The sequence below is a fragment of the Paenibacillus sp. S33 genome (genome assembly GCF_053615415.1).
On sequence record NZ_JBSIEZ010000002.1, the window covers coordinates 1 to 230,686 of the forward strand.

A 230,686-nucleotide genomic window follows, 5' to 3' on the forward strand; every position below is an offset into this window, starting at 1 on the left:
TTGATTTTCATAGACAAATGGCTTTACATCATTCGTAATTGTTCCTTTGATAACACTTATAAGATGAGCTGGGCCCGAGCGATAACTGAAATAGCCTGTGAAGGTGAATATACGGAAAATAGTTGTGTTGAAATCACTATGGAATGCATAGCTCGCAAGGTAATTCGATACTATTGGGAGCAGACTATTTTTTTTGACCTACAGCAAAGTAGTAACCCTGTAAAACCACCTGTAATTGTCTCTACAGTGAAAGACCTGATTGGGATATATCAGTCTAATACTGGCTCTAAAAGGCCAATTAAATGGTACGCAGCTAATGTAGAAACGATTTGTTCGGACGCCTATCAGAAGGCAGTGAGAGACATTGTAAAAGCACTGAAGCAAGACGTCAGTTTTCGTTTTCTACGTATCAACGGGAAAGAAGTAGAGGGAATTTACAGCTACGTTCAAAAGGCTGATTCTTTATGCATACATTCAGATTGTCTCGCTCATCTAAAAAAATATAGTTTGATTGTTTTTGACGCAATCAATTACCGCTGGACTCAGATGTTGGAGAATTTCAATCACTCACCTCGCCTTTCCAAAAAAGTCCGAATTATTGACGAAAGAGAAGTAAGGCGGAAATCACTGGGCAAATTCTCCACGTACATTGGGGTGGAAAATCCATATCAACATTGCTTTTTATGCGGTGAAAAAATTGAAAACGAAACACCTGCCATAGATCACGTAATCCCTTGGTCATACCTGTACTCAGATGATTTGTGGAACTTAGTATTTACTCATCAGTCATGCAATAGTAGTAAGTCCAACGTGATTCCGAGCGAAGAGATGATACAACGACTAGAAGAGAGAAATCAAACCATGCTTAGAAAATTAAAGGAAGGGGAGAAACGCGATAAACATATTTTAGAACTTGAAATGGCTATAGAGCATAAACTAGTACGGAAATTTTGGATATCATGTCAAGGATAGTTTACACTTTTTTTCGGAAATCCCCCAAAGTTTTGAGTTTCTAATTTGTGTGAATACTTAATGGCATAGGAGGGATATTTTGAAGTTCTATAATAAACTTGTTCGTGATAGAATCCCTGAAATCATGGAGGAGCACGGGAAAAAATATGAAATTAGAACATTAGATCAAGAGGAGTATATAGAGATGCTACACCAGAAACTATACGAAGAGTTGAGGGAATTTGATACAGCAAGTGAGGAAAATCAACTTCTTGAGTTAGTTGATATGGTTGAAGTTATTTATGCCCTCGTTGAGAGTAAGGGATGTCGAATCGGTGATTTTGAGTCCCTTCGTATTGCAAAAAAAGAAAAGCGTGGGGGTTTCAAAGAAAAGCTATTTTTAATTAGTGGTGAAGAGTAAAAGGATAAGGAGTTTTTGAAACTCCTTACCCGACAATAATTCTAGACTTGACGAAGCTTCTCTTTGAAAAAGACAAGTCCATAGTTTTTGCTCTCACAGAGAATCTACTGAGCTAACAGGAGAATTCGGCATATTGAGATACTACTTATTTAGATTTTAGAGAAACACGAGTTGATTTTGCATGATTTATAAGAAGAATAAAAATGATGAAGGCAAAGAAATTCAAAATTATTACTGCATTTTGACTAAGGAATGTAAAACGATCAATGAATTTGATTGTGTGGTGCGACGATAATTTGGATATGGATAATGCTCTGATCAAAAGGAAGTAACCTTCCCTTTTTGTACGAATATAGACCGTTCAGTTTAATAATGGGATCAATCAATATTAATGACCATACTCGATGCGATTGGATATGTTAGACGAGATTTCACCCGTTGGATAAAGTCAGTTCTCCATATGTGTTGAGTTCTCTTTCAATATCTGCCGAAAATTTTTATTAGCAAGCTCAAGAGTTCAAATAAAGGTGAGTCATAAGTTACAAGACCAGGAATGTTCATTGAACATCAAGTTTTAAGACTTAGCTACAGATTAGACCCAAATGAAAATAATCTTACGTTTAGGAATAAAAAGAAAACCGAGAGAAAACATCCATCTATCACCTTTTGTAAGTTATGATTTGCCTTCAGCTGGTTAATCTTTCCTCTGGAATACACACGTTTCGAATTACTTTATCTCTTCCTTTGACCTACATAGGTCATACTCTCAAAGAGTCCTTCTATAAGTCACAGTTCAGTCAGCCTTATCAGAAGTTATTACAGCATTTTATTCAATGTGCCTGTGTTTTAATAGCACTGAAATATAGAAAGTCTCGTTTTCTACAATTAGTTCTGTATGGACCACACTATAATTACTTCCTCTCATTGTTATTCCGTTCACCAATTTTGTAAGACGAAGAAATTCTCCAATTTCGGTTACGTAAATATCCGTAGTTGAGTTGTCTGGGAATATACATTGTACTTTAATGAGATTCATTCCTCTCTATTTGCAATCATTTACATGTTGATAGATGTTTCGTTTTATTCGTAAAGTTAATTTTGTACGTAAGCACTAAGTGGGCTTTTATCATGGCCTGTGGGTTTACTTTTATAAAAAAAGGGCATCCTTATTATATCAAAATAAAACCCTATAGGATATATTTTATAAAAACAAACCCTATAGTATCTTGGAGTAATTATATGGCTAGTCTATGGTTTGCATAGGGTGATGGTTGTGACTGATTTGATGAAAATGGTAGGGGAAGGAATTCGACACTTCCGAAAACTACGTGGATTGAGCCAAGAGGAACTTGCAAGTAAGGCTGATGTCCACGAAACTTATATTGGTAAGTTGGAACGTTCTGAAAAAGTTTGTTCCATCGTGGTGCTGGATAAAATTACGAATGCCCTCAATCTCTCTATGGTGGAGTTTTTTAATTATATCCAGCCTGTGAACAGAGAGAAAAGCGAGTCAACACTCACAGAAATTGTGAACAGGCTACGTAGTAGAAATGAAGATGAGCAAAAGAAGATATTAAAAGTCATTGATGCTATTCTGGATGATCAGTTGAATTGAGGGAGAAAATCATAAGACTAATGAAATTGTGATTACGGCTTTGTGCTTATATGCTTAAAAGATACCTTTGGCTATCAGGCATACTCTACGAATATATTCGTTACTGGGCACGGAGGGGATTCCGTGCTGGAGACTAGTCTTACGCTACATTTAATCTATGGTATAGCTTACTTACCAGGAACAGCATTGAAGCGCACAGTAAGCGACTAGAACATCTTATTTGTCTCACAAACATGTGCTGGATTTATTCAGTTTCACGATGCTCTTCCCACTCCAGCAACGTTTTGCAAGGCGCTCAAACAGGATGTACTTACAGCGAATCATCAGGACTAGCTATGAAGTGGGTCAATTTCGAAATAGTCCTGTTCGGAGCGCTAAGAGAGGAAGTATTGGCGGGAAGACCAACGCAGATATGGAAGGCTCTTAGAGACTGAATGATAGTATCGTGAAGGTGCGAATGTGAAGCTCACATGAAAACCCCGGGCCCTTCGCACCTCGAAATTTGTCGAAAATCAATAGAATCAATTACCTCCAGTAAAAGTCAATGGTTGATCCAAGCACTTTTGGCATCGTTTTCTGTGATAATGTGTAAAATTGATATCATTAGAGTATGAATTACTTCATTTTCGCAGTCGCACTCCATATGAGTGCGTGGATTGAAATATTTTCTGAGTCAGTTCTCGATGTTTAATGATTTCAGTCGCACTCCATATGAGTGCGTGGATGAAATCAGTGAACTACGCAGTCTCTTCATAGCTACCAAAACATCCTCTATGTCACTCTCGCCCTCTGAGAATCTCTTTTGTGAGATCTACAGGGGGCTTTTTTATAACAGGACTTATGAAAAATCCCGTTATAGCTTGGTATTCAGTTACGATTCTAAATATAATTTTTTACTTAATTGGGATATAAAAATCAATTAAAATCTATAAAACATTATTAAGAAAATTTATCCTTGTAAAATACATACAATCGTAATTATAATTAACATGATCCTTAATGCCTATGTTAATCAGGTTCTTTTTTCCTATTCCATAACATGAGTTGGATTATTTTAGGGCTAATTAAGAAGAAGTAGTATAGATATAAGATTGATAGAAAGGGCCTGAGAACATGGGAGAAATTAAAGCCAGCAAAGATAGTAAGGTTGAAAATGTATTTGAACGTATTCATCAGAACTACCGTTACCTGAATCAGATGATGGTAGAAGAAATCGATATTGCTTCTGAGCATGGAACAATTAGTGGGAACTATCGCGAGGAGATGTGGGTCAAGTTTTTTCGAAGTATTATCCCTCTCAAATACTCATTGGCGCAGGGGGTCATTATCATTGACTCGAACAATAACAGATCTAGGGAAGTGGATATTGCTGTCTACGATGAGCAGTATACACCATACGTCTTCCAATATAATACTCTCAAGTTCATTCCAATCGAAGCCGTAGTGGTAGCTATTGAATGTAAAAGTTCAAATTGGGAATATGAAAAGATCATAGAATGGGCAGAAAGCATTAAAAACTTACACCCACGAACGACAGGCATTGCGCGGATGGTGCAGGGGTATGTAACTGGGATCACAAACAAAACTCAGCAACGTACTCGACCTATTTTTATTCTTGCAAGCAATTTTCAGAGACAACAACAGACATCCGTACATCAAGTTGCAGAGAAGCTAAAAGGGGCGTTCGATTTTATTCTGCTAAAAAGAGTTGAGCCAGGTAGTAAAGGAATAGTCAGAGAATTTGATTTACTGGTCGAACACGAGAATGAAAAGCTCGGCTGGTGGGGGGATCAATTGAATCAGGGGGTACAAAATTTCGGTAATATGAACGTGATCCCTTCAAACTGGAAAGATGAAGATAAGCAAGAGTTTAAACAGCAAGTGGACAGCGGGCAATATAGCGAACTGAAATTTTCAGAAGACGCTATGTCACTTGAAAATACGCTGAGTGATTTGAAAATACCAGGCAATCCGCTGTTAACTTTAAACTTCCAGCTTAACCAGTTGCTCATGCTGCTGAATAACCCTATGTTGTTTCCTCATTTCGCTTATGCCAAAGCTTTTAGAGAGCTTACAGCAATCGGGAACGACAGTATTGAAGAGGATGCCAATTAAATAGATAGATCAAGAAAGGAGACTAGCATGGGAAGAAACCTGGGAAGCCCCGCAACAAATGTCACCGATCTGGAAAAGAGGATCGCTAAAAATCCTAATCTACAAAAGGTTTATGCCATAACCATTGTGACTCCTATGTTTGGAGGCGGTTATCTGGCAGGGCAGATCGATACAGAACAATTGGTTCGTACAAGCACGGTGCGAGGACAGTTGCGTTTCTGGTGGCGGGCAACGCGTGGTGCAGCTTATGAAAATGTATATGAACTACGCAAACGAGAAGCAGAGATTTTTGGGGACACAAGTAGACCCAGTTGCATAAAGATCTGGATCGAGCCAACATCCACTAAGTCTATAAGTAAAACTCACTTTCCAAAATATGCGTTATATTCAGCAGGTAAAGAGGTAGACGCTGCTAAAAAGAGATCTGTGGAGCACACTATAGGGCACACATTCAAGCTTCACATCATCTATAAGCAACCATTCGATGATATAAAAAAATCTATGGATCTTGAAGAAATAGAACGCAAAGAGATACAGCCTGCACTATGGGCCTGGATTAACTTCGGCGGAGTGGGGGCAAGAACACGTAGAGGGTGCGGGAGTTTATATTGTGATGGGATTTCTCCTAGTATAGATAACTGTACCCCTGAACACTTTTTGTCTTGGTTTGATAAACACATAGAAAAATACGAATTAAAACTATTACAGGCGGATCAAAGTCGTGATTGGCCGACGCTTAGCAATCAGATTAAAACTCGTTCCCGTATAGAGGAAATAAAAGATGCTTGGCATGAGGCAATAGAAGCTTATCGCTTATTTCGCAGACGTGCAAACCAAGAAAAAGGTAAACCCAGACCGGGGAGAAGCCACTGGCCAGAAGCAGATTCCATTCGAACGATTACAGGTATGGCACATCCCAAACATGACAAGAAATATCCCCCCAGTAAACCTGATAGGCTAGTTTCTTTTCCAAAAGCACAACTTGGTTTACCGATTATTTTTGAGTTTAAGCAACAAATGGATGAGGATAAAGAGCTATCTTATGAAGAGCTCCGCAAAAGAAAACGTTGGGAAAAGGAACCCTACAAAACACAACTTGTTCCCAAAGGTAAGGATCGCCTTGCTTCTCCGGTGATTTTAAAACCATTGTCCTGTACTCCTCATAAATCGCTTGGAATAATAGCTATCCTAAATCAACCCCGTTTGGAAGGGGCCGAGTTAAAGCAAAACGATAGGATCGTAAAGCAACTTGGAACAAAAGAAATCTATCCTAACGTTTCATATGATAATAACCCTATGCAAGATAATAAAAAAGTCTATACGTCTGCTGTTGAGGCTTTTTTAAACAGTAAGGAGGTCGAAAAATTTTGCGAGAGCACAAATCTGAAGAGATACTGATGATGTTTTCTATCGGGCCCGTGCAAGAATTCATCGCCCAGGCACGTAGAACGCGAGATTTATGGTTTGGCTCATATTTGCTCTCTGAATTAAGCATAGCGGGAGCTCAGAAATTTCAGGAACTGGGTGGCCGATTGGTTTTTCCTGTTACGGTGATAGACAAAAACTCCGAACAAGTAGAGAAGATAAGTGCACCAAACAAGATTCTTGGGATAATGAATACAGATCAGCCGAGCAAGATTGCTTGGCAAGTCAGAAGAGCTATCCAAGGTAAGTGGAAGGAGTATGCAAGAGCGGCAGAGGAGAAAATTGGGCGAATTATTAATATACGCACGTGGGATCGTCAAGTCAGCGATTTACTTGATTTTCAGGCGGCTTGGACAGCGATGCAAGGACTACATTATGATGAGGCATTAAGCAAAACGGAACAATTATTAGCTGCCCGTAAGACGCTAAGGGATTTTAAGCAAAATGACCCGGGCACGATGTACGGTGAGAAAAAATCTTCTCTGGACGGCGGTCGTGAATCAGTGTGGATCAACCACGATAGGAACATTGAGCGGCTTTTACGGTTGGGAATTAAAGAATATGAGACCTTAGACGCCATCTCCGTCATTAAACGGTTATCTTTAATACTTCATCCTGACCAAGAGCGGTTTCTTTCGGTTTGCGATACAGCCTTTCGGCCTTTCCAAAAGCAAATTCGTGATGTGACTTTCATAGGTTCGGCAGTGACCGATTATTTGCATACCGTGAATGAATTGTTGGAAAAAGAGAACTTAAAAACAATAAACAAGCTAGATATCAATTCCTATGACGCGCGTCTTTTTTATGAACGTCGAATCGGGGATTATCTTGAAGAATGCATTATGGTTCCCAAGGAACATCAAGAGAACCTCAAAGATTCTATAGCAGACAAGTTGGAACGGATGTATCTCCAGTTGGAGAAGAAGTCAAGGGATCATCAGTTTAATTTTGTCCGTCCAACTCCTTATTATGCTTTTCTAATCGCTGATGGTGATCGCATGGGGGAACATCTTCGCAACATTAAGGATGAACAGAGCCATATACATTTTTCTCAAGCGCTCTCCAGATTTGCTCTGCAAGCAGCAAAAATTATGAAAAATCATCAGGGACAACTCGTTTATGGTGGCGGAGATGATGTTATGGCTTACTTGCCAGTACATACATGTTTGAATGCAGCCAGTGAGTTACGTAAGTCTTTTATTGAAATATTGGGGTCCGTTATTTCTACCCCGACTCTTTCTGTGGGGATTGTAATCACTCATATGCTGGAACCCCTTGAAGAAGTACGTAGAATGGCACATGAAGCAGAACGGCAGGCCAAAAAAACACGTAATGCATTGGAGGTTCACTTCCACAGACGCGGTGGAGGCGATCTAATGAAAGTAGCACTGCCGTTCGAAGATAATCCAGTGGAGCAAATGAAAGTGTTACACGAGTATAAAAAGTTTTTTTCTGCCCAATTTGCCTATGAACTACGTAGAACATACCAAAGTTACAAGGAAATGGCTACAGGCTCAGCGTGGCTTAGTGATCCGAAATTGCTCGCAGAATTACTCTGGATGGAGATTGAGCGTCTGGCGTTCAAGAAGAAGCCGGAAAGCATAGACAAGGCGACATTGAAAAAACAGTGGATTCCTAAATTGAAGGAACTATATGATACCGAAACAGAGCCATTAGAACGATTGCGGATATTGGCAGAGCAACTCATTTTGACGATTCATCTGGAAAAGGTGGGAACGACTTATGAAGAAACGACTACAAGTAAAACCTCTTGATCCTATTATGATACGGGACGGAAGACCGTTCAGCGCTACGCCGGGAATCCGGGCCCACACATTAAGTGATGTCACGCCAAGTATGCTTGCGGGTACAATTCGCACGATGCTGGCTAAAAGGGAACAAGCACAGGAAGGAAAGTCATCCCTCAGCCTTAACCATTTTTCTAAATTAAATGTTCGAGGTCCGATATATAAATACCGAGATAACTTGTATTTTGCCATGCCTCAGGACGCTGAAATGTATGAAGAACATGGAGAAGCAAGTATCCGATTCATTCGACCTGTTAACTTGACAGGGGCTCAACATGGCAGACAGGGATTCTTTGGCGTAGGTCAGGAAGGACGTCTGGCAGATGTGCTCTGGCCGCCACTTGGAGCAGGGACACACAAAGGGATGAAGGAAGCACCCGCATACATCACAAAGGAGCGGATGGTGCATTGGTTGACAGGCACCGTGACAGAAGAAACATGGTCCAAGCTTCTAAATCAATGGCGTTTGGATCAGAAAAATAATCCGTTGCACACAGCTTGTGAAACAACACCTTTTCTACCCGCATTTATTCGTGAAGAACGCACACATACTGCAATCGACCCCAAGACGTATACCGCCAAGGAACAGCAATTATTTTCAACAGAATCACTGGTTTTTCCACCAGATTTCACTGTGGAAGCTGAGATTGATTTTGGAGAGCATACGTCCAGCTGCACAGGCAAAATATCAGAGATGCACCCCATGGGAGGCAAGCGCAGATTGGCTCACTTCAGTGAGGTGGAAGATGACTTGTCATGGACCTGTCCCTTAGCGATTCAAGAAAGCATGCAGGGAGCGTCATATATTCGTATGGTATTAGCGACTCCTGCTTATTTCCGAAAAGGTTGGTTGCCAGGCTGGCTGGACGAAAATCTCCAAACTAAAAATCCATGGAAGTGTGGAGTAGAGCTTCAATTGCGCTGGGCTTGTGTTCCACGTTGGCAGCCTGTATCGGGATGGAGTTACTCGAAGGATGGTTTGTCCAACGAGAAGGCGGTTCGGCGCATGGTTCCAGCAGGAAGCGTATACTTCTTTGAAGTCACCAAAGGGAATGCGGCTGATTTGGCGAAGGAAATGTGGCTACAATCCGTGTCGGATACGAATCGCCGCAAAGAGGCTTTTGACAAAGAAGACGGGTTCGGACTGGCTTTGTGGGGGAAATGGAACCTTACAAACACACCCCAAATGAACAAATAATAAATAAACCTACTATAAAGGAGCAAGGGAAATGGAAAATGTAAGCCAGTGGTACTGGATACACTGTTTGTCTCCACTACATATCGGTTCAGGAGAAGGACTTGGGGCAATTGATCTGCCTATTATGCGCGAGAAGGTGACTGAATGGCCTATGATTCCTGGCAGTAGCATGAAAGGGGTAAAGAGAGACTACTATCGAGCTAAAGAAGGAGAAAGCGCTTGGTTCAAGCAAGCATTCGGTAAATCAGATCACAATGGAGCCGAAGCTGGAGCACTTGTTATTTCCGATGGACGGATTCTTGCTTTTCCGGTAGCCAGCCGATATGGCACTTTCGCTTATGTTACTTCTCCTATGGTACTGAAACGCCTAGTACGAGATGCAGCAGCGATGGGAATGTCTTTAGAAATTCCAAATTTAGATCAATTTGAGCAAGATGCGAAGAATAATGAGACCGCTTGGATAACTACTGATTCTGTAGTGGTGAGTCAACAGCAAGTTTTCCTCGACGAGTTCTATGGTAAGGCGGAAATATCGCATGGGTTTACCACCTGGGCAAATTGGCTGGCGAATATGCTGTTCGATGAAAATGAACCTTATTCAAAAGAGATGTTCATCGAGCGACTTGTATTAGTAACGGACGACACATTTAGATACTTTACGACGATGTGTTGTGAGATTACTCCACGCATTCGAATACAGGAAGATACGAAAACTACGCAAGCGGGTGCACTATGGTATGAGGAATGTGTACCTACTGAAGCCATATTTTACGGGATGATCTGGTGTGATCGGATAGATGGATCGTCAGATATCTCCAAACGGATTTCCAGTCTTCAACATATGAAAAAAGAAATATTTTTACAACTTGGAGGCAATGCAAGTGTCGGCAAAGGGCGCGTGCGCTGCCGCCTCTCGGGAGGCGGAGATCGATGAAATCATCCCAACATGAGTATGCGCAGGCCGCATTCGAAGGAATAAAGTCACTGGATGCAAACTCCATCGTTGCACAGCAATATGGACAGCTCTGTCACCGTTTTCCTTCGCTCGTTCTGACTAACGGTTTACGTCTGGCCGTTACCTTCTTTCAGGCGAAGTCCGAGAGCGTAGAAAGTCCACATGCTTTATATTTGCAGCATATGCGGAGTGCCCTTGGTCTCGATAAATCTTGGAAAGAAGAACTCAAAATTCAAAATGCAGACTATCTTCACTTGTCCCAGAGGGTACTGAGTGCCTCCGTCTGGTTTAAGCGGTATGCGGAAGCCATTCTGAAGATCGAACAAGGAACGGATGCGCCGGAACAGGAGGGCATCTTATGAACGCCCATCTAGCTATCACCAAGGGTGACACAAGTTTGCAGGGTATAGATTTGTGCTTAGAACAAGTTGTTAGTAAAGGGGATGGCAAACAAGCTTTCTACCAGAAACTGATCAAGGCTTATGAAACTGACTGGACAACGACAAAAAAAAGCTGGTATAAGCATTACTATGATCGATACTACAAGAAGGAGAGCTATGGAGCAACTATACCATTGCATATCCAGGTTAGATCACAAACGCCACTCGTTATTGGGCATGGAGGGAATTCCGTGCTTGAAACTAGTCTTGCGCTACATCGCATTTATGGTGTGCCTTACCTACCAGGAACAGCCTTGAAGGGTGTTGCTTCGCATTATGCACATCGACAACTAGGTGACCAGCAACCAGCATTAAAGCGTACGGGAAGCGACTACAACATTTTATTTGGCTCACAAACATCTGCTGGGTTTATTCAGTTTCACGATGCTCTTCCTACTCCAGCAACAGTTTGCAAAGCGCTGAAGCAGGATGTGCTTACAGCGCATCATCAGGATTATAACGGCATTATTGTAGAGCCATATCGTAATGATATTGAGTACAAGGCTCCACGTGATGATGATTCCCCCGTCCCTATTCCATTTCTTTCAGCGTCGGCTCACTTTGAAATTATATTAACTTGTGAGGGAGAGCAGGAATCAGCTATGAAGTGGCTAAGTCTGACAAAAACAATCTTGCTCGGAGCGCTAAGAGAAGAAGGCATTGGCGGGAAGACCAACGCAGGATATGGAAGACTCTTAGAGATTGAATGACGTAATCGTGAAGGTGCGAATGTGAAGCTCCCATAAAAAAACCGGGTCCTTCGCACCACGGAATTTGCCGAAAAGTAATTAAATCAATTACCTTCAGTAAGAGTCAATGTTTGATTAAAGCTTTTTTGGCATCGTTTTTTTGCGCTAATGAGTGGAATTGATATCATCAGGATATGAATTACTGCATTTTCGCTGTCGCACTCCATGTGAGTGTGTGGATTGAAATATAAATCTTCTTTTACGATGATTTTTCCTTATCGATCTCGTCGCACTCCATGTGAGTGCGTGGATTGAAATATCACGTCTTCAATCTGCGCCCAAGTTTCAACTATGGTCGCACTCTATATAAGAGTACGGATTGCGTTTTAACAAGGAAACTCTCTTGAGTTATGATTCGACTTCAGATACAGTCATTCCGTTTCAAGTTGCGTATGCTGTATCTATCCATAAGCACAGGGTTTGGAGTATAACTCTGTAAAAATTGTTATTACGAATGAGATCGAGGAGCTTATTACTCATAACATTTTTTATACATCAATTACTCGAGCAAAAGAAAATCTGAAGATTTATTGGACACCTGGAACGGAGAAAAAAGTATTAAATAGCTTAAAATTTAAGAATGGGAGAAAAGATGTTGCGCTTTTAAAATCAAAATATAGTTTATGAGTATTTTAGTGTTACTACCAAAGCGTTATGACACCAGTTACTTAAAGCCACTTAGTTAACTTGAATGAACACTAAGGTGTAATATCTAAAAAAGGAGCAGTTTGCCACGGCAGCTGCTATCTAGAAAGGGGTGTGCCACATCATATGTAAGGCGAGAGGAACATATACGCTTATAGCCGCTTAGCTGCGGCTATTTTTTGTTTTAACGATATATGACACATATATCGTTAGCCGAAAAAGACAAGAATATGTGGTTAACCGTGGTTGAAAAGAATTATCAACTATAAGTGTGCTCGCCTGGATAATGAAACGGTGTTCGGTTACCAGAAATATAAGGTAATGGGTTATTTCGTTAAGGTAATAGAGGATAGTTTTAAGCATTTAAAAAGACGTGCTGAGCAGGGACAAAAAAAGATCGAAAGGATAAGTTGATGTTCGCTTAGACGGAGTTACATCGCATCGGAACTGCCGAGAAATTTTCCTGAGTGTGCGTTGGAGAGTTGGATTTATAGACACTATTCTCAAATTAACCATTATTCGTTTCTAGGGTTTGAAAATATGGTCTTTAGCGATGAACTATGGTCAAAAGAAGATATTTTCAATAACATCAAGTCATATTACCCTTATATGTTCATTTATTAAGCCAACCTTATTCTTTTTTGAATTCGTGATATGGAACAGCAGCACGATTATAAATGTGACGGAGGGCTATTTTCCGAATAATTTAAGGAAGGGTGATAACCATTAAGTTTCTCATGGGCGTAGAAAAGAGTTACATGCGTTACAAGCGATTATTGCATTCAAGAGGTATCGGTCGATAGACGAAGCTGACTCTCAGTGAGAAGTACATTTCCTCGATAACACTACAATTCATAATCAGCGTTGTGTGGAGACTTACCAAACGAACAAATTCAGTATTCCTGAATCGGCACTCGACCTTAATATGCAAGAACACACTTTGAGGCAGATTCTAACTTCACACTTGGCGGCTTTATTCTGTCAGTTGATCTTTCTAGAAGCAAAGTAGTTATCTAGAACTTATCTGAGCTATCGGTTATACTTGAGTATAAAGACTTAGTTCGACAACACGGATCAGCCAGCAAGGATGATGAAGGTCTAATAAACTAATTGACAAGGAGATTGATAGATAAGTATGCCGAAAATTTTTATAAGTCATGCTGTAAAAGATGCTGATATGATCGTCAGACCTTTCATTGATATGCTCGTCATGGGTCTGGGGATTGACCGAGGAGAAATATATTGTACTTCGGATGGGGATATTCCAACCGGGGTTAATTTCCCTGAGCATATTAAGACAAACATTAACTCAGCGGAACTGGTCATTATGATACTGACCGAAAACTACATGGACAGTGATTTTTGCCTGAATGAAATGGGGGCATCGTGGGCAAATAATCAAAATATTTACCCAATTGTGATTCCTCCAGCGACGTACAAGATATTAGATCGATCTGCCCTGCGCGGGGTTACGAATGTCCTTATGGCGACAGAAGATGATCTTCCAAAGCTTAGGGATGAATTGGAAGGTAAAGAACTGACAGGTAAGATCCGCTCTGGAGAATATCGCACGAGGGGTAAGCATTTTCTTGAATCGATAGAGAAGTACGAAGAGCAACGTCAAAAAGAAGGACCACTTACCGTTCCAGTAGAGGTATTCAGTAAGCTTCAGAACCAGTTGAAGGAACTTGACGCGGAACTGGAGGAGAAAATCGACGAGTGCGATACAAAGGATGAATTGATCGAAGAGTTGAAGAAACTGAAAGATCAAACTGCAGTCAAGCAGGTTATCCGGTCGCACAACGTAAATGAATGGGTAGAGTTGCAGGAACTTATCGATGAAGCCAAATCATCCCTGAACCAATTAGATTCAATGATGGTGAGCCTAATTTTCCACTACAGGTATTTCCCACATAATTTCGAGCCGGAGCCTATCGACGGCTGGAGTGCAATACATAAATTAGCAGCAAAAAGATTTATCGATCAGGATGAAAATAAGATTACGATAAATGACGGGCATCCATTAATAAGAAAAGCGGACAAAGCACTAGATATATTGAGTGATGCACTTGAAGGTATGTCACCAGAAGTATACAAACAGTTTGAGGAGGAATACGGTTTAGAACTGGATCTTTCCAATATCGACTTTTGGGAAAATACTCTAAGGATTAGGGGGATGGAATTATCACAATGAATGATTTATTTCTGTGAGATAAAGAAATCCAGTTTTCCAAAATGCGCATTTAAAATAACTAAAACATTTGATTATCATTCGCTTATTGAATATTATCAGTATATGAAACCATACAAAAGGACTATATGATTGTCCAAACGAACGAAAAAGAGTAAGAAGTATGAAGAGCTTTCTACCACTAAATATTGCAATGAAAGTAATGGATAATCTAAGTACTGAAAATAAAATGCTTATGGAATATGTTGATGGGTATGTTGGCGGATTTGATAACTGGAAAAACTTCAGTGATTTAGGATCAGCAACAGAGCAGACAATTTAAACAAACAAAAAAAGAACCCAATTTAGGGTTTTTTTGTTTAAGGAAGAGGAACGAGGACAAATCGGCAAACGATATATGTTCTTGTCGTCCGACATCATATGTAGAATGACATAAAGTCGCCAGCCAAGAAACTCCTTATAAAACAAGGGGTTTTTAGTTTTTGGTAGGGAACTTCTTGTCAATTTTTAGTGACATAAAGTTCCCTACCAGGCTGGAATTTGACACAAATTTCCCCACTGGCCTGGAAAAGAGAAGAAGTTGGAGATCAATTCTACTTACTTGAGTAGGATAATGTTCAGTGGGAGTATTTATTGTTATATCATGCACAATAATGTGATTCAAAATTTAATTTTTGCTGTCACAATGCAGACTAATATTGAGTATCATCGATAAACAACTTATCACATCTAATAGAATTGACTTGATATCATAATTTAGACTCCATTCCGAGATGGTATTACCTTAATTGAGGTACTATAACTATACTGAAGAAGATTTAAACTGACATTCAGGATCAAATTGAGCAAGTACGTCCACGTATAACTGTTGCTAAAATGATTGTAACAATAAGCTCACAATTCTGAAAATATGACAGTTGAAATTGATGGGTTAAAGAATTTATTGATTGAAGTTAAGATAATGTGCTATAGCTGAATTAAGGCAAAAGTTGAAGTTGTCTAATCTATTTTTATGAATCAACAATTGAAATATGAAGTTTCAGTTAATAATGGAGTCTATAACTAAGAAGTTGGGGAATTTATGTGGTTAGAAGGTATCTCATTGAAAGGACACAGATCATATTCGAACGATGAAGGAGTAGATCTAACACAATTTAGAAAAATGAACTTTTTTATTGGTCCCAATAACAATCCTGTCGCGGGACAAGAACATTGTTCCAATGCCGAAGGATGATTGACAAATAGGCCATCTTGGACTGGCCATAAGGTAAATAGATGATATCTGTCAGAAGAGCGAGACCAGGGATTCTTTTCTTGAAGTCCCTCTATAAAAGGATGGGTAAAATTCGATGCTCCTGAGTCGCCTTAGCCATTCGTTTGAATGGTTTGGGTTTCAGATGAGGACAGACCAAACCGAATTTCTTCATCAATCCACGATTTCGTTTGAGATTATACACGATACTAAACTTATTATGGAGTGTGATTTTGATGGAACGTGAAGGTTTCGGCGATGAAAGGCTTTCTTCGCCGATTTGAAGATATCTTCATCGTGCTGAGCCTTCTTTAAGAGTACCATCTGCTGCTTGAAGATAACGATATAGCCGGATCTGGAGACCCCTAATAGCTCACAAAATTGCCGGGTCATCCGGTTCAGACCTTGGCCTATAGCTTGTGGAATGAATTCAAAATCTTGATTTGCATAATACTAGGATCACAAATTCTATCTATAACCTTGAAATATATGGTATTATTGTACTGGGAATTAGAAGTGGTGTGGGTCTAATGGACTATATTATTTTTCTGCTGGTTATTGCTTCAGTTTTTGTGTTGTCTATATTAATTCTCATCTTGTCGAGAAAACAAAAGACTATCGTTGTATTTGATAAGGAGAACTACGAACTAAGAGATATTACATTAGCTGATATTGATAGGATGGAAGACGGCTCCAGATTTGAAATGTACTTATACAGATTATTATCGAACTAGGCTATTCCGGTGTCTATAAGACTATAGGTAGTCGTGACTTTGGAGCTGACGTAGTATTTAATGATCCAGATGGACTTAGAAATGTTATTCAAGCCAAAAGATACTCGGTAGAAAATCCGGTAGTGATTAGCGCTGTTCAAGAAGTCTTCTCTTGTTTGAGATACTATAAGGCTAAAAAAGCGGTTGTCATCGCAACAACCAGATTCACAGATTCATGCGAAACGCTGGCCGATATCAATTACGTGAAATTAATTGATCGTACGGAATTATCTAGCATTATAGAGGCCTTCAGAGCTGGTGATACCTTTGCAGCTCGTAAAATAATTGAAGCGGAACCCAGAAGGATACTTGAATCCTGGTCAGAGACAAATCCAGCAACTGACCCGACCAAGGTCAAAGATATTGCTGGACGCTCCGATCAAGCGGCGATCGAGTGGACCCTTGATCGAGTGCCGCCGGAGCGGACGCGAACGGCAAATTCCGCCAGGAAGATTCCGTGAGAAAAGCGCAGTTCCTCATCATGCTGTTGCGCACCTACAAAGTCGATGACGAATCGTACTCTTCCAAGAAGAAGAATCACTGGGCGGAAGGCGCCTACAAAGTGGCGACGGTCCGAAACCTGTTGTTGTTCAGTGCAAGTCCGGGCAAAAGCGACTTTCGGGACAAGCCAATTAATCGCTATCGCGCGGCTCGCCTGATCGCGTCGGCGGACGGTGTGAATTTCGATTTTTCGAATACGGTGAAATACGTGCTGGCACATGATTACATACGCGGAACCGAAGGCAATCAGAGCTGGATGTTCGGTTCCAATGATATCGTTACTCGGGGGCAGGCGGAGGTGATCTTGATGCAATTGCAGTCCCGCATGAAGCAATTGGTCGGCGTACCGAAGTCGGTTACTTCCGAGAAGAAGCTACCTAAACGTCGGTTTTCGGAAGTGTATATCAAACCGGCGCTTGGCAGCAAGATGTTGATTGCCGAATTCCGCGTGGAAGGCACGCTGTTGGTGGAAGGACAATTCGTGGATCAGGCGAAAAAGCAGTGGGAGATTAATATCAATCAACACCAAAATAACGAGCGAAGTGGGAATATATTTGGATGTGAACCTAAGAACACAAGGTACGACGGTCGGGGTCAAAAGAGGCAAATTGAATGTTTCGGATTTTTCAAGATAAGAAAAAAGACCTAACAACATATTCGCCAACGAAAGGCGAAAAAGCATCCGCTTGGTGCGGACGCTTCAACGTGTCGAGAAAGTCGAATTAGATGTATAGAGGAGTCTTAATTTTCATGTCCTCCCTCTTAAAATCAGGAATTATCAATTTCTCTGGTAATGCTGTAGCAGAATACGTTAACGGAGGAGAACGAATGAATTATTTAAGTGAAGAAGATTTCAGGAGGCTTTGGAAAAGTGCTCTCAAATCTGTTGATACATCTGCGTTGCTTTTTTTAAAGGAGTGTCATTCGCCATACATCTTTTATCGTTAAATAGAATATGTTAGGTTTGCGAATAGTCATTATAATTAAAAAGCCATAAAGAGGATGAGTGCAATGCTTAATATAAGAATGTTAAAAGCATTCAGTGGTGATAGTTTTATTATCTCATATAATAATGGAGAAGGTAGAAATACAAATATTTTAATTGACGGTGGAATTGCTAGAACATATCGTACTTTAAAAAAAGAAATAAAGGAAATTGAAAAAAGAAATGAAGTAATAGACTTACTCATTTTAACTCATACAGACAGTGATCATATCGGTGGTATACTAAAATATTTTCAAGATGAAGATATGAACCACCACTTGATAAGAAAAGTTCTGTTTAATTCGGCTAGTTCTCTCTCAAAGTACTTCAACACAGATATTATAAAAAGTAGAGAACTGACCTTATCGCCGTTAAACTCTGAGTGTTCTTATCGAGAGGGGAAAAGCTTAGAAGACTATCTTGAAAAAAATAACATTTGGAATGATGAAATAATAAAATTCAAAGATAAATTTCTTTTATCTGGGGCTAAACTTACCATATTATCTCCGACGATTGATACACTTAAAGAATTAAATAAGAACTGGGAACTAGAAGAAAACAGCGCTACCGAGTGTGGTGGTAATAATAATGATTATAACTACACTTTAGAAGATTTACTCAGAAAACCATTTTGTGAAGATAGATCACTTGCAAATAAATCTAGTATTGCTTTTCTTTTTGAATATTCTGATAAAAACATTCTAATGTTAGGTGATGCTCATGCTGTAGTAATAGCGAATTCTTTAAAGAGCATGGGGTACTCAACCAAAAATAAACTTAAATTAGATTGTGTAAAACTATCTCATCACGGAAGTAAGTTCAATACTTCCGAGGAGTTGCTATCAATTTTGGATTGTTCCCGTTATTTAATATCAACAAATAAAAGTAATCGTCCACACAAGGAGACTTTGGCAAAGATTATTAATTCTCAACAAAGGGTGTCTTTTTATTATAATTACGAGCACACGGGGCTTTTTAATACTGAAGAAAAAACATTATATAACTTTTACGAATATGTGATATCAAATATTATATTGGAGGAATAGAGAGAATGTTCACGTCAAAGGAACTACCACACTGCATCCGTTACAACTATACACACAAATCTGAATCGAGGTATGGAAGCGGAATTATCATTCAAATGAACAGTGATAAGTATGACATGATATTAACAGCAGGTCATTGTTTGTTCAATGTGACTGAAGGACGATTTGATTTTTTTGGCATTGATCTAGAAGTAATTGATATACATATTCTTAATACCTTGGACATTGGAGTCATAATTATTAAAAAAGCTCCAAAAGGAGTAGCGAGTAATGTCCCTTTTAAGCTAGAAGAATTTAATTATGAGAATTCACTACTCTGTGGTTTTCCGTATCTAAAAAAAGATACTGACGCAGCCTTTGAATGTATAGAGGCAAATCTTAAGGGGAATACGAGCTCAACGAGTAAAAGAATGACCTATAACATTGAATTTTCAGATAGCTTCGATCGTTCTAAGAAAGAGTTGCTTGAAGGTATGTCCGGCTCACCACTTCTAGTTTCAAAGAATAAGGCGCTTGTCGGTATTTTTATTGGAACTTTACTTCCTGATGGTGCTTACAGCGAAGTGCAGGTTATTCCTCTAAGCGCAATAATTGATGAGTTACGAGAGCTCGATATTGTTTATCTTGAAGACGGGAGTTTTGAAAATGGGATATCATGGTTGAACATAAAAGAAGAGAATTCTGCTGCCATTAAGGGTAATAATGAACTTTATTCTTTATTAATTGGTAAAAGCGGCGCCGGAAAATCTGCTTTCATTAAAACGTTTTTAAAACATTCAAATCTAATTAATTCTACCGGAAATGGCCGAACTACACGATCAAGTACTGAATATGAAATTTTTCAAGATCTAAAAATGCCTAATGTTGAAATTAAATTTTTTAATAAAGAGGATTTTGTTAAATTTCGCATTAATCAGTGCTATCAAATTCTAGATGAATCAACTGATAATAAAAATACAAAAACTAAAGAAGAAGGCATCCTTCACTTATCCGAATATTCAATAAAACCAACTCAACTTTTAAACAGTACCCTTCGTAATGAGGACTTTTTCGATTATGACGAGCTGGACTTTTGTACAGAAGAGAAAGTCCCTCATCAGATATTAAATATTTTTAAGTCTCTATTTGGTACTGAACCAAATATTACTATTCCTGTAAAATATTCGACAGATCAATATTTTCACTTAATTAGTAAATTAGGGATTGAAAGAGATCCAGAAAAAAGTAAGAATGATTATGATCTTGATGATGTAGTTAGAGTTTTATTTGAAAAAGTATACGATGTTGTAATTAGCACATTAAAGAAAAAACATAGCATTTTATTTTCAAAGGAAAATCAAGTCACAATTAAACTTCACCCTGATATGAATGAGCAGGAAAAAGAGTTTTTAGAATGTTCATTAAAGGTAATGGAAAATGAAGGGGTGAAGTACTCCTATACGGGATTCATTGAAAAAGTCATTGTGAAAGATAGAGTAAGCGATGATTACATCAAGGTTTTTAAGGATTTACATATTTCCAAGATAACTTTAGTGGATACTTATGGGTTAGATCATGCTACTAGTTTGAGTAAGGACCTGTTAGAAAAAAGACTACCTAATCTAATGGAAGATTACCCCAAAATGAATACGGTGTTCTATTTAAGAAAGCTAGGGTCTGATTCTCCCTCTGATCTAGAGTTAGCAATTCCAACCATATATAATATTAATCCAAACTTCAGAATTTATATGGTTTTTACTGACATAGATGCGAATCAATTAGTGATTAACAGTATGAGCAAAGACCCTGTTGTAGATCTCTGGGCATTAAATAAAAAAAACAAAATAAATGTTGTTAATTATTTTAATTCTAGAATTACAGGATATATGGACGAAGACCATCCTATTCAACAGGCTTTAAAAAACAATGGTGTCTCAAAAGAACTAGCGGATAATATATATAAAGTAATCAAGGATAAACTAATACCGTATTGTTCAAATGAGAATGGTAGTGAACGTTCTCAGTATCTTAGAAATAATACTTTTCATATAAAAGAGTTATTGAGGTCTATTATTCGAAAAGAGTATTTGGGTACTGGGTTCATTAATATTAAAAAAATGGAACTCAATTTTAACGCCAACACTCAACCTCCAGAACTGAAAGATAGATTAATGTTTCTATTGGAAGAAATGTTTGATGCCGCAAGTATTACATGGTTTAATGGGAACTCGGGACATGGGCACTGGAGAACACAGACCGCTAACATTGATCTTTTAAATCGAGATGTACTTGGATATTGGGGCACCTATAGAGATGTATGGAACTGGAGATTTTTTGATGCATATAACAAAGTATTTTCTAAGTTGTCCACTGATGATTTTGCACTGTTCTTTTCAACTGATCCTCAAATGAATGATGCTGCAGCAATACAGCAACTATTAAATAATTTTTCTACGCATTTTTTGAGTTGTCCAGAACATAAACTGTTTAGATTTCCAGTTGAACCAACGTTATGTTTAGATTGTAATCTAGATAAGTGCTTTAAGCAGATACTTTTATCTAGTTATAAGGATAATGAGCTCAAAGAGAGTGTACATGATAAGCAAAGGAGTGATTGGCTTAATGATCGCTCAAACTTCCGTGAACGATTCCACAAAATTGATTCAGAGGTATATGATTATTTCCTTGAGGAATTTTCGAACTACTTTTTTGATGAGTGCAAAAAGCATAACGCTCGTATTGTTACTGAAAAACATGGTACAGAGTTTAAAAAAATTGGTGAGTTAATAAAAGATTCTTTAAAGAATTTCGAAAGAGATCTCTCTGAACAAAGACTTTATGAAATTATGTCGCAAATAAACTTATATGCGTAAGTATTTGATAATTAGAGGTCACCCATCAAATTCAATTTAAAGAGTAACCGGCGAGAAAATCAAGTTTCCTACGCCTGCTCGGTACAAAAACGATTTTCCGTTTCTGAAAGAGGTCGACAGCTGGGCACTCGCTAACGTGCAGCTCAATTTGAACAAGGCGTACCAACAATTCTTCAAACGCTGGGCTATCGGCTTTCCCAAAAGGAAATCCCGTAAAAATCTGTTATTGAAAGTCACTCCAAATTCATGGGAAAGTAAATTTGTCAGTGATCCCTGCGTACTAAAGCATCGGGATCACTGGGTGATGTTTTATTTTGACTTTGACGGGAAGACAGTTCATTGGATCAAGTAGCCTAATCCTATTATCGAACCTGGTCCAAACGGGAGTTTGGATAGTATTTACGCCCATAAACCGTCTGTTGTTAATCATGAAGGCACACTATATCATTTTTACTGTGTGCATTCGACCAAGCCATCCGGATAACATCACATCTATAAATTAAAGTGAAGAACTGGAATTCGACTTTCTTAGAGTCGAAATTTGAGTTGACTCCAAGCCGAGGGAAGATGGAGCTGATTTAAGTACTATGAAGTCGCTATTTAGGCGACTTTTTTGCATTGTAGAATTACTTAAAGTTCCCCTCTAGCCTGGAGTTCAATCAATAGGGGACACCAAGTGTGTTTTTTCTCATTCAGTTGGTACAAAAAACAAGATATGTGATTTCTTGATAATATTTTCTTTGTAAATTGAAAAAAAGGAAGCTCGAAAGCTCCTCTCCATAGATTAGGGTCTTTCAATTCTTCCTAGAGCTTCCGCTAATTTCTCATTCATCGATGGATCTTGATTGTCAATCTTAGAGATTAACTCCGTAAACATTTTTCTGAGTTGCTGAATGTTTGTTGTAAGGTAACCATCCATTTGAGCGCCTGTTTTCTCGTAAATACGCCCGTTCTCAAGGTCTCTTAGTTTGTTTCCAATTTCCTGGATTTCTCTACTGTACTTTTCAGTAATCCCCAACGGTTTAGTCATGTTTTTTTACCTCCTTAGTTTTTCTGGTTAAGATCTAGACTAAATGAATTCGACATCAGTTTACAAAACCCCTTTTTAATTAAGACAAAAGAGATTGGATTAATAGATATCCAGATACAGCAAAGCGAGCGTATGAGGTTATATTCCCTACTCCCTAAAGTAGAAAAGGAGTTAAGAGGCCAGCTCATATAGTTTATTCGAACACAAAAATTCTGATTCATGAAGAATTCGACAAAAAAATGTTTTATTTACAAAGGATTACAGTATACGAGGGTGAATATAAAATATTGTGTGAAAAATACAATTTTTGGAGGGTTGTGCGCTTGTATTCACCAATCAATAAGATAAAAAATGAAATGGGTAGGAATAGATTTTATGTATATAGTAGAAGGCTTCATAGAGAGGTTAGACTATACAACTCACTTCAATATGATTATTGGGTTCTAACAGAATCCGATACTACAGTAATGAGTTACTGTGAAAGACCGTTGAAAATAAAAGTATCTATTGCAGGTAAAATTGTCGAAACAGTTCTGTTTATGAGTAACAAAAAATTTCTAAGGGATTTCAATGAACACATATCAGAATGTATCAAATCAGACAGTGATTTTATACATATGTACAAAACACGGCTTTTGTGTAATAGTATTAGAAAACCGCATAGTGCCGCGGGTTTATCGATCCATGTTATTTACTGCATAACGATAAGCCCTATCATCCTCTCCTCATCAAACTCTCTGCCTCATATAGATTTAGTAGTCATTAGAGAAAGTTATTGATAATGACACCGTACAGACGGAAATGGTTCAGATGCTGATTGTGGATAAGTACAACGTCGCAAGCGTTCCATTAGCGGAACAAGGTCGTTGTACATAGCTGGCTTTGGGCGCCCTGCATACGTTAGCAGTTGATTCAAGAAACTCCATCACAATTAGTAACCCTATGACTGTTATTTGCAATTCAACAATGGCTTCTGTTGTATCATATAATAAACCTTGCCGATTAAACGATTGGTCCTTCTATCGCTTTGCTAAGTTTTAGATCAAAAGTAGTAGATTTCACGTCTTTATTGCCGACATAAATACGATAGTCCCCATCTTCTGGAATCTTTATTATAAATTCACCTTTTTCAACGCTCACGATGTCACTGAACACTTGTTCCGTGGTTATAGACATAATACCAATCTCAAGCTCGCCTTGATATTTACTTTCCACCGAGATTGTGAACGTCTCACCTTTATGGAATGACAACTCTCCAAAATTGTTTTTTGTGCCGCCAGCCATTGAAATTTTGAGGTTCTTGCCGTCCTTCGTATCGATAGTTCCGACTTTAATCGAAGCCGCCTCTGACATTCCATTCTCCTGTATTACAGGACTGGAAGAACCTTGTACTCTCTCAGGAACTTTATTACTGCAACCAACCAGTGTTATCCCCAGTGCAACAACTACTGACAAAACAAGATATCTTATGTTATTCATATTACGTCCTTTCTTATTTCACATTCAAGATACGATAGATTAATGATACCATGAATAAAAATACCCTTCTATTTCCAACTACTGTCGTGATGTATTAAACTATCTCACCCTTTACTTCAATGAAAAAAAGCAACTCCTCATGAACTGCCCTACTGCAAGTCACTTCAACAATAGGATGAGTTCATTCAAGGGCTACCTCATTTACCAAGTAATCCAACCACTCGTTAAATTAAGAGAGAACCATTTTTCAGAAAAAGGTATGAAAAACCAACTCATGTGAAAAAATGTACAATATAGCTAATGATGAGGTGATAGTGATGAGAGAATTACAGGAACTCAAGGAACTTCTGTGCCAATGCGGTCTCTCCAAGCGTCAGCTTCTAAAAGAGCTGATTGATGCTGCTATGGACAATAGTGCCATATGCGGGCAGTGTGAAGCAGGGTGTATCAATTGTAATTCAAGCTGCAATAATGGGCCTACGGCAAGGTGATTCACAGGTTATAGACTTCAAATCATAGAGAATGAGGTGACACTAATGAGTATGTTAAAGGAAATCAGGGCCCTTCTTTCCGAAACAGGTCTCTCGAAGCGTGAACTGTTAAGAGAACTTATCAATTATGCTGTAACGGAGGATGAGGAGGATATCGCAAGATGTACGTTGGGATGTTCAACGCGCTGCACATCATGTTATCCAGGATGCTCCACCGGAGGAGCAATTAAATGACAGGGGGTTATAATTATGGGTCTTCTTCTAAGCCCTGAGGTGAAACTGCGGCCTGACGGGGGGAGGTCAATCTTGTTTACCGCCAATCCGGGGGATAGCCCGAAGGAAGTGTTTAAATTTCTCTACCCGCAGCAGGCTGTAATCCTCTCCTTATTTGACGGGAAACGGGACCTGACTGCCGTATGTGAAGCGGTGGCCTATATCTTCGATCTGGATATTGAAGCTGCGTCTCGGCAAGTGGATACCCTGTTGGGTATTCGGGTAAATGATGAACAGACCATTGAAACATTGATTATAGAAGTTTCCAACAACAACCCGGAACAGGTACGGATTTACGATCCAAAGACTTTTATTGTTCCGGAAGAAATGATTAATATGGATGATACCCGGTGCAAAATGCCCTACACCTTGCTGGTACTCCCGACCATGCGTTGTGTGACCAATTGCAGGTATTGCTATGCTAATCGTGAGGGTTTTAGAGGAAAACAAGAATTGGATTTAAATCTGTACCGTCGCCTGTTGAAAGAGGCCCGTGATTGCGGTATAGAAACCGTCGAGTTCTCGGGGGGTGATTTTTTTTGCCGGGAGGATGCATTTGATTTCATTGAGAGCACTCTGTCTGCAGGTCTGTATCTCAATATACCCACTAAGTATCCCTTATCCAGAGGTATGGCCCAGCGGCTGGCGGCAACCGGACTATCCACCATCCAGGTTAGTATTGACGCTCTTAACCCGGACATCATTGACCGTCTTATGGGCCTTACCGGTTATGGGGAGAAAATACTGCAAACCCTCGATTACTTAGGTGAGGCGGGAATAAAGGTTCGGACCAACACGGTGCTAACTCCGATTAACATCAAGGATGCCGTATCCTTGGCGTGCTATTTGACGAAGAAGCATTATGTACTGAGGAGCAACTTTACTTGCTACGGACGTTCCTTATATCGCCACGACGATAGCCTATTTTGTTCCCCAGAGGATATAGAGATTTTCGAGGAAGTATTCAGTAAGATCCAAAATGAATTTCCAGACAAAGTAAATTTCAGCGGCGCCAATGATAATCCCTATGCTGGAGATGAATCGTTAAGGAAGAAAAACTTTTGGGAAAGAGCTTATTGTACGGCTAACCGGCGCGGTGTTGTTGTGCTGCCAGACGGTAAGGTAACCATCTGCGAGGAGCTATACAATCACGAACATTTCATTATTGGCGATTTAACGAAACAGACTTTGCTGGAAGTGTGGAATTCGCCAAAAGCCCTGGAACTGGCCTACCCGCAGCAGGCTGCCGTTTCCAACGGACCTTGCCATGATTGCTCCGATTTCCAGCGGTGTCATGAAGGTCTCGGAAGATGTGTCAGGGAAGCTCTTAAAGCTTATGGATATGATCAGCACTACGCTCCAGATCCCCGTTGTCCCCGGGCCCCTGTGGGCAGCCGATTGGCCTAGAATCTACCTAGTTGAAACCTAATATATACAAAACGATCGTAGGAGTAATAAAAAATGAGTAAAGTGTAAAGGGTAGCCTTATGGCTACCCTCAGGCTGTCGAGAAACCCCCTGTTTTTTTGCAGGGGGTTTAAAACTGTCTTAGTGGTCTAAAAACTAGAGTCCTCAGATCGTTTTAAATCGATTTTTGTTTTAACAGATGCGTCTACCCATATAAAAATAGAAGTGTCGAAAAGTCCTCTGGACTTTCTCGACACTCTGAGGGTAGCCTTATGGCTACCCTTTTACATTATTTACGAAGTCAGTTTCTACAATTTGTGATTTTTGTAGTTCTCCAAACTGTGCACAGAAGTTTGTGAAATCCCGAACATTTTTAAGGTCATAAGTAAGGACTTTTTTAATTAATATTTCAATAATGGATTGCTCTAGATCGTCCTTACTATCCGGCTTAACTTTTGATCGAGCTTGTCTAAGATTAAGTAGAAAAAAGGAAATGACCATAGCGAGTACCTCTTTATCACCATTTTGAGCAAGTGATACCAAATCAAACAATTCATTTTCCATCTGAATTATCACTCTCTTTTTGTTTAATAACATCCACTAATCGAGAAATATTTGCTGACAGTACATCAATTTTTTTCTCGAATCGAACAAGTAGATAACCCGCAACAACAATAGGAAATCCAACCTGGCTGATAGCAGTTAAAATATTGGATAGAGTTTGTGTATTACTCAATTGGTTCACCCTCCCTCCATCATCAGAACCTTCAGTTTCTTTAGAGCTGCGTTTTTCGTCTTACCTACTGTTTGTGCAGAGACTCCTAACATGCGAGCAATTTCATTATCTTTATATCCAAGAGCATATCGAAGTGTAATGGTAAGACGTTGTTTCTCAGAAATTTTTGAAAAAGCATGAGCTAGGGATTCATTTTGAAGAGATGATTCAAATGTAGCTGGATCAGTGATGAGGTTTTCTAAAAAATCGTCTTGATGTTTTCCTATCATTTCTCCTAAAGTAGAAGTTTCGTGTTCTTCTGATAGAGGTTGATCATATATAAGTGCAAACCGTGTGTTTCGCTTTTGTTGATTTCTAAGCTGATCAATAGTGCAATACTTAATCGTATTAACAAGAAAGGTAATAAACCGAATCTGAAAAAAATGTTTCTGGAACCTTTCCTCAAGTTCACATTTGCTATCATTAAATCCACTTTTTGATTTATAGTAGAGTCGAACATTCTCCTCGTTCGTAAAAAAGCTCTGGATAATACGATCTAAACGACCAAGGTGCATCATTTAAAAGCGTATTTTTTTGATTTTCTGTTTCAGAAAGCAATTCTTATCCCTCCCTTTCTTTACTAATCCTTATGTATAAAGTGTAATCCCTTATCCAATGAGGATAAAATCCTGAAAACAGAAAACAATACTGAAAAGTATCCCAAAATTTCAAGAAGCCTTACGTGATTTATGAAGTTAAGGCCTAGTAACCTGTTAACTTTTAGCAGGTCTTAAAATATATTAGAGTCGTCACTTTTTGTTGCTACCAATTTGGTCAAAAAACCTTAAAATATTGCCAATGCTATAAAGCTTCCCTTATTGCTGCGGGTATACTACCAATGAAGAAGTCGCGATATCGTATAAGGACTCCTTGCCTTGACATAAAAAGCCGATCCAATTTTTTGGATCGGCTGCTGCTGTAAGATCAAATCGGCAATGGGATCAAGTTCTTGTCCTTTTGTCTGGAAAAGAACTTGTCCCTTAAACAGAAAACACGCGCCAGGCAGGGTCATTATGAGACTATGTTGTCGTTCACCGACACTTTGTCACAATAGCTGTGAAGATGGTCGTAAATCTCACGAGTGCTAACCCTTAGGCGCAGTAATCTAGTCTTAAATCATAATGCTGACAGGTCATCGCGGAGTTTGGCACCTTTGCTTGACCGTAGCTGCTGCGCCGTACGGTGCTTTTTTTAAAGGCTCGGCTATACTTGTTTTCACGTCCGACAAAAGTAATACACAGTTCATTTGTAGCGTTTCACCTCTTGTAAATCAAGCTATACGTTCTGCGAAAAAAGCTAAATTTGCGTTGAGTTTAACTACATTCAACATGAAAATGGTCTTTGTGCTTGCATCTGGTTTAATTTTTTCAGATTTACACGAAAGTATACTTTGGACACTTTAGGATGGTTCGCACAAATTTGAAGAAAAGCTTTCTCCTCATCATCATTCATCCACCTATTGCGAATATCCATTTCGACGCCTCTTCGATGTCCTTCATGTTCCGGCGTTGCTTCCCCATCGATTAGCGAACAATCATTAATTTCAAGCTTTTTGTTTTTGGTGGTAAAGAAAGACTGTGCAAGCTTAATCATGATGTCTCTAGTTTGTTCCGTTAGCCAAGAATGATCTAACAAGTACTTGTTGTCAGCCCGAAGGCCTTCTTTTGTGTCATTATAATTGTTGTAAAGAGCCGCGGCAGGAGAGTCCAATCTGATAAATCCAATTGGTGATAGGCCTATAGAGGCAGACATTCGGTTTCTGGAGGTCCTACGTAGACGCCGTCTACTGTTATACCCTCCAATTACTAGGACCTCTTCATATTTTCGTGAGTATTCTCTTCAAATAACATGGATGTAATTCCCTTCTAAGTAGAGAACACTTGTCCAATCTGCATTAGACCTGTATTTTCTTAAATTTTCCTTCAGCACACTAATTTCATCATGCGAATCTCCCAATTTTAAAAAGGTCTTGAAGCTTGTCCCCCATTCTTTATTTAATGCCTCCGTACCAATTGCTGCGATGTTACCATGACCTTTCGACATTCGTACGCCTCCTTGATGAAGTCTATTCCGTCATACTTAAACCATGTCATTCATTTGAAGGTAATGCAACCTGTCCAAGATTCAAGTAAATATCGGACAACTTGAGAATCGGAACCGATCTCTCACTCAAATCCTGATCAAACGGAGTCAGAATAGTTAAATCAAAGTGAAACTTTCCGCCTCTTCGCTCTAGTCCTTCTTTCGTCAGGTAATCTTGAATCGCTGTCGCTACATGAGGGAGCTCCTGCTTAAATGCCAGTTCCTTTTCCGGCAGGAGGAATATTGGAATCTTCACCGAATATAAGTGGTTTGGAAGCTCGTAGGAATAGAAGCATTCCAGCTGAATTCTTGGATTTTCCTTATTCCCCGCCTGCTCAAACAAAGTGCTGAAAAAATCATTTAAATGCTCAAATAGCGGCTTCTTGCCTCTTTCCTCCGTCATAGGTATAGGAATATCCCTCCTAAGGTAAGGAAGGAGCACTTTCTCAAACTTGTTTCGGTCCGTCCGGTAGATGAAGGGTTCGGCTGTGGGTTTTCCGGGGACCAGTTCCTCGTTCCGGATGATGTAAACGGAAGCTCGGGCATTTTGGTGTTTCAATACATGCAGCCCCGGAATGGTTACCGTTCTTTTTGCGATGTTCAACCCGGCTTCCCCGGACAGCTCGCCGCTGTCGTTACGGAAAGTGAATTCAAACTGCTTCAGTCCGTCCTTCTTTATCGAAACGCTACGTTCGGTCGTATAGCCCTCAACATCAATCCTAGGCTCCTCCCCGTACAGATTAGCCGACCGTTCAATAAAACGGACAATCAGCTTTCCTCCGGGATGATCACTTCCCTCCTCGATGGTAAAGCGGTATTCCTCCGCATCCGGGTCTGATGTTTCCTCTGGTTTATTCGTCACCGGCAAACGAGCCTTATCCTGTGGCCAAGAGCTCCACATATCTGTAACGTATTGAACCAATCCACTTAAAATCTTGCCAATTTTACTGATCGGTTCCCACTCCTTTGGTTCGGAACCATCCGCCAGTGTCTTCGGTATAGCCATCTTGGAGATGTTGTCCAGGTATTCCTGCAGTTTCGGATAGACCTCTTGAAAATCATGGAGCGCCCCGCAAAGATGACGATGTACCTCCTCCCCAAGCAGCTTGTTTTTGAGCCGCTCATTGAAACGGACATCCACTTTGACGCGGTCCTGGGGATGATGACTTGTCCGGGTGTAAGAAAATTCGTAATTCCACTTCAGCAAGTCGGTGAATGGCGGCTTTATTGTATCTGCCATCAGGTAATCCTTCATGCTTTGAAGCTTTAAGGTCGGTATCTCCGGGTAGGCCCGCAAAACCATCGGAACTTGAACCTTGCCGAGTGGTTGGAGCATCCGCCTGCCCAAAGCATTCTCCGGCAGTATAAAGTACAGCCAGGACGACGCACGGTATCCCTCGATATCCGGAAGGGAACCGATTTGATGCTCGATATGGGTTGGAGCATAATTGGCTTTAAGCTCCAAGAAACGAGTTGTCGTAGTTTCAGCAGGATCCTTCTTCATCCCAGCTAAGGAGAAACTGAGCAATGACCGGGTAAACGCTCTATCATAGGGGTGAATGCCAACTTTAGGATTGGACAAAACAATGCCTTCCGGCAGCTTGTCGTTAGAAGCTACAACCGTGCCATACAGCTTGCTCTCCAGTTCTTTGACAGGATCTCCCGTATCAGTCTTTCCCCGAGCTTCTGCCTGATATTGAATCACGGCATCCGTGTAATAAGCTCTGGTGAGCTCCAGGAGCATTTGTTGTTTGTATATCTCTCTGGCAACTGTGCGGTCTATCTCCGGAAAAGACTCTCCTTCATATACTTCAACCATCTGTTGTGAAATGTAACCGGCCAATTTCCGCTTGCACTCCAATAAATCGTCGTGATGTCGGGCAGATTCAGAACTGTTTGTGTTTGAAAGCAATTCAAAGGCAGCCATTGCTGGGGAGTTGATGATCTTTTCAAGCTTCTCGAGGAAAAATCTAGACTTCTCCTCCATATCATGGGTTCTTACGGTGATCTTTGTTTCATCACTCGGCTCTGCTTGTTCGGTGATTTCATTGTCTTTCACTAACCACTTTTTGGTATAGGGCAACTCAACCGATGCATTGATCAACGGGGCGGGGGCATAAACAGCCGGCAATTCTTGGTTGAGGACGCGAAATCGCAAGCCTTCATTAACTGTCGGTTCCAGGGAGAGCCTAACCAGCCAAACCGGCACCTCCAGTGTAGATTGCGACCATCGTTTCCTGTCGATGCCGACAGCCGTCCGGTAAGCAAATGAACCTTCATAATGGAGGGCGCTCTCCAAATTTTCCGCGAAATGACGAAGGGAAGTTTTCGATCTCCGTTGGTCATCACTATCCTCTTCCCTGTCGCTTATTGGACCGATCGGTCCGGAAAATTTCCATACCGGCAAGGACGTACGAAAAGCAGGGTCCACCAACGACAACGGACGAGTCAGATCCAGTTGCACCTTTAGCTCGAAGATATCAAGCGGATTGATTTCCTCCTTTAGGATGGGGATGTCTATCGTATAAACGCTCTCTTTCTCTTCCTCATCTCCCCTACCCAAGTTGCGCAACTTCTCTTCTGCATCTTTGAGACTCCGGATAATCACCTGTTTCTTTTTCTTAGACAACTTATGCTTATACGCAGGCATGAGCGACGTCCACACCGTACACTCCACCATCTCCCTGTCGCTCAATTGATGCTCCAGTTGGGCAACAGCTTTTTGTAGAATATCTGCATCCCTTTCGGCTTGGCACTTATCTTTGTCGGTTGGCCCCTCTTCAAATTTCCTTTGTTGTCTGCGAAAGTTGATACACAGAACAGGCATATTCCCTTGGGTTACAATCTCGTAATCGCAAGTCACCGTTGGCCATTGTCCCGGTCCTAGCAACGGATCCGTGAAACCGACAGGAACTGCGAGATAACCTTCTCCACCCGGCTTTGAGCCTGCGGGTCTATGGAGGCGATTTCCGAACATATCCATCCAATCCCATCTTATCTGCAAAAGGGAGCCGATCTCCCGGTAATGCCGCTCGTTTTTATTCTTGACATTCCCCTCGGCAGTCAAATCCGCCCCCTGAAGGAATTTTTCATATGGAATAGCTTTCGAATAACGCCATTTTCCATCCCCTGCAACTTGAGGCTCAGTTCCTTCGGAGTCGGCAGGTTTTCCGTTCTCGACGGGCCCAATCGGCATACCCGGATCATAGTCTTGGTAATACCTGTTCCGCTCTAATCGGTATCCTAACAGATGAAACAAACGATCCACGCTATCCGGTTCGCCTGAATCCTGTGTTTCTTCGATCCCGTCCCGTTCTGCTTGGATTTCAATCACCCCGGGAGGAAGAGCAGCCAGCCTGATGGCCGGTCCCGTGAGAACGCTTAGTTGCTCCTCCGAGCGAAACAACTTCTTCACCTCAGAATTCGCATGTGCAAGGGAAGCTAACGAAGTTCCGAATTTATCGGCGACCTTTCGCAAGGTGTCCCCTTCCTCCGCCTCATAGGTTGTTGCAGGCAACCGGATCGCTTCCGGCTTTGACGGATCGTCCCAACGAACCCCGGGATTTAAGGCCATAAGCGAGTCCTGTTTTACGCCGTACACCCGTACGATGTCTTCCGGAGAATTTAACCCGCCTGTGTGCAGAATGCATACTCCATCGATCACCTCAAGATCCTGTCCCTTCATCAAGGATAAATCTTGATGGCGTTCGACAATCTCCGTCACATCCGAACAGTAGGTCTGAGCCAAATCAAGCAAAGATTGCTCCCCTGCGAACAGATCGGGCACGATCTCGCGGACGATTTCACCATATAAGGTTTCCGTTGTTCCCGTGTTGCCTGCGAATAGATTGCCATTTCCGGCTTCTCCTGACACCACGCCCCCGGTAACGATACAGTTAAAATACGGACGCACCGGATATAGTCTCTGATCGGAAGGCTTTTGAAAGACAATCAGTAACCCGACCTTTGCCTCCCCTTGATGATCAAATATACTGTCCGGCACCCCTTTCCCGGTCCCCTCGTCGTTGAAATAGATCGAATATCCGCCCGATCGCGTAATACTGCCCTCCCACAATTTACTGATAAAGGTATGGGTATCGGTTGCCAGACCATTGTCGCTCTCGCCCATCAGTTCAATGCCTTCCGAAGGGTGAGTATCCGTACTCAAGTTCGCCTGCATCACGAACAGGTTTGGCCGCTCCCCGGAAGATGCCCACTTGTTTTCCGAACTATATAACAGATGGAAATACCCCCTGGATTCATTCAACTCTTTTCTGCCTGCTTGCAGAAGACGTTCCAAAAGAACAATGTCCGCCTCCCTGATGCCGAGAAATTCATACATTCTATCCTTAAAGGTCGGGTCCGCTTCGGAGGAAATCCTCCTAATGCGAAGTTCTATCAAGGTAGCCCAAACCCATGTGGGGACCGGTACGGTCTGCTCATCCTTTTTCGAGTAAAAATCCATTCGGGGTTGATACTTGCGATTGTTCGGAATCATGCTTCCCATAGGATCGGGAAGCTTCCAAAGATGCATCGGTTGGGAAAGGCCAGCTCTCTGAGCCGTTTGGTCCGAAGCCGACCAACCCCCGGCTTGGGTCGGCTGATAACGTTGGGACATCGTGTGAACAGGATGTAACAACTGAACTCTGGAACCTTCAATCTTGGCCTCAACCGATTCCGCTTTCAAATCCTGGATCTCGGCTGCATACTCTTCCATTGATATACGTAATGGGCTCATCGGGATTCCTCTTCCTTATTCTTTAAATTCAATATTCAAATAGTTGTCAGGCTTATCAATGACAATGGACCAGTTTTTGTCGAAATGCGGAATTTCCCCTTGTTGTCCGGTCAGTTCGAACAAGCAAAAGTCCGTACGGCCCGAATCCACTAACCTCGTGTTCAACCCCTCCCGGTTACGAAGGCGCAAGCCGTGAAGGAATGATCTGGACAGCATGCCGGATAATTGTTGCAGAACGCGCTTTTTTTTCATCCTCTCAAAAATATCCTTGGTCAACATACGCTTTAACGGTCCGAGCGTAACTTCCTGAGCGAAGAATATTCCTGCTGTATTCCAATTGTTCTCATTCTTGGCTAATTCGTCGACGCTGACCCCGGATTTCTGCGCGATGGTCCGGAGCGTATCATGTTCAACAACCGCATATTCGTAAGGAGGCAGCAAAATTTCTGCCGATTCGCGCAACATCATTTCAGGGTACTCCGATATAAGTCGTTCCAAACACGCAAACCCTTCCTCGCAGGGATATCCCAGCTTCCTAGCTATCTTTGCCGGTGAATCTCCTTTTTCAACCTGCAGAGATTGTTGGGGATCATCCGCTCTCGGGTAAGAAGCTGGTACGAACAGTTCTTCATTTTGTGCGTTTTCATCAAGCTGGATCATACTCTTCGCAAAACTGTCAGCGCGTTCCTCACCAACTATGTAAATCGCGATTTTCTTCCAGGTATCTCCGGCTTGTAAACGATAGAACCTACCTTTAATGAACAGTCGGGTCCCTGAACGAAGTGGAACCTTCTCGTTCCGTTTGAATAGATCGATGGCACATTGAATCATCTCCGGTGAATGAGCGTCACCCGCTTGACCTTCCTCAAACACTAGATTCCTGGTGTGCTTAAACAAAAAGCTGATTATCTCCATAGCCGTTGTCGCTTCGCCAATCCCGTATTTGTAATCGTCAAGTTCATCCAGTGAAGCTTGGATAAGCTGGCGTGCAATAGACGTAAAATAGTCATTCAGAACAAATTCGGCGACGGAATACTGCTCCTCTTCCATATTCACTTTGATTCCCAACGGCTTCTTCCCGGAGTACGGCATAGTTTCTATGGAGCTCTGCCGGAAGTGCTTCATTTGTTCGCGCAAATATTGGGCGTTGGCTGTTGCCGCGTCTGCAAACCGGTATTCCTTATCGATAACGGAAGGATTGTCCTGATCCGGCTTCGTGATCTGAACGCTCAGCCCCGGCAGTGCAGGGAAAAATATCGTATCCAAGCAAATTTCAGACGCTGTCTGTCCATCGGCTGAAGATTGACACTGTTCATGTTTGCCCCGTACGATGATATTCCAATACTCGGATAAAAACCGTTCCAACGCCTTCATGGGGATGTACGGTCCCGCCGATTCGGGATCAGACAACTGTTTCTTTAACTGGCATAACCGTTCCCGAAGAACATAAACCTTTTCTTCGCACTCTTGTACGGATATCGTTTTTATATCGCCAAGAGCGGCCGCAATTAACCAATGAAAGAAGCGATGACATACTTTTTCGAAGTCCGGAATTTTTCCATTCGGCTCCTGGCCGCCATCTTTGGAATCATCGAACGTTTCCATTGCGAATAAAAGAACATATGCCGCTTTGCTTCCAGTCGTCGAACCCGGATCCGGTGTTAATGTGATCACAGGCGCAGCATAGATTGTGATCGACTCCGTTTCGGTCGATACGAGATTATCCCAATGGAGCGTTAAATGCGGATATAGTTCCCGATTGCAGCTTTTGTCAGTGTCTTGGTTTAAAGTGAGGCCCTGCTGAATGGCCAAAGCGCTCCAAGGCGCCTGCTCCTCGGCTTTAATTACAAAGCTTTCCTTGATCTCTGCGGAATAAGAGACACTGATTTTGATTTTGAACATACCCTTGCCGATTTTGATCTTTAGCTTAATATCCACTTTTGCAAGCAGGGAAAACTCCAGATCGCCATAAGCTTCGTAAATCATCGCCGTTGCTACGGTCACAGCCACATCCACACTGGCTTTCACAAGAGACAAGTCCACTTCGCCGTAAAGTCTTCCTTGAATCCCCATGATCCCCTGAAGCCAATAATACAATGCGCCTTCTCCGTCTCCGTCAGGCCTCCAGTTGGCAAGCACCCCTTCCATCAAACCGATGACCGTAACGCTGAAACCTGCCTTCAAAGGGCCCTTCTGTATTTCCTTTCCCAAACCGACGCGCATGCCGAAACCCAATTCCAAAACTGGTCCAAAACTTCCTGTTCTCGCCTCAGGCAAACGGTTTGAAGTCAAACCGGACAACTTATTGACGTAGAAGCCTGCCGAGCCGATCATGGGAATGCCGGGAGGGACAATCGTCTGGATCGTAAGGGACCGCGAGAAATCGAAGTTGTATGGAAATCCGATGTCAAGCCTGAAATCACCGTTGGTATATATGCCGATCCCGAAAACAGGTAACGTCAAGGTATAGGCCCCAAACTCCATGATCCTCAAAACATCCGGTAAGGTGATTTCCGCCTGGTAAAGGCCGATGTCATCCGTGATCTTTCGGTAGAGGACTTCAAATTCAAGACCTTTCATGAAGTCGCTTGTTTCCTTATTAAGCCCAACCTTTAATGCGTACAGCTGTGGATCGTTGAACAGGAACTTTAGTGATATAAATCGCAAAACTTCCAAATCCATAGCGATGATCCAACCCGCGGAAGGGTTATATTGGATCGAGTCCCTGCTGCGATTCTCTCTCATTGTCCGGATCGCATCCTCAACAGAACCCAGCCCTCCACCAACTGGCGAAACATGCTGGCCCAAGGCAAGAAGTTTTAGATCAAATACATCCGACAAATGATTTGGAACCGGAGTCGTTGACGGCTCCGCGGGATTCCATGATGGATTTTGGACCCCCAGAAGATCGCCTTTAAGAGTAATGACAAGACGTTCCTTCAACGAAACATTAGGATTCAGATCATATTTGAGTTTAAACCCTTCAAGCAAACCCAAAGATCTCGACGCATGGATCGTTGTTTCCAAGGTAGCGAATTTATTCTGTGTATCCAGTACAAGCTGCGTTTCCGGCAAGGAAATGTCGTCGAACAAATCCCATGGTGATGCAAGACCAAACGGCCACGGCCTTCCCTTGACCCAGGATATCGCTTCTTTAATCAGCCATCCCAACGACTTGTCTGGGAGAGGGAGTACAAGTAGATGATCCTCAATCTTGATATCCTGGTCGTGCCATTTGCCTGTAATGGTTCCATCATCTTGATAACTAACCTTTAACCGTATCCCCAAGAAGTCAGCTTGACCTTCCAAGAAACCTACAAACTTATCCTTGTCCGCGATGTATTCAAAAGAAGATTCCGCCTTTATGGCAATACCCCATTTTTCCCAAAGGACCACAGCCTTTAATATCCAAGCGGAGCCGTTCCAACAGATGGAGGCTTCCGGGAATTGCAGGTCAGGCAGAGGAAAGCTTGTACCTAGGGAGCCTCTGGATACCGTTCCGCATAAGGATTTCCATCCTTTCACGGAAGAGAAAGCCAAGGAAATTGGAAGAATCATACCCGGGAAATTGACAGCTCCATTTAAGGTAAGCCAGTACTCGTTCTCATCGCCCTCTATGGAAAGTCTCTGAAACTGTACCTGCGGATGTCCCAATTCCAACTCATTCGATATGGATAACAAGGCGGAGCCTTCAATATGTGTTCGACCCGTACCTTCTGACCGGATCGTTAGACTTAAGCCGGAGCAAAGAACACCTCTGGCCAGCCCTGCATCGCCAATCCCGAACATCGACGGTAGCAGTTCTTCAAACGGAAATGTTTTATCATCGGACGTACACGTCCAACTCCAACGACCGTTTACAAATTCGCCTGATATCGTGATCGTTGCTTCAGAAGGCAAGGCCAGCCTGTATTCGATGCGGGTGATTATTTCCCCGGCCTCTTCTTTAACTTCTAAAGTGGCCATTCCTTTGGCCAGTTTCAATACACCGCCTATTTCCAATTTGTTCAGTTCACAAACTGCTTTGATCCACTTTACACGATGAACGGCAGCATCATACGCAAAGGAAATTCCCATCTTCGCCTCGGAAACGGCTTCCAACCACCCCGAAAGACGCAAGCCGCCCAAAAACGGCTGGAGGTCGGACAACGTCGGTGTTGCGAGCGGAAAGCTCGCTTGAAAGATCTCTTCCGTAGGGAAGGGATAGGCAACTGAAAAGGGCAGCCATACTTTACCCACCAAAATGGAGGTTTCGAGGGAGCCTTGGACGCCCGGATCTCCCTGCTCCGACAACGTGACATGAATCTTCCAATCACTAAGCAGAAGCCAAGGCATTCCATCAACTCTGAACTTGCCGCCCCGTTTTATGGTCAGATCCAAGACAAATCCCGCTTCCTGCGTACCTTTAACCGAGAGATCAAGCTCGGCATCCCTTCCGCCTAAGACTTTCATTTGGGCTGTAAAACGCGTTTCCTCTTCAGTTATTTTTTGAAAATCCAAATTTTTGAGGTTCCAATCGACGTAATCCGATAAAGCCTCGATCCGGGGATATAACGTTGTCTTGCTTTCCAATACCTTGCGCAGATTGAGAGCGAGATTTCCTTCCTTGGCGTTCTGCCATATCCCCTGCAATTCCTGAAGCAAACTCAAAGACTTTCACCTTCCTTTCCATCTCTAGTTTTACTTGACATACGATGCGTACCATCCTAAAGGATGTTGCCGATCCCCGCCTCCGAACCAAATTAAGGACATACTTCCTACCGGCGGAAAACGCAAGCCAAGAAAGCGGAAGAACATTTCGCTGACTTCCAGTTCAAAGGTGTTTTTTTCACCGTTGTAGGTCAAATTGATGTCATTAAACTCGAGGGGTATTACATTCTGAAGCTTAAACTGATGCTCCAACCCCGGAAATTTTAGTCCGACCGATAGCTCATATCGGCCGGGATCCTCTGCTTTTCCCGGACCCCAGGCAAGCAAAAGCTCCGCCTCCAACGGCTTATTGTCGCTTAAACCGCCCAAGCTGCCGGCTTGGAGCCGAAAGCGAAGGCCGTTCCAAGGACCGCTGCCTACATCATAAAAACCCGCTGCCATTCCTACAGACCAATATCCGAGGTCTGTAATCGAGCGATTATCGGTGATATAGCCAATTAGCTCCAACGGAAGACTTTCCACCAAGCTGCGTTGCCCCGATTGCTTTGACCCAACCATTAGTTCAAACTTCGTCCGATCCGTAAGGCAGTCCCATCCATCTCCCTGTTTGGCGATCGTTAAAGAATTAAATTTTAGGCCTTCCTCACCGAAGGACATCAGATTATAGGGACTCCCATTAAACTCGATACGCCGGAATATGATCGAACCACAGATCTCCAGCATGGGTGTGGAACCATTTCCGGGAGACGAAATGTATTTCGCTTTATCCACGGTAACCTTCTCCGCGATGTTGCTGTCAAATTGGAAGATCACCCGCTCTCTTGTTTCGAGCATGTAGGTTCGGCGGTTCTCCTCGCGACGAGTAGATCCCTCCAACTGGGAAGACTCCTCCACTTGGGAGGTACCCTCCAATATCAAAGCATTGTCAGTGTATCGGCTCCCCCCCTCTGTTCCGGCCGCCCTGTGCCCGAACCACTCATCCATGGTCAGTTGGCCTAAACAAGAGAAGTCAACCATTCTACCCTCCCGTATAGCCACTTTTAAATACAACAAGGAGAAATCCCATTTAGCGCTGCGGTTGTCAACCTGAACAGGCACGTGAGGAGGCTGAATGGAAAAACCCGGATGTTGGTAGCGGATCAATCCGAATATTTTGCTTTCATCAGGCGGAGTCATCTCCCGTTTGGCTACCGACGTTTCAAGTCCGAAATGGTGGGCATAAAACCTCAGTTCATTGTCGGCCGTCAATTGTGTAAGGTCCCCGATATCCTTAGGAAAATCAGTTATTGTTGCTTTCAGCACCAGGATTCCGGTCCAATACGGATCCTGAACCAACGCATTAAAGTGTGCCATTGCGGGATCATAGCTTCCGATTTCCTTCGCCTCTTCGATATAATCTTTTATCCACCTGGACAAGGCTTGAAGGTCCCCAGATTCATGGATCGACGCATCATCCCCGAAATGACTTTGGACAAAATCCTCCGGCTGGGTCCACAAATCGGAGCGTTCCGCTAATTCGGCCAAGCTTTGCCCAGCTCCGGTACGGCCCTTCATGATCAGGACATTACTGTAATTCAAGTATGCGTTTTCCGAGCCGACATCCACATGGAAGACCCAACCGTCAATATTTATCTTGTTATTAAAAACAGGACCACTCTCGACAGTCCCCTTATCGGCTCCCAGATGCTTTCGGCTGGTTGCCACTATGAAGAGCTGATTGGTTTGCAATGCTTTCTGCAAGCGTTCATCCACGGATTCAAAGCTCCATTCCGAAGCGTTCTGTTCCGTCTCGGGACCCGATAAATTTACAGATCCAAGAAGAACTTTTTTGTAAAGGCTGCCGCTTAATCGAACCAGCTGACCGTTCGGAGTCGTCGCATCATAAAAGGTTGCGGCGGACTCCTCCGGAACTTCCGCGGAGGGCTGCGCCGATGTTTTTAAATAGTGTCTCCTTACAGGAGAGATGACTTTTTCTTCAAATTCGCGGACTTTATCCGGATCGAAGTCGCCTTCTAATATGGTTACTTTTACCCCTCCATAGGGAACCAGCGGATATGGTTTAATTTCGTCAACGGCCGGCACGGGAGTTGGTTTGAAATCCAACAAAAGCTTTTCTGTTGATGCGGATAGGTCTCCTTGACTATATAGCGTCGAACCGGGAGGTTGTGAAACGTAGCTGCTGCTCTCCCCGGATCCCACTTTCGGAATGACGCTCACCCACGAGGTAACATATTTGTGTTGGAGCATTTCCTCCGGTTTCTGCGCAGGGGGGCCGTAAGAATCTCCCTCCGGAAACGGGTATTTCCACGCATACGCGGCCTGATTCGGATGAAAACGCAGCCGGCAGCTCTGGGGGATGACAAAAAATTCCGTTCCCGACAATCCGCCCAAGAGCTGAGCGGGTCTTCCCTCCTGACCCTGCCGGTCAGATTCCGTAATTTCAAAATCCCCACTCGGCGACAGTATGAGTGAGTGCTTGCCCACAGCGGATTGGAATAAAAGTCTGGCTTGATATTCATGCCAATAACTTTCCTGTTCAACAGGGCTCAATACAACCGCTTTGCCCGCCTTTGTAACATAATGGGTGGGCAACTGCTGAACGAAGCCCGTATTTCCGTTTCGGGAAAAAGCCAAAAAGGACCGCCCCGTATAAGTCTCCTCACCATCTCCAGGCAAAAACCGGTCGCAGGTATCGATGCATGCCGTGAATTGAACAGGAGTCCCTTCGCCCGATTGCTCCGGGATTAAGGGATACCGCGCAACGGCCAGATTTGCCCCGAGAGATACTTGTGCCAACGGATGGACAAATTGAAAACCGATCATCCTGCCACTGTTCGCGGCTAACGAATCCAGAGGAATAAATAACCGTTCAATGACCCAATACCCTCTGCCCGGGCCCGTAAAGGAGAGACGAATGTTTCGGAACGGCTCGGCACGTGGCGCCGTTGCCCCGGAAAATGAAATTTCTCCTTCAAAGATTAGCTCGCTCCGCTCCACATCCACCCCGATTTTTACACCGGATGAGAACTGAAGGCTCCAACCGTCTGTAACAATCGGCAATGTAACGGGAGTTTCGATAAAGACCCCGTCTGATTCGCGTACCCCTAACCAGGAAACGGTCTCCTCCGTTATTTGCTTGGGATCGCTCAGCCATATATAACTTCGCTGCGGAATTCGCAATTGTCCGGACAATGTTTGATATATTTTGGAAGACTCGCGAATGAACTGTTCTGAAGATACAGCAGAAAATACCATGTACCCGGTATACTTAAAACACGCATCGCTCAAAGTGAGGTGATCCGGTGCCGCTTCTCCGCTGAAACTCGACCAATAGGCGATCGGCCGTCCGTCTATATCCGAAACATACAAAACGATTCCGCCTTCTTCGTGTTGCTTGCTGAAAGTCGTCATCGGTCTACTCCTGGTAAGGTGTGACGTCCAATGCCTTTGCCACATCCAATATTGTATTGGCGTAGCTAAAGGAATGGTCCGTCGAGCCCGCAAACAATAATCCGACCATCCGATTCTGCTCGTCCACGACCACTGAACCCGAATCCCCGTTATCTGAGAAGATTCTATTCTTTCTGCGATCCGGAACAATCTGGATTTGCCTGCGGAAGGTGATCTCGCCGAACTCAGGACCGCAATCGACAGGAACACTATTATCTACGCCATCAATGATTCCATAAGTAAGGTTGGTCGCAAAACCCTGCTTACGAACTGCGCTATCTTTGACCCAATCCGCGATTTCAGTAACTTTACCGATGTTCAAAATCTCGGAGGAAGGCTCTTTGCCCCGGATATCACAAATGGCGGCATCCAGTTCATTGCCGGCCGGGCCGTACTTTGATTTTAAACAAGCCTCTTTGACCTCACCTATAATATCCGCAGTATCGTTTGAGATAACCGGGGGGTGGGCAATCGCATCCCCCGGCTTCCACTCTGTATTGACACACATGATATGGAAGTTACTTAAAGCATGGGGGGCTCCGTCCCTCTTCTGAACGATGGCCCCCAATGTTCCGATTACGGTCGATCCGTTGTTGGTTTTCACCCGGCTGATTCCTGCTCCGCCCACAAGGGGGTCATGTTTCACTCCTCTAACCGCAGTTTCTTCGCCTTGCAATACTTCCAATACTTGAAGAACGACTTTACCGCGCACGATAACGTCCGTCGGTGTGCCTTCAACCGTTATGGGAATGAGATCCGCTGCGGGTACATCTTCCTTCTTATCCACGAAAACGCGTATAGCCAGCCTATCGGTCATTTTACCGTTCACATACTTGTACCCGACATCCATCCCATTGACGTTAGCCTTACGTATCCATTCGCCTTCAAGAGCTCTTTTAATGCGGATTAACGGATCTAATTTAGCGTCCATGAAATTTACCCCTTTCTTCTGGTAGCTAATAATGCGGAAGCATTCATATCATAGGTCTTGGTACATCCCTATAATTAACGGAGCCACCTACTTTTCCTTCGATAAATGGCATCGATGCCGGATAGGATCCGTGTTTTATTAGTTGTTCAATCAATGGCTCCGATAGCTTGGCAGAGCGTTCTTTAATGCTTGGTTTTGTCCCCCCACCGTCAACGTCTACACTTACGATAACCAGTTTGCCCTCGTCATCATCCGTAAAGTTTAGTTTTAAAGGAAGCCTTGCAACTTGCGGTCTTAAATTTTCATAAAACTCAATGAACTTTTCGTTGATTATAATCTGATGAAACTCACCTTTAAACACAAGTCCGAAATACATCCAGACCAGTCCTTTCGCATCGTTTTTTATTAATGAAATTATTTGTTTTTTTCGTCCAAATATGTAATCCATTGTATGAAAAAACTTGTCGCGACTAGCAGAGAGTCTAATCTAATAGATAGAATTCCTTTTCCCAAAATCGATTAGAGAGGGAACTCAATTTAAGTTGCCTATCGGCCGACGTTTATCTTTAGCTGCTCACAGAAATTTGCATCAGTCATAGCAGTTGAAGACATGGCTTTTCCTCCTCCATACCGTACAATTCCCTAGCTACTTCCCCCACCCTTGCCTTTTTTCTCTACACATTCACTATGAAATCATGAGTTTGAGTGTGGAAATTGAAATATTTTGAGGGGGCTCTATGATACCAAGAACATCTGAATAAAGATGTAGCCCACCTATGCTTGACGATCTACTCGGTTATGATTACTTCTTGTCCTTACGTTTGGACAAGAACTTATAACGATAAAATAAAAACCAGCTAATGTTTGTCAAGCATTGGGGCTGACCCCCTTAACGTGAGACAAATCAAAACACCTTCAAGAGAATCAAGCCATGTCGTAAGATATGGAGATAACCTTGGAGGTGTTTTTACGTTGGCAACGAGAGTGAGTTACCCCCTCATCCCGGAATAGGTGCGAATCGCCTAAGACTCCATCAATCAGATGGGATACTGCTACCATTGCAAAAATAAATACCTTTGGGGCGATACCGATAAGACCAATCTTGCTTTTCAAACCGGGTCCGGTACCCTTCTTACCTTCTGCTCCAGCAGCAATAGCCCAGTCACATAATCAATAATGACCAGAGCAAGCAACACCACCAATACTCCCGACCACCCACCGTATAAAGTCACAGCGCTGCTCTCTAAAGCGGTGCTGAATTTAAGAATCTCCCACTTATCCAACCTTCTTTCCCCCGTCTCTCCGTTCAGGAAACTTTTCCTGAGCTATCATCATCTGTTTTCTGTTCCTTTTCCTCTTGGGCCTGTATCTCTGCTAATGTGCATTTCCTACTGCTATATCCAAACCTTTAAGTATTTCTTTCCGACGCGCTGGTTGTGAAGCAATGACAGCAGAAATGACCTCAGTCAATTCTTCAACTGGCCTTGTTAGATCCAGTTGTATATCCAATGTAGACTTGATCTTTGCCACGGTTTTTATCATCTCCTTGAAGTAGAATTTCGACGACTTGTGGTTGAACGCAAATAAGCCCCTGAATTATCAGAGGCTTTCATACTTATATCTTAAATTGGTTCTGTTGCTTTAACGCTGCGGATTTTAGAGGGAATTATTGTTCGGTAAATATATAGTTGTAGACAGACAACGCGATTAGATAACAGGCAGGATAGTTGAGTAATGAGTTAGTAAAATGATTTGAGTATACGAATGTTACAAGTGTAAATGTGACCTTACTTTGGTAAACAACAGAAAAAGGCTCTTACGAGCCCTTTAATGTACAAAGGATTTTACTTTTTTCATAATATTATCACCATTGGTAGTAAACAAAATGTAAGTTTGACATGCGAATGTATAACCGATCAAGCCCTACTTGTTGTATAAGAAGGGCTTTGCTTGGTCTATTTCGTTGCGTAAGACAAGTGACCGATATTCATTTTTTCTGGATTGGTTTGAAGCACTTCTCTACCGCCAACTTGGTAGTATCGATTGCTAATAACTACATCAAAGTGTGTCCGGATTTCTTCATCCCGAATAGCAGTCAAACAAATTAATTGAATTTTATTCTTCTGCGCAAGTTCAATGATTGGTCGAACCACATGTTCTGAAGATGCTTTACCGAAAGGATTATCGGCAATGATGGTTTTCCACATGGTTTCTTTGGCGTGCATTTTTTTGCGGATATGCGTAATCAAAATCATAAACATGACCATGTAGGAAGTGTACCCTTCTCCTCCGGACCAACTCGCTGCCTCTTCCCATCGGTGATAGGTCACTTCTTGTTGCAACATCGTCTTTTTACGCGGTTTTACAATAGTTACAATGCAGTTTGCAATAGGTGCAATCTGATTTAGAAGCTGAACCGACGTCAATTGAGATAACATATACTGGTCAATGGCTTCGTCTGTTTTTCCTTCTCGTTTATATAATTGAATCATTTCCAAAAGATTGTTGATGTAGAGTTTCAACGAGGCCCGAGCCGAGACCTCATCATTACGATTCCAAGTCATATCCACCATCTGAATCGTTCTGTTGTACAACTCGACTTTGGAATGTTTTGGAATTTCGCATATGCTTTCATAAAGCGTATTGCCGCGCTGGTAGGATTGCTCAACCAATTCCTGCAAATCCGATTCAAGTTCAGCCAGGTTCAAAGCCAGATTATGCTTCATTTGCTCAAGTGCATTAAATACTTGAAAAAAACAGGATAGGACGTACTCAAAGTCAAAGAGTCTTCCCGTTTCCACCAAAGACTGACCCAATTCTTTTTCAAACTGTTTGACCTTTGCATTATTCGTACTTACGAGGATAGCCTTATAAGCGTTATAGGTTTCTGTTGTTTTAACCTTCTCTTCTTCGTGAGCTTTTTTTGCTTTCCGGAAGACGGTCAATTTCGACTTAGCCCAATCGTACGCTTTCTCAATTCCGTCCCATTCTTCCGGAGTCATCGGCGAATAGCTACCCGCTGCTTCGGAACTAAAATCATCTGAACCTTCAAAATGGTCAAAGGCCTTGGTGATATCTGACGATTGTTCTCTCTTTGTTTTCATATCTTCTTGCGTTTGTTTCAGTTCAGCAAGCGCGGTTTGATGTTCAAATGCGTAGCCTTCCAATTCAAACTCATGCTGCTGACCAAATACAAACGGTGGTTTCTTATACTTCTCAGCAATTGCACTCGTCTTTCCTTCCATTACACCTTCACGCCAAGTCTTCTTCGATTTCAAGTCATCTAGGGATGTTTGTTTATTACTTTGTGTATCTTCAAGCTTTGCAATTTTTTGTTCCACCGAGGAGATCTCGTCGCCTTGTACGGAGCGTTGATTTACTTCACACCATGAAAGTGATACCGATTTCTTTTCAATGAAGCTTGATGCTTCGTCCATACGCTCTTTGTAGTTATTACGAAGCAAAATCGATTCGTTTAAACTTTTGTTTTTGTTTTCGAGTTCATCCCGTACAGAGACCCAATTCGATTTAGATGACAAAAAGGTCTCCATAGTTGAAACATCAATGTTTTCAGTACGAAGGCGCTGTAAACCGAGTTCTTTTCCCATTCGTTCAAGCGCACTCTTTTCTCTTAACCGTTCCTGGTGCGCCCTATCTCGTTGAGTGGCATGTTCATTTAATCGTTCTTGATCAGACTCCATCTTCCGCAGAATCTCATCTTGCTCTGCAATTTGCTGTCCAATCGTGTGGTGGTCGTTCGCTACAAATTTCAGGTCGGAGAACTCACGTATAAATTGCTCCAACGCATCTCGCTGTTTGGCCAAGGGCTCGATTTCCTTCTGACAATCTTTGATATCATCTTCGTACGTTATAATTTGTGCTGTTGTATCTTCTGCTTGCTTTTTCAACTCTTTGAGTTCCTTACCCATTTCGCTCAAAATACCGTTGTGCCTATTGAGTTCCTCGTTCATCTTGCTCTCTGAGTAAACGTCATATTGCGCATAAAACTCTTTTGCGGAACGTAATACTTCTCGTCTGTGTGACTCGTTATCCTTCGTTGTTTGGTAACGTGAGGTGATGTTTTCTAGCTGCTGTTTGGTTGACTTTTTTATAGTCTCAAGTTCGGCCCGAGAAGAGAAAAGCTTGACATCTAAGTTTTGAAATGTATAAAATCCATCTTTAAGCACCGCCATTGAAGTGCCGTATAATTCACCTGGAATCAGCGATTGCTTTATTTGGAACAGGAACGGAATTTCGTACTTCTTTCCGGCTCTCCGTTCTAAGGAGCGAGTAATAGTCGGCATTAATCCCTCATCCACAACAAACGAAAAAGGTAGTAAAGGGAAGTTATCCAAATATGCCTGTTTTTCCTCTTCACTCATGCTTTGTTCGGATAACCACTCACTCCCGAGTGACACCGGTGCACCATCGCGCTTTAACTGCACTTTCAAATCAATCATGGCCTCGTGTGGAACGTAGAAGTCGTGTTTATCAAGAAGATCAACTTGACCTTTCAATTCTGCCATATCAAGAGCTAGCTTTTCCTTTTCTTTTTCAAGTTGTCCAATTTCAACACTCAATCCAAGTACATGCTCCTCTTGATCGCCAAACAAGTCGAATGTCATAACACCGGACTGAAGATATAGTTGATTGAGTTTTTCTTTTTCCTCTTCATAGGTTGCAATTAACTGCATCTGGGTCGTAATCAGATGCTCGATGTTTGCAAATGCAACGCTAGTCGAAATTTCCTTTGTGCTAATTTCGGTAAGGGTATTATCGCAAGTCTTGATTTGCGTGTCATTATCCTCGATTTGCTTTTTTAACGCGTCAATACTAGCCTCTACGCTTGCTTTCGTATTATCGGGTGTGAAAACTGCCGCCTCACCGAACAACGCTCCTAACCGCTCTTTCTCTGAGTTATAGCGGCTAATATAAGCACCCAGCTCTGAATGTTTACGTTCCAGTGCTGTTTTCGTTTGCTCATTTTCTTTTTTGTCTATCTTTAGCTTCTCGATTTCGCGTTTAACCTCTACAATGGCTTTTGAAGCTTCGTTTACCTTTTCAAATTCTTGCGAAACCAGGCTATTCCAGGACAGTTCGGTTGCTTTGAAATAATACTCTATCTGCTTTTGTAACTCCGGATGACTAGCACCCATGAGTTCGATATCTTTAGATAACTTGGTCCACTTTGACTTATTATCCAAATATGCTTCATAGGTTTGTAGTGCCTCAAGTTCAGACTTCTTTTGTCGCTCAATCTCAATTTGACTCTCAATCGTACTAAGATCTTCTTTGAGTTTAACGATTTCCTCATTCAACTTGTTGATTTCTAAGAATTCGAAATGGATTGGATGACTCTCCTTCTTCCATTCGAGCTCCAAAATCTGTTGTTTCATTAATTCTTCCTGTGTCAGAAGCGAAGCGATATTGGTGTCTAAAAACTCTTTTTTCTCTTTAAAACTCACATACGAGCGCATCATGGCAGTCGTAGCCGTTTCAAGTTCTTCTTGTTTCTCTTTTGCAGCCTCAACCGCTTTAATGACGGTTTCCGCATGAGAGGCGATAACTTCAAAATCCGAGATATCTTGCCTGGTTTCCGGGATTTTCAGTAAGTTATCTTTATACGTACTGTACGCTGAATGAATTTGTTTCTTCGCCGCTTCATCTCGGAAAATAATGCTTTCAACTGTCGGAATAAATACTTGTGTTACTAAGTCTTCTGTCTTCTTTGCTTTTGCAAAATAATCGGATACACCAGATTCATCTCCGTTAATTTTCCGAATGGCCTGCCACTCTTCTTCGATTATATGAAAGTTACGTAGGGCGCGTTTGTATTCCGTTTGCGTATCGTAAATCGTCACTATAGGATGCTCGACTTTGCGCAGGAAGGAACGAAGTTCATTGTATTTTGTCACGGATTGGTTTGTTTGTAGTGGCAGCGAACGAATTGTAAGTCCGCTATTGTCGTTATATTTGTAAATGTAATTGAAGTACTTCAGGTCATCTTCGTCCTTTTCTGCGTTCATAAACGAAAAGCCTGTACATACGTAGAAAGGATTGTCGCCTTCTACATACCATTCCGTTGCGATATGTCCATATGTCTGTTTCGCAAGCGTTTTTTTAAGCTGACGACCGGCAATCGAAGAGTTAGGCAGAACAGTTTGGGTAATGAGCTGTATCAAACTTGTTTTCCCTCCTCCGTTTTCGAGCAGTTGCAGCACATTAAGACCATGCATCTGCCAAAGGGTGTCTGGGATGATTTTTTTACCTTCGTCTAAATGAATGCCTACCATACGAACATCGTTTAATACAGGCATTTTTGTTCCCCCCTTATTTGAATAGCGTCAGTAGTTGATCTTTACGCTGTGTGTGATAGTAATACCGGATAATAAGCAAGTTCATTTTATCAGTAATGCTAACTTCACTGTCTTCTCGAAGTATAATTAAGTCTTCGTCTTGTAAAAACTTCAAACAGTGCAGAATAAAACCAATTTGATTCTTCTTGGTATTGCGAATGTTCTTGGCTTTTTCGTTGTATTCCGGCAATGCTCCCCAGGCGTTAATAATGCCAGTAATATCAAGCATGGTCCTTATGGTTTGATTTTCAAGCTGCGTTTCGGAATAAGACTGGAATTCGGAGATGTGCTTTTTCATAATATTCTGGATGGTTTCGACTCGAACAAACTGATTTGCTGCAAGCGTGTGGTCCTCACTGTTAAAGAACTGCGACAAGAGGACAATGATGCAGAAGTAGAACAAGTAGATTTGCTCGTTCGAATCAAGTCCGAGTCGTTTCTTCAGTTCCGCATTGGAATAGCTTAGGAGATGGTTATCCAGTTGAGGAACGAGAAAGATATTGTTCTCGGACTCAAATATTTTCACATTGGCCTTCGGCTCAAACACTTCGCTCAGGAGCCGCTGTACGTTATCATTGCGGTAGAGTTTAATAGATTCCACGTCTTTTTTATCAATCTTACCGGCATTCACTAGTTGAAGAAACAAGCTAAATGCATCTTCTACCTCACTTTTTTGATATAGCATATAGGTCCCCCCGCTCTACTACGAAATCGGATAATTTGAAGCCATTATCGAATGTAATGATATTGTCGGTCGGACGAAAAGAAAAATGACCGAGTGGTTGAAGATCAGGATATTCGTCAACCAGTTGCGCCAAACATCGTGATAATGTCGGTAAATGCACCTGGATCTCCTGTTTGATTCTATCGAATTTGTTGTAATCACTTTGGTGAAGATCAACAAGGAACGAGCAAAAGTGTGCTTGGTTTGTTATCTCTTGATAGAACTTCTCATTCTCTTCCTTTAAGTTGTCTAGAACCGTAGAAATATGAATTTTGTCATTTTCCAGAAGCGGAAGAAGTACGATACGTAAGTAGCGACTAATTCGTTCCAGACGTAAGCGTTCTTTTTCTTTCTCTTCCATTTCTATCTGCAAAATCAAATCTTCATCCACGACTGGCACTTCAATCTCCCTTTCCTGTTTGCGCACCTGCCGTTTTTGTTCGGAGAAAATGACCGCAGGATTAAAGTAGGATGGAATCCGAAGCGGCATAAGGGGGTTAATGATTTGTTTGAGCGCATCCAAGTTCGCACCGGTTCGAACCACTTCTTGCAGGACCTCTCGCTCGAAATTAAGCTTTACAGAGAACGCATGTAAGATGAGTGATTCAAGTGCATTCGTCATGGCGTACTGAAGCCTTTGTTTCTCTTCAAAAAGCGACTCGTGAATGGACATCGCATCTTGGATTTTGCGATGAATCTCATGTATCAAATCGAGTCCCTTTTCTTCTTTCTCAGTCAGTTCACCGTTGTAGTAACTGGTTAGCTTCTCATCTACCAGCCCTTTTAAACTACGGAACATTTCGCGTTCGCGCTCCATCTTGTCATGTGCGCTGCTTAAGCGTTGTTCTAGCTCTTGTCGCTTCGAAACACCTAGCGCATCCCGCATAATATCCGAGCGTAAAGAGCGCATTTTTGACTTTTCACTTTGAATGAGACCAATCATATCGATAGCTGCCTTTAATGCTTCATTAAAAAGCCCTTTCTGCATCTGTTGTTTAAAGTAAAGTTGTGTGATGGAGATTTGCAGCTCGTTGTACATTTCTTTCGTCTTAAACAGAAATTCAAGTCCCTTGTCTGTTAGCTTGATGTTGCTTCGATCTTCTTTCAGTTCAGATATACTCAGATTGTCATATTCAATCAGGTGAAACGCATATACCTCGTCCGATTTCGTTTCAAAACTATAGTAAGAGAACTTGTGGGGTGCTCCATCATTACGCAAAAACTCACGCACGAGGACAAGTCGGTACTCACTTGCTTGTTCAATGCTTAAGTGAATATCACATCGCTCCGAAAGTAAGGTTTGCAAAAACATGGTTAGACTTTCGGTCGTTGTTGGTGTGTTGGAGAGCATGTTATCGAGTATGAATAGCAGCGTCGCAAGTCCAGCAGATTCGTTCGGATATTCGCTGTATCGCGTTTTCTCTTGCAAGTTGATGATGGACGAAAAAACGGCGATATTTCGCATCCGTTCATCAAAGCCTTGCAATATGCGTTCAAGATTCATGGTACTCCCCTTCCTCGCCATGCAGACGCAAAAAATCACTTCGGTTTAATCCCTCTTGAGGCAGATAACAGCCGCTATCAACGATTTCTTTTATTTCTAAGCACATTTCATTATCGATGAAACTAAAAAATGCTTCATTATTGGCTTTGGCGTTTTCTTGCTTCTTAGAACGCTTCGGCTTGCTCCGATTTCGGTATTTAGCTATTAACGACTCGTAAAATGGAATAAAGGGCGAGATATCAACTGTGGCCACTTTGTGTAGGCTGGAGAAGATAGAAATGCCTTCAGGGTCAATATCACCGAAATAATAAGCATGGATAGTCTTGTCTCGACATTCCTCAATATCATCCATGAATTCGATGCTGCTTATTATCTTTTTGCCTTCGCCGTAAATGAGCATATCGAATGTAGTTCCGCACCAACAGTTCATACCATTTTTAAATAACAACCGAAGTGTATGGAACGTATCCTTGTTCTCCAAAATCAACGCGTTCACTACCGTCTTTTCCATTGACTCTTTTTTAACATAAAAAAATGGCTCCGGGGTCCGATAACAGTTGAAAACGTCCAAGTCAACTTTGATGCGATTAAGCAATGCGCTCCCAGCTTTACTTGTCATCCATTTCTCATCACCAAACAACTCAAATGACCGTTCATTCACCGAAACAATGCAGCTGAGGTTGTTGTGACTTTCACTGCGCAGAAACGCATTAATCGCTTCCAAATAAAACATGTCCTCTTGAAATTGATCAGGCGCTTTTAAGTAGAATGTCATCGTCAATTTGGGATGAAAGCTTGTTAGAAGACGACGTTCCAATTGTGCCTCCACTGTTGCTTCTTCTACTCTTACCTGGTAGTAGTTGTAGAGTGGGCGAAATAATCCGTTTGTTTTACGAGCGATAACTGGCTGAATTTTATTCTCGGATACAAGCTCTTCCATGATGGCATGAAATCGGTCGTAACCACCTTGTTCATGGTATTCCTGTTTGAGATGTCGATATACATATTTCTCTAAATCATCCGTAGCAAAGCGCTTCCCTTTTATATTACTAATGAATGTTATTATCGTCTTTTTCAATCGCGATTCTCCTTCATGCAAATCAAGTAAGGTACTTCTGTTTGTTTCCAAAATCATCGATAATGCAATCGATACAATAATTTTCCTCGTGTGGAAAAATTGTACCAAACACTTGTTGTGGTAAATAGTCAAATGGAAATTATCTCTGCGATGTTCATCTGGTTTCTAGGAACGCCCGTGACATAACAATTTTATTCACAAATCTAGGAAACAGAGTAGTCAGTAATCCTGAACTACGATAAGGATTGAATCGGACTAACTTTGGAAAAATAGCAATCCCAGAATTACGCAGTCTTGTTGCAGCAACCATTTGACGATAGGTAATAAATGCTATGACTATTGCTACTGCCAAAAAAGATGCAAAAATAGAGGCACCGATTGATCCTGTAACTGAATAGATAGAAGAACGGGGCTATTAGCGCAATTCCTGCAATAGCCTCCTCAATAGAACTTTTCTGTTTTCTTCTCCGTCTTCTAGTCATTAATAATTCCCCCTTATTCTGTATATATCGTCAATAAAGTGATTGGAATTAATAGGTAGAAGGAAAGCGCGCTGCGGAATTGAACCGCGCAAGGGTTCTGACCAGGCTGTTCATGTTTTCCGCTGGTTAACTGGTTCCTTGCCGCCTGCACGTGCCGTAAAGCCCCGGAATAATCCGGGGAGTGACTCTGGATATTGCTGAACTACAGGAGCTCTGCTGCGAGCTGCTTGAGCACCAACGGCGTTGGGATGAGTTGGCCATCACCTTTGTTGCCCTTGACATATGCCTTGTCCTCAGGCATAATACACAACTTCCTGATCCTCGACGACCGGGTAACCTCTCTCGTCGTCAGTCAGGCTTGTTTGTACGTACTTTCCGTGCTGCGAAGCGTGCGTCATGAAGACGCAAGATGTTGTCCTTACTCAAAAATGCGAAACGTGGTTTTGCAGACATACTCATGTCCTCTTGAAATGGTTTTGTTGAAAAATCAAAAAGGTCGGCACATTGCCGACCTGATTTACCGAGGCTCGAAAGCTGCGGTGCGTTCCTTATTTGATTTTCCATAATACAAATTTACGTCATTAAAAGTCCAACCTCGGAACATAAAGAGGCCATTCTCCCATCAAAAATATTACTACTCCCATTGGCCAATCGTGAAATTACTTCTCCAACTCCAAAAATCTCCTAATCCAGTACCAGTAATACTCACAGAGCCTAAAGATATAGCAAATGGGACCTCAGTGTATGAATGAGCATAACTATTAGCAAAGCTTCCTGTACCACCACCATGCGCTACTGGTATTCTTACTTCAGTATATAAAGTTCCGTATTGTTCTTTGATAGGTATTAAGCGGACCGAACCAATAGTTCCCAAAACTTGTGATTGGTCAATATTACTGAATTCACCATCCTGCCAGTTTCCATTTGCTGTACGATAAAAGAAGTCAGCTTTTGACCCAACGGCTGAAGTATGGGATTGGAAAGCATGCGCTACCCTATCAGATAAGGTAATCCAAGGGATGTTGCTCCAGTTAAAATGGGTTCGATATGAGTACTTGTACTCTCTACCATTAGCTGTCTTCCCCATATAATGAATTGAAGAAGTACCTGAAAAAGTACCGTCGTTAACTGATCCCATTGCAGATGTGCTAAACTTATCACCTTTTATTTTCTTTAAATCAGCTTCTTTGATTTTGTTAATTTCAGCTTCATTTTCTGGTGTAATTATATGCTCCTTACCACTAAGATCAAAGTACTTGTGAACTATTTCACTTTGGGTTACATTAACTTTTACGCCACCCTCAGTAATGAGGTAAACTTTTTCCGCCTCAGAGAGTTCTTCACTTTCTTTTTCGGTATAACCCATTTCGCTTAAGATCTCATACTGTTGTTTCTCCGTCAAAGACTTTGCATTCTCAATCGGCTCAATACGACCATCAGAAAATTTTTTAACCGTTAGATTGTTGTCAATTTTCAGGGGAGTATAGTCCATTACTTTCATTTCTTCCGAACTAGACGCGCTAACTGAGCCTTGAGAAAACGCCAGAAGTCCAACTATCACAAGCGAGAGTAACCCTGTCTTCTTTTTCATTCTCTACCTCCAAGGTGGAATAATATTGTAATTCTATTACCAATATTATCATAGATATAGTATAATGATCAAATATTGGAGGTGTATTCAAATGTTAGTGACAAAAAATAAAAATATAATATTCATTTTAAAATTTGTATTTTTTTTGCTAATCATTGGCTGTATTTATTATTTTTCAGGATCTCATCCAAGTGAAAACGCTAAATTAATTGAAGTTAAAGATGATTACTTAGTCATCCAGAGCAATGCCTCTAACGGAGGCAAGATTAAAAAATTATATATATCTTCAAAGTCGGTTATCCCTCCTCTTGTTGTGGGGAAGGAATATTACTTCGTGTCTGACCAAAGATATTTCCAACGTCCATATATCCGTTTTGTAGAAGACTAAAGTAAGCAAAAGTCGAAGAAAACGATCTTCGACTTTTGTTTTTTTATACAATTTGGATATTTATATATATTTCCGTTTTAACGTTAAGGTTCAATGCAGTCCCTAGTATGTGATAGCTTCAATTTTTGTCTACGAAATGTGTTGTCACTAATTCCTAGCTCACCACACCTGATATAATCGAATTCCCCTTTATTATCAAGATGACTTTTCAGAACCACCTCACGTTGCACATAATGGAAAACTTACTCATCGTCAGTTCCAACAAACTGTCCTTTGCCTCAAGCTCTGTTTCCTTATTAATAATTATATGGAGCTATCTCCTCCCTCAGTGTGCTGGCCTCATTGCTAGGTTGATGCTCTCTAAATAAATAGTCCTGAGAAATCTCCACTTCATGCAATACATTACCTGTTCACCGTAATTTATCTTTTTACAGCTACACTACCTATTGAAGGAAACCTGATATGTGTATCTGGTTCCATCAAATATTCTCCAGATGTCAAAACAAAAGCGTCAGCTCGGTCTAGTGACTTAAGCCCACGCTCTTCATATCCTTCTTACTTTCAAGCAGCATTCTCCCTATACTGATTATATTCCATTTACGAGTTGTAAGTTCGGTTATTAGTACATCATCGTCTGGTAACTGGAAAACACTTGGATCTCCATTTATGAAATTGCTCATATTCTGTTCTAATTTTTCCTTAATGGATGCCCACATTTCAGTAAATAGATTTCCATAGTGCTCATCTAAAAAAGAAGAACCATTATTAATTGGAATGATTTTATATGGTAGTCCTTCTTCAGCTACGATTTCATTTAGTCGATCTGTGACTCCTCCGCCTACGACGCTATCATTAACTCTTATTCTGATTCGGTTATTCAAAAAAACACCATGGTTACTGCCGGCTGGGTGATTAGCCTGGCAAAAGAGCTGCATGCTACTCATCCATATATGGATGGATGGTGTTCCTCTACAACTCTTGGCCCTATGCCAGCAAACATGAAGTTTCATCATCACCAAACCGTGCAACGTCTCCCCCTATAGTTAGCATGACCCGGCGGGTTCCAGCCTCACTTCTTTAGCTGCAAATTTAAGCCACTTTCAACGAAATAAATGTATCCGATTCTCCACGGGGAAATTCACCTTCAATCCGGACTCTCCACACACCAATTCATTACGGAGTGTTCTACGAATGGGGATATTCTTTTTCTTGTTGGTTTCCTGTATAAAAATGTAGGTTCCTTTGACGAACCAACCTTAAGGTGAAGAATGTGTGATATCCGTAAACCCGTGTTGATGCCGACCAGAAACAGTATATAGTCTCTTTCGTTCTTATCGCTTTATGGCTTCCAAATTTTTAGGATCACGGATTGACTGAATGAAGTTCATAACACTTGGCTCCTTTCGGTTTTATACGGTTGTATGACAGCTACACGCAAATCTGTTTAATCCAGATCGCGCTCTTGTACTTACAATCACGACAAATACCCGGCTGCTTTTTTGAGCTAGCCGGGATAGAGGACGTTTTACTGATTTCAATACTACAACAGTTTCCCAATATAAAAAAAGCATCCGTTAAGAAGCTTAAGTTTTACCGCCTTCTTTAAGTTTGATGAAGTCTTTTCCATTATTAGTCAAACTTAAATTATTAGTAAAAACTGTTGTAGCTCGATCTTCATTAGGTAAAAAAGAGATGTGGTTGACTAATTCCTTACTTTTCACATCCTTCATATACTCAAGAAATTCATCAAAATCTAGCCCTAATTCAATATGTGTGAATCTTTCCTTTTTCGATTCAACTAATTTCAAAATATTATAGATAATATCAATTTTTCTTCTTTTGTCTTCTTTAATATCAGCATCTGATGATAATTCAGAGCTGTTTTATTCGAATTATCAATCTCCTTATATCTATCATAAAATCCATATTTTTTTAATAACATTAACCGCATTTGTTGTTCATTATTCAAGTTATAAAGTATTAAAAATTCATTATCAGAAGTTTTGATACTCAGAACATCTGCAAGAACTTGCTTTTGTTTATTATCAATATTTGATTGATCTATAAACTGTAGGGTATAAAAAAATATTCTATGATAGCTTACAAAAAAAGGTTTATAAACAGGTTTTTTCTGTTCCATTTTTACAGAGTCGTTGTAATATTCAACAACAGCTTCGATACCAACCAGCTCTTCATAAAGAACGGGGCGCTTTCTTACAAACCCTTTTATGCCATCTGGCCTCCAAGAAAAATCATTAACAAGCTGATCTTTGATAGAAATAAGATTAAGTACAGTATCCTGGGTAACTTGAAAATTAAGCAGTTGTTGCTGTGTTTCCAGTTGTTCTGCCGATTTTTTAGTAGCTTCAGCCTGCATTTTTAGATCTTGAATTTGGATTTTTTGTACCTCTCTCTGTAGTTCTAGATCTTGTCTTTGCAATTGAATGGTATACACCACCGCAGCAAAAGCTAAACCTGAGAATAGTACATTCACTGATCCGAACATATCTCCAAAAGTCCCTCGGTCTGCCCAGTTGTCAGTTGAAAAATATAACACAATTCCTGCTACACATCATATGATAGCTACGACTATCAATACTAAAAGAAATGACCATTTTGATTGCTTCTCTTTCTCTACTTTCATTTAGACCCGCCTCTCGCTAAATAACAAACTATGATACTTTCGAGCAACGACTCTCAGACACCTTCTTTTGTAAAAAAATACTTCCTCAAGATATTATCATTACACACAGCGGAATCGAATCACTTCTTTACCTGTGCGCCAAAAACCCTGCTAAATCGGTAAGTGGTAATTTATAACATGCGGTTACTGCTAATCCGCCATGCCTGAAGTAGGCCTTCAGTGGACATCCTGCTTGCTCAGTCAAAAGGTAGATGTGTCAAAAGCGTAGGGGCAATCAGTTCCCGTCTGATGTTTAAACGTCGAGTATTTAGATTTCTTCTGGTTCTGGTTTGTTCTCAGTAATGATAGGTAAAACCTCCTCGAACCATCAAAGTCTTCCACTTCTCCTTTTTTTGTTTTAAGTTATGTAAAAGAAGAAAGAAAGGAGGCGAGAACAATATTTATAAAGGCAGTAGGTAAGGATTTTAACACAGTTCATAATCCTCAAATTCCAGTTGAAGTGGGTGGTTCAGTCTTTGGTTATTGTGCAAAGGATCTTCCAAGTACTATATGCGGACATCCGAAGTTTGAAAATCCTTTTAATCTGATCTTCTTAGAAGTTGAACCTATAGACCCAACGGACTATACCAAATTTGAAGATGGCACTTTTTGCTTTCAAGAGATGCGGATTATTCGTATCATAGAGTTTGATGAGCTAAGAAAATTGGACTCATCCTTTGACCAAAGATGTACTTATTTTGAGAAACAAAAGGAAAGCGACGATAATAAAAAATCTAACAAGCTAGCACTTGTTATAAAATGGCTTCTAAGTTGTATACACCTCAAATGAAAAAAGGAACAAGCCAAGAGATCCATCTCTTGGCTTGTTCCTTTTGGTTTAATACATTATTTGTCTTATTCTGAGCTTGAAATCTGAAAAACCATAATCGTTGAGAATCAGTTTATGTTAGGTACCTAGCCTAATTAGATTTGCCTATTTATCAATTTATTACGTGTTTTCATTCATATTCATGAGAGTTTTATATTTCACTAATTTCTGGTTCTTATAAATTAGTAGGTATTTCTGGTGCAAATGCCAAGCTCACATGATTTTCCCGAGTTATTCGCACCTCGGATCCCGTAGCCATATTCCTTGCCCACAGGTTGCTCCAGCCAATGTATTTCACCACTGCGCTACCACCGTTTTATTTCGGATGCAGGGCTCTCCATGACCTCTCGTACCGGTGTACTAACTTCGATGGCTTTCATCCTTACTTTCAAGGGATAGCTCACTCCTGTTGCCAACGCAAAAACACCTCCAAAGTTGTCCACCACATCTTACGACATGGGAGCATTTTCTTGAAGGTGTTTTAATTTGTCTCATGCTATAGGATCAGTCCCACGTTTCAGATCGTCTTAACAGATGTCTTTTTTACGTTCTCTACCTTGAAAGAATAATACCAATATAGCGACTTTTTAAGCGACCATTTTCTTTTCCTTCGACATGTAAGGATTTGTTTTAACTTTATTATTACAAAAACGAAGTCAGATCATTTTCGCTATTTTATTGTATTTTCAACCATAATACTCAACACATGTTTGAATGTCTCAATAACACACAAGGGGCTCTTTTTTTCAAAGTGTCCTTCTTGTAGGTCATAGTCCAGATCTAATCATAGGGGTCTTTTTGGCACTTTCTTTATTTTAAAAGTCAAACAACGGAGTAGACAAGTAACGTTCACCAGTGTCCGCCAAGAGCACGACAATGTTTTTACCTTTATTCTCAGGAAGCTTCGCAATTTGCGTCGCCGCATAGGCCACAGCTCCGGAAGAAATACCGACAAGCAGTCCTTCGCTTCTGGCCAGCAACCGTGCTGTTGCAAAAGCATCTTCATTCTTGACTTTGAACACTTCATCCACATATTCACTATTGTAGTTATCCGGAACGAAGCCTGCTCCGATACCCTGAATATGGTGCGATCCAGGCGATCCGCCGGAAAGCACCGGTGAATCAAACGGTTCCACGGCGATGACCTTGACCAAAGGTTTGCGCTCTTTCAGCACTTGGCCGACGCCTGAGACCGTTCCGCCCGTGCCGACGCCTGCAACAAAAATGTCCACTTCTCCGTCGGTATCGCGCCATACTTCCTCCGCTGTAGTTTTACGGTGGATCTCCGGATTGATAGGGTTCTTGAATTGCTGCGGAATAAAGGAGTTTGGATTCTCGGCAGCCAGTTCCTCCGCACGTTTAATCGCGCCTCTCATGCCTTCCGCTCCCGAGGTTAACACCAGTTCGGCACCAAGCGCAAGCAGAAGCTTACGGCGTTCGATACTGAATGTTTCGGGAAGCGTAATGATCAGTTTATATCCAAGAGCCGCAGCGGCGAAAGCCAGCCCGATTCCGGTATTGCCGCTGGTTGGCTCGATAATGACAGAGTCTTTGTTGATCAGTCCTCTATCTTCGGCGTCTTTGATCATCGCATAACCGATGCGGTCCTTCACACTGCCGGCGGGATTAAAATATTCCAGCTTAGCAATCAAATTTGCTTCAATATCTTGGGTTTGGCTGTAGTTCGTTAATGCCAGTAAAGGGGTGTTTCCGATGAGATCTGTCAAATTCTGATAAATTTTAGCCAAATTAATCCCTCCAAACTATTAATCCCTACCTATTTACTATAATATTGATGCTATCACAGAATTTCCCTCTCCACAATACCTTATTTCCCCTCTGGCTCCATCTGATATACAGCAAATTCGGATCAGACATCAAGCAATGACGTTAATTAGCCGAATCGTGAATCGATCGACGCATCAAACACTTGACGGCACTGAATTTTGGCTTCCCTGCAAGTCGTAAATATGGTGCGGACCGATCCTTCCGTTCAGCAGGGCAAATCTTATAACCGTCCGTTGTGCGGAGGAGAATATGCGGTAAGCTATGCTTTTATGCTCGTAGAAGTCCAAAGGAAAAAAGCTTTTTTCAATTTCGCTCGGCATACCCCGTATTCCTCCAAGGCGGCGGTAACTTTGCGATAAAAGTCCAGTAAACAGGCTTCAAAGCCCCACGGAAGAAAATAAGAGGTGCATCGAACAGTCCGTAGAAAACAGACCGTTCTTTTAAAGAATCCATATAACTCTTCCATAGGAAGTTCAGTATATCGGTTAATAAAAACCTTGGGGGCTCTATATTATGAGACATACGGCATTTGGGGATATGGTGCCGTCAAAATCGATCAAAATCATATCCGGCTTGGAAATTTCCGCCACGCTGCCACCTGCTCTCGCGATTTCCGTAGGATTACTGCGCATGATTCGACCAGACGGCTTGTTCGGCGGCTTCCAGGTCGATTCTCTCCAGCAGCTCTGCGTCAATTCCCTTAAGCGAATTCAACAAGTATTTCACCCCAGTCTGCTTCATATCCTCATACTGAAAAGGGGTCGATGGCACGCCAATGAAGGGCGCGTTCAACGATTTGGCTACCTCGGCCACCGTGTTCACATTGTCGATGAACAACACCTCATGGTATTCCAGTCCATAAATGTCGCGGGTAATCTCTTTGATCCCCGGCCGAAAATCGTTAGTACATATATACGTTTCAAAAAAAGGCTTGCAATACTTAAAATGGCTCAGGAGTTTCTCTTCCGCCAATCCGCCGTAACAAACCAGCCTTACATTCTGCGTGGAGAGCAGATTCAGAAACGCAAGGGCACCGTCAATGAGTCCCGAATCATGATTTGCCATATAGTTATCCCGTTCCCCGAAAAAATCCCGGAGCGAGTCGGCTTCGCTAGAGCTTACCCGGAACAGTTGTTTCAAGTAGGCGACCGCTTCCGAACGCTGCCGCGAAAAAACATTTCTCTCGATCTCGCGGGTATAGGGCATTCCCGCCTTCTTTACCAAGGATTTCTGCACTGGACTGAATGTGTCGGTCAGCAGGATGCCATCCACATCGCATGCAATCAGTCGAATTGTATTCATAGCTCAGTCTCCTTTGCATTTACCTTTGCAGTATTTCTTGTTCCGGGGGCTGCCCTGCGGTTGTAGCTTCTAAATCTTTTACATCGGCGGGAGCCTGCTTCTGTGATTTTTTCTTTTTGGTTGGCGGTGAAGCAGCTTCACGGAGCTGTCCTTCTCGCAAACCGGCGAGAAACTCCTCGGCCAGCAACAGGGATTGTATTTCATAGCTTCCGGCTTTGGCACCGTCTGACATAATCAGCCCTTGGCTGCAGCATATGGTTGTCTCCAACCTGAAAAGCTTCATGGCGCTCACTGTGTAAGACCACTTCCGCTGTCCGCAGGATAGGCCGCGTTAGCTTAATATTCATCGTTTTCAACACCGGGAGCAGTCCTCTTAACGGACGCTGGTCCGATCCGTTCTGGGCATAACCGAATACCCGCAAGCTTTGGCGGCATGCCTCCAGCAATACGACTGTGTCATGCCAGACTCCCGGAAAATCGCTGAAATAGGGGTTTTCAGGATCGATGTACAATTGGCACTCTAAACTTTTCGCGCTCCTTGCTGCTCTCCGCTCCGCTGATCATTACAATAATGTGTAGTCGTTTATTTACAAGCTCCTTAGATACAGGCAAAGACAGAGAAGTGTCATGTGTCCGGCTGGATGCTGCATCTCGCTCAGGCGGCAACAAATGCTTAATTTTATATGTACCGCTGGCGACCAGACGTCCCTCCTGTATAATTTCTGTTTTGTAGCAGCCGAGATCCACTTCAGCTCCGCCGGCCGGCGGAGCGATCGCATGAACAACAGCTTTATTCGCTTTATGGCAATAATCATGAAATGCAAGCTGAGCCTCATACACAAAAACCGGTTCTTTCGGGTCCAGTCCCAACCTGAGCAGTTGCCCGGTTTTAGCCAATTGTCCCATCGCCTCAGCCAACTGCAGCCCGGAGATATGATCAAGCGGATGATCAAAAAAGAAAGGATGCGTTTCGTCAACAATTAAAGTTCCAGACATGGTAAACGGATCATCTGAAGTAATGCGGACATTGTCACAAACAAGATTTTGGGCAATCTCCTTCTGTCCACCATACACAGCCTGTATAGTCTTCTGATCCCGGCTTTCCGGCAATGCGGCAGCCCTCGAAACCCTCCGCTTATCCCAGATATGACCGGCCAAACGACGTACGGTTATCTCTTCTTGTCACGATTATATTATATTTTTTGATTGGTTAGTTGTACGGAATCTACTGGTGCAGGATTAGGCTCGGGTGCAGATTGAACCTGAGCAGGAGCAATGGACGTTATCTCTGCTGTAGCCTGTGTCAAGAAATCATTAAGCTTTGCAGCTAAGGCTCCATACAATTTCTTTAAATGTATTCTGAGTAAGGGGAACAACCATTTTGCTTTGTATGTGGATAAATACCCCTAGTTCTGATAGACTATTTCCGTTGTAAATACATTTATTAACACAGGGGGAAAAGTCGCAATATGAACAAAAAGATTTTTATAACGGGTATGAGTGCCCTTGTACTAATGATGGGATTGGCTGCCTGCGGGAGGCAATCAAATGAAGAACAATCAGTCTCCTCGGAATCTGCACCAGCTGTTTCTGAAAAACTAGCTGCTCCACTATCTAAAGAAGAATTTGAGCAAATGTACTCAGACCCAGTAAGGTTCAAAGGACGTTCTGTGGATTTTTATGCAAAAGTAGCTACAGATCCTAGTAAAGAAAGTAATGCTATATATATTCAGGCCTATGTAGATCCTATAAATTCTGAAAAAAATACTATGATAGGTTATGCTGATAGTTCTCTTAAAGTCAAAGAGGACGATTTTATACATGTAACTGGAACTATTGCAGATGAATATGTAGGTGAGAATGTATATGGCGAGGAATTGACTGCTCCTGCCATCGAAGCTGATAAAATAGAAAAAACTGATTACGCTACCGCTGTAGCCCCTACATTGAAAACCATTACAGTAAACAAAATAGTGAAACAACATGGCTATGTAATGACTCTTCAGAAAGTGGAATTTGCCGAAGAGGAAACTAGGTTTTATTTATCAATTGAGAATAAGTCGAAGGATACAATTAACTTTAACCTTTACCACACTAAGTTAATTCAAGGAAGCAAGCAGTTTGAACCAGAAGATAGTTATTATGGTACAGACTATCCCGAGTTACAGTCGGACATACTCCCTGGGATAAAAACCGAAGGTATTCTGAGGTTTGAAGGAGTAAATCTCTCTAAAGGTAATTTAAAAATGATTGCTGAGGGTTCTTCGGAAAACTACAATCTTAATTTCGACCCATTTAAATTTATAATTTCAACTAGATAATTTTATAAAGACCCTGTATATGCAGGGTCTTTGCCATATCATTTAGAGGTCTAGGTATCTATTTTTTATTCAGTGGATAGAGGCGCTTGAGCAACTATATTTGAGACTTTTTCCAGTTCAGGTGTCGCAGCAGTGGTATCAGTCCCAGTAGCTTGTGAAAGGATTGCAGTGACTTGAGCAGCTAACGAAGATACAGCCTCCTTAGTTGCGGCCTGCGTTGCTTCTTCGCTCGGTTGCGCTTCGGTAGCCAGCACTGTCTTTGTCTTAGACTTATATTTAGATATGCCTTCTCAATTGCAGACCTTAGCTCTACTTGGGATACTATGATACCTTGACTGGAAAGAGTAAGTGAAGCATACTGCAAAGCCTCCTGGAGCTTTCGTTCGCCTCCGGCCTGCTTGAACGCCGTTTGAGCATAGGCAAAACCCTCTCCAGCAATCTTATGGATTACTTCTCTCTGTGCCGCTGTGGTACGCGCCTCAAGCCATGCGTTTGCTTTACCTTTAACTGTTGTTCAGTCCAGCCAAAACGAATGTCGTGAGTACACCTATGACGGCTGTAGCAATAGTTGTTACGTATGGCTGTACACTTTCGATTTTACAATGGAGATATTCAGGGACGTACAGTTTCGTCCTCTCAGAATTCATCAACCATCACCAAAGCTGAATATGAAAAGATCAAGAGTGGTATGTCATATGAGCAAGTAACAAAGATTATCGGCGGTCCTGGTGAGGCTATTTCTGAAGTTGGTGAAAAAGGGGACGAATTTTACACTGTAATGTATTCATATAACGGTGAAGGCAGACTTGGTGCAAGTGCCAATTTCACATTCCAAGGCAACAAACTACAAGCAAAAGCACAATTTGGCCTTGAATAAAAAAAACCGGAGCAATCCGGGGTTTTAATATTCTGTAAAAACCTATTCGCTGCACCTGGGGGCGTAACTATCTTTTGATCACAATCCCAGCCCTCTATACTCTATTATACAGATGATATGGCCATCTCCCGTAGTCTCAATAATACGGTTGAATTCTTGCCGAAACAAATTCAGACTCCCAGTAGTTACGCCTGAATAAACAACAAATTATAATCATTGAACGGCCTCAACCGCTTATAGCTGAGGGCGTCCAAATGCAATACATTTATTATTTTTTCAATGATTTCACTGATGAACAAGGATTCATGATAAAAGTATACAAACAGAAAAATTTTTTAGTGTAGAGGAGAGGTACTGAGAAAAGAAGAACTACACGAGACCTTCATTGTTTAAAATTTTTTCTAGCTTTCTCTGCAATATCTTTCTGCTTTTCGCTCAGCACATCAACATAAAGGTGAACTACAACTGCTTTTTCGCCCTCCATATCGGTTTCGTGCATCGTATAGAAGCTACGTACTGCTTGGAAGTTATGCGTTGGGAACATCTTCGTGGTTTCTCCGTAATCTATAACGGGAAACGGATTTTCCGTCTTCGATGCTACTAAAGTTTTATACTGCGACCACAGTATATCAGGGTTTTTCGCGAATCCCCACGTAAGTACAATATAGAAATTGCATCGTGTCGTATCATAGCCAAAAATTTTCTGCGTATGGACTCTAATATCATCCGTGCGTAAACCTGCTAAGTTTAATGCCTCCCCGATCGCCAATTCGGTATGTCTCTGGTTGTAAATGATGATATCCCTCTCGCCGATACCACCACGTGGGCCCATCGTTTTTCGCGTATAGCCTCCCCGTGACTGCGTAACGGCTGACCAGCCTATAGGTAACAATCGTTGATTTAGTAAGAGAACAAGCAAGTCGGTATATCGATCCTCCTCTGCTTGCTGTGTCTCAGATGGGGTGATGCTAGGCGAATACTTTAATACCTCCCTGCATACATCCAAGAACGTCTCCAAGATATAATCCTTCACCGTAAAGAATTCATCGCCTTTCAGTGCCTTGACCTGTTCCTCCGAAGACAGTTGGTTTAAATAGCTCAAAGCGGTGTTGATCGAGGTCCACTGACGTAGCTCTTGTAGGAAGTGGTGAGGTGGAATGACAGTTAGTTCTTGCTTTCGCTCTTTCACAGTTTGTAACAGCTCTGTATAAGACTCAAACTTACCATGCCGCTGGTGCAGAATCTCCAGCTTCCTCTCTGCCTCTTCCCACTTCTGTTCGTGTAGTAACATGTGAACGGCATACGTTCCGATCGGAATCGAATTTTGCCGTGCGTACTTTAATCCTCCATAAATTTGCCAGAAGATGCTCGAGTTTTTTAAGATACTTTCCAAGTACAAACGGTTGGTATCAATATGCCCGCTAACAGTTTTTCTTTGCTCCTCCGGCAAAGCCTGAATTATGTTTAACAAGTGTTCGGCTTTGTCAATAAATTTTCCGCTTATGTGACTGACTGTATTCACCGCGTCTGCTGCGGCTTCTATATATGCGCCATATAAGTTTACCAGGTAACTCACATTGCCTGCATCCTGTCGGACTAGCGGCTCCAGAAGCGCGATCGATTGATGTGCGTCTGGTGGGTCCATTTCGAGATACGCTAGCGCACAGTAGTAGGTTAACGTATTGGCTTGATGTGCTGAGATCGGTTGCGGAACGCTGCTATGAATCTGCCTGAATTCCTTCTTCACCAAGTGAATCCGTAACTGCTCCTGGAATGCCCAATCCTCATATTCGACTAAAACACGTGGGGATGCTTCAGCACGGAAGCGATCTAAATATTGCTGAGCCAAATCGGCCAGATCGATGTTGTTTGTATTTAGTAGCTCTGTGATTCGGACCCGAAAATCGCTGTTCCACCCGAAATTCTGCGTAAGGGCTTCATCCTTTAGTAGGCTATATTCGGTTAGAATTATTTTTCTATCTGTCTCTCTTTCAAGCCCATTGTATATATTAGCCCATAATCCTGGATCTTGGTCAACCTGGGCCATAACACGAAGAAGTTGCTCCCTCTTCCTATCCGGCAGAAAATTTATCGCTTTGGCAACCATATTCACAAGTTTTAGATCGTTACTAAACCCATGCATCAATTCAAAAGACAGAAACACGGCATTACCGTAGTGTTTAAGGCTGTCCTCTAAAAGTGAAGAGAAGACTGATATCAACATACGATAGCCCGTGTCTTCCCGCTGGATCTGTAGGTCCGCAATCCATCTAGCTAACCGTTGTAGATGCAACGCAATAATCTGGCTCGCCAACCTAATCCAGCTGTGTTGTTTTTTTTCTTCCTGAGGCCGCTCTTTACTTAGATCCTCAATCTGAAATGGTTGAAGTAGAGTAGAAAGTCGGTCATTCCCAGAAGGTTCATCTATTCGAACCATAGCCCACTTAAGTACAACCTCCCATGCAGGATGTTGTATGACATCGGCAATTCGCTGTGTCCAAACCCAGCTGTCGCGACAAGATCGATGAGTTTGATGGTAAGCATGAATGACACACTCCATGATTTCATCAATTCGATTGACCGGCCCGCCATTGCCATGGAGTTGAATAAGCCATAATAATTGTGGGAACGACGGATGTTCCAGCGGAATGTCCTCCGTATCAAGAATCGCAAGTATAATGCTTGTCCAGTTGCTGACAATGATGGTCTCGGAAGAGGCCCTATCTAGTTTTATAAACTTCGAATAAAGCCAAGCGAGCATATGCTCCCGTTTTCGATATAGTTTTGACGATGGACCACCAGCACTAGTAAAAGATTTTTTCCGTATCAGCTCCTCAAACCAGGTCAGACACTGTTCGATACGGGAAGCTGCGAACATCGGATTTGAAATAAGAATTCGATTCATTGCATATGAGAAATAAGAAAGCGATTCAATCCATATACGCTCTTCTATCTTCCATGCTTCTTCTTTGGTTTCTCTACTGTAGAAATCTCCCGGATAGGAAGGCTCCCACATGGCCAATAGAGCCATGCCGATAACTGTAAGATCGGGATTAATAAGAAGCGTTGGAATAACTGTGTGATCGGCATGTTTCAATTCGTGATATATGAATGGACGATCCTTTCTTTCCGCAAGCAATTTATGTAATCGAGGACGATCAGGCCATGCCGTTCCACTTCCCTCACCTCTCACGATCCAATTAAACAGTAGTCCCAGTATGCCCCTAGGATAGTGCATCACGATTGCAGCTTCTAATGGCCGGTCAAACCAAAACAACTTCTCCAAATCTTGATCCTCCCTAGGAAGAGGAATCCAAGAAATCTGCTTTTCAATTTGCGTCGAACCCTGCTCAGCAAGCACCTCGCCGATCATTTTTCTCCGTTCTGCTTCCCAGTCGATACCATCCTCTTCGTTAAGCAGCCTATCCAGACAGGCATCTAACAAATCACCAAGAGATGCAGAAGAGATCCCGCGAAGGACTTCGTTACTCACTCTATTTAACGAAACATAACGTATCCACCAGCTCAACCTATCATAAGCCTTGGATGGCCCTGCTTTCTTTTCCATCCAGAGTCTTGCCAGAATGAAGTTAGCATTTACGGCTACGTAGTTGGAGCGGGAATTTAATACATACCCCTTTCCTTCATTGCTTAAGATCCCATTATCAAGAAACCATTCCAATTGGGGTGTTCCCGTGTAGCTGGCTTGGTGTTCCCGTAGTATTTCTAGCACATCATGTAGACGAATTGTGCAAGTATCTGGATAGGGTTCATTTGATAGCTGGCGCATGAACTCAAAAACATGCTCTGGTTTTTCTTCAAGTTTGCTCTTGTAAAATATAAAACCATGCGGAAGTCTATACGAATCCCAAACAATCCTAACCCACCCGTTAGATATTAAGTGATCTAGTTCTAAGCTTGCATCTGGGTTCTTGCGGTTGTATTCAACAAGGAGATACTTGAGGCTTCTTACACTTCTAGGGTCATCAGAAATTGAAGATTGTTGCATCCAACGCAGTAGCAGTATATCTAAAGACCAAGCCCAGGTGGTCTGATCCATACACTCATCGTTGACAGAAAAACCTGCCGGTTTCCCCCTGCTATACAGACTGAGTTCGTTCTCTAAGTGGTGCAAAGCCTCTTGAGGCAGATGGCGCAACATGGATTCGATACTCTCGTTCATAATCGAAAAAACTCCTTACACTCGTTACTCCCATTGTAATTTTATGCACTAACCATATTATACCATACACCCAATTTATCGGAAATCATTACCCACGATAAAATCTAAGGTACATTTATACTCCTCGTACGTGTCCATCTGCTGTTCTTACTATATACACTCTACATGACTAGAGTGTCGGTCACTGTATTTAAGCCGTAAGAAGAGCGTTGGCAGTAAACCTGTAATTAATGTTTACTGAGCCATCTGCTTTAACTTCAACCTTATCAACCAAACGATGCAAACATTTCAGGAGTAAGTTCTTCCAGCTTCATGAATTGTTTAAGCTCTTTCCTTAATCGAGAAATGCTTTCTCCTGTACTGTTACTTAAACGAAAATAATATACATACGAAAGACTTTTCCTAGCCTAGGATTAACCGTCTTTTCATTAAATAAGATTTATACGTAATTCGGCATTATATATCTTCCGTTCATGTTTACTCCTCACTAATTTTTGGTTCTTGTAAATTAGTAGATATTTCTGGTGCGAATGCCAAGCTCACATGATTTTCCCGAGTTATTCGCACCTCGAATTTTGTCGAAGTCTGTTGAATGTGTACAAAACATGAACTTTAACAAAAGAACAGAGTATTATCTGGTTACCATATTTACTGTTGTGCGCTACAATAGAGATTAGGAAGCACTTGGATACGTAGTATTCCGCTGTCGCACTCTACATGAGTGCGTGGATTGAAATAGCATCATGAATCTTGGAATTGAACAAACTTTTAGTCGCACTCTACATGAGTGCGTGGATTGAAATTTTAATCACCGCCACAAATTGTTGAAACCTCTCCGTAGTCGCACTCTACATGAGTGCGTGGATTGAAATATTTTCAAAATGTCTGCGTCGAATCTCGTCAGCGTCGCACTCTACATGAGTGCGTGGATTGAAATGATCTGCTTAAAAGGACCATCCAAAGGAATGGAAGTCGCACTCTATATGACTGCGTGGATCATGATGGAGCAGCCGCCACCTGGCCGTATGAGTAAAGAGCGCCGTTTTATCCGAAATAAAGAGGTCCGATAAGTGGAGGAACGGACATTTTACGCGTTTTGGAGGAGAGGGCAACGGTTTAGTACACCTCCGTGTGAGATGAGCGGATCTTGCAGAAAAAAGATGATTTTTACTTCCATGGATGCCATAAACGCCCGCCGTTAGGTACTGTGAATGTCCTATTATTTCTTGCTTAAACACTGTTGTCCAACGATATGAAATCGGCAATGGAAGCTGTGAGCTTGGATGCTAATGTAGGTTTTCTGCATAGAGTTCGTTCAGAACGAGCCTCATTAGCACTGGATGTAATGGAATAACTTCGAGAAGTATATGCCGACCGTTTTTCCTTACATTGATTAACAAAAAAGATTCATAGTAAAGGATTTTACAAAAAAGAAAATTTTGCTGTCATGATGGACAATGGGTGATACGAGGAAAGTCGTATTGAAGGCATGTCTCACCGAAACAGGATAGGATTATTTATCACTATATTAATGTACTTCGGGTTTGACCCCATTTCGAAGTTTAAAGTATGAACTCAACCAAAAAGAAGACAGCTTGCGCTTCTACAGCTTAGGAGATAACTACAAAAAGAAAGTAGAGCAATAGGGGCTAAAGAAACTTACGACATGGAAAGCATACTGGGTTTTGAGGTGCGAATGTGAAGCTCACATAAAAACCCCGGGTCTTTCGCACCTCGAAATTTGTCGAAAATAAACTGAATCAGTTACCTTCAGTAAAAGTCAATGGTTGATCCAAGCCTTTTTGGCATCATTTTTTGCGATAATGTGAGGAATTGATATCATTAGGGTATGAATTACTGTATTTTCGCTGTCGCACTCCATGTGGGTGCGTGGATTGAAATATCTTTGCGCTGCCGTACTCATGAACGCCTGCTATGTCGCACTCCATGTGGGTGCGTGGATTGAAATATATTCAGCAGCCAATTTGCGCTCCTGTGTTGTCAATGTCGCACTCCATGTGGGTGCGTGGATTGAAATAAAGCCTAATTCCAACACTTTATTTTTGAAATGCGTCGCACTCCATGTGGGTGCGTGGATTGAAATTACCAAAATCTTTTACTGTGTCGTGATGAATGTGGTCGCACTCCATGTGGGTGCGTGGATTGAAATCCTTTCAAGTGCTGCATATTGTTGGAGCCAGTAAGGGTCGCACTCCATGTGGGTGCGTGGATTAAAATAATTGCTGTCATTAGGCAGTATGAGCACATGGATTGACGCACAGCTTACAGGAAGGATCACAGGAAATCCCTTATCCAATAAGGATGAAATTCCTGGAGACGATACTGGAAAGCTTCCCAAAATTTCAAAAAGCCTTACGTGACTTATGAAGTTAAAGCTCAGTAAAAAAAGACCTGCTAACTTTTAGCAGGTCTTAAGATATATTGGAGTCATCACTCTTGTTGTTACCAATTTGGTCAATAAACCTTATAATATTGCCAATGCTATTCCCCTCCAAACCAATAATAACATATAGTTACTAAGAATCGGCATTGTAAAGAGATGTCGATCTATATTTTTGTATAAGAGAGACCTTTAAAAATACAATACTTTATTCCTTCATATAACTAAAATTAGATTAATTCAATCCAAATTTATTATTAAAAAAATCCGCTAAGTAATCATGTAGTTTCATCCCTTCATTTTCAGCTTCCGACAACAATTCCTTCTTAGTTTGATACGGGAGATACATGAGAATGGACGAATAACCTGGATCAATAACCGTACCATTATGGACTAGGACAATTTCACCGGAATGAGCGAACGTCTTCAATTTATTAATTAAGTCCGGTTCTGTACTCTCTGTTATGCCAACTAATGTCGTCCTTTTAATCTCAACCTCTAACATCTCACCAGTTTTAACACGCATGTTATAAGGTCCAGCAGCCTTAAATAATTCATCTATAACCTGGTAAATTACCGAATCTAAGCTTCTAGGTATAGGGAAGACAAATTTGGCAAATCCATATGCCGTGACCTGTTTCTTTTCTTCTATTAAATATGTTGGCTTCCACCCTAATCCTAGGGCTTCTTCAAGTGTCAACTCACTCGAGCTTGTCTTCAACGTAATTTTCGCTCGTGCGGATCCATTTTTACCTATACTCATTACCCTAGCCAATTCACCGTTATTGAAGTACGGCTGAAAGAGAAATACACCTGTCTTTTTGTCATATATCGTTTCCCAAAGACTCTTTGGCTTTTCTTTAACATCCTTGTTGTACTGTTCCAAATCCTCTTTTTTAATAAAGAACGTTTTTTTTCCACGATATGTATCCTCGTAGCTTTTCAGTTTCCCTTCCCTGATTAACCCGTGAACAAAACTTTTAGAACGGTTCAATAACTTTGCAGTATCGGCAATCGTCAGATCCTTTTTAATTACTTGTTCTTTCACAAGCTCCACACTATCTGCACTGAACCGGTACCCTCCATCTCCCCTGTATGTCAGCCTATTCACTGGCTCGATCCTTTTCGACACTTCTGGGTGGTTTATTAATTTATAGATGGTAGCTGGCGTAACCCCCAGCATATTTGCGACTTCCTGAACGTTCAGATACTTGCTCAATGTCATATCCCTCCTACTACTTTCTATTTATCGTGTTATTTATTTAGAATCTAATACAACAATTATATAATTTTTATTAATAATAAACGTGAATTAAATACTCAACTATAATTATAATTGAATACATTATCTTTAGATATATAAAAATCAATAATAGAATCCAACACAAAAGAATTGCATATTATTTTAGCTTGACTACTCTATTTGTTCTTTTTATCATTCGCTGATAATATATAAAAGTGTTAATGGAAAACTCCAAACGTTGAGAATCACCAAAATCAGAATTCGGTGCCACTATTGTCTGTAGTTTCTTGATTAAAGAATATTATCTAGTATTGAGGTGATATGTTTGTATTTAGTAGATTCTGATATTAATTTTAATTTGGATATATCTATTCTCAGAAAAGAAAATATTGATGAAATAAAGAATAGTATGCTAGATATAACATATTATGATACATTGACAAAAAGGGCCTCTCTTTATGAAGACCAACAGGGTAACTATGACTATTCATTGTTTTCAAATATTGGAGTGACATATCTTTACGTACATCAAAAAGATAAGAAACGTGGTCTACAGACAAAAAAAGAATATATATCGATAATATTTAATTTTTTAATTATTCTTCCTTCTTTGTATAATAAGAATGATATTCGAGAACTGAGCCGTTATGATATGGAGAATTACCAAAAGCATCTGGAGAAACAGTATCCTAAAAAAACTACTCGCTCTAAAAAGGTTACTATTTTAAAAAGTTTTTTAGATTGGTGCTTTGAAGAAGGGTATCTGAAGAAGAAAATTTCACGGGGACTCTCGCCAGTTAAAATCGATAAAGAAGAAATTCCTCATCGCGTGATCGATCCAGCTACGGTGGAAGCTGCCGTTCGTTATTACAATAAGAATCCTAAGATAAAGTCCCTCATTTTACTGCTAGCCACCACTGGCCTACGGCTAAATGAAGTAATCACCCCAAAGATGAAGCATATGTCTTATGATCCTATAAAGAGCCAGTATTATCTGCAGACGATTACAAAGAACAAAAAAAAGCGTTTTGCACTAATCAAGCCATATGTTCTTAGGGAATTACGTGAGTATCGTAAAAGAATCGGACTTCGTACAGAGATAAATCCCGACGATGATACCCCATTCTATCCCAACAAATTTGGTAAACACTATAACCGTTCGTATCTTTCTACGATGCTATCAAACCATATGCTGGCAGCTGACTTAGTAACTATCGATAATAAAAGAATCACTCCTCACTATATCCGGCATTTCTTTGCACAAAGTGCATGGCATGCGGGCGCTTCAATTGATGATATTGCCGAAACACTTGGCCATAGCAGCACGAAAACACCGAAGGAAAATTATCTCCGGACGCAGCTGAAAAAGGAAAGAGATGTTAGTCGTTTCGTAGATATCAATGTTTAATAGCAAAGCTCATGACCTTTGTAAACCAAACGGATACTTGTATGAATTTAGATCAAGAACATCTCATGCATATTGAATGGATGGTTGAGACCGATTAAGTGGAGAGAAAAACATTAAGGGAGATTAAAGGGATTCCTTTAGAACTATTTTTTCGAGAAATGTCAAGTTTAGGAGGGTATTATTTGATTAAAAATAAAAAAGAAATTAGGGGAATCTTATTCGATTAACCCCAATTTTATAGCTGCGTATCTTGCTCCCACTACCATTCTTTCTGGCGTATCTTTCTTAATTAATTCAACTTTTGTTCATCTTCATCAATATAATCCATTACTTAGTGATTATTATGCAAAGTACAAACTATTGTAATATCCGACTTCCTTATCTTAGCTGCTATAAGATTAAGAGAATCATCGAATGGATTGTGCCAATTGACCTCAAAGCTGTACCTTGTTGGTATAAATATCATATGCAAAAAATACACGACATTATGGGTCGTGTATTTTAGTATGCATTATACTGAAAGCTCACGCATAAATATAGCAAAAAGATAAGAGAATACTTGAGTAAATGATACCTATATACATAAGAAAAATCAAGACTAATTAAGATATTATTAAATAGGATATAATACCAATTTCTTGTCTTTTTCAACTAAGGAATCAAGATCTTGTATCGTTAACACAAAAAAACGCCAACTTGGTGACTTCTAAGTGACTATGTTCCTATTCTCCCACATTGGTAACGAACTCACATTAAGTGACTGTTTCTGTGATCGACATATCAGCATCGCACAGGCGTATTTATTTTGAGCGTCTCTCCACTCTTGAATAACCTCCACCCAGTCAAGACAGCGTATCCTTCACGGATATAGTGATTCGCTACTTCAAAATGAGGCTTTTTCTTTTTTAGCAGGTCACGCAGTCAAACCCACACTCTTCGCCAGCTTTTAATAGGTTTGAACGTTTTTCCCTTTTTTAAGTCTATTTTCTCAGTAACTTCATTCTCGCTTGTCTTTAAGAGAAAAAAAAATTATGCAAAATGCTTGAATTTCAAAATATGCGCCTTTCTTTCATCCAACCTAGCATATTTGTAAAACACCAAGATTATTATCTTAAATGTCTGATTATTCGATCAAGCTAATATTTTGATTAGTAATTACGTTAACAAAATTATTTAGTTCCTTAATTGTATAAGGAAAGAAAGAATCAAGATTTAACTCTAACAAAGGTATAAGAACAAATAATCGTTCATGTAAACGTGGGTGAGGTATGGTTAGTTTCTCGCCATTAATTACCTCACGACCAAAACTCAAAAGATCTAAATCAATTGTCCGCGGTCCCCATCTTCCTTCCCTAACTCTTCCTAATTTTTGTTCAATCTCCATTAAAACATCGAGTAATTGCAGAGCACTTAAGGAAGTTCGAATAGAGCATACCAAATTAATAAAATTAGGTTGATTTAGAACACCAACTGGGGAAGTAGAAAAGCGATTAGATGTCTCAATTAAGGAAATATATTTATGTTGAGCAAAATTCCCTAGAGCCTGATCGATCTGAGTATGTCTATCCCCTAAATTAGCTCCTATTCCAATATAAGCTATTGTCATAACACTCTAAACCACCTTAAATAAGTATTGTTTAAAACTCTATTGACCTATAGATTTTTGAAATTCTTTACGTAAATGGTGATTATTAACGAAGCAGCCTGTACTTGCATAAGTTATCGTTCTGCTTCCAGCCTTTTTTATTCCACGAGAACACATACACATATGTTCTCCTTCTATGGCCACTATTACACCTCCTGGGTTTAAATATTCTTGAAGCGTTTCGGCGATCTGATTGGTGAGCCGTTCTTGTACTTGAAATCTTTGAGCAAAAACATCAAGTAGCCTCCCTAACTTAGAAAGCCCAATAATACAATCTTGAGGAATATATCCAATATGTGCTTCACCAAAAAATGGCAACATGTGGTGCTCGCATAAACTATTATATGAAATGTGCTTAACAATCACTATTTCTTTTTGGTTTTCGGCTGCAAACTTTGTCCCTAATTCTTCAAAAGGATCCAAGCTATATCCTTGTAATAATTCTGCATATGATTTAGCAACGCGGGATGGTGTGTCCTTTAGTCCTTCCCGTTCTGGATCTTCGCCTAAAAGTATTAAAAGTTGCTTAATAACCTTTTCAATCTCAGTTTTGTTTTCAATAATACTTGGTTTCACTACTAACATTAGCTACGCCTCCAGGAATTCATAGTATCTTTTGTCTATAGCGACCTTCACCCATCCATCTACGCTGTTAATAAGCCATATTTCTTGAGCTCTTTTTAATTGGGAAGCTAAAATTTTACGTTCAGTTATTTTTCCCTGTTTTAATAAAGCATCTCTAAAAGTTCCTTGTATTACTCCACATTCAATCGGTGGAGTTATATAATTCCCCCCCAATTTTACAACAACATTTCCGCTACAAAACTGTGTAATTTCATGTTCCATATTATAAAATAAACTTACATCTGAAGAGTCTTGATTTATTGATTGACTTAAGTTCAAATAGCTAGTTTTATGAAATTGAAAAACATTATTTCTGTCTGCAGGAGTACCAACAATTTTTGCGTTTTTTATCTCATAACTCAATTTTAATGGACTACATCGAACTTGTATTTTCCCATCTCGAAATAATTGAATATAGACTTCTTGGACTCCGTTGTTTGAATCTTTAATTTTCATAAGAGTCGATTTTAATTGCTCATGGTCATATGGATAATCAAAATAATCAGCGGTATTTTTTATATTTTCTAAATGAGATTCCAATAAATTGTAATGATCGCAATCTAACCGTAATCTATCAATAATTTGAAATTCAGTATGTTTTTTCTTGAGAATAGATGCTTTTTGCAATAATTCTCGATATTCACCATCAACAGATGAGTCCCATGTAATTCCGCTTCCTACTCCATAAATAGCTTTATTAACAAGTTTATCAACTACGACAGTTCTTATAGAAACGTTAAAAATATAATGATTATAGGGTAATAGTAATCCAATTGTTCCACAATATATTCCGCGCGGCTCTTTTTCTAATTCTTTGATTAGTTTCATAGTACTTATTTTAGGAGCACCTGTGACAGAACCACATGGAAATAGTGATTCAAAAATTTTGACTAAATTCACATTAGTAGTAGCAATAATTTCGGATGTCATTTGAAATACATTAGGATATTTCTCAACTTCAAATAACTTTGTAACTTGAACTGTATTAGTTCTAGCTATTCTTCCTAAATCGTTACGAAGCAGATCTACAATCATTATATTTTCTGCCTGTTCTTTTGGTGTATTACGCAATTCATTTATTTTTGCTATATCTTCTTCGTGCCATCTGCCACGAGCTATTGTACCTTTCATAGGTTTTGTAACAATTCTATTTTTTCTATACTCAAAAAACAACTCTGGAGAGACTGATAAAACTTCTATATCACCTAAACATATATATGCACTGTAGGCAGCCTTTTGATTCGAACATAGCTCTTTATATAGAGAAGCAGCACTGCCATCAAAAGTTGTTTTTAGTCTAATCGTATAGTTCGTTTGATAAGTATTACCTTTTTTAATATTGGACTTTATATTACTAATATGCTCCTCAAATTCTTTATAATTATTATCTGCTATCCATTCTCCAACTTGATAGTGATCATCAATATAATTATCAAAAAGCTGTATATCTTGTTTTTTATCATAAATTCCAAACCAGACTAAAGGAACTCTAGTAGCATATTGGGTTTCTAATCTTTCATCAAATGCCGAAGCAGCCTCGTAGGATACAAAACCGACAACATAATATCCTTTTGCTGAAGCCTGCTCTGATTGAGTAAGACAGTCTTTTACACTTTTCAAATCATAGGTCTCAATAATATCTATTGGATCCTTAAAAAAATATTCGTGAATTTTATTGCTTTGGTCTCGGAAACGGATATGGATAGAACCCTTATCTAACCCCATACTACTAAACTCCTTTAACAATATTAGTTTTATACATACTGCAAATATTAATATAATTTTGTATTATATTGATACCAAATGGAGTCAAGTATGCTTCTGGATGAAATTGTACTCCAAAGATGGGATAGATTAAATGACGGATTCCCATTATCACACCATCATCTGATCGAGCAGTAATTTTTAACGGTTTAGGAACACTCTCTTCCTGTAAAATCAAAGAATGATATCTTGTAACATTCATAGGAGAAGGAATTTTATTAAATAAGTATTCTCTATCATGAACAATTTCTGAAACTTTTCCATGTACCGGTTCTATTCCTTCAATTATTGTTCCGCCATATGCTAATCCAATAGCTTGAAATCCAAGACAAACCCCAAGAACTGGAACTGTTTTGCCCGATATTCTTATAAATTCTATTAAAGAATGCATTTCTGTTGGATTACCTGGCCCTGGAGAAATGATAATACCGTTGCTTTGACTGATATCAATTTTATTAAGATCATTAATATTAACAACCTGTAGATCAACATTACATTTCATAAAATACTGATACAGATTAAAAGTAAACGAGTCGTTATTATCAACAAGGGTAAACATTATTTTCCCCTTTCAGTTCTTCTCTATTTTAACTATTACTTGGAATTTGAATGTATTGATCAATTAGACGCCTTAGAGTACCATTACGATACATTTCAAGCAGAACACTGCCAGCTCCTATAAACTTTCCATAAAAAAAAACTTGGGGATAATGAGACCAACCCGAATAATAGTATGTAATATCTCTTAATTTTGGATATTCAGATAAGTCATATATTACATATTCAAGTTTTAAATCATTTAAAATGATTTCAACTCTTTCAACATATGCTTTATTCATTGGTTCTTTTATATCTGTAATTAACAAGCAGCTGTGATTAAATAAATCATTACATACTCCTGGAATAGAAATAGAATTACGATCATGTACCAAGACAACTCGGTCAACTATTTCTGTTATCGATTCTTCATCTCTTTCAATACACCCATATTCTCCATCCTGATTAGCAAAAAATATTTTTTTATCTTCTATTAGACAACTTGTAAAGAGAGTATCATCACTCCACTCTTTTATAATGCTAAATTCTTGAAGACTCCATAACTTTAATTTTTTATCCGTAGCAATTGTAACAAAAAAGTCACCTGTAGAATCGGAACTCACCTTCCATATTCTTCCCTCATGAGCATTGTTCAAGTAAGCAATTTGGTAATCATTTTTTAAAGATACAACTGCTAAATCACCTTCTAAAGAAGAGATAATTACTTTCAAATGTTTATTGTTTAGTGTCAAAGAAGTAGGATGAAAACGAGGAAAAACAAAAGAATATATTAATCGTTCCATTAGTAAATCCCATATAACTATTTTTCCGTCTATAGAAATACTAATTAGAATTGAATTTGCTTCGTCTACAACAATATCAAGAATTTGATCTTGGTGATAACCTAATCTTTTATGAATACACCTATCTATTTTGTTTATAATTAAAATATCTCCCTCGGCTGTAGCAATAAACATATAATCTAAATGATTACTAACTTTAATATTGTTCATCCAATAATCAGGCATTTTAACTGTTTGATAACAATCATCATCATTTATATTCCAAAAGATGATTTCTCCGTTTGACGAGACAGCTATAATACTTTCAGTTTGAGAATCATAGTCAAGCCCATTAATCCAACCACTATGGCACTTTAAACGGTTTTTAATTTCTCCCGTACTATTATCGGTACAAATTATAGTACTATCTGCTCCAACTGAATAAAGCAATTGCTTTTCTTTCATATAATAAAAATTCCAAATAGAATTCATATGAGGAACTTGTTTAATCTCATCTGATTGATTAGCAAGCATAGTCAAACTACCATTATAGTTACCAATAATAATATTATTTGCAACTGGATTTTGACATACAGCAGAAACAATTCCTTTATTAATAGGAACAGAGATACATAGATTCAATTTGTTAAGAGACCACTTACAAATCACACCATCTGCTCCGGCCGTATATAAAATCTGTTCATTTTTTAAATAGACACAATCATATATCCAGCCTGTATGCTTGCCAAGAACATATTTATTCCAATTACAATCAGAAAATTTCCACAAAGTCACATATGTATCTTTAGAACAGGTAATAAATGAACCATTATCAAGCCAATAAGCAATGTTTATATCCTTTTCTTTATCACTGATAACTTTTAATTTGTTATCTTCCAATAGCCAAAGTCCCTGGTTTATTGTACCGATCACTACTGTATTTCCAGATATTGAAATTGCGCTAATTTCTTGAGGTAAATCCGATAATATACGATTTAGCAAGAAGAGATAATTTAAGTCAATGTAACTGTTATCCATAAAATTGAGATAAGAAAGTGAAGTGAAATGGGTTAATGGATTACTATTTACTTGTTCAAAACAACCCTCATTTTCCCAAAAGTCTAACTTTAGCTCACCAACCATCTCACCATCAGTAAACGTAAAAAGACTTTCTTGTTTAGAACACCAAGCGATATATTGTATGTTATTAAATTCAAACGGCGATTTGATAGTAAAACATTGCTTATTAGCTATATCAATTATTTCAATATCTGAATTGAATCTTAAAGCAGCTATATACTTATGAGGGTAAAGATTAACCAGTGAACGGATAGAAACACCAAAAACATTCTGTACAGGAAAAGAAATATGCTCGACTTTAGAATTTCTATTTTTGTTATACCAATTCAGTCGCATTATAATCCCCCTTCTGATATAACTGTTTTGCTTCACCAACAACATAAAGAGAACCCATTATACAAATTATTGCGTCTTCATCGCTCTGACTAAGATTCCAATGAAGTGCTTCTTTTAAGTTTTCGAAATTTTTTACGTTATCAAAGTTTTGTTTGTGTATAATATCAGCAAGCATTGCAGCTGAAAGTGATCTTTCCGAAAGAGGAGAAACTGTTGACACAAATTTAGCTATTGGTAATATATATTGTGTCATTTTTAAATAATCTTTGTCTTTCAGAACTCCAAAAATAAAATTAATATTTTTATTAGGGAAATAAGCTTTTAACGCTTTTACTAAGCTAAAAACCCCATCTTCGTTATGTGCCCCATCCATAATAATATAAGGCTTATCATTTAGAACTTCTATTCTTCCAGACCAATGTGCTTTCATTAATCCCTGTTTAATATCATTTAAATTTATACGAAAAATATCTTGTTGATCTAACGCCATACATGCGTGTAATGCAACAATTGAGTTAAAAACTTGGTGTTCTCCTAATAGTGAAATATTAAATTCTTCATAGTAGGAGTATCTATAAGATGTTCCTTTTATACTCATCTTATTAATCTTAATTTGTGAGAAATCTGGTATTATTACTTGGCATTGATTCTTTGTCGCTTTTTCAATGATAATGTTTTCCGAATGTCCATCCTGTGGATATAAAATTAAAGTAGTTCCTTTCTTTAGTATTCCTGATTTTGTCCTTGCGATATCTTCTATCGTCCGCCCTAAATATTCACTATGGTCCATACTAATTTTTGTAATGATTGATACTTCTGCAGCATCAATGACGTTTGTAGCATCAAATTCTCCTCCAAGGCCAACTTCCAATAAAACAATATCGCAACAGTTCTCAGAAAAAAACTGAAAGGCTATAGCTGTTGTAATTTCAAAAACAGTCGGATGTTCATATCCTTTTTCTATCATTTTATCAACTGCATCTTTAACAAAAAAAACAAGTCTAGCAAATTCTTCATCAGTAATATAATTATTGTTTAATTTGATACGTTCATTCCATGTATTAAGGTGTGGAGATGTGTAAACACCAACACGATAACCTGCTTCAGTAAGAATACTATTAACAAATGCAATCGTTGATCCCTTCCCATTAGTTCCCGTTACATGAATGTATCGTAACTTTTTATGAGGATCCCCCATCTCCTGAAGAAGATTGTGCATTCGCTGAAGACCTGGCTTTATACCAAAGTTCTCCAAATTTTCTAGATAAATCAGAGCATTGTTATAATTCAATCTTTTCACCTTCCTTTCTTTTCTTCGAAAAATACTCTTTAAAAGGCTTGAAATAATAAGTAGAGCCAGCTACACATATTATGCCAGAAGTACTAATCTCAAGACTTAATTTGATAGCTTCTTCAATAGATGAGCATTCTTTATAGTTAGGTGTGATTTCTTTTGCTATGGAAACCAACTCATGAGTCGGAACAGCTCGTGGATAATCATATGGTATTAGTAAAAAGTTATCTGCAATAGGAGCCAAGCAACGAAGCATAGTTTCGTTATCTTTAGTATTTAATCCGCCATAAATAAAAGTTATTTTTTCTCCATAAAAATAGTCTATAAGAGAGTTAGCTAATGCTTCTATACCATCAATATTATGAGCTCCATCTAGAATAAATACCGGATCTGTATTTATCACTTCAGTCCTACCCGTCCATTTAGTCGATTTTAATCCATTATTAATTGAGTCGGGTGTTATCTGATATCCTTTTTTACTTAGAACAATTGCTGCTTCAATTGCAACGATTGCGTTTTCAAGTTGATGCTGTCCTAATAAATATATTTCACCTATAAATCCTTTATATTCAAATAATTGTTTAGTGATTTCTCTTTTTAATAAATTGACATTAGAAAGGGACGGAATAAACAAATTTGACTGTGTTTCAAGGCATTGATTGTGTAATAAATCTGTGACAATACTACTTTGAGGATAGACAATTGTATCAGTGTTATTTTTAATAATACCTGCTTTTTCTTTTGCAATATCAAGTATGGAGTTGCCAAAATAATTAGTATGATCCAAACTTAATTTCGTAATGACTGCTAATTCAGGAGTAGGAATCACATTCGTAGGATCATTTTTACCTCCACATCCAGTTTCTAAAACTACGATATCACACTGATTTTGATAAAAATAAAGAAGAGCAGTAGCAGTTAATACTTGTGCAATAGTTGGCAACTCTTGTTTATCCATTTTCTCTATCGCATTTCTTACGGAAGTTATCGTATTTGCAAAATCCTGATCTGATATTAATTTTTGGTTAATTTTTATTCTTTCATTCCATATTTCCATATGAGGAGAAGTATAAAGCCCAACTCTATAACCAGATACTTTTAAAATATTACTAATATAATTAGCTGTAGTTCCTTTTCCATTTGTACCTGCAATATGTATAAATTTTAAATGCTTATGGGGTTCACCAACATATTTTAAAAGTTCACTCATAAACTCCATTCGATGTCGTGTTATATTGGTACTTAAATTAGAAACATAGTTTATTGACTCTAAGTATTCCATTAATTAATCCCTCCAAAATTTTTACTATTTTACTTCAATAATTTGTTCAATATTCATGTAAGGAACATTTTGAGAAATAATACCGATTGATGCTAGAATAAATTGCTTCGTAGTCTTTATAATATGAACAAAATTTAAATCTAACTCATCTTCTTTCAAGTTCCTAAGAATTAGGGTAGATTCATGTAGTTGATTATATACTTGAATATCAAGAGTGCCACTCGCTAACTCTTTGCTTAAATATAATGATTGTAAAATAGAAAGCGAATTATCTATATCGCATAATATAAATCTTTTGATAAATAAAGGGTCGTTCTTTGCAGTTCCATTTATTGCAAGAAAGCTTTTTTTCATATTTAATTTTTCTAATAAAGGCAACCACCGTGTGAGCGATGAATCTGCATCTTTCATGTTTAATAAACTGTATTCACAATAAAAAAGAATGTCATTTAAATCAGACAGTGTCCGTGATAATTGCCAACCCAGAAAGAAAACTTTAACTCCAGTACTTCTTGCTATTCCATCCATTGCTTCACCATCCTATAATTGTTTTTTTAACTAAGAACCCTTTTGTACCCAAATATCTTTTACTCCTCCACCACTTGAAGTGTTGACTATTCTACTTGTAGAGGAAGAGAAACGGCATAATCCTCCTTTCATAACACTGACTTTATTACCTTTTCCTATAGTTCCAAACATACGTAAATCCGAAAAAACTGGCATTAATATCTCTTTTTGATCATCCCATTTTGCAAATTTACTAAAGTAAACAATCTCTTGAGCAATATAAGACTCAGGGGCATTCCTAACTTTACTTTTCCATATATCTAATGTTTCTATATTGGCTTCATTTCCAATTAATACTTGTTTGCCTCCAACACCCGACCGGGATTTTATTACAAATTTATCAATATTCGATAATATTAATTCACGGTATCTGTTGTCTCCTAACCATAGTGTGTTGGGCTGCTTCAATATTGCCTCTTCTCCAAGATAATACTGAATTAGTTGAGGGACATAAGGGAATACAGCTTTGTCTGCTGGTAACATATTTCCTTTAAAAGTAACAACAGCCGTCTCTCCACCCATGAGAGTTTTAGTAAGAGACTCATATAAATCTCTAAATCTTTCTGTTAATCTCAAATAAATTACATCTATTTTCTTTAATCTTCCGTTACTAAGTCGCAAGAAGACTCTTCCATCTTCTTCAAAATATAAATCCTCAGCGTCAGCTAGAATAATATTTGTTTGTTGTGAAAAAAGTCTTGCTTCGAAAAAATCTACCGCTCCTGGTCCACGCTGCAAATAAACTACAACAGGCTTTTCAATATCTGACAAGGATGAAAGCATACGATACATCTCATCCGTATAAGAGTTATTATAGATGTTATATCCAGTAAATAATTCTGGGACGTATTGCTTGGTAATCTGTCTTAACATTTGAGGATAAACCATGCCGGCAGGAAAGCCTAAATTATCTTCTAATACGTATATTTTATTTTTTTGATCAGTTACCATATCAATACCATATATATGGGCATAAATCTGATGTTTAAATAAAAGAGACTGGTTTTTAATACTAAGAAAATTGCTTGTTTTTATAATTTCGTCTGGAATTAATGTAGAATTACCAAGATAAAGATCATGCAAAAATAAATTAAATGCTTTAGCTCGCTGCTTTATTCCTTTTTGAATATACGTATATTGATCGTATGTCAAAATCTTAGGAAGCCAATCGACAGGCATATAGTTTTCATCACGAGCATTAGGGAAATAATTGTTAGATCCATATCCCATCAAGAATTGAAAAGAGTTTCTTTTTAATTCTTGATTTGCTAGATTAAATTGATGTTTTTTAGTATCAATCATATTATCAAGCAGTTGTTTATATATTGAGTTATAAATATCGTTAGGATATGATAAAACTTTAGTTAGATTATCTTTTATCATTTCTTGATAGCTCATAAGTGGCCTCCTCAAACCAATTTGTTATGCTATATGCTCCTTCTCTTCTAGGATCTGCAGCGCCAATCAAGAATTTTAATGATTTATCGTATCGAAGAGCATGCACCGCTCCGAATGAAAAAGTCTCATCTATTAAATTAACAAAAAAACCTCGTTTTTCTAATTCATCTTTAAATTTTGATGCACCCAACTCAAGACATAAACCCGAACGATTATTGTAAAAACGAGGAAGTTTTATTGCATTTTGAAGATCAATTTTGCCAATTATATGTTTAAATAATACATAACTAAGTATATAAGGTATTCTTTGCCCTCCTGCAGATCCGATACCTATAACGGTATCATCTTTAACCATTATAGTAGGAGCAATTAAACTGTAAGGCCTTTTAAATACTCCCCTAGAATTAGGTGAATTATTTGATGTGGAAAAATTACGCAGCTGATTATTTGCAAAATAACCGTCAACATATATACCAGATCCAAAAACATTACTTATCGAGTTGGTCACCGACACTACACTCCCATATTTGTCCATGACCACTAAATGAGTTGTGTTGTTAGAATCTATTTGTTTGATCAGACTGGGTAATATAACACTCTCTGAATACTCATAAGGAAGTTTTTTATCGCGAGAATAAAAATCCAGGAGATATTGTTCATCTACATCACCTTGTAAAGGATCACCATAATAAGCCATTCCAGTTTCACTACATAAATTAATGATGTTATATAATAGTTCAATCAAATTTTCATTTTCAATCTCTGAACCTTTTTTTAATAATATTTCTTCAAGAACATGTAATATGTGTATTAATTGTGTTCCACCAGCTGGAAGTGGAGCAGAGTAAACATCAAATCCAGCAAAGCTGCCTCTAACTGCCAGTTTTTTTTCAACTTTATATTTTTTCATGTCATTTAATGCTATTCCTGTTTTAAAAGAGAAGTTTTTAGCTAAATCACCATTATAAAATTCTTTTGAACCTTCTTCAGAAATAATAGATAATGTTTCTGACAATTCATTCTGAACTAATATTTCACCTGTTTCTAATGCTTTTTGATATGGGAAAAAATGGTGCAAAGAATTTTTATTCAATTGTGCTGATTTTTTAAGTTGCATGCTTAAAGTTTTACCAATTGTAAAACCATCTTTAGCCAGCTTAATTGAAGGTCTTATTAATTCTTTAAGCGCTATATGGCCGAACTCTTTATGAACGCGCTCCATTCCCATAACAAAACCGGGAATTCCAATTTCTGAAGCAGAAGATACACTATTACTATCGGCCATCTCACGATAATTAAATGACATAGGAGTTTTTTGCGTCGGAGAATATATTATAAAGACTCCTCCCCCACCTATTCCCGAGGAATAAGGCTCCAATACACCTAATGCATAAGAAACAGCAATAGCAGCATCTACTGCATTTCCACCAGCATCTAATATACTTTTACCAATTTCTGTAGCCTTCAAATTGGCTGAACTAACACCATAACTTGTTAGTAAAGGAATTTTTGTCAGAGTGTCCAACCTCACTTTAGATCAGTTAGTATAGTGAAGATTTTTTTGAATTGATTAATATAATATAAGGATCCTGCAACACATACATAGTCTTCTTCTGTAGAATGATGCATGCTTTCCTCAATTGCTTGTTTGATTGAAGAACAAACAAACACATTTTCCATATACTTAGTACCAATATGCATTAGTGTTTCTACTGAGGCAGCAGTAGGATGGTCATATGGAATAAAGTAAATAGTTTTTGCTTGTTTAGCGATCATTTCAATCATTTGTTCATTATCTTTGTTTTGCGCTCCTCCATAAATCATTATTAAGTTTCTTTTAGGGAAGTAAGCCTTCAATGAAGAAAGTAAAACTTTAATACCATCTAAATTATGAGCTCCATCTAAGATAACAAGTGGTTTTTCATTCAAAACTTCAGTTCTACCTGGCCATCTAGTGTTGGCTAAACCCTTTCGAATGTTTTCTGATCGAACTTCATATCCTAGTTTAGAAAGAGAGGAAACTACTTCTATAGCAATAGAAGCATTCTCTAATTGATGTTTGCCTAACATATGAATTCTCAAGCCACTATGTTCTTTATATGAAAACGTTTGATAGCTATCTCTTTTCTCAAAAAGTTGAATCTTATCAAAATCAGCTTTTAGTACAGTAGAGCCTAGATTTTCTGCATGATTTTTAACAACTGATTCAATCTCATACTCTTGAGGGTATAGTACAACAGGTGTCCCTTTTTTAATAATACCTGCTTTTTCTTTAGCAATAGTACTGACTGAATTACCCAGATAGGATATATGATCTTCACTGATTTTTGTTATGACAGATAAAATGGTAGTACTAACAATATTCGTTGGATCAACTCTTCCTCCCATACCCGTTTCTAAAACTACTATTTCGCAGCCTTTATTTCTAAAATATAAAAAAGCCATTGCTGTAAGAAATTCAAACATCGTGGGTTCGCCAAGTTTTTGCTTTTCGAGTTCCTCTACTTTATTTTGTATTAGGAATGCTAAATCTGAGAATTCTATCTCAGTAATTTCATGATTCGAAACTTTTATTCTTTCATTCCAGCGTTCTACATGAGGAGAAGTATATACACCTGTGATATACCCTTGTTCTGTTAATATATTGCTTACATAACTTACAGTAGATCCTTTTCCATTCGTTCCAGCTACATGAATGAACCTTAAACTATCTTGTGGATTATTTAGTGAATCCATTAATTTTTTCATATAAGACAAGTCTGTTTTTTTATCATTTTTACTATAGAGAGAAATCATATCAAGTGTGGATGTGAAAGACATTATAATTCAGTCCTTTTCATTAATATAAGGATATATCATCATAAGGCATTTCTAACTCTTTACTTGAGAATCTTTTTGTCATCTCTTCCCACCAATAATAATATGCTTTAGATTGTTCTTCTAATGATTGTGTTTGTGCGACGTTTTTACGTGAAACCATTGCATTAAATGGCTGGATTTCAAGAGGAATTGTTCTTAAGGGTACGTTAGGATGAATTGCTTGAAGTCTATCAATAAAATCAGATATTTTTTGAGGAGTCGTGTTACCTTCTGGGCTAGTTAAAGTAATATAGGCATAGAGGTTAAAGCCCTCTTTATGTAACTTATCAAAAATACGTAATTGTGATTCATGATTCGAATGTAGATTGGCTGTGTTAAATCTAAACGAGTTATCGTCATAACCTTTGAAACAGCAAGCACGAGAATGTAACGGATAGTTGGCCATATAGTTTATTTCTTCCGGAGTGAGTACTTCCCATAATGTTTCTGTTCCTAAATTATCATCCATCCAGAGAAAAACTTTATTATTCATTTTTCTTTCTTCTAATGATTGCATCGTCCATAGACACCATTCCGGTACAATGTCAGGTTGTCCACCAGACAAATCTAATACATTAGGGTGATTATGTTCATTTAGAAACATATCAACCAATTCATCCGCAGTGAAAAAGGAACCAAATTTTTCATTTCCAGCGAGTAATTCAAAATCCACAAAACAGTACCAACACCGCCAATTACAAGCTGCCAACTGAAACACTTGAGATCTTAACTCATCTACTGGTGGATGTCCTCGAAAGAGTGGTTTTCTTGTTTTTTGATCTTCTAGACTGAAGTGAATTGAAAAATTTTTGAAGACTCTAACTCGTCCATATCCCTGACAATTAGTTTTTGTATAATTATCTTCATTCTCTTTAGAATTGTTTAAATTTGCGATAAGAATTTTTCTTTCATTTTTCAATAAAACTTTTTCTCTGAGCGTATCAATTAATTTCTCGTTATTTGTTTTTAATCGCACTGTAAGGTCCTCTTCTTTCGCTTTTTTTGAGTTGAGAATACCTATGATCTTTACAAAGATTAAGAGCTAATTCATAAACCCTATCTTTCAGCAAAATACTAAATTCATCATTCTCTAATATCTCGTTAGCTGTCGGAGGATCATATACCAGTTTTATATAATCTGTTTCATTGTTATTTATTGGTTTTCCGATTTTAGAAACCATCGCTATAAAAACAGTTTTAACAAAATTGACTTTATCGTTTTCATATCCAACATACTGTGCAATAGGTTCTATACGTTCAGCTTCTCCTCCAGTCTCTTCGTATAGTTCTCTAATAGCTGTTTGCAGAATACTCTCACCAAACTCACGCTTTCCCCCTGGTAACTCCCAGCCTCTTCTTCGATGATGAGTAAAAATGAGTTGTGCATCATAATAAGCAAAAATTAAAGCAGCATTAGGTTCCAAGTACATCTCTTCTTCTGTAAAAAATGACACTTTTTGATTAGGATAAGTACCATCAAATTTAATAATATTTTCACCCCTTCAGTTCTTTACTCCAGGTAAGAATTACATACGTCTTTCATTTTTTTCAATATTTTAATATGATAGAATAGAAAAGTCAATTTATTACATCACAAACTATACTGAATAGTCAGAGATTCTTGTCGAAAAATCATTTCCAGAAAAAACACACAACCAGGCGGTTGTGTGTTATCTAGTTTTTTACATTTAAGGATAAAACATAATAAACAGTTTATGCGATTCTAGAGCGATTTACCATACCTATGCTCAAATATCTGAATAAATTTTTGCTTTCCTTCCGTTCCTTTTCTCCAGACAAGCCACGTTCGAATGGTTCGTGGTGATAATTGTCGGCTTCGTGCTGCGTCCTGACCATTTGGGCCTGACGCCTGCTATTCGAGATCTCTCCTTAAACAGCCGTTGATACGGACGTTCGTTCATTTTTTCTGTTCGTTCGCCTGCTCGCTTGTTGAGATAATAAAGCTAGGCTTGGCTGCAATCCGAGACTTCGATAGCACCTTGCTCTTGCTAGATCGTTACTTTTTGTCAATTCCGACATTGGAGCGGCTGGACGCTTTACATCTCGCGTCCGAAGCTCGCATGCACCTGGGACGAAAGCCAAAGCCAATGTGGTGGCCTATGAACGCCCCGTCGCCAAGCCAGCTTGGCGAGTAAGGCTATTTAAAAATTACAATTATATCAATTATTTAAAAATACTCGTCGAAGTAGTGAAGGGCGAACGCTTTAGGCCATTGAGAGATTCGTGATGTACCATTATATCGCGATGGGATTGCTGCAACTGGTCGCCTTGCGTTTTTCTGCTCATGTTCCCGGTCTGTTCTTTCGGTAGTGCGAGCGCTATTGCATGCTGTTGTATTTTAGGCCAACGTTTCCGCTTGTTTGCGCACGTCTATTTTTCGGCTGTTTGCTCAAAATCTGCATTACCTATTCCCCAAATTATTCGTTACAAGCAGGCTACATCTGATTTTGACGTCGATTCGTTGGCTTCTTAAGCTTTAAAACTTTTCACTGTCCAGTATATCAATAATATTTATTGGAATATATTGGTTTGTAGTTGAAGGAACTATTAAAACAGAGTTGAGTTGTTTTTTCAATGGACTCTTTAATAATAAATAATTAGTGACTAGGAAAGGATAGGGGACTAAAATAAAGAAATAATTATAAAGGAGAGGTAGCAGAGTGGAAATGAAAACAATGCAAGTTGAGACTAAAATGACGCTTTGGTCAAATTTAAGTTTTTTATATTTGTGGATAGGAAATATATTCTATAATTTTGGTTTTCAGATATACATCATTACGCTCCCTCTTTATATTAATATGTTAACTGGTTCAGCTTTAGCAATGAGTATGATGAGAGCTATCGACATTATTCCAAGTATTTTAGCTGGAATTATTGGAGGAGTTATAATTGATCGTTATAGTAGAAAGAAAATGATTATTATAATGACCTCAGTTCAAATACTGGTTTTATTGATGATTATTTTACTTATATACATACAACAAATAGATGTTTGGTTATTATATTTACTAGGCTTTGTTCTTTCATTTGGTGGAGCTATGTTTTGGAGCTCTTATACGTCGATTCTGCCTCAAATTGTGACTTCAGAACAATTAATTGATGCTAATTCAAGAATGATGTCTTCTAGCACAATAATTAACATGATAGCACCAGGGATTGCTGGTTTAATTATTGTCTCATTATCGTATATTGCAAGTTTTTCAGCTTTTTTAATTGGGCTTTTCATAGTATTATTTTTAACTTTATTTTTAAGAGTTCGAGATTATAATGAGCATATAAACAAGAAGGGAAAAAGTTTTTGGAAAGACTTTAAAGAAGGCATCTTAATTTTATATGAAGAAAAAAACATTTTCACTCCTACCATAGTCATTTTAACAAAAAACTTTGCGAATAGTTTAATCATTGGCATTATAATATTCTATGCTTCAAATATCCTAGGTGCCAATGAAAAGCAAGTAGGTCTTATTTATAGCATAGCAGCTATAGGTGGATTGATTAGCTCGCTTCTTATTCCTAAGATTAGAAAAAAGCTTCCCCGAGGAAAAATCTTTTTGTATTCAATCCTAATAGATTTAATAGGTATGTTATTAGTTACTTTATCAGTTAACTGGTGGATGATGGCTTTCTCCTTTTTTATTCGCACTGCTGGTGTTACAATGTCTAATATCGTCTATTCTACAATTAGGCAGGAAGTTACTCCTAATCATTTATTAGGTCGAGTAACCGGAACTTCTTCTCTTTTGATAAAACTTACTATGCCTTTAGGATTACTAGTATCAGGATTATGGGCAGAATTCTTACCTATTAGGTATTTATTTATATCCTCAACATTAATTATAGCAATTTTATACTTGGTATTACGAAAGCACCCATTTGTGCGAATTATTTAAATAAATATATTATACAGTTAAGTGGAGATGAAAATTATGGAAACAGTTCAAGTTTTAGATCAAGGATACGTTCGTTTAGTAGACCACATGGGTAGTGATTTAACAGTTGTAAATGCAGCAAGAGTATCTTATTCTAAGGAATCGTTTGAATGGTCTGATAAAGACCAACGTTTAATCCAGTTTCTTGCTAGAGAAGGACATACCTCGCCATTTAGGCATGCTATTTTGCAGTTTGAAATTTACGCTCCTTTGATGGTGGCAAGACAATGGTGGAAATATATTGTTGGATCCGCTCATTATGAGGGAACTGGCGATAACTTAGACGCTTGGAATGAATCGAGTAGACGCTATATTACTGAAGATCCTAAATTCTATATTCCTTCATCAGCGGAATGGAGAGAAAAGCCTGAAAATAGTAAGCAAGGAAGTGGTGCAACTATCTCCTGGGAATTAGGTGAAATGTATACGCAAAAACTAATGGAGTATGTTGAAGCAGGTATCCAAAATTATGAAGATGCTCTGCAAGCTGGAATTTGTGCCGAACAGGCAAGACTCTTTTTACCAGCTTATGGAATGTACGTTCGCTGGTACTGGACTTCTTCATTACAAGCAGTTAGTCACTTTTTGAATCAAAGAATAGCTCATGATGCTCAGAAAGAAATCCAAGAATATGCTAAGGCTGTATTAGAGCTATGTAAGCAAGCATATCCAAATGCCCTAAAAGAATTAGTATTATCGAAGCAATTAACATAAAAAAATTCACTACTCAACTTTCGCAGAGGCGAAAACTTGCTTGAAGCCTTTTGACCAGTTATAATAAGGGCTTGTTTACCGATTTCATGCTGCGAAAGTTGAGTTCATTAGAAATCATTCCCAATCAAACTTGTTTGTGTAGTTGATTATAATCTATATCACTTTAAGGTTAAAAGTTCTTATCCTTAAAACAAAAAAAGCCACCATTTACAGCCTCTTAAGTAACTATGTTCAATGTTCTCCTACATCCTAAGACCTTTGTAATTGACTTCTACAAAGATAATAAAAAGAAGAAAGCCACCAATATTTGAGGAACTCAAATAATTATTCTCTGGTTTCAGGGATGTACATATCGTTTTGAAACACTGAAATAATTAAGTCTTATATTGTCTCTGGTGGGCTGTCAACAGTAAATCAGACAACTTTATTAACGGCTGCAGCTTTGTACTGAACTGGCGTCATGTATCTTAATGTGCCGTGAATACGATGCTTGTTGAATCAGTTCACATAATCATATAATTCTAGTTTAGATGATGAAGACTCTGGAAATTCATTTGGTTTACGAATTCTGTTTTCATCACTTTGTAGGTGGCTTCGGCCACGGCATTGTCGTAAGGACAGCCTTTCATATTTAGGGAACGGCCAATGTCAAAGGTCTCTAACAGTTCGTCCATGGTCTGGTTCTTAAATTCGCTTCCACGATCGATATGAAACCACTGAATGTCGCTCAAATCGCTCTTTGCCGTAGCAAAGGCACGGGAAATCAGAGCAACGTCTTTGTTGGGACCTGCACTATGGCCAATGATTTCACGATTAAATAAGTCGATCAGTACGATAAATGTAGTGCCACTTGTGCTGAACTTTTACATAAGTTACTCCACACTATATGCGCCATTTTTTTGCTCAAAGTGCTTGGCATGCCGGTGCTTCACTTGATGATATTGCCGAAACACTTGGCCATAGCAGCACGAAAACACCGAAGGAAAATTATCTTCGGACTCAGCTAAAAAAAGAAAGAGATGCTAGTCATCTCGTGGATGTCAATGTTTAAGGGCTCTTGTCCAATAACATGTAAATACGAACTTTCATAACACATTTGATAAAAAAGAAAGAGACGTTAGTTCATCTTATCATATAAATTCTAATCAAGTAGAAGGGGCGGCTACCCCCCGTCCTCTCATACCCCCCATTCGACGGTTCCAAAAGGTTAACAAAGTTCCAAGTATGAGAAAGCAAAGCTTCCCAATAAGAAGTCGGAAGGGGGTTATTCATGTTTCGGGATATTTTCCAAGCCCCTCTACAAGAGTTGGCCATCATGATTAGATTGCCAATGTAAATCATTAAAAAAATTCTTTACCCTTTTTGGTTACAGAATAGCCTTATGTGGTATAATGAATACATATAAAACGTATATTAAAAAAGCCACGATGGTGACACATCGTGACTTTAACAAAGGCCGGTGGGCGACCACGGCGATTTTCAAATCATGTGAATGAAAAACCACCGGATCAAGGGCCCAACCTATCGCCGGTGGTTTTTCTTGTCTTTACGTGGCTTCTTCTGATTGCACAACAAAGTCTTCAGGCCAGCAAAAATGCCGACTACTTTCAGCAGCGCATCCAGAATCTTCACGATCAAGTCAAGTGACACAGCGTCACCCCCTTCCGGGTTGGCTTCGCCATGTCATTCCCACCGGTTGCTTTGTCTCCTCAATTATACCATGTTCTCCCTAGTATCTACTATCAATTTCACTAATGTCCCTCAAATAATCGCGAAGGACAATAAACACAAACAACATATTCATTTCAACCTCTAAACGACCGTCCTTGAGACTGACTTTAAGGCGATTTCCAGCATAAAACCTTATGAAACACAAAAAGAGCACAGTCTTTAGGCTGTGCTCTTTTGTCGTGCTTGGCAACGTCCTACTCTCCCAGGACCCTGCGGTCCAAGTACCATCGGCGCTGGAGGGCTTAACGGTCGTGTTCGGGATGGGTACGTGTGGAACCCCTCCGCTATCGCCACCAAACATGAATTTACATCGTAAATTCTTTTTCAGGAATCAGCATCGCCAAATGCTGTGTGTTCGCTTGCTTCACATAAGCCACTTGGGCTTATACCATACAAAACTTACACCCTGAAAACTGGATCCGAAACTTATTTGCGTTTTATTCTTAGGATAAGCCCTCGACCGATTAGTATTGGTCAGCTCCATGCATTACTGCACTTCCACCCCCAACCTATCTACCTCGTCGTCTTCAAGGGGTCTTACATACTGGGAAATCTCATCTTGAGGAGGGCTTCACGCTTAGATGCTTTCAGCGCTTATCCCTTCCGTACATAGCTACCCAGCGGTGCTCCTGGCGGAACAACTGGTACACCAGCGGTACGTCCATCCCGGTCCTCTCGTACTAAGGACAGCTCCTCTCAAATTTCCTACGCCCACGACAGATAGGGACCGAACTGTCTCACGACGTTCTGAACCCAGCTCGCGTACCGCTTTAATGGGCGAACAGCCCAACCCTTGGGACCTACTTCAGCCCCAGGATGCGATGAGCCGACATCGAGGTGCCAAACCTCCCCGTCGATGTGGACTCTTGGGGGAGATAAGCCTGTTATCCCCAGGGTAGCTTTTATCCGTTGAGCGATGGCCCTTCCATGCGGTACCACCGGATCACTAAGCCCGACTTTCGTCCCTGCTCGACTTGTAGGTCTCGCAGTCAAGCTCCCTTCTGCCTTTGCACTCTTCGAATGATTTCCAACCATTCTGAGGGAACCTTGGGGCGCCTCCGTTACTCTTTAGGAGGCGACCGCCCCAGTCAAACTGCCCACCTGACACTGTCCTCGCACCGGGTCACGGTACCAAGTTAGAACCTAGATACGATCAGGGTGGTATCCCAAGGATGCCTCCCTTCAAGCTGGCGCTCAAAGTTCTACGGCTCCCACCTATCCTGTACAGATCGTACCCAAATTCAATATCAAGCTGCAGTAAAGCTCCATGGGGTCTTTCCGTCTTGTCGCGGGTAACCTGCATCTTCACAGGTATTAAAATTTCACCGGATCTCTCGTTGAGACAGCGCCCAAGTCGTTACGCCATTCGTGCGGGTCAGAATTTACCTGACAAGGAATTTCGCTACCTTAGGACCGTTATAGTTACGGCCGCCGTTTACTGGGGCTTCGGTTCATAGCTTCGCCCGAAGGCTTACCACTCCCCTTAACCTTCCAGCACCGGGCAGGCGTCAGCCCGTATACTTCGCCTTGCGGCTTCGCACAGACCTGTGTTTTTGCTAAACAGTCGCTTGGGCCTTTTCACTGCGGCCCCCTCGGGCTATTCACCCTACCGAGGCACCCCTTCTCCCGAAGTTACGGGGTCATTTTGCCGAGTTCCTTAACGAGAGTTCTTCCGCGCGCCTTAGAATTCTCTTCTCGCCTACCTGTGTCGGTTTGCGGTACGGGCACCTTCTCCTGGCTAGAGGCTTTTCTTGGCAGTCTGAGATCATGACCTTCGCTACTACAATTTTCGCTCCCCATCACAGCCCAGCCTTAACGATGTGCGGATTTGCCTACACATCAGCCTCACTGCTTAGACGGACATCCATCAGTCCGCGTCACTACCCTACTGCGTCACCCCATCGCTCATAACGGATTACGGTGGTACAGGAATTTCGACCTGTTGTCCTTCGACTACGCCTATCGGCCTCGCCTTAGGTCCCGACTTACCCTGAGCGGACGAACCTTCCTCAGGAACCCTTAGGCTTTCGGCGGATCTGATTCTCACAGATCTTTTCGTTACTCATACCGGCATTCTCACTTGAATGCAGTCCAGCGCTCCTTACGGTACACCTTCAACCCGCATTCAACGCTCCCCTACCCCTGATGCAAGCATCAAGCCATAGCTTCGGTGGTGTGTTTAGCCCCGTTACATTTTCGGCGCAGAGTCACTCGACCAGTGAGCTATTACGCACTCTTTCAATGGTGGCTGCTTCTAAGCCAACATCCTGGTTGTCTGTGCAACTCCACATCCTTTCCCACTTAACACACACTTGGGGACCTTAGCTGATGGTCTGGGCTGTTTCCCTTTCGACAATGGATCTTAGCACTCACTGTCTGACTCCCGGAACTAAATCTATGGCATTCGGAGTTTGACTGAGCTTGGTAACCCTTGCGGGCCCCGCACCCAATCAGTGCTCTACCTCCACGATTCTTCTTTCCGAGGCTAGCCCTAAAGCTATTTCGGGGAGAACCAGCTATCTCCGGGTTCGATTGGAATTTCTCCGCTACCCCCACCTCATCCCCGCATTTTTCAACATGCGTGGGTTCGGGCCTCCAGTGCGTGTTACCGCACCTTCACCCTGGACAGGGGTAGATCACCCGGTTTCGGGTCTACGTCCACGTACTCATTCGCCCTATTCAGACTCGCTTTCGCTGCGGCTTCAGCTCTTCACCTTAACCTTGCACGGGAACGTAACTCGCCGGTTCATTCTACAAAAGGCACGCCATCACCCATCAATAGGGCTCTGACTTCTTGTAAGCACACGGTTTCAGGATCTATTTCACTCCCCTTCCGGGGTGCTTTTCACCTTTCCCTCACGGTACTGCTTCACTATCGGTCGCCAGGGAGTATTTAGCCTTGGCAGATGGTCCTGCCGGATTCATACGGGGTTTCACGTGCCCCGCACTACTCGGGATCCGTCTCGGAGAGAACAAGTTTTGAACTACAGGGCTTTTACCTTCTCTGGCGGGCCTTTCCAGACCTCTTCATCTAACCGGTTCCTTTGTAACTCCATGTGAGACGTCCCACAACCCCAAGGAGCAAGCTCCTTGGTTTGGGCTAATCCGCGTTCGCTCGCCGCTACTGACGGAATCACTATTGTTTTCTCTTCCTCAGGGTACTTAGATGTTTCAGTTCCCCTGGTGTGCCTCTCTTCTGCCTATGTATTCAGCAGAAAGTGACTGTCGATGAAGACAGCCGGGTTTCCCCATTCGGACATCCCCGGATCAAAGCTTGCTTACAGCTCCCCGAGGCGTTATCGTTGTTCGCCACGTCCTTCGTCGGCTCCTGGCGCCTAGGCATCCTCCGTGTGCTCTTTGTAGCTTAACCTAGTATTTACAATGTAAATACGATTCGCTACTTTAAGTTTTCTTGTTTACACAAGATCAGCTTAAAGGAATATTCTAAAACGCAATTTCGTTTCGGTATCCAGTTTTCAAGGTACAATATGAGAGTTTGAACTCTCAAAACTGAGCAACGAGTGAGTAATTTTGAAGCTTATGCTTCATATTTGAATGTTTCCATCGCAGGAAACGATTCTCCATAGAAAGGAGGTGATCCAGCCGCACCTTCCGATACGGCTACCTTGTTACGACTTCACCCCAATCATCTACCCCACCTTCGGCGGCTGGCCCCTTGCGGTTACCTCACCGACTTCGGGTGTTGTAAACTCTCGTGGTGTGACGGGCGGTGTGTACAAGACCCGGGAACGTATTCACCGCGGCATGCTGATCCGCGATTACTAGCAATTCCGACTTCATGCAGGCGAGTTGCAGCCTGCAATCCGAACTGAGACCGGCTTTTCTAGGATTGGCTTCACCTCGCAGCTTCGCTTCCCGTTGTACCGGCCATTGTAGTACGTGTGTAGCCCAGGTCATAAGGGGCATGATGATTTGACGTCATCCCCACCTTCCTCCGGTTTGTCACCGGCAGTCTGCTTAGAGTGCCCAGCTTGACCTGCTGGCAACTAAGCATAAGGGTTGCGCTCGTTGCGGGACTTAACCCAACATCTCACGACACGAGCTGACGACAACCATGCACCACCTGTCTCCTCTGTCCCGAAGGAAAGCCATATCTCTACAGCGGTCAGAGGGATGTCAAGACCTGGTAAGGTTCTTCGCGTTGCTTCGAATTAAACCACATACTCCACTGCTTGTGCGGGTCCCCGTCAATTCCTTTGAGTTTCAGTCTTGCGACCGTACTCCCCAGGCGGAATGCTTAATGTGTTAACTTCGGCACCAAGGGTATCGAAACCCCTAACACCTAGCATTCATCGTTTACGGCGTGGACTACCAGGGTATCTAATCCTGTTTGCTCCCCACGCTTTCGCGCCTCAGCGTCAGTTACAGCCCAGAGAGTCGCCTTCGCCACTGGTGTTCCTCCACATCTCTACGCATTTCACCGCTACACGTGGAATTCCACTCTCCTCTTCTGCACTCAAGCTCCCCAGTTTCCAGTGCGACCCGAAGTTGAGCCTCGGGATTAAACACCAGACTTAAAGAGCCGCCTGCGCGCGCTTTACGCCCAATAATTCCGGACAACGCTTGCCCCCTACGTATTACCGCGGCTGCTGGCACGTAGTTAGCCGGGGCTTTCTTCTCAGGTACCGTCACTCTTATAGCAGTTACTCTATAAGATGTTCTTCCCTGGCAACAGAGCTTTACGATCCGAAAACCTTCATCACTCACGCGGCGTTGCTCCGTCAGGCTTTCGCCCATTGCGGAAGATTCCCTACTGCTGCCTCCCGTAGGAGTCTGGGCCGTGTCTCAGTCCCAGTGTGGCCGATCACCCTCTCAGGTCGGCTACGCATCGTCGCCTTGGTAGGCCATTACCCCACCAACTAGCTAATGCGCCGCAGGCCCATCCACAAGTGACAGATTGCTCCGCCTTTCCTCCTTCACCCATGCAGGAAAAGGATGTATCGGGTATTAGCTACCGTTTCCGGTAGTTATCCCTGTCTTGTGGGCAGGTTGCCTACGTGTTACTCACCCGTCCGCCGCTAGGTTATGTAGAAGCAAGCTTCTACATAACCCCGCTCGACTTGCATGTATTAGGCACGCCGCCAGCGTTCGTCCTGAGCCAGGATCAAACTCTCCATTAAAGACCAACCGAAGTTGATTTATCGAAAGAGCGATTAGCTCATTTGAAACTGACGAGATAAAATATCTCATGTTTGATTTTGCGAACAAAATCAGTTTACTCACTCGTTGTTCAGTTTTCAAAGATCAATTTTCATTCGGCTTTTCTTGAGCCGGATTTATAATATATCATACTTTAGCGATTCATACTACTGGTAATTAATAACTCATAGATGATCTTTTGAATTTTTGAAGTCCCTCTAACCATTACATCACAGCCTATCTTACGGCCGGGTAAATAATATATCATTTAGGTTTGCTGATTACTACATGTAAGTTATACCAAAGCACTTAATAAAATCATTTCTTTTACTATATTCCACATGACCAAATCTACTGCAGTCGATCCAATGAAGTAAAAAGAAGACAGAGAACAACTCCATCTTCTCGCTCTTCAAAATTAACTTATGTAGTTAAAATAGGCGTGTTATTTACTTAAAGGAGGAATTCATGCACAGTAGTTAGGATTTTATGATGTTTTTGGTAGCATGGATTTGGCCGACACACAAACATAAGTTATATCTACTATATAATGCCTCCTCCTATCACTGCCAAAAGCAGTGATTAATATCGATACGTTCCAATAATTATTTACGAACACTTTGGAACGTAAAATTGAACCGCTCCTAAAAATATGTTTTTAGGAACGCCACATTTCATCAATAATTGAAACAAATGCAATACACAATAAAAAGTAGCTCCTGCAGGCAATGCAGGAGCTACTTTTTGTTGCCTTGCCACTGTTGTCATTCAACTAACGTTCCCCGTCAACTTAACCAAACGACGAACCTTAATCATCGCTTGTTTCTATACAAGAGCTCCAAACAAGTAAACTGCAAACACTATAATCTATGAATCAACATAACTCCTCCCAGCCTAGAACACAAAGAAGTTCCAAAATTATTTGAATATTTTTTCGAAATTATCATTCCTGGTAACCAATATACAATAGCAGGCATAAATAGAATGTGATCCTCCTCGGTTTCATTCGTATATATATCCATATCCCAATTGAATAACTTAAAAAGATAATGGCTCAACATAAAGTCGTTTTGCAATTATAAATTAAATAAAAACCCTAATGTAAGAACAACTATTGCAAAGGGACTGACCCCAAAAATGTAAGTCAAATCAAGCCATGTCGTAAGATATAGAGATAACCTTGGCTCGATAAAAACTTTTTTCCTTCTCTAATTTGCTTGTTCAGTGTACTTATAGTAATCCAACTAAGCTATCTATATTTTAATGACTTCAATGACTAATTGTAATTATAAATACTCATATTATGATTACATGTAAAAAAGAATGGTCTTGAGGTCGAGTGAAAAACATATCAACCCACCGTACCTCAAGACGTCAGAACTCAGAACTTCACCAATATTAAATTTTTAGCGTATTTCGATTCATAATTTCTTGAGCCAAACCACGAATTGTTGGTTGCTCCATGATCACATTCAAAGATATATCGATATTCATCATGGTCTGCAATTGCTGTAACAATTGGACCGCTTGCAGCGAATGACCACCTAACAAAAAGAAATTGTCTGTTACCCCCAACGTTTTGATGTCAAGAATGTTCTTCCATATATTTATCAAGGTTTCTTCGATGGGGCTCTCTGGTGCAACAATCAATGGCTCCTTCTCTATATGTTCGTCCATCTTGTGCTGTACATGTAGCGAGTCGGTTGGTTGTTGGGACTCCCATTTTCCCTTGACAATTGAATTTTGTAATTCCACTACTTGCATTTTGGGGTGATTTGCAACTCTTTCAAGAATGTCCAGCCATTGCTTACCCACTTGTTCTACGAAGCTTTTATCATATGCTAGTGAATTGAAAACAAAATGAATCGTTAAATTATCTCCAGGAATTATATAGAGATTAAGATCATAATTAGTTTGTTCAAAAATATCAATATTAGATATTCTTAGACTATTTTCTTCTCTATTCTCTAAATTTTGATCCTCTTGGTTAAGTGGATAGTTCTCAAAAAACATAACATGGTCTAACAGTTCCCTTCTTGGCAAAGCTGAAGCTTGAATCTCATACAAGGGATAATAGTCATGGGAATGTGACATAAGTGCCTGTTGCTGTGTCCTTATTAGAACATCGACCATTTTCTCATGTTGGTCACAACGGATGCGTACTGGGATGGTATTTGCAAATAAGCCTATAATACGTTCTATTCCTTTAATCTGAGCCTGTCTGCCGGATACGACACTTCCAAAAACAACATCCCTGCTTCCGCTATAACTTTGCAGGATCATTCCCCACACCGTCTGAAAGATAGAATTAACTGTTATATTCAATTTCTTGGATGTTTTATTAATGAGATCCGTCAAGTGCTCTCCTAATGAGTAAATTACTGACTCTCTGACATACTTATTTGTCATATTTTTATTTTGTGGAAGCTGACTTGGCTGTGCGTAATCCTTCAGAAGGTCTTTCCAGTATGCAGCGGCGATTGCTTTATCCTGCTGCCCCAACCAACGGATATATGTTTTAAAAGGGATTACTGGTTGCAAATTAGACTCGCTTTTATTTTTGTAAGCATTGTACACATCAAATAGTTCTTTAGCGACATGTGAGATGCACCAACCATCCATTAAAATATGATGAAAACTCCAAAGAACTTCGTAAGTTGCCTCTCCCGTCCTCCATACAGCAACGCGCATCAACACATCTTTTTCAAGATTAAAGCCTCTTTGGCGATCTCTTTCCTGATATTTTTTCAGTAGTTTATCACGCTCATTTACTTCCAAGCCCCGAATATCTGTATATTTGTAATCCATTCTTTTGTTGCGGAAAACTATCTGTAGGGGGGCTTTGCCCCATTTGCCGTAAAAATTAGTACGTAAAATAGCATGTCGCGCCAATAAATGATTCCAGCTGTACTTAAAAGCTTCTTCATCCAGTTGTGTATGAAGTGAAAAAGACAATTGCTGAAAATACATTCCGGCATAAGGTTCCAAAAGATTGTGAAATAACATTCCTTGCTGTAACGGTGTAAGAAGATACATATCTTCTATATCACCTTGATCTTGAGTGTACTTTGTCATTTGATCTAACTCATACAAGGTAACTCCCTGCAATGAAAGATCTGATGGGGTTAATTCTATGCAGTCTCGATTGATTGTATGGGAAATGATCTCTTGTAGATGAAAATACAGTTGTGCCGCCAGCCGTTCTATGCTTGATGATTTATATTGTTTCATGCTGTAGCCGATATTAATACTCAGTTTTCCCCCCGATACCAGACCATTTAGACTGATCTTATGCTTTCTTTCTAGTGATCGGCTAACATCCGAACCGCAAGAATAGTGTGACAGCTTTATCTTATTGTTCTCAAAATCTTGATCAAATTGACCTAAATAATTAAAATTAATTTCTGGCTCACATTCCAATGCTTGTCTTTGAGGATTTGTAGATAAATATCTAAGGATACCATAGCCAATTCCCTTTTTAGGCACGCTTCGAAGACTTTCTTTCACCATTTTAATTTGATGAGAAAGATCTTTATCTGGTACCATGTTCAGCAGTACAGGGTATTCGCTGGTGAACCAGCCAATAGTTCGGTTCATATCGATGTCCTCTAGAATCTTTTCCCTACCATGCCCTTCGACACTAACAAGAGTCTGACAAATTCCGGTCCATGAGTATAGAGCCAACGCCAGCGCGGCCAGTAAAATATCATTTAACTCTGTATTGTAGGGACGATTTGAGTGTTTTAGTAACAGCTCCGTCTCTTCTTTGCTTAATTCCACGGTGACCGAACGGCTATCCCCCATTGTGGAATTATCATAGCAACTATCTGTGGGAATAGGGACAATCGGTGTTTCAGCAATTTGTTTCCAATATACTAGCTCTCTCCCCGCTTCCGGCGAATCTGCATAAGTCAATAATGCTTTTGCCCACTTCTGAAAGGAATCGGTCTTGTCTGGTAAGCTAACAGGATGACCCTGCTGAATTTGTTCATAAGCACCGGTGATATCTTCAAATAAAATTCGCCATGATACACCATCAACCACAAGGTGGTGAACGACTATGAGCAGATGATCCCCATCATCACATTGAAATAAAGCCAGCTTGATCAAGGGACCGTCACTTAGCCTGAAGCTGCCCTGAATATCATTTGCTTTTGCTACGATAATTTCTTCACAGTTGTTTTTTGCACGGAGGTCAACTACCTCTAAAAAATAGTGTGGCCCCTGTTCGACTCTATAGTTCCACGCCTCGAAATTATTATTTTTTGCACGGAATCTCAAACGTAATGCATCATGATGAGTTACGATGCTGTCAAGCGCACTTCGTAAACTTATTGCATTCAACCTTTCTTGACTATATAACATGACAGATTGGTTAAAGTGATGCTGATCTGCAAACCCTTGTTTAAAAAACCACTTTTGTATAGGCGTAATTTCCACCTTTCCTTCGACTTCATTTTGATCAGCTACCGATGTAAGCGGAAGCACATGGTCTTTTAACTGGCTTATAGTCGGAAATCTAAAGATATCTTTCATTTCAAGTTTGTATCCGACCTGATGAAGTCTAGAAGAAACCTGAATCGCTTTAATAGAATCGCCCCCAAGATCAAAGAAATGATCTTGAATACCAACCCTATGAACCCCCAAAATCTCTTGATAAACCTGAGATAGTATGGACTCTAGCGGATGTTCTGGAGCGATGTATTCAACCACTGTAGTTATGTTATTTTCGTCAGGAGCGGGCAGTGCTTTCCAGTCTACTTTACCGTTGAGTGACAGAGGCATTTTTTCCAGCTGAACAAAATAAGTTGGAATCATATACTCAGGAAGCTTTAGAATTAATCTTTCCCTTAAATCAGTCGATGTTAGCTCTCGGCCTGCTACGAAATAGGCACACAATTGTTTTCCATTTTGACCCTCATGCACAGTCACAACTACATTTTTTATAGTGTCGATTGCTGAAAGGTGTGCTTCTATTTCGCCAAGCTCAACACGAAAACCACGTATTTTGACTTGTTGATCGATTCTTCCAAGATACTCAATATTACCGTCTGGCAGCCAGCGCGCCAGATCTCCTGTTCGATAGATACGGTGTCCATCCAAAAAAGGATGATCTATGAACTTTTCCGCAGTAAGGTCAGGCAAATGAAGATACCCTCTTGATAAACCAGCTCCACTAATACAAAGTTCTCCGGCAACTTGTATCGGCTGTACCTGATCGCGCGGCCCTAAAATATAAACTTGCACATTATCAATCGGTTTTCCTATAGAAATAGGCTGCCCAATCTGAGAAATCGAAAACATCGTTGAAACGACGCTATTTTCGGTAGGACCATACTCGTTGCATATTTCTACCGATGAATTCATGGATTTCAACTTATGGACAAGTACAGGATTTAACTGTTCTCCGCCGACGACCACATTTTTAAGCGTTGCAAGATCCTGCTTGTTCACAACTTCCAGAACTTGAAACAAAAAGCCAGGGGTACTTTGAATGTGAGAAATCCCCCACTTAACAATCGCCTCTCTAATAGCATGCGTATCAACGCATTCATTATCATTCAGCATATACACAGTTGCGCCTGAAACAAGCGGTCCCAAGAGGTGTGTTATAAAAGAATCGAAAACAAATGTGCTTGTCATTAGAACATGGTCATTACCACTAAAATCGTACGACCTTTTTTTCCAAAGAATGGTGTTGGTAATGCTTCTATGTTCAATCATGACTCCTTTGGGTTGACCTGTTGTCCCTGATGTATAAATAACATACGCCAATGAGTTAGGATCGTTATTAGGTTCCAAATTATCCACTTTATCACTATAATGTTGTTCATCATCTAAAAATACTTTCGAACCTTTATATGAAATTTTATTTTCTAATTTACGTTGAAGTAACAAAATTTGAGAGACTGAATCAGACAGTATATGACGAGTCCGTTCTTCCGGATATTCAGGATCAATAGGAACATAAGCTGCACCGGATTTTAATACGGCCAGGATTCCTACCACCATTTCAAGTGAGCGCTCTGTCATAATGCCAACAATTTGATTGGCCTGCACTCCTTTGGCTCTTAATGTATGACCAAGTTGATTCGCCCTTCGGTTTAATTCTCTGTAAGTTAATTTCTTATTTCCTAATACTAATGCAATTTGATCAGGTGTACGCTCCACTTGTTGTTCAAACAGTCGGAAAATCAAATCAGCTTCAGGATAAGAAACTTGTGTATGGTTGAACTTGTTCAAAATCAGTTCTTTTTCCGATTCCGTGATGAGTTCAATTTCTTCTATATTTAGGCTCGGTCGCTCAGCTACTTGCTCTATCATACGTAAAAAATGAGCTTTGAGCAGTTCCATATTCTCAGAGGCATACACCAGAGCATTGTACTCAAAATGAATCGTCAATTGTTCCGCGGGTACGACGACCACGTTTAAATCATAATTGGTTTGTTCCACCGCGCTCATTGCTGTAATCGAGATTTCATCAGGAGAACTACTGGTTGCCTGCATCTGCTTCTCAACCGGATAATTCTCAAAAATCATAATATGGTTAATTAAGTCCTGTTTCTGACTTGTGTGTGCCTGAATTTCGTATAATGAGTAATAGTCATGCTGATGAGATCTCAAGGCTTGCTCCTGCATTCTACATAAAAGATCACTGAAGGTTTCATTGGGACTACATTGAATGCGGACTGGAATCGTATTAATAAATAATCCGACCATATGTTCTATTCCGGGAATATTGGCCTGCCTCCCTGAAACGACACTCCCAAAAACCGCATCGTGATTGTTATTATATTTATGCAGTAGAATCCCCCATAAAGTTTGAAGCAAAACATTTACAGTTGCTCCGTATTGTCTGGCGACTTCATGGATTCGCTGAGATAGTGATGCTCCTAGTTCGCATGATACCTTGTCCGAACGATAGCCCTCAATTTTTATGTTTTTCTTGGGTAAAACCGTTTGCTGGTCATATCTGCCTAAATAATTGCTCCAGTACTGTAAAGACGTTTTTCGATCTTGCTCCTCCAGCCACCGGATATACTCACTGTAAGGTGAGGCTGGGGGGTAATCCGGCTTTAGGTGATCTTGAAAGGCACGATATGTTCCCAAAATCTCTTTCATAATTAAAGGCAGGCTCCATCCATCTATCAAAATATGATGGAAGCTCCATAAAATTTCATAAGCATGATCTTGCACTCGGAAAGTAGCCACTCGCATAAGCGTGTCTGAAGCTAAATCAAAACCTTTTAAACGGTCTTGCTCTTTATAGTTTTGCAAATGAGACCTTTGATCTTCAAAATTTAAATCCCTGAGGTCTTCATAGTAAAACTGAAGCTGCTTTTCCCGGTAAACAATCTGTATTGGCACTGCCAAGAGATTAGTATAAAAATTGGTACGCAGTACAGCATGTCTCTTCAGAAGATCATTCCAGCACTCCTTGAATATCGAAATATTTAGTGGACCTTCCATGGTAAAAGCAGTTTGTTCAAAATAAGCGTTGGATTCAGGCGAGACTTGATTATGGTACAGCATGCCATTCTGTATAGGGGTAAGGGTATAAGTGTTCTCAACCCTCCCGATTTCGCGAGTTTCATTTAGAATGTGTTCTAACTCTTCAAAGGTAAGCCCTTTGATTTGTAAATCACTCGGTGTGATTTCAGGCTCTTTATCCAAGCAATGAGATATGATTTTTTGCAGATTCGCCTTAAAATATCCGGCCAAACTTTCTATCGATTCATCTCGGAAGTAATTGCAGTTATACAGGAAGGAAAGAGAAAGCTCTCCATCCATAATGTAACCATTCACCATCAAAGAGAAGCCGGAGACGAACTTATTACTTACTTCTTCGCCTCGCGGGTATGGTGATAGCTCAAATTCATTACTCTGAAAATTCCGATCGAAACTTCCAAAATAATTAAAGCTAATTTCTGCATGTAGTTCATTTTGCAACGCTTTACTATTGGTTAAATAGCGAATAATACCATAATTAATTCCTTTGTGCGGTATTTGTCGGATATTCTCTTTGATCCGTTTAATATCAGTAGATATCTCATGTTCCGCAGTCATATCCAAAATAACAGGATACATGCTGGTAAACCAGCCTACCGTTCTTGAAATGTTTACTTCAGGAAAAATAGATTCACGTCCGTGACCCTCAAGGCTAACAGCAACTCGCTTCATCCCCTTCCAATCACGAAGAGACATCCCCAGTGCAGCAAGTAGCAAATCATCCATTTGCGTATTGTAGGCACGATGTACACTCTTAAGCAAGAGCTCGGTCTCATGCGCAGTCATCTTCACTGTATATTCCGTATTTTGATTCTGCTTGGAAATGATTTTCGCGTCTCTTGGTAGCAATTCCGTTGCCGTATGATGGATCCCCTGCCAATATTCAAATTCACTTTCTAGATCTGGGCTTTGAGCATACTCTGATATCTTTAATGCCCAGCTTTGGAAAGAATCTGTTTTGGGAGGAAGCTTGATAGTTTGCTTCTTTTCTAATTGACTATACATGGATGTGAAGTCTTCCAGCAGGATCCGCCAAGAAACCCCATCAACAACTAGATGGTGAATAACAATAAGCAAATGGTCCCCATCTTGGCAATGAAATAAGACTAATTTAATTAAAGGACCTTGACTTATATTGATGCTACGTTGTACTGCATTGGCCTTCATTTCTACAAATGCGTCATTTTTATCATAATGCCGATAATCCTCCGTTTCCAATATGTAGGCTGACTCATCCCCTACAGGACGATTCCAGGCCTCGTAGCCATCGGATGTATAACGGAATAAGATCCGAAGCGCATCATGCTGTTCAGTCAATTTCTGCAACACTTGGTGAAGAAGATCTTCGTCGAATCCTTTTTTGCGATAAAGCATAAAAGACTGATTAAAATGATGGGGTTCTTTATTGAGTTCAAAGAACCATCTCTGAATTGGCGTTAACTTTACATCTCCATTGATTTCACACGAATTTGTTTTTACGAGAATAGATTGAATGTGACCGGCTAATTGTTTTATCGTTGGATTTTTGAATAAGTCCCTTATTTCAAACCGATATCCGGCTTCAAACAACCGGGAAGATACCTGAATCGCTTTAATCGAATCTCCTCCAAGATCAAAAAAATGATCTTCGATACCAATGCGTTCAACACCCAGAACATGCTGCCATATAGAAGCAAGCAAGTGCTCCATCGTGTTACGGGGAGCTATATATGTTCTAGCAAAGGCTAGACCGAGGTCAGGAATAGGAAGCGCCTTACGATCAATTTTACCGTTAGTCGTTAAAGGCATTTTCTCCAGTTTGACAAAATAAGACGGAATCATATATTCGGGCAAAACTTTCGCTAATTCTGACTTCAATACTTCGATTTCAAACTGCTTACTTGCAACGTAGTACGCATATAGTTGATTATCGTCGCGCACGTCTTGCCGGGTAATAACGATAACATCCTGTATGCCTTCGATGTTCGCAAGCCGGTTTTCCACTTCACCAATTTCAATACGGAATCCTCGTATTTTTACTTGGTGATCTATTCTCCCCAAGTACTCAATTTTACCATTAGGCATCCATTTTGCCAGATCACCCGTTTTGTATAACCGCATTTGAGCGTTTAGTGGATGAACGACAAACTTTTGCGCAGTTAGGTCTTCCAAGTTCAAATACCCTCTTGCCAAACCAACTCCAGCTATACACAATTCGCCAGGAATACCAACAGGCTGCAACTGGTTATCACGATTTAAAATGAATGCCTGATGATTCTGTATTGGCTTACCGATACTGACTGCTTGTATCGAATCAAAATTCTGAAATGAGGGAACCGACCACACAGTTGAACACACGGAGTCCTCTGTCGGACCGTAGGCATTAAAATACTGCACCCTATTAGCCCACTTTTTGATGAATTCAAGTGAGGTGGACGATCCTGCTGTAATGAGTTTGGTTAAGCTGACGATCCTTTCTGGATTCAGATGTACTGCATAAGACGGAGGTAATGTCGCCACTGTTATATTATTTTCTATTAAATAATCTGTGAAACGTTCCGCATCCAAAATCGTATTTTTCCGCGGGATATAAAGGGTCGCGCCGCTAAACAGCGCCTGAGAAATTTCCCAGGTACATGCGTCAAAAGAAAAATTAGAGAATTGTACAATTCGATCCTGTTCTGTTATTTGAAGTGTGTTCGTATAGAGAGACTTTAAATTGCATATCCCTCGATGTTCAAGCATAACCCCTTTGGGTTTACCAGTTGTTCCTGAAGTATAAATCACATAGGCAAGATTTGAGGGGAAAACTTCAAATTCGATATGCAAGTCCTGTTCCATATAAATTTTCTCTTCATCAAGGTATATAAACTTGCCGTCAAATGTGGCTTTTTCCGTTAAATTATGTGTAGTTAGCAATAGGGAGGCGCCGGAGTCATTCAACATATAGTGAATACGATCCTTGGGTAGCTCAGGGTCGATAGGCAAATAGCCTCCTCCTACCTTAAGAATTGCGAGCATGCCTATAATCATTTCTACGGATCGTTCGGTCATTAGCCCTATAATTTCTTCCTTTTTTACTCCTTCTTGATGTAAATAATTTGCAAGTCTGCTGGAGCGTTCATCAAGTTCGCGATAAGTCAGATGTGTTTTTTCGCAAACGACTGCAACTTTGTTAGGCACCAGGGATACTTGTTCCTCAAATAATCCGTGAATTGTTTTATTATCCATAAATTCGATTTTCGGTGTATTATAAGTCTTCCATATTTTTTCCTCTTCATCAGCAGTCAATATATTAATATCTGATAATATAATTTGAACATCCTGCGTGATGGAACGAATAATATTTTGAAAATGAAGTCCCATCCGCTGTATAGTTCCCTGTTTAAAAAGAGAAGTAGCGTATTCTATACTGAATCGGATCGTTGAAGTCTCGACATTAGCATGAAATGACAAATCAAATTTTGCTACCTTATGCTCTATGGGATATGCGCTTAGGTTCCAACCAGGAATCTGGGCTTCTTGCGAAGACGCCGTTTGTAAAGTAAACATTGTATCAAATAAAGGATTTCTGCTTAAATCCCGTGAGAGTTCCAATTTTTCTACAAGTGTCTCTAAAGGATACTCTTGATTTTCAAATGCAAGTAATACAGTCTCCCTCACTTCTTGCAAAAACTGCATGAATGTTTTGTGACCTGCTGGATAGCTTCGAAGGGCTAACGTATTGACAAACATGCCGATTAAATGATCTAGGTCAGGGTGAGTTCTTCCTGCAACAGGTGTTCCGATTGTAATATCTTCTTGGTCTGTGTACTTGTATAAAAAAATGAAATATGAAGTTAAAAGAATCATATACAAAGTTGTTCCGCTTTCAGCTGTTATTTGTCTTAATTTTTCGCTAGTAAAGGGATCTAATGTGAATTCCAGGAGATTTCCTGAAAAGTCCCTGACGTTTGGCCTATTATAATCTGTTGGTAACTCATATGTTTGCATCTCATTACTAAATGTATTTATCCAATATGTTTCCTGTTTTTTCATGCGTTCTTGCTGCACCTTATCTTGCTGCCATACAGCGTAGTCCTTGTATTGAATATGAAGGACAGGTAGATTTTCCCCTTCCAAAAGAAGGGTTATTTCCTTTAGAATGTTTTCCATTGAAACTCCATCTGAGATGATATGATGCATATCAAACATAAGAAGATGATGCTCAGAAGTTATCTCAATTAAGCCCACTCTCAGTAGCGGGGCCATTTTCAGATCAAATGCACGTATAAAGTTCTGGATCACCTTCTGGCAATCTTCTTCCGTCGATTCGAAATATTCGATTAAAAACTGAACCACCGGGTTTACTCTCTGAATGGGCCCTTCATTTGTATTTACAAAACTTGTTCGTAATGACTCATGACGCTGGATTAGCTTATTCAATGCCTGTTGAAGATCATTTCGATTTAAAGGTCCTTCAACGGAAAATACGGCGGGCATGTTATAACTTAGATCATGATTGGACAATAAACTTAAAGCGTACAAACGTTTCTGTGCCGAAGACAAGGGGTAGCTGCTTCTTTCCTCTGCAAGAGGGATAGGTTCAAAGTTCCCTTGCTTGTCTGCAATCCAATTGGCGATTTCTTTAATGGTCGGGTATTGGAATATTTGTTTAAGAGATAGATCAACCCCCAAATGTTGGTATATCTTTGTGACCATACTTGAAGCTTTTAATGATTGCCCTCCAAGCTCAAAAAAATTATCCTTTACTCCGATATTCTCAATTCCTAATAATTCTTTCCATATCTGAACTAGTCGTTCTTCGATTACTGTTTCAGGAGCCTGATATTCTGCTCCTGTCCATATATTATTTTTGGGATGCGGCAACGATTTCAAATCGATTTTTCCATTCAATGTGAGAGGGAAACTTTCCAAACGAATAAAATAAGCTGGAATCATAAAGGCGGGCAACTGAACCCCAAGGGTCGCTCGTAGTTCGCCGATCGTGAAAGGCTGCTCTGTCTCAAGGTATGCGCAAACCTCTTTTTCTCCATGCTCGTTTTCAACGGTAGTCACCAAAGCTTTTTGAATGCCACTTATTTTAAGAAGCTGCGCCTCAATTTCTCCAAGTTCTATCCGGTGACCACGTATTTTAACCTGCTGGTCAATACGACCCAAAAACTCAAGATTCCCTTTAGGGAGCCACCGAACCAAGTCACCTGTCCGATATAGGCGCTCATTCGAGTTTAATAGGCCGGTAACAAACTTCTCGTTATTCAATTCAGGACGATTTAAATAACCGTGAGCCAGTCCCTTTCCGCCAATCCATAATTCTCCAGGGACACCTAGCGGTTGAAGTTCACCTTTTTTGCTTAAGACGTATACCTGTGTTTGGCTGATCGGCTTGCCAATTGGAATATGAACATCGGTATCATCAATTTCATTAACTTCATAATATGTCGCGAAGACAGTACTTTCTGTAGGTCCGTATACTTGTATTAATTTATGAGGTCCTAACTCTTTTAGCGCCTTTTTAGTATGCTCCACCGAGGCTCTTTCCCCGCCAAAAAGAACTTTTCGTACATGGACAAAACAATCCACATCTTGGTCTATTAGCATGTTGAACAAAGCCGTCGTAATAAAAACAACTGTAATTTGTTTATCTCTAATTTGGTAGGCAAGTTTTTTTATGTCTAGCAAGGTGTCTTTTCCAATCAGAGTTAGTTTGCTTCCATTTAGTAACGAACCAAAAATATCAAAGGTTGAGCCATCAAATGCATAGTTGGACAGCTGAAGTATATGATCTCCCTCTTGAAAATCGATGTAATTCGTACGGCTAACTACCCGAATAATATTCTCATGCGTGGTCAATATGCCCTTGGGGGTACCTGTTGTACCGGATGTATAAATGACATAAGCTATATCTTGGGGGGAGTTCACCAATTCTAAATTAGATTGATCCTCCGAATATGAATCCTTGTCTTCTAAAGCTAATACCTTTCCTTCGAAAGCAATCTTTTCTTTTAAATGCTCCTGAATTAAGATTACGGAAATACCAGAATCTTTTAACATATACTGTATGCGATTTTCTGGATAATCAGGATCAAGAGGAACATAAGCTCCACCTGATTTTAAGATAGCAAGGATTCCGATGATCATTTCCACAGAGCGCTCAACCATTAATCCCACTAAATGACCACTTTGAACTCCGTTAGTCCGTAATGTACGAGCTAGTCTATTCGAACGTTCATTAAGCTCCCTGTATGTGAAGGCAACATTTTCGTAAGTAACAGCCACTTTTTCTGGTACCGCCTTAGCTTGTTGCTCAAACAACTTTTGAACAGTTGCGCTCGCAAGCTCATTTTCATTCGTTCGATTAAACTCAATACACTGTTTCTCTTTTTCCTCTTCTGTCATGATGCCCACTTTGTGAATTTCAAGATCTGGCTCATTCATCATTTGGATAAGAATATGCTCCAGATGTGCTGTTAGCCGTAGTATGTAATCTTGACTGTACACATCCGGGTTGTAACTGACATTCACATAAATTGATTCTTGTTCCATTTCAAATCCAAGTAAAAGATTCACAATAGCATCATTAATAAAATTCAAGTTATGTAATGCTGAGTAATAGATCACCGTATCCACAATCGGTTTGCCGTTGTTGTGGTATTCAATCTCTAGTTGACCTGTCATATCCTGAAAAGGAATATTTGAGTGTTTCAATACTTCCTTTACCGCACGTTGATTTTGCTTGACAAGCGTTTTAAACGTATTATATTCCTCTACATCAGCTTTTAAGAAGAGGATTTCATTAATAGGACTTAAATCTTCCTGGCTATTGGAGATTACAGGTATACCAACGATGGTTTGACTGTCTTCCGTGTATTTGTACAGCAAGAATTGTACTCCAGTTAGTAGTATAAGAAACTCAACTCCTTTGGAGCCTTTAGATAACGCCTCTAATTTTCTTTGAACGTTTTGAGAAAATCGATGTCTGTGTTTGCTCAACTGGGAATTAATAATACCATCTTTGTTAGAGCTCTTATTGTAGGGAAATGAACTTATTCGATCTTCTGAACTTATCATATTTCTCCAAAATAATTTTTCTTTCTCAAATAAAGTATCCAAACGATCACCCCATATATTTATTAAAATTAAGGAAATACCTCCTGGACGTTTTATGGTTTATGATCTATCCAGGAGGAGATTCAGCGTAAAAATTTTAAAGGTTAAAATCAAACAATTCTTCCAAAAATTCATGGTTATCTGAGGCATGCTGATCTAGCGAAATATCGCTTAGAACTATATCTGTGTTCTCGCAAAGTTGAAATAATATATTTTTAAAATCATGGACAAATTTGTTTATCATACTTTCCTTAAATAGCTCAGTAGAATATTCAAAAGATCCGTACAGTTGATCATTTTTAATATTCATTAACAAAGAAATGTCAAATTTTGCGTATTTAAGATCATAATCATACGGAGTAAAAGTTAGAGACTGCATATTAAATTGCTGGTCACTGTTATGCTGTAGTGCAAATGTCGTATCAAACAACAAATTACGACTTAAATCACTGCTAATTCCTAATTTCTCAATCATTGCATCCAGCGGATAATCTTGATTCTCGTATGCTTGGAGCGTGGATTCTTTTACTTCTTTCAATAACTGGCTAAATTTTTTATCCTTCTCCGGCTGGTTCCTTATAACAATTGTATTAACAAACATTCCAATCAGTGAATCTAAGTCAGGATGGGTTCTTCCTGCAACTGGTGTGCCCACAATAATATCTTCCTGTCCTGAGTACTTGTGTAACAAAACTATATAGGCAGATAATAATAACATATACAAGGTATAATCACCTTTAAAAACCATATTTTCAAGCTGTTTGCTTACTGTTTTGTCAATAATGAAATTCATCACATTTCCTTTAAAGGTTCGTATTTTGGGTCTAGCAAAATTCGTCGGAAGTTGAAGTTTCGGAATTTCTTCCTGAAGCAATTCCAACCAATATCGTTGCTGTTTGTTCAGAGCTTCATTTTGAAGCTCCGACTGCTGCCATACCGCATAGTCTTTGTACTGAATACGCAGTGGTTTTAATTCTTTCCCATTGTATAGCAATGTCAGCTCCCGAAGCAGAATCTCCGTTGATACACCATCCGAGATGATATGATGCATATCAAACAGAAACAAATAGCGTTCAAAAGAAACTTGAACAAGTTTTACACGAAGCAACGGTGCCTTTGTTAAATCGAAGGGTTGAAAAAATTCATTCAAATAAGTGGGTATTTCCGATTCTTCCGCTTGGCAATAGTCGATTTCGAACGTAACCTCATCATGTATCTTTTGGACAGGTGTGCCATTGACTTTTATAAAGCTAGTCCGTAGAGATTCGTGACGTTGTATCAGTTTAGAGAAGGCCTCCTCAAAACGGGAGACGTTTATTGGGCCTTCTATCCACATGATGATAGGCATATTGTAGGCAACTTCTCCTCCGTCCAGCTGATTTAATATATACAATCTCATTTGGGCCGAAGAAAGGATATAGAAATCCTGGGGCTCAACAAACGGAATGGACATATACTCTTTAGGCTCCATACCAGATATCAGTTGAGATAACTGTTCAATTGTAGGGAACTTAAATGTTTCTCTGATCGAGAGTTTCACCTTGAGCTTTTTTTGAATATTGCCCAGCATAATCATTGCCCGTAGAGAATGTCCCCCTATTTCAAAGAAGTTGTCAGTAATACCAACTTGCGGTATGCCCAATACTTGCTCCCATATTTCTACTAACTTCTCTTCTGTAACTGTGCGAGGAGCGACATACTCTGCACGAGCCAGATCTCCTATGTCTGGCGCCGGTAGTGCCTTGCGATCAATTTTTCCGTTTGCTGACAACGGCATGCGTTCCAACTGCACATAACTGGATGGAAGCATATACGAAGGAAGCTTCTTTGATAAGGCTTCTCTGAAGTTGATCGCTGTGAACTGGGGCTCATCCATGTCTGTAACCACATAGGCACAAAGTTCCTGTGAACCCATGCCATTTTCCCGTGCAATAACTGTTGCTTCCCGTACTACAGACAGCTTAAGTAGTTGATCTTCAATTTCACCCAATTCAACCCGGTAACCTCTGATTTTCACCTGATGGTCAAGTCGGCCCAAGTATTCAATATTACCGTCTGGCAACCATCTGGCTAGGTCGCCCGTTCGGTACATCCTTTCTCCAGTCGACCATGGATTTGGAACAAACTTCTCCGCTGTCAACGCTGGCCGATTCAAGTATCCTCTCGCCAGGCCCACGCCGGCAATACACAGTTCCCCTGCTATACCCACAGGCTGCAACTGCTCCGTGCCTTCTTTTACGATGTACAGTCGGATATTTTGAATAGGTTTTCCAATCGGAATAACTGAAAATTCTTCGGTGGGATCGCAATCAAAGTACGATACGTCCACGGTTGCTTCCGTCGGTCCATACAAATTGGTTAGCTTCGCTTCGGCGATATTCGATATGAGGCGTTGGAAACGAACCACATGTTGTGGCGGCAATGCTTCACCACTTGCAAATACATGCCGAAGTGTGCCCAGCTTCGCTTGCATCACTTCCCGTGGCTGTCGATCCACGTAATCCAGGAATGCATGTAACATCGCAGGTACAAAGTGCATCGTACTGACTCCGTCGCGGGCAATCGTGTCGGCAATCTCCTCTGGATCCTTTTCCCCCCCAACCGGCAGTAGGCTGACCTTCGAGCCGACTATGGACCACCAAAACAGCTCCCATACTGACACGTCAAATGTAAAAGTGGTCTTTTGCAAAATCGTATCCTCAGCACCCAAGCCATAACGGTCATGCATCCATAGAATCCGATTGATCACTGAATGGTGTTCGACCATTACACCCTTCGGTTTTCCAGTAGAACCGGAGGTATAGATCACATAGGCTACATGATGTGGGCCTGCCAATGGTTCCAAATTTGAGCCATCTTCATGGTAAATGTCTTCGCGATCCAGCACCAGCACCTTGCCCTCAAAGCTCTGCAACGCTTGCTCCACCCAACTAGCTTGCGTCAATACCAGCTTCACTCCCGAGTCCTCCAACATAAAGCGGATGCGGTCCACAGGGTATTCCGGATCGATCGGCACGTATGCTCCGCCTGCCTTGAGGATTGCGTAGATGCCTACGATCATTTCCAGCGAGCGCTGCACCAGAATGCCTACCGACTGATCCGGCTTAACTCCTTCCGAACGCAGCGTCCGGGCCAAACGGTTCACGCGCTCATTCAGCTCGCGATAAGTCAGACTCTGATTTCCAAACACCAATGCTACCTGATCCGGCGTACACTCCACCTGATCCTCAAACATCTGATGGATCGTCTGATTCCACGGATATGCACAAACGTTGTCATTAAACGCCACTGTAATCTGTTGTTTTTCTGCCACCGTGACCAATTCCAGCTCTTCAATTCGAGCATGTGGGTTAAGCGAAATTTGCTCAAGCAGACGCGCAAAATGTCCATGCAGACGCTCAATGCCTGTTTGATCAAAATTGAGTTCGTTATACATAAAACGAATCTTTATGCCTTCCCCCGGCATAACGACTACGTTCAGATCGTAGTTTGTTTGCTCTGTAGCCACCACATTCGAAATTGTAAATGGCTCCTGTCCTTCGCTTCCCAGCTGCTCTACCTGCTGCTCCACCGGATAATTTTCAAATATCATAATATGATTGATTAAATCCTGCTTTTGCTCGGTAAGCGCCTGAATTTCATACAGCGGGAACGCGTCATAGGCATTGGAGACCAGCGCCTGTCGCTGTGTTCGCTTCATCAGCTCAACAAAGGCTTCGCCCTCTTCTGACTGTACGCGTACTGGGATCGTATTAATGAACAGCCCGATCATGCGCTCCACACCCGGAATATCGCCTGGACGACCGGACACAACGCTGCCAAATACGACATCCGTACTGTTGTTATATTTTTGTAACAGTACACCCCATACCGTCTGAATCAATGTGTTGATCGTCACCTGATTTTGCTTTGCCACCCGATCAATCTGAGCTACCAGCTCCGGCTGGAAGTCGTATTCCAGCTCTCCGCCTACATATTCCCCGGATTGTATGGATTTAGGCTGTGTTTTTTGCTGCGGAAGTGTAATTTGTTGCTCGTAGTCTGCCAAATATCCACTCCAGTATTGCAGCGACGCCTCACGGTCCTGGCGCTCCAGCCATTCAATAAAACGGCTGAACGGCGTAACAGGCTCCAGTACAGGCTTTTTACCCGCACGCAGTGCCAAATAGCTGCCAAATACCTCCTGCGTCATAAAGGACAAGCACCAGCCATCCATTAAAATGTGATGGAAGCTCCAAATAAAGTGGTACGTTTCATCTCCCGTTTGTAAAATGGAAACACGAATTAGCACATCCTCTGCCAGGCAGAATCCTTTGGCTTTATCTGCAAGGATAAATGCCTCAACATAACCTTTACGTGCCTCTTTTTCCAGTCCGCGCAAATCTTCGTAATACAATCTTCCTCTGCGGTTGCGAAAGACGACCTGCACAGGCTCATCCTTCCAGGAACTAATAAAGTTCGTTCGTAGTGCCTCATGGCGTTGTACAAGTAGATCAAAGCTTTTACCAAAAGCTACTACATCAAAATGCCCGTTCAACTCAAAGGTTGCCTGCTCAAAATAAGCCGCCGAATCTTCGTCCATCAGGCTGTAGAAAAGCATACCCTTTTGCATCGGCGTTAAGGCATACACATTTTCCAGTTCACCCATATCTCGCGTATCTTCCACCAATTGCTCCAGCTCGTCCAGCGTGATGTTATTTAGCAGTACATCACTTGGCGTCAATTCCGCTCTCTCCTGGGCAACACAATGACTAATCACCTCACGTAAGCCGACTGCCAGCAGCTCTCCTAGCCGTGCAATCGTTTCATGACGGAATTGCGTTGTGCCGTAACGAATAGTGAAGATCAGCTCACCATCCACGACCACGCCATTGATATCCAGTGCAAAATCCATAGCCGCATTTGTGCTGACAGGCACACCGATAGAGTAGTAGGAAGGCTGCAGGTCATTGCCTTTATAATCCTGATCGAATTGTCCCAGATAGTTAAAGCTAATCTCTGGCTCTGTCTGAAGCTTCACACCTGCTTGCACAAAAGCATCCGCATTTGACAAGTACCGTAAAATACCGTAGCCAATGCCTTTTTGTGGGATATTACGCAGCCCTTCCTTGACCTGTTTGATCAAACGAGCAGTATTTCCGCCTTGTCCCAGACTTCCATCCAGTACAACCGGGAACTGGCTCGTAAACCAGCCGATCGTCCGTGTAATATCCACCTCCGTCAAAATGGCCTCCCGTCCGTGGCCCTCCAGGTTGATCAGCACCCGTTTGGATCCTGACCATTCATATACGGCTTTGCCGAGTGCTGCCAGCAGCAGGTCATTCATTTCCGTATTATACGGGCGATGAGCCTGCTTGAGCAGCAGATCCGTTTCCTGCTTCGTCCAGCGGACAGTTACTACCTCACTATCTCCAAGCAGGGCTTTATCATTTGCATAATCCTTCGGCAACGGCTTCGCCAGGCTTGCTTCCACCTGTTCAATATGCTGCCAGTAAGCAAGTTCCCGCTCCATCATCTCGCTGTTCGCATAGGCTGACAGACGCTCAGCCCAGGTCTGGAACGAATCTGTTTTGTGCGGCAATTGAATGGCTTTGCCCGTTTTCCCTGCGACAGCCTGTTCATAACCGGACGACAAATCCTCCAGCAAAATACGCCATGATACACCGTCCACCACCAGATGGTGAATGACGATCAACAAATGATCACCTTGGGCGCATTGGAATAAACCGAGCTTTACCAAAGGTCCTTCGCTCAACCAAATGCTGGCTTGAATTTCACTCGCTTTGGCTTCCACAGCGGCAGATTCATCTTCAACCCCGCTGAAATTCACAATGTCCAGTGCATACAGCTCGCCTTCCTCCACACTGCGGTTCCAGGCTGCATAGCCATGCTCTGTCGTGCGGAATACGGTACGCAATGCATCATGATGCTGGATTATGCGTTCCATCGTGCGGCGCAGCGCGTCTACGTCAAAGCGCCCGGCTCGATACAGCATCATCGCCTGGTTACTGTGATGCAGGTCAACTGGCTGCTGCTCAAAGAACCATCGTTGAATGGGTGTCAGCTCCACCTTGCCTACAGCATCTTCCTGACTGGCGATGTTGCCATCTGTACGAAGCAAAGGACTAAGCGACGCTACCGTCGGTTTGCTGAACAGGTCCTTCATCTCCAGCCGATAGCCCGCTTGCAGCAAGCGGGATGATACCTGCAGCGCCTTGATCGAATCGCCGCCAAGTTCGAAGAAGTTATCCTGCGTGCCTACCGCTTCCACACCAAGAACTCCGGCCCATACCGTAGCCAGTACCTGCTCGACCGTAGTACGCGGTGCTACATAGGCTGCGCCGGTATGGATACTTCCTTCCGGTTCTGGCAATGCCTTGCGGTCGATTTTGCCATTGCTGGTCAGCGGGATCGTCTCCAGACGCATCAATTGCGCAGGCACCATGTGCGCTGGCAGACCGGCTTTCAGCTCTGCCCGTACCTCCTCGATCTGCAGCTCCGCTTCTCCCGTGAGATATCCGCACAGATATTTGTGTCCACGCTCATCCGTCCGGTCGATCACCACCGCTTGCCGCACGCCCGGCACCCGCTGGATCGCCGTTTCGATCTCGCCCAGTTCGATCCGGAAGCCCCGTATTTTGACTTGATAGTCCATCCGGCCGATAAAGTCCACATTGCCGTCCGGCATCCACCGCGCCAAGTCCCCTGTGCGGTACAGCCGTTCACCCAGCACGTACGGATTGGCTACAAATTTCTCCGCCGTCAGGTCGGCACGATTCAGGTACCCCCGTGCCACCCCGGCTCCGCCGATGCACAACTCGCCCAGTACGCCGACCGGCACCGGATTCAGCTGGCTGTCCACGATGTAGAAGCGGGCATTCAGCCACGCCTGACCAATCGGCACATTGCCGCTGCCTGGCAGCTTCGACAGCTCTTCGTCGTAGAAGCTGGAGTCGATCGCCGCTTCCGTGACTCCGTAGCTGTTAATGATGCGAATATCCGCGCCAAACCGTTCTTGCAGCACCCGGTAATCCGTGACGCTGCAGCTATCCGAGCTGGTGATCAGCAATTCCAGACTGCTCATGTCCAGTCCGTGTTCATGCACATGCTGCATGAACGGTACGATCAGGGCTGGTGTCGATTCGAACACCGTAATCTGATAATCACGAATCCAGCCATACAGACGGCTCGGATCAATCCGGTCGTCTTTCGAGCAAATGACCATTGTACCGCCGTTATAGAGCACCCGTGCAATATCGCCGACGAATACGTCGAAGGAGAAGCTCGCCAGTTGCAGCAGCCGTACCGGGAACTGGCTGAGACGGTAATCCCGGCGATACGCCGCAGCCGTATTCACCAGGCTGCGATGCTCGATCATGACGCCCTTCGGGCGTCCCGTTGTCCCGGAGGTATAGATTACATACGCCAAATCCTGCGGCTCGTTGATGTGCTCGATATCCGTGGTATCCCCGGTGTACAGCGATTCATCGTCCAGCGCCAGTACGGTATGCAGACGTAGTCCCATTGCGGATTCGGATACTGCTTCGCTGTCAGGTGACGAAGCTAATTTTAAAGGGCTCAGGTCTCCGCTGAGCGTATCCATATCCTGTTCCAACGTTTCAGCACTAACCGCCGTTTCCAGTTGGCCTTCGGATTTTGCTCCAGCTAAAGCCCACTGGCTTTCCTCCAACCATACCTGCGCCCCCCCCTGTAAGCCGGTTTGAGTCAGCAGCACCGTCGCCCCGCTGTCCTCCAGCATAAAGCGGATTCGCTCGGACGGGTAATCCGCATCCAAAGGCACATACGCGCCGCCGGCCTTCCATACCGCCAGTATACCGACCAGCATGTCCACGGAACGTTCACTCAAAATGCCAACAATCGACTCGCGTCCAATGCCTTCATCCCGCAATCGGCGGGCCAATTGGTTCGCACGCTCGTTCAACTCACGGTATGTTAGCTGCTGCTCCTCGTATACTACTGCCACATGGTCCGGTATAAGCTGCGCCTGTTCCTCCACATAGACATGGAACAACAATTCTGCTTCCTTCGCATCACTCCACGCCGACACGCCGACTGAACCAAACCCGTCGATGATTTTCGCTTTTTCCTCAGCAGTCACCAGCTCAAGCTCATCGACCAGCGCATCCGGTCTGTTAATCGCTTCCTCAATGATATGCAGCAAATGCTCACGGATTTGCTCCACAGCCGCACGCTCAAACACCAGCGCATTGTATTCCAAATGAATACCGATTTCATCGCCTGGCACAATCGTAATGTTAAAATCATAGTTCGTTTGCTCCGACATGGAAGCATTGGCGATGGCAAAACCGTTCGTGTCACGGCTGCCCATTTGCTCCATCCGCTGTTCCACCGGATAGTTTTCAAACACGATAATATGGTTCACCAGATCCTGCTTCTGCTCCGTCAGGGCCTGAATTTCATACAACGGATAGGTTTCATAGGCACGGGAAGCAAGCGCCTGCTCCTGTGTCTGCTTCATCAGCCTGGCGAATGTAACATCTTTGCCGCTATGAATTCGTACTGGAACGGTATTAATGAACAAACCAATCATTTTATCTACGCCTGGAATATCCGCTGATCTACCGGATACGACACTGCCAAATACAACGTCCCGGCTATGGTTATACCGTTGCAGCACAACACCCCACGCCGCTTGCAGCAGCGTATTGACCGTCACCTGCTGCTGCTTGACCAGCCTGTTCATCTGTTCCGTCACTTCACGGCTCAGCGTAAACGAAAGCTTGTCCGCCTCATATCCCTTGGCATGATCGTCCACCTGCTTGGCTTGAGGCAGCACCGTCTGTTGTTCAAAACCAGCAAAATAGCTACTCCAGAACCGTTCTGCTTCCGAGTTGTCCTGCCGTTCCAGCCATTCAATATATTCGCTGTATGGTGTTACCGGAGTAAGCTCCGGATTGCGGCCTTCGAGTAGGGCAAAGTACGTCTGGAATGCTTCTCCGACAACCAGGAACAAGCACCATCCGTCCATCAAAATATGATGGAAGCTCCACACAAAACGATATGACTCCTCGTCCGTACGTAATATAGATACTCTCATCAGCTCGCCTGAGCTAAAATCAAAGCCCTCTGCTTTGTCGCGCTCTGCAAAATCGGCAATGTACGCGTTCAGCTCCTCTGGCTCCATGGAACGCATATCTTCAAAACGCAATCTGACAGCCTTATGACGGTACACCACCTGTAAGGGCTGCTCATTCCAGCCGCTATAAAAGTTCGTTCTGAAAATTTGATGGCGGTCCACCAGCAGATTCAGGCTTTCGGCAAAAGCATCCACCTGGAAGCTGCCTTGCAGATCAAAGGTCGCCTGCTCAAAATAGGCTCCGGATTGCGGCTCCATCAAGCCATGGAACAAGATCCCCTTTTGCATCGGCGTTAGAGAATAAATATTTTCCAGTTCTCCTGCAGCAGAGGTTTGCTCTACAATGTGCTCCAGCTCTCCGGCCGTTAGTCCCTGGAAGGACAGATCGCTTGGTGTCAGCTCCGGCAGCTCTTTTTCCACACAATGGGCCAAGACCTGGCGCAAGCTCTCCTGAAGCAGATTAGCCAGTTTCTTGATTGACTTTTTCATGAATGTCTTGCTGCTGTAGCTGATCGTCAATTCCAGCGCACCTTCCGTGATCATGCCGTGGATATCAAGCGCGTATCGCTTGGTCAACGTATCACTAACGGAAGCCCCGATGGAATACGGAGACATGCGGAATGCATTATTTTTCAAATCCTGATCGAATTGTCCGAGATAGTTAAAACTGATTTCCGGCTCGGCAACAAAAGATGGTTCCCCTTCCCTAGCAGCAGCAAGATATCTCAATATCCCGTATCCAATTCCTTTATGTGGCAAACGGCGCAACCCTTCTTTGAGGTTCTTGATACGCCGTCCCACATTCCGATCCTCTCCCATATCCAGCACAACCGGGAATTGGCTGGTAAACCAACCAACTGTACGCGTAATATCCATATCCGGCAAAATGGCTTCCCGTCCGTGGCCCTCCAGATTGACAAGCACCTGACTGATGCCTGCCCACTCATGAATAGCAGTGCCCAGAGCTGTCAGCAGCAGGTCGTTTGCTTCCGTATTGTAGGCACGGTGTGCCTGCTTCAAAAATTGCTCTGTCTCTTCGGCCGTCCACGCCACCGTAAGTGTACGGTCATCGCGTAGCTGATGCTTGGTCTCGGATTTGCGAGTGTAATCCTTCGGCAATGCCGCTTGAGCGGCTCCAGCTTGCTCAAGTTGTTGCCAGTACGAACGCTCCTTCTCCAATGCGGTGCTGCTCGCATAAGCTGACAGCTGGCGAGCCCACAGGCGGAAGGAATCCGTCTTATTCGGCAAACGGACAGACTCGCCCCGTAAAGCCTGCTCATAGCCGGTTGCCAAATCCTCCAGCAAAATGCGCCAAGATACACCATCGACCACCAAGTGGTGGATCGCAACCAGCAAATGATCCCCATCAGGGCAGCGGAATAGCCCCAGCTTCACCAAAGGGCCTTCATCCAGGCAGATGCTGCCTTGAATTTCGCTGGCTTTTGCTTCCAGCGCATGAGTAAAATTAGGCTCGTTCGTAAAGTCCACGACTTCGAGACTATAGAGTTCCCCTTCTTGCACGCCACGGTTCCAGGCTTCAAATCCGCCGTCTGCATTTTGGCGGAATACGATACGCAATGCGTCATGATGCTCAACAATGCGTTGCAATGCCTGACGAAGCGCCGTTTCGTCCATTCGATCCTCACGGTGCAGCATCAATGCCTGATTATAGTGTCCTGGCTTGGATGGCTGCTGCTCAATAAACCAATGCTGAATTGGCGTCAACGCTACCGTACCCGTGACTTCTCCTTGGTCCGAGACACGGCTCACCTGCTGTACCCGCCCATTCAGCTCTGCAATAGTCGGATATTGGAACAGTTCCCTCATTTCCAGTTTATAGCCGTTTTGCAGCAGTCTTGAAGACACCTGAATGGCCTTGATCGAGTCGCCGCCCAGATAGAAAAAGTTATCGAGTACACCAATTTGCTCGATGCCCAGCACAGATTTCCATACCGATACCAGCGTCCGCTCCACTTCGGTTCGCGCTGCTACATAATCCTCGCCGGAGTCAACACTTCCCTCTGGCTGCGGTAACGCCCGACGATCCACCTTGCCATTGGGCGTTAGCGGCAATTTCTCCAGCTGCACGAAATACGACGGCACCATATAGCCCGGCAGTTCCTGACTCAATGCGCTGCGCAGCTCATTTGCAGCTACTTTCGTATGAGTTACCACATAGGCACAGAGCTGCTTTTGCCCCTGCTCATCCTCACGTGCAATTACGACGGCTTCTCGTACGGCCTCCAGCTTCAACAGCTGCGCTTCCACCTCGCCTAGCTCGATCCGGTAGCCCCGGATTTTCACCTGGGCGTCGATCCGTCCCTTGTATTCCAGCGTCCCGTCCGCATTCCAGCGCACCAGGTCACCTGTGCGATAGCAGCGTTCTCCGCTGCGGAACGGACTGTCGATGAACTTTTCGGCCGTCAGGTCAGGACGGTTGCGGTATCCGCGTGCCACCCCGTCACCACCGACGATCAGCTCTCCCCACGCCCCAACAGGCTGCAGTTGCATCGAACGGTCCACGACATACACCGTCGAGTTATGGATTGGACGGCCAATCGGCACCGATTCGGATTGCATGCCAGTAATCGCATGTGTTGTGGAAAAGGTCGTATTTTCGGTCGGGCCATAGCCGTTAATAATCTGCAGGTGCGGATGGGCCTTCATTACTCGGTTAATATGCGGTACGGACAGTACATCACCGCCGACCAGCAGCTCCCGTATCCCCTCGAACAGCTCCAGATCCTGCTGAGACAGCTGATTAAAGAGCGGAGCGGTCAGCCACATCGTCGTAATGCCATGGCTTCGAACAGCTTCCTTAAGCTTGGGTGCGTCCAAAATGACATCCTGACTCACCAGCACCAGTTGGCCGCCGTTCAATAGCGCACCCCATATTTCAAAGATGGAAGCGTCAAAGACAACAGCCCCTGTCTGTAAAATGCGCGTGTCGGCATCCAATTGCGCATAATTAGTATTTTTCACCAAACGAACGACATTACGGTGTTCTACCATAACGCCCTTCGGCTGCCCCGTCGTACCGGACGTATAAATCACATACGCCAAGTCGTTCGGACCGGACAACGGCTCCAGGTTGGAACCATCCTCGTGATACACCGTCTGTGCTCCATCCAGCACCAGCACATGACCGTCGAAAACGGCTTTTTCCATCAGATAGCTTTGCGTCAACAGCAGTTCCGCACCTGAGTCGTTCAGCATGTAGCGGATACGCTCTTCTGGATACGTTGGATCGATTGGGACATATGCACCTCCGGCTTTCAAAATGCCTAAGATACCCACGATCATATCCACCGAACGCTCGGCTATCAGACCTACCAGATGATCCTTTGTTACACCCTGACTGCGCAAGGTACGTGCAAGGCGATTCGCACGTTCATTCAGCTCCTGATAGCTCAGCCGCTCTCCTTCAAAGAACAACGCTACCTGCTCCGGTGTCCGTGCTGCTTGCACCTCGAACAGGTCATGAATCGTTTGCCCGCTTGGATACGTGGCCGCCGTATTGCCCCAAACCTCGACGATTTGCTCACGCTCCTGCGCGGTTACCATATCCAACTCATGCACCCGAATATCCGGGTTCGCTCCCACTTGTTTCAGTAGTTGAACCAGATGGTCTCGAATTTGCTCTACACTTTCACGTTCAAAGGCCAGTGCATTGTAACCAAAGCTCATGCGAATGGTGTTTTCCGGCAGCACCATCAGGTTAAAGTCATAGTTGGTCTGCTCGACAGACTCGACTCCTGTAATGCTGAAGCCGGATGGTTTGCCGTTGCCTAATTGCTCAATTTGTTCATCCACCGGATAATTCTCGAAAACAAGAATATGATTGATCAAATCCTGCTTAAGCTCCGACAGCCCCTGAATCTCATACAACGGGTACGTATCGTAAGCATGAGAAGCAATGGATTGCTCCTGAGTTTGCTTCATCACGTCCGAGAATAAGCTGCCTTCTTGAGTGCTGATGCGTACTGGGATCGTATTGATAAACAGGCCGATGATGTGCTCCACATTCGGAATTTCTGCCGGACGCCCAGATACGACGCTGCCAAATACCACATCATCCGTGCCATTATATTTTTGCAACAAAATGCCCCAGACGGTCTGCATCAACGTATTGATGGTCACCTGATAACGCTTGGCTACTCGCTGGATGTCAGCCGTTAGCTTCGCACCCAGGTCAAAGTCCAGACGCTCTGCCTGATATCCCGTCTTACCCTGAATTTTTATCTGTGGCAAGTGGGACTGCTCCTCATATCCTTCCAGAACCTTGCTCCAGTAACCTGCTGCAGCCTGACGATCCTGCTGCTCCAGCCATTCGATATATTGACTGTACGGCGTTACAGGTGCCAGCTGCGGCTGCTGATGAGCCAGTATCGCAAAATAGCTCGCAAACACTTCGCCTGTCATTAGCGACAAGCACCAGCCATCCATCACGATATGATGGAAGCTCCATACAAAACGGTACGAATCCTCACCTGTGCAAAAAATAGCAACACGCATCAAAGCATCCTGCGCCAGATCAAAGCCCCTCTGCTTGTCTTTGCGCGTAAAATCGAGGATGTAATCGTATTGCTTCACTTCCTTCATATCCCGCAAATCCTCTACATACAGCTCGCTGCGCTTATTCCGGTACACGACCTGAAGCGGTTCATCTTTCCAGCCACTGTAGAAATTCGTGCGCAGTGCCGTATGCCGCTGCACCAATATATCCAAACTTTCCGCAAATGCAGCGATGTTAAAGTGTCCTTGCAGAGCAAACGATGCCTGCTCAAAATACGCTCCTGATTGTGAATCCATCAGATTGTAAAAGAGCATGCCCTTCTGCATCGGGGACAGTGGGTATACATTTTCCAGCTCACCGGTAAGGGCAGCCAGCTCCGCAATTTGTTCCAGCTCCCCAATTGTCAAGCCTTTGAAGGACACATCACTCGGGGTCAGCTCTGGCTGTTCCTGAGCGACACAATGCGCAATCACCTCTTGCAAAGCGGATTGAAGCAGCCCCGCCACGCGTTCCAGCGTTTCTTTACGATACTGCATACGGCTGTAAGCAATGGTCAAGCGCAGCTTGCCTTTCGAGATTATCGCGTTCAAATCCAGCGTGTACTGTAGCGGTGAATGTGCATCATCTGCCTCCCCTACACTGTAGGATGACAACGTGATTCCGCTGTATTGCAGATCTTGATCGATCTGACCTAAATAGTTAAAGCTGACTTCCGGTTCTGCCGCAATCATGCGCGCTTCATTCGATGCAGACGCATGGGACAAGTAGCGCCACGTTCCATACGTCAACCCTTTGTGCGGAATCCGTCGCAGTCCTTCCTTCGTTTCTTTAATCCGCTGTGCTAGGGTCATGCCCTTGCCTGTCTCTAGCTGTACCGGATACAAGCTCGTAAACCAGCCGATCGTACGCGTGATATCCACCTCTGGCAGAATGGCTTCCCGGCCATGGCCCTCCAGGTTCACCAGAACCTTTCCTGCACCTGTCCAGTTATGCAGCGCCAGCCCCAGCGCAGTCAGCAGCAAATCATTGACCTCGGTGTTGTAGGCGCGATGGGCCTGCTTCAATAGCTGCCGAGTTACATCTTCGCTCCACTCCACCATCAGCACTTCACTGTCGGCATTCAAGGAGCCTTCATAAACAAAATCCTTAGGCAGCGGAGCAATCATGGATTTGACCTGCTCTACCTGCTCCCAATAGGACGCATCCGATGCAGCCGCAGAACGCTGAGTGTAAGCCGTCAACTCGCGCGCCCACGTTTGGAAGGAATCCGTTTTATAAGGCAAACGTACGGGCTCACCCTTCATCGCTTGCTCGTAGCCTGTAGCAAAATCCTCAAACAGAATCCGCCACGACACTCCGTCCATTACCAAATGGTGAATGGCTATCAGCAGATGATCGCCCCCGGTTGTGCGGAACAGTCCGAGCTTGACCAAGGGTCCTGCGGACAGGTCGATGCTGCTTTGGATCTCCGTTGCTTTCGCTTCAAGCGCCTCCGCATAGGTCGCCCGTTCACGGTAGTCCACAGTTTCAAGCGTATACAACGCGCCTTCCTCTACACGGCGTGTCCAAGCCGAGTAACCGGAGGCACCCGGATGGAAAACTGTACGCAGCGCATCGTGATGCTTCACGATGTGATCCATTGCCTGGCGAACCACCGTTTCATCAAAGCCTGTGGCGTGATAGAGCATAACCGCCTGGTTAAAGTGCTGCGGACGCTCGCGCTCCTGAGCAAAGAACCAGTGCTGGATCGGAAGCAGCGCCGTTTCCCCGCTCACTTCTCCTTGTTCTGCCACGCGGCTGACTTCGTGCATATGCGGTGCCAGCCCAGCGATTGTTGGAAACCGGAACAAATTCTTCATGTCCAGCTTGTAGCCAGTCTGGAAAACACGGGATGCGATTTGAATCGCTTTGATCGAATCGCCCCCTAGGTCAAAGAAATTGTCCAGGATACCGACCGTCTGTACGCCAAGTACGGCCTGCCAGACCGCTACCATAGCCCGTTCCGGCGCGGTGCGCGGTTCGGCATAGTCGGCCCTGCTTTGCAAGCTGCCTTCCGGTGCCGGCAGTGCCTTGCGGTCGATTTTGCCGTTTGGACTCAGCGGCATCTGCTCCAGCTGTATAAAATACGACGGCACCATATAGCTTGGCAGCTCCCGGCCTAGCTCACTTCTCAGTTCGCTAGCTCCGAGCTCTTGACCGGCGACATAATACGCCACCATATGTTTTTGCCCCGTTTCATCCGCATGTGCCATGACTACGGCTTCTCGTACAGACTCCACTTTTAGCAGATGCGATTCGACCTCGTCCAGTTCGATCCGGTAGCCCCGGATTTTCACTTGATGGTCAATCCGGCCCAAATATTCGATTTTCCCGTCCGGCATCCATCTCGCCAAATCTCCTGTACGGTACATCCTCTCATAGCCTGCTTCGCCACCGGCAAATGGATCGGCGACGAATTTCTCCGCCGTTAATTCCGCACGGTTCAGATATCCACGGGCTACGCCTACACCGCCGATGCACAGCTCGCCTATAACCCCGATCGGCTGCAACTGCTCCGTGCCTTCCTGAACGATGTACAGACGGATGTTCTGAATCGGTTTCCCGATCGGGATAACCGCATATTCCTCTTCTGGCTCGCAATCAAAGTACGTTACGTCCACCGTCGCTTCCGTCGGACCATACAGGTTGATCAGCTTCGCTCCACCTAGGCTCGACACGAGCTGTTGGAACCGCGCCGCATGCTGCGGCGGCAACGCTTCGCCACTGGCAAATACGTGGCGCAACGTACCCAGCTTTGCCTGCATCACTTCCCGTGGCTGCTGCTCCACATACTCCAGGAACGCATTCAGCATGGCTGGCACGAAGTGCATCGTGGTGACTCCGTCGCGGGCAATCGTATCGACGATCTCCTCTGGATTCTTTTCCCCGCCGACCGACAGCAAGCTTACCTTCGAACCGACCATCGACCACCAGAACAGCTCCCACACCGACACGTCGAAGGTGAAGGTGGTCTTTTGCAGGATCGTATCCTCCGAGCTCAAGCCATAGCGGTTATGCATCCACAAAATCCGATTCAGGACTGAATGATGCTCAACCATAACGCCTTTCGGTTTTCCAGTCGTTCCTGATGTATAGATGACATAAGCCAAATGCTCTGGGCGGGCAATCGCCCCCAGATTTCCACTTTCCCCTTGATACAATTCTGCATCCTCTAAAAACAGGGTATTGGCGTTGCATTGGTGCTCTTCTGCCAAATCACGACTGGTCAGAAGCACTGTGACATCGCTGTCTTCCAGCATGTATTTAATACGAGTTGACGGAAATTCGGGATCGATCGGTACATAAGCACCGCCTGCTTTTAGAACGGCCAAGAGACCGACGACCATTTCAACTGAGCGCTGCACCATCAAGCCAACCAGCTTGTCAGGTCCTACTCCATGTAATTGAAGCACTCGTGCTAATGAGTTGGCCCGTTCATTCAGCTCACGATAAGTCAGTCTCTGATTTCCAAACATAACTGCTATCTGATCCGGTATACGTTCTACCTGTTCCTCGAATAACTCATGAATCCCCACATCTTGGGGATAGGGCGCTGCTGTCGCATTAAATACATTCACAATTTGCGCTCGCTCTTCGTCACTCATCAGTGACAATTCCTGAATCTGCTTCTGTGGTCCTTTTACCATATGATCTGCCACATTCAGGAATTGCTGAATAATTCGGGCAATCTCCTGCTCACTGAACAGCTCGATCCGATAATCCAGTTGTAGTATAAGCTTATCGTCATCCAGCATGTCTATCATGGCAATATCAAAGTCGTTCACCGTATCTCCGCAGAAATCGGCATCCACCTGCTGAACGGCTTCATCAAAACGGGAGAAGCTCAGCGTACGGTACTGAATGGTAACGCCAAACAAGCGCCGAATGTCCGTACTGCTTTGCTGTTCACGCAAATCCTGAATAACTTTGTTGTACGGATAACGCTGATGCCGCAAAATGGACGCCTGCTCCCTGCCCACACCTTGCAAGAAGGTGAGCAGCTCGGATTCCGGCTCCACCCGCAGGCGCGTAGCCACGGTGCTGACGAACATCCCCATCGTATTTTTTTCCTTCTTTAACGTACGGTTGGCATACAATGTACCTACAGTTAAATCTTGTTCACCTGTCGTTTTATGTAAATAAATATACAGAGCAGCCAGGAAAAATGTAAAAATACTGATGTTATGCGCCTCGCAAAAAGCCGTGACACCCCGATATAATTCGTGCTCCAGTGTATAAATCTCCCGTCTTGCAGCCGTGTTCACCGTGAGCGGGTTGTATGATTTTAAACCTGTAACCTCCGGCAAATCGGTAAACTTCTCCGTCCAGTATTTCTTATCCTTATGATAGCGTTCTGATTGCTCATAGCTTTGTTCCGTCTGAATAAAATCGAGATATGAGTTCGCCGGGGGCGGCGTATCTGAATCTGTATCATGCACAATATTCATATAATTTCTCGTAATTTCATTAATTGCCTTTTCCATGGTAAAGCCGTCAGAAATAATATGATGCATCTTAAAGCTAATCCAGGTATCTTCTTCGCCCAGCTGCAAAATAACAAATCGATATAGCTGCGAATCCAGTAAGGGGAACGGCTGTGCGTTATGATAGCTCACCCATAGCTCAGCCTCCTCCTGGGTAAACTGAAGGGCTTCTATGCTTTGAGCAGCAAACGGCTCCACATATTGATAGGGAACGCCGTCCCGAACCGTGATTTTAATACGAAAAGAATCATTTTGTGCAATCACCCGGTTTATTGCCTGCTGCAGTGCATCTATGCGAACCGTTCCCATGATTTTAACAGTAGCAATAATTGTGGACGTGTTGCGACTGGGATACACAAGCTCGGTGTACCAAATTCGTTGCTGTGGCTGGCTTAATGCAAACAATTGAATATTGTTTTGAGTCATACGTCTCTCTCCTCAGAAAAATTGATATTGGTAAAAAGTAGTCCCAATAATGACTGCCTTTGGCAAGGAGTTGGATATGCGTGCACTGTTCTTTCAGCTCACTTGTGGACAAGAGCAGAGCAATTAGCTTCATGACTCTTCTTCCTTCGAATCATCAGGATTTCAAAAATGGATAAGAGCCATTTCTTCTTACACAGACGGCTAAAAAATTCTATGCATAGTTGCTTGCTTCTTGGTGCATTCTTTTTTCACTATCTGATTTGATCACATATCTAAAACTGTCTTGCAATAAAAGGGGTACGTTATCCAGCTTGGAAAGAACATGCTTTATAAAAATTATGGTTACCAATGGGATCGAAGTAACCGATGACATTGAATACCCCGACGCCGGTAGGAATAGCTGAGAGAGTCTCACTCTTAGATATGGATAAACGTGAATTTTCTTAATATCGCTCAAGCGTAAAAAATTGAAATGAACTATAAGAAGAAAACCGTCTAGCATTACTTTTTCTACCAGAACTAATCAGCGCCTTGAAAGAGGTTAGACATACAAACAAATTGAAGATTTAGAATCTAGGTCTATTTATTTAAGAAGTAACCACAAAATGTCGAATAAAAATTTCACTGTTGTGCAGTTCAGGCAACATTACTTAGGTGCGAACAGATTGAGCATACAGAGGCGCGAGCGTCCCCTCTCCCCTCGTTTAAGCGCTCCGTTAGGTGGCCTTATCTTGACGTTCGGAACGGACGTGGGTTAAAAACGGCGTCAGCGCTTCGGCATACGTTTCATTAAAATAATGCCCTGCGCCTGGAATGACGCACAGTTCGACCTGATCGGCGGATAGCTTCCAGTTGCCGTGTTGCGACAAGTACTCCGCCGTAAACCAGTCATCATCCCCGATCGCACAGTACAAAGGCATTTTATGCAGCGGCGCCGCGCACAACGACTGCAGGTTATCCAGCCGCGCATGTTCTCCGAGCGGGATCGCTGCCTACGTTCGGTTTTGGATCGAGATGTCGAACAGTCGATACGTGTCTTTTGTGGAGCTTACGGCGTGGAGATCTTGAACAAGCTGATTGTAAGGATACCGTTGATGCCGGTACTGCTCGAAAGCTACCCGTTTCAGGAAGGCAAGGAGCCCCGTCTCGGGATCAATCCGAATACGGGCGGGTACAGCGCTGACGAACATGCCGATCATTTCTTTGTCCCTGCGGGTGGAACGGTTAGCATAGATGGCGCAGATCTTCATCCATCGGCAGCGATGCCCGTGGGCTGTAGTAGAGGCACCCTGCGGGATAACTAGCTTCAGGATGTCCGCAGACTGCTAGTCACGGAATTGATCAAGCTAATATTGTCGATCTTTGGCAACAATTTGAGACTTCTGATGGTTCTGTTTCGCATCCGCCCACTCAGAACATCAAGCAAGATGCGGGCGTAATTATCCGCCAAGTCATTTAGAAAAAGCAGCATTGACTGCCCATCGGAAATGATATGGTGAATACGTAAAATTACCCAGTGAACCTCGTCTTCAAGTCTTAGCAACATGTAGTTCCACAAATCACTTCACGCTGAGGCATGAACTCTAAAGCAAACGCTTCCAAACCAGTGATCATACCGTTTGTGTGGGTCTTTATCCGCAGACATATCGATAAAAACAAGCGCAAAGCGCAGTTTACTGACAACATAGAGATACTGGGCCGGATAATCAGAATCGCTGTCTCAAGTTACGCGTGTACGGAGTGCTTCATGCTGGAGCTACACCTAGTTTAGTGCTTGTTCGAACGACTCCAAGTTCACAGTGCCGGACAGGTGAGATACAGCCACAAGCGACAACTTTAACCCGTTCGGGTATGTGCGCTCGGTATACCAAATCCTCTCCTCCTTTTGTGCTAAACGACGTTGATTTTTCACATTGTCGATCATCCTGCTTCCCCTTTCAATTATTTTGTACATGGCAAGAGTAAATTGCGGATTAGACCGAAGTTCTAATGTCCTACAATGTCCTACAATTACTACTCCGCTGTATGTACTAGTGAGTAATCGCAAGGATAACGATTTCGCGCCAACTACAGCATTCGATATTTTTTCGATGATTTGGCCGTTCAGAGAAGTTCAACTTCTTCGACCTCTAGCTGCGTTCTAACCTATCTGGCCAGCTCAAATGCGTCAGGAGACGGAGGATAGTTCGTCTTTTCACAATTTAAAATTTGCTCACTTTATGGAAGGATTTCAACTTCAATTGTGACATTTTTAAAAATTCATTCCGTGTTTAGTCAAATCGTCCGTGTGATAGGCTTATTACATCCTCTCTAATATCTTGTAATATCCATAATTAGGTTAATTAAAGGTATCACGGAAGTTGGAAACTATTAATTTTTGTCATTTCTTAAGTTGCTACTTCTTCCTTATTATCCTCATCATTATCAATGTAAAAAAAACATACCATCTTGTGTAAATGTATTCAATATAATGTCAAATAAAAAAATAAATTCATTTATGCAACACTTATTAAAAAAGCGTCTAGTACCTCACGATCAGAACATGAACCCAACCTGCTAATTTAAAATGCTTAACTGTTTTCATCACAATAGCCTTGAATTAAAAATCCTTCTTGACTTATTTACACAGCAAAAAGAGAATATATATTATTTTTTTTGGTTTTTTTGACATAAAATGACTCCGGTTAATCAATCTCGACCGAGTTCCTTAAGATCTTACCTCCCTCCAACCTGTTTATACAGGGTCTGGAAGGATAATAACCATTGACACCCGTTAGAACTGTCCTGGATCGTTTGAAGATGTTTGGGTTGGGTTTAATGTATTCAGAACCGATACTGTCGTCAGGATCATCGGCCTTTCGGACGTTGAAATTGTAAAACTCAACATGCATCCTTGGTCAACTGGCAAAGTGACTCCAGAAGTCCTCACGGGAGCCGCTACTCCCGCTGAGTGCCCCCTCTCCTGGCTCTTCTGGGGGTACAAGAGATGACAGCCAAAGCAGATAATTGATAACCCAAAGCCTGTCTCTAACGATAAGGTGACTTACACTTCCTCCGTGACGGACGGCAGCGGCCAACCAATCTCGTACATCAAAAGGTTTTATGGTGGATATCGATTAGTCGTTGATAAAGACGGCATACACAAGCAATTTAAAACTTCATTTATGCTTTAATAAATTTGGTTTTAAAAAATGAAAGGGATAAACGATCGGTTTAAGGAATGGTATAAGCGGTCATTGGGAGATCAAAAGAAAGACACAAGATGTTCCCAATTAGCAGTGTAACAGGGGTGAAAGAAGGAGATGTCGTTTATTTCAAAGACGGATTATGGCTTAAAGACGAGAATGAAACAATAGAACGATCTAAACGGACAAACAGACTCACAGACTCATGTACTCGTAAATCTAATAACTCAAGCATCTTGGCCGTCATATAGACGTACATTTAGGCATTTATTTATGAATCTGATCTGCATAAAAACAAATTATTAGGTTATGTAAAAAACATAGCTCATTTATTTCAACTTCTTTTTAGCGAAACAAGATATTCTTGGTTGGATAAATCAAGCATCTCAGCGTACTCTGTTTGTTTTAAAGAAGACTGTGCCCAATGAGCTCTTAGGTTCTCTATTAAATAATATGTTGAGAGACTCGCTTATTTATAAATATTTAATGCAAAAAACACGACATTTGTATGCCGTGTTTTTTGTTATGCATTATGCTGATGGTAACTCATAAAAATATAGCAAAAAAGTTCTACTTTCTAATCAGTGCTTAACAATTATCATTTAACTAGTATTCAAATAATTACGCCTCTTTTGAAACTCTATTTAATACTGATCAACATAAGCGTCTAAGCTACCCAAACCACTTTCATGTAATTTCATAATATCATAATATTCTTCTTTTGTGATCTCCGCATGATCATACGTAATGGGAAACCATGGGCAATGATTCGCCAGTTCATCTATTAACATATCCCTTCCATTTGATGCGTAAATATAAGCGTACTCGTCTGAACAATTGATATCCATATAGTTTTTTTCGGGCTCTTCCCCTCCCCCAATGGGGTATACCTTTGTCTGCCTCCGTTAATATAGATGTAGGTTGCAGCGTATTCTTCCATATCCTCTGAGAGTATAAATGCGTCTTTTTCAGAGCAATAACCCTCAGGAGAATCGAAGAAATCAGATACTGCGGTTACAGCTCTTAAAGCTTGCTGTTTGGTGAAGTATGGCTTTTCCCATCCGTCCTCCCTATGCTTGCCTAGCGTAAATCCTTGAAACGTTTTGTTTCCCATTTTATAAATTGAAAAATAGGTTGATTTTGCGTTTTTGGGTTGGGTTGTACATCTTTGATATTTTTCAAGCTTACCTTTGAAATTAATTTTTTATTCATCCAATGACATTTCAATAGATCAAAACCTGCAAAAATGTCATTGAATTAGTTTGTATCATCCCCATCTATGGCGTTAGAAATGTTCTCCATAGACTCTAGCAGGTTAGATAACAGAATCGAGTATTGTTCCATTAAAAATTTCCTCCTAAAACGTATTCAATGTCTTCCAATATGCTACTAAGAGCATACTCAACATCCTCATTGATTTCAGCTACTTCGGATCTGTGTAATAATAGATTGCCGAATGGATTCATCTTCCTCATATAGGGACTTGTCTCCACAATTGGTTAGCAATTACTTAGTTCTTCTACTCCCGTGGACCCTATGAGATTTCCCAGGATAAGTCACCATTTCTATTGAACCCTATAAATTGTACAGGCTTTAAAGTGCCTCACTCTGCTTATGTGAACGAAAAAAAGGAGACTCTATGAGTGTTCAATAGGAATACAAATAAAAGTCTCCAAAAGATTCAATTCATAATGCCACAGCTAAGTAGGGCCTTCTCTTTATCGCAACGTTATATTGAGCGAAGAAGATAATCAAATTTCCTTATAATAAAAAGATTTATACAATATAAATAAACTCTAATTCAATAGTTGGACTGTCATTTTACCATACTAATGATGCATCAACCTTTTCAATTACTTGATCTTAAGTTTCACATTAAAGTTCGGAATATGCCTGTATCTTAAAAAATCTGTAAAAAATAATTTACTTGTTTGGTTATAAAATGTCCCTTATGTGGTATAATAAATACATAAATAGAGTATATTAAAAAAAGCCACGATGGTGAGACATCGTGACTAAACAAAGGCCAGTGGGCGACCACGGCGAATCCCAATTAGTTAATTGAAAAACCACCGGATACAGGGCCCAACCTATCGCCGGTGGTTTTTCTTAGCTTTACGTGACTTCTTCTGTCCGCGTAACAACGTCTTTAGGCCAGCAAATATACCGACCAGCTTCAACATAACGTCCAGAATCTTCACGATCAAGTCAAGTGACACAGCGTCACCCCCTCTCAGGGCAGCTTCGCCATGTCATTCCCACCGGTTACTTTGTTTCCTCAATTATATCATGATCCCCTCTAGTATCTACTATTAATTTCTAATGATGTCTTTAAGGTTGTGCTCTTTTTTCATGCTTGGCGGCGTCCTACTCTCCCAGAACCCTACGGTCTAAGTACCATTGGCACTGGAGGGCTTAACGATCGTGTTCGAGTTGGGTACTTATGGAACCCCTCCGCTATCACCACCAAACATGAATCTGCTTTGCAAATTCTATCTTCAAGGAATTCCCCCCTGAAAACTGGATCCGAAACTTCATTACGCCTTATCTTAGAAAAAAACCGACCGATTCGTATTGGTCAGCTCCATGCATTACTGCATTCCACTCCCAACCTATCTACCTCGTCGTCTTCAAGATGGCTTACGTATTGGGAAATCTCATCTAGAGGGGGGCTTTACGCTTAGATGCTCTCAGTGCTTATCCCTTCCGTACATAGCTACCCAGCGGTGTTCCTGGCAGAGGGACCTACTTCAGCCCCAGGATACGATGAGCCGACATCTAGGCGCCAAACCTCCCCATCGATGTGGACTCTTGGGGATAAACCTGTTATCCCCAGGGTAGCTTTTTAAGAAAATAATCATACTCATTTTGAATATATGTTGATAATTTTTTTATATTTATGGATTTTTTTAATGAATGAAATCCGTTTCTTTAGAATAATAAATGTATCTTTTGCAATGAGTTTATAAAGGGAACATCAGCTGGAGAAAATTCATACAAACTCAAATCGGAAAAATTGATCCATTTAACCTCACTATGTTCCTTTACCTTAATTTCGCCGCTATTCCACTTGGCCCAGTACGCCATTAGTCTAATCACACCATCAGAGTATTTATAGATGCTATCATCATAATGATGAAGAACATCAATATGCATTCCTAATTCCTCATAAATTTCTCTTTTTAAACACTCTTCTAAGCTTTCTCCAGCTTCAAGCTTTCCACCAGGGAACTCCCATTTCCCCTCAAGCTTCATACCTTTTCCTCGCTTAGCGATGAGTATCTTTCCTCTATCTACTATAAGAGCAGCAGTAACAATTTTTGCTTGTACACCAAAGTGTTCTTCTCTGTGACAGTTGGGGCAAACAGCAACTGCATTCTCGACTGTATCGTCTCCTCCGTCTGCCAACGGGATTTTATGATGTACTTCTAAATATGGAGATAAATCACTCGCTCTAAGAAATGGCGCAGGTTGGTAGCATATTTCACAAATACCATTAGCCCGCTTTAAAACTTCAACAATTACATCCGGATTTCTTTTATATGCTGTTGTGATAACAGGTACACTTTCGGGTTTTTTAGGAGCATTATTTAACCTAGCTTTACGATCCTGATCAGTGGATCTTTTGGCTTTCTTAACTTGCTTATCAACTTCTTGTAAATATTCTTTTGTAGTTACAGATCTCTGTATATTCAAGGAATTTAACTTATTCAGGATAAACCATCTTGAACCATCTTCAGAGTTGTAATGATGCGATTCAAACTCATATAAACCATTCAAATTAAGAACAGTTCCATCTTTGGTAAACAAATATATCGGTGTCTTGTTTTGAGCGGAGTTAATTATTGAAGCATTATATTTGTAATTTGGATCGAAATTGCCTCTTAAGCTGTAGAAATAATATTTTATCTTTTCATTCTCTACAATCCATTCATTCGGATACTTTCCATCTGAGAAAGTTGATTTTATGAAGATAGCCTGTAATCTATCATTATTACCAATAAGATAAATACCTGACTGTGGATCATAAGTACGAGCAAGTATGGATATATCCCATGAAGTATAGTCAGCCCCGATCACGAAATCGTTAAGAACGGTAACATCATCTAATTCATCCTTAAACTCTTCACAAAAACGAGGATATAAATCTTCGTACGTTTCTAAGCCAAGGTTTTTAAACCGTTCGTATAGCGCTGTCCCTGGTGAATTTGAAGGTTGTACAATTTCAAAACGTTGAAGATATCTTTTAAGATCGCCCACTCGTTTCATATTTCGAACGACAGTTCTAGAACGTATAACTTTGTTTTTAAACTCTTTTTCAAGTTCAGGATGATCTAGAGCAGGCGCCTCCACTTCGCGGATAACAAAGTTTATAGCTTGTTGTATTCTTGACATATAACACTCTCCATTAACTAAAATTCTTATCTTTCACATCCCACTCCGTCACCATCACGATCCAGCTTTCTACTGTAACCTGGTTCACCTTCATAAATTGGATCGGCACCAGCAGCACGAACCGCAGAGCAGTTTTTATAGTATACATTCCTTGATGATTCTCTTGGTTCAGAATAAGTTTGGACGACTTCCTTTTTAGGAGTAACTACTTTAGGCTTAGATTCTTTTACACTTGAATCATTACTTTTAGATTCAGTCTTTGCAGTTGCCTTTTGAACTGCCTTTTGAACTGCCTTTTGAACTACCTTCTGATTGAATCCATCTTCTTGCGCATAGTTTTCAATACTCCAGATACCTGTCCCATTTTTTTGAGCGGTGGTTTGAATGTTCTTGAATTGATCAACATATTTAACGTTTGGAGGGTTTATGTAGGCTACCCGAGCGTATCCTTTCTCGATCAACATTTCATTCAGCATCTTATCTCCTACCCACACATAGCCAAGTAGACGACCATACTTATCTCGTTCTGAAACATCAAGCTCTAGGGAAAGGTTACCTTGCTTTAATTGCTTCAATGTAAAAGCAAAGGCTTCTTTTGCGAACGGTTGAACTGGTGTACCCTGTTTAACGCTTTCTGGTGTATCTACTAAGAGTAATCGAATTTTCTCCTCTTTCCCTTGAACTGATGCTTTAAAAGTATCTCCATCCGTTCCCGCTATTAAAGTTATAGGAATACGTTTTGGTTGTTCAGAATCCGCCTTTTCGTTAGATGCTGAGGTAGAAACAATGTTTGAAGTTTGCTCAGATTTAGTTGTAGTAGGTACCGCAGAAGTTTGTTCTACTTTAGCTGGAACAGCTGGTGCTTTATTCGCTAAATCCTGCTGCTTAACATTCGTTAGATTCCCGATGAACGCTAAAAAGAAAATCCCGGCAAGTGAAAATAAAACTATTGCTAGTTTACTCTTCCGATTTTCTCTCTTAGCATTCTGATATTTTTTATACCCCCAATAACCAAGTCCCCCTGCGATAATCAGTAATCCTAAATATTTAATAATCGCAACAACTACAATTAATGCAAAGATAATTCCTATGATCTTTCCCTTTCCATTACTTCTCATGATATCCCCCTAGGTATTTAGTTCTAGGATAAATATACCATGAACATTTTCCAATATATATAATTTTATTACAAAAATCGCACGAATATTTTGTTATTCTCTAGATTTATCTGCTAGTTTACTTGCTGAAATGATATCCTCCAACTTGATCCAACTAAAATCATCCTCGCCACGAAACAGTTTTACTTCCCTGCGAGCAGTATTTATAGACGTGATTACACCTGTGAGTTCTTCGTCATCGAACGGACTAAAAACCACTATCGATATAGGCTGACGTGTGTTGTAAGAGACTATGAGCACCTGCTCAATTAGCTGCACTTCTTGATCATCAAGTTCAGGCTTACCACGCCGTTGGCGATCTTTCATAAGCTTTAGGTATGCTTCCTTATGTTCAGGAATGATTATCCGACTGCTTTCCCATAATCCATTGCCCTCAAGTTTCTTTCCCATGTATGTAGCCTCCTGATGTAATATGTTCAAATTATATCCCGAACGTATGTTCCTTACAAGAGCTTTTGTTTTCTACTTCTAAGACTTTTGTGCTAGAAAATTATTCCTAGGTCATATATACTAATTTTACTATAATATTACCAATAGATAGGGGTTATGTAATGACTGCAATTGCTGTGATTGCTTTGCTGGCTTTTTTTGTGTTTTTTGTTTTGTGGGCTATAGCTTTAATAAAAAAGAACGGCAAGACTAAGAAAATGTTTCTCTTTGGTTTACTTGCTTTCCTAGTATTTATTATTGGAATATCAGTCGCTGACACTCAGAAACCAACCGAAACTAATTCCAAACCGGTAGCTACCACGCCTGTTAAAGAGAACGAAGTTACTACTGAACCAGTTCAAAAGGAACAGACTGATGCTAAAAAAACATTGATTGACACATCGCTTCCTTTTGATAAGTTTTCATCTGCTCTCTTTGCATTGCCAGTATCCAAGCAAGGGGAAGCATTCGACAGTGTAAGAAATCAAGTTGTTTCATGGTCAGGTGTTGTTATTGAAGCTGGATCAAGCAGCCTTTATGTCTATGGTAAACCAGCAGATTACAACGGTGAATCATGGTCAGATATTAGCGCTGAAAAGAAAAAACTCGGGGATGTTATTGTTGTAAAAGTTTCAGATCGTTCAGAATTGAATGGTCTTAATCCGGGGGATATAGTTACCTTTAAGGGTGAACTTGGTTCCCGTGGTGCTAAGGGAGAAGCCAATTGGAAACTATACAACGGAAAAATAGAGGGTCGGACAGTAGCAGAATCGCCAAACCTCGGAACCATTACCAAAGCTAAATATAACAAGATTAAAAATGGAATGACTTATGAGGAAGTTGCGAAAATTATCGGTGGTCCCGGTGAGGCTCTTTCAGAGGTTGGTGAAAAAGGAGACGAATTTTATACTGTAATGTATTCGTATAAAGGTGAAGTCGGACCTGGTGCAAATGCCGTTTTCACATTCCAAGGCAACAAACTACAAGCAAAAGCACAATTTGGTCTCGAATAAAAACAGCCCCGGAGCAATCCGGGGTTTTAATATTTCTATAGCTATTATGACTATTGTCAACAGAGGTAATTCCATTGCCTGAATAAAATGAATATGATAACATAAGAATAGAAAAAGGGAACGGCAGCCACCGTCCCCTGCACGACTTACCGCTATAAGAGCGGTCAGCAATTGAGGTTTGATCCAGAAATAGACCGTATCCTCGTCAGGGCGGTCTATTTCCGTTTATGGAAAGAAAGTATCAGAATCACCAACGTTGCGAATTGAATCATCAACATCAGTGTGTCTTTAACTTCCATGGCGTCACCTCCCTTCCGGGAGATTAGCCGACCGCCCTTTATAGCCGTTTTGTCGCACAATCCAGATTATACCACAAGAAAACCTAGGTAGGTCCGGAAACTTGCTTTTATTTTTCCATTAATTTATTAAATATCTCTCTATCTTTGGGAGTAAAGTCGGAAATCCGTTTCTTTTTCACGTATGTGTTGGTACTTGAATCCAATTTAATGAAGCTATTTTCACCAACCACGTATACGATATTATCTTCTATTTTATAAGACAGAACGTTATCAATCACTGAATTTAGGGCTTCAATTTGATGAGTGTATAGTATTGGAGGATCACCCGATCCTCCTCCCCTGTAAATCTGAAAAGTCCCATCTCCAAAAAACTCTAACGTATCTTTGCCATACGGGTACTTCCTTATCGTATCGTCTCCAGAATTCGCTAGAAAAATTATAGTAGTAGTTATAACTAGTAGAGAGATCAAGATGTAAATCTTGTATCTGCGTTTCATCTGCAATTCACACCTCACTTCCAAGCTTTTTTTGTATCAGTTACTGTAACATAAGATGTATACTCATTGAGTGTTCCCCATGATTCCATTAAATTTGTTAGATTGGCCGCAGCCCAACCGAGTTTGTTGTCCCCAGTAAACATTTGTTTAAAATTATATTCAAAATTATATTTATCATAATATATTGTAGTAATTTCCCATTGTCCTTTTACATATGTTCCATCTATTTTGTACTTCATTTTGTGAAAAGCGTTATATAAATCTCTGTCACTTTCAATTGCAATAGACCCATAACTTGAAAAAATTTTAACTTTTTTGTCGTTTGCTTTTTGTACTTCTTTTTTAATTACATACATATTATGTTCTTTAGATTTTTTAATTTGTTGAGCCTCATACGACCACTCGTTAAAGTGTAAATTTCCTGGTTTGTAGTCAAGTGAATGTTGAAGTAAATTGGCTGTGATGTCCCCGTACTTCTTTCGAGCTATAGGAACAGCTACTATTGTAAATGCTTTACGATCAGGATAATGTATTACAGTATCTGTTGAATTCTTTACCTTCTCTACGCCTCGCACCCAAGTTTTTTCTAGTTCTACCATCGGATTTTCAAACGGGAAAGTATTATTTCCTGCATACACTAGCATATTCTTACTATATGCGCCTTCTAGTATTTTTTGCGAAACATCAGACTGATCCTGTTCTCTTGTTTCCTTAGGTTCTACCTGAGGACTGTACTGAATTTTTCCCAATTGATCTTCTTTTTGTTTTAAAACAAGTTCAAACTCAAGAATCTCTTTGCTGGTATCAATCTGTTCTTGATACTCATATACATAAGCGTGTGTAAACGTAATATCTCGGATTGTGTTTTCGTTTCTAACGATTTGGACATTACATTTGCGATAGTAATCCTCAATATCAGGTTTATATTCTGTATTTGCCCATGTATACAGCATGTTGGAATTATCCGAATTGTCTACAACTGAAGGAAGCGAATGAAGCGGAATTTTGCTTCGAATATGTAGCGAATGAGCCAAGTTTGGAGACTTAGCTGAAAGGTTTATGGGACTATTATTCTTATAAGTAAAGCCAATGATCTCACCTTTTACAAACTCGATTGGTTCACCACCGGATTCGCGTTCTATTCTTAATGAAATGCTCATTGAAATAATCTCCTCTGTTAATTCAATCTAGTTTTTTAGGAAATATTTGTGAAAATCTAATTTCCAAATATTAATATATACGAAAAATATTAAATAGTAAACATATTTTCAACATGGAAAAGGACGACAATAGGGCTTCGTAACCTCGGCAAATTATATGAAGAAGCTAAAACGAAATATATGCTAGCTAACACAGACCTGTTAGAAACGATAAAAGCTCTGCCGACCAATTATGGTTAGCAGAGCTTTTTGATGTACTACTTTTTCCTCTTACTATTGTTGTTCACTTTTTGTTCTTATACTGTTCGGATTACCCTTTTAATAATTTATCTTCTTTAATCGGAGCAGTAATTTCTTTGATCTCCACTTCATCATTCATTCTTTGCAAGTTCATTGGCATGGAGTCTAAATATTTATATTCCTCGACCCTAACGGAGTCTTCTGTCCAATTCCCCTCTTTATCTTTCACAAAGACCTCTCTCTTTACCGGGAGCCCTTTAGCATCAATGGTTACAACCTCTTTTTTAAGACTGGTTTCTGCTACAACCTCTTGAAGTGATGCATCATTAGATTGTGGTCGTAAAGATTTCACCCAATTTTGCTCTTTCATTTCTTTTTTCTGTTCTTCCATTAGAGAAATATTTAAAATTTTCTTATTTTCATTAGCCAGGTTAACGGGCAATGTCCAGGTGTTCCCTACAAGTTTCCCCGTTACATGATTCCTCCCTATAGAAGTGATTCGTCTTCCCTCTTCAGAAACTATAATTTTATTTTGTAGGACTCCTCCCACATAATCTTCAGTAACTTCACTTAGGTTTTTCCGATCACGGATTCTTATTTGATAAGAGCTATCGGAATAAGTGCTTGAAGAAACAGATATTTTGATATACTCCACCTGACTATTGGTAGCTTTGTCAGCAGCTGCGATCGTTTCACTCTGTGCACTGACAACTCTATCTGTGTTTAGATAGAAAAAACCTGAAGCAGCTACCACTACTAATGGAACTGCAAGGATACTAATTAATGTTTTCTCTTTCATCATCTTCGCCTCCTTTACTCCGCTTTTAAATTCCAGCCATTCACATATCCGTCGGTATGGTAGTCCGTATCAAGAACCCTCCATGCATCAGGATTACACACCATTGCTAAACCCAACTACAGATGTAGTCCAAACAGCCGACCTTAAAGATCGGCTGTATATCAACAATTAAATGACTTTAGACGATAATTTCTCTTCAAAATATTCTCTTACTTTAGAGTCTTCAAAGTAAACCCTACATCCACTAATTCCTCTAGTGAGGAGCACGTAATATATATTCAGTATGAAACTAGTAAGTTCTTGTTCATTGTATTCGTTCAGTAGTGGAGTACCACCAGTATCTTTATAGTTCCCTTTTATAGCTCTAAGTTTCCCATTTTCACCAACAGCGATATCTTTGCCGATAATAATTCCGACATGGTCAATATCCGCGCCTTGAATGGCATGGATAGAGCCTACTTCATTCTTACTACTTTCAATCTCAACCCATTTTTCATACTGGCTATTCCATCGCCACTTGCTTTCATTCTCAACCCAATCATAAGGCAGATTAAACTTGTCTATTCCTTTATTTTGCGATGATTTTGGGTTTGAAATCCACTCTCTAGTATAACCAGCAATAACACGATTTGTAGTATTGGCATGACGGAGTTCAATTTCTCCAATGTATTTAAATAGGTCTTGAATGGAGTCAACGATTCCAAAATAAGAGTCCTTGTTGCGATATGCGAAGACATTAGGATTAAATTCGATTTCATCTATAATGTCTAAAGCATACAGGATGCCATTGAGAAAATCGTTACCGCTAAAGGAACCGTCACCCTTGATGCGATATTGTTGACTTAGAGATTCTTTTACATATCCTTGGGTGAGCTTGATGAAGTTAGCCCTAAGAACATCTTGTGGACGTATGCTCTGGAACTGGTCATAGAAGAGAACGAGTCCATCTGTGATTTCTTGAAGCATGTGGATTTCGTTAATCTCAGGCTGACTCTTGTCGAAATGTTTTTTAGATTCTGGGTGTCCTTTGGGGTAGTATCTTTGCAAACGATGTGCTTCGTCAACTAAGATGATATCGTAGTGACTATTACTCTTGCGTGCTTCCTCAATAGCCTTGCCAGCTCGAACAAAGGTAAGTTTATTTTTCAAATTCAATTGCTTTAAAATTCGATTAAACTTGTCGAGTAGGTTGCTTGTAGTGATCAAACCTATCTTCATATCTGGATTTTTGTTGATCAACCTATACATAAGCGACATCATGAGAACTGTTTTTCCAGTTCCAGCTCCACCCTCAATTAGATACTTATTACGAGGATCTTGAATTACTCTTTCCTCAATATCAGATTGTTGTTTGCTCAGTTGAGTAAAAGGGGAGTATTTGAAAATAATCTTCTGCCTAATTCTTTCTAGATCGTTTGTATGTACTAATCCTTGATTATATAATTCGTTTCCCCACAGCTTCACAAACACTTCTTGCTCTACTATGTGATGCTCGTTGTATTGCGGTTGAGGTTGTCCATTATTTCGGTTATATATCTTGAACTTCGTTTCGTCTGTTTCCGCAAGCATATGGTTAATTATCATGAACTCCAAATCTTTGATATGGGACTCGGTAAAGAAGCTTGCATTGTAAACAATTAAGCAATTGGTAAATTCGCCATCATTGAAATGGCTTTCATGAATGTGCTGGTCGTGACGTACCCAAAAATGCTTTGTTTCGCCTATGTATACTGTTTTTTTCTTTAGATTATAGTAGATATAAGTGACAAAGCCTTTATCTAATATATCTTGTTCACTTTGACAGAGATCATGAATACAATTTTGGTTTGTGCTGCTACTATTTAAGTATAGAGGCAGATTCATTATTCCGTATTTCAAAGACATCTACTCATTTCTGTATCTATTTATATTACAATGTTAGTAAATCTAAATTAATTATTTGTGATTATTACGGTTGATGTCAATAGAGTTCAGCAAAATAAAACAGAGAGCGGAGAAAGAGCTATGTCACCCTACGAAGATAAGATAAAAGATTTAATGTCAAAAGTAGTTCAATTCAGAGATGATCGAAATTGGAAACAATTTCACAACCCAAAAGATTTATCTATCTCGTTAGCTTAGCGGGTTTTGATCTAAAACCACCCCACTGTCGCACCTCAGAGAGCATCAAGTCATATAGCTTCAGCACACCCGCTCTTCCTTGAACAACGATGATTAGCGATTCACTATGTCCGAAAAACAAAAAGAGCCTTTACAGTATAAAAAATTAAATCTTTATTCCAACTTTTATTTGAATATATAGACATTAATGTTTAGACATTCCTATTACGTTTTTGTATGCTTACTAAGCAAATAAAACAAAAAGGGGAATATTCATGAAAAAACTATTACCTATTCTACTTTCTCTATTCTTACTTCCTTGGTTCTCACAAATAACACATGCAGCTACTCCAGAATCCATCAGTTTAATACCTATTATGAAAACAGATACTAGCCCTTCAGGTAAGGTCACCTATAGTGCCGCATACAGCGGTCTCGAAGGATATAAAGCATTTGATGGAAAGCCAAACTATAGCACGGCTGGAAATTATACTGCTTGGGGAACGTCACCTAAGAATGGATGGCTCGCTTATGAATTTTCAACTCCGCAAATTGTCACTAAATATGTTCTTTATTATGGAGGCTACTCCACTAACAATCCACCAGATGCTGGTAAGGATATGCCTAATACCTGGACTTTTGAGGGGTCCAATGACGGAGTAAAATGGACCGTTCTCGATGATAAATCTAATTATATTTTCACCTCCGGAGCTAATGAGTTTTCACTTAATAATAAAGACCAATTTAAAATTTATAAAATAAATATTACTAAGAATAATGGGGCTACTGGCAAGGATGTTAATCTGTCCATTCATGAAATGGAAATGTGGGGTTACGACCCTGCAACTCAAACTCCCGATCCTGTAGATCCAACACCAAGTCCTAATCCTGATCCGTCTAATCCTACTGATCCAACCGATCCAGCACAACCGACTGGTGACCGTGCAATTCTGACTGTAACAATGGATACTGGTCTGGAAAAAGAATTCGATCTGAGCATGAAAGAAGTAAACTCCTTTATCGCATGGTACGAAGGTAAGCAATCTGGAACAGGGACTGCATCATATGCCATTGAAAAGCACAATAACAACAAAGGTCCATTCAACAACCGTAAAGACTACGTAATCTTCAACAAAATCCTTACGTTTGAAGTAAGTGAGTATTCAACTAAATAGTAAATCAACAAAGGACTCCGTACTGGTTACATACCAGCGAGAGTCCTTTGTTACGTCTGGTCTAAATTCAATTCATATCAGTTTCCCAGTAAAGTTTATTAATCAAGAAACAACTCTTTCTACTCTTAACATTTTGCGTTGTCTTATTACATTAACTGTGTCTCCAACAACTATAATCCCATATTCACTTTCATCTACTTCTAGCTCTTCTCTTTCCCCATTTCCATACTCACAAGTAAAAAAATAATCTTCAGAGGGCGAATCATTTTCTAACCTTACACGTTTATCAAGAACTATTGCTCGACGAATTACTTTCGGTGCTCTTCTGTCACGCCTGGCCGATATCCAGAGCGAGAAGAACAAAATAAAAAGCACAGCTAGAAAACCCATTAAGACCATCAACTAGATCCCCACCTTTTTGACAACTCATTGCGTATATTATATCGGGATAACTAAGGCATTTATTTACATCTGCATAAAGCACTACATACTTACTCTAAACTCAAACTGCCCTCTCATATAATACTTTCCTGATATTTTAACTGACTCCGGAGTAAACTTTTCTAATGGACCACCATAGTCCACAATATCTATCAAATCCTCTCCCAACGGCTGGACTACATATACTCTTACTTGGCTTAAGGCAGCTGCAAATAGTTCTATATCTGACTTTAACTCTTTATATGTATGGTTCATGCTGATCACCTCGGTCATTTATTCGATGAATAATGTGGTAATTCCTCCAACGACAAAAATAGACTCGCCAGTTACCTAGCGAGCCTTAATTTTAAGTTTAATGTAATGGAGCCTGATCCCAATCCGCCTGCAAATCGACACCGAACTGTCTTATTGCTTCTTTAGTAGCAAAAAGACAGAAATCTTGTTGAGAACCGTAAAAATTCAGCTTGTATAGGGTGCCGGAGTCAACCTCTTCCCAGTTTAATTCATAAAGATCTTTCTCGAATGATGAATACGATCCATTTAAACTTTTTACGGGGAATTGCGAAGTGGCCTCAATATAATTCTTAACAGTGATATTTGTCCACCCAAAATCCAAATCATATATCTTTTTATCCGATTTGAAGTATTTAAAATTGAGCTGACACCCTTCACGTTCACCCGGGATATGATATTTGAATGTAAATTCAACACATGTCCCTTCTTCATTTTTGTCTTTAAGAATAGCCATTGTTCTCTCCTCTTTATTTAAAATTCCACATAGACTTAAACCAACGTTTTTTCACATTTACTCGATAATTAATAGTGTCCTTACCGTTATCGCTATAAATTGTGATTACATCATTCGCGCTATTATCCAAAATGGCTATTATTTTATTATTAGGGTCATAAACAACACGAGCTCCTGTTTGAATATCAATATATTTTTCAACTGCTCGCATACCGGATGCTTTGCCTTCAAGCAGATTGTCAATCATAAGAGTAGTAATTCCATCTTTAATAGCTTCTTCAATGGCATGTTTAGTTAAGTTTGTAATAACATTTCTTGTTGTGGTTTGAACAGCAACAGAACTACCTTTTTTGAAAAGTTGTTGTATTGTAAACTTAATTATATGACCAATTGATGCTGGTTGAGCTGCAAACGGAGTAATGTGATTTTGATCAAATTCAGATTGAACGCCAGACTGATTTTCCTTGTATTCTTCATACACATTATCCAATTGTCTGTCATATTCCTCAGTAACTTCTTCAGACTGATGAGTGATTTCTTCAGCTGAAGCTGAAGTTGCAGTCAAACCTAAAATATTAAATAATAAAATAATGGATAAAATTGCGGCAAAATACTTAGCTATTCTCTTCAAGTTAGCACCTCTATGTTTTATTTTCAACAAGTATGGTTGGCCAACCAATATTTACAATAATAATATAATTTGAATTATTATACAATTATGTTCTTTTTCACACTTGAAATTTTAACATATTTTTGAACTTCATTTATGAATTTAATTGTATAAATACACAAAACACCCCACTAGCTTAGCCAGTAGAAATGTCACCGATGCTTTCGGATTGCACAATGGTGCTTTCGGATTGCACAACAGTGCTTCAAATGTGTTGTTATCAGCGTAATCCATTTGGTCTATTTTGTAAGTATATATAGAAAAATATTCCTAGGTCTGATAGACTATATACAAATATTGAGTTATATAGGGGGATGTAACATGGGTGCTAAAAATCGTGTTATTGCTGGGGATTACAACGGGAAACTAATAACGCAAACTTTCGGTACGATCAGCCTCTCAACTGGTTTTTTGTCTTCGATTAACTTAGATAAAAACACTATTGAGGAATATGAAGTCATGGATGAGTCACATAGAAAAAGTGCAGCGAGTGCTATAGGAAGAGGCCTAGTGGGAAGTTTTTTGCTTGGCCCTGTCGGATTGCTTGCTGGTCTTTCCGCTAGCGAAAGAGGAGTACACACACTTGCTGTTCAATTTAAAGACGGTAAGAAAAGCTTGATGGAAGTCGATGAGAAAATCTACAAAACTCTCATGAAAAAATGCTTTTAAGATCACATTCTAAATTACATACTTAAAATAAAGGATCATACCAGCTACATCATGATATGATCCTTTATTTATTCTTAGGGTTACTTTGAATACTCACTTACTTCAAACGTCAGAATACGATCATATAGCATGTAGTCCTTGCGGCTGCTGAATGGACCTTTATTATTGTCATGTTTATTAATCGCGTATGAAGCAGATCCAGAACCCGCCTGCTTGCCCTCATACCAAGCAATAAAGGCGTTTACCTCTTTCATGCTTAGGTCGAATTCCTTCTCCAATCCTGTTGTCATAGTGACCACTAATATTGCACGATCTCCAGTTGGTTGAGATGGATCGGTTGGTTCGGGAGTTGGCGTCGGCTCTGGTGTGAAGCTGTCAATATTTCTAAATATTTCTATAGTATTAACCGGAGAATTAGCTAATGTACTCTGACTTCCTCCGATAACGTAAATCTGTCCACCTAATGTTATAGCCCCGGCCCCACTTCTGGCTTGCTTTAAACTAGCCTCAGGAGACCATTTATTCTGTTCAAAATCAAAGGATTCTACTGTATTAAGTTCATAACTACGTCCACCTGCTTCAGTTTTTCCAGCAATAGCATATACTTTATTGGAATAAATGACAGCTTGGGCCCCTCCACGTGCTGTCAGAAGATTGGATTTAGTTGACCAGTTATCGTTATCGGCATCATATTCAAAAAATGTATTTAGTGAAACATTTGAATTATTATCAATATGTCTACCTGCTACAAGATAGATTTTGTCCTTATATACAACTGCAGAGGAACCATGAATTGTATTCGGTATAAGTTTCTTCGTTGACCAGCTGTCGGAAGCTGGATCGTATACTTGGACAGTAGCAACTGAAAGTGTATTTGTTGTCATCCCACCAAACACATAAATCTTTCCCTTATACAAAACACTTGTCAACGAACCTAAAGCCTGCGGCATAGCTTTTTTAACGCTCCATGTGTTTGTTTGGGTATTGTAAACTTCAACATTATTTACTGAGGAGCCTCCTGTCCAGCTAAAAGCATTACCTGTATAGCCACCAATAACATAAATATCATTTCCATAAACAACGGAAGTTGCTGCAGCACGAGCCGTAGGCATGCTACTTCCTGAGGCCCATATATTATTTTTCGGATCATAAATTTGTACATCCTTATATGGGTTTGATCCTGAAGAACCACCGAATATATATATCTTACCATTCAATTCAGAAACAGCACTTACCGCCTTAGGATTTTCTATAGTCGTTTTAATCGACCATTCATCGCTTATAGCTTCCGCTTTTACCTCTATAGCTGGTATATTCATGAACACTATCACTACAATTAAAATACTCCATAATGCTTTAATTTTACTTATCACTAAGATCTCCTCCTGCAATATATTGAACTATTACGAAGCAAAATCATTCTTAAAAGTCTGTCTAAACATAAACTTGCTGATCTATAAATATAATCTAAATATTTGCATATTTATTTTTTATTGGGTATGAAAAAGGACTCTATCAGCCAACACCCTGTAGAGTCCCTCACCCTTATTTCACTATAAATTTTACCTTTGTACCATCAGCATACATATCTAACTGATGACTTACCCATGATCCTGCTCCCCGGTTATCACTAGGGATTATGTATCGAATATCAGCGCCTGCGCCACCTTCAGCACACATTGCCATCGGCCATTCATCGCGGTCATAGCCTTTTTTAGTTGGATAGCCCTTCAGAGATTCCCTACGGTTTTCTTCAGCTTCATCCCTGTCAATTGTGCAAACGGCGGAATGTCCAGCTGCTATTGCATCTCTAATATGCGCCCCGGTTACAGGGTAACGTGAACTTGCGAACTCCAACGTATACCCAGCTGCTTGTTGGCTGATTGCTGCCGGTTCAGCGTAAACGCCCTGAACGGAAAAAATAGATGCCAATAAAAATACAATTAATCCTCTTACAAATCCTTTTATCATATGACACCTCCATAGTATTTAAATCTTCTTTATACTAATAGGAGATTCATGTCGAAGTATCGCAAAGCATGTCGCAAAATAAAAAAAAGACTCGCCAGTTACCCAGCGGAGTCTTTCACATCTACTCTAAATTCAAACTGATTCCGTATGTAATAAGCTCCGGTAATCTTAACCGAATCAGGCGAAAACTTTTCTATAGTTCCACCATAGTCTACAACCGACACCATATCCTCTCCCAACGACTGAACAACGTACACTCTTGTTTGGTTTAATGCAGCTGCAAATAGTTCTATGTCCGACTTTAACACTTTATGTGTATAGTTCATGCTGATCACCTCAAATAGCTATTCGGTGGATCCTGTGGTAATTCCTTCAACGAAGAAGATCCCGCTAACCTAATGATTGGCGGGATCTTTTTACCTATTCCGTTTAGAATCTATAGCTAACCAAGTAGCTTTTCCTTCAATTCAACACTCCTATTGCTCTCGGCCAGCTTTTCAAGCACTTCTCGAGCATCCCACTCATGAATTGGATTCTCTCTAAGTTGATAATCTTTTATAAATTTTTCAAACACTTCGTAACTCAACTCAAAATCATTAACTTTGAAATGTTCTTCAAAGTTCTTAGTGATTTTTTGAACATCGAGGTTACTTTGATCAGGATGCAATCGTATGTTAAATAACATACAAAGATTCGTGATAAAGTGTTGATCTTCACGACTAAGCTCTTTTTCTGCACACCATTTATCATATGGTGACAATTCATCTTCTGCTAAACGTAACAATACAGATTTCCATTCAAGCAAAATGTTTATACGCTTCTCAAGTTTAGTTATATCCGGGTTTTCCATGATGCACCTCTCATTTTTCAAGTCATTAAAGTATTACTTTGCTACCATAATAAATCAACCACTCAACAACCATCCCTACTCCTTCTGCGATTCCTTTACTAACGACTCCTCTCAATTCCTGCACGATCGCAGACCTTGCGCCTGCGGCTATTTCAGCAGTAGTCAATTCTACTGCTCCTAAGTAGCTTTCAAGAACACCAAAAACCCTATTGTTATATTTAATAACAGCTGCCACTGTCTCTGTATCAAAGAATTTTTCCAGAGTCCACCGCGACACAAGGTTATCGATAACATATCTTAATGCTTTAATAGCAGTTTCTACAGCCTTAACTTTCACCCCTTGGGTACTAACTTCCCCATCAGGCTGTACAGTAGGAGCAGGCGGAGTTACAGTATTAGCATCGATTGTTGGTGTTGTTCCGTATGTAGCAGTTACTGAAGATGTTTCTGCAAATGCCGCGAAAAGAGTTATAACAGAGAATAATAAAGCGGTTCTGTCGTTATTCAAAAACCTGGTACTTATTTGGTCAATATTCTAAGCCCAGATGTATTCGTGGGAGGTAGTTCACCGTATGGCTCTGTCAAATGGGCTGAAATCGCAGTAGAAGTGTTGCCAAAAATAAACAAAAAACCATAGTTATCTCCCGAATTAACGCTAGCTAAATATGGGTTGTGCATATTTTAGCAATATGAGGCGTTGGGGAAAACGGAAGCCTTACAAGCTATCCTGTTAGACATAAGCAGAACTCCGATCTAGATTAACCAGCGGAGTCCTTTTTCACATCTACTCTAAATTCAAACTGATCGATGAAAAAAATCTCTCCCGAACAATTAAGGGAATTAATTCACTTGCTGGCTTGAACAAACGCATAATTAACCCTCCTCACCAAATGGCTAGAAGGACAAATTGTATAGCTAGGATCATTCAGAGGTTTCTAGGCTGTGAATCAGCTATTCCCCATGTTTCTCCGTCAACTTTATAATCGCTGCCTCTCCACTGAAGTATGTAGTCTCCAGAACGCAAACCCTCGCTGAAACCTTGGTCAGTAGATTTCCAAGTCACTGTGTCGTGAGGAGCGATTACTAATCCTTTAATATATATTTTGTTTGAACCGCTGTGAGTTAAACTTACCTTTACTGGATGATCAGAGTGATTCTTCATACAAAGTTTAACATGACCCCATCCTTTAGGGACACTAAAGGATTCTCTTACAGTTGCGCTTCCGCCCGATCTTTGATTAATTATGGAGTTATTGCTAGTTATACTTGGTGAGGCTGAAGCAGCACCTACTGTAGTTACTATAGCTAAAGATAAAATCGAGAACAGAAATATTCTTTTCTTCATCATTTCCCCTCCTATTTTTTGTTATGGTTTACCTTAAAGGGACTACCGACTACAATCTGGTAGGTCCTTTCATATCTACTCTAAATTCAAACTGATTCCGCATATAATACGCTCCGGCAATCTTAATCGTATCGGGCGAAAACTTTTCTATAGTGCCGCCATAGTCTACAACCGACACCATATCCTCTCCCAATAACTGAACAACGTACACTCTTGCTTGGTTTAATGCAGCTGCAAATAGTTCTATATCCGACTTTAATACTTTATATGTATGGTTCATGCTGATCACCTCGATAATTCATTCGGTGAACGGTGTGGTAATTCCTGCAAGTAAAAAATTCTCCGCCAACCAATTAAGGTTAGCGGAGATTTGCTTTACTTACGTTTAAGCGCCTCCATGTGTTGCAAAGATTTGAAATCCCTCATTATGGCTGTCCAGATAAATAGGTACAGTTAAGGTAAACAAAAAACTACTCGCAACGATCAACATTACCACTTTTTTCAACATTGTTTAACCACACCTTTTCAATGAGATTGTAAAACTCTGTTTTGGTTTCAGGAACCGCATGGGCTTTGAAACGCACAAACAACCCCATACAATTTATAAAATATGTCTCATTATTTAGTATATGCGCTTTTACCATTGCACTAAACAAATGATTAAAGCCATCATCGTATATCCCATGACTTAAATAATAATAAGCAAATTCATATCCACACAGTGCCGAGTAGTCTGGTATCACTTGCTTGGTATACATATCATCTGATGATGGTCGCTGAGAAAAAGAGGCAATCTCAGTTTCAAATCGTTTAAGTATATCATTTAAATCCAGCTTATAACGGTTAGCCGCTATCATAATGTTAAGTAGTTGAGTGACCCTATCTTCTTGAATTGCATCTGACGATTCATCAATATAGTTTAGATATTCATGAAGCACACTTATATCACCAGATAAAAGCCTATATGCAAGTATATTAGCTTGTGACCAGTGTTTAAACAAACCGATCCAGTGTTGGGTATCCCCGTCGGTCTCTCTAACCCAATCTAAATTGGAGTAGGCATATGTATAATGCAATGCCTGCTTATAATCACCCAGCTCTTCACATGCATTGGCACACAACAAATCTGCATAAGCGATGTACACAAATAAGGGACGGCTTAGCTTATTAGTAGATTCAGTATGTTCTCGGCCGTTCTGTTGATATTTCAAAGTATATTGGATTTCCGCTTTATCTCTCATTTTCCTTGCCATTTCTTCTACCTTGTCCCACTTACGCAATGAACGATACACATTAGCCAAGTCCTTCAATGCGTCTAGCTGTTCTAGTTCATCAAGGCGTTCCACAAAAGCTTCAAACACCGCTGCTGTCCCTATGTTACGGCTTTGATCGTGTCCAATCTGAATCGTGAATATGCGATATTGGCAGACTGCCAAACGTTCAGAATGTTGATATCTCTCCGTTTCAGCTACTCCCTCATAGAGTAAGAATGCAGCCGCATTTTTTCCCTGCGCCAACAATTCTTCTGCAATTTCAAATAGCTTGGGTGAATACAGTAGATTGTCCATGATGGCTCCCACCACTCGACGGATTGCATCCAACTTGTCCAACTCCGCACAGCGAAACAAAAATGGCTCGATTCGTCTCATATTCGGAGGATGGTCGATGATGTAGTTTTCTATGAACAAGTCATAAAAGTGACCTTCCGGTAAACCCATAGCCTCAGTAATTCGATCCAGTTGGTTAACAGACAAAGGCTTGTTTCCTGTCACGATAGCACTTACTGCTCCTCTATTCATATCCGCAATATGACCAAATTGTGTTAAACTCAATCCTTCTTGTTGTAGGTATCTGTCTAATTCTGCTCTAATCGTAGGTGTATGCTTCATGTCATATCCACCTTTCACACAGAAATTCCAAAACTTATATATTATTGCATTCTATTGTTGTCTACAATTTAATAGTTGTCAATAAGTTTTGAAATATTTGTCATGCAATATTCAAATGAAATATGTATTTTCGAATATTAATGATTTTTTACCATTTTGTTAATAAAATTGTACATTTTATTCCTTTTTCTGTGGTATGATTGGCCAGTAGTACAAATTATACCATTCAAGAGGACGGTTTTTGATGAATTTTAAAAACACAGCAATCATTCTTACAAGTGTATTGGCTCTTACGGCAGTAGCTCCGCTGGCTGCTTTTGCCGCACCAGTTACGGGGATTGTAGTATCGAAGGATCATGGAGGTATAGTTATCCAAAGAACAGGCCAAGAGGTACATGAGGTTCTTGGTGGGACAAGTCCAACGATGGACTTAACTGTTGAGAAAGGTTATGGACATGTAAGGATTAGAGTTCAGAATACAGGAACACCAAATCTCACTTGGAGCTTGCAGGGTAACGGGAAAGAATACGTCTTTAAAACTGTTGGCAAACGAGACTCATTAACGTGGACTAGCGTTAATTCATTCCCTAATGGAATGCCTTCAGGGAAATATGTAATTCAATTCAGAGCGAACGGTAACAACGTTGAAGGCGAAGCTTGGGGTACTACTGGTCAGTACACAGGAGACATTAAATAACCGTTACTACAAGCAGGGGAGCGCCTTGGAGATAAATCCAAGGCGCTTTAAGTATTCAATGTTGCCATACTCAGTGTCTAACAAAAGACTGCCGACCAATTAAAGGTTAGCGGGGATTTTACTACTTAACGATAAATTCAACTTTTGTTCCGTCTGCATATTCATCCAGCTTGTGACCAACCCACGATCCAGCTCCACGATTATCCTTTGGACTTATGTACTTAATGTCTGCACCCTCTCCACCTTCGGAACACATCGCCATAGGCCATTCATCGCGGTCTTTACCCTTCTTGGTGGGCACACCCTTTAGGGACAGCTCACGGTTATGGTCGGCTCCTTCGCGGTCTATGGTGCATACTGGTGACTTTCCTGCGGCAATAGCCTCTTTAATGTGCTGGGCCGTTTCAGGATAACGGTCTGACGGGAATTCCAGCTTAACCCCATCGGCAGACACCTGCGTTACTGGGACGGCTATAGGGTCACTCTTAGTGGTCTTTACACCATCTTGCTGCACGCTGCACCCAGCTAATAAAACCGTTGCCAGCAACGTAACTATCCATTTAAACATATGTATTCCTCCCCCTAAACAGAAAAATACCCCACCAGCGTATGCCAGCAGGGTATCACCGATGCTTTCGGATTGCACGACGGTGCTTCCGTATGTGTTGTTATCAGTATAATCGGTTTGGGTGATTTTGTAAATACTATATGTACGGTTCATGCCGATCGCCTCACGTTGTAATACGCTCGACTTTTTCTGAAGTACCTTGGGTTATTACTTTAACCTCATCTCCAACAATTAAAATACCATATTCATTTTCGTCTATTCTGACTTCTTTTCGATCCGTCCCCTCGAATTGGCAAGTTATATAATACCATTTATATGATGAATTCTCAGTCCAATCTACTCTTTTATCAATTATTTTTGCAATTCTTTCAACTATAGGTTGCTTTAAATTTCTCGCATGTTCTCGGTTTGAAGATATTATAATTGGTCCAAAAATAGCTGCCAATAAGACAACCGCCAAAATTAAAACACCCATAAAATAATTCATCCCCTTAAGGTTTTCTATAAATTAATTCTACATTATCCCAAAATAAAAAAACACCCCACCAGCTTAGCCAGTAGGGTGTCACTGATGCTTTCGTACTTTTGTGATATTCTTACAAAATAGATCAGTCCTCGGCGGGGTGCTTTGAGATAAAACTATCAACACTGGTTTGTAACAAAAGAGCATCAATTTTGGATTTCATCAAATACAGGAAATTGTGTCCTTCAGCAATCATTCTGAAATCTTCAATATTGAAATCAATAATTGATACTCGTTCATCTAATCTCTCTTTTTGAAGGAAGAGTTTCTTCGTAAGTCCTATAGCAGAATCCCATCCTCCTCTTGCAGCCATCCCATGATAAGAGAAAAGAAAACCAAATCTTGAAGAATTCGTACAAGTCAAAGAGTATAATTTACCAACCCATGTAACACCTATCGTCTTATTATAGTTTTTGCATTCCGATATTAGAAACCTACTGTTTATTCGATTTACGGGTAAAAAGCTTTCAAAAAGTTTTCCTTTGAAATTGAAATCGACAAGTTGATCAATTTCATTTGTACTGTTACGAATATTATCATGAACTTCAAAGAACCCTGATTTTTCCCAGAGAAAAGAAACCAATTTCTCTAAGGCTTTTCCTTTTTGAAGAGTGTTATTCTCTCCCTGATCTTTTTTAGTTTTTGTCACTTCTTTTTTATTTACTTTTTCTAGATTAATTAATAATTTTTTATACTCTGACAGATCTTCATCATTTAGTCTAGAAAGAGTATTGAAATGTTCTTCCATGTCGTCAATATCTGCAAACTTAAGATATTCATGTGGGGAAAGACCGACATTACTCATCAAAGATCACCTTGTATACTGCTACACTATTTTGAATAGATGTTAATTCAGAATCGCAGTTTTCGCAATAATCAGATTCAGGAATTTCGCCAATTGTATTGTATATCTCACCAGTAAATCGCCCACAACGATGACAATATACTTCAAAGACAACAATAATAATCTTCAAACGCTTGATTATTTCCAACACTTGATATGCGACTGACATAGTTACATTCAATCGCCTTATCAAGACACCTGGATAAATAAGCTGCCCCTTTTTATACGTTGATAGGATCTTCAGTAGATCCGTCATCTTCCGATCTGGCAATATCTTCGAGTCGGTCAAACTCGATTTTATTCTTGATAATATAGTCGGTGACATTATTCATCTTCTCCATATTGGATTGTTGTCCATAATACTGCAAAAAGCTATATTCCTGATTTAAATAATCGTGTTTAAACTTAACTGTTGTGCTTTTGCCTTTGTCGGTACCTTTCCATATTAATGCTATCCATGGCAAGTTGGCATTTGTCTCAATTTCTGCGATGAAACCATCAAGAATTTGCTTAATTTCTGGGCTTTTATCAAAAAGTTCTTCATGCGACCTAATTAGTTCTTTGAGTTCCCCAAGCAAGGGAAGTATATAGTTTTCATCAGCCCCTGTATCAAGAACCGCCTTTCCTCCATTGGGTAAACTCATGGATTGAGAGTGCACGCTTACTTCGTCTTGCTCAAGAGTCTTAATGACGTAGTCGATCACAGCGGGAAAGTTGATGTTTTCGAACTGACAATCTAGGTTCCTTTTAAACCAATTTAACACAAGTTCAATTTGCTGAGTGTAAAAAAATTCATCGTCTTGAAAATAAGGTTTGACTCTATCCAATCTAATTTCAAGCGCTTTAAGGTGTTTGTGATAGACAGCAATAATAGGATATTTGTATTGCTTCTTGATTTCAGTATTGGGAGGAAACCCTGAAAGAAGTCGGCTAAATTTAAACATGATAATATTCCCAATTGCATATTTAGTGGGAATGACTGATTTATATAATTTTTCATCAAAAACGTAATCATTGGGACGATTATCCGAAAAATAATCAACAATTCCCCCTGATGCTAGCCCTACTTCGATAAGAGCTTCATCAATCTCAGTAACGGAAAAGACAGCTGCAAACTTATACGATTTCAAAAACTCGTCCTTTTCGACGTGTCTCACCACCGTTTGAGCTCTTACAATTCCTTCTGAAAGTTGATTCCCTTCATCTTCAATGTCCGATAAGTCCAAAACATTTTTCCCTTCAGCAGTTTTTTTGCTCTTTTCAAGCCTCACCACTTCATTTTTTTCCATTTCTTTCAATAACTTTTTTCTCGCATATTTCGGGTAGCTTTCACTAACGGTTGAGGAGAGAATTTCCGAATAATTCGGAATAACTTGAACACCTTCCGCTATTGGATTCATTATTTTTTCTGTCATTCTTTTCACCTATTATCTGTATATTTTGATTTTCCACACCTAAAATATACCATTAGTGAACTCATATTGGAATCTTTTTTACCATACTTTTACTGATAATTATACAGAACAAATGTTCGTATTACAAGCAAAAAATAACCCCGCTAGCTGAAGCCATCAGGGTATTTACTTATAGTTTATTCCGCAGAAACAGGCGTTTGGACAGGTTGAGTTGGCGTAGAAATAGGGTCCGGTTCAGGTTGAACCGGACCAACTGGCGTTACCTCTGCTGTAGCCTGTGCCAAGAAATCATTAAGCTTTGCAGCTAAGGCTCAATACAATTTCTTTAAATGTATTCTGAGTAAGGGGAACAACCATCTTGCTTTGTATGTGGATAAATATCCCTAGTTCTGATAGACTACGACTAGAATATCCAATGTAAAGGGGATTACTACTTTGGAAACTGTAAATCAAATCAAAAATGAACGTAAAAAGATCCGGATAAATTGGAGAATAGTTTCTATCTATCCTCTCGTATTAGCGTCTATTGTATTATTTGGACTTTTTATTTATCCCACTATGTACAAATACGATAAATTAGATCAAAAGTACCCTGTAATGATCAATCGTTTAACTGGAGAAGCAAAGATTCTGACTCAAGACGGCTGGCAAAACACCCCTGATATTGATTCTGCAATTGGCAAAATGGAACAATATAAAGGTGAAATATCTATGGAAATTGACAAACAGAAAGAACAAATCACGCAGAATGTAATGGCTTCTGTAGAGAGACAACTTGATGAAATCAAAAACCAAAGTGCATCTGTAAATCAAAGCCCCTCAGAGAGTGAATTTGCAGGTGTTAGAAATCGGGATAGAGGGACATTCAGTAAAGGTGATTCAATGGACACCGTGGAGAAGATAATGGGCACTGCTAATACAGTAAACTATGCTGGTCCTTTTGAAAGATGGTTTTATGGAAATTCAAGTGTGAGTTTCAAAGACGGGAAAGTTAATGGATGGAACAATGCAGACGGAAATCTATCGCTAAAATAAAACAAAAGCTCCGTGCATCTACTGCCGGAGCCTTTGTTTTATTTTTTTATTCCGCCGTTACTGCCGCTTGAACAGCTTCTACCGATGCTGAAATAGGCTCAGGTTCAGAATGCACCTGGGCAGGAACAACAGATGCTACCTCTGCCGTGGCTTGTGCCAAGAAATCATTAAGCTTTGCAGCCAGGCCAGATACAGCTTCTTTAGCTGCGGCCTGTGTCGCCTCTTCACTTGGCTGAGCTTCGGTAGTCAGCACTGTCTTTGTCTTAGCTTTATACTCCAGATATGCCTTCTCAATTGCTGCTTGCAACTCCGTAGGCGATACCACAATTCCTTGTTCCGTCAGTCGCAAGGATGCATATTGCAAAGCCTCCTGAAGCTTACGTTCTCCTCCCGCTTCTTTAAACGTAGTCTGAGCAAGTGCAAAAGCCTCCCCTGCTACTTTATGGATTACCTCGCGTTGTGCTGCCGTTGTACGCGCTTCTAGCCACGCGTTAACCTTAGTCTTGAGTTTGTTCAGACCTCCTAAAATAAATGCTGTAAGCACACCCGCAGCTGCTGTAACAATGGTATTTACGTAAGGCTGTACAGTTTCGATAATTGTTTACATGATTACTTTTCCCCTTTCGTTTTCAACGATGCGATTTTATTTTTTGAATCCCAAGACACTACCGCCCCATAAGCATCAGCAATTGGTCTGAGCTGCACATACGCTGTACCCTCTACAAGTTGGACAGTTTGCAGCTTGGACCCATTTAAATAGGCTTCCTTACTGGTATTGTCCCAACGATAAGACAAGCTCAAGGCATTTGCTAATGACCGCAGCGGCACATAAGTTCTGGACCCATATAGAAGCGCTTTCCCCGCTTCTTTGCCATTGACGCGGAATATGCCGGATGTAACGGATTCTGTCTCTTGTGCAGGGACAACAGCGCCGAATCGCTTACGCAGCTCGTCCGCTGTAACGTCATACTCATTCATATCCACGTTCCCTTTTATCCCAGCTACCTTGCCACTGTCGCTGTATTGCCAAATATCCCAACGTTTCCATGTCACTGTGTCGCTAGGGACGCGAGTGTCACTATACCGGGCTATCCATAATGGGTAACCGCCCAATGAGGCGTTAAAATTAGCTGCAAATGCATTGCCTGTATAGATAATCGGCTTTCGTCCTGTAAGTCGCTCCAGCTCCAGAAGGAAAGCCAACGCTACAGCACTAATAATTGTTTTGGACAGGTTGCCGGGATTGTTTTCATAATCCATCACTGCTGGAAGGTCCAGCGCTTTTGCGCCGCCAATCTGCTCCAGCACTTCAGCGAAATGCCTTGCTTCCGCTTTTGCAGCTTCAACGCTGGTTGCATCGACAAAATGGTATGCTCCCAACAATACCCCGGCTGCTCTGGCTCCTTTTGTATTTGTAATAAATGTCGGGTCGACGTAACGTTGTCCCTGGCTGGCCTTGATGAAGGCAAATGAAATACCATCTGCCTTGACCGCCTTCCAATCAATCTTTCCTTGATAACGGGATACGTCTATTCCTTGGGCATTACGGCTGTTTCGTTGTTGCATCCTCTTTCTCTCCTTCCTCACCACTTTTACTTTTCAAAACTTCTACGGCCTGTCGGATTACAGGCGGGATAGGAGCGCCGAGTCTGCCACCATTCTCCAAAATGGACAGCAGCTCATTTGCCATATAAAAATAGGCGACTGCATCCCGGAATAGGTGCGAATAGCCTAAGACTCCATCAATCAGATGGGATACTGCTACCATTGCAAAAATAAATACCTTTCGAGCGATACCGATGAGACCAATCTTGCTTTTTAAACCGGGTCCGGTACCCTTCTTACCTTCTGCGCCAGCGGCAAATAATCCGGTCACATAATCAATAATGACCAGTGCAAGCAACACCCCCAATACTCCCGACCACCCACCGTAAAAATACGTTATAGCGCTGCTTCCTAAAGCAGTACCAAACTTAAAAATCTCCCACTTATCCAACCATCTTTCCCCCCGTCTCCCCGTTCAGGAAACTTTTCCTGAGCTATCATCATTTGCTTTTTGATCCTTTTCCTCTTGGGCCTGTATCTCTGCTAATGCATTTGCTACCGCAATATCCAAACCTATAAGTATTTCTTTCCGTCGTGCTGGCTGTGAAGCAATGACAGCAGAAATAACCTCAGTCAAATCCTCAACAGGTCTGGTTAGATCCAGTTGTATGTCTAATGTGGATTTTATCTTTGCCATGGGTTTCATCGCCTCCCTCAGACACAAAAAAAGACACCTTTAGTTTGTAGATGCCTTTAATTGCTCCTTATTATAAATTTTCACAAGCCATTCACGGCCTAATTGAGTAAATCTACGATGATAGATAACTTTACCGTTATCAAGTACTTCTTGTTTGATTTCAACATAGCCGCAATCTGCATATCTGCTATACAACAACCATGTGTCATTCTGCCTGAATTGAATTTTTCGATTTCCTAAATCATTATTCAACGCAATCGCTGACTTGAACCCAAGTTCCTTCGCAATCTCTGTCGCGGTATAGGTTTTGTTAACATGCATTAGAATTGCATTCGTTCTTTCCGCCTGTACTCTGGCAGCACGTTCTTCCTTGAGCTTAGTCAGCAGTTCAATTCCAAAGTCAGGATTATTAAGCATATTGTCAATTACATTATCCGTAGCATGTATTCCATGCTTCCTGATCGACGGCAGTATTTCATCAGCTATCTTAATCTGAAAGGCTTCTGCTACTTCATTTTTTGCTTTCATTGCTAAGCGATAAAAGATGTTTTCAGGAATAAATTCAGGCAGGCCAACTTTCCTAACTTCATTACTGTGCCCACTTGTGGGTACGCCAAAATCTTGCAGGTACCCTCTCACTCGCTCCCACCTTACAACTTTATTGCCACTGGCTGCTGAACGAACAAACCCAAGCCCACGGGAAACATCCTCTAAACTCAATTGTGCCGTTCCGTTTCCATCAATAAAACCTCGTACTCCGTGAATTGCATGTATATCCATACCTGTTCTCACCTTTCTTTGAACGCAAAATAAGCCCCTGAGTTATCAGAGGCTTTCATACTTATATATTAAATTGGTTTTGTTACTATAACGCTGCGGATTTTAAAGGGAAACATTGTTCTATTTATCCCCAATAAACGCCAATCTAAAATCACTACAGATATTTAGAGTTACAGAACAATTTATGGTAATATTAAACTATCAGCTGAAATTCATTAAAGGAAACAACAAAATGACTAAAAGTAAACTTATTCTCTTTATATTGTTTTTTTACATAGGCTGGACAATTAAGGAACTAACATTCCATCCAAAAATATCTGATTTGAATCTTTATTTGATATCATTCTTAATAAAACTGATTTTTTGGATCGGGCTGGTAGTCATTTATTTCGTATATATCGATCGAGTAAGGTTGCAACAAATCATTGACTACATAAAATTAAAACAAAATATTATCAAGGGAGTATTTACTGGCGGAATTATTGGATTATTATTGGTAGTAATCGAGGTTATTATCTTTAATGGTTTTAAATTTGACATAGGAATCAGATGGATCATTACACCATTAGCGGCATTTTCTGAAGAAGTGGTGTTCCGAGGATTCATTATGAATAAACTAAGAGACCATCGGGTAAAAGGAAATAACTTCATACAAGCCATACTTTTTATGGGGGTACACTTTCCAATAGGTATTATTTCAGGATATTCACTTCTTAACTATGTGACCATATTTCTCGTAGGATACATTCTTGGATTTATATATAAAAAGACTTCTTCGATATGGGCTCCAACGATTGCACATAGTGTCTACAATATTCTTATTTATTTAAGGCAGTGAATTTACCTATTCCTTTTAAGGTGGCAATCATTATTGCACTATCGGAGAATGAGAACTCAATTGAAAAGGGTGGATAAGAATGTGGAGAGATGCCCAACATGCTTGGAACCCAAACCAAAAGGAAATTAGAATATGGGCATACAGCGATATGAAAATACCGGACCAGGATTGGGAACTAGCTGTGAATAGCTTTGAAAACATACCCATGATATGCAACTTTGTCGATGACGAAAAATGCAAACACATTCCTTTTTTTCTAAGTAGTCTTTATGTTTTCACTGGTGATGTTGTTGAATCTGGAGAAGAGGAAGGTATAAAAGAATTATCCGTACTATTAGAAAAGGTGAGCACCTTCGCTAAGACTGAGGAGCTTAATGTCTGGATTGAACGCTCAAAACACCTTATACAACATCCAAGGGATTATAATTATGATTATTGGGGCTTGGAATCTAAGTATGTGTATAAATAAGAGTAAAGACCTCTCCAGTACGGAGAGGTCTTTCTATATATCTCTGTTGTATTTTATTTAATACCTTGGTAATACTGATTTTATTTCAATGCCGCTATAGCTTTATTTATTTCTTCTAGTTCAGTCTTCAATCCTCTTCATCTTTGTTGTGAAGGTATTATTTCGTAAGTTGCAGTATCATTCTTATCTGAGTAATCCCTCATTCAATACTACTTCCCTGGCACAAGTGCCACGAACCATGATCATTTTCCGCTGGATCGTGTCTAGTTTATTTAATGACCGTCCATGCTGATATCCCGTCGTAGGTAACAGTGTATTAAGCATGGCCTTAAGTTCTTCCAGCACTTGTTGTCCACTCTTACCTACGTTTCCGTTTGAATTCTTTGCACTAAACGTTAAATCGGTATCTCCCATACGTAAGTATGTGTATAGAGCGTAGGATACGTCTGGATGAATAGATATAAGGAGCTCAAGTAATTCCCCTGCCGTATAGCTCTGTGACTTGATAAGGTCAATATTATGAGCCTGCTAATGCTTTTTAGGCAGCCAATTAAATATTTTCAATAGATTGGAATTCTCTTGGAACTGTATACCTATCTGGACTCCGTTCTCTCGCCATGTTACACAATCACCAAGAGGCGGTCTCATTAAATCATTTCATTTTGTAAAAGGAGCTGTCTTCTCCCAGTATCGATCAGCTTCTGAAAAGTGATTTATAACATCACTTGCTACCCTAACGTAGATATTGTCACCAGGCCTAGAATCGTCATAACGGAACCAATTGCCATTGTTAAGTCTCATACGATTATCAGGATGTAAATCATGTGCCGTAACTTTGTTAGGTGGTTTCTTCTCCCCCCAAGAACATGTGAATCCCTCTGAAGAGCAAACCGCGATCTCAATAACGAATCCACCGCCATACTTATCAAATTGGAATGTTAAAAGTTCAATCTTTTCTTTATCAATTTTCCGGAAGTGTGGAAAAGATCCTTTGAATCCTTTCTGTCTAAGAATAGGTATCACTATTTCCTTTAAAGAACTGATCATAGTGTCTCTTTCGATTGACATACCAGACCTCTATTCATTAGTGTTAAGCCAATTATAAACTATTGGCCAAACTTTCAAAGAATCATTTTAATATATAGGTATCAACACATCATAGCAACATTGGATTAATTCCTGTAGCCTCCTGATACCGCATCTTAATTACATAACAAAAGATCGGGCCGAGCTCCAATGTTTGGCATGTCCGATCCGCCTGCTCACAAGTCATAAGCGTAGATTCGCTGCCGCCAAAGAAATAGACAACCACATTCCCTTTACCTGCTGGCTATTCTTAATTGGAATAGCCAGGTAAAGGGGCTTCTGAGTGGGATGTACATACTTGTTCCATCCCCCCGTGAAACTTCCCATAGCGTCTCAGGCAGCGATCCCTCAACGGAAAGACCACCTGAAGATCAACACGAGGGTTGTATGCTGCTGCGTTGATTTGTTCTATCGGTAATACTCTGATTTCCACTTGTGAATGCTCCTCTCTGAATATTTTTTTAATGCTCCACAACCAACTGCCACGTCGTTCCGATTCTTAGTGTGTAGAGAATAAAAGGGGGATGAAAAACAATGTTCGCAAGCATTATGCTTTTTGCTTTACTTCAAGTTCTGCTGTCCAAAACTATACCGGCAATCTGTACAGTTCTAGTTGCTTGGTTAGCAATTAAAAAAGAACTAGTCAAAGCTAAAAACTCATAAAAAACAAAGAGGGCAGACCATGACGGTTTGCCCTCTATATATGTTAAATTATTTCCAAGTCTGAGTGAGATTCATAAATATTCGCGAGCCTGTCAGACGACATCTTTAACCTAGGTGGATTAGTTTTGACAATAAGACACTCCCAAGGGCAGGCTCTGAATGTTTATCATATAAGAACAAAAGAAAAAGCACCCGAAGGGCGCTGTTTAATTAATCGCATAGAATCCATATAGATCTTTTAACGAGATATCAATTTCTACATTATTTCGTAACAAATCAATTCTTTTATTATAAAGTATTTGAAGCAATTCTTTTTTCTCATTTTTTCGTGCAAGATGAATCTTTCTATGACACAGTGGGCATAGTGCCACGACGTTGCTTTCCGTATCAATTGATGTTGTAAATTCATTCTGAAATTTCATAGGTATTAGATGGTGTGCCTCAACGTAGAGCTCTTTGCTAGCATCAGAAACAAACGTAATATGTGACTGGTCAATTTCACATTTAAAATTAGCTTTTTTTAATGCAATCTTTGATATTTTTGCACTTCGTGGCCAAGCTTCCATGCCATTTATTTTTTTAGGATTCTTCCTCCGTTGCTTTATTTCTGGAGAATCGATAGGTATTTTACTAAAATCAGATTCTAATGAGGTTTGAAAATTATTCTCTTCGAGATCATCCTCAGAAAGTATAAATTTATTACTCAAATCATCAACTAGTTCATCAAGGACTGTATAGCGCCTCATCCTGATACCAAGTTTTTCTTTATCAATATTGCTGAATCCTTGCGGTGTAAAATTAATTTTATAACCGAAATAAGCAGAGAACACTTCTTTAGGGATACTTACCTCTTGTAAATCTTTTAAAAAGTATATATACTCCCACGTTCTTCCCTTTGTATCTTCCCCCCATACATGCTTTGCAACTTCCCTATTATGTGTTTTGCACAAAACTTTTGCGTAGTATGTAAACCCCTCTTTGGTATAAACCAACATACCGTCATTCGACTTAAGCCTACTCCACCTTTTAATATTTTGATCTCCGGGAACAGCCCCCCACATGTGAACGTACTCATTAAGACCATAAGTAGTTAATGTCGACTGAACTTCAGGTTCCAATTTATCGAACAAATCTGCAATTCGATAAGGCACCGCTACTGTTTCATCGTAGTGTTTACGTGCATTTTTGTCACAAGCCGTGAAGTAATAAAGCATTAAACTTCCCCCTATAAATCAGTGTATTTCTTATTTAATCCATATGATTTCTCTATAGGGTACTTATCGGCATTTTTTTGAATTTTGTTTCGAATTGTAGAATCAACATCAATGTTCAAATCATGACACAGCATTAAAGAGTAAATGATCACATCAGCAATTTCATCTTTCATTTTTTCATAATTCTCTTCCACGGCTGCCTCGCTACTCTTCCACTGGAATAACTCCAGAAGTTCACTCGCTTCAAGATTTAACGATATAGCCAGATCCTTAGGATTATGAAATTTTTTCCAATTCCTATCTTCTCTAAACGCAATAATTTTCTCAATTAGTTCTTCCAATACTCTCACCTCAATACATTATTTCGACAAAAGGTGACTTTTTCCTTTTGTAAATAATAAAGATGCATTTATGTTGAGTTGGTTTCCACTATTCGGGTGACAGGCTAACAGTCTGTCAGAGTGTGTGTATGCCCTCTCTGCACTCCTTTTAGCATTCCTGAGTATAGGAAGAGCACTCAAAATGGCTCATGTTTTGTCGTATGAGGGCAAAAGAAAAAGCACCGCAAGGGTGCTAAGTTAATTGAGAAATTGAATACCCCAATAATATAAAATGACCAAAACACCAGCACTCGCTATGATTCCGGCCAATGTTTTTCCCAGTATTTTTTTAATGGAGATACACACTACACCCCATAAAATTATGGCAATGATGAGTATTAACAATTTGTTTCCTCCTACAGCACCCCAGATATCAACATTTGCACCTTCAAAAACATTCAAAAAGATTCCTCCCTAGCTTTTGTCTAATTCCAAAATTCTGCATTCAGGAAGGTTATCCTCTTTAACATATGGACGTGGACGTAAGCAAAACTATTTTACTCCATCCCATCTCCCCCAAACACAACCTTTACATTTTTTCGGCTGTTTTGATGGTCCTTTAAACGGGAGCAAAATTCTGCTTCTTCTTCAAGACTAAAATCCTTTCAAAAAGCAATAAATAAGCCACCCAAATGAGTGACTTGTATCTGCCTATGTATTTATAGCACCAAAATAACACAGGCGCTTATTTAAAACCCTAAAAAAAGCCGTCAAGCTAATAGCAGCTTACGTTTTTTTGCTTTATCCGAATCATCGTCTCACTCTGGCATTCTGACCTATAAACCTTCTGCATCTTGATAAGAATGCCAGGCTCATTTTAGCACTTCATTAAGCATTGTAGCTGATAATAGGATTGATCGCCGGGGAGTATGAATCAACAGTGACGATTTCAAATGTGGCATCCTTATACAATGGTTTCTGAATATTTTGGAGGTCAATAATCTTCAATGCATTTTCTTTCGCTTCCTTTACATCGCGTCCAATTCCGCCCAGGCGAAAATTTGGCAAATAACAAATGACTCCGTCATTCTCTTCACTACTCTCAATTAATGCATCATACTGATTTCCCGCAATTTCCATTCTTTCGAAATGAGCTTCGTATAAATTAGATTCATCTAAATTCGTAGGTACAATTTCAAGTGCATTAACCTTAGCATCTTCGATATCGCGTCCCATGGTATACTGCTGGATGGTTGGAATGTAGCAACTGCAGTTCTCTTTATTTTGCTCATACAAAAACAATAAATTTATCTTTTTCATGGATTTATCCTCCTAATTTTCAGATCATCAAAACAAGGTTATCTTGGATAACCTATAGGAAGAAATGAATCTCTAGACTCATTCCCTCTTAAAGCATCCAAAATCAATTAAACAGCCATATAATACTGCAATTGTTCCACAACATCTTCATGGTGATTAATTGGTTTCATTTCTCCCGTCGTACGGTTACATACAAAGAGGAATGTATTTATATCCCCCAGGTCTTCTTGTAACGTTTCCAACCAATTTTGTTGGAATTCTCTTATAGTTTCCACTGCAGTGGAAGCAGATGTGTTCCAAAATCATAAACAAACCACGCGAACGTATTGTAATGCTTGATTGAATCAGTATCCCCTTTATAAAAATCAGCACGGAATTTTTCTTTCGTAATCATTCCATCTACGATCTGACTCATTTTTTCGACTAGATGTTCATAATGATCTTTATTACTCTCTTTCTCTTTAAAAATGCTCATGTATTTCCATCCTCCCAAAACAAATTTTTAGAACCAAGCAAGAATAGACAAAAAAAAGCCATGGGACACAAAAAAACACCCTACTAGGTGTCATGATCCCACGGCTAAATAAGCCTAAATATATGTGTTGAACCAAAGAAGTCCAAATCTTATCTTCGTCAATTCATATCGACAAAGAAAATTAAATGCTAGTTAATAATCTATTTTTACCATACCTTGAGGAAGCAGTCAACCTACATTTCCACTTCTTTCTTTTGAACACTCTTAAAACCTTAGAAAAACAGAAAGGTATTAGACTGACAACAGACTGAAGTGGTCTTAATCGGGGCAATAATGGTACCCTCGAATTAGCGCTGTGACTCCCTTAAGACCTAGCCTTCGAGGGATTATAAGAATATAAGGGCTGGGTAACAAAACCATTCCCATCTTTTGCAACCATGACTGAACACGATCCGTATTATAATACAAAACGCGAACGCAAATATGGAGGTAATTAGAGATGAATGAACAAAAGGGATGCGTGAAATGCGGCAGCCGAAACGCCAAGACGAAAGAGGTGGCCATGACTGGCACGGGCCTCTCTAAAATGTTTGATATTCAGCACAACCAATTTGTCGTCGTTTATTGCGAAAATTGCGGTTATTCCGAATTTTACAACAAGCAATCGTCGATGGGATCGAATATTCTCGACCTATTCTTTGGTTAAGCTGTGTAGGCGCGTCCTCCACTCCTTGACCCATTCTTCAGGGACATCCTTAAAAATTACATCGCATCTTATTATTTTGCTTTTAATATTTTCCCACTTCAAGGAAAGATCATCCATACCCGCCTTTATGACGAATCCCACTGCCCCCATTTCAGTACTTGTTGAATCTAAAGTAGATTCTCTAACTACCGATCTCGCTAACTCTCCAACTAATTTATGAATGCCATTTTTAGTTAATTTTAAAGAAACTCAATGTATCCCTGCTTTAAATAAGGGATAAATGAGTTTATAACGCCTTAGGACCAATCAAACTAATTCAGTCTTGGAAGAATTAAAATCAAAATGACTAGGGTGACATAAGAACACCAATCTCTACTTGAACCATAAAAATCGTAAACGGGGTCACAAGTCACAGGCAAACGGTTAGAATCAAATTTTGGAAACTGTGTTGCTCTAGCCCTTGCGAGCGATTATTTAGAAACGAAACATTAGTGCTTTTCTGCAAATATAACTAGTCAGTTTAATCCACATACAACGACATAATCAGAGAATCAACTTCTTGAATAGATTGAGGAACATTACCATCCAGGAGAAACCCCAGTCCTTGTGCAGCGTTTAAAAATTCATTTGCATCAAATTCTCTTTTTATGTTTTTCAGAAATGTGTGTTCTAGATCCAAGACAGACCAACGTTTCGGATAATCAATCCATCCGTTTGATGCATGTATCACGACTTCCTCTTTATCATCTAAAACTAACACTTCAGGATATAGGGATTTCCTCTCAACAACGAAATTCCAGACATTAAAGTTATCCCCAGTGGCAATGGTTGCACTGGCCAATATAACAGTTACCTTATCGAATAGCCCATATGCCAACACTACTTTAGGAAACAGAGGCGCTGCATGCAAAACAATTTTTCCATACTGATCAGTAGTGACCCAATATGCCCATGATCTTTTCTCGACTTGTCCAATGAAATCCAAATTATCATTTGCCTCAAACAATCGCTCAAGTATCTCAGATATGGACTTAATTTTCATTTCTTTAACTGTCTTAATAAAATCCCCAAGAGCTTTGCAAATTTCCTCCACTGCAATTCTGGAATACATAAGATGGAAACCTGCTTGGTTGCCGTGATTGTGCGACATATATTGAGAAATTCCTTCGTATAGATCTTCAATTTTACGCTGGAAAGATAGGTGCATGTCATTGAGTTTAAGGCGACTCTCCACACCTAATCTCTGTACCTGATCGTGGTTAAAGAACTGGTTGAACAGCGTCTCAAATTGCTGGATGTCTACCTTTTTCTCAAATGCTTTACAGCACACATCCTCTATTTCGTGAGCTTCATCAAAAATGACAGCATCATACGTTGGTAAATTCCCATTCCCAGTCTTTTTTCTTAAGACCAAATCATTAAAAAAATACGCATGATTGGTTACAATGACATGGGCAGCGCTTAGTCCTACCCTATCGCGCTCAAGCGAGCATTCACCCGTCTTATTTTTTGAAGGACACATTTGGATGCAGATATGCGATTCCATAGCTGATCCTCAATTTCAAAACCAAATTCCGCACGATCATAAACATTTTCTCTTTCGGCCTTCATTACGATTCTCTGAATAACCTCAGCATCTTTAGTCTTTGTATCTGGTGTCATTTCACGAGCTAGAATATTCAATTTTGTTTTACATAAGTAGTGAGATTTCCACTTTATCAGCATATAGCGAAGATTCGCATTCTCCATCCGCAAAATATCTTGAACACGCGGAAGCTCTGTCTTTATAATTTGATTCATTAACGGGATGGTATGCGTACAAATAACTACCTTTTTATTGTTTTGAACGGCCCACTTCGCTGCCGGCAATAAGTAACCCAAAGTTTTTCCCGTTCCTGTTCCTGCTTCACAAAGTAAGTGTCTTTCCTCTTCCAAACATTCCCCTACTTTAGATGAGATCTGGATTTGAGGAGCCCTTGGAGAGTAGCCAGCAACAATTTTAGATAAATGACCTCCTTGTTGGAAGGTCCTTTGTATGAAACTTTGCATAAATCTAATTCCCTTCTCGTCTATCTTTTTTATGTACTAGGAGGGGAAGTCCATCCCGTTTCTGTGTGAATCCTGTTTATATAGGTGTATGAAAAGACCAGAAAATTAAGGTTTGCATTTAATAAAATGCTCTCTACAAGACGGACAAAGGTTACACATGTCCATTTCTATCATATATTCCTCGTTCTCGTGCTCGTTCACGTTAAGCATATACGCCGTTGTGGTCGCATCAAACTCATCATCAAACTCTATAAAATCCGTATCGCAGCCACACATATAACAAACGCCCTGGGGTATCACCCAACGCCCCTCCTCCAATTCATAAGCGCGAAAATCTAGATCTTCCACTGGCATTCATCCTTTCGAGTTTTTTTATTACGTGTCGATGAAAATACATAGGCGACCTTTTTGAGAACGACTATAGATGGGACAAAGAACACTTTCTCCTCCTATGAATCCAGTTATAACTGAGATATTCTCAAGAAAAAAAGCTGCTACAAATGGTGTATTGAATTATGAAAAGCATTGTAGAACCAGTAGATTGTTTCTACTGGTTCTGTAATGTAACAATCAGTAAACCTACTTATGAATCAGCTATTAAGCAAATTTGTCTCAGTTCTTACCGTAATCAAAGCCTTTTCTCTAGCTCTTTTTTTTAAGCAAATTGTATATGAGCTCAGCTGCTTCGGCTCGAGTAATATCCTGCTTCGGCCGGAAGCTGCCATCCGGATACCCTTGTACAAGGTTGTGCTCTGTTAGGCCTAGAACATCTTCTCTTGCCCACTCAACAATTTTTGAAGAATCAGAATAAACATTAACCTCCTGCGCTGGCGCAGATCTAACTACATTGTTGGTCATTTTCGCTGCCTGTTCACGGTTGATAATCCGATCTGGAGCGAATACGGTCTTACTAAACCCACGAGCTACTTCATCTTTAATAGCGGTCTTAAGCGGGTCAATATACCATGCAGTTTCGTCTATATCCTGAAAGGTCAAATTTACTAGTGGTTGAGATTCCAAATCAAGGGCTCTTACTAACATCGAAGTATACTCAACTCTGGTTACGGGCCGACTTGGTTCAAACGTCTTGTCTGTTGTCCCTTTTACGATCCCCATGTCTGCTAGCTCATTTATCTTATCTCGATTGAACGTACGATCGATGTCGTCAAAATGATTTTTCTTCTTGTTTTCAACAGCAGGTTTCTCTTCAACAGGTTGGATTTCTTCTGGTGTTTCATCTAAGGCAACGGAAGAAACTATATTGCTTTCAACCGTTTCGGGTTTGCTGCTAGTCTTCTCAGTAACCGTTTTGATTTCGGTACGTTTTCCCTGGCTATTTTCTGCCCATAGATTTGCACTATAAGTTCTACCATCCTTCAAATCCGTCCAGGTAAATCCACGTCCTTTACCTCGGTACAATTCCTCATCCTTCTCTCCTGTGAGGACAAAGATATCGTTTTTATGGTCCGATTGCCATTGAATTTCAAATTCATGCCGCGTTGTATCTCTTTTCGTAATAAAGAAGTCCGGAGATGGGTGAGTTTCCTCCACCGCTGATGTCTTTGTGGCTTCCCCACTGGTATTCAAAGGAGCTACAGATATTTTGTATACCGTGGAACTATCCATTTTATCCAGGTCATACTCCAAGTTCGTTGTGTTGCCTACAAAAATATTATCCCTATAGATATTGTAGCTATCTGCACCTGTTGTTTCGGTCCAGCTTGCTTTCATACCGGTATCCGTCACATTCTTAATTAATAAGGTTCCTTCTGCAATCGTGCTTGGCAGCGCACGGTACGTAAATGGTGTTATTTCCCCAATGCCGCTACCGTTAGCAGCCTGTACACCAAATCCATATATCACTCCAGGTTGAATCTCGGAAAGAATGATACTATTCGTAATTGTTTCCTGTTGCTGATCCATATCCCTACGGGTTACTAGATAATGGTTTGCACTTTGGGTTTCATCCCAGCTTAGCTTGATTTGACCATTACCAATCTCTTTTACTTTTACATTTTGTACTTGTGAAGGGATAGTCAGCATCTTACCTGTTGTTGGAGGACTGAATCCGCCACTATTTCCGCTACTTACTGAAAAATCATAATTTGTCCCACCAGATAATCCAGTAACTTTTAGCTTAGTTTCAGTGCTGTAATAAACTTGGCCATCTATTTTCACCTCGTAAACCGTGGCACCATGTGCTGGCTTCCACATAAGAGTTGCACTATGCTCACCGATATCTGCAACATCAGAAAGCGCTACGGATTCTGGTGCAGTCAAAGCAGTGATAGTATTGTCTTTTCCAACACCACTTCTGTTAAATGCCCGTATTTTGATTTTTACAGGAGTACCAGGCGCCAAACCTTCGAATGTATACTGATTGAAACCACGAGGAAGGCGAATATCTGAATCGTCATTTACATTAAGTAAATAGCCATCCGCCCCATTTACATCCTCCCAGCTCACACCAACGGAATAAACATCGCTGCTTACTCGGGTCAATGTTGTAACTTGGCCTGGTAATGTAATGATACCTAGTTTTGAGTAATCGCCTGCCCCCGTTTCATTCACAGCTGACACTCCATAGTTATATTCTGTCCCAGGACGAAGGCCGATGTCGCTATACTCGGTGTAGACATCTTGGTATACAGATGCTTGGCCTCGCTCCAACTCGTAATAGGTTGCAGTCGTAACTGTATTCCATTTCAGATCTATCCCATCTTCATAAACAGTAGCTTCTCGGAAACCTCCGGGGGTGTCTGGTAGGCTCAAAAAGGAAACGTGCTTCATTGCCCCTTCTCCGCTCGCATTCACTGCTGAAGCTGAGATATCATACATTCTTCCAGGCTCAAGACCAGTTATCGGATTATAAACGTCCTGAGTTACCGTATCCTTAAATATGATTTGGCCAGTCACTACGTCAGTTGCAGCAATATTATATTGATCAGCGGAATACACTGGCGTAATGTCAGCAGTGATCCGCGCAGGTGTACGCGAAGCGGTATGCACCTGAATATTCTCCGGGGCATCCGGCAGTGTTAGCACACTAACGCGGTTCGAATAGGCATTGTTCCCCACATGATTAATAGACTGGATCTCATATTCATATGTGTGGCCGCCCTGCAAGCCAGTATCCTGGTACGTATTCGTCGGATGACTGACGTCCCACACCTTTCCTGTTGTTAAATTCCGAACTGTATAGGTGTACCCATCGGTCAAACCAGAAGGTAATGTCCACTCTAATTCGGCCTCGGAATTTTTGACAGACAGCACAGACAATGTCACTGGCTGCGGTTGGTTCTGAATCCGCATCACCTGGCTCGTTGTTACAAATGTATTTCCAGCCCGGTCACTTACTTTAGCGTGTACATACCACTCTCCTTCATCCACTATGTTTAGATCCATAACAGAATGATCTGCTGTATCCCAAACTTCAGGAGTATCAGAAGAGTTTGTAACTTTGTATTTCATGGTTGCTGGGTCTACTCCAGCATGTAGATCCTTATAGCTCACTTCTACATTGATAGGAGCATCTCCCCAATCCCTTGTATCAGGGGTCATTCCAATGCTTGGTGCTTCCATATCGATATAGGATGTAATAGACACAGGATCAGATCGGTTTCCTGCGGCATCTACAGCTTGTGCCGTAATTTTCGTAATACCAGAATCGTTTATCATTCCGGCAGAGCCGATTTGATAACTACCTGAATTGACCTGATATTCATAGTGTATGTCAGAGGTATCAGTACCCCCCGAAATTTTGAACTGGATCGGCTTATTCGTATACGTAGTTGGTGCCGTCACTTCGGATACGGTAATCACCGGAACCGTTGGTTTAGTGCGATCAATCGTAACCGTTTTTGTAACGATTGGGCTGGAGACATCCAAGTTGTTAATCGTTCTAGCTGCCAGCTCATAAACTCCTTCAGCTGTTACCATAAACGGTCCGGTGTACGGTACCCATGCTGCTGCCGGGCTTTTCCGATACTGAGTTAACTTAACACCATAAACAGGATCAGCCCCCGGTTCTAGAGACACCGTTATGTTATTAGCAGTTGGCCCTACTTCATTTGGTTTTATTACTGGGGCTGCTGGCCCTTTTTTATCGATCGTTAGCTCATTCTTTATTTCCGGGCTAACATTGCCAGCTTGGTCTATAGATCGAGCATATACGGTACTCTTCCCATCCACTTGAACCGGAAATGAACCATCGTATTCCTTCCAATCCTGACTTATTGCCCCGCTGATGCGATACTGCGTATGAGCCAGTCCAGATAAGTCATCATTGCCTGGTTGGAGGGTTACAGTATATCCGTTTCCATGAGAACCCGCTGGATTAATCGTCGGTGCTGTAGGAGCTACTTTGTCGATATATATACTAATGGAAGACTCAGCACCTGTTCGTCCATCGTTGTCCACTGTCCGTGCTGTCATGGAGGTTATGCCATGATTTTGGATATTGACTGGTCCGGTATAATTGGTCCAATCCTGATTGGTGGCTCCGGCAAGCTTGTATTGTGAACCACGTATACCTCCTCCGGTGTCTGCTCCGTGCTGTACCGTTACAGTAACATCCGTATTGACATACCCAGTACGACTTGCGTAGAAAGCGGGTGCTCCAGGAGGAGATCGATCTATGCGAGCGAGGGCCGTCACTTCAGAGCTGCGGTTATAGTTATAATCTACAGCTCTGGCATAAATCGTTGTGTTTCCCTCATTCGTGATTGTCAGACTATCACCCGGTGTCCAGTCTTGGTTTGTTGCTCCCTCCAACCTGTATTCATATCCACGGAGTAGTTTGTCGTCGGTACTACCAGTGATATTCACCTGCACATTTCCACGAGTTACTTCGTTTGGTGTCAAATGAATAGTTGGTTTTGTAGGAGGAATATTATCGTATGAATAAGGGCCCTCGGTGATTTTTAACTGGATATTATAAAATTGAGAAGTCGATTTATTGGATTCAAATTTATAGTATCTTACGTGAGTTACTTCTGGATTTCTTGGATAAATTATAGTCCCGCCACTCGAACTCACTGTATTGGCGTATTTAAATATATTTTCACTTTCCTTATACCAAGTAATCCCATCCTGAGAATAATACTCAGTAATCCAGGTAAAGTCACCCGGTGCAGGTGGTGTATATACGGTAAATTCTCTTACTATATTAAAATCTTTACGATCAAAACCTGGTGCCCCTAAATCGAAGGTATAACTACTACCCACATTAGTCACTTTCCAACTTTGCCCTATATAATATGAAGCTGCTGCTGCCTTCTGTGGGAAAATAGGTACAAATGAGGCTATTAACACTAAGGCTAGCATTACGTTTATCCATTTATATTTGAATCGCAACTCATGCAATCCTCCTTTTTAACTCTTGTATCCTTAATTCCAGACAAAGAAATAATGAACTTATTGCTATATAATTAATTAGTTAGCAAATAAAAAAATAATCGATATCATTACAAAAACATTGATGGTACACAAACCTGCTGATGAAAAATAAATGAATGGAGCAGGATTAATGTGCTCACAAAATTGCAAGACAAGCATTATGTGTAGCGATTGATGTTAACATTGATAATCTTTCTCCCCCTCTTCCAATCAAATTAACAAAATGCGCTCGCTATCTAATTGATTAGTTATCGTTTTAAAAAAATTATAGGTTGCGGCGTAAAACCCCTTTTTTAGATATGGGGATGTAAGCCGGCATCATTGAAAAACTTTCATTAGATACGTGAATACTATCTATTATTTTGGTATACTTTTCTTGAGGTGAACACATGTCCAGAACAGTAGACAGCAATAACAATGTGGTGTACGACTGCAAATATCACGTTGTGTTCTGCCCGAAGTATCGGCGTAAGGTGCTTACGGCTCCAATCGACGCAAGGCTAAAAGAACTACTGGAGAGCAAGGCCAAGGAGTTGAACGCCAATATCCTTGAAATGGAGATTATGCCCGACCACGTGCATATTCTTGTTTCGTGCGATCCTCAGTTCGGCATCCATCGGATAGTGAAGCACCTTAAAGGCTATACGTCCCGCGTGCTTCGTCTGGAGTTCAAACGGCTTACGTCTCGGCTCCCCTCACTATGGACGAACAGCTATTTTGTCGCCACAGTCGGCAGCGTATCGCTTGAAACAGTGAATCGGTACATTGAGCTACAAAAGGAGCGTTGACGGTAGTGCTAATTTCTTACAAATTTCGGATGTATCCGAACAGAGAACAGCGTAAGGCGATTGAATTTACCGTAGAACGTTGCCGACTGCTGTACAATCGTTTGCTAAACGAGCGTATTCATGCTTACCGAGACGAAGGCAAGAGCCTTAACTATTACAGTCAGGCGAACACGTTTAATGAGCGTAAAGCGGCGATTCCAGCACTCAAGCAAGTTCACTCCCAAGTATTGCAGGACGTTGCCAAACGCTTAGACAAGGCGTTTCAGGCTTTCTTCCGTCGTATTAAAGCTGGAGAAAAGCCCGGGTTTCCTCGCTTCAAGCCAGCCACGCAGTATGATAGCTTCACGTTTCCGCAAGGCGGCTATAAGCTGGAACGTAACAAGCTCAAGCTCTCTAAGATCGGAGATGTTAAGATTAAGCTGCACCGTCCAGTGGAAGGCAAAATCAAGACTTGTGCGATCATCCAGAAGAACGGCAAGTATTACGCTTGCCTGTCAACGAAAATCGAACCGAAACAGCTTCCACAGTGTACGGATGCCGTTGGCGTTGATCTAGGTGTTAAGACGCTTGCCGTTACGTCTGACGGTGAATATTTCGAGTCGCCTAAATGCCTCCGCAAGTCGGAAAAGCATATCAAACGTTTACAGCGTTCCGTCAGTCGCAAGAAGAACGGCTCTAACCGCCGTAAGAAGGCTGTACGCGTTCTCGCCCGGCTACATGAACATGTAGCCAATCAGCGCAAGGATTACTCCCATAAAGTTAGCCGCCAGCTCGTAAATAGATACGGGCTGATAGCGTTCGAGGACTTGAACGTTCTCGGTATGATCAAGAACCATAACTTAGCAAAGAGCATCGTAGACAGCAGCTGGAGTCAACTTGTCGCATTCACCTCCTATAAGGCTGAGAGCGCCGGTAGAATCGTGAAACGAGTTGACCCTCGCAATACATCTCAGCTTTGCTCTAATTGCGGTGAAATCGTTAAGAAGCAGCTCAAGGATCGGGAACATCACTGTCCAGGCTGCGGATTCATAGCCGATAGAGACGAGAACGCAGCTGTTAACATCCTTAAACGAGCAACCGCCTAAAAACTTTTGGCTCGGATGGAGCCTTCGGGGAGAGCGCCGCATTAGCGGACTCGTTGAACCGAGAAGCCCATAGCTTTAGCTATGGGGAGTCATCACATAGTTTAGGAGATACATTATCATTGACTTAAAGCTTGTTTCGTCCTCTGTATTCAGAAAGTCCCGAGCTCTATTCCCGGCTTTAAACAACATCACTCCTATGACAATGGGAAGGATTCCGATCAGGCCTAGATAAGGTATGGCTAAAGAGATAATGATAAGTAAGGCTAAAATTAGCACTCCACCTACAATTAACATGAAACCTAAGTATCGGCTCCAAAATGAAAATCGTTCTAACAAGTTTTCACTTGTCTGGTCATCCAATCTTTGTCCTCCTTCCGTCAAGCTAAAGAGCATATATAACGCTATCTAATTAATTAGTTATCGAGTAAAAAAATTACCGGTATCTATACCGAATAAATGAGTGAGAGCATATCATATTAAATATTTTCCGCGTAACCGTAAGTGTGAACACATTCCTTAAGTTGAAACAGGTCTGGAAAATCGTCGTGATAAGAGTTAAGACACCGTTTTTACCCCACTTTTCTAGCATCGTAAGATCAGATAAATCCCCATTTATTTTGGTCAGACTAATCGTTTCCCCATAGATATTGGCATGTCCAAGGGAAGTGAGTTTATTGATCGCTGCTTTCCGTGACCCCAGCAATGTATTACGGTTTGCCCAGTATCCAATTAATATGGATGGTGAGAAATGAAGAAGAGTCCGTTTTTCGTTAATAGAATACTCATACCAGCAATTTAATCTCTTCGAACTTCTTTTGGAGTTAACAAAATACAGTAAATTGAAGACCGTGACAAATAACACCATTAGAATCACTCGAACGTAATCTAAAAGGCTTAACAGCAGGATATATAGAGCGAGATCTAGGAGCTTAAAAAGCACCTTTTGATGTAAAAACGTTTGATTTCTCCTCCTCTTTTTTATTCAAGAAAAATTCGTAGATAAACGACTACTAATTCACCAAAACATAGATAAGGAACAAAGGCAATAGGATTCAGGTTCTTCTTCATAATTCGATAGCATAAAACAAGTAGATTAGAAATGATGAGAACAAACGTGGTTTCCATAAAACCCACTGTTAATCCCAACCACGCGATCAGCTGAATATCTCCTCCACCCATTCCACTTTTACTAATTAGGGAAAGGACCCATAAAAAAACACCTATCGTTAATGCTGAAATAATATAGGTACTTATTGGACTTGGGGAATATACCAACCTCAATGCAATACTACCTAGTACAGAACAGATTACCCAAGATAGCGGAACTATTCGGGTTCTTACATCCTGAATGCTAAAGATATAAAGAATACATACTGTGTAGGCCATTTGAATATATGGCCACATTTTAGTTCCTAGACCTTACATTTTGCGTATCATCATACATACCACCGAAAATTCTTATCTTGTTGGTAGTACATGCAATAAGTTTGCCTTTTGAACCTTCAGCCGTGACATAGACCTTAACGGTAACGTCACCATCCGACCAGTCCTTGTCCGTATAAACTTTACGTTCCATAACTTTAGTGCCATCTAAAAAGGTGCCTTCTATTTTGGGAAGCTCCCAAACGGCAGTTCCGGTGTTTCCACCACTTGTTCGTTCTAACTTTATCGTTTTGATGTAATTGCCGCTACGATCATAGAACTTGGCAATAGCTTCACCTGGAGTAGGTCCAATATAGGTACCACCAATTGGGCGCGCAGTTTCGTTGAATCCTCTTGGTACTTTGGTTTCCCAATCTGTTGAATAGTTCGTCGTGACCTTTAGCTCATAGCCATACCCTGCCCTTGTCACTTCGTTTGCTTTTAGCCCATTTTTCTTGGCATACGGAATAATGGCCCAGCTACCACGACTTTCCCGGTCACTTTCTTTCGGATGCAGCGGATCGGTTTCAATACCTTGTTTTGTATTGACTTGTGTACTCACGTTCAGATGCTCCGAGTAATTTACCCATGCTGTTGTCCAAAGAGGCCTGTTTACCTCAGCAATTTCATAGATATAACGGTACGGTATTGTCCATGAAGTTTTGGCAGTTGATTGATTGCTGGATGAATTACAATCCGAAGATGATCCTGAATTGTTTGCAATAACCGTACACCCGGTACTTGCGATATTATTACCTGGATTTACGTCCGGTACCTCATTTACAGGATCTACTTGAACAGTTATGTTGTGCAATCCAACTTCTCGCCCGGTCCAATTCACGGGTCCAACCGAAATTGGTTTATTTGCCGGCATATCCTTACGTACTTCATAAATCGTGTCATCATCAGCAGTAATACGGATCATAACCTGTTTTTGATCTTCTTCACTTACGTTTTTCACCTTCGCAATAATGCTTGCTTGGCTGTTTTTTCCGATATGTGAAGGGGTGGCGGTTATAGATTGCGCAACTAGATCAATGGGCACAAGTTTTACCGTAAAATCTGCCTTGATCTCATTATTACGATAAGCTACATCGGGAACTTCTGTAGCTCTTGAGGGATGACTTGGATTGTTCGCAAAGGCATCTACCGAAATTTTATATGTTCCGGGGGTTCGCCCAACATATACCTTGCCCAAATAATGACTAAACTCTTGTCCGGTTTTCACGGTTGCCGGGATTCCGCTATTGTACATTTGTTCAAATTTCTGAATTCCGGATTCAGGCCCTTTAACAGTAACTCGCGCAATGTTAGGAATTCCACGGCCATCAATATGATCTCCGGCTTTAAACTCTTCCCCAACATATTTCCACTTCAACCAAAGCTGGTTGCCTTCAGTTAGTGTTAACTTGGTAGGGATGTAGTCCATCTCTTGCGGCATTTTGGGAAGATGAACGGATTTGATTGCAGTTCGACCATATCCATCATCTACAACGATATCAATGTCTTCCCCAAGCTGATCCGCAAGCTCCTGATATTTCAGTTTCAAGGTTTTACTTTGAGTAGCAGCTGACGTATGGATCAGCTTTCCTTCATTTAAACTAATAGCGTTTTTTAAATCCGGAAATGCTCCTTTTTTTGTAGCTACAATCCGTACGTCACGCTCTGATACTCCATAAGTTTTCATTTCGACATTCAAAGAACCAGCTGCGGCCGTCGCTTTGAGCTCGGGCCACTTCGTTACTTCATATATCGCTTGTCGGTTACTTTCACTAATTTTTTTGGTGTTAGTGAACTTGATTCCCATACGTTGTACAATCCCTGAAGTTCGAAGGAATTTGCTTAATTCGACACTGTAGTAAAACTCATTTCCTGGTTTGAATATTGGATCATCAGCAGACTTAATAAATGTTTCACGAAAGTACGCCCTCTGCTTGGAGCTCATTTTTTGTTTATCTTTCATAATAGAATCAAATAGGTCACCTAAAGCAGCCTGACTCTTAAATACCAATCCAAAACCATTTTCCTTATCGAATTTAGGATCGTCGGCTTTCCTTTTAACATTAAAAACATCGTAATTACTAATATATTCGGACTCACTGTTTGGAAATTTGAAAACTCCGGTCCATTGTACCAACTCCCATGGTCTAACTACTCTATTTCCTAAAGCTGGGATATAGCCTTCTAAAGCAGAACCATTCTCACCATAGTCCCACCCATATGAATATTTATTTAGCATAGCGTGGGACCCAGCAGCTGATACATTTGAAGTGAAACTAAATACAAAGATAAGAAAGATTAGAATAGTTAAGCGTTTCATTTGCTACTCCGTTCTATAAGGACTGAGCAGCTGTAATAACTTTTGTAAGAGTAGCAGCAGTCTCTATTACCTTATTATTTTTAAATACAGTATGTTCTACGATAGGCTCCGTCGAATCTGAATAAGCTCCTGAAAGCCCTTGGCTCTTATTATCGAGATACAGAGCATAGTTCTCAATATGGTCTTCTTTTGCATAGATTTTTGAAAAGGTAAGACCTCCTACACCGTAAGGGTATGAGTATGTTTTACCAGGAGTTAGTTTTGTAGTCTTACCGTTTCCAAAAAATGTAGCTGTAGAATTTTCCGGAACAGAGAATGTTACCTTTCCATTTGCAAATTTGATGTTGTTCTTGAAAAGGGATTTACCTAGGTCGGTTTTCTTTTCCCATTCAAAGTCTTTGAAGTAACCTGTATTTGTTGTATCTTCATTTTTTTTCGGTTCTTCTGGCTTCTGTTCAGGATCTTTTGGGTCTTCAAGTGTAGCAGTGGTGCCAGCTGTTGTAATTGTTACCAGGTACTTTTTGCTGTTCCAATCTACCTGTGCTCCAAGTGCTTCAGATACAAAACGCAATGGCACATAAACACGCCCCTTTTGTAGGCGCGCCGGCACATCCAAGAAAATTCTTTTTTCTCCGCTAGTAACAATAGAAGTATTGACCTTCATGCTGATATTTTTAGCGTTTTGTTTGATCAATACCGTGCGATTTTTGTAATCTACTTTGGCTCCCAATGCTTCAGAAACAAATCTTACCGGAATCAGTACCCGGCTTTTCTCCAATAGTGGTTTACCATCGGGAAAATTTACCTTTTTAGCATCGACGGTCACGGTAACTTCTTTACTAGCAGCAGAAGCTACTTGGCCCAGACTAGAAACTATCAAAATCATTGCGAACATCATCATAAATTTTTTCTTCATTTTTAAAAGCTCCTTTTGTTTTTATTATTTTAATTCTACGACATTAAGAAAAATATCGCTAAATAACAGAAATTAAAAAGTGTGACTTTAAGATTACACCTCTTTCTATCTAATTAATTAGTTAATGTTCCTTAAATCACACTTTACAACAAAAAAAAGGAGCTGTCTAATTTTTACACATATATTGGTAAATAAAGTATCGTGACGATCATACTGGCAGCTGGGGAAACTCATCACCTGCCAGTATGATCGTAGGCGATGACTTTTTACTTGGTTTTGACCCCTGCAGGACCCAGATAGATTTTCCCGTCCTCTTGGTACTGCACCAATTTCTTATAGACGCTAATAGTTGGAGCATTAACAATAACCAAAGAAGTTAAAGAACTTCGTCCATCTTGGCCAGGTTCAGTTCCTTCTGAATTTTCTCTTCCAACTACAACTAATCCGGCCAAATCAGGATCATCGTCTGGTCCAATCACGCGACCAGATCCGCCATCTGCCTTGATGTAAGCAACCGCATCAACGATGACTCCGGGTTTTATAAAACTACCAGTAGCTTGTGATTGATCAACTTTTATCCCTACAAAGTGATTTGGCTTTTTAAGGTCCAGGGTTTCTCCAAACGTTGACTTGGCACTTGTTGTAATACCAGACTTAGATATGGGTTGATCCTTATAAAATCCAATGGCTGAAGTATAATAATTTTTCCCTTCAACATCATCCATATTCCGCACCGGATCACTTGGAAGCTCGCTTTTTACAACATCACGATATTTGAGCATGCCTTTCAGGTTCTGGTTAGGACCAATATTCTCTGTAACCACAACAACCTTTTCAGTCTCGGTGCTACTATTCACCATGTTTACAGCTATGAGTACTATAACACCGGATATAATCAGAGCTGAAAGAAATATACCTATTCTTCGTATTTTAGGGTTCCACAATTTGTTCACAACTTAATTCCCCTCTTTTGCTATTTATATTCCGCGTAATAAGGTGTCTGCTTCACGATTTCAATAGGGTAGTCTGTAAGTCCGATAATTCGACCCGATACCATTGCAATTTTCGCTCGATATATTGCAATTACACGGGGAGCACCATCACTTCTATACTGTAATCTCACTTCTAAATGACCGTCTTTGAATACACGGTTACTTAAATTCGAATCTAGCTTCATATTAGAAATAAGAAACCTGCGTGCATTACTTTCTAACTGATCCGGTTTCAACAGGGTTTTTCCCATTACATATGAGCTTTCGTCTGTTGAAGCGATGATACCAGAAATGATGGACTTCCCTAAGCTACGTTTAGCAATTTCTGCCCCCGCATATGCTGTACCAATATCCAAGGAAACAAACAAAGAAAACATTAAAAAATAAACTAAAAAAATCATTTTAACAGGGCTCATTAAGGAGTTCCCCCTGGCCGAAAATAGGTTGCAACTTTCCCGTCCGCATCTGCAGGAATTGGAAAGGTTATCTCTCCAATCCCCATTGGCTTGAGGGATCTCATGGTATACGTGATGGATGCATTTAGCTCAACGTGTCCATCTCTCTGTACCAATTTAGGAGTCCCGGTAATTGTAATTTTGGTAACATCAAGCCCCTGTGCCCTGCAAAGATCATAAAAATATGTACGAAGAGTGGAATCAAACCCACCCTCCGCTTGTACTTGTAGAAATGTCTCGTCCACAGCGACTGCTAATTTTCGTTTATCGCTCCAGATTCCTTCGATATCTGTCCATAGAAATGTGAATACCGAAAAAATTAATATTCCAAGCATAATAAATATGCCTGTCATTTCTCCACGCTGGTTAAAACTAGCTTTAAATCGTTTAACCATTGTTACATCACACTTTTGATTTTGTCTTCGATAATGTTCCAAAGGTCGGGCATAAATTTTTTCATCAATACGATAATAGCACCAGCTACAACCACAACACCTAAAATCCAAATCATACTCCCTACGCTAGTTTGTCCTTTTTGGTTCGTAAGTGTTGAAATTGCCCTTTGCCCTATTGCATACGTTTTTTGGATAATCTTAGTACTTCTATAGTTCAATTTTTCCGCCATAACATCTGTAACCTTGACCAATTGATTAGATAATTTCATTTATAAATCCCCCATTAAATTAGAATGTGTGAAGCAAGTCTGAAAATATACTTACAAAGCATATAATGACAGAACCTATAGCCATAAAAATAATCCCTATTGTACTCAATTTGACCCGCTCAGGTTTGGACTTCGTATTCTCTTCCATTGCGGTTCTTCGCAGCTTCAGCATTTCTTCACGGATTTCATCTAAATGTACCTTGCCTTCTTCATATCCAGAGTTGATACCGATCTTAATAGCCGTAGCAAAAGGAAGCATAATAGGAATCGTCGTTTCCCTCGCAAAAATCTCAATCGCCATTCCGGGCTCCATATGTTGCAAGTTACTGTTCAGCCGTTTCAACAACAGCTTCATCTTCTGTCCGCAGCGTTTCTCCATTTCTCGGAAGACGGTAACAAATGATTTCCCTGACTCTAAAGCCATATTCATTTTATCTATAAATTTGGGTAAATCCTTAGTTATCTCTCGTTGCATAGAGGTAAAAGATGCTCTTACATCGCGGATACCCTTGATTAAAAAGATGACCACAAATACGGGAACCGCGGCATAATAACTCTCAAGTAAAAAACAGAGAAGAAAAATAGGTGAAGATAGAATGAGGGCCTGTAATAATTTGATTGCAAGCATTTCTTCAACACTGGCATACTTCCCCATCACTTCGATGTTTTGTTTCATATTTTTCCCCAAGAGCCGATCTATTCTGAAAATCGGGTTTTGAGTTATTTTAGGAAGAATCTTTTCACTCAACCAGAGTGTAGCCTTTCCTTTTTTAAGTCGTGCTCGTTCTAAATCAGATCGAGTTACATTTTCCGCTGCCCTGGTATATTGAGCCTCTTTTTGGAAGTTTGGCACAATTTGATGTATACCTAATAGTAAAACAGCGAATAGAGCAAACCCGAGCATATAGATCCATATCAATGATATTCACCTCCCTTCATAGTTCTTCAAGATTGACAGCCAACCACTCATCCGACTTCACAAGCACAAAAACGGAAGCAAGTACAAAAATAGCAATGTACATCTGGCCCAGGAAAGTATCCAGAAATACGTTCGCATTTCCTGTATTCATGGTAGAAAGAACGACAGGCACGAACCAAGCCAAAATAATAACTATTACAAGCTGGCGTTTGTCCTTCTTTGATTTAATTTGAAGGTCACGAATCATTGTGTTATCTAAACTGAATTCTTTCGTTGTTTCCTTCAGGCTTCTAATCGATTGCTCATGAAACCCTTCTTGCTCAGCCATTAAAAGTTTTTCACAATACTCCGTAAATCTTTGTACTTTTATTTTTTTTTGAGCTTCTTCTAAAGTTTTATCCAAAGTGAAACCTAAGGTAAGATCATTTAAAATTGCCTGAAATACTAGTTTAGTTTGACCGTACATATCAGGAACCGCTTGCTCCAGAGCACTAAGAACTGATGCAAAATCGATAAGCTTACTGGTGAGCGTTTTAAGATTATCCGGTAACTCAAACATAATTTCTTCCCGTTTGGAGCGTTTCACTTTCCCAATAATATATTGGGGAAGCATAAAACAAAGGATTACACCAATGACAATAAAAAAGTAGTTCTTTGTAACAAGTGAGATCACGATCCCGCCAATACCAGAGAAAAGAGTTATTCCTACAAATTCTTTTAAAGATATTTGTATTCCGTTATGACTAGCTTCCTCCTGGACCTTGTCATAACCTAATATTTTGAGCAACCTATTGTGTTGTGCGTTATAGGTTTTATTTTGTTTAACATTTACTTTAGGCAGAATATAGCTGAACGTCGCTAACCATATAAACAATAGAAGTAACGGAAGGGCTGTTATCATACTGCTTCTTCCTTCAGTGGTTCACACCAGCGATCAATCACGGCCTGTGACGCCCCGTTTCTGATCATCTTATTTCGCATATTTTTTAGCGACCCTACCCTTTCAAATAACTTTGTTTTAAAGTTGTAAACAAAAATAGGGTTAAGAATTGGTTGATTACGCTCATCGAATCCTAACAGTTCAGCGATTTCACTTTGTCTTCTAATACCAAAATCATTGACATTATATCTAACTAAATCAATGGAATCTCCGACTTGAGACGCAATATCCGGTGTATTCCCCGCCAGCTGGAAGAAACGAACAACCGTCATTTTGGCATCATTCGCATGTATAGTAAAAGTTACATTACTACCCGTGTTAGCTGCCTCTAACGCTTGTCGCGCAGCTGCATGGTCACGGACTTCACCGATGATGACCCAATCAGGATTTTGACGCAATGTTATTTTAGTGATTTTAGCAATATCATACCGGCGACGTTCGATTTCATGTTCTTTAACAAAAAATGAAACAATATTCGGATAGTTGAGGTAGGCTTCTTTCTTTTTGAGCATCATCTCCTCACTATCTTCGATCGTTAATATTCGAGTTAATGGATTTAGATATAATGGAATCCGTTGAAGCCCCGCAGTCTTACCAGCATTTACAGAGCCACCCGTAATTTCATTAACGCCCAGTGGATATATATCAGCGTTAAATTCATCTATTTCCTCACTTATGTTGCCATACGCGATACAAGCTTCCGAGGTATACACATCGGGCGGGAACTTTCTAATGGATACAACTGGAAAATCAGATGTTAATCCACCACGATCCCGATCAGCAACCACATTAATACGGAACCCACCATATTGAGAGTCGAGAACCGGATCATTCGCTGTGAGTGTTTTCCCCATAGGGATTAGCATTTTATTGATGATGGCATAGATGTGCTCTTTGTCTTCGAACTTCACTCGGGTATCGAGCTGATCAACATGGTTAATCTCAGACATGACTTCGTCCGGCCCATTGATCTCAATGCTAGAAGTATTGGGATCATCTAAAGCTACTTGAAGTGGTCCCATTTGGGTGATTTCAGTTTGAACTTTTTGAATGATAACATCTATACTGGCTGTAAATTTATAGGTAGTTTGTTCACGGATATAGTCTGCGATGTGATGCTGTATAATTCCCCGCTTTTGGATATTCGTAAAGGATTCAATAAATTCATCAGCGTGTTGTGATTTTAAGACTTGGCGAGTTTGGTCAACTAACCTTTTTAATTGTTCGGACTCCCGGATGTTGAGACTAACACCATTTCCTCCTTGTAGAGAGGATTGATAGGCTATGTGTTCTGCTGGGTTAATCACACCAATATGTTGAGAAAAAGTTGTAGGTTTCTGATCCGAAATTTTTGAAATTACTTTTTTGTCTAGATTACAAATAAACGAAGTGAGTTCATCCTTTTTCCATACTTTTTCTGGAAGTGCCAATTGAAAATCGCTGTATAGGATAACTTGATCTTCGACACCATACGTAGGCAATTTTTTTAACGTCTTATAAGAATGCGGCAAAGCTACAAGGGACTGAACCTGAACAATGACGCTATCAGCGTGTCTTAGGGCACCAAAACTCATAGGATGGAATAATTGTCCTTGCAGAGCATAAATAACTAAATCATAAGTACCAAGTAAACCCTGAGCCAGTTGTTCCGGTGCTTGTAGAGCTGTCTTTAAGTTCTCCATTTTGATCAATACAGGTATATCAGCGCTAGTTTTTGGATGAGCTGCTACACAGTCAACGCCTTCAACAGTAGTGATATATGTATCTAGCGTTTTAACATCACCGCGATCCATATCTAATAAATATTGATCTACGCTTTGCTCTTTTAATATCGTGTCTGGATCTTCAATCCGCGAAAGCAAACGAGGTAATCCAAGACACGGGAATTCAATAATGACTGCTTTTTTCTGGGTGACTCCCATCCATTTTTTCGCTACTGATAATGCTGTTTCAGTAGTATCTCCTGAATTCGGGTCGAAAATGGAAACAACAATTGGCGGCTGTTCTTTAATAGTCGTAATCTTATTCTTTTTAAATCTTCTTAACATTGTTCACCTCAAAAATTGTGTCATATAAGGCATGGTCAACATCACTCAATGGATCGGGGCATAATGATCCCATATGTAGCGTAATCCCGAATTCTTTTTGTTGCTTTTTGGTCAGCATTTCGGATTCGATTTTACGAAAACTACGCTCATCAGTGAGGTTCATAATAATTTTTGTGCCTGGCAAAAAGTGATTATCATGTAGCTGCTCGACTGCATCCGTCAATCTATCAATATCCCATTCTGCGGAACCAGCAATCAGTAATTTAAAGTTTGCACGAGCATACTCCTGAACCTGGGCAGTTAAGTCCCCTTCTTTCACGAGTGCCCCCAGATCCAAAACAGCAGCATCATATTTATTACTGAAAATGATTTTTAGATACTCCGTACATTTTGGGTAAAAATCAACCCCTCCAAACTGAAATGGGTTTTGTCGTGAGTGATTCATTTTCCAAAATACAGCTTCTTGACCTAACTCAAAGCAAGCAACCTTCTTATGCTTCTTGGCCAAATACATTGCACATTGAATAGCCTGATTTGTGGTACCAACCCTTCCATTCATTCCGGCAACTCCAATGACCATGGTACCGAATCCAGAAAAAACAGAGATATCATTTGCACTCGTTTTAGATTGGTTCTCTTTCCTGACCTTACTTTTTTTCTTTGGAGATGGCTGGCTCCTATTATTGCTCACCTCCTTCTCGGAAAGGCTTTGAACATTCTCTGCTCGAGTTAATCGAAGAAACTGCTTCAGCTTGCCGGGGTCGGAAGCAGCTTTAGGATTTTCAACTTCTGAATCACTGTTCTCAGTTAGAATCCTATTATTTTTCTCTTCTGTTTTAACTTCAAAAGAAGCTGCCTCACCAGTCTCATTAATCTCTTGAGAGTGTGAATCCATCGTTTGGTTTATGACTTCCATGGGTTGCTGGTTGGTCTGTTCTTCGATCGTTCTTATACTCTCTTTTTCAGGAGCTTCAAGTTCTTGTTCAGAGACAATTTCTACCTCTTGCTTAGGTATTACAAATTCCTCTTCGACTCTATCCTCATCAAGAAACTCAGCAGGTCCTGGCTTGACTGTCCTTGTTGCGTTATTCTCTAATGGTTTGTTAGTGTGCTTGAAAGAAGCGAGGATTTGTTTCAACATCCCAGTCTCCTGAACCTTACTTGACTCTGTATCACTTCCATGCTCAGCAATAGTTGATTCTGCCGTGCTTGATAGAGCCTTCGCCACCTCTTTCGTGAGTTCTTCGTTAGCAGGTTCAACGATCACAGCACTGCTCCCGAACAACAACCTCTCCAAGTCGGAGATACTCGGGTCTCCATATGCAGTACACTGAACGTTTTCGGCCGCCAAAGAATGAAGAAATTCATCCTGATCACTTCTATCATGAAAAAAAATGATTTGCGGTCTGGGTGCTTCATTATTCAATCTCTTAACACAATTCAAGAATTCGGCGTCTTCATCGAATGCATTATCCATTACGATCAAAGTATCTGGTTGTGCTGCTTCCCATTGGGGGATAAAAAAATTAAAATCTTGAATATCCCCGACCACCCTACAGCTTTTCAATTCGTCTGTTATCCACTCAACCTCTGTCTTATCTATGGAAACTATAAAGACACGCTTCATCACACACTTCCTTTTCATAAATTGCCTAAAACATTAATGATGGACCATTAATATATTAGGCAATTAATCAAAACCTGATTAATTGCCTATCCTAAGATAGGTCAAAGTATTGTTTTACCCCATCTGTAATCTCGAAAAAGCTGCTTTTAGTGAGGCAATGGTCTGGACTATAAAGGTCATTATCTGTTACAAACCAAGTGGTTTCCCCAAAGCCCTCTGTGCGTACAATTTTATTAGCTATCTCTGCTTTTTTTTCATCGGACACCATAATTACCAGGATGAATTGTTCGCCCGATTCTTTCATGTATTTCTTATAAAAATCAATCTGATATCTTAAAGTCTTCATCCACTTTTCTTCATCACGATGACATATCAAAATGAATGGCAGGTCGGCACCACCAGGTGTACGAAGAATAAACCTAGCTGTTGGGGCTTGTACTTCTTCACCTAAGCGAAACACTGGTGTAAATTCAAAATGCATAAGTTGGAGCTCATGGTTCAATTGAATATACAATTCATTAGCTATAACGTACTTGAATTTATAAGCTAATGTTGTTGCCTTCGCATGTCGCGGATCTCTCGATCCCACGCGTACACCATATTTGTTATTGAGAATGTCTGCCCCACTTGCACCCAGCTCGTATAAGCTGGGACAAGAGGCTTTGGATTTTGAGTGGCTTCTCCAAGTTATCGTGCGTATTAAACCATGTTTGAGCATTTTTTTTATTCTTTTTCTTACTGTGGCTGGTTCATTGTCCTCGAAAAACAAATTACAAATCTGAGTAAACGTTAGCCATCGATGAACAAATAATGTTTTTACGATTAACAAATCTCGATCCGTAATCCAGTTTTGATTGATTAATTTTTCAATGTAATAGTATTGATGCCTAGTGAGAGGAGCCATGCTTTCTACATAAGCAAAGGGATCATCATACGTCGGGTACTTCACCAGGACCTCCTCAGTACGTTCCTGTTGTAATAAAGGTGATACGTTGCCTTCCATTAGCTGACTCCCCCTGACTAGTACACCTCATGCGGGAAATTTGTGATTCTGCTTTTGATTCTTCGCTCTTCTTTTTTGATACTCTTTATAGCTACAGTCACACTTTTTCCTACCAGTGGACCTTCTGGTCTTCTGTCTGGCCACCAGGACAACGTCTCTATACCAGCACGCAACCGAATAAAAACACCTACGTTGGGAACCTCTGCAGTTACAATGCCACTATAGAAATTTCCCACGCCATAATGGGTATGAATTCTTTCCCACGGATCTTCCAACAATTCTTTACGTGATAACTCAACTGTTTTCTTTTTCCTGTTAAATGAAATAATCTTCGCAGTAATCGGTGCACCGAGTGGCAGCTTTTTCAGCATAGAATCGGTCCAGCCGTACTCATAATCCTGAATCTTCATGCGGCAAGTTACACCACTGACATCTATAAACAGTGCTCTATCCTGAAAGCCAGAAACTTTACCATTTACAACATGATCGATCAACTTATCATCGGGAATGTTCCAAAATTCTGTTTCAAGTTCATTCAAAGCCTGAATTCTTGATAGCAGTACAATATTTTTTTCATAATTGAAAACATTAAATTGTTTCGGATCTAGGTTTTGTTTTCTTACATCAAGAACCATAAAATCAACTGTATGGTCAATAAATCCCACAAGAGACCGGTATTTATGTGTATCAAACTGTGATTCATGAATGAGACCCTTCAAGTCATTTTCGAGATCTATAACAGCACACTTCATGCTATGTCCAAAAGGCGAATGTTCTTCAATTGCATTAATTCTTCCCTGCAGTATTTCACCTCTCTTAAGTGCCTTTTCGTACATTGCAAATGGTCTAATATTTAAAAGTTCATTACTCATTTGGAATCCTCCGATGGTTTTAAATAAAGTATAAAGTGTCTGGCACTCTCTTCCTTAATACCTGCTAAAGTCAACTTTTGAAGGCCTTCACAGGTAATATCGATGTGTTTCCTGTTTTTCAAAATGTTTAAGCTGTTCGAATCAGACGGCGAATGATATGGCGTTATGTAAAACCCATTTTTATATAAGAGATCCTCCCTACGGAGAGCAATAGTCATAACACTCGTTTCTGGAATCTCCAGTTCTTGCATTGCATTTCGAATGGCTACATTTTGTGATGACCAATCCCGTAATAGTGATGGGTTACTCATATTCATATGATTTACAATTTTGAAAACAGGAACATGATGATAGGCCATAAGGCAGTTGTTATAAAACCACTCAAGGTTCTTTATTTCTACCTTAGGATGTGTCATTACGAAGTCCAAATCCAAAATTAGTTGATCATTACTCACAACTGTCCCCCTTTCAGCGAAAACGTTAATTAATTAGTTAGTTAACGTTGAAAAAAATTATTCTAACTAATTAATTAGTTAGAATCCTAAAAAAAAGCTATCTAGCTAATTAGCTAGAAAGCGAGAATTAAACAATTAGTATCTTACTACATGCCGTCTAAGAAATGAAGAGTATTTTAAAATAAATTTCTGAACACTTATTTTACAGACCTTGTGTTCTTATGATATATATCAATGGGACTTTCGAATTTGATAAAAAAAGGAGATGGTTCTCCTTTTTTTACGTATTTGGATTCAACATCATGAAAGCTACATTTGTGAACGGTTTGATGTTAGCCTCAAGGCTCATCTTAATCAGATCTTTCGCGCTGTCTTGAAGGTCTTTGCTCGTGTCTCCAGCAACACCTAATCTTAAAGCAGGTATGTAGCCTGTAAGTTTACCATCTAGTTCTTCACTTTCTTCAATAATCATCAAATAGCTTCCGTTTTCCTCAACTGCAATGTTAGGAACGCCCGCTGCACTTATCTCCGAAGTTCCCGATATTGATTTCATTTGACCTAACATATTAAAATCATCCCTCTCATACTCTTATATAAAGTAGATCAATAGTCACAGAAGAGTAGTTCTTCTAGTTCAAATCTAGACGAAGTGTACTATAAATACGACAAGCGGTCAATACTTTTCCATCTTCTTCTTTAAATTAAATTTTATGTCGACATTATAGTATTTTATTCGCTATTATTCGACATATTATATGCTTTTTTTCGACAAAACATTATTTTTTACTAGTTCTCTTCCATAATATTAATTACCATACTAGATAAATTTATTTTTTTCGAATAGGTCTATATACCTATAGTGTATAATAAAGACAATAGTTATATAATTTAGCCTACTATAACTTTAATATGGGGGTACCATGAATACACTTGGAACTTACTTGGAGAAACTAAGAATTTCTTACGGCTATTCCTTACATGCTGCTGCACGTAAATGCGATTTGAGCCACGGATATATTCGTGATGTCGAGAAAGGAGTAAACCGTAACAATTGTAGTCCACTAATTCCCAAACCCATTACCTTAAAGAAATTCGCTCAAGCATACAATGCAGACTTTAATGTACTGATGCACCTGGCAGGATATTCAAGTGATCCGGTTAAGGATGAATTCGAATTTGTAGAGATCGAACTTGACCTGATCAATTACATAAGAGTGAACACTTACAATGAAATCGAGTACCATTTAGACTCGGAAGCGCATCTAGAAAAAAAACCACTCTATGACTACCTTCTGCTAGAAACTAAATTAGAGAAATTTGATTTTCTTCGAATTGAAAGTGGGCTTTTTGTAAACCTTAGACAAATCAAAGATTTACGTTTCCCTGAGAGAAAAATACAATTTGATAATAAGTGTTTAACGCTGACTTGGGTTCAATATACTAAGCATAATAAAATTTTAAAACGAGCATTAGAAAAAAACAGTTCTACAGAAGGACAGGCTCCTATTAACACGTCCACTTTAATACGCAAATTGACTAGCTTTCATTGATTATTTAAGCAATTAACTAATTGATTAGTTATTGTCTATTCAATAGATGTATGTAATAATCAAACTACAGAAATAAATTTGAAAGAGAGTGGTAATTCAATGACCTTTAACAAAGCAAATTACGACATAGATCTTAATCAACCTACTGAAAATTATCTTAAAGAAATTATAATAAACATTCTTCCTACAGGACCAAAACTTATTATGAAAGCTCTATCTAAAGTTGCTACAATGAATAAAGATAGCCTATCTCTTTCGGCTCAAGTACGTCGAGGAGAGTTGAATTATGCTCTCGGATATTTGGAGGCTTTGGGTTTTGTGGGTACTATTCCACATGGAAAATCAGTGCTGTGTACATTAACTCCACTTGGAAGAAAAATATATGATAAATATACTGAAGATTTTGAGATATCTGAAGAAGAATGAGCGGTTAATCCGCTTCATTCTTCTTTTTTTTGTTCCTTTCTTCTACTGCTCTCAGTCTAACTTTATTTGCAATATTTAAAGCAGCATCTCCTACTATCGCTTGATCAAACCCTTCCTTGACTATAGGCTTCTGAATCGTTATATTTTTTTCCTGATCTAAGACTGTGACGCTGTCTTTATTAGAATTACTTGTCTCATGCTCCGTTCCTATAGAACTATTTGTTTCAGATGTCTCAGTTACTTTTTTAGCATCCCATAATGGGTTTCGCTTGCTGCTTTCTATTGTGACCACCTGTTTTTTATCTTCTTTCTTCTTCAATTTTTCAGTTAGGCCGATGGGTTTCTCCAAAGGAGGATCAATTGTTGTTGTCTCCACTATGGGTTCAATAAGCTGCAGGTTTTCTTTCTTGGTCTCATCCTCTGTCCTCTTATTTTTCACCACTTGATTTTCTTGCCCAAGTGGACTGAATAGTACTTGAGGTAGTGGGTAAATTTCAGCAAAAACAGGATCTAACCTTACATTATCTTTAACTCCACGGAAGTAACACTCCACTGGTTCACCCGTTCTCGGGTTATACCCCTTAAGCCTTAAGAAGTCACTCGGATCAACAAGATACCTCTTCTCTTCGCGTACTTGCGTATTAAAACCGGTTGTGGACATTTCATCGGTGCCGCTACTTAATGTTTTCTTGTAATAGTCTGTAAATAATTTGGCATAATAATCTGCATCTTCCACCTCTAAACCAGCTAATACAATCTTCTGCACTGCATTTTGCTTCACCATCGCAGCTAGCCTTCTACTCACATCATTTAGCTGCTCGTTCCCCTGGTGAATAAGCGAAACAAACACTTCATATTCCCTAGCCATTTCTAGAAATGTAGAAAATTCCTCATCACCAAACATTTCAATTTCATCAATTAATAGTGAGTGTGCCTTGAAATTCCTGGTAAGATCCCGTCTAAATGTGCTAGCGCGCAATAAATTCAGATATAATCTACCAACCGTGTAGGTTAGCGTTTGGAGTTTACCAAAGGCAGCGTTAAAAAGAACGATTTCACCATTCTCAAGAACATCATCAATATTAAACGTAGATTTACCGCAGAACATTTTTCGAATATGTGCATTAGACGTTAATTCCAGCATGTAATCATGCAAACTTGAGTATGTCTGCATGGTAAACTCTTTGATTTTTCCATCTGTTCCTATGTTTTTGTGGTATTCATTGAGTAATTGAACCTGATTTAAAAGGTTCTTTTGTTGAAGAACAAATAGCGTATCAGTTCTTAATTCTTCACCAAATGGTTGTATGATCTCATTAAGCTCATCAAACCCACATTCATTTCCATAGGCCAGTTTAAGGGCCTTAATACAAACCCGAAGCAATTGAGTAGATCTAGATTTAAAATACTGTTTTGCCTCGGGACCTAAATGAGCATGAAAAGCTGATATGTTTGCTTCTATCATCAACTCAAAATCTTTTCCTTCTGTAACATATAAAGGATTCAAACAATCAGAATTCTCTGCATCAGGATCTAATCGATAATAATTCCTACCAATTCGATCTAATAAGTTTGCACTTCTTCTGACAAATGTACCCTTAGGTTCTACAATAGTTGTTCCTATTGCATCATTAAAAAAATCCTGAGCTGTCGTTGTCGCCGCAAACAAGGTTTTCCCAGAACCCGTCCCTCCGAGAATTTGGGTATGCTGTGCACGATCTGATTTCTCTAAAACCTGAAGTTGACTCTGTTTGAACAGTGTAGGGACGCTCCAAAAAAGCTCCAGTCTACAATCCTCTGAATAATATCTGAGGTGACTTAAACATCCTCTTTGACTTAAATCTATTTTTGTATTTTCTAAAGCATAGACTGCTTTAGTTCGAGATTCGGTCGTATAAGGAAATAATGAAAACAAACTAAATCTCTCAGGCCTCTGAGCCTTTTCAACGATAGAATGTAGTCTGGCAAACAGCGTATCTTGTAGGCTGCTATGTTTGGAGAGTCGTAAAGTCAAAAAGATCGTAATAGTTAACATAATAAACGTTATGACAATTCCAATACTCGAACCTATAAAAGGTATCAATATTTGTCCTAATGCCAATACCGAGATGGTATTAAGTAGGGTTTGAACAATAGACTTGGCATATATGTTCTTTCGTAAAACTGGACTGTTATAGATCGTATGTCCAAAAAAGCAAACGAGTAATAAAGGTATAGACCTTAAGGTAGCCGGCTCGCGATCAAAAAAGATTATATCCTGGTACCTACCCACCATCCATATAAAAATATAAATGAACAGCGGAAAAAGGAAAACAGCTTGTATAGTCCATTTTGCCTTAGTATTTGCATCATCTCGTATAAATCTGACTAATTGTATATATAAATTCTTCAACACAAAAGAGCTCACATGCAAAATGAGCGAAATCAAACCTCCTATTAACATTCCCACAATCCGCACTAATTCTATCATCCTTTCCAAGTTAGTGTTAAAGCAGACGAAGCTATACTCAAGTATACTGTCTCGCTATCTAACTAATCAATTAATTAATTAGATAACGAGGTTACTCTCGTTTCAAGGAATCTAGCAGATTTAGTGACACCTCAATAGATACTTAACTGGTTCCAAATATAAGCAGTAATTCATACTTACGAAGAGATCAAATCACATCAGATTCAAGTAGATTTCATCAATTTCAATCCGATTACGTACTTTTGGATTGAAATCAACAAAAAAGGAGGCCCCTCTTGGGTGCCTCCTACTTATCTTTCTTAACGAACATTCTAACGAACCATGGTAGTGAGTTAACAATCTCCTGCTGTATTTCTTGTTTTGACTTCTGCTCTTTTTGGATCATAGAGAGTTGTTCCATGACGATCTTGTCACGCGTCTCCACGTCTTCACGCATCTTACTTACCGCTTTATCAAGAATTTCTTGTTGCTCTTCAGAATTAACGGAACTTTGGAGTTGAGTCAAGACATCAGCGATCCCTTCCACCTTTTCTTGCAGCTCATTCATCCGGTCTTCTCCAGGAAGTGCAAGCATCCTCATCTCTTCCATTCGCTTGTCAACGATTCCTGCAATCCATTCACTCATCTTTTGCATCTGTTCCTCAGAAGCACTGGCGAAAGGGTTAACAACTCCACTTTCTTGGCTAGTTCGCCTCTCATCCTCATAATTATCAAGAATCCGAAGACTATCATTAGAGACAATGCCAACCATTTCTGCACATCGGTTGAGCTTAATATTTTGGTGTTTACGAAGCAGAAGTGCCATTTTGAGACGGAAAACAGCTTGATAGTCCATAATCACAGTCCGGCCACTCATTCTCCCCTCAATATAATGGTTCAATTGCTTTTGCCAGCTCCGCATTGTTGACGGCTTACACAAGAAATTGACCGCCTGCTCTTGCGTGCAATACCACCCTTCGAATTCAGTTGTTGTGTAATCTACGGACTCATTCAAGTCCTCTATGTAGTCATCAAACAGTTCATCTAAAAGGTCTGTTTTTGTAATCAACTTATAAAGGGGGTCTTGCTTAAATTCTTGGCTTAGGCGGTCACTCATTTTGCTCATTTCATCCATTATCAGATCACCTCATATTATATTCTACCTCAATCTAATATGATCTGTCACGATTTAAACCACCTCAGAATCTCATATCCTGTATTATTTATCATTACATTTAATTATTTTGATATATTCTATTGAATTATAATTATTTCTGATTAAATCTGATTCAGTATTATTATTTCTGATTTAGATTATATTCCATCAGAACACATCAGATAATTTTCTGATCAAATCTGTTGAAACAATTGGCGTTTGGGTTGAAAACCGCTGCTGCCTCAATGATCTACTTTGTCATAACAACCGAAGGGGGATGTAAAACGGGTATATAAGGGTTTTTAAGCCTTATCATTTGATTAAATGAGAAATCAAAATACATTCAAGGCAAAGCTTTAGAACAAAACCAAGATAGGGGGGAATTGAACAACCTCAGATACAATGCAAAAGTAATCATTCAAGAAGGGAGAAGGGGATAGGAGGTAAATTCTATTTTGGATCTAAACTTAAATCTTAAGAGCTTTGAAGCTAGCCAAGAAGAGGGGAATGATTAACCTTGGTTGAAGATTTTATATAAGGAAAAAATCTAAATTTAACGCTGCGTTACGCAGCGTAACGCAGAACTATACTCGAAAAATACCGTTATATCAACGTTTTTTAACGCAGCGTTATTTCAAAAATAACGCTGCGTTACGCAGAACTATTTTTGAAATAATAAAAAAAGAGGCCCTCTTTGAAGAGGCCTCTACTAGAATTACTTTCTTGGTGGAAAATTTAACTTCAGATCAAATGTATTGTTGTTTTTTTCTTTTTCTTCTGTTTTTGAACCGAAGAGATCAAATTGGTTGCCGAGTGAAGACTTTTCTTTTACAACTTTATCTTCTTGCTTTGTAAACGAGGAGAGATCTAGTGACTTTTTATCGCTTCGTTCAATTCTTTTTTTCTCAAGCTTTTCTTCCTCTTGTTCGATTTCAACTAACATCCGTCTAACCCGATCTGGAAGATTGCTACTTACGGCTGCGGTATATACGATTGCTTTCTTATCTTCTGATATCAACTTGTTCTTACTGGTGATTTTACCCCATATATGATTAGCAATCATGCCAGAATGAGGCTTTTCAGCGCTTTCTATAAAGTCCCCGAATTGCTCTTCTAGCACTTTGAAACTCGAATCAGTAATAATTTCGTTTTTAGGATGAATAACCGCCATAAAACCATTTACAGTATCTAATTCATAATCATAGTCACTGGCTGTCGGAGAATTCGCAAAGGCATCTCTGAATATTTTGTCACTTCTATCAATTTCATTACTATTAGTAATATAACTTTTTCCTATGGATACCCATCCAGGTGAACTAAAAACATCTCTCCATTCGTCCAGGTCAAATGCTTTTGAAGAGGGGAGTGAGGTAAGCATAGTTATTTCATCTAAAAGGGCAGCGAGACTACTATTACCATAATCCATCCAGTTTAAAGGTGTCTCTGTTGTATTACTGTGTACACCCTGAGTCAGATTATAGAGTTTATCGTTGTCTATCAGTACTATTGCACCAATGTCTTCATTTTTAACCAGTTGATCCAGATGTCCTAATCCCCAAAGTGCATTTTTCTTAATACCACGCTTTTCCCAAGATGCTGGTACCGTAATAATTGCACCGAAAGAAGGCTTACCATTAAACGGTTTTCTAATTTTAGCAAGGTTACTACAAATCATTGGAATAGCAGCATTACCTGTTCCGCCTCCCATGCCACCTACTACAAATACATGATCTGCATCAATAACATCCTCATGCTGTAGGACATTCACAATGGCTTCACTATTATCATAGATGGCAGCTTGTCCTCTCTCAATGTCTTTTGCTGCTCCACCGTAGCCTTCCAACTTGATGATCCGGTCACTATTTTTAGCTATGGCTTTTAAGTCAAGTAAGTCGGATTCCGAAGTGTTAATCACAAACACGGAGTGCCCTAATCTCGCTTCCTCATCACCTTGTCGTCCTCCATATTGACCACAGCAGATAAAGCAAAGCTTCAGCGTACGATTTGTTACATCATCTCTTCGAACAAAACCTTCTAGAGTAATAAAGCCTAAATTTGTGTATTCAATTGCCACGATTAATTACCTCCTTGATAAAGTTTATATATAAATTCTGCTAGTTGCGGACCTCTAGTCCTGTCCGGGATATATCTCTTTTTCCGTTTGTCTCTATTATCAATATCAACTTCAACGAATCCAGTGATTTCAAAAATGAGAAGAGCTTTCTCCATGATATATCGCTCATGAGATTGGAGGAGTTCAGTCCACATAATCCCTGTCTCTTTTCTATTCCATATTTCTGAAAACACGGCAAGCATATCATGAGAAAACCGACTTGATACTAATTCAAGTAAATCTTCAGGGTATAACACCTCATTATTCACCTTTTCTTTCACCCCCAATTTAACGCTGCGTTAATTCCAATATAGTTCTGCGTTACGCGACCTTATCTAGTTATTCCCTTATACATCAAGGGTTTTATGTACATCAAACTAGTTCAGCGTTACGCTGCGTTACGCGACCTTACCAACATTATCCGTTCTATTTGTCACACTGTCAAGAAAGAGAAGCCTTCGTCTATCAAAATACGTTACCTATATTAGAAAAGCAGATCAAGTGACTAAGAAAAGTCGTTACCCTATATTTCTGAGTAAAAGAACTCGTTCCTGGATGCTCATCAACTGCTGGGGGGGGGGACGTAGGGAGCAAGCGCCGACGAATTCACGCATGTAAGTATTTGTTTGTTCCAATATTAGCAGGAAAGAGCCTGGCCATGCAGCACTAACCAGCCACCACCTCACAACTATTACTTGATGGGCTGTACTTCCTAATCCCCTTACATAAGCAACAATATAGATATCTGTTTCAATCTGTATCAGATTTCATCAGAAAATATCCTTCTAACCAATCCCATTTGAAGTTTAAGTCTTTTCATTTATACAACCAGCATGACTTTTTACTCTCCTGGGATATAACGCTTTCTTCATGTTCTAGAATTCATATCTTGTAGGATCTGTACATCCTAAAAGAAAATACCGGTTGCTGTTTCAGAACCCGATCAACCTATATCTAATAATTTGAAACAGCGACGAACAGGAGTGAATGTATATAAGAAAAATAGATATATTTGTATGCTTGTTTTTATATGCACATCTATGTGCATTTTATATGTTGTTTTATCCGCGATTTTACAAAGGATTTTATATGAATGTATACTGTTGGTAAAAAATGATTAAAAATATGCCTAATTCCTTTTACAACAAAGGATTGCTATGATTTAAAAAACGCGACTAATGCCGAAAAAATAGTTTTATTCAAAACTGCGGCATTTTTACTACAGCCATTATCACATGTTAAATCCAAGAGAAGGAGATACATACTTTTGAAGAACCTACCTAATCGAGAGACTAATGAAAAGCAAGCCGATTATTCTTTAGGCCAGACTATTGATTTACTATCTCAAATGGACTGGACATTTCTGATTGATCTTTACAAATGCCGATGTATGGAGCAAGAATACATTTCGCAACTGTACTTTAATGAGAGACCAGAGGAATATTACAAAAACTACCTAGAAGCAGATGAAGAAACGAAACTTGAAATTGAGGATCAGAACAATAAACGCTTGCAGGCTCAAATGGCTCGTCTGAAGAGAAAGCTAAAAAGCAGAGGACTTATCGAGACGACAAGTGTAAATCCGGATGCTTTGAATAAACCTAGTTCCTCTCGTGGATCGATTCACGGTAAGACTTGGATATATCTGACGTTAAGAGGACTGAGGATTGTTGAGAAACGTCTAGACATACCTGACGAGGCGAAGCTTTCAAAAATTGAAGTAGACATGGAGAGGGCTAAGAAAGAGCATTTCTGGGAAATTGCTAAATTATACTTAGAATTGAAATATAAAATTTTTAGCGGCGATATGAAGCTGGTTCAATTTGATGAGTGGGACTGGTATCCAAGCGAAACGGTAGCTAGCGATAACGAAACACTCATTATCAGGCCGGACGCTATTCTTAAACTAGAAAACCAACTGTTTTATATTGAGTTAGATAGATCCACAGAGCCCGTTTATAGATCACCCTTTTTTAGCGAACAAGTGTCCATTCAAAATAAACTGAAGCGATACTATGATGTCATGAGATTATCGACCAACGAGCTAATTAGGGAAGGGTACATCGCTATTGTCATCCCAACCGCTAAATACGAAACCCGTCTACAAAACATTCGGAAAGCAGCAGATTATATTTTCCAACAGGCAGGGAAGATATTTCAGAATTCGTCAAAGGTAATCGTGAGCAAAAATATCCAGGATATCTTAATTAACTACGCTGATTTAAATAGCCCCCTGGAAAACCCTGAGTCCTAAAATCTGTTTAATTATGAATTACTAAAAAAAATCATATTCCAACGAATTAATTTATGATAATATACAACTAACCAATTAACTAATTAGTTAGTTAGAATCTACAACCAATTAGTTCGTTGTTTTTTTCGCCTTATTATCTAATTAATTAGATAATATTTTTTTCGCTATCTAACTAATTATTTGGATAGCGAAAACTTCGTTAGGAGGTGAGCCATATTTGGAAAAACAGAAGAAGACCATGATTACATCTCTTGGTGTTGTCGTTCTTCTGATCGTGGCTGTAATGGTATTGAGGCAACCACAGCAAAGTGTTGATTCCACTACTTCGATTTCAGGTACGCCAAACCAACAGGAAAGTGTCCAGGGGATTTCTCAGTCCGCCAGTCAACCGGCAGCTGAACACCAGGAGACAAAGACTGATGTATCTCCATCCCCGCCATCGCGGAAGCAAGATGAAAGTCATGAGAAGATTAACGGCATTCTTGATACGGTATCCGATACGGTATCGAGTAGAGCGCCGTCTCTTTGGGATGGAGTTAGAAATGTATGGAGTTGGTTACTTGGCTTCGACACGAAGCACCTTGTGATTCTCGTAATCATTATTTTCGTTTTCCTTGGTTCAATCGGAAATATCAGCAGTGGTTCCAAAAAGAAAGAGAATGGTAGGTAGGTGAACAAATGTTCGGACGAATGAAAACACAAGACAAGTCGGAGAGTGAGGTAGTCCCCCCTTCATCCACAACACAAAAGAAGATGAAAGAGAAGGCACCCAAGCAGATGATGATGGGGAAGATCGGCAGGATCTTGTTTTGGACATTTATCGGGTTCGTGTGTTTACGAGGAATAACTTCTCTAATTACTGGCCCAAAGGTTATTCAGCAAGTGAATAACTACGGAACTCAGATACAAGAGGTGCCCACAGGCGCCAAAGGATTTGCTGCTGAATTTGCAACAGAATACTTTACCTGGGATAGCAACTACATCAATAGTCGCAGTAACAGGCTAGCTCAATTCATTACCAATATTGATGCTGACGCAGGTCTGGATGCTTATTCAACGAAGGGACAGAGCGATGTTTTAACCGCTGAGGTAAGTGATGCCCAATGGATTAATAAATCGCTAGCCGAAATTACAGTTGCCGTTCGGAGAAAGGCAACTCTACCAAAACAGGACACCCCAGAGAATAAGTCAACCGAATTAAGTTTAACGCCTAATCCTTTGGATAGAGACAATTCAATCATCAAAACAAATATGGTTGTTCCCGTTACAGTTATCGGTAATAAGTATGTGGTTCAAAACTATCCTCGCTTTATTGGTGAGGGTGAAAAGGCGAATGTTCCATCTACCGATTTGGGCCAAGTCGTAACAGATCAGCAGCTTATTGAGAGTGCTAAAAAGATTACGACGAGTGTTCTCACTGCAATGTTCAATAACAAATCTGACGAACTCAAATATTTCTATGCCGAAGGAAGCAAGCCAGCTGCTACTTATCAAAAGGTTAACTACTCCTTTCAAAAGGTAGAAACCTTAACGTTGAGACAAGCTGAAACCGATGCTGTAGGGCACTACACCGTTTATGCAACGGTATCCGTCAAAAGTCCTTCAGGAGAAAACTTCAAAAATGATTGGATCTTAAAAGTAGCGTCCAAAGGAAGTGAACTGTATGTTACCTCCATTGGAGATTCTTCGATTAAATAAATCATTTTCATTGAAAGGAAGCTATACATGAACAAAGACAAGAAAAAGAAAATGAAAAAAGTAGGTCTTCGCACTATGCTTACATCTCTCGCAATCAGTGCATTTTGGACAACCCCTATTTACGCTGATACTAAAATTAAGGTCGGTGAAAATTTAGGACAAGAGCTCAAAGGAAATATTGATCCAGTTATCCCGGGTATTGTACTTGCGGTGTCTGCTTATTTCTTTATTAAACGTGATTGGCCAAAGATGTTTAGTTTTATTGGCATTAGTCTTCTTCTCGGATTCTTTTCGGATTGGAAAAGTGTTCAAACGTTGAGTACAACGATCATGCACGCTATTTTTGGTGGTGGTAACTAGCTTATGGATAAACCAAGCGAAAAACCAAGGTTTATCTGTCAAAACTACTCAAAAATCTGGAATTTCGATTTAATACTCTATGCCATTGAGGGAAAAAAGCTCATTTTCCCCCTCAACATCCGCATAGCCGGTATTGCACTTGTGTGCTTTATGGTTTTTTTTGTTATTGGTAAACTGTTACCTTTCATTTCTGGGGGATATACATACGTAGTGTTCCCTTCATTACTGACTTGGTTCATTGCCAAACAAAAGTTGGATGGTAAACCCCCACACAAATGGCTCATGAGCATGGTGTATTTCTTAATGCGGAACAAGGTACTCCGCCGTTATCAGAAGATGCAATACAACAACCATTATGTTTACAAAAGTAAAATTATGTATCGTACCCATAGAGAGCGCATGTAAGCGGCGCTCTTTTTTAAGGAGGTTAACCAGCTTTGGATTTATCAAAAAAACCACAGCGAATCAATGTAGAATTTCCCATTGCTTATTTTGAACAGAATCTTATCTTTACCCATAACCATGAAGCCTGGGCAGTCTATGAATTGAGCCCTTTTGTATATGATCATCTCAGTGACCGGCGAAAGCTTGATAAATTATTTTCACTCTCATCCCTACTAAGCGTGTTTAGCGATAAATTTCATCTGCTATGGCTGCCAGAGGTCCACGATATCTCTGAGCATCACGAACGCTTGAGACAACGACTATCCGGTCCGCTAAGGGATTGGTCAAAACAGATGGTGGATTTTCATGAGGATTACTTAAACTCAATCTACAATTCAGGCATTAATTCGAACAATGTCAAATACAAGGCTTATATCATCGTTTATCTTGCTAAAGGTGAAAGCAGTGACCTAGTTGATCAAATAGAGGGGGTCTACACAGAGGTCAAACGAATCATATCCCGCCCTAAGCGAATCATCGAAAAGTTTACCGGACTGAATGCTCCTGAAATATATGAACATGAATTTCTGTCTTACTTAACTAAAGAAAAACAAATATATAGTCGGATCAGCCGCAAAATCAAATTACTTCGGGGAACGGAACGGACCACCGAATGGCTTATTAAACGCAACTTCTGGTTAGGAATTGCCGATCCTGAATTACGTTCCACCAAAACAAAAGCATGGTCTCCGAAAATAAAAAAAGGCATTCGAAATCGTATGGAAACTCTTATGTATGATTCACGGCAAGTGCTCACTCTAACGGAAGCTGATATTAATGCAAAACATCCACGTCGCATTACATTGACTCAGCCTCATGATGGTGAAGAGAAGACGATTCATCATACATACTTAACGGTGTCCGAATTACCGGATGAGTTGGAGATGCCTGATAACGAGTGGCTATATTCAGCCGCCTTACTACCATTCCCTATGCAAATGAGCATCAAGGTAGATGTGCTTGAATCACGTGAGGCCTTATCTAAAGTTTCACGCAAAAAAATGGAAATCGAAAACCAAATCAAAAATATCAACGAAGCACAAGCCACCGTACCTGAAGACTTGGCGGATAAACATGCAAGTGCTCACTTTTTAGAAGCCGATTACAAGAAAAGTAAAAATCCTACATTTTTAACGCATGTAACATTTGGACTCTATCATACGGATCTGAATGCTCTGAAAAGTAACGCTAAAATCTTACAAGATCACTTCAAGGATGCTGGCAATATCCAAGTAGCACAGCCTGCTGGTGATCAATGGCTGCTCTTTAATGATTTTATTCCTGGTTCGCCGTTGTACGTGACGGATTACATTCAGCGAATACCACCTGAAACACTTGCTGCTAGTATGATTGGTGCATCGCAGGAACTTGGTGATGAGCATGGTCCATACATCGGCACTACTGGGGATTTGGCCCGCCCAGTTTATATGGACCCAGGACACCCTAGTAAAATCAATCGCAGTCCAAGTATCGTTATTGTAGGTACGCTAGGTGGGGGGAAATCCGTATTAGGTAATCTGCTCTCATACATTTGTGGGACGGTTACAGGAGGAAAAGTGCTTATCCTCGACCCTAAAAATGAACGAACCAATTGGCCTCTGCACCTCCCTGAACTTGATGAAGCTGGTCAAATTCAGGTGACCACCTTATCTTCCGATCTGGAGGATCAAGGGAAACTCGACCCTTTCATCATGCTCAAAGATATTGAAACGGCTAAAGAGGCAGCGGTTGAAATTCTATCTTATCTATCATCAACGGGTACAAACACGGTGCAATATAGTTATATTTCGCGCGCTGTACAGATGGTTGCCGCTGAACCCAAACCATACTTAGCAAAATGTATAGAACAACTCTATAAAATCGGAGAAGACAATAAGCCAGAGGCAACTCTTGTTGCCGAAATTTTAGAGAGTTTTATGACTCTTTCCTTTGCCAAACTGTTATTTGGTACGGGTGAGGAGAAGACAATGAACCTGGATTGTATCTTTAATATTCTGCAAATTGCTAATTTACAGCTTCCAGATCCCCAGACACCTACTGAAAATTATTCATTAGGCGAAAAAATGAGTGTAGGTATCATGTTCGCTGTAGCTCGCTTTGCTGAAAAATTCATCTACCATGACCGTGGAATTTTTAAATATGTAATCTTCGAAGAAGCATGGTCCTTTTTATCAAACCATGCTGGAAAAGCGATTGGAAACAAAGTCGTTCGGACCGGACGAAGCTTGAATGGTGGGGCTGTCTTTATTACACAGAATGCTACTGATGTATCCGGTGACATGGCTGGTAACATCGGAATCAAGTTTGCTTTTCGTGATGAGGATACCGAAAAGATTAAGAATACACTGAGCCTGTTTGGACTTGAGCATATCCAATCTAATATTGATATGATCCGTAATCTTAATGGTGGACAGTGCTTGATGCAAGATGTAAATGGCCGCATTGGTATTCTCGATGTAGATTTGGTCTTTACACATCTGGAAGAAGCTTTTGATACCCGCCCTCCAGAAGAATCAGAACTCGCACAAGAGGAAATAGGGGAGTTTGGTATTCTTCAGGAGTTCCAACAGCACGTGGAGCAAATGGAAGGTGCAACGTATGAATAAGTTTGGCCACTTGAAGCGGTTATCTCGCCTTTTGGTCCTTATACTTTTTACATTCCTTGCGCTATCGTCATCTTCCATTGCTCATGCCGACATTATTGATGATCTAATCCCCAACGATGGAGACAGCTCAGCAAATTACAACCAGCCAGCTTCCCGTTATCAGGTGGAGACGGTTAATCCAGACCGCGGAGCACTAGAAATCGAAGAAAAGGCTAAAGACTCCATGAATGCGTTTTTGGATTTCGTGGCCAGTGGTTGCCTCATGATCACGATTTACACGACCAAGTTTTTTATCTTTATTGCCCAGGAAGCATTTGAATTCCGATACTTCAATCTCATCGTGGACGTTGTTGTTGAACTTGTCCAGAATCTTACCGGGATTCGTTTTGGTAGTTGGGGAGACGGATTATGGGGAGACTTTATAGGCGTATTTATTCAAATAACGATCGTTTATATCCTGTATCTCATGATCAAAGGTCGGTTTTTGGATGGGATGTCTTCGATTGCATCCTTCTTAATCGCACTTGCTATTATCTTGGCATTCTTCACCAATTTAGGACCTTTTCTTAAAGGTGTGAACTCCTATGGACAGGATCTTAATAACTCTTTTTATATCACGTTTTCGTCCAATTCAACCAATCCAGGAACTGGCGTTAATCAATGTGCAAATAACCCGTCCAATAATGGAAAAGGGGGAGTATCTGGATTCTCACGAGAGTTATGGGCAGAAGTTGTGGATCGTCCTTATCAGATGATGCAGTTCGATTCGATGAATGTGGATTGTGACATTCTAAGAAGTGTATTAAATACAGAACCCGATAGTGAAGATCGTACGAAAGCTTTAAAAGATGCTGAAGTAGATTACCCTCACGTTGCGAAATCGCGGACGCTCTCCAAGTTTGGCATCGTCATTATGAATGGTATTTTATCGCTTATCATTTTAATATGTTTTTCCTATTTTGCTTTTTTCAGTATTCTTGGCAGACTCAAAGCTTTGTATCAGTCGGCTATGATGTCCTTTACTCTTTTTGCAGCTTTACTCCCAGGTAGAGGCGGCGGCGTTCCAGCATTACAGCCCCAATTTACTAAATTAATCGGTTCCCTATTAACTGCCGTTATGGGGTTGCTATTTTTAGATATTTCTTTGGTCTTAGGGCACGGCGTCTTTACCGTCGTACAAAAGATAACAAGCAGTTGGTTCGTCTCACTCGTCATTGAAACAATCACCATTTTAGCAGGCTTCTATTTTAGAAAAGATGTAGCCGGCTTTTTGGTCCGAAAGGTTAACCCTGGAAGTGGAGGTGGTATTGAGGTACCACAAAGAAAGCCGTCCGTCTTGGGTTACTCATTTAAACGGAAAATGAGCGATGCCATCTATGACCGTACCGTGGGTAAAGCTTTCTCCACGATGTTAGGAGGAAACAAGGGAGCCAATAAAATTGGCATGCCTCGGAAGTTTAATCCGCTTTCACTAAACAATGCCAATAAAAGCATAGATGATGCAACCGCGGCTAGTATGTCCCTTCGGTATCATAACGAGAAAACCGCTGCAGAAGATGTAGCTGCCAGTACCGGTGATCCGGTGCAATATACGCCTTTTGTCAGCAAAGTTAATGAAAACTTGGAACATGGGATGAAGAATCCTTTTCGTGGGCTGGATAAGGAATGGAAAACCGAAAAGGATCGTTTGGCTTCCATCAAATCCGGTGGCGGCAACATTAAAGACGCTATCCTTACAAAGGGTATCCATCCTGGGATGAATGATCAGCAGGTTGCATCCGTTATGTACTCCAATGAAAGTGCGATTCGGCAGACAGGGGCATTTTTTAACGACCGTCCTCAAGAAGCCTCCCAGCAGATAAAGAACGCTAAAAAGCTGCAAGGGAATCCGAAACTTAAAGCCAACATGGACGATTTTTCCATGATGCAGCTGTACAAGAGATACAAACAGGATCAGCGTGATAGTGTTCAGCAGGCCCGGAAAACCGGTGAGCGTGTTCAACAAACTCCATTCGTTCAGGATATGAATTTACGGTTCAAAACTGCTGGCTTACACAATGCATCCCAAATTAAAACCGCGATGTCGAATCCATTGCGACGTGCGTCTATTATCTCTCATTTTTCTGGTATGCCTGAATTCTCAAAACAGCAAACGAAATTGTTGGATGCGAATGAATCTCTGAATACAATGACGAGATCGACTAGTCTTTCGACTACGCCTGCAGGAGTAAAACCTGTATCCATCAAAGGTCCACTGCAATCAAAAGCCAGAGAGCAAATCATCCGGCAGGCTGCTGGGTCGAAAGTGGATACGGTAAAGGTTCCTTACCGAGCACATATTGCTCCTGAATTAAATACACGCATGGATATGAGCAAAGTCAAGATCAAGGATACAAAACTGCAATCTGCCATGCGTGAGAAGTCTGCAGAAATCAGACGGTTGATGGCAGAGGAGGGCACCAACGAAAAATTGAATGTGGTGAACACCAGACAAGTGCAAATGGAGCAGGCATTCAAAATAAAAAGCAAGATGTCTTCTGAAATTACCGAAGCTCTAAGAACGGAAAAGAAAAGTTTGACGATTATGAATAAAGCCAGCAAGGTCGCTGAAGTATCGGATGCCAATATTAATGTGGCGAACAGTATCAAAAAGCGTGCGGTTGAAGCTCGTGGAAAATCGACCTCGGCTAAGAAAGATTAGCAACAGGGGGGTGGATTCCGATGGCTTCCAGGTTTAATTCAAAACAGATAGCCTCAACACTGGTCAAAAAAGCTGTACAGTCTTATGTAAAGAAGAAGTTTAAATTTACGACACTACTGATTGCAGCCGTGATTGCCTTTTTAATTCTAGTCTTGTTGGCCATCATCATAGTAGTCAGTATTTTAGTATCCAACCAGACTGAAGATTCGTTTGTTTCTCAAAAAATACTGCCGCCCCAAATCTATGTTCAGGGTTTGAAAAAGCACATTACAAGTCCTTATGGGTATCGTACACACCCGATTACTAAAAAGAAGACATTACATTCGGGTATTGATATCGGAGTTCCAGAAGGAACACCTGTTCAAAGTTCAACCGCTGGCACAGTGGAGACCGTAAAATTCCCCATGCCTAGCGACCCAGCTTCGACTCAAAATGCTGGTATTTTTGTCGTTATTTCGAATCCGGACCCGCAGTTAAATCTAAAGACGCGGTATCTCCATCTAAGCCAAGTGTTTGTGAATCCAGGCGATACCGTGGAGGCCGGACAAATTATTGGTTTATCCGGTAATACGGGGAGATCCACGGGAGCCCACTTGCATTTTGAAACTATTCCTGATGGGAAAAAAGCCGTTAACCCGGTGCCGTATATTAATACCATATCTGAAATATTGGATATATCTACGAAAGAAGCGATGTCCCAAAACATCCCCATTACGTTGCCAGCCAGCTCAGACGCTCGCAACTATGAATCCCCTAAGATGTTATATGTGAACCAGGTCATCATAGGAGATCAGGCCGGAAGCGGGGGAAGTGGTGGCCGGTCGTCTGCTGGGGGGGGAACGTCTTCTAGTGTTCCTTATATTCCAGACCTTCCCCCTCCCAATGTACCGGGTATAGAAAAGATGCATCCGTTTATGAAGAGATATGCTTCACTAGCTATTCAGGAACAGAAAAGAACGGGTATATTTGCTAGTGTCATCCTCGCACAAGCTGGAGTAGAGTCTACTTTTGGGCAAAAAACTATATGTCATAATTTGTATGGGATAAAGGCAGATAGTCGCTGGCGGGGTCCGGTTTGTAAAGGGAAAACAAAAGAGCAAGAGAAGAATGGGAAGATTCATCATATTGTTGACTATTTCCGATCGTATAATACTTTTGAAGAGTCGATTATTGATCATTCTAACTTCCTGTTACAAAATTCAAGGTATAAGAATGCATTGGCCCAGAAGAACCCGTATGACATGGCCAGAGGCATATCTAGAGCTGGATACGGAACAAGTTTGGATTATGAACGGCTTTTTATATCTGTTTTAAATGACAACAATCTCACTATTTTTGATAATGGTGGTATTGATCCAGCTACCGGCAAGCCTTACGTTGATACAGGGGGGATGAATCTACCGATTGGAGAGGGTGGGGGAGGATCTTCGTCTCAAATCTCACCAGGCGATACATTAGCAGATTTACAGGCCGATACGATTACAGTGGTATACGGTGTTGCTCAATACTATGGTAATAGCGCGGTGAGGATTGTTCGATCCGCTGATGGAGGAGTAGACAAGTATCCGATGGAGTATGATGGGCGGCCCATCATTAATTTGGTGAATTATAATAAAGTGGTACAATTAAGCCAGTACGCGGGGAAAGAGACCCGTGCGCCTGAAATTCAATTGGCATCCAAACCAGCTGCCATTACCGTAACGTTAAAAATGGATAAAAAGAAAAAGCTATATGTTGCAAATGTTAGCACCAATACAGATTAGAGAGGGTGTGCCTATGAGCGCGATCAAAAATGTACTTTCCCAGGATCTATTTTTTGTGTTGAATTTTGAAATGACTTATAAGGGTGCCCAGCGATGGTTTGCAGATGCCGGCTATGCTATGAGTGATATTGAGTTATTTAAAACCCTTGTCTTTTCGGAACAACTGCCTGAGGATCATCAATTTGCTCTTCTTAATTTGGTAGTGGACCGTTATGAAAATGTGTTCTTCCAGGCTAATCGAGTTTTTGAACATAATGCCGATGATGAAATCAACGATACCCATGATCCAATGCATCAGTTGGTGTTGCATATCCTGCGGGAGCGGATTATTCATGGGGAGGAGAATGCTTTGATTACTCTAGGTTTGGCTCTTATAAAGGACAAGCAAGCAACGGAACCGCAATACTCGGCTTTGCATTCCTATTTTGATACAATTTAATTACTCATACAGGCGACCATGTGGTCGTCTTTTTTCTTTTTCGAGTCTTCAGTATCGAAATGAACCAAACCAATTAGGTGATGATTCATAAGCATGCAGATCATAAGGAATATTCATCTTCAGAAACGGGTCTTATTTGGCTAGGGAAACAGCCACTGAAATACTATTAAAAATTCAGAATCGTTAAACACCTATTTTATCTTTATATTTTTATTATGTATAATATTTTTTTCTTTTATGTTTCAGTATGTTTACTGTTTTAAGGGAAGGAATATCTTAGTAAAGTCAATAGATTCATAGGATTAAAGGCCACGTAGAGGTGAGTTAAAAGCCACGCCAGAGATGAGTTAGCGGCCACATGAACGTGAGTATCGTCTATATTTGTGGGTCATACTTCTATGTATACACTAATCCCCCCTTTTTATTCATAAAAAATGCTCAACTTGGCGTGGCCGATCACTTGAATTAGGAGCTTTGCTCTTTTTTGCTGCATGTATACTCGGTTGGTGTGGCCAGTGTGTGAAAAGGCATCAAAATACACTCGAAATGACTCACGTTGATGTGGCTTTTCCCAAATTCACTGGGAATCCGCCCCCAATCCATTACATTGATACATATCTTTTGGAACTGAGAGACCTTATGACTCACGTTCGTGTGGCCTTTAGATAGTTAAATCAATCTCAAAGCCCCCTACAAAGACCAAGCCCAACGTGAGTGTATTATCTGTCTAAAGTACAGCACAATCAAATTAACGAATGGGACAGGAGGAAGTTGGTATGGCCATCGAAGAACAAATGGAGTTTATTTTCGGGAAGGGCCGAACAATTGAAAGGAGAACTGGCGTGATGAGAGCAGAATACCGAAAGGGCTGCCCGCAAAGAGATGGTGTGGAAAACGAAGGCTATGCGGGAGCGCGGAGCGTCGGCACTCTGGAAAGTAAGGAAAGAGACGGTGCAAAGAACTTGCTGGAAAGAATACTGGACAGGAACAACCTGAACAAGCCTACAAGCAAATCAAGCGCAACCACGGAGCGCCGGGAATCGACGGCATGAGCCGTAGCTGCAGGAAAACAGAGACGAACTCTTGCAGAGCATCCGGGAAGGTCGCTATAAGCGGAACCCGGTACGACGCAAGGAAATCCCCAAACCAGATGGAAGCGGAGTGAGAAAGCTCGGCATTCCACGGTCGTGGATCGCATCATCCAGCAAGCCATCGCCCAGCAGGTGCAACCGCTATTTGAGCCGCGTTTCTCGGATGGAAGCAACGGCTACCGTCCGGGGCGGAGCGTGCAGGAGGCGATTCGAAAGGTGAAAGCTTATGCAGAGCAGGGATACGGCCACGCAGTAGAAATCGACCTCTCGAAGTACTTCGACACGCTGAACCATGAGCTGCTCATGAACCTCTTGCGCAATCAAATCAAGGACAAGCGCGTAACCGACCTGATTAAAAAGTATCTGAAAAACGGGGTACGCCGCAAAACGGAAGAAGGTTCTCCGAAAGGAGGTCCACTTGCGCATTGCCGGAAGCGCGATACTGCAACGCTCTGTTACAAACAAAAAGCTTGCACATGCAGGGTATTATGACTTCTCTGCTCAGTACGAGCGTCTACGTCAATTGCACTTAAACGGTTGAACCGCCGTATACCGAACGGTACGTACGGTGGTGTGAGAGGTCGGCTACTCAACTAATCAACTAATGGATAGCCTCCAACTCGATTTATCTAGCTAAGGTTGTTCTATTGTTTAACTAATTTCATATATCTTTTAGGAGGTGGTGTTCATTGAAGCCATTTTAAAACCTTTCACCAACACCATAAATCAATATCTTTTTTTAAAACAATTAATTAAAAACATAAAGATAACACCCTTCGTTAATACCTTTTTATAGCACGTTTCAATTCACTGAAACCCTTGGTAATACTGGGGTTTTAAGATTGTAAAAAATTGAAAACAGAAATTCAATTTCAGAATCCAAAGTGTAAGATTTTTTATTCAGATTCTATCCAACATAATTAAGAGTCATCAACTGACTATACACTATATGATTTGAGCTATCCCTACTACCAAAATAAATATAAACAAGGACCAAATATATAAACACAAGCAAAAAAACGTTATCCACAGCTTATTTTAAAAAGAAACCATTAAATGTGAGTATACACAAGTAGAATGGCTTGCAAGTAACTCGTGAATTCTTGAAAATATATAATTTAGAGAATAAAGGTAGAGGTTAATTCAAAGAACATTTAAAAATAAACATGACAAATAGCAGTAGGCGTCATAAAAAAAAGATACTACTGCTAATAAGTTATATAATATGACTGCAGAATTATTTTAGGCATAACAAATAAACCAGAGGCTTGTCTAAAAAACTAGAGTGCCCATTTCATGTCTTCGGCCTTCCTTTTAGAAAGTAATTTTTCTATTTCTTGTTTAATTTCTAAGATAGGAGCTGGTAGAGACTTTATCCGATAGAAATTTTGAATAAACCAATCCGGACTTTGACGAAACCTGTTAAGCCAGCATTGATTTAATCGGAGAAGTTTATCCCATACGATTTGGTGTTGGAGATTAGCTTCTTGAATCAGCTTCTGATTGACATTTGATAGTTGCCCGCTGGTAAAGAGGCCTGATTCTGCCGCTTGTTTCTTATTGTTTATCCCATCAAGATCCATTGAGAGTTGAACAGCATAATTAAGCTCAGCTGCTTCCATTACCGCACGAAAATAGGCACTGATTTGGTCTAATTCATTCGTTTCGTCACTTATTATGTATTCATCATCTTCTCTATAGATCATTTTAAAGAATGCTTGAGAACGCATTTTATTTTTTTGAATGTTATAAAGAGCGGTGTCAAAAATTTCAGTTGCATATTCGTATCCGAATTTAGCATAGTAATCTTCCATAACCTTTGCCACTTGCCAAACAGCTTTGCGGGATAAAAATTCAAAGCAAAAACGATGCTTTCTGAGTTGTTTCATAACCCAAAGCTCTGCACCTTCAGAAAAAACTTCCCCCATGTCCAACCACTCTTGATGTACGTTTAACACTTGGAAGTTTTCTTTATGAATTTTCATTTTCAAATACTTTGAAGCATTCTTAAGAATCTTCAACGCTTCTTTTCGAGTACGAATGTTGAGGAGACCCAATGGGCCGTAAAGATCACTAATATACCCCCAGCGGAAGTTGCCGGGGATATAAACGAGTTCTTTTCCAACATAATGAAGAACAAAACGCTGAACATTTCGATCTTCACTTAAAAACGATTCCGATACAAAAAAAACGAAGTTTTTCGCATACAGATTGTCTTTCTCCGTTTCTTCTTTATCTCGAACAAAGACAAATTGTTTAAAAAATAGTCTTCCATATTCGTCATAATAAACGATTTCTTCATGAATTAATTTTTGCAGGAGAACAGAAACTCGATAGCTGGAGGTTCCCAAACGTTTCGCAAGTTCAACGTTCGTGAGGGGGACTTCGCCACCATAAGCACACACTGTACCAAGTAACAACTTAAGCTTAAAGAGTAGGCGAGTGTCATTATGTAATGTTCGAGCATCGAACAGCGAGGGATGATGTTTCATTGGTTGCCACTCCTTTTTTATTCCCAACCAAAAAAGTATACAGGAAATAAAGGGTATGGCTTTTACTTTTTTTGAAGGCGTGATATACTAAAAACACATCAACAAAGTAGTAAAACCAAGACCCCGACTCCTCATTGTCTAATAAGTGCTGGTCGCCAAACTAACCACTTATTAGATATATAGTTGGGTTCTTTTTTTTGAATTACTATATTAAAAAACTTTATTCTGTGAAACTTTCAACTACAAAAATGATTATAGCATTGCCTATTCCAATTGAAAACATCACAAAAAGTACGAGATAAACGTAAGAAAATCTAAAAATGTGATAATCATAAGTAAATCTAGACAACTAATTTAGTACGAAAAAATGGTAAGAAAAATTCTAGGGCCTGAATTTGTAAGGGAAAATTTTCAATTCGACAAATGTCCTTCAGAATTTACTCATGTTTAGAACGTAAATATAGTAATAAAGTTTTAAAGGTACGAGTATCACGTAATAAAATACATAGAGTACGAGAAAACAGTAAGAAAATCTATAAATTATCCAAGTTCATGAAAGATTATAAGATAAAAGTTTTTCCGAAAAGTACGATGAATTCGTAATAATTTTGCTTATACATAGAAAGTACGAAGAAAATGTAATAAAAACTAATGAAGTACGAGGAAATCGTAATAAGAATTTAGTTGGTACGAGGAAATAGTAATAATTCTGTCTAATCCTAATCATTTAAAAATTATTTAAAATATGTTTTAAACTCTAGTACGATATTTACGTAATAAAAAATCGTTCAATATATCATAGTACGAAAAATTCGTAATAAAAATCGATTGAGTACGGATATATAGTAATAAAAATAAAACCATAGCTATTATAAGGAAAGTTAGACTAATCTCTTATATATTCATGCTAAACAATATCGACTGATCCGAAGATTGATTGATCATATTTTTGAGGAAGTTGTGAAATATCTTTCCTTTGATAAAAGAAAACCGAGCCAAGAAGAACGATTTCATTCCTCGATAAGCTCGGGTTGTATAGGGAGTGACAACTGAATAGGTGAATCCACCTGATCAAAAAAGTCATGCATTTCAGTATTCGTTAGTGGTATGAAGCAGATTTCGAAGGCAGAGGGGCTATATCTTTTGTAAGATTCGATCAGGATATTAAGGGCTTTAAACTCTTCAAGTGCATCCTGCACTTTTCTCATATTCATTTCTGTTTTTCGTTTGTCCATTCGTACTTTTCGCGTGAAAAAGTTGAGTGGGAAGACGTCTCTAAATTGCTTTCCTTGAACGTAACGTTCCAACCGCTCTTTTTGTAAAGCATGCACGAGTATCTTGGATATGCTCCCTTGGATTGAATCGAGACTATCTCTATATATCTTTACCGTTTGCTGATTAATGTACTGTTGGTGAAAATAAGTACCAATAACAATCTCGGCATAACGTCTGCCATTAGGATTCGAATTAATTACTACGGAATCAAAGATACTCCAGTCTGCTGAACCAGGTCTTGCTTTTTCAGACTGTTTTTTAATTACGGCTTGAAATCCAAAGGATCTGATTTTTCGTAATCGTTTTTCAATTTCTACGTAATTTTTAACCCCTTGAGAGTTGTAAGCTCGCTGCACTAACTTAGAAATATCCACAGTGATTGTTCTATCGGTGTAAAAAGATTCATCTTTTTGGGACATCACATAGAATATAATTTCCCGATCTGTTCCATCTAAGGTTTTTGTTAAGCTTTTGTCGGCAAAAAGCAAGTCGCCATCTTCAACTTTAATAATTGTCCGCAGAAACTCATTGTCGCTAATCTCATAGTCGTCGAAGAAAGTCTCTTTCAAAGTAATTGCATTAATTTCTCTTTTAATTTTCAATGATGTTGATTTCTCAGAGAAGACTACATTTTCGATTAGACCATGTGGCTGTACATCCACAGCTTGGGTTAAATCATACTTCTCAATAGTATCAGCAATAATAAAATTGAGATCTGTCTCTAGAGCCTTTCGTATTTGATTCGTTTTCTTTGTTGACAAATAGCGATAATCCGAGAGGAAAGTCGAATTTGTCGATGACCATTCTTTAATTTGTTTCAAACGTAGCTCGGGTAAATCCTCTAAGTTTTTTACACCTATTAATCGTTCTGACTCGGCAATAATATCTAATTCAGGTGCAGAAACTTTCATTTGCTCAAGTGCAAGCTTCCATGATGAAATTTCAATCGAGACAGGGTTGTTTGGAATCTTGACCAATTCCTCTTGAAACTTTTTAAGCCAGTACTTTTTACTTTGTTGTTTTTTTCTATAATTTTTTTCCCTTATTTCAACGTGATCTTCAAGATGCTGTGTGTCGTACCCAAATGTCTCAATAAGTATACGCTTGACATATTCAAACAACCAGGTCTCCTTGGAAACACCATCCGTATCCTTATATAAATACGTATACATATGATCCACAATAGTCTGTGGGATAGATTCAACAATTTTAGTTAAAGCAAATAAAGACAACTTGACCATATAATCTCCCTTTTCTAAAAAGGTTTTAGCTTAAATATATCACAATTGGGCTTGCAGTCGTTAAAAAGCTTCATAGGTTTGCTTAACAATTATCCATTAGAAAAGAGGTCATATCAAGTATGTATATGAAAAGAAGCGGAATGCGGAAGTTACGAATATGGCTGGTTATATCGTTAAAGCCATTGAGGAGAACTACGCCGATACTCAAAAAGCCTTTGAGCCAGAGGACGAGCAAGATATTGAAACTGTCATTTCATGTATGAACGATCGTATACGCAAGTTTATCTTTTTCAAAGACCGCAGTGTTCAAGAGGAGATTATGAATGAAGTTGAAGGAACCCAACAAATGATAAAAAGTATCACTGCTGATATTCTACGGGTAATGGAAAAACGGAAATTTAAGAACTTACGCCCTTTAGAGGAAGCAGACTTTGAAGAGGAATGGGGGAAATCTTCCCTAAGACAGATTCTACAGGATATGTAGCCTGGTGGGAGTCCATTAATTAAGGAGATAGTTTAAATTATTTTAGGTCGCAATTGAACTGTAGGTCTTTCACCTTGTGGAATTGTAAAGGGTTTAACATCAATTTGAAAGTACCGTAATCGTAACGCTAGAATGAAATATATTAGGAACAGTGTAAAGCCGGTAGGTTATTAGACTTACCGGCAGATCTCGTATGAACATCGTCAGCAATACAGTAAACGATGGGCTCATGCTACCGGCTCTAAGGGGTCCCCCGCCCCTAAGACCCGCTAACCAGGCCGATAATTAGAGCGCCTTCGCCGGAGGAGAACGCCTCAGCCAAGGCGCTCTACGTTCCTGTCCTTCGTTTTACGCGACCCACGGAACATTGGGGGCCAGGATAGGAGAAGCAAACATGGGAAACCATTCAGCCAGCTCAGTGTTGCTGTGACTTCAGCCATCAAAACCTCAACTACCCCGCAGTTTGTTAGACCTAAAGAAAACGCTCTGATTAATCAGAACGTCTTCTGATGGGGATGGAATGAGAAAGTCATTTAGTCTATCGAAACAATTTGCCATAATCCATCTTTATCTTTTTCGAAATAGAAGGTGTACCGTATATCAGGTGAAGAACCTTCTTCTTTATTAAGCCGTTCGCCTACTACGGGTACCAATATCCGATCCTTTTCTTTTATAGCTTCGGCAATACCTGTAAACTTCACGGGCTGATCCAGGAGGTAATCGTGCCCTGTTTTAACAGTTGGGCTGAGTGCAGCATGGAACTGATCCAAATCTTTTGATATAAAGGCGTCCAGAGCCACTTTGAGTTTTGTTATCATGCCATCCTCGACCAGAGGGTCTTTAACTTCATTCCATTTGATCTCGTCCAAGCTGGCTGATTGACCTGGTCCTTCTTTTACTGCCGACTCAGGGGCTGGCGGTACCGCTTCATTAGTGGGTGTAGTTATTTCCTGCTTTCCACAACCAGTAAACACACTTACACCTGCAGCAAGTATGAGAATAGAAATAATTCGAGCAGGTTTATCCATGTTTAGATTTACACATCCTTTCTCTTTCTTTAACGAATCCATTAAAAGAAAGTTGCAATACTTTTAGTGTAAAAAAAGAAGGCGTCAACCGAATGATCCTCGTTCAATTGTATGTCCAAGATATTTTTAGGGTGAAGAGGGCTCGTGAGTACCCTCTACTGGATTTTAAGAAACCATGAAGAAGACTTTACGTCCATCGCCTGTTGCCTTAACGATGCCTGTTCTCATCTGTACAGAACCAGAATCATCTAGGAAAATAACGTTTACCAGCGTCCCGCGAGCGTACTTTGCTTTCTCATAACCTAAGCTGTAGGATCCTTTTGCTAACAATTGCTTACAGCAATTGTTAGCAAAGGATTACATTTGTGGATGAATACAAATCACTCCAGCAGGTCTTTTTTCACTCTATTGGCGTGGAGCAGTTGCTATCATTGATACTGAAACAGGATCGGAAAGTCTCTAAGCTGAAGGGAGTCCTTAGAGAGGTAGAAATTGTATATGACCCGATGAATTATCTGTCTATCTTGATAACTAAGTTAGATTACGCTATAATATAGCTATTCGGAAACACATTGATGATCTCTGACGACATGAGTCGATGGAGAAGGAGAATATTGTTGTCTTGGTGACGGCAATGAATGTACATGCTCTGATGCAAAATTGGATGGTCAATTTATTTGGCGATGCCTTTTTTTGTGTTCGGGGCTTTTTTTGTTTATTCAAACAGGAGGGATGTATTATGTCTCAAGAAGATCAAAAAGAGAGGTTTGTTCGAGTGAACACAAACAACCAACGTACATATATGGGAGGCACTTTAGTGGTTACTGCTGTTCCTGCTCTTAAAAATGAGAGTGATGAAGGTGACGAGCAAATTGCCGTTGGCGATGCAGCTCTTATTGCTGGGTACGCCACCTTGTTGGACCAATCTAATATCATTGGCCAAGTCACTGTTCCGTTTGAACAACTAAGACAAAAGTTCTCGGTTGAGAACTTCCTTAGAAACCCAAAGTGAACTGATTTCCATAGCGTGTATAGAGGGTGAGGAGATGCATATATTGCATCTCCTTTTTTTTGTACTAAAAAGGGAGGATGTAATGCTGATTAAAGTGGCATGCATTCAAATGATAAGTTCTTTGTTGTATGACAGTTACGCCTCATTGTGAAAAATGTTAGGCCTGCTGAAAAAAGTGCATCACTCAGAAGTGATCAAATACACACTTAACAAATAGGAGACAATTATATGTTAATGGCAACTCTTGCAAATCGAAATATTCGATCGATGAATGAACAAATCGCAGCTGGTGAGTGGGTAGATATCACAGAGTTATCTAGAAGTATGGGTTTTCCCCCTCAAATGTTGGTTAGTCGTGCAGCATGGGATACTGCCGTATTTCCAGATCAGAAGGGGACTTCCCTAGGGATAAATACTGCTAATGCAGCGGCTTTCTTTTTGTCCCTTCTCAAAGTGACTATCGGGGTAACGCAACCTGGAGCTACAGTTTCTTTTTCTGTATTTGTAGCCAAGCCTGAACTACATCCCATTCCTTTGACCGTGATCGGTGCATTTGGGGATTACGGCGAGTATATTTTGAAAGTGGAATTAACAGCTGAATTACAACGGCATATTGAAAAAATTCATAATTAAAATAACCTTTTAAAAGGTGAGAAGATATATGCAAACGGAGAATGAAAATCAGAATCTTTTCGACGACGATTACTCAGATGGGATTCATAATTGCAGTGTGATGCATTTTGTCCCAAATGTGAGAATGCGGACCGTAAGAAGTATCCATATTAATCGGTTACTTTTTACATGTTGACATAAATTCATGAGTTTGAAGGCAATTATTTTCCTTCAAAAAGAAATCAAATATTAGGGGGGAATCTCTGCGCGGATAAAGCGGGAGATTTCCCCCGCTTAATTCTCGTAGACTACACAATGCTAAAAACCTTAAATGGCAAATGTATTTCAACATGTTCGAGTGTGTCACACCTATCATGGTACTTCATGAGCTGGAATGATATCAGGGATTCTTCTAGTGCAGATGAATTCATAGAACAAAAATGGATTCACCTGATTAATCAGGCTCATTTTCTAACTTACATGAAGACGAAAGGAGAAACATACGATAAGTTGCATATTATATCGTATGTGATATAATCAATGGTATATATTGAGTTTGCAAAAGATAATTCAGGACAACGTCCTGTTTTAAATGAACTAGAACGCTTGCGTAAGCAGGCCGCCGCCAACAATCCGGAAGCTATCTGGCTGTTACAGCGGATCACACGTGCTCTACAGTTTGCTCAGAGATACGGCATTCCTGAAGCTCTTATTCATAATCTAATTTCTGAAGATGATGTGGGTATTCCGTTTACGTTAGTACAGCCTGTTAAGGCACTAAAGTCTCATCAGCCTTTGTATGAGCTACGCGTAAACCAAAAGAACCGCAAAGGGGCTTTCAGAGCCATCTTTTTTACACACATTTTTGAAGGTAACCAGATATTGGTCTTCACTTACTCAGTGATGAAGATGAAGACTTCATCACCAGAATTTGATAGGGTGGTAGAGCTTACAGAACGTATGATTCCTAATTTTTTAAAAGATCCGAGTAAGTATATTAATGGTGGCTGAAAGGAGTTTTACGATGAAAAAATTAGGGCAGGACTTCGAAAACTTTATGCAGGAAGCTAAACAAATTCCTGAAGTTGAAGACTATTTAACATCTTTTTCTGTAATGGTTGGAGATATGGTGTTAGCCCGAAGAACCAAGTTAGGATGGAGTCAAGCGAAACTTGCTTCCCTTGCCGGTACTACCCAAGCTAGAATCTCCCAAATAGAAGCAGGGAGCCAGAGTGTCAAATTAGATACGATTAATCGGGTTGTGCATGCGCTTGGACTTAAAAGCGTTTCTCCCTTCTATGGGGAAGAAGCTGCAAGTAAAGAAGTGGTATATTAGAAATAAAAAACACAAGGAGTCACCTTTAAAGTGGCTCCTTGTGTTTTTTTTGAATCAATCGATAAAATAGAAATAGATCTAATAAAAAAGATACGTACGAGCAACTCATGTTTAAGACGCGCCCGCGAGGAATCGAACCTCGATCTCAGGCTCCGGAGGCCTACGTCATATCCGTTGGACCACGGGCGCATATTTTTCTTACGTGAAAACGATTATACACAAGATTCATACAAAAAACTACCCCTCTCTCGCCGCTTGGCAGCCCCAGCATTGAATTTCTGGGGATCTACATACCTTAACCCTTAGGAGACGGACGTCAAGGCTGAAATGAACGCTACGCGACCTTGACGTCCTCATTTTATCTCTACTTGACCATTTATAGCAGTAACGTGCCATTTTCCAACTAAATATTTACCTCTTTCAAGTTCTCCTAAGTAAATACCATCCCGCGTGCCAACATCCGTTTGTATAAGTTGTAATAAAAAAGCCATGAAAATCCGTTAGCAGAGTTCGTAATTGCGCCAAAAAAACTCCTAGGATGCTTGTGATTTTCGTACGGATTTGTCGGATAGGAACATAATAGATCGAACGTAATGCTGCATGTTCAGAAAGGAAGGCAATCAATGGAGAAAGTTCCGCTACAATCTATGGTTATAGATTGTAAAAAATATCTTAAATAGAAATATAAGGAAGAAAACACCGTTAGGGCGATCCATTATGAAACCTGCAGACAGAACCTAAGTGAAATCATGACCGTTCTAGGGGTAGACGTGAAATATTTCTGTACTTTGTGGTATTATAAAAGTATTACAAGATCAATGATTTTCTCTGCTGAATGGTTCAAGCGGAGAACAGCTATGCTTTTGGCATAAGTGAAATGGATGTTAAGGAAGAAAACGAACGTACGGGATACGTATGCTCTTTTCTTCCTTTTTTGCGTCCTAAAAAGCTAAAACTGTATTTTCTGTAAGTCTCCCGGTCAGGGGAACGTATAACTACGTCCCCGTCTGACCGCGGGGACTCTACGGAGGAATGATTTAAATGAAAGAACTAATTACAAGACAAGAGCAATACCAGACGGACAGTCACATGAAAGGTAGACACTTCGCAATTGTTTGCGAAAAGGAATTGCTTGGCGCCAGGAAACATCTGATAGTACAAAAGGATATGAAAATAAAAGATTACGATTTTATAGGTTTTTCTGAATGGGATGCAAAAATGTTTCCAGATCGTGAGTCACTTGAGGAAGCAATAGCCCTTAAACGGCAAGAAATGCACAATACAGCTGTTGGAAATATATTATCTGCTCCAGTTGTAGTTAAGGTATCACAGGAGCTTGATACTCTTTTAAATCTTTATAATCGAATTATTTTTTAGAAACTCCTTCGGGGGTTTCTTTTTTTGTCTCTATGTAAGTCTCCTTAATCTTGTGGTGATAAATATCTTATTCATACGTAGTACTTCCTTTTAGTGCTACTTCAATAAGTACTTCTTTACTTTCAAGATTTGATACCTCCTCTTTCAAAACCTGAAAGGGGGTCTGTCATTATTTGATACCTCCTCTCTCAAAATTTGATAGACGATTACGTTTATCAAATTTTGAGAACCCGCCTATCAAAATCTGATAGCCGTTAAAAACAGGAATTTGCGCCTCTCAAATTTTGATAGGCGAAGCATTTCAGATTTTAATACGCCGCCTCTCAAAATTTGATACCCGCTTCTCAGATTTTGAGGGGCTGCCTTTCAAAATCTGAGAAGCGGATATCAAATATAATAAAGTTGAGTTCTAATCGAAAAAACACATTAAAATTGAATTCTAAATTTACAAATTATTTATTATTGTACAGAAATTAAAGTTATATTTTGGAAAATATTATATAACGATTCACACAATTTAATTGAATGGGTTTAAAATCAGTTTGATTTTTTACTGGCGTATGAATTTCATGCTAATATATCAGAAATAAAGAAGGTATAATCATGGGGGCATGGATGTATGAAAAGTGTGGAGAATTTGGTTAACAGTATTGTCGATGAATCTGTGATTAAAGGGAAAACTTATATTTATTTAATATCAGGTACAGAGAATTCGTTCACCAGCGGATATTATAAGATTGTTGAAAATGAAGTCTCATATGTTAGTGATATAACGGTTTTTCTTTTTGAAAAATATACAAATGAGATTGGGATGATAATGAGGGGAAAGGGGATTCTTTGTATTAAAGTGGAAGCTGGAAAATTAATGGAATATAGTATTGTAAACGATATGAATCCAGAGCTTTATGATAGTGATGTCTTCGAATTGATTATCTACCAGAGATATGATTTGGAACCGGAGGGAGAGGAAAGTAAAGTAACCTTATGGAAATCATTAAAAGCCGAGAAAATTAAAGAAACTCTAGTGTTTGCATGCTATATGAATGATATGGAAGGAATCAAGGAACTCGTTGCGAACGCAAGTAAATCCAATTTAGATAAGGTTTTGAAATATCACGGTACAGCTTTGCAGTTTTGCTGTAAACACAATAATTTAGAGGCATTTAGACTTTTAGCAGAAAAAGGGGCAAATGTAGGAAAACGTGCGTTGGCTGAAACACCGCTTGAAATTGCATTTAGATATTCAAGTGATATTGTGAATTATATACATACGGAATATGCGGATATCTA

Annotated in this window: 165 protein-coding genes, 1 tRNA gene, 4 rRNA genes, 5 pseudogenes, 1 CRISPR repeat array and 1 other annotated feature (1 of these 177 cut by a window edge); of the genes and pseudogenes, 55 read left to right on the forward strand and 120 right to left on the reverse strand. The window is 40.5% G+C overall.

Features of this window, described 5'->3' with window-relative positions; translation table 11 throughout:
• From ACWGXJ_RS25265 to ACWGXJ_RS25345, 17 genes are all read left to right on the forward strand, one after another.
• Positions 1-972, forward strand: a 972-nt coding sequence (locus tag ACWGXJ_RS25265) for an HNH endonuclease (protein WP_452567959.1), incomplete at its 5' end; no start/stop codon positions are given.
• 79 nt (positions 973-1,051) lie between these two features.
• The gene (locus ACWGXJ_RS25270) at positions 1,052-1,372 is read left to right on the forward strand and encodes a phosphoribosyl-ATP pyrophosphohydrolase (RefSeq protein WP_452567960.1); all 321 of its coding nucleotides are present in this window, start codon (positions 1,052-1,054) and stop codon (positions 1,370-1,372) included.
• Positions 1,373-2,645: 1,273 nt separating this feature from the next.
• A complete protein-coding gene (locus ACWGXJ_RS25275) occupies positions 2,646-2,987 on the forward strand; it encodes a helix-turn-helix domain-containing protein (protein WP_452567961.1) in 342 nt (113 codons plus the stop codon).
• 1,113 nt (positions 2,988-4,100) lie between these two features.
• A complete protein-coding gene (locus ACWGXJ_RS25280; protein WP_452567962.1) occupies positions 4,101-5,102 on the forward strand; it encodes a DUF6602 domain-containing protein in 1,002 nt (333 codons plus the stop codon).
• Between the two features lie 27 nt (positions 5,103-5,129).
• Positions 5,130-6,500, forward strand: coding sequence for a type III-B CRISPR module RAMP protein Cmr1 (gene cmr1 / locus ACWGXJ_RS25285; protein ID WP_452567963.1), 1,371 nt, complete (start codon positions 5,130-5,132; stop codon positions 6,498-6,500).
• The gene (gene cas10, locus ACWGXJ_RS25290) at positions 6,470-8,302 is read left to right on the forward strand and encodes a type III-B CRISPR-associated protein Cas10/Cmr2 (RefSeq protein ID WP_452567964.1); all 1,833 of its coding nucleotides are present in this window, start codon (positions 6,470-6,472) and stop codon (positions 8,300-8,302) included. Before cmr1 ends, cas10 begins: the two co-directional genes overlap by 31 nt.
• Positions 8,271-9,533 (forward strand): type III-B CRISPR module-associated protein Cmr3, encoded by a 1,263-nt coding sequence (gene cmr3 / locus ACWGXJ_RS25295; RefSeq protein WP_452567965.1) that lies wholly within the window; start codon positions 8,271-8,273, stop codon positions 9,531-9,533. The genes cas10 and cmr3 overlap by 32 nt, the downstream gene beginning before the upstream one ends.
• A 31-nt stretch (positions 9,534-9,564) precedes the next feature.
• Positions 9,565-10,467, forward strand: coding sequence for a type III-B CRISPR module RAMP protein Cmr4 (cmr4, locus tag ACWGXJ_RS25300; protein WP_452567966.1), 903 nt, complete (start codon positions 9,565-9,567; stop codon positions 10,465-10,467).
• On the forward strand, positions 10,464-10,850 hold the full coding sequence (cmr5, locus tag ACWGXJ_RS25305) for a type III-B CRISPR module-associated protein Cmr5 (protein WP_452567967.1): 387 nt from the start codon (positions 10,464-10,466) through the stop codon (positions 10,848-10,850). The genes cmr4 and cmr5 overlap by 4 nt, the downstream gene beginning before the upstream one ends.
• Positions 10,847-11,638 carry a type III-B CRISPR module RAMP protein Cmr6 gene (gene cmr6 / locus ACWGXJ_RS25310; RefSeq protein ID WP_452567968.1) on the forward strand — a complete coding sequence of 264 codons (792 nt, stop codon included), beginning with the start codon at positions 10,847-10,849 and terminating at the stop codon, positions 11,636-11,638. The genes cmr5 and cmr6 overlap by 4 nt, the downstream gene beginning before the upstream one ends.
• A gap of 459 nt (positions 11,639-12,097) precedes the next feature.
• Positions 12,098-12,304, forward strand: a complete 207-nt coding sequence (locus ACWGXJ_RS25315) for a hypothetical protein (RefSeq protein ID WP_452567969.1) — start codon at positions 12,098-12,100, stop codon at positions 12,302-12,304.
• A 1,153-nt stretch (positions 12,305-13,457) separates the two neighbouring features.
• On the forward strand, positions 13,458-14,516 hold the full coding sequence (locus ACWGXJ_RS25320; protein ID WP_452567970.1) for a TIR domain-containing protein: 1,059 nt from the start codon (positions 13,458-13,460) through the stop codon (positions 14,514-14,516).
• Between the two features lie 160 nt (positions 14,517-14,676).
• Positions 14,677-14,835, forward strand: a complete 159-nt coding sequence (locus tag ACWGXJ_RS25325; RefSeq protein ID WP_452567971.1) for a hypothetical protein — start codon at positions 14,677-14,679, stop codon at positions 14,833-14,835.
• Positions 14,836-16,522: 1,687 nt separating this feature from the next.
• A complete protein-coding gene (locus tag ACWGXJ_RS25330; protein ID WP_452568176.1) occupies positions 16,523-16,999 on the forward strand; it encodes a restriction endonuclease in 477 nt (158 codons plus the stop codon).
• Positions 16,996-17,688: a hypothetical protein gene (locus tag ACWGXJ_RS25335; protein WP_452567972.1), complete on the forward strand. Its 693-nt coding sequence runs from the start codon at positions 16,996-16,998 to the stop codon at positions 17,686-17,688. Before ACWGXJ_RS25330 ends, ACWGXJ_RS25335 begins: the two co-directional genes overlap by 4 nt.
• A gap of 362 nt (positions 17,689-18,050) precedes the next feature.
• Positions 18,051-19,070, forward strand: a complete 1,020-nt coding sequence (locus ACWGXJ_RS25340; RefSeq protein WP_452567973.1) for a ComEC/Rec2 family competence protein — start codon at positions 18,051-18,053, stop codon at positions 19,068-19,070.
• Between the two features lie 95 nt (positions 19,071-19,165).
• A complete protein-coding gene (locus tag ACWGXJ_RS25345; protein ID WP_452567974.1) occupies positions 19,166-21,922 on the forward strand; it encodes a hypothetical protein in 2,757 nt (918 codons plus the stop codon).
• A 784-nt stretch (positions 21,923-22,706) separates the two neighbouring features.
• Here the strand turns inward: ACWGXJ_RS25345 and ACWGXJ_RS25350 are convergent.
• Positions 22,707-22,952: a hypothetical protein gene (locus tag ACWGXJ_RS25350; RefSeq protein WP_452567975.1), complete on the reverse strand. Its 246-nt coding sequence runs from the start codon at positions 22,950-22,952 to the stop codon at positions 22,707-22,709.
• Between the two features lie 1,002 nt (positions 22,953-23,954).
• Positions 23,955-24,431 (reverse strand): hypothetical protein, encoded by a 477-nt coding sequence (locus ACWGXJ_RS25355; RefSeq protein WP_452567976.1) that lies wholly within the window; start codon positions 24,429-24,431, stop codon positions 23,955-23,957.
• Between the two features lie 740 nt (positions 24,432-25,171).
• Here ACWGXJ_RS25355 and ACWGXJ_RS25360 point away from each other — a divergent pair.
• Entirely contained in the window at positions 25,172-26,602 is a 1,431-nt protein-coding gene (locus ACWGXJ_RS25360; RefSeq protein ID WP_452567977.1) for a radical SAM protein, read from the forward strand.
• Between the two features lie 275 nt (positions 26,603-26,877).
• On the opposite strand, the gene ACWGXJ_RS25365 is transcribed toward ACWGXJ_RS25360, so the two are convergent.
• The 17 genes and pseudogenes from ACWGXJ_RS25365 to ACWGXJ_RS25445 form a co-directional block, all read right to left on the reverse strand.
• Positions 26,878-27,165 (reverse strand): hypothetical protein, encoded by a 288-nt coding sequence (locus ACWGXJ_RS25365; RefSeq protein ID WP_452567978.1) that lies wholly within the window; start codon positions 27,163-27,165, stop codon positions 26,878-26,880.
• Positions 27,155-27,337 carry a YvrJ family protein gene (locus ACWGXJ_RS25370; protein ID WP_060628847.1) on the reverse strand — a complete coding sequence of 61 codons (183 nt, stop codon included), beginning with the start codon at positions 27,335-27,337 and terminating at the stop codon, positions 27,155-27,157. Before ACWGXJ_RS25370 ends, ACWGXJ_RS25365 begins: the two co-directional genes overlap by 11 nt.
• Positions 27,338-27,342: 5 nt before the next feature.
• Positions 27,343-27,894 carry an RNA polymerase sigma factor gene (locus ACWGXJ_RS25375; protein WP_452567979.1) on the reverse strand — a complete coding sequence of 184 codons (552 nt, stop codon included), beginning with the start codon at positions 27,892-27,894 and terminating at the stop codon, positions 27,343-27,345.
• 805 nt (positions 27,895-28,699) lie between these two features.
• Positions 28,700-29,128, reverse strand: coding sequence for a hypothetical protein (locus ACWGXJ_RS25380; RefSeq protein ID WP_452567980.1), 429 nt, complete (start codon positions 29,126-29,128; stop codon positions 28,700-28,702).
• Positions 29,129-29,215: 87 nt separating this feature from the next.
• Entirely contained in the window at positions 29,216-29,419 is a 204-nt protein-coding gene (locus ACWGXJ_RS25385) for a hypothetical protein (protein WP_452567981.1), read from the reverse strand.
• 46 nt (positions 29,420-29,465) lie between these two features.
• Positions 29,466-34,196, reverse strand: coding sequence for a hypothetical protein (locus tag ACWGXJ_RS25390; RefSeq protein WP_452567982.1), 4,731 nt, complete (start codon positions 34,194-34,196; stop codon positions 29,466-29,468).
• A 15-nt stretch (positions 34,197-34,211) separates the two neighbouring features.
• Complete coding sequence (locus tag ACWGXJ_RS25395; RefSeq protein WP_452567983.1) at positions 34,212-38,846, reverse strand: LysM peptidoglycan-binding domain-containing protein; 4,635 nt, start codon at positions 38,844-38,846, stop codon at positions 34,212-34,214.
• 30 nt (positions 38,847-38,876) lie between these two features.
• Positions 38,877-42,257 (reverse strand): hypothetical protein, encoded by a 3,381-nt coding sequence (locus ACWGXJ_RS25400; RefSeq protein ID WP_452567984.1) that lies wholly within the window; start codon positions 42,255-42,257, stop codon positions 38,877-38,879.
• A 4-nt stretch (positions 42,258-42,261) separates the two neighbouring features.
• The gene (locus ACWGXJ_RS25405; RefSeq protein WP_452567985.1) at positions 42,262-43,227 is read right to left on the reverse strand and encodes a hypothetical protein; all 966 of its coding nucleotides are present in this window, start codon (positions 43,225-43,227) and stop codon (positions 42,262-42,264) included.
• A gap of 43 nt (positions 43,228-43,270) precedes the next feature.
• The gene (locus ACWGXJ_RS25410) at positions 43,271-43,675 is read right to left on the reverse strand and encodes a hypothetical protein (RefSeq protein ID WP_452567986.1); all 405 of its coding nucleotides are present in this window, start codon (positions 43,673-43,675) and stop codon (positions 43,271-43,273) included.
• A gap of 551 nt (positions 43,676-44,226) precedes the next feature.
• Positions 44,227-44,559, reverse strand: a pseudogene (locus ACWGXJ_RS25415) (phage holin family protein); the annotation flags it as partial.
• A 42-nt stretch (positions 44,560-44,601) separates the two neighbouring features.
• Positions 44,602-44,757: a hypothetical protein gene (locus ACWGXJ_RS25420; protein WP_452567987.1), complete on the reverse strand. Its 156-nt coding sequence runs from the start codon at positions 44,755-44,757 to the stop codon at positions 44,602-44,604.
• Positions 44,758-45,182: 425 nt separating this feature from the next.
• The gene (locus ACWGXJ_RS25425) at positions 45,183-49,544 is read right to left on the reverse strand and encodes a hypothetical protein (RefSeq protein WP_452567988.1); all 4,362 of its coding nucleotides are present in this window, start codon (positions 49,542-49,544) and stop codon (positions 45,183-45,185) included.
• 13 nt (positions 49,545-49,557) lie between these two features.
• Positions 49,558-50,268 carry a DUF6063 family protein gene (locus ACWGXJ_RS25430; RefSeq protein WP_420540442.1) on the reverse strand — a complete coding sequence of 237 codons (711 nt, stop codon included), beginning with the start codon at positions 50,266-50,268 and terminating at the stop codon, positions 49,558-49,560.
• Positions 50,249-51,811 carry a hypothetical protein gene (locus tag ACWGXJ_RS25435; protein ID WP_452567989.1) on the reverse strand — a complete coding sequence of 521 codons (1,563 nt, stop codon included), beginning with the start codon at positions 51,809-51,811 and terminating at the stop codon, positions 50,249-50,251. Before ACWGXJ_RS25435 ends, ACWGXJ_RS25430 begins: the two co-directional genes overlap by 20 nt.
• Positions 51,801-52,889, reverse strand: a complete 1,089-nt coding sequence (locus ACWGXJ_RS25440) for a Wadjet anti-phage system protein JetD domain-containing protein (protein WP_452567990.1) — start codon at positions 52,887-52,889, stop codon at positions 51,801-51,803. The genes ACWGXJ_RS25435 and ACWGXJ_RS25440 overlap by 11 nt, the downstream gene beginning before the upstream one ends.
• Before the next feature lie 1,116 nt (positions 52,890-54,005).
• Positions 54,006-54,962: a hypothetical protein gene (locus ACWGXJ_RS25445; RefSeq protein WP_452567991.1), complete on the reverse strand. Its 957-nt coding sequence runs from the start codon at positions 54,960-54,962 to the stop codon at positions 54,006-54,008.
• 91 nt (positions 54,963-55,053) lie between these two features.
• On the opposite strand from ACWGXJ_RS25445, the gene ACWGXJ_RS25450 reads away from it, so the two are divergent.
• Positions 55,054-55,350: a hypothetical protein gene (locus ACWGXJ_RS25450; protein ID WP_452567992.1), complete on the forward strand. Its 297-nt coding sequence runs from the start codon at positions 55,054-55,056 to the stop codon at positions 55,348-55,350.
• Positions 55,351-55,871: 521 nt separating this feature from the next.
• Here the strand turns inward: ACWGXJ_RS25450 and ACWGXJ_RS25455 are convergent.
• From ACWGXJ_RS25455 to ACWGXJ_RS25490, 8 genes are all read right to left on the reverse strand, one after another.
• Entirely contained in the window at positions 55,872-56,378 is a 507-nt protein-coding gene (locus ACWGXJ_RS25455) for a hypothetical protein (protein ID WP_452567993.1), read from the reverse strand.
• Between the two features lie 555 nt (positions 56,379-56,933).
• Complete coding sequence (locus tag ACWGXJ_RS25460) at positions 56,934-57,158, reverse strand: hypothetical protein (protein ID WP_452567994.1); 225 nt, start codon at positions 57,156-57,158, stop codon at positions 56,934-56,936.
• Positions 57,155-57,907: a hypothetical protein gene (locus tag ACWGXJ_RS25465; RefSeq protein ID WP_452567995.1), complete on the reverse strand. Its 753-nt coding sequence runs from the start codon at positions 57,905-57,907 to the stop codon at positions 57,155-57,157. The genes ACWGXJ_RS25460 and ACWGXJ_RS25465 overlap by 4 nt, the downstream gene beginning before the upstream one ends.
• A 1,770-nt stretch (positions 57,908-59,677) precedes the next feature.
• Positions 59,678-60,610 (reverse strand): cysteine synthase A, encoded by a 933-nt coding sequence (cysK, locus tag ACWGXJ_RS25470; protein ID WP_452567996.1) that lies wholly within the window; start codon positions 60,608-60,610, stop codon positions 59,678-59,680.
• Between the two features lie 174 nt (positions 60,611-60,784).
• On the reverse strand, positions 60,785-60,970 hold the full coding sequence (locus ACWGXJ_RS25475) for a hypothetical protein (RefSeq protein ID WP_452567997.1): 186 nt from the start codon (positions 60,968-60,970) through the stop codon (positions 60,785-60,787).
• A 301-nt stretch (positions 60,971-61,271) separates the two neighbouring features.
• Positions 61,272-61,952, reverse strand: a complete 681-nt coding sequence (locus ACWGXJ_RS25480) for an HAD family hydrolase (RefSeq protein ID WP_452567998.1) — start codon at positions 61,950-61,952, stop codon at positions 61,272-61,274.
• 19 nt (positions 61,953-61,971) lie between these two features.
• Positions 61,972-62,244, reverse strand: coding sequence for a hypothetical protein (locus ACWGXJ_RS25485; protein WP_452567999.1), 273 nt, complete (start codon positions 62,242-62,244; stop codon positions 61,972-61,974).
• A gap of 203 nt (positions 62,245-62,447) precedes the next feature.
• A complete protein-coding gene (locus ACWGXJ_RS25490) occupies positions 62,448-63,062 on the reverse strand; it encodes an AfsA-related hotdog domain-containing protein (RefSeq protein WP_452568000.1) in 615 nt (204 codons plus the stop codon).
• Positions 63,063-63,421: 359 nt separating this feature from the next.
• Between ACWGXJ_RS25490 and ACWGXJ_RS25495 the strand changes: the two genes are divergently transcribed.
• Entirely contained in the window at positions 63,422-64,273 is an 852-nt protein-coding gene (locus ACWGXJ_RS25495) for a hypothetical protein (RefSeq protein WP_452568001.1), read from the forward strand.
• Between the two features lie 181 nt (positions 64,274-64,454).
• Here the strand turns inward: ACWGXJ_RS25495 and ACWGXJ_RS25500 are convergent, their stop codons facing one another.
• Positions 64,455-64,721 (reverse strand): phage holin, LLH family, encoded by a 267-nt coding sequence (locus ACWGXJ_RS25500; RefSeq protein ID WP_452568177.1) that lies wholly within the window; start codon positions 64,719-64,721, stop codon positions 64,455-64,457.
• A gap of 129 nt (positions 64,722-64,850) precedes the next feature.
• Here ACWGXJ_RS25500 and ACWGXJ_RS25505 point away from each other — a divergent pair, with 129 nt between their 5' ends.
• Positions 64,851-65,150, forward strand: coding sequence for a DUF3862 domain-containing protein (locus ACWGXJ_RS25505; RefSeq protein WP_452568002.1), 300 nt, complete (start codon positions 64,851-64,853; stop codon positions 65,148-65,150).
• A 382-nt stretch (positions 65,151-65,532) separates the two neighbouring features.
• Here the strand turns inward: ACWGXJ_RS25505 and ACWGXJ_RS25510 are convergent, their stop codons facing one another.
• A complete protein-coding gene (locus tag ACWGXJ_RS25510; RefSeq protein ID WP_452568003.1) occupies positions 65,533-69,333 on the reverse strand; it encodes a hypothetical protein in 3,801 nt (1,266 codons plus the stop codon).
• 1,264 nt (positions 69,334-70,597) lie between these two features.
• On the opposite strand from ACWGXJ_RS25510, the gene ACWGXJ_RS25515 reads away from it, so the two are divergent.
• Positions 70,598-70,687, forward strand: coding sequence for a CRISPR-associated endonuclease Cas1 (locus ACWGXJ_RS25515; protein WP_452568004.1), 90 nt, complete (start codon positions 70,598-70,600; stop codon positions 70,685-70,687).
• Between the two features lie 516 nt (positions 70,688-71,203).
• Positions 71,204-71,571: a CRISPR direct-repeat array (repeat unit 32 nt; unit sequence GTCGCACTCCATGTGGGTGCGTGGATTGAAAT).
• 398 nt (positions 71,572-71,969) lie between these two features.
• Here the strand turns inward: ACWGXJ_RS25515 and ACWGXJ_RS25520 are convergent.
• Positions 71,970-72,953, reverse strand: a complete 984-nt coding sequence (locus tag ACWGXJ_RS25520; RefSeq protein WP_452568005.1) for a helix-turn-helix domain-containing protein — start codon at positions 72,951-72,953, stop codon at positions 71,970-71,972.
• Positions 72,954-73,302: 349 nt separating this feature from the next.
• Between ACWGXJ_RS25520 and ACWGXJ_RS25525 the strand changes: the two genes are divergently transcribed.
• Positions 73,303-74,385, forward strand: a complete 1,083-nt coding sequence (locus ACWGXJ_RS25525; protein WP_452568006.1) for a tyrosine-type recombinase/integrase — start codon at positions 73,303-73,305, stop codon at positions 74,383-74,385.
• 1,123 nt (positions 74,386-75,508) lie between these two features.
• Here the strand turns inward: ACWGXJ_RS25525 and folK are convergent.
• From folK to ACWGXJ_RS25590, 13 genes are read right to left on the reverse strand one after another with little or no spacing between them, the layout of a single operon-like run.
• On the reverse strand, positions 75,509-75,991 hold the full coding sequence (gene folK / locus ACWGXJ_RS25530) for a 2-amino-4-hydroxy-6-hydroxymethyldihydropteridine diphosphokinase (RefSeq protein WP_452568007.1): 483 nt from the start codon (positions 75,989-75,991) through the stop codon (positions 75,509-75,511).
• A gap of 39 nt (positions 75,992-76,030) precedes the next feature.
• Positions 76,031-76,615, reverse strand: a complete 585-nt coding sequence (gene folE / locus ACWGXJ_RS25535) for a GTP cyclohydrolase I FolE (protein ID WP_452568008.1) — start codon at positions 76,613-76,615, stop codon at positions 76,031-76,033.
• Between the two features lie 3 nt (positions 76,616-76,618).
• Positions 76,619-78,379 (reverse strand): aminodeoxychorismate synthase component I, encoded by a 1,761-nt coding sequence (gene pabB, locus ACWGXJ_RS25540; RefSeq protein WP_452568009.1) that lies wholly within the window; start codon positions 78,377-78,379, stop codon positions 76,619-76,621.
• 4 nt (positions 78,380-78,383) lie between these two features.
• On the reverse strand, positions 78,384-78,977 hold the full coding sequence (locus tag ACWGXJ_RS25545) for an anthranilate synthase component II (protein WP_452568010.1): 594 nt from the start codon (positions 78,975-78,977) through the stop codon (positions 78,384-78,386).
• A gap of 28 nt (positions 78,978-79,005) precedes the next feature.
• On the reverse strand, positions 79,006-81,153 hold the full coding sequence (locus tag ACWGXJ_RS25550) for a glutaredoxin domain-containing protein (protein ID WP_452568011.1): 2,148 nt from the start codon (positions 81,151-81,153) through the stop codon (positions 79,006-79,008).
• Positions 81,134-82,444 (reverse strand): bifunctional folylpolyglutamate synthase/dihydrofolate synthase, encoded by a 1,311-nt coding sequence (locus ACWGXJ_RS25555; RefSeq protein ID WP_452568012.1) that lies wholly within the window; start codon positions 82,442-82,444, stop codon positions 81,134-81,136. Before ACWGXJ_RS25555 ends, ACWGXJ_RS25550 begins: the two co-directional genes overlap by 20 nt.
• Complete coding sequence (locus tag ACWGXJ_RS25560) at positions 82,434-83,729, reverse strand: bifunctional folylpolyglutamate synthase/dihydrofolate synthase (protein WP_452568013.1); 1,296 nt, start codon at positions 83,727-83,729, stop codon at positions 82,434-82,436. The genes ACWGXJ_RS25555 and ACWGXJ_RS25560 overlap by 11 nt, the downstream gene beginning before the upstream one ends.
• Before the next feature lie 24 nt (positions 83,730-83,753).
• Positions 83,754-84,257 (reverse strand): hypothetical protein, encoded by a 504-nt coding sequence (locus ACWGXJ_RS25565; protein WP_452568014.1) that lies wholly within the window; start codon positions 84,255-84,257, stop codon positions 83,754-83,756.
• Positions 84,258-84,287: 30 nt separating this feature from the next.
• The gene (locus ACWGXJ_RS25570; RefSeq protein ID WP_452568015.1) at positions 84,288-85,694 is read right to left on the reverse strand and encodes a circularly permuted type 2 ATP-grasp protein; all 1,407 of its coding nucleotides are present in this window, start codon (positions 85,692-85,694) and stop codon (positions 84,288-84,290) included.
• Complete coding sequence (locus tag ACWGXJ_RS25575; RefSeq protein WP_452568016.1) at positions 85,666-87,162, reverse strand: gamma-glutamyltransferase; 1,497 nt, start codon at positions 87,160-87,162, stop codon at positions 85,666-85,668. The genes ACWGXJ_RS25570 and ACWGXJ_RS25575 overlap by 29 nt, the downstream gene beginning before the upstream one ends.
• Positions 87,163-87,221: 59 nt before the next feature.
• Positions 87,222-88,514, reverse strand: a complete 1,293-nt coding sequence (locus ACWGXJ_RS25580) for a bifunctional folylpolyglutamate synthase/dihydrofolate synthase (RefSeq protein ID WP_452568017.1) — start codon at positions 88,512-88,514, stop codon at positions 87,222-87,224.
• A gap of 19 nt (positions 88,515-88,533) precedes the next feature.
• Positions 88,534-89,529, reverse strand: coding sequence for a hypothetical protein (locus ACWGXJ_RS25585; RefSeq protein ID WP_452568018.1), 996 nt, complete (start codon positions 89,527-89,529; stop codon positions 88,534-88,536).
• Complete coding sequence (locus ACWGXJ_RS25590; RefSeq protein ID WP_452568019.1) at positions 89,510-89,977, reverse strand: NUDIX domain-containing protein; 468 nt, start codon at positions 89,975-89,977, stop codon at positions 89,510-89,512. Before ACWGXJ_RS25590 ends, ACWGXJ_RS25585 begins: the two co-directional genes overlap by 20 nt.
• A 1,263-nt stretch (positions 89,978-91,240) precedes the next feature.
• Here ACWGXJ_RS25590 and ACWGXJ_RS25595 point away from each other — a divergent pair.
• A complete protein-coding gene (locus ACWGXJ_RS25595; protein ID WP_452568178.1) occupies positions 91,241-92,464 on the forward strand; it encodes an MFS transporter in 1,224 nt (407 codons plus the stop codon).
• Positions 92,465-92,500: 36 nt separating this feature from the next.
• Positions 92,501-93,217 (forward strand): FAD-dependent thymidylate synthase, encoded by a 717-nt coding sequence (gene thyX, locus ACWGXJ_RS25600; RefSeq protein WP_452568020.1) that lies wholly within the window; start codon positions 92,501-92,503, stop codon positions 93,215-93,217.
• Between the two features lie 414 nt (positions 93,218-93,631).
• On the opposite strand, the pseudogene ACWGXJ_RS25605 reads toward thyX, so the two are convergent.
• The 17 genes and pseudogenes from ACWGXJ_RS25605 to ACWGXJ_RS25685 all read right to left on the reverse strand — a co-directional run.
• Positions 93,632-93,712: pseudogene (locus tag ACWGXJ_RS25605) on the reverse strand (hypothetical protein); the annotation flags it as partial.
• Between the two features lie 6 nt (positions 93,713-93,718).
• A pseudogene (locus tag ACWGXJ_RS25610) lies at positions 93,719-94,093 on the reverse strand (transposase); the annotation flags it as partial.
• Between the two features lie 645 nt (positions 94,094-94,738).
• Positions 94,739-94,867 carry a hypothetical protein gene (locus tag ACWGXJ_RS25615; RefSeq protein WP_452568021.1) on the reverse strand — a complete coding sequence of 43 codons (129 nt, stop codon included), beginning with the start codon at positions 94,865-94,867 and terminating at the stop codon, positions 94,739-94,741.
• Positions 94,868-95,129: 262 nt separating this feature from the next.
• A 5S ribosomal RNA gene (gene rrf, locus ACWGXJ_RS25620) occupies positions 95,130-95,246 on the reverse strand.
• A gap of 146 nt (positions 95,247-95,392) precedes the next feature.
• A 23S ribosomal RNA gene (locus ACWGXJ_RS25625) occupies positions 95,393-98,318 on the reverse strand.
• Between the two features lie 217 nt (positions 98,319-98,535).
• Positions 98,536-100,089: ribosomal RNA gene (locus ACWGXJ_RS25630) — 16S ribosomal RNA — on the reverse strand.
• Together the 16S, 23S and 5S rRNA genes form the textbook arrangement of a ribosomal RNA operon.
• A 1,417-nt stretch (positions 100,090-101,506) precedes the next feature.
• Complete coding sequence (locus ACWGXJ_RS25635; RefSeq protein WP_452568022.1) at positions 101,507-114,709, reverse strand: amino acid adenylation domain-containing protein; 13,203 nt, start codon at positions 114,707-114,709, stop codon at positions 101,507-101,509.
• A gap of 94 nt (positions 114,710-114,803) precedes the next feature.
• Positions 114,804-133,289, reverse strand: coding sequence for a non-ribosomal peptide synthase/polyketide synthase (locus ACWGXJ_RS25640; RefSeq protein WP_452568023.1), 18,486 nt, complete (start codon positions 133,287-133,289; stop codon positions 114,804-114,806).
• Between the two features lie 716 nt (positions 133,290-134,005).
• Positions 134,006-134,209: a hypothetical protein gene (locus ACWGXJ_RS25645; protein WP_452568024.1), complete on the reverse strand. Its 204-nt coding sequence runs from the start codon at positions 134,207-134,209 to the stop codon at positions 134,006-134,008.
• Positions 134,210-134,281: 72 nt separating this feature from the next.
• Positions 134,282-134,539: a condensation domain-containing protein gene (locus tag ACWGXJ_RS25650; RefSeq protein WP_452568025.1), complete on the reverse strand. Its 258-nt coding sequence runs from the start codon at positions 134,537-134,539 to the stop codon at positions 134,282-134,284.
• A gap of 56 nt (positions 134,540-134,595) precedes the next feature.
• Positions 134,596-134,847 carry a condensation domain-containing protein gene (locus ACWGXJ_RS25655; RefSeq protein WP_452568026.1) on the reverse strand — a complete coding sequence of 84 codons (252 nt, stop codon included), beginning with the start codon at positions 134,845-134,847 and terminating at the stop codon, positions 134,596-134,598.
• A gap of 204 nt (positions 134,848-135,051) precedes the next feature.
• Positions 135,052-135,213 (reverse strand): hypothetical protein, encoded by a 162-nt coding sequence (locus tag ACWGXJ_RS25660; RefSeq protein ID WP_452568027.1) that lies wholly within the window; start codon positions 135,211-135,213, stop codon positions 135,052-135,054.
• 3,351 nt (positions 135,214-138,564) lie between these two features.
• Entirely contained in the window at positions 138,565-138,693 is a 129-nt protein-coding gene (locus ACWGXJ_RS25665) for a hypothetical protein (protein WP_452568028.1), read from the reverse strand.
• A gap of 135 nt (positions 138,694-138,828) precedes the next feature.
• A 5S ribosomal RNA gene (rrf, locus tag ACWGXJ_RS25670) occupies positions 138,829-138,945 on the reverse strand.
• 89 nt (positions 138,946-139,034) lie between these two features.
• Positions 139,035-139,408: a sequence feature (23S ribosomal RNA rRNA prediction is too short), on the reverse strand.
• Positions 139,406-140,869, reverse strand: coding sequence for an NUDIX domain-containing protein (locus ACWGXJ_RS25675; protein WP_452568029.1), 1,464 nt, complete (start codon positions 140,867-140,869; stop codon positions 139,406-139,408). (Overlaps the previous feature by 3 nt.)
• Before the next feature lie 26 nt (positions 140,870-140,895).
• Complete coding sequence (locus ACWGXJ_RS25680) at positions 140,896-141,987, reverse strand: thermonuclease family protein (protein WP_452568030.1); 1,092 nt, start codon at positions 141,985-141,987, stop codon at positions 140,896-140,898.
• 93 nt (positions 141,988-142,080) lie between these two features.
• Positions 142,081-142,437 (reverse strand): YolD-like family protein, encoded by a 357-nt coding sequence (locus ACWGXJ_RS25685; protein ID WP_452568031.1) that lies wholly within the window; start codon positions 142,435-142,437, stop codon positions 142,081-142,083.
• A gap of 161 nt (positions 142,438-142,598) precedes the next feature.
• On the opposite strand from ACWGXJ_RS25685, the gene ACWGXJ_RS25690 reads away from it, so the two are divergent.
• Complete coding sequence (locus ACWGXJ_RS25690) at positions 142,599-143,489, forward strand: hypothetical protein (RefSeq protein WP_452568032.1); 891 nt, start codon at positions 142,599-142,601, stop codon at positions 143,487-143,489.
• 215 nt (positions 143,490-143,704) lie between these two features.
• On the opposite strand, the gene ACWGXJ_RS25695 is transcribed toward ACWGXJ_RS25690, so the two are convergent.
• From ACWGXJ_RS25695 to ACWGXJ_RS25715, 5 genes are all read right to left on the reverse strand, one after another.
• On the reverse strand, positions 143,705-143,788 hold the full coding sequence (locus ACWGXJ_RS25695; RefSeq protein ID WP_223822117.1) for a putative holin-like toxin: 84 nt from the start codon (positions 143,786-143,788) through the stop codon (positions 143,705-143,707).
• Positions 143,789-143,895: 107 nt separating this feature from the next.
• On the reverse strand, positions 143,896-144,285 hold the full coding sequence (locus ACWGXJ_RS25700; protein ID WP_452568033.1) for a hypothetical protein: 390 nt from the start codon (positions 144,283-144,285) through the stop codon (positions 143,896-143,898).
• Between the two features lie 14 nt (positions 144,286-144,299).
• Positions 144,300-145,445 (reverse strand): hypothetical protein, encoded by a 1,146-nt coding sequence (locus ACWGXJ_RS25705; RefSeq protein WP_452568034.1) that lies wholly within the window; start codon positions 145,443-145,445, stop codon positions 144,300-144,302.
• Between the two features lie 310 nt (positions 145,446-145,755).
• On the reverse strand, positions 145,756-146,487 hold the full coding sequence (locus tag ACWGXJ_RS25710; protein WP_452568035.1) for a hypothetical protein: 732 nt from the start codon (positions 146,485-146,487) through the stop codon (positions 145,756-145,758).
• Positions 146,488-146,652: 165 nt separating this feature from the next.
• Complete coding sequence (locus ACWGXJ_RS25715) at positions 146,653-148,362, reverse strand: DNA/RNA helicase domain-containing protein (RefSeq protein WP_452568036.1); 1,710 nt, start codon at positions 148,360-148,362, stop codon at positions 146,653-146,655.
• Between the two features lie 497 nt (positions 148,363-148,859).
• Between ACWGXJ_RS25715 and ACWGXJ_RS25720 the strand changes: the two genes are divergently transcribed.
• Positions 148,860-149,759, forward strand: coding sequence for a ran-binding protein 10 (locus tag ACWGXJ_RS25720; RefSeq protein ID WP_452568037.1), 900 nt, complete (start codon positions 148,860-148,862; stop codon positions 149,757-149,759).
• 102 nt (positions 149,760-149,861) lie between these two features.
• Here the strand turns inward: ACWGXJ_RS25720 and ACWGXJ_RS25725 are convergent, their stop codons facing one another.
• From ACWGXJ_RS25725 to ACWGXJ_RS25740, 4 genes are all read right to left on the reverse strand, one after another.
• Positions 149,862-150,158: a DUF2500 family protein gene (locus ACWGXJ_RS25725; protein WP_452568179.1), complete on the reverse strand. Its 297-nt coding sequence runs from the start codon at positions 150,156-150,158 to the stop codon at positions 149,862-149,864.
• Between the two features lie 84 nt (positions 150,159-150,242).
• On the reverse strand, positions 150,243-150,455 hold the full coding sequence (locus ACWGXJ_RS25730; protein WP_452568038.1) for a hypothetical protein: 213 nt from the start codon (positions 150,453-150,455) through the stop codon (positions 150,243-150,245).
• 97 nt (positions 150,456-150,552) lie between these two features.
• Positions 150,553-150,948, reverse strand: coding sequence for a hypothetical protein (locus ACWGXJ_RS25735; RefSeq protein WP_076158291.1), 396 nt, complete (start codon positions 150,946-150,948; stop codon positions 150,553-150,555).
• Positions 150,949-150,961: 13 nt separating this feature from the next.
• Positions 150,962-151,579: a DUF4258 domain-containing protein gene (locus tag ACWGXJ_RS25740; protein ID WP_452568039.1), complete on the reverse strand. Its 618-nt coding sequence runs from the start codon at positions 151,577-151,579 to the stop codon at positions 150,962-150,964.
• Between the two features lie 360 nt (positions 151,580-151,939).
• On the opposite strand from ACWGXJ_RS25740, the gene ACWGXJ_RS25745 reads away from it, so the two are divergent.
• On the forward strand, positions 151,940-152,287 hold the full coding sequence (locus ACWGXJ_RS25745; RefSeq protein ID WP_452568040.1) for a hypothetical protein: 348 nt from the start codon (positions 151,940-151,942) through the stop codon (positions 152,285-152,287).
• Positions 152,288-152,367: 80 nt separating this feature from the next.
• Here ACWGXJ_RS25745 and ACWGXJ_RS25750 read toward each other — a convergent pair whose 3' ends face one another.
• From ACWGXJ_RS25750 to ACWGXJ_RS25785, 8 genes are all read right to left on the reverse strand, one after another.
• Positions 152,368-153,660: a Kelch repeat-containing protein gene (locus ACWGXJ_RS25750; RefSeq protein WP_452568041.1), complete on the reverse strand. Its 1,293-nt coding sequence runs from the start codon at positions 153,658-153,660 to the stop codon at positions 152,368-152,370.
• Between the two features lie 172 nt (positions 153,661-153,832).
• Entirely contained in the window at positions 153,833-154,258 is a 426-nt protein-coding gene (locus ACWGXJ_RS25755; RefSeq protein WP_452568042.1) for a NucA/NucB deoxyribonuclease domain-containing protein, read from the reverse strand.
• Positions 154,259-154,356: 98 nt separating this feature from the next.
• The gene (locus tag ACWGXJ_RS25760; protein ID WP_452568043.1) at positions 154,357-154,584 is read right to left on the reverse strand and encodes a hypothetical protein; all 228 of its coding nucleotides are present in this window, start codon (positions 154,582-154,584) and stop codon (positions 154,357-154,359) included.
• A 116-nt stretch (positions 154,585-154,700) separates the two neighbouring features.
• Positions 154,701-155,108: a hypothetical protein gene (locus ACWGXJ_RS25765; RefSeq protein WP_452568044.1), complete on the reverse strand. Its 408-nt coding sequence runs from the start codon at positions 155,106-155,108 to the stop codon at positions 154,701-154,703.
• Between the two features lie 25 nt (positions 155,109-155,133).
• Positions 155,134-155,616 (reverse strand): hypothetical protein, encoded by a 483-nt coding sequence (locus ACWGXJ_RS25770; RefSeq protein WP_452568045.1) that lies wholly within the window; start codon positions 155,614-155,616, stop codon positions 155,134-155,136.
• A gap of 417 nt (positions 155,617-156,033) precedes the next feature.
• On the reverse strand, positions 156,034-156,456 hold the full coding sequence (locus ACWGXJ_RS25775) for a hypothetical protein (protein WP_452568046.1): 423 nt from the start codon (positions 156,454-156,456) through the stop codon (positions 156,034-156,036).
• Positions 156,457-156,502: 46 nt separating this feature from the next.
• The gene (locus ACWGXJ_RS25780) at positions 156,503-156,733 is read right to left on the reverse strand and encodes a hypothetical protein (RefSeq protein WP_420540433.1); all 231 of its coding nucleotides are present in this window, start codon (positions 156,731-156,733) and stop codon (positions 156,503-156,505) included.
• 190 nt (positions 156,734-156,923) lie between these two features.
• Complete coding sequence (locus tag ACWGXJ_RS25785; protein WP_452568047.1) at positions 156,924-158,342, reverse strand: transcriptional regulator; 1,419 nt, start codon at positions 158,340-158,342, stop codon at positions 156,924-156,926.
• Between the two features lie 244 nt (positions 158,343-158,586).
• Here ACWGXJ_RS25785 and ACWGXJ_RS25790 point away from each other — a divergent pair, with 244 nt between their 5' ends.
• A complete protein-coding gene (locus ACWGXJ_RS25790; protein ID WP_452568048.1) occupies positions 158,587-159,039 on the forward strand; it encodes a hypothetical protein in 453 nt (150 codons plus the stop codon).
• 121 nt (positions 159,040-159,160) lie between these two features.
• On the opposite strand, the gene ACWGXJ_RS25795 is transcribed toward ACWGXJ_RS25790, so the two are convergent.
• The 4 genes from ACWGXJ_RS25795 to ACWGXJ_RS25810 all read right to left on the reverse strand — a co-directional run bounded on the left by ACWGXJ_RS25795 (position 159,161) and on the right by ACWGXJ_RS25810 (position 162,389).
• Entirely contained in the window at positions 159,161-159,607 is a 447-nt protein-coding gene (locus ACWGXJ_RS25795) for a NucA/NucB deoxyribonuclease domain-containing protein (RefSeq protein ID WP_452568049.1), read from the reverse strand.
• 163 nt (positions 159,608-159,770) lie between these two features.
• The gene (locus tag ACWGXJ_RS25800; protein WP_254664436.1) at positions 159,771-160,082 is read right to left on the reverse strand and encodes a DUF2500 family protein; all 312 of its coding nucleotides are present in this window, start codon (positions 160,080-160,082) and stop codon (positions 159,771-159,773) included.
• 133 nt (positions 160,083-160,215) lie between these two features.
• On the reverse strand, positions 160,216-160,935 hold the full coding sequence (locus ACWGXJ_RS25805; protein WP_452568050.1) for an acetylglutamate semialdehyde dehydrogenase: 720 nt from the start codon (positions 160,933-160,935) through the stop codon (positions 160,216-160,218).
• Positions 160,936-161,195: 260 nt separating this feature from the next.
• The gene (locus ACWGXJ_RS25810; protein WP_452568051.1) at positions 161,196-162,389 is read right to left on the reverse strand and encodes a hypothetical protein; all 1,194 of its coding nucleotides are present in this window, start codon (positions 162,387-162,389) and stop codon (positions 161,196-161,198) included.
• Between the two features lie 435 nt (positions 162,390-162,824).
• On the opposite strand from ACWGXJ_RS25810, the gene ACWGXJ_RS25815 reads away from it, so the two are divergent.
• On the forward strand, positions 162,825-163,424 hold the full coding sequence (locus ACWGXJ_RS25815; RefSeq protein WP_452568052.1) for a hypothetical protein: 600 nt from the start codon (positions 162,825-162,827) through the stop codon (positions 163,422-163,424).
• Between the two features lie 46 nt (positions 163,425-163,470).
• On the opposite strand, the gene ACWGXJ_RS25820 is transcribed toward ACWGXJ_RS25815, so the two are convergent.
• Genes ACWGXJ_RS25820 through ACWGXJ_RS25840 form a run of 5 tightly spaced genes read right to left on the reverse strand, consistent with a single transcriptional unit; the run spans position 163,471 to position 166,446 of the window.
• On the reverse strand, positions 163,471-164,022 hold the full coding sequence (locus ACWGXJ_RS25820; RefSeq protein ID WP_452568180.1) for a phage holin, LLH family: 552 nt from the start codon (positions 164,020-164,022) through the stop codon (positions 163,471-163,473).
• A gap of 11 nt (positions 164,023-164,033) precedes the next feature.
• Complete coding sequence (locus ACWGXJ_RS25825; RefSeq protein WP_452568053.1) at positions 164,034-164,990, reverse strand: GH25 family lysozyme; 957 nt, start codon at positions 164,988-164,990, stop codon at positions 164,034-164,036.
• Positions 164,968-165,420: a phage holin family protein gene (locus ACWGXJ_RS25830; RefSeq protein ID WP_452568054.1), complete on the reverse strand. Its 453-nt coding sequence runs from the start codon at positions 165,418-165,420 to the stop codon at positions 164,968-164,970. The genes ACWGXJ_RS25825 and ACWGXJ_RS25830 overlap by 23 nt, the downstream gene beginning before the upstream one ends.
• Positions 165,421-165,444: 24 nt before the next feature.
• Positions 165,445-165,666 carry a hypothetical protein gene (locus ACWGXJ_RS25835; RefSeq protein ID WP_452568055.1) on the reverse strand — a complete coding sequence of 74 codons (222 nt, stop codon included), beginning with the start codon at positions 165,664-165,666 and terminating at the stop codon, positions 165,445-165,447.
• A gap of 39 nt (positions 165,667-165,705) precedes the next feature.
• Positions 165,706-166,446, reverse strand: a complete 741-nt coding sequence (locus ACWGXJ_RS25840) for a phage antirepressor KilAC domain-containing protein (RefSeq protein ID WP_452568056.1) — start codon at positions 166,444-166,446, stop codon at positions 165,706-165,708.
• A gap of 232 nt (positions 166,447-166,678) precedes the next feature.
• On the opposite strand from ACWGXJ_RS25840, the gene ACWGXJ_RS25845 reads away from it, so the two are divergent.
• A complete protein-coding gene (locus tag ACWGXJ_RS25845; protein ID WP_452568057.1) occupies positions 166,679-167,284 on the forward strand; it encodes a CPBP family intramembrane glutamic endopeptidase in 606 nt (201 codons plus the stop codon).
• Between the two features lie 79 nt (positions 167,285-167,363).
• The gene (locus tag ACWGXJ_RS25850; RefSeq protein ID WP_452568058.1) at positions 167,364-167,753 is read left to right on the forward strand and encodes a hypothetical protein; all 390 of its coding nucleotides are present in this window, start codon (positions 167,364-167,366) and stop codon (positions 167,751-167,753) included.
• A gap of 657 nt (positions 167,754-168,410) precedes the next feature.
• On the opposite strand, the gene ACWGXJ_RS25855 is transcribed toward ACWGXJ_RS25850, so the two are convergent.
• The 7 genes and pseudogenes from ACWGXJ_RS25855 to ACWGXJ_RS25885 form a co-directional block, all read right to left on the reverse strand.
• Positions 168,411-168,821: a DUF4304 domain-containing protein gene (locus ACWGXJ_RS25855; RefSeq protein ID WP_452568059.1), complete on the reverse strand. Its 411-nt coding sequence runs from the start codon at positions 168,819-168,821 to the stop codon at positions 168,411-168,413.
• Between the two features lie 88 nt (positions 168,822-168,909).
• Positions 168,910-169,201, reverse strand: a pseudogene (locus tag ACWGXJ_RS25860) (DNA methyltransferase); the annotation flags it as partial.
• Between the two features lie 507 nt (positions 169,202-169,708).
• Complete coding sequence (locus ACWGXJ_RS25865) at positions 169,709-170,716, reverse strand: HNH endonuclease (protein WP_452568060.1); 1,008 nt, start codon at positions 170,714-170,716, stop codon at positions 169,709-169,711.
• Between the two features lie 11 nt (positions 170,717-170,727).
• Entirely contained in the window at positions 170,728-171,057 is a 330-nt protein-coding gene (locus ACWGXJ_RS25870) for a nucleotide pyrophosphohydrolase (RefSeq protein ID WP_452568061.1), read from the reverse strand.
• 237 nt (positions 171,058-171,294) lie between these two features.
• Positions 171,295-171,498: a hypothetical protein gene (locus ACWGXJ_RS25875; protein ID WP_254348865.1), complete on the reverse strand. Its 204-nt coding sequence runs from the start codon at positions 171,496-171,498 to the stop codon at positions 171,295-171,297.
• A 426-nt stretch (positions 171,499-171,924) separates the two neighbouring features.
• The gene (locus ACWGXJ_RS25880; RefSeq protein ID WP_452568062.1) at positions 171,925-172,356 is read right to left on the reverse strand and encodes a hypothetical protein; all 432 of its coding nucleotides are present in this window, start codon (positions 172,354-172,356) and stop codon (positions 171,925-171,927) included.
• Between the two features lie 262 nt (positions 172,357-172,618).
• Entirely contained in the window at positions 172,619-172,831 is a 213-nt protein-coding gene (locus ACWGXJ_RS25885) for a hypothetical protein (RefSeq protein ID WP_452568063.1), read from the reverse strand.
• A 499-nt stretch (positions 172,832-173,330) separates the two neighbouring features.
• Here ACWGXJ_RS25885 and ACWGXJ_RS25890 point away from each other — a divergent pair, with 499 nt between their 5' ends.
• Positions 173,331-173,537 carry a zinc ribbon domain-containing protein gene (locus ACWGXJ_RS25890; RefSeq protein ID WP_014600317.1) on the forward strand — a complete coding sequence of 69 codons (207 nt, stop codon included), beginning with the start codon at positions 173,331-173,333 and terminating at the stop codon, positions 173,535-173,537.
• A gap of 520 nt (positions 173,538-174,057) precedes the next feature.
• Here ACWGXJ_RS25890 and ACWGXJ_RS25895 read toward each other — a convergent pair.
• The 4 genes from ACWGXJ_RS25895 to ACWGXJ_RS25910 form a co-directional block, all read right to left on the reverse strand.
• Positions 174,058-175,083 (reverse strand): hypothetical protein, encoded by a 1,026-nt coding sequence (locus tag ACWGXJ_RS25895; protein WP_452568064.1) that lies wholly within the window; start codon positions 175,081-175,083, stop codon positions 174,058-174,060.
• Positions 175,005-175,586 (reverse strand): DEAD/DEAH box helicase, encoded by a 582-nt coding sequence (locus ACWGXJ_RS25900; protein WP_452568065.1) that lies wholly within the window; start codon positions 175,584-175,586, stop codon positions 175,005-175,007. Before ACWGXJ_RS25900 ends, ACWGXJ_RS25895 begins: the two co-directional genes overlap by 79 nt.
• 105 nt (positions 175,587-175,691) lie before the next feature.
• Positions 175,692-175,934: a hypothetical protein gene (locus tag ACWGXJ_RS25905; RefSeq protein WP_452568066.1), complete on the reverse strand. Its 243-nt coding sequence runs from the start codon at positions 175,932-175,934 to the stop codon at positions 175,692-175,694.
• Between the two features lie 294 nt (positions 175,935-176,228).
• Positions 176,229-180,941: a fibronectin type III domain-containing protein gene (locus ACWGXJ_RS25910; RefSeq protein ID WP_452568067.1), complete on the reverse strand. Its 4,713-nt coding sequence runs from the start codon at positions 180,939-180,941 to the stop codon at positions 176,229-176,231.
• A gap of 431 nt (positions 180,942-181,372) precedes the next feature.
• Between ACWGXJ_RS25910 and tnpA the strand changes: the two genes are divergently transcribed.
• On the forward strand, positions 181,373-181,771 hold the full coding sequence (tnpA, locus tag ACWGXJ_RS25915) for an IS200/IS605 family transposase (protein WP_452568068.1): 399 nt from the start codon (positions 181,373-181,375) through the stop codon (positions 181,769-181,771).
• Positions 181,772-181,776: 5 nt separating this feature from the next.
• Positions 181,777-182,856: an RNA-guided endonuclease InsQ/TnpB family protein gene (locus ACWGXJ_RS25920; protein ID WP_452568069.1), complete on the forward strand. Its 1,080-nt coding sequence runs from the start codon at positions 181,777-181,779 to the stop codon at positions 182,854-182,856.
• A gap of 978 nt (positions 182,857-183,834) precedes the next feature.
• On the opposite strand, the gene ACWGXJ_RS25925 is transcribed toward ACWGXJ_RS25920, so the two are convergent.
• The 15 genes from ACWGXJ_RS25925 to ACWGXJ_RS25995 all read right to left on the reverse strand — a co-directional run bounded on the left by ACWGXJ_RS25925 (position 183,835) and on the right by ACWGXJ_RS25995 (position 198,054).
• Complete coding sequence (locus tag ACWGXJ_RS25925) at positions 183,835-184,260, reverse strand: prepilin peptidase (protein WP_452568070.1); 426 nt, start codon at positions 184,258-184,260, stop codon at positions 183,835-183,837.
• 1 nt (position 184,261) lies between these two features.
• Complete coding sequence (locus tag ACWGXJ_RS25930; protein ID WP_452568071.1) at positions 184,262-186,598, reverse strand: CARDB domain-containing protein; 2,337 nt, start codon at positions 186,596-186,598, stop codon at positions 184,262-184,264.
• A gap of 13 nt (positions 186,599-186,611) precedes the next feature.
• Positions 186,612-187,514: a copper amine oxidase N-terminal domain-containing protein gene (locus tag ACWGXJ_RS25935; RefSeq protein WP_452568072.1), complete on the reverse strand. Its 903-nt coding sequence runs from the start codon at positions 187,512-187,514 to the stop codon at positions 186,612-186,614.
• 266 nt (positions 187,515-187,780) lie between these two features.
• Positions 187,781-188,467: an SAF domain-containing protein gene (locus ACWGXJ_RS25940; protein ID WP_254348856.1), complete on the reverse strand. Its 687-nt coding sequence runs from the start codon at positions 188,465-188,467 to the stop codon at positions 187,781-187,783.
• A gap of 20 nt (positions 188,468-188,487) precedes the next feature.
• Positions 188,488-188,922 carry a hypothetical protein gene (locus ACWGXJ_RS25945; protein WP_254348855.1) on the reverse strand — a complete coding sequence of 145 codons (435 nt, stop codon included), beginning with the start codon at positions 188,920-188,922 and terminating at the stop codon, positions 188,488-188,490.
• Positions 188,922-189,356 (reverse strand): DUF4320 family protein, encoded by a 435-nt coding sequence (locus ACWGXJ_RS25950; protein WP_452568073.1) that lies wholly within the window; start codon positions 189,354-189,356, stop codon positions 188,922-188,924. The genes ACWGXJ_RS25945 and ACWGXJ_RS25950 overlap by 1 nt, the downstream gene beginning before the upstream one ends.
• 2 nt (positions 189,357-189,358) lie before the next feature.
• The gene (locus ACWGXJ_RS25955; protein ID WP_452568074.1) at positions 189,359-189,625 is read right to left on the reverse strand and encodes a hypothetical protein; all 267 of its coding nucleotides are present in this window, start codon (positions 189,623-189,625) and stop codon (positions 189,359-189,361) included.
• A 19-nt stretch (positions 189,626-189,644) separates the two neighbouring features.
• Positions 189,645-190,544: a hypothetical protein gene (locus tag ACWGXJ_RS25960; protein ID WP_254348852.1), complete on the reverse strand. Its 900-nt coding sequence runs from the start codon at positions 190,542-190,544 to the stop codon at positions 189,645-189,647.
• A gap of 16 nt (positions 190,545-190,560) precedes the next feature.
• Positions 190,561-191,445 (reverse strand): type II secretion system F family protein, encoded by an 885-nt coding sequence (locus ACWGXJ_RS25965; protein ID WP_254348851.1) that lies wholly within the window; start codon positions 191,443-191,445, stop codon positions 190,561-190,563.
• Positions 191,442-193,532 carry an ATPase, T2SS/T4P/T4SS family gene (locus tag ACWGXJ_RS25970; RefSeq protein WP_452568075.1) on the reverse strand — a complete coding sequence of 697 codons (2,091 nt, stop codon included), beginning with the start codon at positions 193,530-193,532 and terminating at the stop codon, positions 191,442-191,444. The genes ACWGXJ_RS25965 and ACWGXJ_RS25970 overlap by 4 nt, the downstream gene beginning before the upstream one ends.
• Positions 193,516-195,159 (reverse strand): hypothetical protein, encoded by a 1,644-nt coding sequence (locus ACWGXJ_RS25975; RefSeq protein WP_452568076.1) that lies wholly within the window; start codon positions 195,157-195,159, stop codon positions 193,516-193,518. The genes ACWGXJ_RS25970 and ACWGXJ_RS25975 overlap by 17 nt, the downstream gene beginning before the upstream one ends.
• Positions 195,160-195,250: 91 nt before the next feature.
• The gene (locus tag ACWGXJ_RS25980) at positions 195,251-196,162 is read right to left on the reverse strand and encodes a replication-relaxation family protein (protein WP_452568077.1); all 912 of its coding nucleotides are present in this window, start codon (positions 196,160-196,162) and stop codon (positions 195,251-195,253) included.
• Between the two features lie 17 nt (positions 196,163-196,179).
• Positions 196,180-197,034 carry a 30S ribosomal protein S1 gene (locus tag ACWGXJ_RS25985; protein WP_452568078.1) on the reverse strand — a complete coding sequence of 285 codons (855 nt, stop codon included), beginning with the start codon at positions 197,032-197,034 and terminating at the stop codon, positions 196,180-196,182.
• Entirely contained in the window at positions 197,031-197,489 is a 459-nt protein-coding gene (locus ACWGXJ_RS25990; RefSeq protein WP_452568079.1) for a hypothetical protein, read from the reverse strand. Before ACWGXJ_RS25990 ends, ACWGXJ_RS25985 begins: the two co-directional genes overlap by 4 nt.
• A 280-nt stretch (positions 197,490-197,769) precedes the next feature.
• Positions 197,770-198,054 (reverse strand): hypothetical protein, encoded by a 285-nt coding sequence (locus tag ACWGXJ_RS25995; RefSeq protein ID WP_452568080.1) that lies wholly within the window; start codon positions 198,052-198,054, stop codon positions 197,770-197,772.
• Between the two features lie 355 nt (positions 198,055-198,409).
• Between ACWGXJ_RS25995 and ACWGXJ_RS26000 the strand changes: the two genes are divergently transcribed.
• Both ACWGXJ_RS26000 and ACWGXJ_RS26005 read left to right on the forward strand, forming a co-directional pair.
• A complete protein-coding gene (locus ACWGXJ_RS26000; RefSeq protein ID WP_452568081.1) occupies positions 198,410-199,039 on the forward strand; it encodes a helix-turn-helix domain-containing protein in 630 nt (209 codons plus the stop codon).
• Between the two features lie 99 nt (positions 199,040-199,138).
• Positions 199,139-199,465 (forward strand): hypothetical protein, encoded by a 327-nt coding sequence (locus ACWGXJ_RS26005; protein WP_254348843.1) that lies wholly within the window; start codon positions 199,139-199,141, stop codon positions 199,463-199,465.
• Positions 199,466-199,469: 4 nt separating this feature from the next.
• On the opposite strand, the gene ACWGXJ_RS26010 is transcribed toward ACWGXJ_RS26005, so the two are convergent.
• From ACWGXJ_RS26010 to ACWGXJ_RS26025, 4 genes are all read right to left on the reverse strand, one after another.
• A complete protein-coding gene (locus ACWGXJ_RS26010) occupies positions 199,470-201,923 on the reverse strand; it encodes a type IV secretory system conjugative DNA transfer family protein (RefSeq protein ID WP_452568082.1) in 2,454 nt (817 codons plus the stop codon).
• Between the two features lie 298 nt (positions 201,924-202,221).
• A complete protein-coding gene (locus ACWGXJ_RS26015; RefSeq protein WP_254348841.1) occupies positions 202,222-203,049 on the reverse strand; it encodes a hypothetical protein in 828 nt (275 codons plus the stop codon).
• Between the two features lie 736 nt (positions 203,050-203,785).
• Positions 203,786-205,144 carry an FtsZ/tubulin family protein gene (locus ACWGXJ_RS26020; protein ID WP_258297734.1) on the reverse strand — a complete coding sequence of 453 codons (1,359 nt, stop codon included), beginning with the start codon at positions 205,142-205,144 and terminating at the stop codon, positions 203,786-203,788.
• 2 nt (positions 205,145-205,146) lie between these two features.
• On the reverse strand, positions 205,147-205,452 hold the full coding sequence (locus ACWGXJ_RS26025; RefSeq protein WP_254348839.1) for a hypothetical protein: 306 nt from the start codon (positions 205,450-205,452) through the stop codon (positions 205,147-205,149).
• A 998-nt stretch (positions 205,453-206,450) separates the two neighbouring features.
• Here ACWGXJ_RS26025 and ACWGXJ_RS26030 point away from each other — a divergent pair.
• From ACWGXJ_RS26030 to ACWGXJ_RS26080, 11 genes and pseudogenes are all read left to right on the forward strand, one after another.
• Positions 206,451-207,437 carry a replication-relaxation family protein gene (locus ACWGXJ_RS26030; RefSeq protein WP_452568083.1) on the forward strand — a complete coding sequence of 329 codons (987 nt, stop codon included), beginning with the start codon at positions 206,451-206,453 and terminating at the stop codon, positions 207,435-207,437.
• A 217-nt stretch (positions 207,438-207,654) separates the two neighbouring features.
• On the forward strand, positions 207,655-208,107 hold the full coding sequence (locus tag ACWGXJ_RS26035; protein WP_452568084.1) for a hypothetical protein: 453 nt from the start codon (positions 207,655-207,657) through the stop codon (positions 208,105-208,107).
• A gap of 8 nt (positions 208,108-208,115) precedes the next feature.
• Positions 208,116-209,135 (forward strand): conjugal transfer protein, encoded by a 1,020-nt coding sequence (locus tag ACWGXJ_RS26040; protein WP_452568085.1) that lies wholly within the window; start codon positions 208,116-208,118, stop codon positions 209,133-209,135.
• 27 nt (positions 209,136-209,162) lie between these two features.
• Entirely contained in the window at positions 209,163-209,495 is a 333-nt protein-coding gene (locus ACWGXJ_RS26045) for a hypothetical protein (protein ID WP_452568086.1), read from the forward strand.
• A 3-nt stretch (positions 209,496-209,498) separates the two neighbouring features.
• Positions 209,499-209,900, forward strand: a complete 402-nt coding sequence (locus ACWGXJ_RS26050; protein ID WP_452568087.1) for a TcpE family conjugal transfer membrane protein — start codon at positions 209,499-209,501, stop codon at positions 209,898-209,900.
• Positions 209,901-209,932: 32 nt separating this feature from the next.
• Positions 209,933-212,545, forward strand: a complete 2,613-nt coding sequence (locus ACWGXJ_RS26055) for an ATP-binding protein (protein ID WP_452568088.1) — start codon at positions 209,933-209,935, stop codon at positions 212,543-212,545.
• Complete coding sequence (locus ACWGXJ_RS26060; protein ID WP_452568089.1) at positions 212,538-215,246, forward strand: CD3337/EF1877 family mobilome membrane protein; 2,709 nt, start codon at positions 212,538-212,540, stop codon at positions 215,244-215,246. Before ACWGXJ_RS26055 ends, ACWGXJ_RS26060 begins: the two co-directional genes overlap by 8 nt.
• A 20-nt stretch (positions 215,247-215,266) precedes the next feature.
• Positions 215,267-217,009: a glucosaminidase domain-containing protein gene (locus ACWGXJ_RS26065; protein ID WP_452568090.1), complete on the forward strand. Its 1,743-nt coding sequence runs from the start codon at positions 215,267-215,269 to the stop codon at positions 217,007-217,009.
• On the forward strand, positions 216,978-217,448 hold the full coding sequence (locus ACWGXJ_RS26070; RefSeq protein WP_452568091.1) for a hypothetical protein: 471 nt from the start codon (positions 216,978-216,980) through the stop codon (positions 217,446-217,448). The genes ACWGXJ_RS26065 and ACWGXJ_RS26070 overlap by 32 nt, the downstream gene beginning before the upstream one ends.
• Positions 217,449-218,224: 776 nt before the next feature.
• Positions 218,225-218,500 (forward strand): hypothetical protein, encoded by a 276-nt coding sequence (locus tag ACWGXJ_RS26075; protein WP_452568092.1) that lies wholly within the window; start codon positions 218,225-218,227, stop codon positions 218,498-218,500.
• A gap of 123 nt (positions 218,501-218,623) precedes the next feature.
• Positions 218,624-219,031 (forward strand): annotated as a pseudogene (locus ACWGXJ_RS26080) (reverse transcriptase domain-containing protein); the annotation flags it as partial.
• Positions 219,032-219,819: 788 nt separating this feature from the next.
• Here the strand turns inward: ACWGXJ_RS26080 and ACWGXJ_RS26085 are convergent.
• Positions 219,820-221,031 carry a hypothetical protein gene (locus ACWGXJ_RS26085; protein ID WP_452568093.1) on the reverse strand — a complete coding sequence of 404 codons (1,212 nt, stop codon included), beginning with the start codon at positions 221,029-221,031 and terminating at the stop codon, positions 219,820-219,822.
• Positions 221,032-222,041: 1,010 nt separating this feature from the next.
• Positions 222,042-223,547, reverse strand: a complete 1,506-nt coding sequence (locus ACWGXJ_RS26090) for a hypothetical protein (protein ID WP_452568094.1) — start codon at positions 223,545-223,547, stop codon at positions 222,042-222,044.
• A gap of 157 nt (positions 223,548-223,704) precedes the next feature.
• Between ACWGXJ_RS26090 and ACWGXJ_RS26095 the strand changes: the two genes are divergently transcribed.
• Positions 223,705-224,031 (forward strand): hypothetical protein, encoded by a 327-nt coding sequence (locus ACWGXJ_RS26095; protein WP_254348826.1) that lies wholly within the window; start codon positions 223,705-223,707, stop codon positions 224,029-224,031.
• 533 nt (positions 224,032-224,564) lie between these two features.
• On the opposite strand, the gene ACWGXJ_RS26100 is transcribed toward ACWGXJ_RS26095, so the two are convergent.
• Positions 224,565-225,059: a hypothetical protein gene (locus ACWGXJ_RS26100; RefSeq protein WP_452568095.1), complete on the reverse strand. Its 495-nt coding sequence runs from the start codon at positions 225,057-225,059 to the stop codon at positions 224,565-224,567.
• 622 nt (positions 225,060-225,681) lie between these two features.
• Here ACWGXJ_RS26100 and ACWGXJ_RS26105 point away from each other — a divergent pair.
• The 4 genes from ACWGXJ_RS26105 (at position 225,682) to ACWGXJ_RS26120 (ending at position 228,019) form a co-directional block, all read left to right on the forward strand.
• On the forward strand, positions 225,682-226,071 hold the full coding sequence (locus tag ACWGXJ_RS26105) for a hypothetical protein (RefSeq protein ID WP_452568096.1): 390 nt from the start codon (positions 225,682-225,684) through the stop codon (positions 226,069-226,071).
• A 228-nt stretch (positions 226,072-226,299) separates the two neighbouring features.
• Positions 226,300-226,704, forward strand: a complete 405-nt coding sequence (locus ACWGXJ_RS26110; RefSeq protein ID WP_452568097.1) for a hypothetical protein — start codon at positions 226,300-226,302, stop codon at positions 226,702-226,704.
• A gap of 519 nt (positions 226,705-227,223) precedes the next feature.
• The gene (locus ACWGXJ_RS26115) at positions 227,224-227,694 is read left to right on the forward strand and encodes a hypothetical protein (RefSeq protein ID WP_452568098.1); all 471 of its coding nucleotides are present in this window, start codon (positions 227,224-227,226) and stop codon (positions 227,692-227,694) included.
• Positions 227,695-227,707: 13 nt separating this feature from the next.
• Entirely contained in the window at positions 227,708-228,019 is a 312-nt protein-coding gene (locus ACWGXJ_RS26120; protein WP_452568099.1) for a helix-turn-helix domain-containing protein, read from the forward strand.
• Between the two features lie 117 nt (positions 228,020-228,136).
• Here ACWGXJ_RS26120 and ACWGXJ_RS26125 read toward each other — a convergent pair.
• A tRNA-Arg gene (locus ACWGXJ_RS26125) sits at positions 228,137-228,208 on the reverse strand.
• Between the two features lie 852 nt (positions 228,209-229,060).
• On the opposite strand from ACWGXJ_RS26125, the gene ACWGXJ_RS26130 reads away from it, so the two are divergent.
• Entirely contained in the window at positions 229,061-229,396 is a 336-nt protein-coding gene (locus tag ACWGXJ_RS26130) for a Spo0E family sporulation regulatory protein-aspartic acid phosphatase (RefSeq protein WP_452568100.1), read from the forward strand.
• Between the two features lie 619 nt (positions 229,397-230,015).
• A protein-coding gene (locus ACWGXJ_RS26135) for an ankyrin repeat domain-containing protein (protein ID WP_452568101.1) crosses the window boundary here: on the forward strand, positions 230,016-230,686 show its 5' portion. Its footprint extends 373 nt past the window's final position; the window shows 671 of its 1,044 coding nt (coding positions 1-671); the start codon lies at positions 230,016-230,018; its stop codon lies off the right edge, out of view.

Coding starts and splice junctions, on each gene's coding strand:
- ACWGXJ_RS25280 (WP_452567962.1), top strand. CDS start 4,101: ATGGGAGAAATTAAAGCCAGCAAAGATAGTAAGGTTGAAAATGTATTT.
- cmr1 (WP_452567963.1), top strand. CDS start 5,130: ATGGGAAGAAACCTGGGAAGCCCCGCAACAAATGTCACCGATCTGGAA.
- cmr3 (WP_452567965.1), top strand. CDS start 8,271: ATGAAGAAACGACTACAAGTAAAACCTCTTGATCCTATTATGATACGG.
- cmr4 (WP_452567966.1), top strand. CDS start 9,565: ATGGAAAATGTAAGCCAGTGGTACTGGATACACTGTTTGTCTCCACTA.
- cmr5 (WP_452567967.1), top strand. CDS start 10,464: ATGAAATCATCCCAACATGAGTATGCGCAGGCCGCATTCGAAGGAATA.
- cmr6 (WP_452567968.1), top strand. CDS start 10,847: ATGAACGCCCATCTAGCTATCACCAAGGGTGACACAAGTTTGCAGGGT.
- ACWGXJ_RS25320 (WP_452567970.1), top strand. CDS start 13,458: ATGCCGAAAATTTTTATAAGTCATGCTGTAAAAGATGCTGATATGATC.
- ACWGXJ_RS25325 (WP_452567971.1), top strand. CDS start 14,677: ATGAAGAGCTTTCTACCACTAAATATTGCAATGAAAGTAATGGATAAT.
- ACWGXJ_RS25340 (WP_452567973.1), top strand. CDS start 18,051: ATGCTTAATATAAGAATGTTAAAAGCATTCAGTGGTGATAGTTTTATT.
- ACWGXJ_RS25345 (WP_452567974.1), top strand. CDS start 19,166: ATGAACAGTGATAAGTATGACATGATATTAACAGCAGGTCATTGTTTG.
- ACWGXJ_RS25350 (WP_452567975.1), bottom strand. CDS start 22,952: ATGACTAAACCGTTGGGGATTACTGAAAAGTACAGTAGAGAAATCCAG.
- ACWGXJ_RS25355 (WP_452567976.1), bottom strand. CDS start 24,431: ATGAATAACATAAGATATCTTGTTTTGTCAGTAGTTGTTGCACTGGGG.
- ACWGXJ_RS25360 (WP_452567977.1), top strand. CDS start 25,172: ATGGGTCTTCTTCTAAGCCCTGAGGTGAAACTGCGGCCTGACGGGGGG.
- ACWGXJ_RS25365 (WP_452567978.1), bottom strand. CDS start 27,165: ATGGAAAATGAATTGTTTGATTTGGTATCACTTGCTCAAAATGGTGAT.
- ACWGXJ_RS25375 (WP_452567979.1), bottom strand. CDS start 27,894: ATGATGCACCTTGGTCGTTTAGATCGTATTATCCAGAGCTTTTTTACG.
- ACWGXJ_RS25380 (WP_452567980.1), bottom strand. CDS start 29,128: ATGTCTGCCTCTATAGGCCTATCACCAATTGGATTTATCAGATTGGAC.
- ACWGXJ_RS25385 (WP_452567981.1), bottom strand. CDS start 29,419: ATGTCGAAAGGTCATGGTAACATCGCAGCAATTGGTACGGAGGCATTA.
- ACWGXJ_RS25390 (WP_452567982.1), bottom strand. CDS start 34,196: ATGAGCCCATTACGTATATCAATGGAAGAGTATGCAGCCGAGATCCAG.
- ACWGXJ_RS25400 (WP_452567984.1), bottom strand. CDS start 42,257: ATGACGACTTTCAGCAAGCAACACGAAGAAGGCGGAATCGTTTTGTAT.
- ACWGXJ_RS25405 (WP_452567985.1), bottom strand. CDS start 43,227: ATGGACGCTAAATTAGATCCGTTAATCCGCATTAAAAGAGCTCTTGAA.
- ACWGXJ_RS25410 (WP_452567986.1), bottom strand. CDS start 43,675: ATGGATTACATATTTGGACGAAAAAAACAAATAATTTCATTAATAAAA.
- ACWGXJ_RS25425 (WP_452567988.1), bottom strand. CDS start 49,544: ATGCCTGTATTAAACGATGTTCGTATGGTAGGCATTCATTTAGACGAA.
- ACWGXJ_RS25430 (WP_420540442.1), bottom strand. CDS start 50,268: ATGCTATATCAAAAAAGTGAGGTAGAAGATGCATTTAGCTTGTTTCTT.
- ACWGXJ_RS25435 (WP_452567989.1), bottom strand. CDS start 51,811: ATGAATCTTGAACGCATATTGCAAGGCTTTGATGAACGGATGCGAAAT.
- ACWGXJ_RS25445 (WP_452567991.1), bottom strand. CDS start 54,962: ATGAAAAAGAAGACAGGGTTACTCTCGCTTGTGATAGTTGGACTTCTG.
- ACWGXJ_RS25450 (WP_452567992.1), top strand. CDS start 55,054: ATGTTAGTGACAAAAAATAAAAATATAATATTCATTTTAAAATTTGTA.
- ACWGXJ_RS25475 (WP_452567997.1), bottom strand. CDS start 60,970: ATGCCGAGCGAAATTGAAAAAAGCTTTTTTCCTTTGGACTTCTACGAG.
- ACWGXJ_RS25480 (WP_452567998.1), bottom strand. CDS start 61,952: ATGAATACAATTCGACTGATTGCATGCGATGTGGATGGCATCCTGCTG.
- ACWGXJ_RS25495 (WP_452568001.1), top strand. CDS start 63,422: ATGAACAAAAAGATTTTTATAACGGGTATGAGTGCCCTTGTACTAATG.
- ACWGXJ_RS25505 (WP_452568002.1), top strand. CDS start 64,851: ATGGCTGTACACTTTCGATTTTACAATGGAGATATTCAGGGACGTACA.
- ACWGXJ_RS25510 (WP_452568003.1), bottom strand. CDS start 69,333: ATGAACGAGAGTATCGAATCCATGTTGCGCCATCTGCCTCAAGAGGCT.
- ACWGXJ_RS25515 (WP_452568004.1), top strand. CDS start 70,598: ATGGAAGCTGTGAGCTTGGATGCTAATGTAGGTTTTCTGCATAGAGTT.
- folK (WP_452568007.1), bottom strand. CDS start 75,991: ATGACAATAGCTTATATTGGAATAGGAGCTAATTTAGGGGATAGACAT.
- folE (WP_452568008.1), bottom strand. CDS start 76,615: ATGTTAGTAGTGAAACCAAGTATTATTGAAAACAAAACTGAGATTGAA.
- pabB (WP_452568009.1), bottom strand. CDS start 78,379: ATGGGGTTAGATAAGGGTTCTATCCATATCCGTTTCCGAGACCAAAGC.
- ACWGXJ_RS25545 (WP_452568010.1), bottom strand. CDS start 78,977: ATGTTTACCCTTGTTGATAATAACGACTCGTTTACTTTTAATCTGTAT.
- ACWGXJ_RS25550 (WP_452568011.1), bottom strand. CDS start 81,153: ATGCGACTGAATTGGTATAACAAAAATAGAAATTCTAAAGTCGAGCAT.
- ACWGXJ_RS25560 (WP_452568013.1), bottom strand. CDS start 83,729: ATGGAATACTTAGAGTCAATAAACTATGTTTCTAATTTAAGTACCAAT.
- ACWGXJ_RS25565 (WP_452568014.1), bottom strand. CDS start 84,257: ATGGATGGAATAGCAAGAAGTACTGGAGTTAAAGTTTTCTTTCTGGGT.
- ACWGXJ_RS25570 (WP_452568015.1), bottom strand. CDS start 85,694: ATGAGCTATCAAGAAATGATAAAAGATAATCTAACTAAAGTTTTATCA.
- ACWGXJ_RS25580 (WP_452568017.1), bottom strand. CDS start 88,514: ATGTCTTTCACATCCACACTTGATATGATTTCTCTCTATAGTAAAAAT.
- ACWGXJ_RS25595 (WP_452568178.1), top strand. CDS start 91,241: ATGAAAACAATGCAAGTTGAGACTAAAATGACGCTTTGGTCAAATTTA.
- thyX (WP_452568020.1), top strand. CDS start 92,501: ATGGAAACAGTTCAAGTTTTAGATCAAGGATACGTTCGTTTAGTAGAC.
- ACWGXJ_RS25640 (WP_452568023.1), bottom strand. CDS start 133,289: ATGACTCAAAACAATATTCAATTGTTTGCATTAAGCCAGCCACAGCAA.
- ACWGXJ_RS25645 (WP_452568024.1), bottom strand. CDS start 134,209: ATGCCTTTGTACTGTGCGATCGGGGATGATGACTGGTTTACGGCGGAG.
- ACWGXJ_RS25650 (WP_452568025.1), bottom strand. CDS start 134,539: ATGAAGATCTGCGCCATCTATGCTAACCGTTCCACCCGCAGGGACAAA.
- ACWGXJ_RS25660 (WP_452568027.1), bottom strand. CDS start 135,213: ATGATCGACAATGTGAAAAATCAACGTCGTTTAGCACAAAAGGAGGAG.
- ACWGXJ_RS25675 (WP_452568029.1), bottom strand. CDS start 140,869: ATGTCAAGAATACAACAAGCTATAAACTTTGTTATCCGCGAAGTGGAG.
- ACWGXJ_RS25680 (WP_452568030.1), bottom strand. CDS start 141,987: ATGAGAAGTAATGGAAAGGGAAAGATCATAGGAATTATCTTTGCATTA.
- ACWGXJ_RS25685 (WP_452568031.1), bottom strand. CDS start 142,437: ATGGGAAAGAAACTTGAGGGCAATGGATTATGGGAAAGCAGTCGGATA.
- ACWGXJ_RS25690 (WP_452568032.1), top strand. CDS start 142,599: ATGACTGCAATTGCTGTGATTGCTTTGCTGGCTTTTTTTGTGTTTTTT.
- ACWGXJ_RS25695 (WP_223822117.1), bottom strand. CDS start 143,788: ATGGAAGTTAAAGACACACTGATGTTGATGATTCAATTCGCAACGTTG.
- ACWGXJ_RS25700 (WP_452568033.1), bottom strand. CDS start 144,285: ATGAAACGCAGATACAAGATTTACATCTTGATCTCTCTACTAGTTATA.
- ACWGXJ_RS25705 (WP_452568034.1), bottom strand. CDS start 145,445: ATGAGCATTTCATTAAGAATAGAACGCGAATCCGGTGGTGAACCAATC.
- ACWGXJ_RS25710 (WP_452568035.1), bottom strand. CDS start 146,487: ATGATGAAAGAGAAAACATTAATTAGTATCCTTGCAGTTCCATTAGTA.
- ACWGXJ_RS25720 (WP_452568037.1), top strand. CDS start 148,860: ATGAAAAAACTATTACCTATTCTACTTTCTCTATTCTTACTTCCTTGG.
- ACWGXJ_RS25725 (WP_452568179.1), bottom strand. CDS start 150,158: ATGGTCTTAATGGGTTTTCTAGCTGTGCTTTTTATTTTGTTCTTCTCG.
- ACWGXJ_RS25730 (WP_452568038.1), bottom strand. CDS start 150,455: ATGAACCATACATATAAAGAGTTAAAGTCAGATATAGAACTATTTGCA.
- ACWGXJ_RS25735 (WP_076158291.1), bottom strand. CDS start 150,948: ATGGCTATTCTTAAAGACAAAAATGAAGAAGGGACATGTGTTGAATTT.
- ACWGXJ_RS25745 (WP_452568040.1), top strand. CDS start 151,940: ATGGGTGCTAAAAATCGTGTTATTGCTGGGGATTACAACGGGAAACTA.
- ACWGXJ_RS25755 (WP_452568042.1), bottom strand. CDS start 154,258: ATGATAAAAGGATTTGTAAGAGGATTAATTGTATTTTTATTGGCATCT.
- ACWGXJ_RS25760 (WP_452568043.1), bottom strand. CDS start 154,584: ATGAACTATACACATAAAGTGTTAAAGTCGGACATAGAACTATTTGCA.
- ACWGXJ_RS25765 (WP_452568044.1), bottom strand. CDS start 155,108: ATGGAAAACCCGGATATAACTAAACTTGAGAAGCGTATAAACATTTTG.
- ACWGXJ_RS25775 (WP_452568046.1), bottom strand. CDS start 156,456: ATGATGAAGAAAAGAATATTTCTGTTCTCGATTTTATCTTTAGCTATA.
- ACWGXJ_RS25780 (WP_420540433.1), bottom strand. CDS start 156,733: ATGAACCATACATATAAAGTATTAAAGTCGGATATAGAACTATTTGCA.
- ACWGXJ_RS25785 (WP_452568047.1), bottom strand. CDS start 158,342: ATGAAGCATACACCTACGATTAGAGCAGAATTAGACAGATACCTACAA.
- ACWGXJ_RS25790 (WP_452568048.1), top strand. CDS start 158,587: ATGAATTTTAAAAACACAGCAATCATTCTTACAAGTGTATTGGCTCTT.
- ACWGXJ_RS25795 (WP_452568049.1), bottom strand. CDS start 159,607: ATGTTTAAATGGATAGTTACGTTGCTGGCAACGGTTTTATTAGCTGGG.
- ACWGXJ_RS25800 (WP_254664436.1), bottom strand. CDS start 160,082: ATGGGTGTTTTAATTTTGGCGGTTGTCTTATTGGCAGCTATTTTTGGA.
- ACWGXJ_RS25805 (WP_452568050.1), bottom strand. CDS start 160,935: ATGAGTAATGTCGGTCTTTCCCCACATGAATATCTTAAGTTTGCAGAT.
- ACWGXJ_RS25810 (WP_452568051.1), bottom strand. CDS start 162,389: ATGACAGAAAAAATAATGAATCCAATAGCGGAAGGTGTTCAAGTTATT.
- ACWGXJ_RS25825 (WP_452568053.1), bottom strand. CDS start 164,990: ATGCAACAACGAAACAGCCGTAATGCCCAAGGAATAGACGTATCCCGT.
- ACWGXJ_RS25835 (WP_452568055.1), bottom strand. CDS start 165,666: ATGGCAAAGATAAAATCCACATTAGACATACAACTGGATCTAACCAGA.
- ACWGXJ_RS25840 (WP_452568056.1), bottom strand. CDS start 166,446: ATGGATATACATGCAATTCACGGAGTACGAGGTTTTATTGATGGAAAC.
- ACWGXJ_RS25845 (WP_452568057.1), top strand. CDS start 166,679: ATGACTAAAAGTAAACTTATTCTCTTTATATTGTTTTTTTACATAGGC.
- ACWGXJ_RS25850 (WP_452568058.1), top strand. CDS start 167,364: ATGTGGAGAGATGCCCAACATGCTTGGAACCCAAACCAAAAGGAAATT.
- ACWGXJ_RS25855 (WP_452568059.1), bottom strand. CDS start 168,821: ATGTCAATCGAAAGAGACACTATGATCAGTTCTTTAAAGGAAATAGTG.
- ACWGXJ_RS25865 (WP_452568060.1), bottom strand. CDS start 170,716: ATGCTTTATTACTTCACGGCTTGTGACAAAAATGCACGTAAACACTAC.
- ACWGXJ_RS25880 (WP_452568062.1), bottom strand. CDS start 172,356: ATGAAAAAGATAAATTTATTGTTTTTGTATGAGCAAAATAAAGAGAAC.
- ACWGXJ_RS25885 (WP_452568063.1), bottom strand. CDS start 172,831: ATGAGCATTTTTAAAGAGAAAGAGAGTAATAAAGATCATTATGAACAT.
- ACWGXJ_RS25890 (WP_014600317.1), top strand. CDS start 173,331: ATGAATGAACAAAAGGGATGCGTGAAATGCGGCAGCCGAAACGCCAAG.
- ACWGXJ_RS25895 (WP_452568064.1), bottom strand. CDS start 175,083: ATGGAATCGCATATCTGCATCCAAATGTGTCCTTCAAAAAATAAGACG.
- ACWGXJ_RS25900 (WP_452568065.1), bottom strand. CDS start 175,586: ATGCAAAGTTTCATACAAAGGACCTTCCAACAAGGAGGTCATTTATCT.
- tnpA (WP_452568068.1), top strand. CDS start 181,373: ATGTCCAGAACAGTAGACAGCAATAACAATGTGGTGTACGACTGCAAA.
- ACWGXJ_RS25925 (WP_452568070.1), bottom strand. CDS start 184,260: ATGTGGCCATATATTCAAATGGCCTACACAGTATGTATTCTTTATATC.
- ACWGXJ_RS25930 (WP_452568071.1), bottom strand. CDS start 186,598: ATGAAACGCTTAACTATTCTAATCTTTCTTATCTTTGTATTTAGTTTC.
- ACWGXJ_RS25935 (WP_452568072.1), bottom strand. CDS start 187,514: ATGAAGAAAAAATTTATGATGATGTTCGCAATGATTTTGATAGTTTCT.
- ACWGXJ_RS25945 (WP_254348855.1), bottom strand. CDS start 188,922: ATGAGCCCTGTTAAAATGATTTTTTTAGTTTATTTTTTAATGTTTTCT.
- ACWGXJ_RS25950 (WP_452568073.1), bottom strand. CDS start 189,356: ATGGTTAAACGATTTAAAGCTAGTTTTAACCAGCGTGGAGAAATGACA.
- ACWGXJ_RS25955 (WP_452568074.1), bottom strand. CDS start 189,625: ATGAAATTATCTAATCAATTGGTCAAGGTTACAGATGTTATGGCGGAA.
- ACWGXJ_RS25965 (WP_254348851.1), bottom strand. CDS start 191,445: ATGATAACAGCCCTTCCGTTACTTCTATTGTTTATATGGTTAGCGACG.
- ACWGXJ_RS25970 (WP_452568075.1), bottom strand. CDS start 193,532: ATGTTAAGAAGATTTAAAAAGAATAAGATTACGACTATTAAAGAACAG.
- ACWGXJ_RS25975 (WP_452568076.1), bottom strand. CDS start 195,159: ATGAAGCGTGTCTTTATAGTTTCCATAGATAAGACAGAGGTTGAGTGG.
- ACWGXJ_RS25980 (WP_452568077.1), bottom strand. CDS start 196,162: ATGGAAGGCAACGTATCACCTTTATTACAACAGGAACGTACTGAGGAG.
- ACWGXJ_RS25985 (WP_452568078.1), bottom strand. CDS start 197,034: ATGAGTAATGAACTTTTAAATATTAGACCATTTGCAATGTACGAAAAG.
- ACWGXJ_RS25995 (WP_452568080.1), bottom strand. CDS start 198,054: ATGTTAGGTCAAATGAAATCAATATCGGGAACTTCGGAGATAAGTGCA.
- ACWGXJ_RS26000 (WP_452568081.1), top strand. CDS start 198,410: ATGAATACACTTGGAACTTACTTGGAGAAACTAAGAATTTCTTACGGC.
- ACWGXJ_RS26005 (WP_254348843.1), top strand. CDS start 199,139: ATGACCTTTAACAAAGCAAATTACGACATAGATCTTAATCAACCTACT.
- ACWGXJ_RS26015 (WP_254348841.1), bottom strand. CDS start 203,049: ATGGATGAAATGAGCAAAATGAGTGACCGCCTAAGCCAAGAATTTAAG.
- ACWGXJ_RS26040 (WP_452568085.1), top strand. CDS start 208,116: ATGTTCGGACGAATGAAAACACAAGACAAGTCGGAGAGTGAGGTAGTC.
- ACWGXJ_RS26045 (WP_452568086.1), top strand. CDS start 209,163: ATGAACAAAGACAAGAAAAAGAAAATGAAAAAAGTAGGTCTTCGCACT.
- ACWGXJ_RS26050 (WP_452568087.1), top strand. CDS start 209,499: ATGGATAAACCAAGCGAAAAACCAAGGTTTATCTGTCAAAACTACTCA.
- ACWGXJ_RS26060 (WP_452568089.1), top strand. CDS start 212,538: ATGAATAAGTTTGGCCACTTGAAGCGGTTATCTCGCCTTTTGGTCCTT.
- ACWGXJ_RS26065 (WP_452568090.1), top strand. CDS start 215,267: ATGGCTTCCAGGTTTAATTCAAAACAGATAGCCTCAACACTGGTCAAA.
- ACWGXJ_RS26070 (WP_452568091.1), top strand. CDS start 216,978: ATGTTGCAAATGTTAGCACCAATACAGATTAGAGAGGGTGTGCCTATG.
- ACWGXJ_RS26075 (WP_452568092.1), top strand. CDS start 218,225: ATGGCCATCGAAGAACAAATGGAGTTTATTTTCGGGAAGGGCCGAACA.
- ACWGXJ_RS26085 (WP_452568093.1), bottom strand. CDS start 221,031: ATGAAACATCATCCCTCGCTGTTCGATGCTCGAACATTACATAATGAC.
- ACWGXJ_RS26090 (WP_452568094.1), bottom strand. CDS start 223,547: ATGGTCAAGTTGTCTTTATTTGCTTTAACTAAAATTGTTGAATCTATC.
- ACWGXJ_RS26095 (WP_254348826.1), top strand. CDS start 223,705: ATGGCTGGTTATATCGTTAAAGCCATTGAGGAGAACTACGCCGATACT.
- ACWGXJ_RS26100 (WP_452568095.1), bottom strand. CDS start 225,059: ATGGATAAACCTGCTCGAATTATTTCTATTCTCATACTTGCTGCAGGT.
- ACWGXJ_RS26110 (WP_452568097.1), top strand. CDS start 226,300: ATGTTAATGGCAACTCTTGCAAATCGAAATATTCGATCGATGAATGAA.
- ACWGXJ_RS26115 (WP_452568098.1), top strand. CDS start 227,224: ATGGTATATATTGAGTTTGCAAAAGATAATTCAGGACAACGTCCTGTT.
- ACWGXJ_RS26120 (WP_452568099.1), top strand. CDS start 227,708: ATGAAAAAATTAGGGCAGGACTTCGAAAACTTTATGCAGGAAGCTAAA.
- ACWGXJ_RS26130 (WP_452568100.1), top strand. CDS start 229,061: ATGAAAGAACTAATTACAAGACAAGAGCAATACCAGACGGACAGTCAC.